General features: G+C 68.2%; 188 protein-coding genes, 1 pseudogene and 2 riboswitches (2 of these 191 running past the window's edge). Of the genes and pseudogenes, 102 read left to right on the top strand and 87 right to left on the bottom strand.

What is annotated here, in order from left to right:
- The 3 genes in view from AC3A6Y_RS10755 to AC3A6Y_RS10765 are tightly spaced (at most 42 nt apart) and all read right to left on the bottom strand, a layout consistent with a single transcriptional unit that may run on beyond the window.
- Window positions 1-134 carry the start of a transglutaminase family protein gene (locus tag AC3A6Y_RS10755; protein WP_487868211.1) on the bottom strand. 859 nt of this gene lie to the left of the window's left edge, so 134 of the gene's 993 nt are visible here — the first part of the coding sequence; it begins with the start codon at window positions 132-134; its stop codon lies beyond the left edge, outside the window.
- A gap of 8 nt (window positions 135-142) precedes the next feature.
- The gene (locus AC3A6Y_RS10760) at window positions 143-2,836 is read right to left on the bottom strand and encodes a circularly permuted type 2 ATP-grasp protein (protein ID WP_487868212.1); all 2,694 of its coding nucleotides are present in this window, start codon (window positions 2,834-2,836) and stop codon (window positions 143-145) included.
- 42 nt (window positions 2,837-2,878) lie between these two features.
- A complete protein-coding gene (locus AC3A6Y_RS10765; RefSeq protein WP_487868213.1) occupies window positions 2,879-6,373 on the bottom strand; it encodes a transglutaminase family protein in 3,495 nt (1,164 codons plus the stop codon).
- A 168-nt stretch (window positions 6,374-6,541) separates the two neighbouring features.
- On the opposite strand from AC3A6Y_RS10765, the gene AC3A6Y_RS10770 reads away from it, so the two are divergent.
- From AC3A6Y_RS10770 to AC3A6Y_RS10795, 6 genes are all read left to right on the top strand, one after another.
- Window positions 6,542-8,929, top strand: coding sequence for a DNA internalization-related competence protein ComEC/Rec2 (locus AC3A6Y_RS10770; protein WP_487869043.1), 2,388 nt, complete (start codon window positions 6,542-6,544; stop codon window positions 8,927-8,929).
- Between the two features lie 78 nt (window positions 8,930-9,007).
- Entirely contained in the window at window positions 9,008-10,522 is a 1,515-nt protein-coding gene (locus tag AC3A6Y_RS10775) for a circularly permuted type 2 ATP-grasp protein (protein WP_487868214.1), read from the top strand.
- 17 nt (window positions 10,523-10,539) lie between these two features.
- On the top strand, window positions 10,540-11,496 hold the full coding sequence (locus AC3A6Y_RS10780; RefSeq protein WP_487868215.1) for an alpha-E domain-containing protein: 957 nt from the start codon (window positions 10,540-10,542) through the stop codon (window positions 11,494-11,496).
- Between the two features lie 407 nt (window positions 11,497-11,903).
- Entirely contained in the window at window positions 11,904-13,406 is a 1,503-nt protein-coding gene (locus AC3A6Y_RS10785; RefSeq protein ID WP_487868216.1) for a hypothetical protein, read from the top strand.
- Entirely contained in the window at window positions 13,403-14,392 is a 990-nt protein-coding gene (locus AC3A6Y_RS10790; RefSeq protein ID WP_487868217.1) for a hypothetical protein, read from the top strand. The genes AC3A6Y_RS10785 and AC3A6Y_RS10790 overlap by 4 nt, the downstream gene beginning before the upstream one ends.
- 15 nt (window positions 14,393-14,407) lie before the next feature.
- Window positions 14,408-15,448, top strand: coding sequence for a calcium-binding protein (locus AC3A6Y_RS10795; RefSeq protein WP_487868218.1), 1,041 nt, complete (start codon window positions 14,408-14,410; stop codon window positions 15,446-15,448).
- A gap of 39 nt (window positions 15,449-15,487) precedes the next feature.
- On the opposite strand, the gene glpK is transcribed toward AC3A6Y_RS10795, so the two are convergent.
- Both glpK and AC3A6Y_RS10805 read right to left on the bottom strand, forming a co-directional pair.
- Window positions 15,488-16,984: a glycerol kinase GlpK gene (gene glpK / locus AC3A6Y_RS10800; protein ID WP_487868219.1), complete on the bottom strand. Its 1,497-nt coding sequence runs from the start codon at window positions 16,982-16,984 to the stop codon at window positions 15,488-15,490.
- A gap of 16 nt (window positions 16,985-17,000) precedes the next feature.
- Window positions 17,001-17,771: a DeoR/GlpR family DNA-binding transcription regulator gene (locus AC3A6Y_RS10805; protein WP_487868220.1), complete on the bottom strand. Its 771-nt coding sequence runs from the start codon at window positions 17,769-17,771 to the stop codon at window positions 17,001-17,003.
- Window positions 17,772-17,944: 173 nt separating this feature from the next.
- Between AC3A6Y_RS10805 and glpD the strand changes: the two genes are divergently transcribed.
- The 8 genes from glpD (at window position 17,945) to AC3A6Y_RS10845 (ending at window position 26,286) form a co-directional block, all read left to right on the top strand.
- A complete protein-coding gene (gene glpD / locus AC3A6Y_RS10810; protein ID WP_487868221.1) occupies window positions 17,945-19,543 on the top strand; it encodes a glycerol-3-phosphate dehydrogenase in 1,599 nt (532 codons plus the stop codon).
- A complete protein-coding gene (locus tag AC3A6Y_RS10815; RefSeq protein ID WP_487868222.1) occupies window positions 19,534-20,610 on the top strand; it encodes an ABC transporter ATP-binding protein in 1,077 nt (358 codons plus the stop codon). Before glpD ends, AC3A6Y_RS10815 begins: the two co-directional genes overlap by 10 nt.
- Window position 20,611: 1 nt before the next feature.
- Window positions 20,612-21,682 (top strand): ABC transporter ATP-binding protein, encoded by a 1,071-nt coding sequence (locus AC3A6Y_RS10820; RefSeq protein WP_487868223.1) that lies wholly within the window; start codon window positions 20,612-20,614, stop codon window positions 21,680-21,682.
- A gap of 82 nt (window positions 21,683-21,764) precedes the next feature.
- Window positions 21,765-22,655, top strand: coding sequence for a carbohydrate ABC transporter permease (locus AC3A6Y_RS10825; protein WP_487868224.1), 891 nt, complete (start codon window positions 21,765-21,767; stop codon window positions 22,653-22,655).
- Entirely contained in the window at window positions 22,652-23,464 is an 813-nt protein-coding gene (locus tag AC3A6Y_RS10830; RefSeq protein WP_487868225.1) for a carbohydrate ABC transporter permease, read from the top strand. The genes AC3A6Y_RS10825 and AC3A6Y_RS10830 overlap by 4 nt, the downstream gene beginning before the upstream one ends.
- 56 nt (window positions 23,465-23,520) lie before the next feature.
- Window positions 23,521-23,829 carry a DUF2160 domain-containing protein gene (locus AC3A6Y_RS10835; RefSeq protein WP_487843260.1) on the top strand — a complete coding sequence of 103 codons (309 nt, stop codon included), beginning with the start codon at window positions 23,521-23,523 and terminating at the stop codon, window positions 23,827-23,829.
- Between the two features lie 81 nt (window positions 23,830-23,910).
- On the top strand, window positions 23,911-25,641 hold the full coding sequence (locus tag AC3A6Y_RS10840) for an ABC transporter substrate-binding protein (protein ID WP_487868226.1): 1,731 nt from the start codon (window positions 23,911-23,913) through the stop codon (window positions 25,639-25,641).
- Between the two features lie 87 nt (window positions 25,642-25,728).
- Window positions 25,729-26,286: a histidine phosphatase family protein gene (locus AC3A6Y_RS10845; RefSeq protein ID WP_487868227.1), complete on the top strand. Its 558-nt coding sequence runs from the start codon at window positions 25,729-25,731 to the stop codon at window positions 26,284-26,286.
- Here the strand turns inward: AC3A6Y_RS10845 and AC3A6Y_RS10850 are convergent, their stop codons facing one another.
- From AC3A6Y_RS10850 to AC3A6Y_RS10870, 5 genes are read right to left on the bottom strand one after another with little or no spacing between them, the layout of a single operon-like run.
- The gene (locus AC3A6Y_RS10850; protein ID WP_487868228.1) at window positions 26,287-26,916 is read right to left on the bottom strand and encodes an HD domain-containing protein; all 630 of its coding nucleotides are present in this window, start codon (window positions 26,914-26,916) and stop codon (window positions 26,287-26,289) included.
- Window positions 26,916-27,965 (bottom strand): lytic murein transglycosylase B, encoded by a 1,050-nt coding sequence (mltB, locus tag AC3A6Y_RS10855; protein ID WP_487868229.1) that lies wholly within the window; start codon window positions 27,963-27,965, stop codon window positions 26,916-26,918. Before mltB ends, AC3A6Y_RS10850 begins: the two co-directional genes overlap by 1 nt.
- 54 nt (window positions 27,966-28,019) lie before the next feature.
- Window positions 28,020-30,017, bottom strand: coding sequence for a transglutaminase TgpA family protein (locus tag AC3A6Y_RS10860; protein ID WP_487868230.1), 1,998 nt, complete (start codon window positions 30,015-30,017; stop codon window positions 28,020-28,022).
- Window positions 30,011-30,979 carry a DUF58 domain-containing protein gene (locus AC3A6Y_RS10865; RefSeq protein WP_487868231.1) on the bottom strand — a complete coding sequence of 323 codons (969 nt, stop codon included), beginning with the start codon at window positions 30,977-30,979 and terminating at the stop codon, window positions 30,011-30,013. Before AC3A6Y_RS10865 ends, AC3A6Y_RS10860 begins: the two co-directional genes overlap by 7 nt.
- Window positions 30,980-30,982: 3 nt before the next feature.
- The gene (locus AC3A6Y_RS10870) at window positions 30,983-31,903 is read right to left on the bottom strand and encodes an AAA family ATPase (RefSeq protein ID WP_309964537.1); all 921 of its coding nucleotides are present in this window, start codon (window positions 31,901-31,903) and stop codon (window positions 30,983-30,985) included.
- Window positions 31,904-31,977: 74 nt separating this feature from the next.
- Here AC3A6Y_RS10870 and AC3A6Y_RS10875 point away from each other — a divergent pair, with 74 nt between their 5' ends.
- The 7 genes from AC3A6Y_RS10875 to AC3A6Y_RS10905 all read left to right on the top strand — a co-directional run bounded on the left by AC3A6Y_RS10875 (window position 31,978) and on the right by AC3A6Y_RS10905 (window position 40,086).
- Entirely contained in the window at window positions 31,978-32,931 is a 954-nt protein-coding gene (locus AC3A6Y_RS10875; protein ID WP_487868232.1) for a histone deacetylase family protein, read from the top strand.
- Between the two features lie 4 nt (window positions 32,932-32,935).
- On the top strand, window positions 32,936-34,216 hold the full coding sequence (locus tag AC3A6Y_RS10880; RefSeq protein ID WP_487868233.1) for a mechanosensitive ion channel family protein: 1,281 nt from the start codon (window positions 32,936-32,938) through the stop codon (window positions 34,214-34,216).
- Between the two features lie 136 nt (window positions 34,217-34,352).
- Window positions 34,353-35,102, top strand: coding sequence for an electron transfer flavoprotein subunit beta/FixA family protein (locus AC3A6Y_RS10885; RefSeq protein WP_487868234.1), 750 nt, complete (start codon window positions 34,353-34,355; stop codon window positions 35,100-35,102).
- A gap of 11 nt (window positions 35,103-35,113) precedes the next feature.
- Complete coding sequence (locus AC3A6Y_RS10890; protein ID WP_487868235.1) at window positions 35,114-36,049, top strand: electron transfer flavoprotein subunit alpha/FixB family protein; 936 nt, start codon at window positions 35,114-35,116, stop codon at window positions 36,047-36,049.
- Window positions 36,050-36,143: 94 nt separating this feature from the next.
- Window positions 36,144-37,934 carry an acyl-CoA dehydrogenase gene (locus tag AC3A6Y_RS10895; RefSeq protein WP_487868236.1) on the top strand — a complete coding sequence of 597 codons (1,791 nt, stop codon included), beginning with the start codon at window positions 36,144-36,146 and terminating at the stop codon, window positions 37,932-37,934.
- A gap of 42 nt (window positions 37,935-37,976) precedes the next feature.
- On the top strand, window positions 37,977-38,939 hold the full coding sequence (locus AC3A6Y_RS10900) for an NAD(P)H-dependent flavin oxidoreductase (RefSeq protein ID WP_487868237.1): 963 nt from the start codon (window positions 37,977-37,979) through the stop codon (window positions 38,937-38,939).
- 58 nt (window positions 38,940-38,997) lie between these two features.
- Window positions 38,998-40,086: an acyltransferase family protein gene (locus tag AC3A6Y_RS10905; RefSeq protein ID WP_487869044.1), complete on the top strand. Its 1,089-nt coding sequence runs from the start codon at window positions 38,998-39,000 to the stop codon at window positions 40,084-40,086.
- A gap of 6 nt (window positions 40,087-40,092) precedes the next feature.
- Here the strand turns inward: AC3A6Y_RS10905 and AC3A6Y_RS10910 are convergent, their stop codons facing one another.
- Window positions 40,093-41,199 (bottom strand): glycosyltransferase family 4 protein, encoded by a 1,107-nt coding sequence (locus AC3A6Y_RS10910; RefSeq protein ID WP_487868238.1) that lies wholly within the window; start codon window positions 41,197-41,199, stop codon window positions 40,093-40,095.
- Window positions 41,200-41,371: 172 nt separating this feature from the next.
- Here AC3A6Y_RS10910 and cydD point away from each other — a divergent pair, with 172 nt between their 5' ends.
- Genes cydD through cydX form a run of 5 tightly spaced genes read left to right on the top strand, consistent with a single transcriptional unit; the run spans window position 41,372 to window position 47,731 of the window.
- On the top strand, window positions 41,372-43,057 hold the full coding sequence (gene cydD, locus AC3A6Y_RS10915) for a thiol reductant ABC exporter subunit CydD (RefSeq protein WP_487868239.1): 1,686 nt from the start codon (window positions 41,372-41,374) through the stop codon (window positions 43,055-43,057).
- Window positions 43,054-44,748, top strand: a complete 1,695-nt coding sequence (locus tag AC3A6Y_RS10920; protein WP_487868240.1) for an amino acid ABC transporter ATP-binding/permease protein — start codon at window positions 43,054-43,056, stop codon at window positions 44,746-44,748. Before cydD ends, AC3A6Y_RS10920 begins: the two co-directional genes overlap by 4 nt.
- A 45-nt stretch (window positions 44,749-44,793) precedes the next feature.
- On the top strand, window positions 44,794-46,407 hold the full coding sequence (locus AC3A6Y_RS10925; protein ID WP_487868241.1) for a cytochrome ubiquinol oxidase subunit I: 1,614 nt from the start codon (window positions 44,794-44,796) through the stop codon (window positions 46,405-46,407).
- A gap of 13 nt (window positions 46,408-46,420) precedes the next feature.
- The gene (gene cydB, locus AC3A6Y_RS10930; protein ID WP_487868242.1) at window positions 46,421-47,575 is read left to right on the top strand and encodes a cytochrome d ubiquinol oxidase subunit II; all 1,155 of its coding nucleotides are present in this window, start codon (window positions 46,421-46,423) and stop codon (window positions 47,573-47,575) included.
- Between the two features lie 30 nt (window positions 47,576-47,605).
- A complete protein-coding gene (cydX, locus tag AC3A6Y_RS10935; protein ID WP_487868243.1) occupies window positions 47,606-47,731 on the top strand; it encodes a cytochrome bd-I oxidase subunit CydX in 126 nt (41 codons plus the stop codon).
- Here cydX and AC3A6Y_RS10940 read toward each other — a convergent pair.
- Window positions 47,728-48,297: a GbsR/MarR family transcriptional regulator gene (locus tag AC3A6Y_RS10940; RefSeq protein ID WP_487868244.1), complete on the bottom strand. Its 570-nt coding sequence runs from the start codon at window positions 48,295-48,297 to the stop codon at window positions 47,728-47,730. The genes cydX and AC3A6Y_RS10940 overlap by 4 nt on opposite strands.
- Before the next feature lie 211 nt (window positions 48,298-48,508).
- Here AC3A6Y_RS10940 and AC3A6Y_RS10945 point away from each other — a divergent pair, with 211 nt between their 5' ends.
- From AC3A6Y_RS10945 to AC3A6Y_RS10980, 8 genes are all read left to right on the top strand, one after another.
- Window positions 48,509-49,810 carry an RNA polymerase sigma factor gene (locus AC3A6Y_RS10945; protein ID WP_487868245.1) on the top strand — a complete coding sequence of 434 codons (1,302 nt, stop codon included), beginning with the start codon at window positions 48,509-48,511 and terminating at the stop codon, window positions 49,808-49,810.
- Between the two features lie 96 nt (window positions 49,811-49,906).
- On the top strand, window positions 49,907-50,269 hold the full coding sequence (locus AC3A6Y_RS10950) for a YciI family protein (RefSeq protein WP_487868246.1): 363 nt from the start codon (window positions 49,907-49,909) through the stop codon (window positions 50,267-50,269).
- The gene (locus AC3A6Y_RS10955; RefSeq protein WP_487868247.1) at window positions 50,266-50,640 is read left to right on the top strand and encodes a YciI family protein; all 375 of its coding nucleotides are present in this window, start codon (window positions 50,266-50,268) and stop codon (window positions 50,638-50,640) included. Before AC3A6Y_RS10950 ends, AC3A6Y_RS10955 begins: the two co-directional genes overlap by 4 nt.
- Window positions 50,637-52,202: an MFS transporter gene (locus tag AC3A6Y_RS10960; protein ID WP_487868248.1), complete on the top strand. Its 1,566-nt coding sequence runs from the start codon at window positions 50,637-50,639 to the stop codon at window positions 52,200-52,202. The genes AC3A6Y_RS10955 and AC3A6Y_RS10960 overlap by 4 nt, the downstream gene beginning before the upstream one ends.
- 25 nt (window positions 52,203-52,227) lie before the next feature.
- Window positions 52,228-53,352 (top strand): chorismate synthase, encoded by a 1,125-nt coding sequence (gene aroC, locus AC3A6Y_RS10965; RefSeq protein ID WP_487868249.1) that lies wholly within the window; start codon window positions 52,228-52,230, stop codon window positions 53,350-53,352.
- Entirely contained in the window at window positions 53,352-54,512 is a 1,161-nt protein-coding gene (locus AC3A6Y_RS10970; protein ID WP_487868250.1) for an MFS transporter, read from the top strand. Before aroC ends, AC3A6Y_RS10970 begins: the two co-directional genes overlap by 1 nt.
- 53 nt (window positions 54,513-54,565) lie before the next feature.
- A complete protein-coding gene (locus tag AC3A6Y_RS10975; protein WP_487868251.1) occupies window positions 54,566-54,874 on the top strand; it encodes an AbrB/MazE/SpoVT family DNA-binding domain-containing protein in 309 nt (102 codons plus the stop codon).
- Window positions 54,875-54,878: 4 nt separating this feature from the next.
- Window positions 54,879-55,301 (top strand): putative toxin-antitoxin system toxin component, PIN family, encoded by a 423-nt coding sequence (locus AC3A6Y_RS10980; RefSeq protein ID WP_487868252.1) that lies wholly within the window; start codon window positions 54,879-54,881, stop codon window positions 55,299-55,301.
- On the opposite strand, the gene AC3A6Y_RS10985 is transcribed toward AC3A6Y_RS10980, so the two are convergent.
- On the bottom strand, window positions 55,276-56,709 hold the full coding sequence (locus AC3A6Y_RS10985) for a sigma-54-dependent transcriptional regulator (RefSeq protein ID WP_487868253.1): 1,434 nt from the start codon (window positions 56,707-56,709) through the stop codon (window positions 55,276-55,278). The genes AC3A6Y_RS10980 and AC3A6Y_RS10985 overlap by 26 nt on opposite strands.
- Complete coding sequence (locus AC3A6Y_RS10990; RefSeq protein ID WP_487868254.1) at window positions 56,706-58,505, bottom strand: sensor histidine kinase; 1,800 nt, start codon at window positions 58,503-58,505, stop codon at window positions 56,706-56,708. Before AC3A6Y_RS10990 ends, AC3A6Y_RS10985 begins: the two co-directional genes overlap by 4 nt.
- A gap of 129 nt (window positions 58,506-58,634) precedes the next feature.
- Between AC3A6Y_RS10990 and AC3A6Y_RS10995 the strand changes: the two genes are divergently transcribed.
- Window positions 58,635-59,279 carry a DUF4166 domain-containing protein gene (locus tag AC3A6Y_RS10995; protein ID WP_487868255.1) on the top strand — a complete coding sequence of 215 codons (645 nt, stop codon included), beginning with the start codon at window positions 58,635-58,637 and terminating at the stop codon, window positions 59,277-59,279.
- Window positions 59,276-60,790 (top strand): TIGR01777 family oxidoreductase, encoded by a 1,515-nt coding sequence (locus AC3A6Y_RS11000; RefSeq protein WP_487868256.1) that lies wholly within the window; start codon window positions 59,276-59,278, stop codon window positions 60,788-60,790. Before AC3A6Y_RS10995 ends, AC3A6Y_RS11000 begins: the two co-directional genes overlap by 4 nt.
- Here AC3A6Y_RS11000 and AC3A6Y_RS11005 read toward each other — a convergent pair.
- The 5 genes from AC3A6Y_RS11005 to AC3A6Y_RS11025 form a co-directional block, all read right to left on the bottom strand.
- Window positions 60,738-61,664, bottom strand: a complete 927-nt coding sequence (locus AC3A6Y_RS11005; RefSeq protein WP_487868257.1) for a carbohydrate kinase family protein — start codon at window positions 61,662-61,664, stop codon at window positions 60,738-60,740. The genes AC3A6Y_RS11000 and AC3A6Y_RS11005 overlap by 53 nt on opposite strands.
- 37 nt (window positions 61,665-61,701) lie before the next feature.
- Window positions 61,702-62,640 carry an ABC transporter substrate-binding protein gene (locus AC3A6Y_RS11010; protein ID WP_487868258.1) on the bottom strand — a complete coding sequence of 313 codons (939 nt, stop codon included), beginning with the start codon at window positions 62,638-62,640 and terminating at the stop codon, window positions 61,702-61,704.
- Between the two features lie 65 nt (window positions 62,641-62,705).
- Complete coding sequence (locus AC3A6Y_RS11015) at window positions 62,706-63,716, bottom strand: ABC transporter permease subunit (protein WP_487868259.1); 1,011 nt, start codon at window positions 63,714-63,716, stop codon at window positions 62,706-62,708.
- Window positions 63,717-63,744: 28 nt separating this feature from the next.
- The gene (locus AC3A6Y_RS11020; protein WP_487868260.1) at window positions 63,745-65,292 is read right to left on the bottom strand and encodes a sugar ABC transporter ATP-binding protein; all 1,548 of its coding nucleotides are present in this window, start codon (window positions 65,290-65,292) and stop codon (window positions 63,745-63,747) included.
- Entirely contained in the window at window positions 65,285-66,529 is a 1,245-nt protein-coding gene (locus AC3A6Y_RS11025; RefSeq protein WP_487868261.1) for an ROK family protein, read from the bottom strand. Before AC3A6Y_RS11025 ends, AC3A6Y_RS11020 begins: the two co-directional genes overlap by 8 nt.
- Before the next feature lie 330 nt (window positions 66,530-66,859).
- On the opposite strand from AC3A6Y_RS11025, the gene AC3A6Y_RS11030 reads away from it, so the two are divergent.
- Window positions 66,860-68,269 (top strand): MFS transporter, encoded by a 1,410-nt coding sequence (locus AC3A6Y_RS11030; protein WP_487868262.1) that lies wholly within the window; start codon window positions 66,860-66,862, stop codon window positions 68,267-68,269.
- Window positions 68,270-68,499: 230 nt separating this feature from the next.
- Entirely contained in the window at window positions 68,500-68,892 is a 393-nt protein-coding gene (locus tag AC3A6Y_RS11035; protein ID WP_487868263.1) for a hypothetical protein, read from the top strand.
- On the opposite strand, the gene AC3A6Y_RS11040 is transcribed toward AC3A6Y_RS11035, so the two are convergent.
- The 7 genes from AC3A6Y_RS11040 to AC3A6Y_RS11070 form a co-directional block, all read right to left on the bottom strand.
- Complete coding sequence (locus tag AC3A6Y_RS11040; RefSeq protein ID WP_487868264.1) at window positions 68,889-69,083, bottom strand: hypothetical protein; 195 nt, start codon at window positions 69,081-69,083, stop codon at window positions 68,889-68,891. The genes AC3A6Y_RS11035 and AC3A6Y_RS11040 overlap by 4 nt on opposite strands.
- Before the next feature lie 216 nt (window positions 69,084-69,299).
- Complete coding sequence (locus AC3A6Y_RS11045) at window positions 69,300-69,665, bottom strand: hypothetical protein (protein ID WP_487868265.1); 366 nt, start codon at window positions 69,663-69,665, stop codon at window positions 69,300-69,302.
- Window positions 69,666-69,998: 333 nt separating this feature from the next.
- Window positions 69,999-70,187 carry a hypothetical protein gene (locus AC3A6Y_RS11050; protein ID WP_487868266.1) on the bottom strand — a complete coding sequence of 63 codons (189 nt, stop codon included), beginning with the start codon at window positions 70,185-70,187 and terminating at the stop codon, window positions 69,999-70,001.
- Window positions 70,188-70,437: 250 nt separating this feature from the next.
- The gene (locus tag AC3A6Y_RS11055; protein ID WP_487868267.1) at window positions 70,438-70,881 is read right to left on the bottom strand and encodes a hypothetical protein; all 444 of its coding nucleotides are present in this window, start codon (window positions 70,879-70,881) and stop codon (window positions 70,438-70,440) included.
- 7 nt (window positions 70,882-70,888) lie between these two features.
- Entirely contained in the window at window positions 70,889-73,621 is a 2,733-nt protein-coding gene (locus tag AC3A6Y_RS11060; RefSeq protein ID WP_487869045.1) for a filamentous hemagglutinin N-terminal domain-containing protein, read from the bottom strand.
- 324 nt (window positions 73,622-73,945) lie between these two features.
- Window positions 73,946-74,194, bottom strand: a complete 249-nt coding sequence (locus tag AC3A6Y_RS11065) for a hypothetical protein (protein WP_487868268.1) — start codon at window positions 74,192-74,194, stop codon at window positions 73,946-73,948.
- A 206-nt stretch (window positions 74,195-74,400) separates the two neighbouring features.
- Window positions 74,401-75,186, bottom strand: coding sequence for an IclR family transcriptional regulator domain-containing protein (locus AC3A6Y_RS11070; RefSeq protein WP_487868269.1), 786 nt, complete (start codon window positions 75,184-75,186; stop codon window positions 74,401-74,403).
- Window positions 75,187-75,347: 161 nt separating this feature from the next.
- On the opposite strand from AC3A6Y_RS11070, the gene AC3A6Y_RS11075 reads away from it, so the two are divergent.
- The 16 genes from AC3A6Y_RS11075 to AC3A6Y_RS11150 all read left to right on the top strand — a co-directional run bounded on the left by AC3A6Y_RS11075 (window position 75,348) and on the right by AC3A6Y_RS11150 (window position 91,213).
- A complete protein-coding gene (locus tag AC3A6Y_RS11075) occupies window positions 75,348-76,271 on the top strand; it encodes a shikimate dehydrogenase family protein (RefSeq protein ID WP_487868270.1) in 924 nt (307 codons plus the stop codon).
- A gap of 22 nt (window positions 76,272-76,293) precedes the next feature.
- Window positions 76,294-77,148, top strand: coding sequence for a sugar phosphate isomerase/epimerase family protein (locus AC3A6Y_RS11080; RefSeq protein WP_487868271.1), 855 nt, complete (start codon window positions 76,294-76,296; stop codon window positions 77,146-77,148).
- A gap of 28 nt (window positions 77,149-77,176) precedes the next feature.
- Complete coding sequence (locus tag AC3A6Y_RS11085; RefSeq protein WP_487868272.1) at window positions 77,177-77,776, top strand: TRAP transporter small permease; 600 nt, start codon at window positions 77,177-77,179, stop codon at window positions 77,774-77,776.
- A gap of 1 nt (window position 77,777) precedes the next feature.
- Entirely contained in the window at window positions 77,778-79,058 is a 1,281-nt protein-coding gene (locus AC3A6Y_RS11090; RefSeq protein WP_487868273.1) for a TRAP transporter large permease subunit, read from the top strand.
- A gap of 41 nt (window positions 79,059-79,099) precedes the next feature.
- A complete protein-coding gene (locus AC3A6Y_RS11095; protein ID WP_487868274.1) occupies window positions 79,100-80,104 on the top strand; it encodes a TRAP transporter substrate-binding protein in 1,005 nt (334 codons plus the stop codon).
- A gap of 30 nt (window positions 80,105-80,134) precedes the next feature.
- Window positions 80,135-81,175 carry a Gfo/Idh/MocA family protein gene (locus AC3A6Y_RS11100; RefSeq protein ID WP_487868275.1) on the top strand — a complete coding sequence of 347 codons (1,041 nt, stop codon included), beginning with the start codon at window positions 80,135-80,137 and terminating at the stop codon, window positions 81,173-81,175.
- Window positions 81,172-82,011, top strand: a complete 840-nt coding sequence (locus tag AC3A6Y_RS11105) for a shikimate dehydrogenase family protein (RefSeq protein WP_487868276.1) — start codon at window positions 81,172-81,174, stop codon at window positions 82,009-82,011. Before AC3A6Y_RS11100 ends, AC3A6Y_RS11105 begins: the two co-directional genes overlap by 4 nt.
- Before the next feature lie 8 nt (window positions 82,012-82,019).
- Window positions 82,020-83,231 (top strand): 3-carboxy-cis,cis-muconate cycloisomerase, encoded by a 1,212-nt coding sequence (pcaB, locus tag AC3A6Y_RS11110; RefSeq protein ID WP_487868277.1) that lies wholly within the window; start codon window positions 82,020-82,022, stop codon window positions 83,229-83,231.
- The gene (locus AC3A6Y_RS11115) at window positions 83,228-83,665 is read left to right on the top strand and encodes a carboxymuconolactone decarboxylase family protein (protein WP_487868278.1); all 438 of its coding nucleotides are present in this window, start codon (window positions 83,228-83,230) and stop codon (window positions 83,663-83,665) included. Before pcaB ends, AC3A6Y_RS11115 begins: the two co-directional genes overlap by 4 nt.
- Entirely contained in the window at window positions 83,662-84,426 is a 765-nt protein-coding gene (locus AC3A6Y_RS11120; RefSeq protein WP_487868279.1) for an alpha/beta fold hydrolase, read from the top strand. Before AC3A6Y_RS11115 ends, AC3A6Y_RS11120 begins: the two co-directional genes overlap by 4 nt.
- 101 nt (window positions 84,427-84,527) lie before the next feature.
- On the top strand, window positions 84,528-85,004 hold the full coding sequence (locus tag AC3A6Y_RS11125) for a type III secretion system chaperone (RefSeq protein WP_487868280.1): 477 nt from the start codon (window positions 84,528-84,530) through the stop codon (window positions 85,002-85,004).
- Between the two features lie 11 nt (window positions 85,005-85,015).
- Entirely contained in the window at window positions 85,016-88,732 is a 3,717-nt protein-coding gene (locus AC3A6Y_RS11130) for a hypothetical protein (RefSeq protein ID WP_487868281.1), read from the top strand.
- A gap of 113 nt (window positions 88,733-88,845) precedes the next feature.
- Complete coding sequence (locus AC3A6Y_RS11135) at window positions 88,846-89,520, top strand: DsbA family oxidoreductase (protein ID WP_487868282.1); 675 nt, start codon at window positions 88,846-88,848, stop codon at window positions 89,518-89,520.
- Window positions 89,521-89,587: 67 nt separating this feature from the next.
- Window positions 89,588-90,370, top strand: a complete 783-nt coding sequence (locus tag AC3A6Y_RS11140) for a class II aldolase/adducin family protein (RefSeq protein ID WP_487868283.1) — start codon at window positions 89,588-89,590, stop codon at window positions 90,368-90,370.
- Complete coding sequence (locus tag AC3A6Y_RS11145) at window positions 90,288-90,620, top strand: 4-oxalocrotonate tautomerase (protein WP_487868284.1); 333 nt, start codon at window positions 90,288-90,290, stop codon at window positions 90,618-90,620. The genes AC3A6Y_RS11140 and AC3A6Y_RS11145 overlap by 83 nt, the downstream gene beginning before the upstream one ends.
- Before the next feature lie 44 nt (window positions 90,621-90,664).
- Window positions 90,665-91,213, top strand: coding sequence for a DUF4124 domain-containing protein (locus tag AC3A6Y_RS11150; RefSeq protein ID WP_487868285.1), 549 nt, complete (start codon window positions 90,665-90,667; stop codon window positions 91,211-91,213).
- Window positions 91,214-91,226: 13 nt separating this feature from the next.
- On the opposite strand, the gene AC3A6Y_RS11155 is transcribed toward AC3A6Y_RS11150, so the two are convergent.
- On the bottom strand, window positions 91,227-92,090 hold the full coding sequence (locus tag AC3A6Y_RS11155; protein ID WP_487868286.1) for a LysR family transcriptional regulator: 864 nt from the start codon (window positions 92,088-92,090) through the stop codon (window positions 91,227-91,229).
- 75 nt (window positions 92,091-92,165) lie between these two features.
- Between AC3A6Y_RS11155 and AC3A6Y_RS11160 the strand changes: the two genes are divergently transcribed.
- The 9 genes from AC3A6Y_RS11160 to AC3A6Y_RS11200 all read left to right on the top strand — a co-directional run bounded on the left by AC3A6Y_RS11160 (window position 92,166) and on the right by AC3A6Y_RS11200 (window position 100,514).
- Window positions 92,166-93,347 carry a YbfB/YjiJ family MFS transporter gene (locus AC3A6Y_RS11160; RefSeq protein ID WP_487868287.1) on the top strand — a complete coding sequence of 394 codons (1,182 nt, stop codon included), beginning with the start codon at window positions 92,166-92,168 and terminating at the stop codon, window positions 93,345-93,347.
- A 36-nt stretch (window positions 93,348-93,383) separates the two neighbouring features.
- On the top strand, window positions 93,384-93,977 hold the full coding sequence (locus tag AC3A6Y_RS11165; RefSeq protein ID WP_487868288.1) for a carboxymuconolactone decarboxylase family protein: 594 nt from the start codon (window positions 93,384-93,386) through the stop codon (window positions 93,975-93,977).
- Window positions 93,978-94,096: 119 nt separating this feature from the next.
- Window positions 94,097-95,824: an ABC transporter permease gene (locus AC3A6Y_RS11170; RefSeq protein ID WP_487868289.1), complete on the top strand. Its 1,728-nt coding sequence runs from the start codon at window positions 94,097-94,099 to the stop codon at window positions 95,822-95,824.
- Between the two features lie 21 nt (window positions 95,825-95,845).
- The gene (locus tag AC3A6Y_RS11175) at window positions 95,846-97,156 is read left to right on the top strand and encodes an ABC transporter ATP-binding protein (RefSeq protein ID WP_487868290.1); all 1,311 of its coding nucleotides are present in this window, start codon (window positions 95,846-95,848) and stop codon (window positions 97,154-97,156) included.
- A gap of 148 nt (window positions 97,157-97,304) precedes the next feature.
- Window positions 97,305-98,183, top strand: a complete 879-nt coding sequence (locus AC3A6Y_RS11180; protein ID WP_487868291.1) for a DUF3014 domain-containing protein — start codon at window positions 97,305-97,307, stop codon at window positions 98,181-98,183.
- Window positions 98,184-98,587: 404 nt separating this feature from the next.
- Window positions 98,588-98,719: an RHS repeat domain-containing protein gene (locus tag AC3A6Y_RS11185; protein ID WP_487868292.1), complete on the top strand. Its 132-nt coding sequence runs from the start codon at window positions 98,588-98,590 to the stop codon at window positions 98,717-98,719.
- A gap of 81 nt (window positions 98,720-98,800) precedes the next feature.
- A complete protein-coding gene (locus AC3A6Y_RS11190; protein WP_487868293.1) occupies window positions 98,801-99,472 on the top strand; it encodes a hypothetical protein in 672 nt (223 codons plus the stop codon).
- Complete coding sequence (locus AC3A6Y_RS11195) at window positions 99,441-99,878, top strand: hypothetical protein (protein ID WP_487868294.1); 438 nt, start codon at window positions 99,441-99,443, stop codon at window positions 99,876-99,878. The genes AC3A6Y_RS11190 and AC3A6Y_RS11195 overlap by 32 nt, the downstream gene beginning before the upstream one ends.
- 225 nt (window positions 99,879-100,103) lie before the next feature.
- Window positions 100,104-100,514, top strand: a complete 411-nt coding sequence (locus AC3A6Y_RS11200; protein WP_487868295.1) for a hypothetical protein — start codon at window positions 100,104-100,106, stop codon at window positions 100,512-100,514.
- 171 nt (window positions 100,515-100,685) lie between these two features.
- Here the strand turns inward: AC3A6Y_RS11200 and AC3A6Y_RS11205 are convergent, their stop codons facing one another.
- From AC3A6Y_RS11205 to denD, 15 genes are all read right to left on the bottom strand, one after another.
- Window positions 100,686-101,975 (bottom strand): RNA polymerase sigma factor, encoded by a 1,290-nt coding sequence (locus AC3A6Y_RS11205; RefSeq protein WP_487868296.1) that lies wholly within the window; start codon window positions 101,973-101,975, stop codon window positions 100,686-100,688.
- On the bottom strand, window positions 101,976-102,653 hold the full coding sequence (locus AC3A6Y_RS11210) for a YciI family protein (RefSeq protein WP_487868297.1): 678 nt from the start codon (window positions 102,651-102,653) through the stop codon (window positions 101,976-101,978).
- Between the two features lie 51 nt (window positions 102,654-102,704).
- Window positions 102,705-103,124 carry a DoxX family protein gene (locus tag AC3A6Y_RS11215; protein ID WP_487868298.1) on the bottom strand — a complete coding sequence of 140 codons (420 nt, stop codon included), beginning with the start codon at window positions 103,122-103,124 and terminating at the stop codon, window positions 102,705-102,707.
- A gap of 7 nt (window positions 103,125-103,131) precedes the next feature.
- The gene (locus tag AC3A6Y_RS11220; protein ID WP_487868299.1) at window positions 103,132-103,572 is read right to left on the bottom strand and encodes a YciI family protein; all 441 of its coding nucleotides are present in this window, start codon (window positions 103,570-103,572) and stop codon (window positions 103,132-103,134) included.
- A gap of 32 nt (window positions 103,573-103,604) precedes the next feature.
- A complete protein-coding gene (locus AC3A6Y_RS11225; protein ID WP_487868300.1) occupies window positions 103,605-104,033 on the bottom strand; it encodes a YciI family protein in 429 nt (142 codons plus the stop codon).
- A gap of 117 nt (window positions 104,034-104,150) precedes the next feature.
- Window positions 104,151-105,029: an NAD(P)H-hydrate dehydratase gene (locus tag AC3A6Y_RS11230; RefSeq protein WP_487868301.1), complete on the bottom strand. Its 879-nt coding sequence runs from the start codon at window positions 105,027-105,029 to the stop codon at window positions 104,151-104,153.
- A 16-nt stretch (window positions 105,030-105,045) separates the two neighbouring features.
- A complete protein-coding gene (locus AC3A6Y_RS11235; RefSeq protein WP_487868302.1) occupies window positions 105,046-105,813 on the bottom strand; it encodes a histidine phosphatase family protein in 768 nt (255 codons plus the stop codon).
- Window positions 105,814-105,892: 79 nt separating this feature from the next.
- The gene (gene gcvP / locus AC3A6Y_RS11240) at window positions 105,893-108,796 is read right to left on the bottom strand and encodes an aminomethyl-transferring glycine dehydrogenase (RefSeq protein ID WP_487868303.1); all 2,904 of its coding nucleotides are present in this window, start codon (window positions 108,794-108,796) and stop codon (window positions 105,893-105,895) included.
- A 46-nt stretch (window positions 108,797-108,842) separates the two neighbouring features.
- Window positions 108,843-109,214 (bottom strand): glycine cleavage system protein GcvH, encoded by a 372-nt coding sequence (gene gcvH, locus AC3A6Y_RS11245; RefSeq protein WP_487868304.1) that lies wholly within the window; start codon window positions 109,212-109,214, stop codon window positions 108,843-108,845.
- 46 nt (window positions 109,215-109,260) lie between these two features.
- A complete protein-coding gene (gene gcvT, locus AC3A6Y_RS11250) occupies window positions 109,261-110,433 on the bottom strand; it encodes a glycine cleavage system aminomethyltransferase GcvT (RefSeq protein ID WP_487868305.1) in 1,173 nt (390 codons plus the stop codon).
- A gap of 36 nt (window positions 110,434-110,469) precedes the next feature.
- A riboswitch (glycine riboswitch) is annotated at window positions 110,470-110,582 on the bottom strand.
- Window positions 110,583-110,597: 15 nt separating this feature from the next.
- A riboswitch (glycine riboswitch) is annotated at window positions 110,598-110,696 on the bottom strand.
- An 18-nt stretch (window positions 110,697-110,714) separates the two neighbouring features.
- Complete coding sequence (locus AC3A6Y_RS11255) at window positions 110,715-111,626, bottom strand: hypothetical protein (RefSeq protein WP_487868306.1); 912 nt, start codon at window positions 111,624-111,626, stop codon at window positions 110,715-110,717.
- Window positions 111,627-111,871: 245 nt separating this feature from the next.
- Window positions 111,872-113,149, bottom strand: coding sequence for a TRAP transporter large permease (locus AC3A6Y_RS11260; protein WP_487868307.1), 1,278 nt, complete (start codon window positions 113,147-113,149; stop codon window positions 111,872-111,874).
- Complete coding sequence (locus AC3A6Y_RS11265) at window positions 113,146-113,640, bottom strand: TRAP transporter small permease (protein ID WP_487868308.1); 495 nt, start codon at window positions 113,638-113,640, stop codon at window positions 113,146-113,148. The genes AC3A6Y_RS11260 and AC3A6Y_RS11265 overlap by 4 nt, the downstream gene beginning before the upstream one ends.
- A gap of 84 nt (window positions 113,641-113,724) precedes the next feature.
- Window positions 113,725-114,696: a TRAP transporter substrate-binding protein gene (locus AC3A6Y_RS11270; RefSeq protein WP_487868309.1), complete on the bottom strand. Its 972-nt coding sequence runs from the start codon at window positions 114,694-114,696 to the stop codon at window positions 113,725-113,727.
- Window positions 114,697-114,736: 40 nt separating this feature from the next.
- Window positions 114,737-115,753, bottom strand: coding sequence for a D-erythronate dehydrogenase (gene denD, locus AC3A6Y_RS11275; protein ID WP_487868310.1), 1,017 nt, complete (start codon window positions 115,751-115,753; stop codon window positions 114,737-114,739).
- Window positions 115,754-115,864: 111 nt separating this feature from the next.
- Here denD and AC3A6Y_RS11280 point away from each other — a divergent pair, with 111 nt between their 5' ends.
- The 5 genes from AC3A6Y_RS11280 to AC3A6Y_RS11300 all read left to right on the top strand — a co-directional run bounded on the left by AC3A6Y_RS11280 (window position 115,865) and on the right by AC3A6Y_RS11300 (window position 123,356).
- Window positions 115,865-116,770 carry a LysR family transcriptional regulator gene (locus tag AC3A6Y_RS11280; protein WP_487868311.1) on the top strand — a complete coding sequence of 302 codons (906 nt, stop codon included), beginning with the start codon at window positions 115,865-115,867 and terminating at the stop codon, window positions 116,768-116,770.
- 72 nt (window positions 116,771-116,842) lie between these two features.
- Window positions 116,843-117,646: a putative hydro-lyase gene (locus AC3A6Y_RS11285; protein ID WP_487868312.1), complete on the top strand. Its 804-nt coding sequence runs from the start codon at window positions 116,843-116,845 to the stop codon at window positions 117,644-117,646.
- Between the two features lie 37 nt (window positions 117,647-117,683).
- Entirely contained in the window at window positions 117,684-118,973 is a 1,290-nt protein-coding gene (locus AC3A6Y_RS11290; protein WP_487868313.1) for an MFS transporter, read from the top strand.
- Window positions 118,974-119,029: 56 nt separating this feature from the next.
- Window positions 119,030-122,710: a hydantoinase B/oxoprolinase family protein gene (locus AC3A6Y_RS11295; protein WP_487868314.1), complete on the top strand. Its 3,681-nt coding sequence runs from the start codon at window positions 119,030-119,032 to the stop codon at window positions 122,708-122,710.
- 85 nt (window positions 122,711-122,795) lie between these two features.
- Window positions 122,796-123,356 carry a DUF3455 domain-containing protein gene (locus AC3A6Y_RS11300; RefSeq protein ID WP_487868315.1) on the top strand — a complete coding sequence of 187 codons (561 nt, stop codon included), beginning with the start codon at window positions 122,796-122,798 and terminating at the stop codon, window positions 123,354-123,356.
- Window positions 123,357-123,378: 22 nt separating this feature from the next.
- On the opposite strand, the gene AC3A6Y_RS11305 is transcribed toward AC3A6Y_RS11300, so the two are convergent.
- The gene (locus AC3A6Y_RS11305) at window positions 123,379-125,073 is read right to left on the bottom strand and encodes an electron transfer flavoprotein-ubiquinone oxidoreductase (RefSeq protein ID WP_487868316.1); all 1,695 of its coding nucleotides are present in this window, start codon (window positions 125,071-125,073) and stop codon (window positions 123,379-123,381) included.
- Between the two features lie 121 nt (window positions 125,074-125,194).
- Here AC3A6Y_RS11305 and AC3A6Y_RS11310 point away from each other — a divergent pair, with 121 nt between their 5' ends.
- Window positions 125,195-125,977 carry an SDR family oxidoreductase gene (locus AC3A6Y_RS11310; RefSeq protein WP_487868317.1) on the top strand — a complete coding sequence of 261 codons (783 nt, stop codon included), beginning with the start codon at window positions 125,195-125,197 and terminating at the stop codon, window positions 125,975-125,977.
- A gap of 77 nt (window positions 125,978-126,054) precedes the next feature.
- Complete coding sequence (locus AC3A6Y_RS11315) at window positions 126,055-126,885, top strand: DMT family transporter (RefSeq protein WP_487868318.1); 831 nt, start codon at window positions 126,055-126,057, stop codon at window positions 126,883-126,885.
- 102 nt (window positions 126,886-126,987) lie between these two features.
- On the opposite strand, the gene AC3A6Y_RS11320 is transcribed toward AC3A6Y_RS11315, so the two are convergent.
- Entirely contained in the window at window positions 126,988-130,602 is a 3,615-nt protein-coding gene (locus AC3A6Y_RS11320) for a hypothetical protein (protein ID WP_487868319.1), read from the bottom strand.
- A 168-nt stretch (window positions 130,603-130,770) separates the two neighbouring features.
- Between AC3A6Y_RS11320 and AC3A6Y_RS11325 the strand changes: the two genes are divergently transcribed.
- Window positions 130,771-131,190, top strand: a complete 420-nt coding sequence (locus tag AC3A6Y_RS11325; RefSeq protein ID WP_487868320.1) for an acyl-CoA thioesterase — start codon at window positions 130,771-130,773, stop codon at window positions 131,188-131,190.
- A gap of 5 nt (window positions 131,191-131,195) precedes the next feature.
- On the opposite strand, the gene AC3A6Y_RS11330 is transcribed toward AC3A6Y_RS11325, so the two are convergent.
- The 4 genes from AC3A6Y_RS11330 to AC3A6Y_RS11345 form a co-directional block, all read right to left on the bottom strand.
- A complete protein-coding gene (locus AC3A6Y_RS11330) occupies window positions 131,196-133,166 on the bottom strand; it encodes a hypothetical protein (protein WP_487868321.1) in 1,971 nt (656 codons plus the stop codon).
- Between the two features lie 92 nt (window positions 133,167-133,258).
- Complete coding sequence (locus AC3A6Y_RS11335; protein WP_487868322.1) at window positions 133,259-135,757, bottom strand: DUF4132 domain-containing protein; 2,499 nt, start codon at window positions 135,755-135,757, stop codon at window positions 133,259-133,261.
- A gap of 426 nt (window positions 135,758-136,183) precedes the next feature.
- Complete coding sequence (locus AC3A6Y_RS11340; protein WP_487868323.1) at window positions 136,184-137,551, bottom strand: sensor histidine kinase; 1,368 nt, start codon at window positions 137,549-137,551, stop codon at window positions 136,184-136,186.
- Complete coding sequence (locus AC3A6Y_RS11345) at window positions 137,548-138,225, bottom strand: response regulator (protein ID WP_487869046.1); 678 nt, start codon at window positions 138,223-138,225, stop codon at window positions 137,548-137,550. Before AC3A6Y_RS11345 ends, AC3A6Y_RS11340 begins: the two co-directional genes overlap by 4 nt.
- A gap of 82 nt (window positions 138,226-138,307) precedes the next feature.
- Between AC3A6Y_RS11345 and AC3A6Y_RS11350 the strand changes: the two genes are divergently transcribed.
- Together AC3A6Y_RS11350 and AC3A6Y_RS11355 are read left to right on the top strand one after the other, a co-directional pair.
- Window positions 138,308-139,018 (top strand): phosphatase PAP2 family protein, encoded by a 711-nt coding sequence (locus tag AC3A6Y_RS11350; RefSeq protein ID WP_487868324.1) that lies wholly within the window; start codon window positions 138,308-138,310, stop codon window positions 139,016-139,018.
- Between the two features lie 46 nt (window positions 139,019-139,064).
- The gene (locus AC3A6Y_RS11355; RefSeq protein ID WP_487868325.1) at window positions 139,065-140,882 is read left to right on the top strand and encodes a phosphoethanolamine transferase; all 1,818 of its coding nucleotides are present in this window, start codon (window positions 139,065-139,067) and stop codon (window positions 140,880-140,882) included.
- Between the two features lie 66 nt (window positions 140,883-140,948).
- Here the strand turns inward: AC3A6Y_RS11355 and AC3A6Y_RS11360 are convergent, their stop codons facing one another.
- From AC3A6Y_RS11360 to eat, 4 genes are all read right to left on the bottom strand, one after another.
- Window positions 140,949-141,530: a peroxidase-related enzyme gene (locus AC3A6Y_RS11360; RefSeq protein ID WP_487868326.1), complete on the bottom strand. Its 582-nt coding sequence runs from the start codon at window positions 141,528-141,530 to the stop codon at window positions 140,949-140,951.
- 116 nt (window positions 141,531-141,646) lie between these two features.
- Window positions 141,647-142,438: an ethanolamine ammonia-lyase subunit EutC gene (gene eutC / locus AC3A6Y_RS11365; RefSeq protein ID WP_487869047.1), complete on the bottom strand. Its 792-nt coding sequence runs from the start codon at window positions 142,436-142,438 to the stop codon at window positions 141,647-141,649.
- A gap of 56 nt (window positions 142,439-142,494) precedes the next feature.
- On the bottom strand, window positions 142,495-143,886 hold the full coding sequence (locus tag AC3A6Y_RS11370; RefSeq protein WP_487868327.1) for an ethanolamine ammonia-lyase subunit EutB: 1,392 nt from the start codon (window positions 143,884-143,886) through the stop codon (window positions 142,495-142,497).
- Between the two features lie 17 nt (window positions 143,887-143,903).
- On the bottom strand, window positions 143,904-145,274 hold the full coding sequence (eat, locus tag AC3A6Y_RS11375) for an ethanolamine permease (RefSeq protein WP_487868328.1): 1,371 nt from the start codon (window positions 145,272-145,274) through the stop codon (window positions 143,904-143,906).
- A 108-nt stretch (window positions 145,275-145,382) separates the two neighbouring features.
- On the opposite strand from eat, the gene AC3A6Y_RS11380 reads away from it, so the two are divergent.
- Window positions 145,383-145,802: an FKBP-type peptidyl-prolyl cis-trans isomerase gene (locus tag AC3A6Y_RS11380; protein WP_487868329.1), complete on the top strand. Its 420-nt coding sequence runs from the start codon at window positions 145,383-145,385 to the stop codon at window positions 145,800-145,802.
- Window positions 145,803-145,890: 88 nt separating this feature from the next.
- On the opposite strand, the pseudogene AC3A6Y_RS11385 reads toward AC3A6Y_RS11380, so the two are convergent.
- A pseudogene (locus AC3A6Y_RS11385) lies at window positions 145,891-146,064 on the bottom strand (esterase-like activity of phytase family protein); the annotation flags it as partial.
- Window positions 146,065-146,613: 549 nt separating this feature from the next.
- Between AC3A6Y_RS11385 and AC3A6Y_RS11390 the strand changes: the two are divergent.
- Window positions 146,614-148,149 (top strand): MATE family efflux transporter, encoded by a 1,536-nt coding sequence (locus tag AC3A6Y_RS11390; RefSeq protein WP_487868330.1) that lies wholly within the window; start codon window positions 146,614-146,616, stop codon window positions 148,147-148,149.
- Window positions 148,150-148,382: 233 nt separating this feature from the next.
- Here AC3A6Y_RS11390 and AC3A6Y_RS11395 read toward each other — a convergent pair whose 3' ends face one another.
- Complete coding sequence (locus AC3A6Y_RS11395) at window positions 148,383-149,981, bottom strand: OpgD/OpgG family glucan biosynthesis protein (RefSeq protein WP_487868331.1); 1,599 nt, start codon at window positions 149,979-149,981, stop codon at window positions 148,383-148,385.
- Window positions 149,982-150,176: 195 nt separating this feature from the next.
- Between AC3A6Y_RS11395 and ada the strand changes: the two genes are divergently transcribed.
- The 4 genes from ada (at window position 150,177) to AC3A6Y_RS11415 (ending at window position 154,066) form a co-directional block, all read left to right on the top strand.
- Entirely contained in the window at window positions 150,177-151,256 is a 1,080-nt protein-coding gene (ada, locus tag AC3A6Y_RS11400) for a bifunctional DNA-binding transcriptional regulator/O6-methylguanine-DNA methyltransferase Ada (RefSeq protein ID WP_487869048.1), read from the top strand.
- The gene (locus AC3A6Y_RS11405; protein ID WP_487868332.1) at window positions 151,253-151,936 is read left to right on the top strand and encodes a 2OG-Fe(II) oxygenase; all 684 of its coding nucleotides are present in this window, start codon (window positions 151,253-151,255) and stop codon (window positions 151,934-151,936) included. Before ada ends, AC3A6Y_RS11405 begins: the two co-directional genes overlap by 4 nt.
- Window positions 151,937-151,940: 4 nt before the next feature.
- A complete protein-coding gene (gene alkB, locus AC3A6Y_RS11410; protein ID WP_487868333.1) occupies window positions 151,941-152,597 on the top strand; it encodes a DNA oxidative demethylase AlkB in 657 nt (218 codons plus the stop codon).
- Window positions 152,598-152,782: 185 nt separating this feature from the next.
- A complete protein-coding gene (locus AC3A6Y_RS11415; protein ID WP_487868334.1) occupies window positions 152,783-154,066 on the top strand; it encodes a hypothetical protein in 1,284 nt (427 codons plus the stop codon).
- Here the strand turns inward: AC3A6Y_RS11415 and AC3A6Y_RS11420 are convergent.
- On the bottom strand, window positions 154,063-154,593 hold the full coding sequence (locus AC3A6Y_RS11420; protein ID WP_487868335.1) for a 4-hydroxylaminobenzoate lyase: 531 nt from the start codon (window positions 154,591-154,593) through the stop codon (window positions 154,063-154,065). The genes AC3A6Y_RS11415 and AC3A6Y_RS11420 overlap by 4 nt on opposite strands.
- Before the next feature lie 19 nt (window positions 154,594-154,612).
- Window positions 154,613-155,608: a tripartite tricarboxylate transporter substrate-binding protein gene (locus AC3A6Y_RS11425; protein WP_487868336.1), complete on the bottom strand. Its 996-nt coding sequence runs from the start codon at window positions 155,606-155,608 to the stop codon at window positions 154,613-154,615.
- 100 nt (window positions 155,609-155,708) lie between these two features.
- Here AC3A6Y_RS11425 and AC3A6Y_RS11430 point away from each other — a divergent pair, with 100 nt between their 5' ends.
- From AC3A6Y_RS11430 to AC3A6Y_RS11440, 3 genes are read left to right on the top strand one after another with little or no spacing between them, the layout of a single operon-like run.
- Entirely contained in the window at window positions 155,709-156,704 is a 996-nt protein-coding gene (locus tag AC3A6Y_RS11430; RefSeq protein WP_487868337.1) for a LysR family transcriptional regulator, read from the top strand.
- Entirely contained in the window at window positions 156,697-156,822 is a 126-nt protein-coding gene (locus tag AC3A6Y_RS11435; RefSeq protein ID WP_487868338.1) for a hypothetical protein, read from the top strand. The genes AC3A6Y_RS11430 and AC3A6Y_RS11435 overlap by 8 nt, the downstream gene beginning before the upstream one ends.
- Window positions 156,819-157,463, top strand: a complete 645-nt coding sequence (locus tag AC3A6Y_RS11440) for a nitroreductase (protein ID WP_487868339.1) — start codon at window positions 156,819-156,821, stop codon at window positions 157,461-157,463. The genes AC3A6Y_RS11435 and AC3A6Y_RS11440 overlap by 4 nt, the downstream gene beginning before the upstream one ends.
- A 148-nt stretch (window positions 157,464-157,611) precedes the next feature.
- Here the strand turns inward: AC3A6Y_RS11440 and AC3A6Y_RS11445 are convergent, their stop codons facing one another.
- The 3 genes from AC3A6Y_RS11445 to AC3A6Y_RS11455 form a co-directional block, all read right to left on the bottom strand.
- Window positions 157,612-158,760 carry a hypothetical protein gene (locus AC3A6Y_RS11445; RefSeq protein WP_487868340.1) on the bottom strand — a complete coding sequence of 383 codons (1,149 nt, stop codon included), beginning with the start codon at window positions 158,758-158,760 and terminating at the stop codon, window positions 157,612-157,614.
- 74 nt (window positions 158,761-158,834) lie between these two features.
- Window positions 158,835-160,478: an alpha/beta fold hydrolase gene (locus AC3A6Y_RS11450; protein ID WP_487868341.1), complete on the bottom strand. Its 1,644-nt coding sequence runs from the start codon at window positions 160,476-160,478 to the stop codon at window positions 158,835-158,837.
- A 231-nt stretch (window positions 160,479-160,709) separates the two neighbouring features.
- Complete coding sequence (locus tag AC3A6Y_RS11455) at window positions 160,710-161,297, bottom strand: LuxR C-terminal-related transcriptional regulator (RefSeq protein WP_487868342.1); 588 nt, start codon at window positions 161,295-161,297, stop codon at window positions 160,710-160,712.
- 74 nt (window positions 161,298-161,371) lie between these two features.
- Here AC3A6Y_RS11455 and AC3A6Y_RS11460 point away from each other — a divergent pair, with 74 nt between their 5' ends.
- From AC3A6Y_RS11460 to AC3A6Y_RS11470, 3 genes are all read left to right on the top strand, one after another.
- Entirely contained in the window at window positions 161,372-162,175 is an 804-nt protein-coding gene (locus tag AC3A6Y_RS11460) for a CoA transferase subunit A (protein ID WP_487868343.1), read from the top strand.
- A 1-nt stretch (window position 162,176) separates the two neighbouring features.
- Window positions 162,177-162,815, top strand: a complete 639-nt coding sequence (locus AC3A6Y_RS11465; protein ID WP_106560682.1) for a 3-oxoacid CoA-transferase subunit B — start codon at window positions 162,177-162,179, stop codon at window positions 162,813-162,815.
- A 104-nt stretch (window positions 162,816-162,919) separates the two neighbouring features.
- A complete protein-coding gene (locus AC3A6Y_RS11470) occupies window positions 162,920-164,299 on the top strand; it encodes a CoA transferase (RefSeq protein WP_487868344.1) in 1,380 nt (459 codons plus the stop codon).
- A gap of 3 nt (window positions 164,300-164,302) precedes the next feature.
- Here AC3A6Y_RS11470 and AC3A6Y_RS11475 read toward each other — a convergent pair whose 3' ends face one another.
- Complete coding sequence (locus AC3A6Y_RS11475; RefSeq protein WP_487868345.1) at window positions 164,303-164,545, bottom strand: hypothetical protein; 243 nt, start codon at window positions 164,543-164,545, stop codon at window positions 164,303-164,305.
- A 154-nt stretch (window positions 164,546-164,699) separates the two neighbouring features.
- Window positions 164,700-165,044, bottom strand: a complete 345-nt coding sequence (locus AC3A6Y_RS11480) for a hypothetical protein (protein ID WP_487868346.1) — start codon at window positions 165,042-165,044, stop codon at window positions 164,700-164,702.
- 293 nt (window positions 165,045-165,337) lie between these two features.
- Between AC3A6Y_RS11480 and AC3A6Y_RS11485 the strand changes: the two genes are divergently transcribed.
- A complete protein-coding gene (locus AC3A6Y_RS11485; RefSeq protein WP_487868347.1) occupies window positions 165,338-168,001 on the top strand; it encodes a winged helix-turn-helix domain-containing protein in 2,664 nt (887 codons plus the stop codon).
- A 43-nt stretch (window positions 168,002-168,044) separates the two neighbouring features.
- Here the strand turns inward: AC3A6Y_RS11485 and AC3A6Y_RS11490 are convergent, their stop codons facing one another.
- On the bottom strand, window positions 168,045-168,938 hold the full coding sequence (locus AC3A6Y_RS11490; protein ID WP_487868348.1) for a LysR family transcriptional regulator: 894 nt from the start codon (window positions 168,936-168,938) through the stop codon (window positions 168,045-168,047).
- A gap of 101 nt (window positions 168,939-169,039) precedes the next feature.
- Here AC3A6Y_RS11490 and AC3A6Y_RS11495 point away from each other — a divergent pair, with 101 nt between their 5' ends.
- The 5 genes from AC3A6Y_RS11495 (at window position 169,040) to AC3A6Y_RS11515 (ending at window position 175,784) form a co-directional block, all read left to right on the top strand.
- Window positions 169,040-170,560, top strand: coding sequence for a CoA-acylating methylmalonate-semialdehyde dehydrogenase (locus AC3A6Y_RS11495; RefSeq protein WP_487868349.1), 1,521 nt, complete (start codon window positions 169,040-169,042; stop codon window positions 170,558-170,560).
- Window positions 170,561-170,570: 10 nt separating this feature from the next.
- Window positions 170,571-171,725, top strand: coding sequence for an acyl-CoA dehydrogenase family protein (locus AC3A6Y_RS11500; RefSeq protein WP_487868350.1), 1,155 nt, complete (start codon window positions 170,571-170,573; stop codon window positions 171,723-171,725).
- A 25-nt stretch (window positions 171,726-171,750) separates the two neighbouring features.
- Entirely contained in the window at window positions 171,751-172,866 is a 1,116-nt protein-coding gene (locus tag AC3A6Y_RS11505; RefSeq protein ID WP_487868351.1) for an enoyl-CoA hydratase/isomerase family protein, read from the top strand.
- Window positions 172,867-172,909: 43 nt separating this feature from the next.
- Window positions 172,910-173,806 carry a 3-hydroxyisobutyrate dehydrogenase gene (gene mmsB, locus AC3A6Y_RS11510; protein WP_487868352.1) on the top strand — a complete coding sequence of 299 codons (897 nt, stop codon included), beginning with the start codon at window positions 172,910-172,912 and terminating at the stop codon, window positions 173,804-173,806.
- 112 nt (window positions 173,807-173,918) lie between these two features.
- Window positions 173,919-175,784: an ATP-dependent metallopeptidase FtsH/Yme1/Tma family protein gene (locus AC3A6Y_RS11515; RefSeq protein WP_487868353.1), complete on the top strand. Its 1,866-nt coding sequence runs from the start codon at window positions 173,919-173,921 to the stop codon at window positions 175,782-175,784.
- A gap of 6 nt (window positions 175,785-175,790) precedes the next feature.
- On the opposite strand, the gene AC3A6Y_RS11520 is transcribed toward AC3A6Y_RS11515, so the two are convergent.
- Window positions 175,791-176,717 carry a LysR family transcriptional regulator gene (locus tag AC3A6Y_RS11520; protein ID WP_487868354.1) on the bottom strand — a complete coding sequence of 309 codons (927 nt, stop codon included), beginning with the start codon at window positions 176,715-176,717 and terminating at the stop codon, window positions 175,791-175,793.
- A gap of 70 nt (window positions 176,718-176,787) precedes the next feature.
- On the opposite strand from AC3A6Y_RS11520, the gene metE reads away from it, so the two are divergent.
- On the top strand, window positions 176,788-179,109 hold the full coding sequence (metE, locus tag AC3A6Y_RS11525; protein WP_487868355.1) for a 5-methyltetrahydropteroyltriglutamate--homocysteine S-methyltransferase: 2,322 nt from the start codon (window positions 176,788-176,790) through the stop codon (window positions 179,107-179,109).
- A 23-nt stretch (window positions 179,110-179,132) separates the two neighbouring features.
- Here the strand turns inward: metE and AC3A6Y_RS11530 are convergent, their stop codons facing one another.
- Complete coding sequence (locus AC3A6Y_RS11530; protein WP_487868356.1) at window positions 179,133-179,315, bottom strand: hypothetical protein; 183 nt, start codon at window positions 179,313-179,315, stop codon at window positions 179,133-179,135.
- A gap of 90 nt (window positions 179,316-179,405) precedes the next feature.
- On the opposite strand from AC3A6Y_RS11530, the gene AC3A6Y_RS11535 reads away from it, so the two are divergent.
- Window positions 179,406-180,053: a TetR/AcrR family transcriptional regulator gene (locus tag AC3A6Y_RS11535; protein ID WP_487868357.1), complete on the top strand. Its 648-nt coding sequence runs from the start codon at window positions 179,406-179,408 to the stop codon at window positions 180,051-180,053.
- Window positions 180,054-180,109: 56 nt separating this feature from the next.
- Here AC3A6Y_RS11535 and AC3A6Y_RS11540 read toward each other — a convergent pair whose 3' ends face one another.
- From AC3A6Y_RS11540 to AC3A6Y_RS11600, 13 genes are all read right to left on the bottom strand, one after another.
- The gene (locus tag AC3A6Y_RS11540) at window positions 180,110-180,844 is read right to left on the bottom strand and encodes a hypothetical protein (RefSeq protein ID WP_487868358.1); all 735 of its coding nucleotides are present in this window, start codon (window positions 180,842-180,844) and stop codon (window positions 180,110-180,112) included.
- 1 nt (window position 180,845) lies between these two features.
- Window positions 180,846-181,169, bottom strand: a complete 324-nt coding sequence (locus AC3A6Y_RS11545) for a chaperone modulator CbpM (RefSeq protein ID WP_487868359.1) — start codon at window positions 181,167-181,169, stop codon at window positions 180,846-180,848.
- A gap of 4 nt (window positions 181,170-181,173) precedes the next feature.
- On the bottom strand, window positions 181,174-182,145 hold the full coding sequence (locus AC3A6Y_RS11550) for a DnaJ C-terminal domain-containing protein (protein ID WP_487868360.1): 972 nt from the start codon (window positions 182,143-182,145) through the stop codon (window positions 181,174-181,176).
- A 42-nt stretch (window positions 182,146-182,187) separates the two neighbouring features.
- The gene (locus tag AC3A6Y_RS11555; RefSeq protein ID WP_487868361.1) at window positions 182,188-182,802 is read right to left on the bottom strand and encodes a histidine phosphatase family protein; all 615 of its coding nucleotides are present in this window, start codon (window positions 182,800-182,802) and stop codon (window positions 182,188-182,190) included.
- A gap of 8 nt (window positions 182,803-182,810) precedes the next feature.
- On the bottom strand, window positions 182,811-185,192 hold the full coding sequence (locus tag AC3A6Y_RS11560) for a penicillin acylase family protein (protein ID WP_487868362.1): 2,382 nt from the start codon (window positions 185,190-185,192) through the stop codon (window positions 182,811-182,813).
- A 128-nt stretch (window positions 185,193-185,320) separates the two neighbouring features.
- Window positions 185,321-187,972: a winged helix-turn-helix domain-containing protein gene (locus tag AC3A6Y_RS11565; protein WP_487868363.1), complete on the bottom strand. Its 2,652-nt coding sequence runs from the start codon at window positions 187,970-187,972 to the stop codon at window positions 185,321-185,323.
- A 160-nt stretch (window positions 187,973-188,132) separates the two neighbouring features.
- Entirely contained in the window at window positions 188,133-189,107 is a 975-nt protein-coding gene (locus AC3A6Y_RS11570) for a Bug family tripartite tricarboxylate transporter substrate binding protein (RefSeq protein WP_487868364.1), read from the bottom strand.
- 12 nt (window positions 189,108-189,119) lie between these two features.
- A complete protein-coding gene (locus tag AC3A6Y_RS11575; protein WP_487868365.1) occupies window positions 189,120-191,294 on the bottom strand; it encodes a helix-turn-helix transcriptional regulator in 2,175 nt (724 codons plus the stop codon).
- 11 nt (window positions 191,295-191,305) lie between these two features.
- Entirely contained in the window at window positions 191,306-191,797 is a 492-nt protein-coding gene (locus AC3A6Y_RS11580) for an AAA family ATPase (protein WP_487868366.1), read from the bottom strand.
- A 71-nt stretch (window positions 191,798-191,868) separates the two neighbouring features.
- Window positions 191,869-194,517 carry a winged helix-turn-helix domain-containing protein gene (locus AC3A6Y_RS11585; protein WP_487868367.1) on the bottom strand — a complete coding sequence of 883 codons (2,649 nt, stop codon included), beginning with the start codon at window positions 194,515-194,517 and terminating at the stop codon, window positions 191,869-191,871.
- Window positions 194,518-194,588: 71 nt separating this feature from the next.
- Window positions 194,589-197,234, bottom strand: coding sequence for a helix-turn-helix transcriptional regulator (locus AC3A6Y_RS11590; RefSeq protein WP_487868368.1), 2,646 nt, complete (start codon window positions 197,232-197,234; stop codon window positions 194,589-194,591).
- Between the two features lie 134 nt (window positions 197,235-197,368).
- The gene (locus tag AC3A6Y_RS11595) at window positions 197,369-200,008 is read right to left on the bottom strand and encodes a helix-turn-helix transcriptional regulator (RefSeq protein ID WP_487868369.1); all 2,640 of its coding nucleotides are present in this window, start codon (window positions 200,006-200,008) and stop codon (window positions 197,369-197,371) included.
- Between the two features lie 73 nt (window positions 200,009-200,081).
- Window positions 200,082-202,730 carry a helix-turn-helix transcriptional regulator gene (locus AC3A6Y_RS11600; protein ID WP_487868370.1) on the bottom strand — a complete coding sequence of 883 codons (2,649 nt, stop codon included), beginning with the start codon at window positions 202,728-202,730 and terminating at the stop codon, window positions 200,082-200,084.
- 182 nt (window positions 202,731-202,912) lie between these two features.
- Here AC3A6Y_RS11600 and AC3A6Y_RS11605 point away from each other — a divergent pair, with 182 nt between their 5' ends.
- Window positions 202,913-203,929, top strand: coding sequence for a Bug family tripartite tricarboxylate transporter substrate binding protein (locus AC3A6Y_RS11605; protein ID WP_487868371.1), 1,017 nt, complete (start codon window positions 202,913-202,915; stop codon window positions 203,927-203,929).
- A 17-nt stretch (window positions 203,930-203,946) separates the two neighbouring features.
- Here the strand turns inward: AC3A6Y_RS11605 and AC3A6Y_RS11610 are convergent, their stop codons facing one another.
- The 7 genes from AC3A6Y_RS11610 to AC3A6Y_RS11640 form a co-directional block, all read right to left on the bottom strand.
- The gene (locus tag AC3A6Y_RS11610) at window positions 203,947-205,500 is read right to left on the bottom strand and encodes a phospholipase D family protein (protein ID WP_487868372.1); all 1,554 of its coding nucleotides are present in this window, start codon (window positions 205,498-205,500) and stop codon (window positions 203,947-203,949) included.
- Window positions 205,501-205,538: 38 nt separating this feature from the next.
- Entirely contained in the window at window positions 205,539-206,183 is a 645-nt protein-coding gene (locus AC3A6Y_RS11615; protein WP_487868373.1) for a CDP-alcohol phosphatidyltransferase family protein, read from the bottom strand.
- Window positions 206,184-206,272: 89 nt separating this feature from the next.
- Window positions 206,273-207,025, bottom strand: coding sequence for a glutamine amidotransferase (locus tag AC3A6Y_RS11620; RefSeq protein ID WP_487868374.1), 753 nt, complete (start codon window positions 207,023-207,025; stop codon window positions 206,273-206,275).
- An 8-nt stretch (window positions 207,026-207,033) separates the two neighbouring features.
- Window positions 207,034-208,473 (bottom strand): GTPase/DUF3482 domain-containing protein, encoded by a 1,440-nt coding sequence (locus tag AC3A6Y_RS11625; RefSeq protein ID WP_487868375.1) that lies wholly within the window; start codon window positions 208,471-208,473, stop codon window positions 207,034-207,036.
- Window positions 208,470-209,852, bottom strand: a complete 1,383-nt coding sequence (locus AC3A6Y_RS11630; RefSeq protein WP_487868376.1) for a DUF2868 domain-containing protein — start codon at window positions 209,850-209,852, stop codon at window positions 208,470-208,472. The genes AC3A6Y_RS11625 and AC3A6Y_RS11630 overlap by 4 nt, the downstream gene beginning before the upstream one ends.
- A gap of 197 nt (window positions 209,853-210,049) precedes the next feature.
- On the bottom strand, window positions 210,050-212,023 hold the full coding sequence (locus AC3A6Y_RS11635) for an ABC transporter ATP-binding protein (protein ID WP_487868377.1): 1,974 nt from the start codon (window positions 212,021-212,023) through the stop codon (window positions 210,050-210,052).
- A 69-nt stretch (window positions 212,024-212,092) separates the two neighbouring features.
- Entirely contained in the window at window positions 212,093-212,980 is an 888-nt protein-coding gene (locus tag AC3A6Y_RS11640) for a LysR family transcriptional regulator (protein ID WP_487868378.1), read from the bottom strand.
- Between the two features lie 91 nt (window positions 212,981-213,071).
- Between AC3A6Y_RS11640 and AC3A6Y_RS11645 the strand changes: the two genes are divergently transcribed.
- Together AC3A6Y_RS11645 and AC3A6Y_RS11650 are read left to right on the top strand one after the other, a co-directional pair.
- Window positions 213,072-213,902, top strand: coding sequence for a DODA-type extradiol aromatic ring-opening family dioxygenase (locus tag AC3A6Y_RS11645; protein ID WP_487868379.1), 831 nt, complete (start codon window positions 213,072-213,074; stop codon window positions 213,900-213,902).
- A 45-nt stretch (window positions 213,903-213,947) separates the two neighbouring features.
- Complete coding sequence (locus AC3A6Y_RS11650) at window positions 213,948-214,835, top strand: alpha/beta fold hydrolase (RefSeq protein WP_487868380.1); 888 nt, start codon at window positions 213,948-213,950, stop codon at window positions 214,833-214,835.
- 7 nt (window positions 214,836-214,842) lie between these two features.
- On the opposite strand, the gene AC3A6Y_RS11655 is transcribed toward AC3A6Y_RS11650, so the two are convergent.
- Window positions 214,843-215,673 (bottom strand): aldo/keto reductase, encoded by an 831-nt coding sequence (locus tag AC3A6Y_RS11655; RefSeq protein WP_487868381.1) that lies wholly within the window; start codon window positions 215,671-215,673, stop codon window positions 214,843-214,845.
- An 87-nt stretch (window positions 215,674-215,760) separates the two neighbouring features.
- Here AC3A6Y_RS11655 and imuA point away from each other — a divergent pair, with 87 nt between their 5' ends.
- From imuA to AC3A6Y_RS11685, 6 genes are all read left to right on the top strand, one after another.
- On the top strand, window positions 215,761-216,606 hold the full coding sequence (imuA, locus tag AC3A6Y_RS11660; protein ID WP_487868382.1) for a translesion DNA synthesis-associated protein ImuA: 846 nt from the start codon (window positions 215,761-215,763) through the stop codon (window positions 216,604-216,606).
- Window positions 216,575-217,978 (top strand): DNA polymerase Y subunit UmuC family protein, encoded by a 1,404-nt coding sequence (locus AC3A6Y_RS11665; RefSeq protein WP_487868383.1) that lies wholly within the window; start codon window positions 216,575-216,577, stop codon window positions 217,976-217,978. Before imuA ends, AC3A6Y_RS11665 begins: the two co-directional genes overlap by 32 nt.
- A 12-nt stretch (window positions 217,979-217,990) precedes the next feature.
- Entirely contained in the window at window positions 217,991-221,425 is a 3,435-nt protein-coding gene (locus tag AC3A6Y_RS11670; RefSeq protein ID WP_487868384.1) for an error-prone DNA polymerase, read from the top strand.
- Window positions 221,426-221,627: 202 nt separating this feature from the next.
- A complete protein-coding gene (locus AC3A6Y_RS11675; RefSeq protein WP_487868385.1) occupies window positions 221,628-222,647 on the top strand; it encodes an aromatic ring-hydroxylating dioxygenase subunit alpha in 1,020 nt (339 codons plus the stop codon).
- A 49-nt stretch (window positions 222,648-222,696) separates the two neighbouring features.
- Window positions 222,697-223,905 (top strand): ABC transporter substrate-binding protein, encoded by a 1,209-nt coding sequence (locus tag AC3A6Y_RS11680; protein WP_487868386.1) that lies wholly within the window; start codon window positions 222,697-222,699, stop codon window positions 223,903-223,905.
- A gap of 7 nt (window positions 223,906-223,912) precedes the next feature.
- Window positions 223,913-224,965 carry a xylose isomerase gene (locus AC3A6Y_RS11685; RefSeq protein WP_487868387.1) on the top strand — a complete coding sequence of 351 codons (1,053 nt, stop codon included), beginning with the start codon at window positions 223,913-223,915 and terminating at the stop codon, window positions 224,963-224,965.
- On the opposite strand, the gene AC3A6Y_RS11690 is transcribed toward AC3A6Y_RS11685, so the two are convergent.
- Window positions 224,966-225,694, bottom strand: a complete 729-nt coding sequence (locus AC3A6Y_RS11690) for a TetR/AcrR family transcriptional regulator (protein ID WP_487868388.1) — start codon at window positions 225,692-225,694, stop codon at window positions 224,966-224,968.
- A gap of 282 nt (window positions 225,695-225,976) precedes the next feature.
- Window positions 225,977-226,572 carry the end of a caspase family protein gene (locus tag AC3A6Y_RS11695; RefSeq protein ID WP_487868389.1) on the bottom strand. The gene runs 910 nt beyond the window's last position, so 596 of the gene's 1,506 nt are visible here — the last part of the coding sequence; the start codon falls outside the window, past its right edge; the stop codon is at window positions 225,977-225,979.

Genomic DNA, 226,572 nt, shown 5'->3' on the forward strand with positions numbered 1-226,572 from the left:
GGACTGACCGTGAGCGCGTGGCTCACCAGCCGCTGCGACGGCGTGGCCCGCGGCTTGAGGTGCGCCAGATGCTGGGCGGTTTCGACGGCGGGCGAGTACGCGTAGCGCGTTTCGTGGGTCACGTGCAGGAGCATGGTCGGCCCTATGCCCCGACGGAGTGGAGCGATTCCAATGTCAGGGTGAAGTAGCGGATGCCGATCGCATCCGACACATGGTAGGCCGCGGTCTCGCAGGTCTCTAGCAGCTGCGCCAGCGCGAGGTAGTCCGCGCGTGGGCCGGCCTCGCACAGGTGCTCGAGGGTCCAGGTGCCCGGGTCGGGCAGCTCGTGCGACAGCGCCGTGAGCTTGCCCGGCGCGCTGCCCGCGAGCCGCGCGATGCGCCCGCGCAGCGTCTGCGTGACCCAGGCCAGCGAGCGCGGGTTGTCGCCGTCCAGCACCAGCAAGTCGACCAGGGTGGCGACGTCGCGGCGCTGCTGGTAGCGCGCGTGGAAGGTGATGGTGCTGTCGAACAGCGCGACCATGGCCTCGAAGCCGTTCATGTCGTGTACCGAGCCGAGCTCGAAACCGGCGGCCAGCGAGCTGGAGAGGAAGGCCAGGCGTTCGATGTGACGGCCGATGGAGAGCAGGCGCCAGGCATCGTCGCGCGTCATGCGGTCGGTCTGGGCGCCGGTCATGGCGGACAGGGCGGTGCTGGCGGACTCGAGCATGCGCAGCGCGGCGGCGCTGGCGTAGCCGCCTTCGCCGCGCTCGCCGGCCTGCTCGGCGCTGCGGCGCAAGAACTCGGCCTCGGCGCGCACGATCTGGTTCCAGTGGTCCGGCGACAGGCGCTCGCGCACCGCGGCCGCGGCCTGGCGCACGCAGCGCAGGCTGTAGCCGACGCTGCCGCCCTCGTCGATGTCGCCCAGCTCGGCGATCAGCGCGCGCTCGAAGACGCGCCGCGAGCGCGGCAGGCTGGGCACGTCGCGCGGCACCAGCGCGTTGCGCCGCGCCATGTCGTGCAGCCAGGTCAGCAGGCTGGGCGACGAAGGGTCCTCGCCGCCGAGCAGATCCAGCGTGAGCCGCGCCAGGCGCACGGCGTTCTCGGCGCGCTCGGTGTAGCGGCCCAGCCAGAACATGTTCTCGGCCGCGCGGCTGGTGACCGGCGCGCGGTGGCGTGCCAGGGAGGCCGGCGTGCTGTGGGCCTGCAGCAGGGTGGTGCGGTCGACTTCGCCGTGGGTCTGCACCCACACGTCGGCACTGCTGCCGCCGCGCTGCATCGAGGCGATCTGCGCGTCGGCCGCCGCCAGCCGTGCCAGCCCGCCGGGCAGCACGCGCCAGGACTGCGGGCCGACGCAGACGGCGAAGACGCGCAGCAGCACCGCGCGCGGCGCGATGTGGCCCGCGCCGAGGTCCTGGCTCCAGGTCGGCATCTGCGCGATCGGCAGGTAGTTCTGCACCGTGTATTCCTCGCCCTCGCGCACGATGCGGCCGGCCCATTCGTCGAGCTCGCGGCGGCTCAGGCGGCTGCCGAGCTGGGTCTCGAAGCCGGCATGCCCGTCCTCGCCGGCATAGGTGGGCTTGATGGTGCAGCCGGCCAGTTGCGGCAGCACGGCCTCCATGGCGGCCCGCTCGCCGCACCACCAGGTGGGCAAGGCCGGCAGCAGCAGCTTTTCGTTCAACAGGCGGCGCGCCAGTGCGGGCAAAAAGCCGAGCAGCGCAGGCGATTCGAGGAAGGCCGAGCCGGGCGTGTTGGCCACCAGCACGTTGCCGGCGCGCACCGCCTGCAGCAGGCCGGGCACGCCCAGGGTGGAATCGGCGCGCAGCTCCAGCGGGTCGAGGAACTGGTCGTCCAGGCGCTTGATCAGCCCGTGGACCGGCCGCAGGCCCTGCAAGGTCTTGAGGTAGAGCCGCTGGTCGCGCACCGTGAGGTCGTTGCCCTCGACCAGCGTGATGCCCAGGTAGCGCGCGATGTAGGCGTGCTCGAAGTAGGTCTCGTTGTAGGGTCCGGGCGTCAGCAGCACGATGTGCGGCGGCTGGCCGGCGGGGCACATGTGCTGCAGGCCCTCCATCATCGCGTTGTAGGTGGCGGCCAGGCGCTGCACGTGCAGCGCCTCGAAGGCTTGCGGGAACTGCCGCGCGATGGCCAGGCGGTTCTCCAGCAGATAGCCCAGCCCCGAGGGCGCCTGGGTGCGCTGCGACACCACCCACCAGTTGCCGTCGGGGCCGCGCGCGAGGTCCAGGGCCGCGATGCGCAGCCAGGTGTCGCCCGGCGGCCGCACGCCGTGCATGGCGCGCAGGTAGCCCGGGTTGCCATGCACCAGGGCGGGCGGCAGCAGGCCTTCGGCCAGCAGATTTTGTGGGCCGTAGACGTCGGCCAGGACGCGATCGAGCAGGCGCACGCGCTGCAGCGTGCCGGCCTCGATCGCGGCCCAGCTCTCGGGCGGAACGATCAGCGGGAAGAGATCGAGCGACCAGGGCCGCTGCGGGCTGTCGGTGTCGGCATACACGTTGTAGGTGACGCCGTTGTCGCGGATCTGGCGCTCCAGGCTGATGGCGCGGCGCGGCAGGTCGCTGAAACCGTCGGTGCCGAGTTGCTCGAAGAAGCCGGCCCAGTGCGGCGCCAGCGGAGCGCGTTCATCGGCCGGGGCTTCGGCCGGGCTGGCCGGGGGCGGGGATGATGCGTCGTGCAGCGGCGCCGGCTGCGAGGGCACGCCGAGCCGCGGCACGCTGGCCGGCGTGGCGAGGCCGCGCAGCTCGTCGAAGTGCCCGGGCGCGGCCGGCGGCGCGAGCGACGAGGCCAGGGCGGCCGGCGATTCGAGGGCCTGGGCGTCGAAGAGGGATTCGTTCAATGGGTCCAAGGTGCGTCGATTGTCACACCGTGGTCATGCCTGCGCGCTCGTTCAGCGTCGCAGGTCCAGCGTGAACGGGAATTCCCGGCTGCCCGCGATCTCGATGCTCGCCGGCGGCGTGCGAAGCAGTCCCGGCGAATGGCCCATGCGCGAGAAGCGCGACAGGCGCCGGCTCTCGGCCTCGTAGGCATTGACCGGGAAGGTGTCGTAGCTGCGCCCGCCCGGATGCGAGACGAAGTACTGGCAGCCGCCCAGCGAACGCTTCATCCAGGTGTCGACGATGTCGAAGGTCAGCGGCGCATGCACGCCGATGCTGGGGTGCAGCGCCGAAGGCGGATTCCAGGCCTTGTAGCGCACGCCGGCCACGAACTCGCCGGCCGTGCCGGTGGGCTGCAGCGGCAGCACCTGGCCGTTGACGGTGATGACGTAGCGGCTCTCGTTGAGGCCGGTCACGCGCACCTCGACGCGCTCCAGCGACGAGTCGACATAGCGCACGGTGCCCCCGGCCGAGCCTTCCTCGCCCATCACGTGCCAGGGCTCGAGCGCGTTGCGCAGCGAGAGCTCGACGCCCATGGCCTGCACCTGGCCCACCAGCGGGAAGCGGAACTCGAAATGCGGCGCGAACCAGACCGGGTCGAAGGCGAAGCCGGCCTGGCGCATCTCGCTGATCACGTCCTCGAAGTCCATCTTGACGAAGGTGGACAGCAGGAAGCGGTCGTGCAGCTCGGTGCCCCAGCGCGTGACGGGGGCGCGATAGGGCGCGTCCCAGAAGCGCGCCACCATGGCGCGCAGCAGCAGCTGCTGCGCGATGCTCATGCGCGCATGCGGCGGCATCTCGAAGGCGCGCAGCTCCAGCAGGCCGAGGCGGCCGGTGGTGGCGTCGGGCGAATAGAGCTTGTCGATGCAGAACTCGCTACGGTGCGTGTTGCCGGTGACGTCGACCAGGATGTTGCGCAGCGTGCGGTCGACCAGCCAGGGCGGCATGTCCTCGCCGTGGACCTCGCGGCTGCGCGCGATCTGGGCCAGCGCGATCTCGAGCTCGTAGACCTGGTCGTTGCGCGCCTCGTCCACGCGCGGCGCCTGGCTGGTCGGGCCGATGAAGAGGCCCGAGAACAGGTAGCTGAGCGAGGGGTGGTTGTGCCAGTAGAGCAGAAGGCTGGCGAGCAACTCGGGCCGGCGCAGGAAAGGGCTGTCGCCGGGCGTGGCACCGCCCAGCACGAAGTGGTTGCCGCCGCCGGTGCCGGTGTGGCGGCCGTCGGTCATGAACTTCTCGGCCGACAGCCGGGTCTGGAATGCCGCGCCGTAGAGGAACTCGGTGTGCTCCACCAGCTCGCGCCAGTTGTGGGCCGGATGGATGTTGACCTCGATCACGCCCGGATCGGGCGTGACCTGCAGCAGCTTGAGGCGCGGATCGCGCGGCGGCGGATAGCCTTCGATCACCACCCGCAGGTCGAGCTCCCCGGCGGTGGCCTCGACCGCGGCGAGCAGGTCGAGGTAGTCCTCCAGCCGCGCCAGCGGCGGCATGAAGATGTAGAGCACGCCCGAGGCATTGCCGAGCTTCTCGGCCGCCGGCCCGTTGGCGCGGCGCGGGTCGCGCACTTCCACGCACAGGGCGGAGCGCGTGATCCAGTGGGCCGACTCGCCGCGCTGCGGATGGCGCAGCGTGCCCGGCTCCCCCGCGGCCTGGGCGCGCGCCGCGGCGGCATTGCCGTGCGCGGCCTGGAAGCGCACGGCGCTCGGCGACTGTTGCGGCGTGCCGAAGTCGTAGGGCACTTCGACGAGGTCGGGCGCGCCGCCCGGCATGCCCTCGTAACGCGACCGGAACAGGGCCGAGGCGGGCAGGGGCGCGCGCGGCGCGGTGGGGTCGCGCTCGATCAGGTAGGGGTAGTCGCCCTTGCTGGCCCAGGGCTGCGAATCCAGCGGCAGGCGATAGCCCATCGGCGAATCGCCGGGGATCAGGTAGAGGCGGTCGTCGCGCAGGAACCAGGGCCCGGTCTTCCAGCCCGGCCCGGCGAGCGCGGGCGCATCGGTGTCGGCGTTGGCGGCTTCGATGGGCAGCACATAGCCGATGACGGCATCGAGCTTCTGGGTGAAGACGCGGCGCAGGCGCACGCGCTCCATCTCGTCGTCGAGCTTGGAGTCGAAGGGATCGACGTTCACCGGCAGCCGGCGCTCGCGCCAGAGGTAGTAATAGACGTCCTCGTAGCCGGGCTGCACGAAGCGGTCGGTCAGGCCCAGCCGGTGCGCCAGTGCGCGGGTGAAGCGCTGCGCGTCCTCGCTGGTGTAGTGGGTGGGATGGCGCTCGTCGGCGAAGAGCTCGGGGCGCTGCCACACGGGCTGGCCGTCGGCGCGCCAGAAGATCGACAACGCCCAGCGCGGCAGCTGCTCGCCCGGGTACCACTTGCCCTGCCCGAAATGCAGGAAGCCGCCCTGGCCGTACTCGTCGCGCAGCCGGTGCACCAGCTCCGTCGCGTAGCCGCGCTTGGTGGGGCCCAGCGCATCGGTGTTCCACTCGGCGGCATCGCGGTCGGTGGTGGCCACGAAGGTGGGCTCGCCGCCCATGGTGAGGCGCACGTCGCCGGCCGCGAGGCGCGCATCGACGGCATCGCCCAGGGCCAGCACCTCGGCCCACTGGTCATCGGTGTAGGGCTTGGTCACGCGCGGCGACTCGTGGATGCGCGTGACCTTCATCTCGTGGCCGAAGTCCACCTCGGCCTCGTCGACCGCGCCTTCGATCGGCGCCGCGCTGGAGGGCGTGGGCGTGCAGGCCAGCGGGATATGGCCCTCGCCGGCCATCAGGCCCGAGGTGGCGTCGAGGCCGACCCAGCCGGCGCCCGGCAGGTAGACCTCGCACCAGGCGTGCAGGTCGGTGAAGTCGACGCTGGTGCCGCTGGGGCCGTCGAGCGCCTTCACGTCGGGCGTGAGCTGGATCAGGTAGCCCGAGACGAAGCGCGCCGCCAGTCCCATGTTTCGCAGCAACTGCACCAGCAGCCAGCCCGAGTCGCGGCAGGAGCCCGAGGCATTGGCGAGTGTCTGCTCCGGCGTCTGCACGCCGGGCTCCATGCGGATCAGGTAGTTGACGTCCTGCTGCACCTGCTGGTTGAGGCCGACCAGGAAGTCGATGGTGCGCTGCGTCTTGCGGCTGATCTTCTCGAGGTAGGCGGCCACCAGCGGCGTGGCGGGGTCGGCCACCAGGTAGGGCGCGAGTTCCTGCGCCTGCGATTCGGTGTACTTGAAGGGAAAGTTCTCGGCCTGCGGCTCGAGGAAGAAGTCGAAGGGGTTGTACACCGCCATCTCGACCACCAGGTCGACCGTGACCTTGAACTCGCGCGACTTCTCGGGGAACACCAGCCGCGCGAGATAGTTCGCGAAGGGGTCCTGCTGCCAGTTGACGAAGTGCTGCTCGGGCTCGACCCGCAGCGAATAAGAGATCACCTTGCTGCGGCAATGCGGCGCAGGACGCAGGCGAACCACCTGAGGCCCCAATTGCACCGGACGGTCGTATTTGTAGTGGGTGACGTGGTGGAGTGCGGCGTGGATGGACATTTTTTTCTAAAGCGTCGAGGGGGCCTCTGAACGAGGACGCATACTAGCCCACAGGCATAGCAAGTAGCGCGCCACAGAGTGCAGCAGAGGGAGTGATTGCAGCATGGCATTGGTGAGTGTTTCGTGACGGCCGGCGAGCAGGGCCGGGGCTTGGGCTTCTTTGCCTTCATGGCGGGCTCGGTGCTGGGTGCGGCCCTGCAGCTGCAGCAGGCCGCGTTGTGGGGCACCGCCGTCTACGGCGGCATGCTGGCGGTCGCGGCGGCATGTCTGCCCTTGCTGCGCGGATGGCGGCCATCCTCGCGCGTCCTGCTGCCCGCCCTGCTGATCGTGGGGGTGCTGGCCGGTGCCGGCCTGACGGGCTGGCGCGCCTGCGCCTATGCGGGCGAAGCCCTGGACCCATCGCTGGAAGGCCGCGACCTGCAGGTGGAGGGCGTGGTCTCGCAGATGCCGCAGCACGGCGATGGGGCCGTGCGCTTTCTCTTCGATGTCGAGCACGCCCACTGGGCCGGTGATGCCGATAGCCGCCTGCCGCGCACACCCTCGCGCATCGCGCTGGGCTGGTACGCGGACAACACCGGCCTCTGGGGGCGCGCGCCCGAGCAGGCCTCGCGCACCGAGCCCGCTGCCGCGCAGGGCGCTGTGCACGCGGGCGAGCGCTGGCGCATGACGGTGCGCCTGAAGGCGCCGCACGGCAATCTCAACCCGCACGGCTTCGACCACGAGCTGCGCTTGTGGGAGCAGGGCGTGCAAGCCAGCGGCTACGTGCGCACGGGCACGCGCGACGCGCCGCCGCAGCGGCAGGCGCAGACCTGGCGCCACCCGGTCGAGCGGGCGCGCGAAGCGGTGCGCGACGCCGTCTTCGAGCGCGTGCCCGAGCGCCGGCCGGCCGGCGTGATAGCCGCCCTGGTCACCGGCGACCAGAACGCGATCGAGCGTGCCGACTGGGATGTGTTCCGCGCCACCGGCGTGGCGCACCTGATGTCGATCTCGGGCCTGCACGTCACGATGTTCGCCTGGCTGGCCGCTTGGGGGGTGGGCGCGGCCTGGCGGCGCAGCCGCCGCCTCATGCTGTGGCTGCCCGCGCCGCATGCGGCCCTGGCGGGCGGCGTGCTGCTGGCGGCGCTGTATGCGCTCTTCAGCGGTTGGGGATTGCCCTCGCAGCGCACGATATGGATGCTGACCACGGTCGCCCTGCTGCGCCTGGCGGGGCGGCAGTGGCCCTGGCCGTTCGTGTGGCTGTGCGCCTGCGCGGTGGTCGTGGCCCTCGATCCGTGGGCGTTGATGCAGGCGGGCTTCTGGCTCAGCTTCGTTGCCGTCGGCGTGCTGTTCGCCAGCGGGTCGGCGGAAGCGGGCGGCACAGGCGCTGCCGCGCGCCTGGCGCGCATGGCCCGCGAGCAATGGGCGGTGACGCTGGCGCTGACGCCGCTGAGCCTGCTGCTCTTCCAGCAGGTCTCCAGCGTCGGGCTGCTGGCCAATGCCATTGCCATCCCGTGGGTCACGCTGGTCCTGACGCCGCTCGCCATGCTCGGCGTGCTGCTGCCGCCGCTGTGGGACCTGGCCGCCCGGGCGGTGCAACTGCTGGCCCTGGTGCTGCAGTGGCTGGCCGGGCTGCCGCTGGCCACGCTCTCTGCGCCGGCGCCCGCGCTCTGGGCGAGCGTGGCCGGCGTGGCCGGTGGGGTGCTGCTGGCGATGCGCCTGCCCTGGGCGCTGCGCATGCAGGGGCTGCCGCTGCTGCTGCCGGCCCTGCTCTGGCAGGCGCCGCGCCCGCCCGTGGGCGAGTTCGAGCTGCTGGCGGCCGACATCGGCCAGGGCAATGCGGTGCTGGTGCGCACCGCGACCCACAGCCTGCTGTACGACGCCGGGCCGCGCTACAGCCTGGAAAGCGACGCCGGCCACCGGGTGCTGGTGCCGCTGCTGCGGGCGCTGGGCGAGCGGCTGGACACCGTCGTCCTGAGTCACCGCGACAGCGACCACACCGGTGGCGCGCCCGCGGTGCTGGCGATGCATGCCGAGGCCGAGCTGCGCAGCTCGGTCGAGGCCGGGCACCCGCTGCAGCAGCTGCGGCCGGTCCAGCGCTGCCTGGCCGGCCAGCAATGGACCTGGGACGGCGTGCGCTTCGAGGTCCTCCATCCCCAGGAGGCCGACTATGCCGGCTTCACCAAGCCGAACGCGGTCTCCTGCGTGCTGCGTGTCGGCAACGGGCGTGCCACCGTCCTGCTCGCCGGCGACATCGAGCGGATGCAGGAAGCCGCGCTGGCAGCGCGCACGCCGGCGCTGCAGGCCGACCTGCTGCTGGTGCCGCACCATGGCAGCAAGACCTCCTCGACCCCCGCGCTGCTCGACGCCGTGCAGCCGCGCATCGCGATGGTCCAGGCCGGCTACCGCAACCGCTTCGGCCACCCGGCCGGGGAAGTGGTGGCGCGCTATGCGGAGCGCGGCATCGCCTTGGTCGATTCGGCGCATTGCGGTGCCGCCGCCTGGTCCAGCGCCCATCCCGCAGCCGTGCGTTGCCAGCGGCAGGAAGGCCGGCGCTACTGGCATCACCAGCCGCCCTGAATCCCGTGTTGGGGTTAGCGTGAGCAGGGCGTCTGGCCTTGAACTTGCTAAGCTACGGTCAAGGAGATTGGTCGTTCCATGCACAAATTCGACGAGATGTACGAGCAGCTGCCCTACCAGGGCGCGGCGATCCGGAATCACTACAAGCGCTACGACCAGTGGCTCGCGAAGCAACCGCCCGAGGTGATGCGTTCGCGGCGGGAGGAGGCGGAGATGATCTTTCGCCGGGTCGGCATCACCTTCGCCGTGTATGGCGCGAAGGACGAGGACGGTTCCGGCACCGAGCGCCTGATCCCCTTCGACCTGCTGCCGCGCATCATCCCCGCCCATGAATGGGAGAGCATGGAGAAGGGCCTGGTGCAGCGCGTGACGGCGCTCAACCGCTTCATCCACGATGTCTACCACGGGCAGGAGATCGTCAAGGCCGGCGTGGTGCCTTCGGAGCAGATCTTCAACAACGCCCAGTACCGGCCCGAGATGGTGGGCGTGAAGGTGCCCAACGACGTCTATTCGCACATCGCCGGCATCGACATCGTGCGTGCCCCCGACGCCAGCGGCAACGGCGAGTACTACGTGCTCGAAGACAACCTGCGCGTGCCCAGCGGCGTGAGCTACATGCTGGAAAACCGCAAGATGATGATGCGGCTCTTTCCCGAGCTCTTCAGCCAGAACCGCGTCGCTCCGGTGGCGCACTATCCCGACCTGCTGCTCGAGACCCTGCGCGCATCGGCCCCGCCGGCCACTGCCGAGCCCACGGTGGTGGTGCTCACGCCCGGCATGTACAACAGCGCCTACTTCGAGCACGCCTTCCTCGCCCAGCAGATGGGCATCGAGCTGGTCGAGGGGCAGGACCTCTTCGTCAAGGACGACTTCGTCTACATGCGCACCACCCGCGGACCGCGGCGCGTCGACGTCATCTACCGCCGCGTGGACGACGACTTCCTCGACCCCGAGGTGTTCCGCCCGACATCGACGCTGGGCTGCGCCGGCCTGATGCGCGCCTACCGCGAGGGCAACGTCGTGATCTGCAATGCCGTGGGCACCGGCGTGGCCGACGACAAGTCGATCTACCCCTACGTGCCGAAGATGATCGAGTTCTACCTGGGCGAGCAGCCGATCCTCAAGAACGTGCCGACCTGGATGTGCCGCAACAAGGAAGACCTCGACTACACCCTGGCCCACATGAAGGACCTGGTGGTCAAGGAGGTGCACGGCGCCGGCGGCTACGGCATGCTGATCGGCCCGGCCGCCACCCAGGCCGAGATCGAGGACTTCAAGAAGGCCGTCATGGCCAAGCCCGACGGCTACATCGCGCAGCCGACGCTGAGCCTGTCGACCTCGCCCACTTTCGTCGAGTCGGGCATTGCGCCGCGCCACATCGACCTGCGGCCCTTCGTCCTCTCGGGCAAGGAAGTGCAGATGGTGCCGGGCGGTCTCACGCGTGTCGCGCTCAAGGAGGGCTCGCTGGTGGTCAACTCCTCGCAGGGCGGGGGCACCAAGGACACCTGGATCCTCGAGGGCGACCGGCGGACCAAGCCGCGCAACGGCGCGCCGGAACAGACGCAGAGCCAGACCCAGACGCAGTCGAGCTGATCGAGGAGAAGAACACCATGCTTTCGCGCACCGCCGATCACCTCTACTGGATGTCGCGCTACACCGAACGGGCGGAGAACACCGCCCGCATGCTCGACGTCAACTACCAGACCTCGCTCTTGCCGCAGTCGGCCGAGGTCGCCAAGTACGGCTGGCAGGGCCTGCTGTCGATCAGCGAGCTGCTGCCGGCCTTCAACGAGAAGTACGACCAGATCACGCCGGACCGGGTGATGGAGTTCATGGTCAAGGACGAGTCCAATCCTTCGTCCATCGTGTCCTGCCTGCGTGCCGCGCGCGAGAACGCGCGGGCCGTGCGGGGCGCGCTCACCACCGAATCGTGGGAGACGCAGAACACCACCTGGCTCGAGGTCAACCGCATGCTGCGCGCCGGCGATTTCGAGCGCGATCCGGGGCAGTTCTTCGAGTGGGTCAAGTTCCGCTCGCACCTGTCGCGCGGCGTGACCGTCGGGACCATGCTGCAGGACGAGGCCTTCCACTTCTCGCGCCTGGGCACCTTCATCGAGCGCGCCGACAACACGGCCCGCCTGGTCGACGTGAAGTTCCACGCGCTCAACAGCGAGTTCTTCGGCACCGCCACCGAGGAGGACCAGGAGTACGACTTCTATCACTGGAGTGCCATCTTGCGCAGCGTCTCGGCCTTCGAGGTCTACCGCAAGGTGTACCGCGACGTGATCAAGCCCGAGCGCGTGGCCGAACTTCTCATCCTGCGCGCGGACATGCCGCGCTCGCTGCACGCCAGCCTGGTCGAGGTGGTGAACGACCTCGAGAAGGTGCAGAACGACCAGAGCGCCGAGACCCAGCGGCGCGCCGGCAAGCTGCTGGCGGACCTGCAATACGCGCGCGTCGACGAGATCCTCGCGACCGGGCTGCACGCGTACCTCACGCAGTTTCTCGACCGGGTGAACGACCTGGGATGGCGGATCAGTCAGGACTTCCTGGTCCCGGGACACTGAAGGGATTAATCCCAAGTCCGCGGAAGGTCCGCGTTCGGTAAGACGCAAGTCTTATCGATTTCAAGTATCGACTTCTGGAGGGGTTCGGCCCCTCCGTTCTTCACGCTCGCCCACCCACTCGGCGGCAACCCCCTTCCTGTTCACGCGCACGGCACGGTGGGCGGCGCTGCCGTGCGCACCGTCCCGGCCGATGCGGTGAACGACAAAAGCGCGGGGCGGTCTTTCCGGTGAAGCTGGTGCTGGAGCGTCGAGGGCGGAAGTCGCAAAGAGATATTCACGGGAATCAAATCTGACCAATTCTCGCTTGGTGAATATTCACATTGAGTTCGAAGTCGCGGGTCGTTAATGTGCCGGGCTCGATCTCGCTGTCGCATAAGTCACCAACCAATTAACCAGGGAAGAAAGACATGGCAATTGCGCCACTGCCGTTGGCCGCCTGCCTCAAGTACGCCGAGCTACAAACGGCCGCAGAGGCATTCTTAGTCGATGAGAGGAACGGAAAGATCAGAGAAGGTCCAAGGCAAGCGCTCATCGACGGGAATCGTCGAGGCACTCGCTTCACGCGCCTACGGGCCGCCGAGTTTGCCGAACACTGGATCGCCTTGGACCAGACGGCGGCCCCTGCGACAGATTTTGGTGGCACGTTGTTCAAGTGCATCCGGGACGATCCGGCGACCGGCGCCGTGGCGGGCGAACTCGTCATGTCCTTCCGCGGCACCGAATTCATCGGCAATGCCGCGCACGGCGACGACGCGACCAGCGCTTCGCAACTCAACACCATCGGCTCTGCATGGGATCGCGTATGCGACATGGAAGCGTGGTACCAAAGTCTGAGGAATCGCCGCCTGCTGCAGCCTGGCCAAGACTTCGCCGTCACCGGCTACGGGCTGGGCGGGCACCTGGCCACCATTCTCAGTTTGCTGCATGGTCCGACGGCACCCGCGGCCGATCGCGCGGCGATCCGTCTGGTCGTCACCTTCAGCGGTGCGGGGGCAAGCGGCTTCGATGACGGCACTGGGCCGGACAACCAATTCGAAGCGGCCAGTCGAACTCGCTTGGTGCAACCTTTGATCGTGGGCCATGCAATAGAGGGCTTCGGCGACATGCACAGCCTCGTGTCGATCGTGGATTCGCTCAATGTCCAGAACGCCTTGCTGCAGATGCTGCCCGTGGGCCAGCGCAGCAGCGACGAGGCTGTCGAGACGCTCAACGGCATCCTGCGCAATGCGTCCCATCTGAAGAGGGTGAATGCTGATGCGCCCCGTGGCGAGAGCCCGGGCAAGGCTGAGCGCGATGCGCTGGAAACTGTGCTCAACGCACTGGCCGGGTTGGTCTTTGGTCCGCTTGGCCAGCCGAGGTTGACGGGATCGTCAAGCGGCAACGACTGGCATCGGGGAAGCAAGGATGGCGATGCCAGACGCGACACGTTCTACAGCGTGCTGCGGCAGATTCAAGAAAGCGATCTCTACAAGAAAGCCGTTGCAGGGGAAGTGTCGCTGACCTTGACTGCGAGCAGTGGCGACTTGGCGATGAACGCGCGCACTCACTTCGGCGCGTTTGCCGCCTTGTACAGCCTCAGCCCGTTCGTGTTGTCGTCTTCAACGGCCGGTTCGTTAGAGGCAGCGGCTGGCGGTCACTGGGGTGTGATCTACGACGATTGGCTGGCGGACAAGGTGGCGCTGGAAACGGGCGCCACCACGGATGAACTGCGCATCACCGATCGATGGCTGAATGATCGTGCGGGACTCTTGGAATGCAGGAGTCATCATGACGATGACAACGACAGTTCGCGTGCAGGCGAGCACGACCGTTCAAGGACCCGGCAGAGTGAGGTTGCCCAGGTTGGGGATTTGGCACAAGCGGTTCACAAGAACATTGCGAGCGGCTTTGAGGGAGGGAAATTGGGATGACCGGGACGCCGTTGGATCTAACCCTGTTTGGCCCCTTGCCGGGTGCGATCGGACTGTTGTACTGGCTGCTCGCAACTGCTGTGCTTGCCTTTGCGCTTTGGTATCCGGCGCGATGGCTGCTCAAGCCGCCCTTGGCTGCGCTCGCGCTCTCGCGCCGCTGGTTGCCTGCAGTCTTGTTGGGCCTGAGCCTGCTTGTCAGCGCCTGCGGCAACGGCCCTGGCACGTCTCGTTTAAGCGAGCGCCAGATCAAGGCCCAGGCCATGTTCGCCGAGCGGTGCAAGACAGCGGGCGAGAGGATTCACAAGACCGTGGAGAACGTGGAGGGGGTGTATCTGCTCAAGATCCGTTCCACCACCAACCATGGTGACCAATTCAAACTAGATGACCCCTACGGCCACGATTCCACTGGTGACATGTACATCCTGAATTTCCTTCGAGGCTTCTATCACCAACGTGCGACTGCGCCTGTTGCTGGGGAGCCTCCGCAGTTGGGCTACAGCTACGTCGAAGCACTAGACCCCCAGGATGGGCAGCGATACAGATACACAGGTGCAAAGAAGGCCGTCCGCACGAAGAATGTGGATGCCCCTGGAGTGCAGTTCGAACTCGAACGCAACCCGCACTATGACTTAAAAATTTATCAGTTTGCGCTCAACAAGAGTCGTGTTACTGGTCCCGCGCCACGCTACGGTGTGACTTACGACGACATCTCCACGCGCGAGGAACGAGAGTACTGGATTGCTGGAAGCTCGCTGAAGGTCGTCGATCTACAGACTAACGAAGTCATTGCAGAACGGGTGGGCTACATGATGGATTGGGCGCAGGGGAGCCGAGCCGGGGGGCGATTGCCGTGGTTGTTTGCGGCGGACACCGCTTGCCCAGGGTTTCAACGAAACCCCATTCGACCAATTACGCGGGGCGGCTCCGCTCAACCTGGGCAGACACTATTCTTTGTAGAAAAAGTTCTCAAACCATCAATCAAGTAAGCAGGGAAGACAGACATGACAACCGCGAAACTATCCATCGTTGACTACCTCAAGTCTGCTGACTTGCAGATGGCCTCGGAAGCATTCTTAGTCAATGAGAGTAACGGGCAGATCAAGGAGGATCTAACGCAAGCCCTTATTGACGGGAACTTTCACGCCAGCCGCTTTACCAAGGTGCAAGCCCTCGAATTCGAGAAGCACTGGGAAGTTGTAGACCAGCAAGCAAACACATCTACGGGCTTCAGCGGTACGCTGTTTCGCAACAAGGACACCAACGAACTCGTCATGTCCTTCCGCAGCACCGAGTTCATCGACGACGCCGCGCGCGACAACCAGGCCACCAACGCCCTGGAGATCGCAGCCACCGGCAACGACCTCGCGAACGTGCTGACCGCCAATGCCGGCGACAACCTCCTCGACGGTGCGAGCGGCATCGACACCGCCTCCTACCACCACAGCGCCGCGGCCGTGACCGTCAGCCTGGCGGCCACGGGCGCACAGGACACGGTGGGCTCCGGCTTCGACACGCTGGTGGACATCGAGCGCCTGCTCGGCAGCAGCCACGACGACACCCTGACGGGCAACGCCGGCAGCAACATGCTCACCGGCGGCGCGGGCAACGACACGCTCGATGGCGGCGCCGGCAACGACACCCTGATCGGCGGCGCCGGCAACGACACCTACCGCATGGCGCGCGGCCAGGGCAGCGACACGATCATCGAAGCCGACGCCACCGCAGGCAACAAGGACACGGTGGAGTTCGCCAGCGGAATCACGGCAGACCAGCTGTGGTTCAGGCAAGTGGGCAACAACCTCGAAGTGAGCATCATCGGCACCGAGGACAAGCTCACCCTCAACAGCTGGTACGCGGGCAGCGGCTACCAAGTCGAGGAGTTCAGGACCAGCGAAGGCCATGTGCTGATCGACACCCAGGTGCAGAACCTGGTGCAGGCGATGGCGAGCTTTGCGCCGCCGGCTCCGGGCTCGGTGACCGCGACGCCGTTGGACGATCGGGCCTGGCTGGTGCCGACGCTTGCTGCTTCGCTCTGGGGCTAAAGAAGCGGGTGCAGGCGCGGCTCGTGCCGGCAAGGTCGTTCAAGTCAGCGTCGCCCTCCGCACCGCCAGCTCCCACAGCGCCATCTTCTCCTGCGCCTTCTCCCGGCTCAGCGTGGGCAGGAAGCGCCGCTCCACCCGCCACTGCTTCGACAGTTCCCCCGTGTCGCGGTACACGCCGCTCGACAGGCCGGCAAGGTAGGCCGCGCCGAGCGCCGTGGTCTCGATGACCTCCGGCCGTACCACCGGAATCCCCAGCAGATCCGCCTGGAACTGCATCAGCAGGTCGTTGACGGCCGCACCGCCGTCCACGCGCAGCTCCGCCACCGGCGTGCCGCCTGCGGCCACCGCGTCGCGGCTCATGGCCTGCAGCAGCGCAGCGCTCTGGTAGGCGATGCTCTCCAGCGCCGCGCGCGCGATGTGGGCCACGGTGGTCCCGCGCGTCAGCCCCGTGATTGTGCCGCGCGCATCGGCATTCCAGTAGGGCGCGCCCAACCCGGTGAAGGCCGGCACCATCATCACCCCGCCTGCATCGGGCACGCTCTCGGCCAGGGCCTGCACCTGCGCGCTGCCTTGAATGGCCTTCAGTCCATCGCGCAGCCACTGCACCACCGCGCCGCCGACGAACACGCTGCCCTCCATCGCGTACTGCGGCGGCATGCCGGGCGCCTGCGCGGCGCTGGTCACGAGCAGGCCGTTGTGCGAAGGCTGGAAGTCGCCGCCCGTGTGCATCAGCAGGAAGCAGCCGGTGCCATAGGTGTTCTTGGCCATGCCGGCCTCGAAGCAGGCCTGGCCGAAGAGGGCGCTCTGCTGGTCGCCGGCCACGCCGCCGATGGGCAGCGGCCGGTCGAACAGGCCGGCGTCGGTGTCGGCGAAATGCGCGCTCGAAGGCTTGACCTGCGGCATCAGCGAGGCGGGGATGTCCAGCGCCTCGAGCAGGTCGGCATCCCACTGATGCGTGTGCACGTTGAAGAGCATGGTGCGCGAGGCGTTGCTCACGTCGCTCACATGCTGCTTGCCGCCGGTCAGTTGCCAGATGAGCCAGCTGTCCACCGTGCCGAAGGCCAGCTCGCCGCGCTCGGCCGCGGCGCGCGCGCCGGGCACGTTGTCGAGCAGCCAGCGCAGCTTGGTGCCGGAGAAGTAAGCGTCGATGACGAGGCCGGTTTTCTCCTGGATGGTGCCGGTCATGCCGTCCTCGCGCAGCTTCGCGCACAGCGGCTCGGCGCGGCGGTCCTGCCAGACGATGGCGTGATGCACCGGCTGGCCCGTCTTGCGGTTCCACAGCACGGTGGTCTCGCGCTGGTTGGTGATGCCTATCGCATGGATGTCGCTCGCGTTCAGCTGGGCCTTGGCCAGCACCTCGTGCGCGGTGGCGAGCTGGCTGCTCCAGATTTCCATCGGGTCGTGCTCGACCCAGCCGGGCTGCGGATAGATCTGCGTGAGCTCCCGCTGTGCGATGGCGACGATGCGGCCCTCGCGGTCGAAGACGATGCTGCGGGAACTGGAGGTGCCCTGGTCGAGGGCGAGCAGGTAGGTCATGAGGAATCGTCCTTGATCAATGTTCGCGCGCGATCTCGCAACGGACCTGCGCCTGCGCCAGCAGCTCGGGGAAGGGCGGCGGCGGCTCCGCGTCGGTGAACAGGCAGTCGATCTGCGACAGCTTGGCCAGCTCGATCATCGCCGGGCGGTTGAACTTGCTCGCGTCGGCCGCCAGCCAGACCTCGCGCGCCTGGGCGATGATGGTCTGCGCCACCTTCACCTCGCGCAGGTCGAAGTCGCGCAGCGTGCCGTCGGACTCAATGCTGGAGACGCCGATCAGCGCGATGTCGACCTTGAACTGCCGGATGAAATCGACCGTGGCCTCGCCGACGATCGCACGGTCGCGCAGCCGCACCGAGCCGCCCGCCACGATCACCTCGCAGTTCGGGTTGTCGCTCAGGATGGTCGCCACGTTGAGGTTGTTGGTGATCACGCGCAGCCCGCTGTGCTGCAGCAGCGCCTTGGCGATGGCCTCGGTGGTGGTGCCGATGTTCAGGATCAGCGAGCAGTCGTTCGGCACGCGCGCGGCGACGGCGCGCGCGATGCGCGCCTTGCCCTCGGCATGCAGGGTCCCGCGCTGCTGGTAGCCGATGTTCTCGGTGGTCGAGCTCGGCACCCGCACGCCGCCGTGAAAGCGCATCAGCAAGCCTTCGTCGGCCAGGCGCTGCACGTCGCGGCGCACCGTTTGCAAGGTGACGTCGAGCATGTCGGCCAGCTGTTCGACCGTGACCGAGCCGCGCGCGCGCACGGTGTTGAGGAGCTTGAGCTGGCGGGGATTCGAATTCACGCGAATGAAAGAGAGCGCAGGGCAGGCTACTTTAGAACGAAAGAAAACGAAGACTCTTAAGGGTTAACGACTAGGAAAATCGCGCCTTAAGGAACCAAAATGAAAAAAAGCGAAAATGCTTCGAGCAGAGTTCGAGACTCCCCGAGAGACCTACAGAGACCCGATCCAAGAACGTGAGCGCATCCCCTCCATCCTCCTCGGCCAACGCCCAGGCCGCGTGCGACGTGCTGATCGTCGGCGGCGGCATCAACGGCTGCGGCATCGCGCGCGATCTGGCGGGCCGCGGCTGGCGCGTGCTGCTGTGCGAAAAGGACGACCTCGCGGCGCACACCTCTTCTTCTTCCACCAAGCTGATCCACGGCGGGCTGCGCTACCTGGAGTACTACGAGTTCGCGCTGGTGCGCAAGGCGCTGCAGGAGCGCGAGGTGCTGCTGCGCAGTGCGCCGCACATCATGTGGCCGCTGCGCTTCGTGATGCCGCACGACCCGTCGATGCGGCCCGCGTGGATGGTGCGCATGGGCCTCTTCCTCTACGACCATCTGGCCCGCCGCGAGGTGCTGCCGGGTTCGCGCTCGGTGGACCTGCGCGCGCATGCGGCCGGTGCGCCGCTCAAGCCGCAGTTCAAGCGCGGCTTCGTGTATTCGGACGGCTGGGTCGACGATGCGCGGCTGGTGGTGCTCAATGCGCTGGATGCGCGCGCCAAGGGCGCCGAGGTGCTGACGCGCACGCGTTGCGTCAGCGCGCAGCGCGATGCGGACGGCTGGACCGCCGTGCTCGAAGGCCCGGCCGGCCTGCGCACGGTGCGCGCTCGCGCGGTGGTGAACGCCGCGGGCCCCTGGGCCGAGTCCTTCCTGCGCGGCGTGGCGCAGTCTGCCAGGGGCGAGGCGCTGGCGACCCGGCACCTGCGCCTGGTCAAGGGCAGCCACATCGTGGTGCCGCGCCTCTTCGCGCACGACCATGCCTACATCTTCCAGAACCCCGACAAGCGGATCATCTTCGCGATCCCCTACCAGGACGCCTTCACGCTGATCGGCACCACCGACATCGAGCTGAGCGGCGACGACCCCGGCGCGGCGCGCATCGGCGCGGACGAGATCGACTACCTCTGCACGCAGGCCAGCCGCTATTTCGAAAAGCCGATCGTGCCGGCCGACGTGGTGTGGACCTACTCGGGCGTGCGCCCGCTGCTCGACGATGCCTCGGGCGATCCCTCGGCGGTGACGCGCGACTACATGCTCGAATCGAACACCGCCGCGGCGCCGCTGCTGTCGGTGTGGGGCGGCAAGATCACCACCTTCCGCAAGCTCTCGGAGGACGCGGCCGACGAGGTCGGCCGGATGCTCGGCGAAGCGCGCCCGGCCTGGACCGAGGGCGCCTTCCTGGCAGGCGGCGACCTCTCGGGCTGGATCGGCGCCGCCGCGCGCCCGGACGAAGACTTCGACCGCTTCGTCGCCGCCGTCCGTTCGAAGCATCCGTGGCTCGATGCCGCGCTGGCGCGCCGCCTGGCGCGCGCCTATGGCGCCCGCGTCTCGGCCGTGATCGGCGGGGCGCAATCGATGAACGACATGGGCCGTGCCGTGGCCCCCGGCCTGCACGAGCGCGAGCTGCGCTACCTGCGGGAGGAGGAGTGGGCCTGCAGCGGCGAGGACGTGCTGTGGCGCAGGTCCAAGCTGGGCCTGCATTTCACGGCGGACGAACGCGAACGGGTCGGTGCCTGGATGCAGCAGCAGGCCCGCGCTCAAGAACAGCAAGAAGGAGTTGCATGCAGCTGACACTCGAGCGCATCACCAAGAAGGTGGGCGCGCAAACCTGGCTCTACGAGCAGAGCATCGCGCCGAGGCACGGCGCGGTGACGGTGCTGCTCGGCGCCACGCAAGCCGGCAAGACCAGCCTGATGCGGCTGATGGCCGGGCTGGACACGCCCACCTCGGGGCTGGTCCTGGTCGACGGCAAGAACGTGACCGGCGTGCCGGTGCGCGAGCGCAACGTGGCGATGGTCTACCAGCAGTTCATCAACTACCCCTCGCTGAAGGTGGCCGACAACATCGGCTCGCCGCTCAAGCTGCGCGGCGAGAAGAACGTCGAGGCGCGCGTGCGCGAGCTGGCCGAGAAGCTGAGCATCGGCATGTTCCTCGACCGCTACCCGGCCGAGCTCTCCGGCGGCCAGCAGCAGCGCGTGGCGCTGGCGCGCGCGCTGGCCAAGAATGCGCCGCTGGTGCTGCTCGACGAGCCGCTGGTCAACCTCGACTACAAGCTGCGCGAAGGCCTGCGCGAGGAACTCACGCAGCTCTTCGCCACCGGCGACTCGACCGTGATCTACGCCACCACCGAGCCCGGCGAGGCCCTGCTGCTGGGCGGCTACACGGCGGTGATGGATGCCGGCGAGATGCTGCAGTACGGCCCGACCGCCGAGGTCTTCCACGCGCCGCAGTCGCTGCGCGTGGCACGCGCCTTCAGCGATCCGCCGATGAACCTGCTGGCCGGGCGCGTGGCCGCCGGTGGCGTGCAACTGGCCGGCGGCCCGCTGGTGCCGCTCACGCTTTCGCCGGGCGTCGAGGGCGCCGTCACGATCGGCCTGCGCTCCAGCGCCTTGGACGTGCGGCAGGGCGAGGGCGACATCGCGATTCCGGGCAAGGTCGAGCTGGCCGAGATCTCGGGCTCCGACACCTTCGTGCACGTCGAGACCTTGGTGGGCGAACTCGTGGCCCAGCTGACCGGCGTGCACCGCTTCGAGCTCGGGGCCGCCATCACGCTGTATTTCCCGGCCGCGCAGGCCTATGTGTTCGACACTGCCGAACGGCTGGCCGTAGCGCCCGCCTGGCGCAAGCAAGGAGGCTGAGGTGGCACGCATCGACCTCGACCTGGCGCATGCCTATCGCCCCAACCCCACGCAGGACAGCGACTATGCGCTGCTGCCGCTCCAGATGAGCTTCCGCGACGGCGGCGCGTACGCCTTGCTCGGCCCCTCGGGCTGCGGCAAGACGACCATGCTCAACGTCATCTCGGGCCTCCTGGTGCCCTCGCGCGGCACCGTGAGCTTCGATGGGCGCGATGTCACGCACGCGTCGCCGCAGGAGCGCAACATCGCCCAGGTGTTCCAGTTCCCCGTGATCTACGACACCATGACCGTGGCCGAAAACCTGGCTTTCCCGCTGCGCAACCGCAAGCTGCCCCCCGAGCAGATCAGGAAGCGCGTGGGCGAAATCGCCGAGATGCTCGACATGAGCGGCCAGCTGAACCAGCGTGCCGCCGGCCTGGCGGCCGATGCCAAGCAGAAGATTTCGCTCGGCCGCGGGCTGGTGCGCAGCGACGTATCGGCCGTGCTCTTCGACGAGCCGCTGACGGTGATCGACCCCAACCTCAAGTGGCAGCTGCGGCGCAAGCTCAAGCAGATCCACCGCGAGCTCAAGCTCACGCTGATCTACGTCACGCACGACCAGGTCGAGGCGCTGACCTTCGCCGAGGAGGTGGTGGTGATGACCCGCGGCAAGGCGGTGCAGGTGGGCAGCGCCGACGCGCTGTTCGAGCGGCCGGCCCATACCTTCGTCGGGCATTTCATCGGCTCGCCGGGCATGAACTTCCTGCCGGTGCTGAGCAGCGGCTGGTCGCTCGAAGTCGCGGGCATGCGGCTCACGACGCAGCGCACGCTGCCCGAGGGCGCGCTCAAGCTGGGCATTCGTCCCGAGTACGTCACGCTGGCCGAGCCCGGCGCGGCCGGTGCGGTGGCCGCGACCGTCGTGCAGGTGCAGGACGTGGGCACGCACCAGATGCTGACGGCGCGTGCGGGAGAAAGCGTGATCAAGGCGCGGCTGCCTTCCGACGTGCAGGTGCCGGCGGCGGGTTCGCCGGTCTGGCTGAAGGTGGTGGATGCGCATACGTGCTTCTACCGCGACGAGGAGTTGGTGGCATGAGCGCAGCGCAGAACCGCTTCAAGCAAGCTCGCGCCCCCTTGGGGGGCAGCGAGGACACGAAGTGCCGAGCGTGGGGGCAGACATGAACGGAACAACCAAGCCCATCAACCAGAAGGCCTGGTGGCTGGTGCTGCCGGTGCTGCTGTGCGTGGCCTTCTCGGCCATCGTGCCGCTGATGACGGTGGTCAACTACTCGGTGCAGGACATCATCTCGCCGGAGCGCCGCGTCTTCGTCGGCACCGAGTGGTTCGCCGCGGTGATGCGCGACGACGAACTGCACGGAGCGCTGTGGCGTCAGCTCGGCTTCTCGCTGGCGGTGCTGCTGGTCGAGATCCCGCTGGGCATCTGCCTGGCCCTGTCGATGCCATCGACCGGCTGGCGCTCTTCCGCCGTGCTGGTGATCATTGCGCTGTCGCTGCTGATCCCCTGGAACGTGGTGGGCACCATCTGGCAGATCTACGGCCGCGCCGACATCGGCCTGCTCGGCTGGGCCCTGCAGAAGCTGGGCGTCGACTACAACTACACGGGCAGCGCGACCGATGCCTGGCTCACGGTGCTGGTGATGGACGTCTGGCACTGGACGCCGCTGGTGGCGCTGCTGTGCTATGCCGGCCTGCGCTCCATCCCCGACGCCTACTACCAGGCCGCGCGCATCGACGGTGCCAGCCGCTTCGCCGTGTTCCGCTACATCCAGCTGCCCAAGATGCGCGGCGTGCTGATGATCGCGGTGCTGCTGCGCTTCATGGACAGCTTCATGATCTACACCGAGCCCTTCGTGCTCACGGGCGGCGGGCCGGGCAACGCCACCACCTTCCTGAGCCAGTACCTCACGCAGAAGGCCGTGGGCCAGTTCGACCTGGGCCCGGCGGCGGCCTTCTCGCTGATCTACTTCCTGATCATCCTGCTGTTCTGCTTCGTTCTCTACAACTGGATGCAGCGCGTCGGCACGCAGGCGGTGGAGGAACCCCAATGAATGAACAACGCTTCCGCAAGCGCAGCATTTTCCTGCTGCTCTACATCCTGTTCGCCCTGTTGCCCATCTACTGGATGGTCAACATGAGCTTCAAGACGAACGAGGAGATTCTTTCGAGCTTCTCCTTCTTCCCGCAGAACTTCACCTGGGCCAACTACGCGCGCATCTTCACGGACGAGTCCTGGTATTCGGGCTACATCAACAGCCTCATCTACGTGGGCATCAACACCGTGGTCTCGCTCACGGTGGCGCTGCCGGCAGCGTATGCCTTCTCGCGCTACTCCTTCCTCGGCGACAAGCATGTCTTCTTCTGGCTGCTGACCAACCGCATGACGCCGCCGGCGGTGTTCCTGCTGCCTTTCTTCCAGCTCTACACGACGGTGGGGCTGATGGACACGCACTTGGGCGTGGCGCTGGCGCACCTGCTCTTCAACGTGCCGCTGGCGGTGTGGATCCTGGAAGGCTTCATGAGCGGCATCCCCCGAGAGATCGACGAGACGGCCTACATCGACGGCTATTCCTTCCCGCGCTTCTTCCTCACGATCTTCCTGCCGCTGATCAAGGCGGGCGTCGGCGTCGCGGCCTTCTTCTGCTTCATGTTCAGCTGGGTCGAGCTGCTGCTGGCGCGCACGCTGACCAGCGTGAATGCGAAGCCCATCGTGGCGACCATGACGCGCACCGTGAGCGCCTCGGGCATGGACTGGGCGACGCTGGCGGCGGCGGGCGTGCTGACGATCGTGCCGGGCGCGATCGTGATCTGGTTCGTGCGGCACTACATCGCGAAGGGCTTCGCGATGGGGCGGGTCTGATCGACTCACTCCCTCTCCCGCGAGCGGGAGTGGGGACAAGAAGAAAGGAGTTTGGAATGTTCGAATGGATGGTCTGGACCACCCCGGTGGCGGTCTTCTTCAGCTGCATCGCGCTGATGCTCGTCGGCATGACCGTATGGGAATTCAAGTCGCCGACGACTCTTCGCCGCGGCTGGCTGCCCATGGAGACGACGCGCGGCGACCGCCTCTTCATCGGCCTGCTGATCGCGGCCTACATCAACCTGATCTTCATCGGGCTGGCCGGCAAGTTCCAGGAATGGCTGGCGCTGGAGGCCGAGCCCTCGATCTGGATCAGCTTCGTGCTGTCGATGCTCGTGCTCGCCCTGGTGATGCGCAAGGGCTGAATTCTTTTCACGCTGTCCGGCTCTTCGCTTTCCCGGGGCCGGGATCTGCACAACACCGGGAAGCACCTAGAGGAGACATCCATGAAGATTCGCTATACAGCGCTGGCACTGGCAGCGGCGGCGCTCGCCATGCAGAGCGCCTCGGCGGGTGAAGCCGAGGCCAAGAAATGGATCGACAGCGAATTCCAGCCGTCGACCCTGAGCAAGGACCAGCAGACCGCGGAGATGAAATGGTTCATCGACGCCGCCAAGAAACTGCAGGCCAAGGGCGTGCGCGAGATCTCGGTGGTGTCGGAAACGATCACCACGCACGAGTACGAGTCGAAGACATTGGCTCGCGCCTTCGAGGAGATCACCGGCATCAAGGTCAAGCACGACCTGATCCAGGAAGGCGACGTGGTCGAGAAGCTGCAGACCTCCATGCAGTCGGGCAAGTCGATCTACGACGGCTGGATCTCCGACTCCGACCTGATCGGCACGCACTACCGCTACGGCAAGGTCATGAACCTGACCGACTACATGGCCGGCAAGGGCAAGGAGTACACCAATCCCGGGCTGGACCTGAAGGACTTCATCGGCACCAAGTTCACGACCGCACCCGACGGCAAGCTCTACCAGCTGCCCGACCAGCAGTTCGCCAATCTCTACTGGTTCCGCGCCGACCTGTTCGCGCGCCCGGACCTGAAGGAGAAATTCAAGGCCAAGTACGGCTACGACCTGGGCGTGCCGCTCAACTGGAGCGCCTACGAGGACATCGCCGAGTTCTTCAGCGTGGACGTGAAGACGATCGATGGCAAGCCGATCTACGGCCACATGGACTACGGCAAGAAGGACCCGTCGCTGGGCTGGCGCTTCACCGATGCGTGGCTCTCGATGGCCGGCACCGCCGACATCGGCACGCCCAACGGGCTGCCGATCGACGAGTGGGGCATCCGCGTGGGCGACGACAAGTGCACGCCGGTGGGCGCCAGCGTGTCGCGCGGCGGCGCCACCAACTCGCCGGCGGCGGTCTACGCGCTCACAAAGTACGTCGACTGGATGAAGAAGTACGCGCCGCGCGAAGCCACTGGCATGACCTTCGGCGAAGCCGGCCCGGTGCCCGCGCAGGGGCAGATCGCGCAGCAGATCTTCTGGTACACGGCCTTCACTGCCGACATGACCAAGCCGGGCCTGCCGGTGGTCAATGCCGACGGCACGCCCAAGTGGCGCATGGCGCCCGGCCCGAACGGCCCGTACTGGAAGCAGGGCATGCAGAACGGCTACCAGGACGTCGGCTCGTGGACCTTCTTCGCCGCCCACGACGAGAACCGCACCGCGGCCGCCTGGCTCTATGCGCAGTTCATCACTGCCAAGACCACGTCGCTGAAGAAGACCATCGTCGGCCTGACGCCCATCCGCGAGTCCGACATCCAGTCGAAGGCGATGACGGACATGGCGCCCAAGCTGGGCGGCCTGGTCGAGTTCTACCGCAGCCCGGCGCGCGTCGCCTGGTCGCCCACCGGCACCAACGTGCCTGACTACCCCAAGCTCGCGCAGCTCTGGTGGAAGAACGTGGCCGAGGCGGTGACGGGCGAGAAGACCCCGCAGAAGGCGATGGACAACCTGGCCGACGAAATGGACAACGTCATGAGCCGCCTGCAACGCGCCGGCATGGCCAAGTGCGCGCCCAAGCTCAACGCCAAGGGTGATTCCGGCAAGTGGCTGAGCGACCAGCACGCGCCGTGGAAGAAGCTGGCCAACGAGAAGCCGAAGGGCGAGACCATCGACTACGACAAGCTGCTGACGGCCTGGAAGGAAGGCAAGGCGCGCTGATCAACTGCGCGTCTCTGCCGGGGGCTGCTGTGCATGGGCACAGCAGCCCTTTTTGCTTTGGGGTCGCGGCTTTGCTAGCCTCGCGCGATGCTCGGGCGACGCCAATTCATCCTTCTGGCCGCGGCGCTGGCCGGCCGGGCCCATGCGCAGCAGGCCGAGGACGCCGTGGCCGAGCGCTTGCGCGCCGGCCGCTGCGCGGTGTTGTGGCGCCATGCGCAGACCACTTCCGGCGTGGGCGATCCGCCCGGCTTCAGGCTGGACCGGTGCGACACCCAGCGCAACTTGAGCGATGCGGGCCGGGCCCAGGCCCGCGCGGCCGGCGAATGGTTTCGCAGCCGGGGCCTGCGGCCGCGCACCGTGCGCTCCAGTGCGTGGTGCCGCTGCAGGGACACGGCGCAGTTGGCTTTCGGCGGGCATGAACTGTGGACGCCGCTCAACTCCAGTTTCGGCAATGCGCAAGTCGCGCCCGAGAACCGGAAGCTTCTGTTGGAAGGCCTGGCACGCATTCCGGCCGGCGCCTTCGAAGTCTGGGTCACGCACCAGGTCAACATCACGGCATTCACCGGCGAGTCCGTGGCGATGGGAGCGGCCGTGGTGGTGGACCGCGCCGGCCAGGTCATGGCGCGCGGGCAGTTCGGCGCCTGATCAGGCGATCGCGCGCTGCAGGTTGAGGCGGGCCTGCGACTCGAGGCGCGCGCGAACCGACGGCGTGAGGTAGAGCGGATCGCGCGCCAGGAAGCCGCCGAGGATGCGGCGCCGCCGCGGCTCGAAGACTTCGGGCGGCACATGCGCGTACTCGATGCGGATCTGTCGTTCGTACTCGGCGAAGCGCGGCGCCGGCGCGCCGAGGATGGAGAGGTCGATGTCGACCAGCAGTTGCGCATCCGCCTCCTCGGGCTGCGCCTGGTGACGCGTGGCCATGACCAGGGCATGCACGCGCTGCGCAGCCTCGGCGTCGACGCCGGCATCGCGCAGAGCCTGCCGCGCCCAGTCGGCGCTGCGTGCCTCGTTGTCGTGGCGGTGCACGTCGTAGATGGCGTCATGGAACCAGAGCGCCAGCGCGATCTCGGCGGGGCGCCTGGCATGGCTGCGCTCGAGCGCCAGGCCTTCGAGGCATTCGTCCAGATGCTGCAGGGTGTGATAGGCACGATGCGCCTCGCCGTAACGCGCGAGCAGCGCGTCGAAGAGGGCGTCATGGGGGGCGCTGTCCGGCACCTGCACGCCCAGCGCACGCCAGGCCTCGGCCCAGGCGGCATGGCGCGCATCGGCCTGCATCAGTTCTCCATCGCGGCGCGCACCTCGCGCCCCAGCTCGATCACCGACATCGCGTAGTAGCTGCTCCAGTTGTAGCGCGTGATGACGTAGAAGTTCTGCGTGCCCGCCACGTAGCTGGGCGCGTCGGCGCCGTTCTGCAGCTCGATCAGCGCCAGCAGTCCCTGGTGCCGCAGCGCCTCGCCCTCGAGCACCGCGCCGCCGGCCACGAAGCTGTCGGCGCTGAAGCTGGGCAGGATGTCGGGCGCCAGCAGCACCTCCTTCTTGAGCCGCGCCTCGTCGAAGCCCACCGGGTAGATGGGCTGCATGCCCGGCTGCCACCCGAAGGCCTTGAAGTAGCTGGCCACCGAGCCGATCACGTCGGTCGGGTTGTCGACCAGGTCGATGCGGCCGTCGCCGTCGTAGTCGATCGCGTACTTGGCGATGCTGCTGGGCATGAACTGCGGCATGCCCATCGCGCCGGCATAGCTGCCGACCGGCACCATCGGGTTCTCGGCGGTGCGGCTCTCGGTGCTGAGGAAGCTTTCGAGCTCGCCGCGAAAGAAGGCCTGGCGCTCGGCCGCGCGCGGATGGCCCTGCGGAAAGTCGAAGGACAGGGTGGCGAGCGCGTCGATCACGCGAAAGTTGCCCATGGTGCGGCCGTAGATGGTCTCGACCCCGACGATGCCGACGATGATCTCCGCCGGCACGCCGTACTCGGCCTCGGCGCGCGTCAAGGTTGCGGCGTTGGCGCGCCAGAAGCGCACGCCGGCGCCGATGCGCACCGGGTCGATGAAGCGGCTGCGGTAGACGCGCCAGTTCTTCGCCGTGCCGCGGGGCGCCGGCAGCATCAGCCGCGGCACGTTGGGCAGCAGGCGCGCATTGCCGATGGTGGCGCGCACCCAGGCGCGGTCGAGGTTGCGCCGGGCGGCCACGTCGTCGGCGAACTGCATCGCGTCGTCGCGCGTGGCGTAGGGCGTTTCGCCGCGCACCACTTTCTGGGCCGAGGCGGGGAGGGCGGCGCCCAGCAGGACGAGGGCCAGGGAGAAGGCGGTCGGGAGGAGGCGTCGCATGGGTGCCGATTGTGCCGTCCGACCGCGAGCGCCCGGCGCGCGACACAAGTGGTTTCAGCGCGGCCAGGGCAGGTGACGGAACTCGGCGCGCAGGGCCGCCAGCGTGGGGCCGGGCGTGGCGGCATAGCGCTGCGCCTCGAGGCGCAGCAGCCACTCCTGCGCGGCCTGCGCGCCGTTGCCGAATCGTTCGGCAAGGCGCTGGGCCATCTGGCGCGGCGGCGTGCCCTCGGGCAGCTCGATGCCGGCCTGCCCGAGCCGCGTGCGCGCCTGGCCCAGCAGCCGGAGCCAGGGGTCGTGCCGGCTGCGCTCCCACAGCGTCCAGCCGGCACCCGCCAGGCTGGCCAGCACCACCAGGGCCAGCAGAACGATCGCCAGGTCCTGCAGGCTGGGTGCCTCGAAGCCCAGGTTCTTCAGCAGGTCGAGCTGGCGGCTCTGGGTGTAGCTGAGCACCCACTGGTTCCAGCCGTTGTTCACCGCCTCCCAGGCGGCGCGCAGGTTCTGCGCCAGTGTGGGACTCATGGCGACCATCGCGCCGGCGAACAGGCCCGGCTGCGGCACCAGGCGCTGGAACTGGCCGACCCGGTCGGGCGAGACGGCGCCGGTCGGATCGACGCGCATCCAGCCCACGCCCTCCTGCCATACCTCGGCCCAGGCATGGGCGTCGCTGTGCCGCAGCGTCCAGTAGTTGTCGACGCTGTTGAGCTCGCCGCCCTGGTAGCCGGTCACGATGCGTGCCGGGACGTCGAGCGCGCGCATCAGCACCACGAAGGCCGAGGCGATGTGCTCGCAGAAGCCGGCCTTCCTGTCGAACCAGAACTCGTCGGCCGTCTCCTGCCCGTAGAGGCCGGGCTCCAGCGTGTAGCTGTAGCCGCCGGTGCGCAGGCGCTGCAACGCAGCCTCGACGAAGGCGCGTGTGTCTGCGCCGGCGAGGGCGGGGTCGCGCTTCATCTGGGCGGCCAGTGCCGCGGTGCGCGGGTTCGAGCCCGGGGGCAGCGCCACATAGGGCCGCAGCCCGGCGCCGCGCCGCTGCGGCCCGCTGTCGAACTGCGTGTAGCTCTCGGCGCGGTAGCGCACCAGGTCGTTGATCGGCCGGTTCGCGAGCCATTGCAGGTCGGCCGTGCCGAAGAGCTCGAAGCCCGCCAGCTCCGGCTTCTGCGGCGTGGCGTCGAGCGTCAGCAGCCAGGGGCGGTTGCTGGGCTCCAGCGTGACCTGGTAGCCGATGGGCTGGCCCTGCACGCGCAGGTTCTGCGCGGTGCCGCGCGACAGGAGCGGCGAGGCAGTCCATTCGCGGCCGTCGAATTGCGACAGCACCGGGCCGCGGAAATACAGGTTGCGCTGCGCCGGCACGCGGTCGCCGTCGAATTTGATGCGCGCGGCGATGCCGTCGTCGAGCGCCAGCTGCGCGATGCTGCCCACGCGCATCGTGTTCGACAGGCCGCTGCGCCCGGCCATGGCATCGCCGGGCGTGCCCCACAGCGGCGCCATGCGCGGGAAGAGCAGGAACAGCACCAGCATGATCGGCGCGCCGAGCAGCGCCATCCAGCCGGCGGTGCGCGCCGCAAGCATCAGGGGCGGCCGGCCGACCGGCATGTGCGCATTGACGAGCGCCGTCAGCAGCCCCAGCAGCGCCAGCAGCATGGCGAAAGCCGTCAGGAGCGACTGCGAGTAGAAGAAGTTCGTGAGCATCGTGAAGAAGCCCAGGAAGAAGACCACGAAGGCATCGCGGCGCGCGCGCAGCTCCAGCGTCTTGAGGGCCAGCAGGATCACGATCAGCGTCACGCCGGCATCGCGGCCCAGCAGCGTGCGGTGGGTGGCGTAGGTCACGAGCAGCGTGACCGCGAGCAGGCCGAGTCGCCACCACTTGCTGGGCAGCGGCCGGGCCTGCACCGCGAGGCTGCCCCGCCAGAGCAGGACCACGGCCGCGAGGGTGCTGCACCACCAGGGGATGTTGGAAAGCTGGGGCAGCAGGATGAGGGCGATCACGCACAGCAGGAAGAGCGTGTCGCGGGCTTCGCGGGGGAGGGCCTGGAGCTTGAATGCGGAGCTCAACATAGCGCCAGCACCTCCAGGCAACGCCGCCTGTGCGCCTCCCCTTGCGCAGGCGCTACCGTCCGCCCGGCAACGCGCAAGCCGTAGTCCACGCCCAGCCGATCCGCCATCAGCACCCACGCGCAAAGCCGCGACAGGCGCCCCTCCGGATCGGCCAGCCCCGTCGCCTGCGCATCCAGCCACAGCTCCTGCCGCTGCGCCTGCTGGGTATCGCGGCTCACGAGGTCTTCGGAGCCCACGGCTTGCGCTTGCGCCGCGCGCTTCCAGACCACCAGCTTCAGTGGATCGCCGCGCCGGTAGGCACGCACCCCGTCGTACTCGCCGGCCACGCTGGCGCGCAGTGCCGAGGAGGCGGCCTGGCCCGCCAGCGGCTCGCCCGCCGGCAGCGGCGGCGGGTGCGACTCGGGCGCGGGATAGACCAGCACCTGCGAGGCCGGCCGCCACACGGTCCAGACGCGGAAGGTGCCGAGCGGGAAGCGGGTCTCGGCCGTCAGCGTGGGCGCCGGATGCAGCCCCCGGCGATCCGGCTTGAAAGCGACCTCGACCGTCGCGCTGCCCTGCGCCGGCACGTCGCTCCACGACCATTGCCCGCTGTGGCGCACCGCCAGCCCGATGCCGTAGCGCGTGCTGCGCCGCGCGTTGTTCAACACCACGCGCAGCACCGCCGCCGCCCCCGCGTACTGCGGATCGGGCGCCATCAGCCGCAGGCCCAGGCCGCGCAGCGTGCCGTGGCCCACGTGCATCCCGACGGCCACGCTGCCCGCCAGCAGGAAGGTCAGCAGGTAGCCCAGGTTGAGCTGGTAGTTGATGGACCCGATCAGCAGCAACAGCAGCGTGGCGCCGAGCATCCAGCCCGCCGTCGAGGGCACGATGTAGACGTTGCGCTGGGTGAGCTCCAGCGTGTCGGAGGGCGGCCGGCGCGACAGGAACCAGCCGTCGATGCGCGAGCGCAGTGCCGCCGTCATGCGTCAAGGGAGCGGGACGGCGGCGACCATGGCACGCACCTGCTCGACCGCGCCGCGCCCGGCATCGCCGACCGGCGTGAGCCGGTGCGCGATGGTCTGCGGCAGCACCGCCTGCACGTCGTCGGGCGCCACGTAGTCGCGGTTGGCCAGGAGCGCCTGCGCCTTGGCGGCGCGCAGCACCGCGATGCCCGCGCGCGGCGACAGTCCCTGCAAGAACCAGCGGCCCGAACGCGTCGCGGCGATCAGGTCCTGCACGTAGTTGAGCAGCGGCTCGGCCGCATGCACCTGCAGGACGCGCTGCTGCAGCGCCGTGAGCTCGCCGGCGGTCAGCAGGGCCGGCAGGCGGGCCAGCATCTCGCGGCGATCGGCGCCGGCGAGCAGCTCGCGCTCGGCCGCGCGGTCGGGGTAGCCCAGCGAGATGCGCATCAGGAAGCGGTCCAGCTGCGATTCGGGCAGCGCGAAGGTGCCGAGCTGGTCGTGCGGGTTCTGCGTCGCGATCACGAAGAAAGGCGAGGGCAGCGGGCGGGTCTCGCCCTCGACCGTGACCTGCTTCTCCTCCATCGCCTCGAGCAGTGCGCTCTGGGTCTTGGGACTCGCGCGGTTGATCTCGTCGGCCAGCAGCACTTGCGCGAAGATCGGCCCGGGGTGGAAGACGAAGGCCTGCTCGACGCGGTCGTAGATGGCCACCCCCGACAGGTCGCCCGGCATCAGGTCCGCCGTGAACTGCACGCGCGAGAACTGAAGCCCGAAGGTGTGCGACAGGGCATGCGCCAGGGTGGTCTTGCCGACCCCCGGCACATCCTCGATCAGCAGGTGGCCGCCGGCCAGCAGGCAGGCCACGCAATCGCGCACCTGCGCCTCTTTGCCGACGATCACCGTGTTAAGCTGGCCGAGCAAACTGGCGAGCTTCGCGGCGACGTCCATTTTTGTATCCATATGCAAACAATACCGTAACCCTCGCGGCCCCATTGCGCGTGAGGCCACGACGCGATTCGATCATGGGCAAAACCGGCTATTTCACACACCGCGACTGCTGGAAGCACGAGATGGGCCCCGGCCATCCCGAATGCCCCCAGCGGCTCGATGCCATCGAAGACAGGCTGCTGCTGACCGGAGTGACCGATGCGCTCGAACGCGGCGAGGTGCCGCTGGCCACGCTGGCCCAGATCACGCGGGCGCACAGCGTCGCACATCTGGAGCACCTGGAAGCCCTGAACGATCGGCTGGTCGCCGACGAGCCTGCCGGCGGGCCGTGCTATGCGGCCATCGATCCCGACACGACCCTCTGCCGTTCCACCGTTCTCGCGGCCCGCCGCGCCGCCGGCGCAGCCGTCGCCGCGACCGATGCGGTGATCGCGGGCGAGTTCGAAAACGCCTTCTGCGCCGTGCGCCCGCCCGGCCACCATGCCTGCCACGACCGGGCCATGGGCTTTTGCTTCATCAACAACGTCGCCGTGGGCGTGCGACATGCGATCGAGGTGCATGGGCTGGAGCGCGTGGCGATCGTCGACTTCGACGTGCACCACGGCAACGGCACCGAGGACATCTTCAGCAACGACCCGCGCGTGCTGATGGTGAGCTTCTTCCAACACCCTTTCTATCCGTACAGCGGCACGGATCATCCGGCGTCCAACATGCTCAACCTCCCCGTGCCGGCCTACACCAAGGGCATGGACGTGCGCGAGCTGATCGAGGCCTGCTGGATTCCGCGTCTCGACGAATTCCGGCCGCAGATGATCTTCGTGAGCGCCGGTTTCGACGCGCACCGCGACGACGAGCTGGGCCAGATGCGGCTCAACGAGGGCGACTTCGCCTGGATCACCGAGCGCATCCGCGACGTTGCGCGGCGCCACGCCAAGGGACGCATCGTCTCGATGCTGGAGGGCGGCTACAACCTCGATGCGCTGGCCACCAGCGTCGAGGCGCACGTGCGGGTGCTGGCGGATCTGTAGGCCGATGAACCTGGAAGACTTCCGCCAGCGGCTCAGCCAGATCCACGCCGAAACCCTCTGGGTCGAGATCGCCGCGCTGGTCGCTTGCGTGGCCCTGGCCTGGGGCCTGTGCCGCTGGTTCGGCCGCGACCAGCCCAAGGATTCGATCTGGTTCGGCGAGCGCACCTTCGACGGCCTGCTGTTCCCGGTGCTGGCGCTGCTGCTGACCGACCTGGCGCGCCGCTTCGTGCTGGATTTTCAACCGGTGCTGGTGCTGCGCATCGCGGTGTCGGTGTTCCTTTCGCTTGCGGCTATCCGCTTTTTCGCGCGCGTGCTGCGCGCCGTGTTTCCGGCCTCCGCGCTGGCGCGGCTGGTGGAGCGCACCATCTCGTGGGTCGCCTGGGTCGCGGCCGTGCTGTGGATCGTCGGACTGCTGCCGGCGGTGCTGGCCGAGCTCGACAACATCAAGCTCGCTTTCGGCAAGAACCAGGTCAGCCTGCGCACCATGCTGGAGGGCACGCTGTCGGCCGCGCTGGTGCTGATGGTCGCCTTGTGGGTCGCGTCGACGGTGGAGAAGCGCATCCTGCGCACCGCGGTGACCGACCTGTCGATGCGCAAGGTGGCCTCCAACGCGGTGCGCGCCGTCCTGCTGCTGATCGGCCTGCTGTTCGCGCTCTCGGCCGTGGGCGTGGACCTGACCGCGCTCTCGGTGCTGGGCGGCGCCCTCGGCGTCGGCCTGGGTTTCGGCCTGCAGAAGCTCGCGGCCAACTACGTGAGCGGCTTCGTGATCCTGCTGGAGCGCTCGATCCGCATCGGCGACAACGTCAAGGTCGACGGCTTCGAGGGCCGCATCACCGACATCAAGACCCGCTACACGCTGGTGCGGCAGGGCAACGGGCGCGAGTCGATCGTGCCCAACGAGTCGCTGATCACGAGCCGGGTGGAAAACCTCTCGGTGTCCGACCTCAAGTTCAACCTCACGACCAGCATCGTCGTCGGGTACGACAGCGACGTGGCCCAGGTGCAGGCCGTCCTGTGCGAGGCCGCCGCCGCGCAGCCACGCGTGCTCGACGACCCGGCGCCCGTCGCCTTCCTGACGAACTTCGCGCCCGACGGGCTGGAGTTCACGCTCAATTTCTGGATCGCCGATCCGGACAAAGGCAAGGACAACGTGCGCTCGCCCATCAACGTCGCCATCCTCGAAGGGCTGCGCAGGGCGAAGATCGACATTCCCTATCCGCAGCGCGTGCTTCGCGTCGAATCGTTACCAACTGGCGTGCCTTCCGTCGACCAAGCTCGCCTATAATCGCAAAAAAGCACGACCGTTCTTTTCTTGCGCCGCGGCGCCCCATGATTGAAATGAACAGCTCGCGCGGAGGCCGGCGCCTAAAATCTTCGGTTCCTCTGCACCCCCGGTTTCGCAATTCAATGGAGTCAAGCCAATGAAGGTCCTGGTCCCCGTCAAGCGGGTCGTCGATTACAACGTCAAGGTGCGCGTCAAGTCCGACGGCACCGGTGTCGACATCGCCAACGTCAAGATGAGCATGAACCCCTTCGACGAGATCGCCGTCGAAGAAGCGGTGAGGCTCAAGGAGAAGGGCGTTGCCACCGAGATCATCGCCGTGTCCTGCGGCGATGCGAAGTGCCAGGAGACCCTGCGCACCGCCATGGCCATCGGTGCCGACCGCGGCATCCTGGTGGAGACCACCGAAGAGCTGCAGCCGCTGGCCGTGGCCAAGCTGCTCAAGGCGCTGGTCGACAAGGAAGCGCCCCAGCTCGTCATCCTCGGCAAGCAGGCCATCGACGACGACGCCAACCAGACCGGCCAGATGCTCGCCGCCCTGGCCGACTTGCCCCAGGCCACCTTCGCCTCCAAGGTCGAAGTCGCTGGCGACAAGGTCAACGTGACCCGCGAGGTTGACGGCGGCCTGGAAACCATCGCGCTCTCGCTGCCCGCGGTCATCACCACCGACTTGCGCCTGAACGAGCCGCGCTACGTCACCTTGCCCAACATCATGAAGGCCAAGAAGAAGCAGCTCGACACCCTCAAGCCCGAGGACCTGGGCGTGGACGTCAAGCCGCGCCTGAAGACCCTCAAGGTCAGCGAGCCGCCCAAGCGCGGCGCCGGCATCAAGGTGCCCGATGTCGCCACGCTGGTGGACAAGCTCAAGAACGAAGCCAAGGTGATCTGAGGAAGACCGACATGACCGTACTCGTTATCGCAGAACACGACCACGCCACCGTCAAGCCGGCGACCCTCAACACCGTGACCGCGGCCATCGCCTGCCAGAGCGGCGATGTGCATGTGCTGGTGGCCGGTGCCAATGCCGCCGAAGCCGCCGCTGCCGCGGCCAAGATCGCGGGCGTCGCCAAGGTCATCGCCGCCGACAGCCCGAGCCTGGCCGAGAACCTGGCCGAGAACGTCGCGGCGCAAGTGCTGGCCATCGCCAAGAACTACAGCCACATCCTGTTCCCGGCGACTGCCAACGGCAAGAACGTCGCGCCTCGCGTGGCCGCCAAGCTCGACGTCGCCCAGATCAGCGACATCACCAAGGTCGACAGCCCCGACACCTTCGAGCGCCCGATCTACGCCGGCAATGCCATCGCCATCGTGCAGAGCAGCGATGCGATCAAGGTCGTCACCGTGCGCACCACGGGCTTCGATGCGGCGGCGGCCACCGGCGGCAGCGCCACGGTGGAGAACGCCGAAGGCGTGGCCGACAGCGGCAAATCGAGCTTTGTCGGCCGTGAAGTCACCAAGAGCGAACGCCCCGAGCTCACCGCCGCCAAGATCATCGTCTCCGGCGGCCGCGCCCTGGGCAGCGCCGAGAAATTCACCGAAGTGATGGCGCCGCTGGCCGACAAGCTCAACGCGGGCCTGGGTGCCAGCCGCGCCGCAGTGGATGCCGGGTACGCCCCCAACGACTGGCAGGTCGGCCAGACCGGCAAGATCGTCGCGCCCCAGCTGTACATCGCCTGCGGCATCTCCGGCGCGATCCAGCACCTGGCGGGCATGAAGGACTCGAAGGTGATCGTGGCGATCAACAAGGACCCGGAGGCGCCGATCTTCTCGGTGGCCGACTACGGCCTCGAAGCCGATCTGTTCACGGCGGTGCCGGAACTCGTCAAGGCGCTCTGACCGCCTGCCTCGACACCATCCATCGAAGAAACCAGGGCATCGTTCGCGATGCCCTTTTCGTATCCGCCTCGCCAACGTCGCATTGGAGACAGCCATGAGCTACATCGCCCCCGTCAAGGACATGCTCTTCGACATCGAGCATCTCGCCGACATCGCGCAGATCGCGCGCATGCCCGGCCTGGAGGACGCCGGCCTCGAGACCGCGCAGGCCGTGCTCGAGGAATGCGCGCGCTTCAACCAGGACGTGGTGGCGCCGCTGAACGAGGCGGGTGACCGGCATCCCTCGACGTTCAAGGACGGCAAGGTCGCGACCACGCCCGGCTTCAAGGAAGCCTTCGCGCAGTACGTGGCGGGCGGCTGGCAAGGTTTGCAGCATCCGGCCGAGTTCGGCGGCCAGGGCCTGCCCAAGACCATCGGCGCGGCCTGCGGCGAGATGCTCAACTCGGCCAACATGAGCTTCGCCCTGTGTCCGCTCCTGACCGACGGCGCGACCGAAGCCTTGCTCACGGCCGGCTCCGACGACCTCAAGGCGATCTACCTCGAGAAACTCGTGAGCGGACAGTGGACCGGCACCATGAACCTGACCGAGCCGCAAGCCGGCAGCGATCTCGCGATGGTGCGCAGCCGCGCCGAGCCGCAAGGAGACGGCAGCTACAAGGTCTTCGGCACCAAGATCTTCATCACCTACGGCGAGCACGACCTGGCGGAGAACATCGTGCACCTGGTGCTCGCGCGCGTGACCGGCGCGCCCGAGGGCGTGAAGGGCATCAGCCTGTTCGTGGTGCCGAAGTTCCTCGTCGACAAGGATGGCTCCCTGGGTGCGCGCAACGACGTGCATTGCGTGAGCATCGAGCACAAGCTGGGCATCAAGGCCAGCCCCACGGCCGTGCTGCAGTACGGCGACCACGGCGGCGCCGTCGGGTATCTGGTGGGCCAGGAAAACCGCGGCCTCGAGTACATGTTCATCATGATGAACTCGGCGCGCTATGCAGTCGGCATGCAAGGCATCGCGATCGCCGAGCGCGCCTACCAGCACGCAGTGGCCTATGCCAAGGAGCGGGTGCAGAGCCGCCCGGTGGACGGTTCGATCAACGCCAGCGCGCCCATCATTCATCACCCCGACGTCAAGCGCATGCTGATGACCATGCGCGCCTACACCGAGGGATGCCGCGCCATGGCGACGGTGGCAGCGGCCGCCTACGATGCAGCCCATCACCATCCCGAGGCCGAGACGCGCAAGCAGAACCAGGCCTTCTACGAATACATGGTGCCGCTGGTCAAGGGCTACAGCACCGAGATGAGCCTGGAGGTCGCATCGCTGGGCGTGCAGGTGCATGGCGGCATGGGCTTCATCGAGGAAACGGGCGCTGCGCAGTACCTGCGCGATGCCAAGATCCTCACCATTTACGAAGGCACGACCGCGATCCAGGCCAACGACCTGGTAGGCCGCAAGACGGCCCGCGATGGCGGCCAGGTCGCCAAGGCGATCGCGGCACAGATCGAGAAGACCGAAGCCGACCTGATGAAGCGCGACAGCGCCGACGCTCGCGCGGTGCACAAGCGGCTGAAAGCCGCGCGCGAGGCCTTCCTCGACGTGGTCGGCTTCGTCGCAGGCCAGACCAAGGCGGCGCCCAATGCGGTGTTCGCGGGCAGCGTGCCCTACCTGATGCTCGCCGGCAACCTGGTCGCCGGCTGGCAGCTCGCGCGCTCGCTGCTGGTGGCCGAGGAGCAGGTCAAGGCCGGCAACGATACCGCCTTCATGCAAGCCAAGATCGCCACCGCGCGCTTCTATGCCGAGCACATCCTCAACAAGGCGCCGGGGCTGCGCGACAGCATCGTCGACGGGGCCGAGAGCGTGACTGCGCTGGCGATCGAGGCCTTCTGACATCCGCTCCCGTTTTCCGAAACCTTCCAGAGACCACCCGACATGTCCAAGCTCCCTCCCGTCCTCGCCAAGCTCCCGCTGCCCATCATCGGCTCGCCGCTGTTCATCATCAGCAACCCCAAGCTCGTGATCGAGCAATGCAAGGCCGGCGTGGTGGGGGCGATGCCTGCGCTCAATGCGCGCCCGGCCGCGCAGCTGGAGGACTGGCTGGCGGAGATCACCGAGGCGCTCGCGGCCCATGACAAGGCCAATCCGGACCGGCCGGCCGCGCCCTTCGCGATCAACCAGATCGTGCACAAGAGCAACGACCGGCTCGAGCACGACATGGAGATGGTCGTGAAGTACAAGGTGCCGATCGTCATCACCTCGCTGGGCGCGCGCACCGACGTCAACGATGCGGTCCACAGCTACGGCGGCGTGACGCTGCACGATGTCATCAACAACGCCTTCGCGCGCAAGGCGATCGAGAAGGGCGCGGACGGCATCATCGCGGTGGCGGCCGGGGCCGGCGGGCATGCGGGCATCAAGAGCCCCTTTGCGCTGGTGCAGGAAATTCGCCAGTGGTTCGACGGCCCGATCGCGCTGTCGGGCTCGATCGCCACCGGCGGGGCGGTGCTGGCGGCCCAGGCCATGGGCGCCGACTTCGCCTACATCGGCACCGCCTTCATCGCCACCCGCGAGGCGCGTGCGAGCGACGACTACAAGCAGGCCATCGTCGCCGGCAGCTCCGACGACATCGTCTATTCGAACCTCTTCACCGGCGTGCACGGCAACTACCTCGCGCCCAGCATCGTGGCCGCAGGCATGGACCCGGCCAACCTGCCGCAGGGCGACCTCAAGACCATGAACTTCAGCGGCGGCGAAGGCAGCAAGACCAAGGCCTGGAAGGACATCTGGGGCTCGGGGCAGGGCATCGGGGCCGTGACCGAGATCGGGTCCGCTGCCGCCTTCATCGAGAAGCTCAAGCGCGAGTACCAGGAAGCGCGCCAGCGCCTTGCCCTTTGAAGCCGGCGTGAGCCAATCCGCAGTGCGCACGACCGCAGTGCCCGCGGCCGCGGCGCGCATGCCGCTGCTCGATGCGGTCAAAGGCCTCGCCTGCGCGTTGATCGTCGGGCATCACCTCGCGCGCTACGGCCCTCTGCCTGCCGGCGCCTCGACGTTGGCGCCGGGGCTCTTTGAATGGCTGGCCGAGGACGGCCGGCTCGCCGTGCAGGTGTTCCTGGTGCTCGCCGGCTTCCTGGCCGCGGGCAGCCTCGCGCCCGATGGGGTGCTGCGCATCGAGCGCCCGATGCTGCGCGTGTTCCAGCGCTACGGCCGGCTTGTCATGCCGTACCTGGCGGCGCTTTGCGTCAGCGTGCTGGCCGCCGCGCTCGTGCGGCCCTGGCTCATGGACGAGGCGGTGCCACCGCCGCCCGGCATGGCGCAGCTGCTGGCGCACGGGCTGCTGCTGCAGGACCTGCTCGGCTACGAAGCGCTGTCCACCGGTGTGTGGTACGTGGCGATCGACTTCCAGCTCTTCGTGCTGGCGCTGCTGGCGATCGGCCTCTCGGAGGCGCTGCAGCGCCGCTGGGTCCTGGGGCCGGAGCGTGCGCGCTGGCTGGCGGTGGCCCTGGTGCTGGCGCTGGCCGTTGCCTCGCTCGCGGTGTTCAACCGCCATTCGGCGCTGGACGACACGGCGCTCTACTTCTTCGGCGCTTACGGCCTGGGCATGCTGGTGTTCTGGATCGGCCGCGCCACGCGGCGCAGCACCTGGCGGTTCGCGGTGGCGTTGCTGATGCTGATCGGCGCCGCGGCCCTGGCGCTCGACTGGCGCAGCCGCATCGCGACCGCATTGGTCACGGCGCTGCTGCTGGCCGTTGCGCAGCGGCGCGGCGGTTTGGCATTCGCGGCCTGGCCGCCGCTGGTGCGGCTGGGGCGCATCTCATACTCGCTGTTCCTGATCCATTTCCCGGTGCTGCTGCTGGTGAGCGCAGCGGTGGCGCGGCTGATGCCCGCCGGGCCTTGGGTCGATCTCTTCGGGCTGTTGGCCACCTTCGCGTTGTCGGTTGCCGCGGCGGTGCTGCTGTACCGCTGGGTCGAATCGCGGCCCGCGACCTGGCGCGGGGTGCTGGTCCTGTTCGCGGGGCTGCTGGCCTGCGGGGCGTTGACCTGAGGCCGCTCAGCCGCGGGCGCCGAGCGCCTGCGCGTAATGCGCCGAGAACTTCCGCGCCACCGAATCCCAGTCGTAGCCCTTGGCCTTGCGCTGCGCAGCCTCCGACATTGCGGCGCAGCGCGCGGCGTCGAGGCCGGTGAGCTCGCGGATCGTGGCCAGGTCTGCGGCGCCTTGGTCAAAGTCGAGGAAGAAGCCGTTGCTGCCCCGCTCGACAAACCCATTGATCGGCGCGATGTCGCGGCACAGCACGATCTTGCCGGCCGCCATGGCCTCCAGGATGCCGACCCCGAAGCCCTCGTACTCGCTGCCGGTGACGAACACCGTGCGTTGCTGCAGCTCGTGCATCAGGGCGGCGTCCTCGATGTAGGGGTGCAGCCGGACCGAAGCGTCGAGCTTCAGCGCACTGATCTGGTTCTGCAGCGACTCGCGCAACTGGTCGAAGTCCGGCCCGGCGATCAGCAGGTCGATCGCAATGCCCTGGTCGCGTGCCATCGCCACCGTGTCGATCACTGCGTCGATGCGCTTGTTGCGCGACCAGCGGCCCCAGTAGATCCATTTCGCCGGATCGGGCGTGCCGGTCAGCCGGCCCTGCTGGAACTTGGCGTAGGCGATGCCGTTCTCGCACTTCTCGACGCGGTCCGAGAACTGGCTGAAATACGCGGTGTCCGATTCGCTGGTCGCGAGGATCTTGCGGTAGTGCCGCAGCAAGGTCCGCATCAGCAGCCGCTCGTGCAGCCACTTGATCGACTGGTGCCGCGTGGTGTGGCGAAAGCCCCCGTGCGTGCTGAGCACGGCGGGAATGTGCCGGCACTGCAGCAGCACGTTGCCGGTCAGCATCATCAGCTGGGGGTCGTGGACATGCAGCAGGTCATAGCCGGCGGCGAGGCGGCCGAAATCGCGCGCATAACCGGCGAGCCGGTTGCCGACCACGGGGACGCGGTAGACCTTCAGCCCGTCCACCTCGCTGACGGCGGCTTCCGGAAGCTTGGCCGACACATGGGCCACGTCCACCTGCACGCCATGGCCGGACGTGCACCTGGCCAGCTCGCGGACGACGGACTCGATGCCGCCCACTTCGGGAAAGTAGGTCGGCGTGATGGAAAGAACTTTCAATTTGGCAGGCTCCGGCAGGGCGGTCACATTGGCGCTGTAGCTTAGCGGGTGCCGGGGGCGGGGCGGCCGAGCGTCGTGGCGGGTCTTTGGCCCGAAGATAGCGAATGGCGGCATGACATCTTTTATGATTCACGGAGTTTCAGGAAATTCTGAAATTACACGAAATCCAAGCATGACCTCTCCCGCATCGACCGCAAGCCTCGAGCGCCTGGCCTCGCCCCCGCGCGTGGCCAGCCTGGTCCAGGGCGCCGCTGCCTTGCTGTGGTTGCCGCAGGCCGCCTTGCTGGCCTGGGCGGTCGATGGCCTGGCGAGGGGCGAGGGCCTGCGGGCGGTGGTGTGGCCTGCGCTCGGCATCGTGTTGCTGGGCCTGTTGCGTGCGACCTGCGAAGCCTGGGGCATGCGCCGCGTGTTCGCCGCCGCACGCTCGGCGCTGTCGGGGATGCGGGCGCAGGCCGCCGCGGTGCTGGCCGCGCATTCGCCGCTGGACAGCGCCCGTCCGGCCTCCGGCCTGGCGGCCAGCACCATCGCGGAGCAGGCTGAAGCGGTCGTGCCCTATCTGGTGCGCTATGCCCCGGCGCGCTGGCGCGCGATGGTCGTCCCGCTCTTGATCCTGCCGCTGGTCGCCGCCTATTCGTGGGTCGCGGCGGCGATCCTGCTCGTGGCTGCACCGCTGATCCCGCTCTTCATGGCCATCGTCGGCTGGCGCGCCCGGGCCGCGAGCGAGGCGCACATGGTCGAGGCCGGGGGCATGCACGCCTTCCTGCTCGACCGCCTGCGCGGCCTGGCCAGCCTGCGCGCCCTCGGCGCGGTCGAGGCCACAGCGCTGCGGCTGGGCGAGGCGGCGCAAGGGCTGCGCCGGCGCACGATGGCGGTACTGCGCATTGCCTTCCTGTCCTCGGCCGTGCTGGAGCTGTTCTCGGCGCTGGGCGTCGCGATGGTCGCGGCCTATGTGGGCTTCCATCTGCTCGGCACCTTCGAGTTCGGCACCTGGGGCCGGCGCCTGAGCCTGGGCGAGGGCCTGTTCGTGCTGCTGCTGGCGCCGGCCTTCTTCGAACCTCTGCGCGAGCTGTCGGCGGTCTGGCACGACCGCGCCGCCGGCGAAGCGGCCCTGGCGGCGCTGGATCGGCTCGGGCAGGGCGGGACGCCGCTGCCCGGCGCGAATGCCGGGTTCCCGCCCGAAGAGCGCCCCACGCCCGGTGGCCCGCCGTCCGTGCGTCTGCGCGGTGTGCACCTCGTGCATGCCGGCGGCGGCACGGTCTTCGAGGGCCGCGACCTGCGCATCGCCGCCGGCGAGCATGTGGCGCTGATGGGTGCCAGCGGCTCGGGCAAGACGGCCTTGCTGAGCCTGATCGCGGGCCTGAGGTCGGCGCAGCAAGGACAGGTCGTGGTGGGCGGCGTGCCGCTCTCCGACCGGACGGCGGCCGCACTGCGCCGACGCATGGCCTGGATGGGGCAGAAGCCCCATGTGTTCGCCGGCTCGGTCGAGGCCAACGTCGCGCTGGGCCGTGCCGGCGTGCAGGCGAGGCAGGTCGAGGCCGCGATGCGCTTCGCCGCCCTCGACGCGGTGGCGCAGGCCCATCCGCGCGCCAGCCTGGGGGAGGGCGGCCGCGGCCTCTCGGGCGGCGAGGCGGCCCGGCTCGCGCTGGCCCGGCTTGCGGTGCATCCGGGGGCCGACCTGCTGCTGGTGGACGAGCCCACGGCCCATCTCGACACCGCGACCGCGGCGCACGTGGCCGAGTCGCTGGTCGCGCTGGCCCAGGGCAAGACCTTGATCGTCGCCACCCACGACCCCGTGCTGGCCGCGCGCATGGACCGCGTGATCAGCCTCGATGCCATGCCCGTGCAGGAGGCCGCATGACGAAGGGCTGGCGCGACCTGCGCACGGTGTGGGGGCAGTTGCTGGCCGCCGAGCCGCGCCGTCTGGCGCTGGGCGCGGGGCTGGCGGCGCTCACCGTTCTGATGGGCATGGGCCTGCTGGGCCTTTCGGGCTGGTTCATCACCGCGACCGCGCTGGCCGGCCTGCATGCGGCCACCGCCATCGTCTTCGACGTGTTCATGCCCTCGGCCGGCATCCGCCTGCTGGCGCTGGGGCGCACCGGCGCGCGCTACGGCGAGCGCCTGCTGACGCACGACGCCACCTTCGCCGCGCTCGCCACCCTGCGCGTGCGCCTGTTTCGCGGCTGGGCCCGGCCCGATGCCGCGCGCCAGCTGCTCGCAAGGCCGGCGCGGCTGCTGTTCCGGCTGAGCGCCGACATCGATGCGCTGGAATCTTTCTACCTGCGCCTGCTGGTGCCTGCCGCTGCGGCGCTCGGGGCCGCGCTGCTGGCCGGGCTGGTGCTGGGCGTCATGAAGCTGTGGATGGGCCTGCTGCTGGCGCTGTGGCTGGTCGGCGCGGGATGGGGCATCGCGCTCGTGCTCGCGCGGTGCGCCCGGCCTGCCGCCGTGCGCCGGGCCCAGGCGATGGAAAGCCTGCGCGCCCGCACGGCGGACCTGGTTGCCGGCCAGACCGAGCTGGTCATGGCGGGCCGCATCGAGGCCCAGTGCGAAGCGCTGGCCGCGGCCGACCGCCACCTGGCCGCGGCCGATCTCGTGCTCAACCGCGTCGAGGCCGGGGCCGGCCTGGCCCATGGCCTGGCCGGTTCGCTCACCCTGGCAGCCGTGCTGCTCGCGGTGGGCCTGCTGACAGGGGAGGGCGCCATCGGCGCGCCCGCCGCCGCGCTGGCGCTGCTCGTGGCGCTGGGCGCCATCGAGCCCTTCGCCGCCCTGCGCCGCGGTGCCCTCGAGGCCGGCCGCAGCTGGCTGGCGGCACGGCGCCTGGCGCCGCACATGGCGGCCACGCCCGAGCCGGTGCCCGTTCCGCCCGCGCCCGACGACGGCCTGGCGTTGCAGGCGCACGCGCTGACGTTGGTCCATTCCGGCAGCAACCGGCCTGCGCTGCAGCGCAGTGCCTTCACCGTGGCTGCCGGCGAGCGCGTGGCCGTGATCGGCCCCAGCGGCGCGGGCAAGTCGACCTTGCTTGCCGCGGCAGCAGGCGAGCTGGCCCCCGCGGACGGCGAATTGCGGGCCCTCCCGTCCTGCCTGCTGACGCAGCGCACCGACCTGTTCCAGGACACCCTGCGCGACAACCTGCGCCTGGCCGACCCTTCGGCCGACGACGCCCGGCTGTGGTCCGTGCTGCACGCAGCAGGCCTCGCCGACGAAGTGCGCGCCATGCCCTCGGCGCTCGACAGCCGCCTCGGCGAAGGCGGCCTGGGCCTCTCGGGCGGCCAGTCGCGCCGCCTCGCGCTCGCCCGCCTGCTGCTGCGCAACGCGCCCTTTTGGCTGATCGACGAACCCACCGAAGCGCTGGACACTGCCACCGCACGCGACGTGCTGCTGCGGCTGCGGGCCCACGCCGAGGGCCGGACGCTGTTGATCGCCACCCATCTGCGGCGCGAGGCCGCGCTGGCGGACCGGCTGCTCGTCCTGCGGTCCGGCCGCATCGTCGCCGACCTGCGGCGCGGCTCCGCCCCCTTCGAAGCAGCCCTGAGCGGCCTGCGTCCCGACTAACCCGACACCCGCCGCGAAGCACAAGAACCCGGAAGGAAAGCCCCCATGGACCTCGACATCGTTGCACTCTCCCGCCTGCAGTTCGCGCTGACGGCGCTCTATCACTTCCTCTTCGTGCCGCTGACCATCGGCCTGGCGGTGCTCGTCGCCATCATGGAAACGGTCTACGTCATGACCGGCCGCACCATCTGGCGCGACATGACGAAGTTCTGGGGCCTGCTCTTCGGCATCAACTTCGCGATGGGCGTGGCCACCGGCGTGGTCATGGAGTTCCAGTTCGGCATGAACTGGAGCTACTACAGCCACTACGTCGGCGACGTGTTCGGCGCGCCGCTGGCCATCGAGGGGCTGATGGCCTTCTTCCTCGAGGCCACCTTCGTCGGCCTGTTCTTCTTCGGCTGGGACAAGCTCTCCAAGGTGGGCCACCTGATGGCCACCTGGGCGGTGGCGATCGGCTCCAATTTCTCCGCGCTGTGGATCCTGATCGCCAACGGCTGGATGCAGAACCCCGTGGGCGCCGCCTTCAACCCGCAGACCATGCGCATGGAAGTGACCGACTTCTACGCCGTCCTGACCAACCCGGTGGCGCAGGCCAAGTTCGTGCACACGGTGTCGGCCGGCTACACGGTGGCGTCCATCTTCGTGCTCGGCGTGTCGGCCTGGTATGTGCTGCGCGGCCGGCACCTGCAGCTGGCCAAGCGCTCGATGACGGTGGCGGCCTCCTTCGGCCTGGCGGCATCGCTCTCGGTCGTGGTGCTGGGGGACGAGAGCGGCTACCTCTCGACCGAGCACCAGAAGATGAAGCTGGCCGCCGTCGAGGCGATGTGGAAGACCGAGCCCGCGCCGGCCGCCTTCACCGCCTTCGGCTTCCCCGACGAGGCGAGCCGCGAGACCCACTACGCCATCCACATTCCGGCCGTGATGGGGTTGATCGGCACCCGCTCGCTCACCACCGAGATCCCCGGCATCGACGATCTGGTGCACCGCGCCGAGCTCAACATCCGCGTCGGCATCTCGGCCTACGACGCGCTGCAGAAGATCCGCGAAGCCGGCAGCGATGCGGCCGTGCCCGAATCGTCACGCAAGATCTTCGAGGACAACGGCCATGCACTGGGCTATGCGCTCTTGCTCAAGCGCTACGTCGACGACCCGCGCACGGCCACGCCCGAGCAGGTCGCCCAGGCCGCGCGCGACACCGTCCCGCCGGTGGCACCGCTGTACTGGACCTTCCGCACCATGGTCGGGCTGGGCATGTTCTTCATCCTGCTGACGGGCACTTTCTTCGTGCTCTCGGCGCGGCGCAGGCTGGATGCGCATCCCTGGCTGCTCAAGGTGGCGGTGTTCGCGATCCCGCTGCCCTGGCTCGCGGCCGAGTGCGGCTGGATCGTGGCCGAGCTGGGCCGCCAGCCCTGGGTGATCGAGGGCGTGCTGCCCACGGCAGTGGCGGTGTCGAACCTGGGCGCCGGCACGGTGCTGCTCACCATCGCCGGCTTCACGCTGCTCTACACCGTGCTCTTCGTGATCGAGATGAAGCTGATGCTGAAGGCGATCCGCAAAGGCCCCGAGGAACAGCCGGCGCCGCAGCCGGCCGCCTACCGCGCCGAGACTGATCCGGAACGGGCCGCGTTGACGCGCTCGCCGCTCGCCGCCGCCGACTGAAAGGAGAAGCACCATGATCCTGCACGAACTCATCACCTACGAAACCCTGCGCCTCGTCTGGTGGCTGCTGATCGGCGTGCTGCTGGTCGGCTTCGCCGTGACCGACGGCTTCGACCTGGGCGCCAACATGCTGCTGCCCTTCGCCGGCCGCACCGACCTCGAGCGCCGCGTGATCATCAACAGCGTCGGCCCGGTGTGGGAGGGCAACCAGGTCTGGCTGATCGTCGGCGGCGCCGCGCTCTTCGCGGCCTGGCCGCAGCTCTACGCCGTGTCCTTCTCGGGCTTTTACCTCGCGATGTTCGCGGTGCTGGTGCCGCTCATCCTGCGGCCGGTGGCCATCAAGTTCCGCAGCAAGCACGAGGATGCGGCGTGGCGCACGCGCTGGGACTGGACGCTCTTCGTCACCGGCCTGGTGCCCGCGCTGATCTTCGGCGTGGCCGTGGGCAACGTGCTGCAGGGCGTGCCCTTTCGACTGGCGCCCGACATGCGGATCTTCTACGAGGGCTCCTTCTTCGGGCTGCTCAATCCTTTTGCGCTGCTGTGCGGGTTGGTCTCGCTCGTGATGCTGGCGATGCACGGCAGCGCCTGGCTGCAGCTGAAGGCGGCCGGGCCGGTGGCGGAGCGCGCGCGCACCTACGGCAGCGTGGCCGCGTTGCTCACGCTGGCGTTCTACGCGCTGGCGGGCCTGCTGCTCTGGTCCTGGATCGACGGATACCGCGTGACCAGCGCGCTGCCCACGGGCGGCCCGTCGAATCCGCTGCTGAAGACCGTGGCCCATCAACCGGGCGCCTGGTTCGCCAACTATGCGGCCCACCCGTGGCTGTGGAGCGCGCCGGGCTTCGGCCTCGCGGGTGCGTTGCTGGCTTTCGTGGGGATGCGCATGCGGCGCGAAGGGATGGCGCTGCTGGCCAGCGCGCTGGCCATCGGCGGCATCATCCTGAGCGTCGGCGCCTCGATGTTCCCCTTCATCCTGCCCTCGTCGCTGGACCCGCGCGCCAGCCTCACGGTGTGGGACTCCTCCTCGAGCCACCTGACGCTGTTCATCATGCTGGTGGTCAGCGCCATCTTCCTCCCCATCATCGTGGCCTACACCGGCTGGGTCTACAAGGTGCTGTGGGGCAAGGTCGACGCCGATGCCATCCGCGACGAGCGCGGGCACGCGTACTGATCCGTCACCCGATCAAGAAAGGAACCGACCATGTGGTACTTCGCCTGGCTGCTGGGACTTCCCCTGGCAGCGACCTTCGCGGTGCTCAATGCGATGTGGTACGAGCTGATGGAAGATGAGGCGATCCGGCGGGACAAGCTGGGGAAGCCGCGTTAGACGGCCTTCTTGCCCTTGGCCCCGGTGATGCGGTCCTTGAGCCCCAGCACCTTGGTCACCGTCGCCCCCATCCCCATCAACTGCATCGCGGTTTCAGGCGCGAGCCGCTGCACGTCGTCGAACCACTTCATCAGCCGGTCGATCAGGTCGTGCATCTCGCGCATGCGCTGCTGGGCGTGGCGCTCCTCGTCGGTCGTGGGCTTCTCCAGCAGCGCCATGCGCAGCATCGACAGCGTGGGCTCGATCTCGCGGCGCCGGCGTTCCTCGGCCAGCACGCGGAAGATCTCCCACACATCGGATGGCGCCTCGAAGTACTCGCGCCGGTCGCCGGGCTGGTGGCGCAGCCGCACCAGTCGCCAGGACTGCAGTTCCTTGAGCCCCATGCTCACGTTCGAGCGCGAAAAGGCCAGCGCCTCCGCGATCTCGTCCGCGTTGAGCGCGCGCTCGGAAATGAAGATCAATGCATAGATCTGTCCGACGGTGCGATTGATGCCCCACTTGCTGCCCATCTCCCCGAAGTGGGCGATGAACTGGCGGCTGAGCGGGGGCAGGGTGTCGGTGGGCATCGGCCGATTCTCGTGCCGAATTGCTGTAGCTTCAAGAAAGACTGAAAACTCCGCGGCCGACGCCGATTCGTGCCGTTGCGGTCCGGTCGGTGCGATTCGGTCGGTGCGATCGGGCATGAAAGCTCCTTGCAGGGTGGGGATGCCGTGACCCGATCACAAGACGTTCCCCCGCCGCTTGACAAGCCGCCGCCGCGCTTCGAAATTCAGCGGCATGGTTCGCTTCGACGCCGGCACCCTCGATGCCGCCAATCTCGCGGCGCGCGAGGCGGCGCAGGCGCTCTACCGCAGCGAATCGCGCCGCATCTTCGCGACCCTGGTGCGGCTCCTGGGCGACTTCGACCTGGCCGAGGAGGCGCTGCATGACGGCTTTCACGCCGCGCTGGAGCAATGGCCGGTGCAGGGCGTGCCGGCCAACCCGCGCGCCTGGCTGGTCTCGGCCGGTCGCTTCAAGGCCATCGACGGCATCCGCCGCCGCGCGCGCTTCGAGCCCTGGGACGATGCCGCCGACGCGGCCGAGGCCAGGGCCGACCCCGCCCCGGCCTGGGACGAGCGCGACCCCGATGCCGAGGCGCTGGAGGACGACCGCTTGCGCCTCGTCTTCACCTGCTGCCATCCGGCACTGCCTCCCGATGCGCAGGTGGCGCTGACGCTGCGCGAGGTCTGCGGCCTGGCCACCGAGCAGATCGCCGCCGCCTTCCTGGTGCCGGCGCCCACCATCGCGCAGCGCATCGTGCGGGCCAAGAACAAGATCCGCGACGCGCGCATCCCCTACCAGGTGCCGCCCGTGAGCGAGTTGCCCGAGCGGCTCGATGCCGTGCTGCGCGTGGTCTACCTGGTGTTCAACGAGGGCTATGCCGCTTCGTCCGGCGAGGCGCTCACCCGGCCGGACCTGTCGGCCGAGGCGATCCGCCTGGGCCGGCTCCTGGGCGAGCTGCTGCCCGAGCCCGAGGCCATCGGCTTGCTGGCGCTGATGCTGCTGCACGAGTCGCGCCGCGCGGCGCGCAGCTCGGAGGGGGGCGAGATGGTGCTGCTGGAATCGCAGGACCGCACCCGATGGAACCCCGCGATCATCGCCGAGGGCAGCGCACTCGTGACGCGGGCCCTGTCCTCGCGCCGCTTCGGCCCCTACACCCTGCAGGCCGCGATCGCCGCAGTGCATGCGGAGGCGGCCGATGCCGCCGCCACCGACTGGGCGCAGATCGCCGGGCTCTACGACGTGCTGCTGCGTGCCGAGCCCTCGCCGGTGGTGGCGCTCAACCGGGCCGTCGCCATCGCGATGCGCGACGGGCCGGCCGCCGGCCTGGCGCTCATCGATGCGCTGCTCGCGCGCGGCGAGCTTGCGCACTACCACCTGGCCCATGCCGCGCGGGCCGACCTGTGCCGGCGTCTCGGCCGCGTTGCCGAGGCTCGCGCATCCTACGAGCGTGCGCTGGCGCTCGCGCGGCAGACGCCCGAGCGGCAGTTCCTCGAACGGCGGCTGGCGGCGCTGCCCGCGACGAGCGATGCATCCTGAAACAACTGCGCTGGCGCAAAAGCGCCCGGCATGTCGAAATCCGGCCCGGCCATTCGACCAGAGGCATCCCCTCAACCCTTCTTCCAGGAGATGCCGATGAAATACCTTTGCCTGGTCTACTTCGATCCCGCGCTGCTGACCACGATGTCCGCCGCCGAACGGGCGAAGCTGGACAACGACTCGATGGACTACGACGAGGCGCTCGCGGCGCGCGGCCAGTTGATCGTCGCCGAGGCCCTGCAGCCCCCGGCGTCCGCCAGGGTGGTGCAGACGCGCGGCGGCAAGCTCTCGCAGACCGACGGTCCTTTCGTCGAGACCAAGGAGCAGCTCGGCGGCTTCATCCTGGTCGACGTGCCCGACCTCAACGCCGCGATCCAGGTGGCAGCCCGCATTCCGCTGGCGAAGTACGGCGCCATCGAAGTGCGGCCCATCGCCAAGGTCGAGAGGATCGCGTCATGAGGTACCTCTGCATGATCTTCGCCACCGAAGCGCAGATGGGCGCGATCCCGCCCGCGGAGATGGCGGCCTTCGTCAACGCGCACCTCGATTACGACGACCGCCTGCGCGCCAGCGGCCATCTCGTCGAGTCCGAGGGCCTGCAGGCTGCGAGCACCGCCGCCGTGGTGCGCGTGCGCGACGGGCGGCTGTCGGTCACCGACGGTCCCTTCATCGAGACCAACGAGCACCTCGGCGGCTTCTACCTGGTCGAGGCCGCGAGCGGCGAGGAGGCGGTGCGCCTGGCCGCCGGCATTCCGTCCTCGCGCATCGGCAGCATCGAGCTCCGGCCGGTCTTCGAGCTCGCGCGCCCGACGGAAGGAGCGCAACCATGACCGCCACCCCGCACCAGGCCGGCCCGCGCGAATGGATCGGCCTGGCCGTGATCGCGCTGCCCTGCATGCTCTACGCGATGGACCTCACGGTGCTCAACCTCGCGGTGCCGCACCTCAGCGCCGCACTGCGCCCGAGCAGCGCGCAAATGCTGTGGATCGTCGACATCTACGGCTTCATGCTGGCCGGCTCGCTCATCACCATGGGCACGCTGGGCGACCGCATCGGGCGGCGCCGCCTGCTGCTGATCGGCGCCGCCTTCTTCGGGCTGGCCTCGGTGCTGGCCGCGTTCTCGACCACGGCCCCCATGCTGATCGCGACCCGCGCACTGCTCGGCGTCGCCGGTGCCACGCTGGCCCCGTCGACGCTCTCGCTGATCCGCAACATGTTCCTCGACGCGCAGGAGCGCACCGTGGCCATCGGCGTCTGGATCGCGAGCTTCTCGATCGGCGGCACCATCGGGCCCCTGATCGGCGGCGCGCTGCTCGAGCACTTCTGGTGGGGCTCGGTGTTCCTGGTCAGCGTGCCGGTGATGGTGCTGCTGCTGTTGATCGGCCCCCGGCTGCTGCCCGAGTACCGCGACCCCGGGGCAGGGCGGCTCGACCTGCTCAGCGCGGCGCAGTCGTTGCTGGCGGTGCTGGCCGTGATCTACGGGCTCAAGCGCTTTGCCGAGCACGGCGCCGGCTGGCTGCCGCTGGCGGCGGTCGTGCTGGGCGTGGCGATCGGCTGCGCCTTCTTTCGCCGCCAGGGGCGGCTCGCCGATCCGCTGATCGACCTGGCGCTGTTCCGCGCGCCCGCCTTCAGCGCCGCGCTCACCATCAACACGCTGGCCTTCTTCATCGCCTTCGGCAGCTTTCTTTTCGTCGTGCAGTACATGCAGCTGGTGCTGGGCCTGTCGCCGCTGCAGGCCGGGCTGTGGAGCGTGCCGTCGGGGGCGGCCTTCGCCGTGGGCTCGACGGTGGTGCCGCGGATCGTGCGCCGGGTGCGGCCGGGCTTCGTGATGACCGGCGGGCTGCTCATCGCCGCGGTGGGCTTCGCGCTGCTGGCACAGGTCGACCGCACGGATGGGCTGGCGCTGCTGGTGGCCGCCTACGCGATTCTCTCGCTGGGCCTGTCCTTCGCCTTCACGCTGGCGGTCGACATGATGGTGGGCACGGCCCCGCCCGAGCGGGCCGGCGCGGCCTCGGCGATCCAGGAGACCAGCTCGGAGTTCGGCGGTGCCCTGGGCATCGCGATGCTGGGCAGCCTGATCGTTGCCGTGTACCGGAACGCGATGGCAGGCAACGCGCTGGAGGGCGTGCCGCCCGCGGTGGCCGAAGCCGCCCGCAGCGGGCTGGGCGTCGCGGCGGATGCCGCAGCCGCGCTGCCCGGGCCGGCCGGCGCGGCCCTGCTCGACGCCTCGCGCGAAGCCTTTGCGCAGGCCTTCGGGCTCACGGCCTCGATCAGCGCGGCGGTGGCGCTGGCGGCCGCGCTGCTGGCGGCGATCATGCTGCGCGGCGTGGGCCGGCCGCCGGGCGCGGCCCCCGCAGCGCCTGCGTCGTGTCCCTCGGCCAGCAAAGCCTGAAGCCTTGCGGGGATAATCCCCGCCCATGAGCGGCAACACCTTCGGCACCCTTTTCGCGGTCACCAACTTCGGCGAATCCCACGGCCCCGCGATCGGATGCGTCATCGACGGCTGCCCGCCGGGCCTGGCGCTTTGCGAGGCCGACATCCAGGTCGACCTCGACCGCCGCCGCCCTGGCACCAGCCGCCACGTGACCCAGCGCAACGAGCCCGACGCCGTGCAGATCCTCTCCGGCGTGTACGAGGGCAAGACCACCGGCACGCCGATCGCGCTCCTGATCCAGAACACCGACCAGCGCAGCAAGGACTATGGCCAGATCGCGCAGCAGTTCCGCCCCGGCCACGCCGACTTCACCTACTGGAAGAAGTACGGCATTCGCGATCCCCGCGGCGGCGGCCGTTCCTCGGCGCGGCTGACGGCGCCGATGGTGGCCGCCGGTGCCGTGGCCAAGAAGTGGCTGTTCGAGAAGTACGGCACCGTGTTCCGCGGCTGCATGGCCCAGATCGGCGAGATCGAGATCCCCTTCGAGGGCTGGGAACACGTCCCCGGCAACCCCTTCTTCGCCCCCGTGGCCGACGTGTCGAAACTCGAGGCCTACATGGATGCCCTGCGCAAGGCCGGCGATTCCTGCGGCGCGCGCATCCGCGTGACGGCATCGAAGGTGCCCGTGGGCCTGGGCGAGCCGCTCTTCGACAAGATGGATGCCGACATCGCCTGGGCCATGATGGGCATCAATGCCGTCAAGGGCGTGGAGATCGGCGCCGGCTTCGGCAGCGTCACGCAGCGCGGCACCACGCACGGCGACTCGATCCGGCCCGATGGCTTCGACAGCAACAACGCCGGCGGCACGCTGGGCGGCATCACCACCGGCCAGGACCTGGAGGTGAGCATCGCGATCAAGCCCACCAGCTCGATCATCAGCCCGCGCCGGTCGGTGGACATCCACAACCAGCCGGTCGAGGTGGTCACCAAGGGCCGCCACGATCCCTGCGTCGGCATCCGCGCCACGCCCATCGCCGAAGCCATGCTGGCGCTGGTCGTGATGGAGCATGCGCTGCGCAACCGGGCCCAGTGCGGCGACGTGATCGGGGCGCCCGATCCGGGGCAGTCCAACGCTGAAGGCACGTCGCCGCAGGCGTCCTTCCTCTAGTGGCCGCGGGCCGGGGCCACCTGCTCGCCTTCGCCGGACTGTCGGCGAGCTACTTCGCCCACATCGGCTTCTTCAACCCCTACCTGCCGCTCTGGCTCCAGAGCCTGGGGCTGCCGATCTTCACCATCAGCCTGCTGACCTCGGTGCAGTCGATCACGCGCGTCTTCGCGCCCTATGCCTGGGGCGCGCTGAGCGACCACACGGGCCAGCGCGTGCTGCTGCTGCGCATCAGTGCGGCCGTCGCGCTCTTCGCCTCGATGGGCCTGTGGTGGAACGGCGGCGCCTGGTGGCTGGGGCTGGTGCTGCTGGTGATGTTCACCCACACCAGCTCGATGATGTCGCTCACCGAGGCGGCCATGGCCCACCTGGTGGCGGGCGACTGGGGGCGCTACGGGCGCATCCGGCTGTGGGGTTCGGCCGGCTTCCTGCTCACGGTGTTCGTCGCGGGCGAGTGGTTCGAGCGCTTCGGCATGGGCCATTTCCCGGCCTGGGCGGGCGGCACGCTGGCCATCGTGCTGATCGCGACCCTGCGCCTGCCCGACACGCGCGACGCGCCGCTGGCCCACGCGGCGCAGAAGGAGCCGGTCGGGCCGGTGCTGCGCATCCCGGCGGTGCGCTGGTTCTTCGCCTCGCTGTTCTTCCACGTCATGGCGCATTTCGCGGTCTACGGCTTCCTCTCGCTGTACCTGGACTCGCTGGGCTACGGCAAGGGCGTGATCGGCCTCTTGTGGGCGCTGTCGGTGGGCGCCGAGGTCGCCTGGTTCTTCCTGCAGGGCCGGCTGATCGAACTCTTCGCCATGCCGCGCTGGCTGCTGATCTGCGGCGTGGCCGCCGTGCTTCGCATGGGGTTCACCGCCGGCGGGGCGCAGTGGCTCTGGGCGGTGGTGGCGGCGCAGCTGCTGCATGCGCTGTCCTTCGCGGCGCACCACACGACCTGCGTTGCCCTGGTTTCGCGCCATTTCCCGGGCCGGCTGCGCGGGCGCGGGCAAGCGCTCTTCACCGTCATCGGCTATGGCTTCGGCGGCGTGCTGGGCGTGCTGGCGGGCGGCGCCATCGCCCAGCATTTCGGCTATGTGGCGATGTTCGGCGTGGCGACCCTGCTGGCGATCGTGGGCAGCGTGTGCGCGTGGCGGACGCAGAGGCTGGAAGCGGGGCGTTGACCTGTGGGCCGCCGTCGCCTAAAGTAAGGATTCCTTACTTCAGGAATTCCACCATGCTCGCCAAGATGACCTCCAAGAACCAGCTCACGCTACCGCGCAGCGTGACCGAGCAGGTGGGTGCTGCGGAGTACTTCGATGTTCAAGTTCGCGAAGGCCAGATCGTGCTGACGCCTGTCCGCATCCAGCGCGGAGACGCGGTGCGCGCCAAGCTGGCGGCGCTGGGCCTTGGCGACGCGGATATCCGAGACGCCATCGACTGGGCACGCCAGACCACCGAACCCGAGCCACTGATCGCCGCCGAGCCGCGGCCTGTTTATCGCGCCAAGCGAACGGCGTCGACCAAGACAAAGCGCAAGGCCTGACCGCGTGGCCGCCCCGCGCGTAGTCTTCGACACCAATGTGGTGCTCTCGGCGCTGGTGTTCGGCGGACCGGCCACGCGCCGGCTGCGCGCGCTGTGGCAGCAGGGCGCGTGTACGCCGCTGGTCAGCACGGCCACGGCGAGTGAATTGGTGCGGGTGCTGGCCTATCCGAAATTCCGGCTTTCGCCCGCGGAACGCGAGGACTTGCTCGCGGACTATCTGCCCTACGCGAAGGTCGTGACGCTGCCGAACCCGCCGCCCATCGTGCCGGATTGCCGCGATCGCTTCGACCTGCCTTTTCTACAGCTCTCCGTGGCTGGCAAGGCGATGCTGGTAACCGGCGACCGCGATCTGCTGGTGCTCGCAGGCAAGACCGCGTTCCCCATCCTCCAGATCGAGGCCTTCATCGGGGGCTTCGAGGATCGGTGAAGACCTGCGCTGAGGATGGGTGACCATGGCCCTTCAGCCCAAGCCGCCCCAGCTTCTTGATCAGGCCCACGCGCGAGATCCCGAGTAGTCGAGCGGCTTCGGACTGGTTGCCGCCGCTCGCGGCCAGGGCTTCCGAGATCAGGCGGGTTTCGAGTTCGGCGATCGCTGCATCGAGGAAGCCCAGCCCTTCGATGCCGGCCGCCGGCTGCTTGGCGTCGAGCTCCCCGACGCCTTGCATATCGCCGCTCGCAAGGCGCAGAAGCTCCGCGCCCACCTGTGTATGGCCCGGCAGAATCAGTGCGCCGGCGGCCTCCACCACTGCGCGCAACTGCCGAACGTTGCCGGGCCATGCCTGAGTGCGCAGCCAGGCGAGCGCGTCGGGGCCGAGCGCAGCCTGGGGCGCCACGCGCTGCAGGAAGCGGGTGGCGAGCAGCGGTATGTCGGCTGCTCGCTCGGCGAGCGCGGGCGTGCGCAGTACCACGCCCTTGAGGCGGTAGTACAGGTCTTCGCGGAAACTGCCCTCGCGCACCATCTGCTCGAGGTCGCGATGCGTGGCCGCGACCACGCGCACGTCGGCGTGCTTCGGCACGCGACCGCCCACCGGGACGAAGCTGCCCTCTTGCAGAAAGCGCAGCAGCTTCACTTGCATGGGGGCCGGCATCTCGCCCACTTCGTCGAGGAAAAGCGTGCCGCCGTGCGCGGTCTCGACCAAGCCAGGCTGGTCGCGGTAGGCGCCCGTGAAGCTGCCCTTGAGGTGGCCGAAGAGCTCGCTCTCGAGCAACTCGGTGGAGAGCGCGCCGCAATTGATCGCCGCGAAGGGGCCGTCGCCGCGCGCGCTGCACTGGTGGATCGCGCGTGCCGCGAGCTCCTTGCCGGTGCCGGTCGGCCCCAGCACGATCACGCTGACGTGCGTGGGCGCCACGCGGCGGATCATGGCGCGCAGGTTCTGCATCACCGGCGCCTGCCCGGCCAGGCCCAGGTCCTGGTCGGCATCGCGTGCGCGCAGGGTCTTGAGCTCGGCATCGAGTCGTGCCTTGTGCAGCGCACGCGCCACCACGAAGCCCAGCATGTCGGGGTCGATGGGCTTGGTCAGGAAGTCCCAGGCGCCGAGCTCCACCGCTTTCAGATTCAGCTCGCGGTCGCCATGGCCCGAGAGCACGACCACGACTGCCGGCGCAAAGCGAGGGATCAGCGCCAGCCCCGCCTGCGGGTCCATGCTGGGCGGCATCGCGAGGTCGAGCAGCACGACGTGCGGGCGGTCGGACTCGAAGGCGGTGAGCGCCTCGTCCGCATCGCCGGCCACGCTGACGCGATGGCCGAGGTTCGCAAGGAAAGAGCTGCCCAGCCGCTGGTAGGCCGATTCGTCGTCCACCAGGAGCACGTGGCCGCGGGTCGATGGGCGGGTCATGGCGCCGCCGGAAATGTGAGGGTGAAGCATGTGTTCCATGGCGGTCGGTCGTCGAGCCGCACCGAACCGCCGTGCGCGGCCATGATGCGGGCCACGATGGCCAGGCCCAGGCCGGTGCCGGCGGGACTGCGCGAGGCGAAGGGCTCGAACAGGCGTTCGCGCAGGTCTGCAGGTACGCCGGCACCGTCGTCGCAGACGTGCAGGTGGACCTGCGTGCCCGTGCGCTCGGCATCCACGAGCACGCGGCGTACGCCGGGCGCGGCACGCGCATTCGAGAGCAGGTTGCCGATGGCCTGCGCGAAGCGCATCGGATCGGCCAGCAAGGGCATGGCGTTCTCGAGGCCGTGGCCGATCTCGACTTCGGGAACATGGCGGGCCGCCTCGCGAACCTGCAGGGCCGCGTCCACCGGTACGGGTCGCACCTGCCAGGGCTTGGCGTAGTCCAGCAGATCCTCGGCCAGGTGCGAGATCCGGCCGACTTGGTCGGCGACCTCGCGCCGCACATCGGACGGCGTGGCGGCCACGGCCATCGCGATGATGTTGAGCGGATTGCGCAGGTCATGCGCCACGCTGGCTGCCAGCGCACCCAGTTCGGCCAGCCGGGCCTGCAACTGCCGCTCGCGCTCGCGCTGCTCGGCCAGCGCCGCATGCTGCAGGCGGCCGGCGGCCTCGGTCAGTACCTCGGCGAAGAGCTCGGCGAGGCGGCGTGAGCCGGGCGGTGCCGAATCCCAGCCCTGAAGCTCGGTCGTCCAGCCCGATGGCGATTCCCGGCAGGCCAGCAGCGGGGCGGCGGAGGCAGCATCGCCGGCCGTGCCTACCCGCACTTCGACGCGCAGACCCACGCGCCTCGAGATCAACTCGGCGGCCGAAGATGCCAGCGCGTCCCATGTTGCGCAGGGGGCCAGCGCATCCCTCCAGGCCTGAAGGTCCGCGACGCTCGCGGTGCCACCCGGATAGACGATGCGTTCCGCGAAACGCCGCACCGGCCCGTTGAGCGCCAGGCACACGACGGCCACGGCGGCACCGCTGAGCCAGCGCGAATCGAGCGGCAGCAGCAAGGTCAGCGGCACGGCCAAGAGGCCCAGCCCCACCAGCAGCGTCCAGGCCAGCGCGCGCCGGGCCCATGCATTGGCGACGAAGACCTGGTAGCGCAGGATGCCGTAGACCAGGATGACCGGATAGGCCGGCATCGCGAGCACTTGCCACGGGTACTGCGCGATGCCCAGCGCGGCGAAGCCGTAGCCCGAGGCGCAGACCAGGCCCCATCCGCAGGACATCGCCACCGCGGCGAGCTGCCGGCGCTCGCGCAGATCGTCGGTGCGCCAGAGCCGGTGAAGAAGAATCGCCACGCCGGCTGCGGCCAGCAGCGCCCAGACCATCGAGGCCGTCCAGCCGGCCCAGTTCGGCACCACGACCCATTCCACGCCCGTGAAGGCCGGGAAGTGGATGAATTCGCCCGGCAGGATGATCCAGGTCAACAGCATCACGGCAACAGCGATGCCATAGGCCAGCTGCACCCCGCGCACGAAGCGCTTCTCCAGCCCGCAGAAGCGCACGCAGAAATGCAGGAAAGCGGCCGAGGTCAGCGGAATGGTGGCGCCCAGGCGCAGGGCCCAGGGAATGGCGGCGGGTCCGATCCAGTTCGGCAGCTCGTTGCTGACGATCCACGTGGCCACGCCCAGCAGGAAGACCGTGAGCAGCCGCGCGCCCGGCACGGCCTTGGCCCAATGCAACAGCACGCCGGCCAGAACCAGTGTTTCGACGAGCGACAGGGCCAGGACGATGTGCAGTGTCATTTGCTGGCGGACTGTAAACGACGTTGACACCCAGCCTGCGCGAGCTGTCAACCACGGCAACAGTTCCGTGAAAAAGTCCTTTGCTATCAAGCACTTGGCGGGTGGCACGGCAGCTGCGACAGGGAAGGCATGAAGCTCCATTCCCTTCCCTGGATCGCCGGCGCCGCAAACGGGGGGCAGCCCGCCCTGGACTTGCAGTCGATGCTCGGCGAAGAAAGCTGGCAACGCCTGCCGGCCGCCGTGCAGCGCCGCTTCGCACGGGCGCATCGCGAGGTCGTCTACGCCGGCGAGCTCGCGATGCATTGCTCGCCGACCGGCCGGCTTTTCGCGTGGGCCAGTGCCTTGCTCGGCGGCCCGTTGAGCGCCGTGCGCGGCGATGCGTCCGCGCGCGTGCGGGTCTACGGCGACGGCCGCGGCGGCGTGGTCTGGGAGCGCCATCTTGCGCTTGCCGGTCATGAGAAGGTCGTGCGCTCGACCAAGTTGGCCGATGCGCGCGGGCAGCTGGTCGAGCGCACCGACGGCGGCCTGTCGATGGCGCTCGAGGTCTTCGAGGAAGGGGGTGCGCTGGTCTTCCAGAGCCGCCGTTACTTCTTCGCGCTGGCAGGCCGGCGGCTCTCCATTCCGCATGTGCTGACGCCGGGTACCTGCCGCGTCGAGCACCACGACCTGGGGGCGGGTCGTTTTCGCTTCGTCCTCTCCATGGTCCATCCGTGGTGGGGCATCACTTTTCGCCAATCCGGCGTGTTCCACGACCCCGAGGAGATCCGCGCATGAACGCCTTCTATTCCCTTCTGCTTGCGCAGGCGCTGCTGGGCGCCTTCGACAACCTCTGGCACCACGAGCTCGGCGCGCGACTGCCGCAGCGGGCCGCCGCGCGGCTCGAGCTCGCGCTGCACGCGGCGCGGGAGGCGATCTACGGCCTGCTCTTCATTGGGCTCGCCTGGCTCGAGTGGCGAGGCTTGTGGGCGCTGCTGCCCGCCGGTCTGCTGATGGCCGAGCTGTTCATCACCTGCGCCGACTTCCTCGAGGAGGACCGCACGCGCACGCTGCCTCCGCTGGAGCGTGTGCTCCACACGGTGCTCGCGGTGAACTTCGGTGTCTTGCTGGGGCTGCTGGCGCCGGAGTTCCTGCATGGGTTGCGCAGCCCGGCGGCGCTGGTGCCCGTGAATCACGGCTTGTGGAGCTGGTTCTTCACGCTCGCCGGAATCGCAGTGATGCTCTGGAGCGCGCGCAACGCGCGGGCCGCGATGCACTGGTATGCATCGAGGGCGCACGCGGGCACGGCCCTGCCGCCGGCCGATCGACCGGCCTCCGGCGCGACCACCGTGCTCGTCACCGGCGGCACCGGCTTCGTGGGCAGTGCGCTCGTGCGCCGGCTGCTCGAAGAGGGCCACCGCGTCATCGTTCTGACGCGCGACTTGCGTCAGGCGCGTCGTCTGTTCGAGCACCGCGTGTGGGTGGTCGACCAGCTCGACGATATCCCGTGCGAGACGCGCATCCAGTCCATCGTTCATCTCGCAGGCGCGCCGGTGCTGGGCTTTCCATGGACCGCCGGACGCCGCCGGCTGCTCGTCGAGAGCCGCACGCAAACCATGGAGCGCCTGCTTCGGCTCATGCGCCGGCTCGACGAAGCGCCGCGCGTGCTGGTCAGCGCATCGGCCGTGGGCTACTACGGACTGCCCGGCGCACAGTGCCAGCTCAACGAGGCGGCACCGCCGCAGCCGGACCGTTTCCAGTCGGTGCTGTGCGTGGCCGCCGAGCACGAGGCCCGGCGCGCCGAAGCCCTGGGTGTGCGCGTGGTCCGCGTCCGCCTGGGCATCGTGCTGGGTCATGGCGGCGGCGCCTTCCCCGGGCTGGACTTCGCGGCGCGACTCGGTCTCGGCGCACGAATCGGCAACGGCCGTCAGCCGGTGCCCTGGGTGCATCTGGACGATGCGATCGCGCTGATGCGCTTCGCGCTGGCGCACGAGGGCCTGCATGGGCCGGTAAACGGCGTTGCGCCCGAGGTGGTCACGCAGGCGAAGTTCGCGCGGGAAATGGCCACGGCCCACGGGCGCAGGTCCCGACTGCGCGTGCCGGCCTGGCTCCTCGAGCGCACGCTCGGCGAGATGTCGGAGCTGCTCACGCAAGGGCAGCATGCGGCGCCCATCGTGGCACTGCGGACCGGCTTCCGATTCACCTATCCCTCGTTGTCGGCGGCGTTGCGCCAACTCGCGGGCGCAGCGAGCCCCCTCATCGCAACTCCGAGCGCCTCGGCAGGTCCGCGCCGCGGCGCGAGCAGGTGAGGGCGGCGGCGCGGGCCGCGAAGGCGAGCGCGTTCTGCAGTGCCGCGGCGTCGAGCCCCGCCAGCGCCTGCGGCGTCAAGGCATCCTGCTCGTCGAGCCAGGCCAGCAGCGCGGCCTGGAAGGTGTCGCCGGCGCCCACCGTGTCGACCACCGTGATGGGCGGCGAGGGCGCATCGGCGCGTGCCTCGCGGGTCCAGGCGCTGGCGCCGTCGCGGCCACGCGTCACCACCACCAGGGATGCACCCAGGCCCAGCCAGCGCGCGGCGACCTGCTCGGGACTTTCTTCCGGATAGAGCAGTGCCAGGTCCTCGTCGCTGGTCTTCATCAGATGCGCCAGCGGAGCCATGAAGCCCACCACATCGCGCCAGTGCGCGAGGTCGGGTTCGACATTCAGCCGCACGTTCAGGTCATAGGCGATCAGCCGCCGCGCGCGCTCGCGCGCCGCCAGCGCACGCAGGGCGCTGCCGACCGGCTCCACCGCGAGCGCGTAGGAGCCGAACTGCAGCACGCGCGTGGCGTCCGGCAGGGCCGGCATGGTCTCGTGCGTGATCTGCCGGTCGGCCGCGTCCTTGCCGTGGAAGGCATAGCGCGGCACGCCGGCCGCGTCCACGCTCACCACGCTGAGCGTGCTGGGCGCATCGCCGCGCAGCACCAGCGAGGTGTCGACGCCCTCGGCGCGCAAGGACGCCAGCAGGCGCTCGCCCGAGGCGTCGGTGGACAGGCCCGTCAGGAAGGCCACCGGCCGCTCCAGCCGGGCCAGCCCCTGCGCCACGTTGAAAGGCGAGCCGCCGACGCGCGCATCGAGCGTCAATCCGGTGGAGGTCCACTCGCCCATGTAGACATCCATCAGCGCTTCGCCGCAGACCACGAACATCGCCATCTCCCTGTCTCTGCCTGTGAATCGAATGCGATCAGCGCGGCGACTGCCAGCCCTTGTAGTCCTTGACGTTGGCGCGCGTGATCAGCGTCGAGGGCAGCAGCGTCATCGGCTCGGCCGGCTTCTTGCCGTTCATGATGTCGTGGCCGATCTCCACCGCCTTCTGCGCGATCATGTACGGGTCCTGGCTGGCGGAGGCCTGCACCTGGGTGTCGCTCTTCAGCGCGGTCTCGATGTCGGGCGCCCCGTCGACCGAGGTGATGACGATGTTCTTGCGGTTGAGCTGCTTGGCCGCCAGATCGGCACCGATGGCCTGCGGGTCGTTGATGGCGAACACCGCGTCGACCTTCGGGAAGCGCGTCAGGTGGTTCTGCATCACGTTGAGGCCGCCCTCGCGCGAGCCCTTGGCGTCCTGGTCGTCCGACAGCACCTTGATGTCCGGGCTCTTCTTCAGCACCGTCTTGCAGCCGTTGACGCGGTCGATCACCGCCGACACCTGCGGCCCGTTCTGGATGATCACGTTGCCCTTGCCGCCGAGCTTCTCGACGATGAACTGGCAGGCGATCTCGCCGGCCTGCACGTTGTTGGTCTGTACCGTCGCATCGGCGCCGTTGGCCGCCACGTCCACGCCCACGACCACGATGCCGGCCTTCTTGGCCTTCTGCAGCGCGGGCTCGATCGCCTTGGCGTCGACGGCGTTGACCAGGATCATGTCGGCACCCGAGGCGATGAAGCCGTCGATCTGCGAGAACTGCTTGTTGAGGTCGTAGTCGGCCGACAGCGCGTTGACCTTGGCGCCCGGGCTGTACTGCTTGACCTTGGCCTCGGCGCCCTTGGCGAGCGCGACGAAGAAGGGATTGCCCATCGAGCCGAGCGTGATGCCGACGCTCTTGATCTGCTTTTGCTGCGCCTGCGCGGCAGGGGCGGCGAGGGCCGCGGCGATCACGGCGAGGGCGAACAGGGGTTTGCGCATGGGAACGGTCTCCGTTGGTGGTTGAGTGAGGGAAGCGAAAGAAAAGAAGGAAGACAAGAGCGGGCTCAGGTCCGGGCCGAGTCCTTGCGGCGATAGCGGTCCAGCGCGACCGCGCCGATGATCACCAGGCCCTTGACGATGTACTGCCAGATGTCCGAGACGCCCATCAGGATCAGTCCGTTGGTCAGCACCGCGATGATCAGCGCGCCGATCAGCGTGCCGAGGATGGAGCCGGTGCCGCCCACGAAGCTGGTGCCGCCGAGGATCACCGCGGCGATCGCGTCCAGCTCGTAGGAGGCGCCCAGCTGCAGCCCGTTGGCCGCGTAGAGCCGGGCCGAGGCCATCACCCCGCCCAGCCCCGAGAGCAGCCCCGAGGTGCAGTACACGAAGAGCAGCACCGCCCAGACCTTGATGCCCGCCAGGCGCGCCGCCTCGGGGTTGCCGCCGACCGAGTAGATGTTCAGCCCCAGCACCGTGCGGCGCAGGATGAACCACGACAGCGCCACCACCGCGAAGGCGATGATCACCAGCCACGGAATGCCCAGCACCTCGCCGTTGCCGATGAAGGCGAAGGGCAGCTGCGGGTTGAACACCGTGGTGTCGTTGCCCAGGAGGCGCGCGATGCCGCGCACGGCGGTCAGCGAGCCCAGCGTCACGATGAAGGGCGGCAGCTTGAGGAAGGCGATCAGCACGCCGTTGATCAGCCCGAACACCAACCCGCAGCCCAGGCCCGCCGCGATGCCCAGCATGCCCAGGCCCGGGATGTTGGACACCAGCATCGCCGCCACGGCCGAGACGGCGAGGATCGAGCCCACCGACAGGTCGATGCCGGCGGTGAGGATCACGAAGGTCATGCCCGCGGCCAGCACGATGTTGATCGACGCCTGCTGCGTCATGATCGACAGGTTCTGCAGGCTGAAGAAGTTCTCGCTCGCCAGGCTGAAGCCGATGCACAGCAGCACCAGCACCGGCAGCATGCCGAGGGCGCGCATGATCTCCTTGCCGCTGGCACCGCGCAGGGCGCCGGGCAGGGCGGGGTTGTGGGGCGTCGCGAGGGCGGCGGTTTGCTTGGTCATGTCGATGTCTCCTGGATGCGCCGCGGGCTCAATGCAGCACGGGCGAATGGGTGGCGGCCGCGCCGGTGGCGAGCGCGACGATGTTTTCCTGCGTGATGGCCAGCGCGCTCGCGCCGCCGACCTCGCCGACCAGGTGGCCTTCGCGCATCACGATCACGCGGTCGCAGATGCCCACCACCTCGGCCAGCTCGCTCGAGATCACCAGCACGGCGACGCCGCGCCGTGCGAGCTCGTCGATCAAGCGATAGATCTCGCTCTTGGCGCCGATGTCGACGCCGCGCGTGGGCTCGTCGAGGATCAGCACCTTGGGCGCCAGCTCCAGCAGGCGCGCCAGCAGCACCTTCTGCTGGTTGCCGCCCGAGAGCGAGCCGACGTTGACGCGCGCCGAGGGCACGCGGATGGAGAGCTGCGAGATCGCATCGCGCGCACGCTGCGCGGCGCGCTTGCCGTCCATCACGCCGCCCGCCTTGGCGTCGCGCGGGCTCACCATCACGTTGATGTTGTCGCGCACCGAGAGGTCGAGGAACAGCCCCTGGCCCTTGCGGTCTTCGGTGAGGTAGAGGATGCCCGAGCGGATCGCGTCGATCGGCCGCGCAATGTCGAGCACCGCGCCGCTGCCGTTCAGCGACACCTCGCCGCCGGTACGCGGATCGGCCCCGAAGATCAGCCGCGCCAGCTCGGTGCGGCCGGCGCCGACCAGGCCCGCCAGGCCCAGCACCTCGCCCGCATGCATCTCGAAGCTGCAGCCATGCACGCGCCGGCCATCGCGCAGCTCGCGCACCGTCAACGCCTTCTCGCCCGTGTGCTGGCCGTGATGTTCCTTGCGGTAGAAGCCCGAGAGGTCGCGGCCCACCATCATCTTCACCAGCCGGTCGCGCGAGAGCTCGGCGCGGCTGAGCGTGCCCACGTAGCTGCCGTCGCGCAGCACCGTGACCTCGTCGGCCAGCTCGTCGATCTCGTCCATGCGGTGGCTGATGTACAGGATGGCCAGGCCCTCGTCGCGCAGGCGCCGGATCAGCGCGAAGAGCCGGTCGGTCTCGTGCGTGGACAGCGGCGTGGTCGGCTCGTCCATCACCAGGATGCGGCAATCGAAATGCACCGCACGCGCAATCTCCACCAGCTGGCGCTGCGCGATCGACAGCTCGGCCACGCGCACGGCCGGCCCGAAGTCGGCGCCCAGGCGCTGCAGCGTCGCCTCGCAGGCGGCGTGCATGCCGGCGCGGTCGACCAGGCCGGCGCGGCGCAGCGCCCGGCCCATGTAGATGTTCTCGGCCGCCGTGAGGTTGGGCGCGAGGCTCAGCTCCTGGTAGATCACCGACACGCCCAGGTGCTTGGCCGCCAGCGGCCCGTCGATGTGGACCGGCTTGCCGTCGATGAGGATCTCGGCGCCGGGGTCGGGCATGTAGGCGCCGGAGAGCACCTTCATCAGCGTCGACTTGCCGGCGCCGTTCTCGCCCATCAGCGCGTGGACGCGGCCGGCGCTGGCGCGCAGCTGCACGTCCTGCAGCGCCTTGACGCCGGGGAAGGTCTTGGAGATCTTGCGCAGTTCGAGCAGCGCAGGCGGGGAGTCATGCATTCGCAGTCTCCTGGTGGCGGGGGTGGGGATGGCCGCGCAGCACGTCCGCGCGCGGCGAGAAATTGAAGAACATCGGCAGGCTGGCCGCGCCGATGGCACCGGCGTCGGCGCGGAAGCTGCCGCGCAGGATGCGCGGGGTCTGGCGCGCCTCGGGGGCGATGGCGCGCAGGCCCCGGTCGAGGCCCTGCATCAGCTGGTCGATCAGGCCGCTGTCGATGTCGCAGTCGATCACCACCACCGGCAGGTCCAGCACCGCCAGCGAGGCGCGGGTGGAGGGCACCAGCGCATCGATGCAGTCTTCCAGCCATTCGGCCACCTCGGGCCGGCCGGCCTGGACGCAGGCCTCGAGTCCGGCGTGGTCGTGTACGGCGATGCCCTGGTGGCGCAGGTGGCGCGTGAGCGCGTTGAGCGAGGCGCGCGACAGCAGGATGTCCCAGCGGCGCGCCGGCACCGGCGCCGAGGCCAGGCGGCTGGGCGGCACCGGCATCAGGCCCAGGTCGGCCGCGTTGCCGCTGGCGCCGCGCAGGCTTTCGCCGCCGATCACCGCGCCTGCCCCGAGTGCCGCGCCGATGAAGATGTAGAGGAAGTCGTTCTCCTCGCGTCCGACCCCGAAGAACAGCTCGGCGATGGCGGCCGCGTTGCCGTCGTTTTCCTTGAAGACCGGCTGGTCCACCGATTGCGCGAGCATCTCGCCGAAATCCACCTCGTCCCAGATGCGGAAGTCGGCTTCGAGGTCGAGCTCGCGCAGCCAGGCACCCAGGTTGTAGGGCTGGGCCAGGCCGATGCCCATGAGCCGGCTGCGCTGGGCGCGGTCGAGCGTGTCGATCATGCGCAGCACGTCTTCGCGCACCAGCGCGAGCGCCTTGTCGGGGTGGGGCAGCAGCAGGTCGTGCGCGGCGCGCGCCAGGATGCGGCCGCCCAGGTCGATCAGCACCGTCTCGATGCTGGTGCGGTCCAGCCGCACGCCGATGCCGTAGGCGCCCTCGGGATTCACGCGGTACAGCCCGGCCGGCTGGCCGCGCTGGCCTTCCTGGCGGCGGCCGGCGGGTTCGATCAGCCGCGACTCTTCCAGCGACTGGACGATGCTGCCCACCGCCGTGTTGGTGAGCTGGGCCCAGCGCGCGAGGTCCGCCTTCGAAGCCTCGCCGGCGCGGCGCAGGCGCTGCAGCAGGCTGCGCTCGTTGTAGAGGCGCAGGTTGACCGAGTTCGTGCCCCGACCGGGACCGGCTGTCGTCACTGGCTTGTCTCCTTGATCCGTGGAAGCGCTGATTAATTAATTCAAGTTGAATAAATAGTAGAAGCGGGGTGCGGCAAGGGCATCCCGGGTTAACCCGGAAAAGTGCAAAAAAGTATGTGTTGAGGTGCGTGGCGCCTCGTTTGGGAGGGGTGGGGCGGCAACACCGTATCGATCCGGGCGCTGCAGCTTGCCGACCCGGAGAAACCCCTATTCCGCGCGAACGTCGCACAGCTGCGATCGATGATCGATCACGAGCCCGGAGCCTTGCGTTGCCGGCAATCCTGCTGCAGCCCTACAGTCGCCTCGCCCTCAATCCAACGGAGACATTCCATGAGCAATCCCCAGGAGCACGAGCCCAGCGGCCGGCACCAATCGAAAAAGGCTGCCGCCAGCGGCTGGATCGGCTCGGCGCTCGAGTACTACGACTTCTTCATCTATGCCACCGCGGCCTCGCTGATCTTTCCGCAGATCTTCTTTCCCAAGGGCGATCCGAAGATCGCCATCGTCGCCTCGCTGGCGACCTACGGCGTCGGCTACGTGGCGCGGCCCATCGGCGCCTTCTTTCTCGGGCACTGGGGCGACACCCATGGCCGCAAGCAGGTGCTGATCCTGTGCATGTTCCTGATGGGCTTCTCGACCATCGCGGTCGGCCTGCTGCCTACCTACGATCAGGTCGGCCTGCTGGCGCCGGTGCTGCTGGTGATCTGCCGCCTGGTGCAGGGCTTCGCGGTGGCCGGCGAGATCTCGGGCGCCAGTTCGATGATCCTGGAGCACGCGCCTTTCGGCAGGCGCGGCTTCTTCGCGAGCTTCACGCTGCAAGGCGTGCAGGCGGGCCAGATCCTGGCCGCGGCGGTGTTCCTGCCGCTCGCGCATTACATGCCGACCGAGCAGTTCAACAGCTGGGGCTGGCGCATTCCGTTCCTGTTGAGCTTCATCGTGATCGTCGCGGGCTACATCATCCGCCGCGAGGTCGACGAGACGCCCGCCTTCGCGGAGGAGGGCCAGCAACAGCAGCGCCCGCGCTCGCCCATCGTCGAAGCATTCAAGTACAGCTGGAAGGACATGCTGCGCGTGGTGTGCATGGCGCTGATGAACGTGATCCCGGTGGTCGCCACCATCTTCGGCGCCGCGTACGCGGTGCAGGCCGCTTACGGCATCGGCTTCGCGAAGGACATCTACCTGTGGATTCCCGTGCTGGGCAACATCCTGGCGGTGCTGGTCATTCCCTACGTGGGCAACCTGTCCGACAAGATCGGCCGCAGGCCGCCCATCATCGTCGGCTCACTGCTCGCCGGCCTGCTGGCCTTCGGTTATCTCTACGCGATCAGCATCAAGAACGTGCCGCTGGCGATCTGCATGTCGCTGCTGATGTGGGGCGTGGTCTACCAAGGCTACAACGCCGTGTTCCCGAGCTTCTACCCCGAGTTGTTCCCGACCCGCACCCGCGTCTCGGCGATGGCGATCTCGCAGAACATCGGTACCGCCATCACGGCGATGCTGCCGGCGCTGTTCGCCACCGTGGCGCCTCCCGGCGCGCCCAACATCCCGCTGATCGTCGGCTCGCTGGCCTTCGGCATCACCGTCATCGCGGCGATTGCTGCGCTGAGCGCGCGGGAGACGTATCGCATTCACATGAACGATCTGGGCAATCCGGATGCAGTGCCGGTGCCCAAGCCGGACTATGAGCGGATGCGGGAGCGGACGATTGCGGATGGGAGATTGGCGAAGGCGGCAGGCTAAATACTCGCGCAATCAGGAAAGGCTCGTGTAATCTCCTGCACGGGCTTTTTTCTTTTTCAGCGGATTCAGATTGAAGACAAAGGATTAATCCTTGGTGTTTCTACGCTGTTCCTGAGAGGTGCGAAGCTTGGGCAAAACACCTGATGGACGGAGGAACGATCGGGGGTTGGAACTACTACACCGAGTTTCCTCCGGCGCTTAACTCCAGAAATGAATGGCCAGGGGCCTCCATGCACCAGACGCTTTTCGTACGAGTCCTCGCAGGACTCGAACCGAGAGCGCAGATCGAAATCGGATTTATTGCTGCCCGGCTTGCCCTCGCGTTCTGGAAGCGTGCCTTTCCCGAGAAGCAGTATCAGGCGCCATTGATAAACGCGCTCAAGATGGTGGAAACATTCAGCGCCATTGGCCAACTGGCGCCAAGCGCAAAGGAAACTGCAGAGCACATCGCAATGGCGCCGTGGCTCATTTCGGCCGGTCGCGCAGAACAGGCGAGCCACAATGCAATGGTCGCCATTCGCTACAGTGAGTCCATCCATGATTGGGCCGGGCGACTTTCGGAACTTGAAGCGGCACTCATCTCTCGGGCGCGGGAGCTTCGAGGCGACCGCGTCAATTTCTAGTCCTCCTCTCCACGCAGGATAAAGATCCTGGCTTTCTCGGCAGGCGAAAAGTCATTGAGAATATTGTCCGTCAGGAGTTTTTGATTCTCTGCTGAGAGGTTTCTGAAATCGAGCACAAGCCCATCGACCTCGGGTTTGAGGCGAGTCTGGATGTCGTTGCTCGCTGCCGGTGTTTTTTTGGGAGTCTTCATAAAGTTGTTGTCCGTGTTTCGTCGCCGCGTGCCCGATGTCCACTTTGAACATCGCGTCAAACGTCTTGAGCATCAAGTCAATCGGCACTCTACTCCTGGCAATGCTTGTCCAAGGCCAACAAGCAGCGGCGGGCTCAGGCTTTCTCCCCTTGCCTGAAATGCGTGCGCGCACCCCCGCAATGACATCGAATCCATTAGTAGGCGCCTGGGCAGTCGTCAGACCCCACGCAGCTGCGCAAGGTCTTTGAGTTCCATTGAGCTTTCGAAGTCCCATTCTGTGATCAGTTCCAGATGGCCTTTCCAAACGCGGGACAACCATTCTTCTTTCGGACGCCAAGTGAAGGTATGGTGACCCAAATAGGCGGCCTCGAAATGAAGGACAACTCGTTCCCAATAGAGGCATCGCAAAAGCACTTCGAACTTGTCGAGCCATGTCCGCAGATCCCAATCGACCTCTTTAAGTGAAGCTGCGAAGTGAATATTCAAGCCGTAGTGATTGGACACCTCAGCATCGGCTGGGACCCAGCCAAACATGTGTCTATCGAGTGGCGGCCAAGTATCGGCTGGCGGCAAGGTGCTCATGATCATTCTGTTGTGCCGGTGAATGTGCCAACTACTGCTTTTGCGTCGCTCCATTTGCACCGGGTCGTTTCCTGAGGCCCACCCGGGTGATGCCTCATCTATATAGCCATAAAGCCTGCTGGGCATTCCCATATTTTTTTGCAAACGCCAACGAGAATTGGCGAGAATAATTTTTCTCAAAAAGCCATATGGCGCGTAGAAGCGTGAAGCTTCTTAGTCATCTTAATTCTTCGTTTTCGAATAAAATCAGAACATCATCAGCACTTAAGGCTTCTTTGATCAACTTCACAACAAGCGGCGAAAGGCCTGTTGCTGATTTGTCATTGTAGCTGATCAAAAAAATGAACTTGCATCAAAACCATAGTCAAGCGCTGTTTTCCGCTGTGTGGGGCCCGTGTCTCGAACCTTCGAAATAAGGTATTTTCTACTGAATATTTCTTGATGTTGATTTGCGGTGAGATCAATAATTTTCTGCAGTTCGGAAGGTGATTTTGAGGAGTAGCAAAACAGATCCATTGCCATGTTATTTTTTCCGTCATTTAAATAGCAGTACGTTCAACTAATCCCTTGGCGAAAATTTACGAGGTCGGATCCCTCAGTGAGTTTCGCACGCTCGCACAAAAGCGCTGATACAGACAGCCTATGACCGTGCGACAACGATTTTGTGCTCTATTGGCAAATTTGAGAAAGTGGCACCTGCTCCTTTGTGTTCCTTGGAGTGAGTAAAATTCGGCGCCACTTAGGTCGTATGTAGTCCGCACTTGCCCTCAACTTAAAAGCGCCGCTCGCCTTGCAGGCCTTCTTTGAGTATTCGGCCCAGGATTTGCACACGGTATCGATCAGTACCATGCAACATGAGTGAATCGTCATACACGACGCGTCCGCCGAAGTTCATGGCAAGCCCAAAGGCAACTGCGCCCGCAAACCATGAATTTCTTCGCGTCAGCACGGATGCAACAAATGCAAGATCGCTCTCATCTGGCTCCCGGGCAGAAAACTCGAGTCCATAAAATGAGACCCGGCAAGCATCGTAAGGACTACGTCCGTAAACTTCCATCTGGCCCCGTTCCAGATCATGGGTACCTGATTGCGCCGTCCGATACCGGATCTCAGGTGCTGGCTCTGCAAGTTCTGCAAGACCTTGAATGATTGCGGTCTTCGCTTCCTCAAGATCCGAGGGGATTCGCGCTATGGGGATAAAAAGACTGTCGGACATGATTGACTTAATGTTTACGGATGGATATTGCACCTGATGTCACTGTCAGCCAGCCTTCGGCTGTTTTGATGTAGACGTGTTGCACGGTTCCTTCAGCTGTTAAGTCGCTTATTGGCGAACCGGGTTTTATGAATTCGATAAGTTTGGTCATCGAAATTCCCGACGATGACGCATCAATGTAGATATCGCCACGATAACCCTCCGCTGCCATATCTTTCGCGCCGTGTATTACGTTTCTGAGCACGCCGTAGATGGATCGACCCTCCAGTGACTTGAGTTGGACTGGAACACCGTCTAGCCAACCGTCGATACCTGGAAAATTTGAAGTCCGTGGCCCTACGAAGGTTCCTCCTCTAAATTGGACAATATCGGAAGCCTGCCTGAACTCCTTAGGTGACAGGGGGTTTCTTATTACGCTTGGCGCCGATGAAGGTAACCCCAAGACCGGCTCGTACATACCGGTCAGCGGATTTTGCCGCCCGATGAGATTGCCATTGCTGTCCAGCAGCTCCCCATTTCGAATGAGTGTCGGGGGCCGCTTGTCCATCAGCGGCTCCGGACGCGCCATGCTCCTGGCCTGCGCCATCAGATTGGCCGCGACGTTCGCGCCGAAGTACTGGGCCCACTCCGCGTTCTGGTAGGTCGCCAGCCCCATCGCGATCCTGCTCAGGGGCGGCTCCTTGACGATCTCGCTGCGGACCCAATCGGCGGCGGCGTTCAGGTCGCCGGTGGTCAAGGTCGGCGGGACACCGAAGACATTGGCGCTGTAGGCCTCGTAGATTTCGGCAACGCTGAACCTGCCGCCGGAGTCATCCGCCTTGTTCGCCGACCACACCAGGACTTCGCCCCGCGTAGGCAAGTACGAATGCGACGCGGCCTGAAAGTCTGCCCGGATTGCAATGCAGCGTTCGCTGAAGTCCCCCGCGCAAGCATTGAAGGCCGCTGTCGTTTTCAGGTCCTTGGCCTTCAGCAACTGCCATTCATCGACTTCCGCCTCCGAGCACATGCTGGCTTTGCAGAACTGGTGGAGGTACATGAGGCGGGACGCGTCGGCATGATTCAGGTAGTTGTTCGCCGCCGCATTTCCCCCCGCCTGGCTGCCGATGTTGATCTGGCTCGCATCCCCGCCCGTGACCGCCACCGCCAGCCCGCTCACGAGGGCGGCGAACTGCACCGTGTCGTCTCGTCTTCCGTAGGCCTCGGCCGCGAGTTCGCCGATGGCGGCGCCCAGCACCCCCGCGCCGCAGCCGCTCGCGCTGTCCGCTCTCGCCGCGCCCACCATGCACCCCGCGATCGCGTGGGCCACCGTGTTGGCGAAGCCGTCCAGCGCGCCGTCGGCCGTGAGATCGCCGATCGCATTCGCCCCTTGCGCCGCCACCGTGTCCAGCAGCGCCCCCTTGATCCCCTCACCGCCCTGGCCGGCGGGTCCGGTGGCGGTGATGCTGACGTTGGCGCCGCCGAGGGTGGTGCGCGCAAGGCTGGTGGTCTCGGCATTGAGCATGTCGGCGCTCTTGGCGCCCAGCCCGTGCCCCAGGTCGTGCAGGCCCAGGGCACCGAAGTCGCCACCGCGCTGGCGCTGCTCGCCGCCGACCCGGCTGCGGTCGGTGGCCGCGGCGATGTTCACGCTGCCGCCTTCGATGGCGAGGTCCTGGGCGGCCGAGACCTGCACGCCCTGCAGGTTCACCGCGCCGCCGCCGCGCAGCACGACGCCGCCCTGGCTGCTGGTGTCGACGGTCCCTGCGCTCGCCAGCTGCAGGCTCTGCGCTTCGAGGGTGCCGCCCGCATTGCCCAGCGTGCCCGGTGTGGCGATCTTCAGGTCCCCGCCGCTGGCGATGCGGCCGCTGTTGGCCAGGCTCTGGGCCGCGAGCTCGGCCCGCCGCGCGGCCTGCATCGTCCCGATGTTCTCCAGCCGCCCGGCCGCGGTCACGACCAGTTCGCCGACCCCGCCCAGCGGCCCCGAGCCATCCGCGGCCATGATCGTGCCGGCATTGCGCGCACCGACGCCGTGCTCCGTGCCGATGAGCGTGATCTTGCCGGCGTACATGCCCCCGAGCAGCGAGGAATCCAGTGCGAAGACGGGCGCGCTGCCGCTGCCGGTGGCCGGGCTGATCTGCCCTTGATCGGCCGAGACCTGGTTGGCCCCGGTCACCACCTTGAGCTCGCTGGCCCAAAGGCCCGCGTTGACCTTGATGGCGCGCGCCAGGATGGCCGCGTAGTCGGTGCTCCTGGCATCGAGGCCGGCGCCCTCGATGCTGACGGTGCCGCCGCGCACCACGTAGCCGTCCAGCCCGCCGGCGGCATCGAGCTGCGGGGTGCCGGTGGTGAGCGTGGCCCGGCTGGCGTTGACGAAGGTTCCGCCATCGACGGCGATGCCCGCCGGGTTGGCCACGATGACCTCGGCGCGCTGCCCGCCCACCTCGATGGCCCCGCGCAGCTGCGTGGGGTTGCCGCTCACGATCTCGTTGAGGATGATCCGCGCCGGCCCGGTCGCCAGATAAGGATTGGCCTGCACCCAGCCGCCCAATTGCGTCTGCACATTGCTGCGGCTGTTGTTGAGGATGACGCCGCGGGATTGGACGTCGAACTGCTGGTAGAGGTTGCGCGAGACGCCTGCGGCCGAGGGGGTCTGGATGTTGACCAGCGGCACGCCGTTGGGCGCGACCAGCACGGTGGGCCGCAGGCCCGGCGCCACGCCCGGCGCGCCCACGATCTGCGCTTGGCCGGGCAGCGCCACCAGCACGCCGAAAAGAGCGCCCGCCGCGATCGCGGGCGTTGTGCCGGTGGCTTGCCTGCGCTCCTGGCGGTTTCCTGCACCACCACGCGCAGACCGCGCGCAGCATTGAAGACGACCCTGTGAAGATGCTTGTTCAACTCTTTTGCCTCCCAACAATCCGGGGAGGCCAACCCAACGCTTCAGCGCTGCGGCCCACTCCCGTCGAGGGGCCGGATTCTGGGGCCGATCAGCCCAGATCAAATCTCGTCTTTTGTCGCTGAAATGTTTCCGGACTCACCGTTTCCGGCGCAGCGCGGTGCAGGCTGCGAGCGCTCTCAGAGCTACAAGACCTCAGACTCGCGCTTTTTCGCAGAGAACAAATGTTTCCCCGGTCAGCAGCGAATGAGCTGTCCCAGCTTCGGCCGCGAGCTCCTGCGCCGACGCGACCTCGACCGGCGCGAGCTCGAAGCGCTGCAGGAAGCCTTCGAGGCCCTGCACTTCGATGGACCAGGCGAAGGGTTCGCGGCGCCGCGCCAGCCACCATTCGACCCAGCGGCTGCGCGGGCGAAAGCCGGTGCTGCCGTCGGGCCACTTCGACATGAAGCTGAACACCATCCGGGTCGACGGCGCACGCAGCGCCGCGAGTGCCTGAAACAGCCGGTCGATTCGAGTCCCGCCGTGTCATGCGGCTCCACCGGCCTGCGTGCCGGCGAGAAAATCGGCGTAGCTCGGGTGTAGTTGCTGAGCTGCAGGGTGTCCGACCCGTAGAGCTGGCCGATACCGACAGCGATGCCGGCCCCGCTTTTTCAGATCAGATTGCGCATCGCCTGCGCCGTCTCGCGCAGCAGGGGCAGTACGCGGGCGACCGCATCGTCGCTGCTTTCGTGGCCCATCGGCATGGTGATGTTGAGCGCGCCCACCAGCTCGCCGTGCCGGTCGCGCAGCGGCACCGCGATGCCGCGCGAGTTGAGGTCCAGCTGTTGCTCCGACAGCGCCCAGCCCTGCGCGCGGATGCGCGCCAGTTCCAGCTTCATGCGCTCCTTGCTCGCGATGGTGTGCGAGGTGAAGACGGTGAGCTCGTGCGTGGCCAGCCAGTGGCTGCGCTCCTCGTCGCTGCGCATCGCCAGCATCAGCATGCCCGAGGCCGTGACCTGCGCCGGCACGCGTGCGCCCAGCACATAGCCCGTGCTCATGCTGCGGTTGGGGCCGTTGCGCGCGATGTAGACCACCTCGTCGCCATCCATCACGCTGAGGTAGGCGATCTCGTGCGTGCCGGCAGCCACGCGCTGCAGAAAGGGCTGCACGATGCGCGGCAGCCGCGCCGACTCCAGGTACGACTGACCCAGGCGCAGCACCCGCGGCGTCAGCCAGAAGAGCTTGCCGTCGCCCGCCACGTAGCCCATGTGCTGCAGCGTCAGCAGGTAGCGCCGGGCCGCGGTGCGGGTCATGCCGGTGCGCTGGCCGGCCTCGCTGGCGGTCATGCGCGGGTGGGCATCGTCGAAGGCCTCGATGACCGACACGCCGCGCTCCAGGCCGGCGATCCAGTCGCGCTTGTCGAGTCCGGGCGGGGCAGGGGAGGCGTCGATGGTCATTGGGGATAAACCCTGGGTTCGTTCGATTATCGATCGCGTTCGAGCGATGAGCGCGCTATTCTGCGGCTTTCCTCTTGGGTCGCGCAAGCCGGCGTCCTACATTAGCGGCGCTCCCCGGCAATCTGCGCGATAGCCGAACAATACCGAGCGAGACAACCACCATGTTTCCCTTCATCGCAGGCAGCACCGACCTCTACCTGATCCCGGGCGATCCGGTGACCAACGTCCGCCTGCCGCGCATGTTCAACGCCGTCTTCGAGCGCTTCGGCATCGACGCGGTGATGGCGCCGGCACACGTGGCGACGCGCGACTTCGCGGTCTTCGTCAAGGCAGCCTTCCTGGCGAAGAATGTGCGCGGCATGGTGATCGCGCCGCCGCACAAGCCGCTGGCGGTGGACCTGCTCGACGGCGCCGGTCTGTTCGGCCGGGTGGCCGGTTCGGTCAACGTGGTCAAGCGCATCGCCAACGGCGAGCTCGAAGGCGACCTGTTCGACGGCGAAGGCCTGCTGGGTGCGCTGGACCACTACAACATCCCCTTCCGCGGCAAGCGCGTGCTGATCCTGGGCGCCGGCGTCAGCGCGGCAGCGGCCGGCGTGGCGCTGGCCGAGGGCGGCACGGTCAATGGTGCGGAGCACATCGCGTTTCATGACATCTCGGCCGGCAAGGCGGCCGGCGTCGCGGCCAAGCTCGATGCCTTCTTCGACGCCACCACCGTGGCGGTCGACAGCAGCGACCCGGCCGGCTATGACCTGGTCGTCAACGCCACGCCGCTCGGCCTGAAGGAGGGCGATGCCCTGCCGGTCGACGTGGCGCGCATGGAGCCGCACGCGGCGCTGTTCGACATCCTGCTGCGCAACCAGCCCACGCCGCTGGTGCAGGCGGCCCGCGCGCGCGGGCTCAATGCCCAGGCCGGGTTCGAGATGCTGATCCAGCAGATGCCGTACTACCTCGACTTCTTCGGCCACACGGCCGCGGCGCATGGCGTGCGCGAGGACGCGCGCTTCTTGCGCGAGCTGATCTATCCCCAGGCGATGGCGGCGGAGATCGACGCGCCGCTGCGCTACCACTCCGACAGCGTCGCTTGACCCGGCACGCATCGCACGCACCATGGCCATCTCGCTCGACCGCTTCGGCTTCAACACCGTCACCATGGGGGGCGATCTCGGCCACAAGCTCGAATGCATGAAGGCGGCGGGCTTCGCGGGCGTCGAGCTGTGGGCGCGCGACCTGATCGCCCATCCGGCCGGCGTCGAGAAGGCGGCCGAGCTCGTGAAGTCCAGCGGCCTGAAGGTGACCGACTTCCAGCCGCTGCGCGACTTCGAATGCGCGCCCGACGCCATGCGTCCGCACCGGCTCGAGATGGCGCGCGAGCAGCTGCGCCAGATGGCGCTGGTCGGCACCGACCTGCTGCTGGTGTGCTCCACCACCTCGCCGCTGGCCATCGACGACCCCGAGCGCGCGGCAGAAGACCTGCGCACCCTGGCCACGCTGGCCACGCCGCTGGGCATTCGCATCTGCTACGAGGCGCTGTCCTGGGGCCGGCACGTGAACCGCTGGCACCAGGCCTGGGACATCGTGCGCCGCTGCAACCGGCAGAACGTCGGCCTCAACCTCGACAGCTTCCACATGTCGGTGCATGGCGACGACACGCCCGAGACGCTGGCGCAGCTGGCCGAGGTGCCGGTGGAGAAGATCTTCCTGGTGCAACTGGCCGACTACTTCTTCGAGTACAGCGACCGGCAGGCCGACATGATCGAACTCGCGCGCCACCAGCGCCTGTTCCCCGGCGAAGGGCTGCACGATGTGCGCGACCTGGTGCAGCTGCTGGAGCAGAAGGGCTACCGCGGCCACTACACCTTCGAGGTGTTCAACGACGACTACGTGAACTCCGACCCGATGGTGATCGGCCAGCGTGGCATGAAGAGCGCGCGCTGGATCAGCGAATCGGTCATCGGCGCATAGAAGACAAGACGGCAACAGGAGACAAGCAATGACAAGAATCTTCTCGTGGTACTGCCGCGGGCTCGAGGGCCTGATGGCGCTGATGCTCGCCATCATGGTCGTGATGGTGTTCGGCAACGTGGTGCTGCGCTATGGCTTCAACTCGGGCATCACGGTGTCGGAGGAAGTGTCGCGCTGGCTCTTCGTCTGGATGACCTTCCTGGGTGCCATCGTCGCGGTGCGCGAGCATGGCCACCTGGGCACCGACATGCTGATCGCCAAGCTGCCGACCTGGGGCAAGAAGCTGTGCCTGGTGGTGGCGCATGTGCTGATGCTCTTTGCCTCTTACCTGCTGCTCACCGGCAGCTGGCAGCAGACGCTGATCAACTGGGACGTGAGCGCGCCCACCACGGGTGCCTCGGTCGCCATCTTCTACGTCGTCGGCGTGGTGTTCGGCGTCTCGGCCATCGTGTTCCTGCTGTACGACCTGTGGCGTGCGCTGAGCGGCCAGCTGAGCGACGCCGAACTCGTGATGGTCCACGAGTCGGAAGAGCAGGGCGACATCGACAGGATCAACGCCGAGCTGGCCCGCCGCGATGCCGAAGAAGCAGCCCAGCGCCGCACCGACAAGCCCACGAACGGACGCTGACATGACGATCGCCATCTTCCTCGGTGCCCTGCTGGGCGCCATGGCCATCGGCGTGCCGATCGCCTACTCGCTGCTCTTGTGCGGCGTCGCGCTGATGTGGCACCTGGACCTGTTCGACGCGCAGATCCTGGCGCAGAACGTGATCAACGGTGCCGACAGCTTCCCGCTGCTGGCCGTGCCTTTCTTCATGCTGGCCGGCGAGGCCATGAACCAGGGCGGGCTGTCGCGGCGCATCGTGAACCTCGCGCTGGCGGTGGTGGGGCATGTGCGCGGCGGTCTCGGCTACGTCGCGATCGTGGCGGCCTGCATCCTGTCGGCGCTGTCGGGCTCCGCGGTGGCCGATGCGGCCGCGCTGTCGGCGCTGCTGATTCCGATGATGGTCTCGGCCGGCCACGACAAGGCGCGATCCGGCGGCCTGATCGCGGCTTCCGGCGTGATCGGCCCGATCATTCCGCCCTCGATCGGCTTCGTGATCTTCGGCGTGGCGGCCAACGTGTCGATCTCCAAGCTGTTCCTGGCGGGCATCTTTCCCGGCATCCTGATCGGCGCCTCGCTCTGGTTCACCTGGTGGTGGCTGGTGCGCAGGGAAACGATCCAGCCTCCGCCGCGCAAGTCCAAGGGCGAGGTGCTCAAGGCGCTACGCGACTCCTTCTGGGCGCTGCTGCTGCCCTTCATCATCCTGGTTGGGCTGCGCTTCGGCATCTTCACGCCAACCGAGGCGGCCGTGGTCGCGGCGGTGTATGCGATCTTCGTCGCCACCGTGGTCTATCGCGAGCTCAAGCCCTCGCAGTTCTACGGCATGTTCGTCTCCGCCGCCAAGACCAGCGCGATCGTGATGTTCCTGGTGGCGGCCGCCATGGTGTCCGCTTGGCTCATCACCGTGGCCGACCTGCCGAGCAAGCTGGTGGCGCTGCTGCAGCCGCTGATCGCCAGCCCGATGCTGCTGATGTTCGTCATCATGCTGCTGGTGATCGCGGTGGGGACGGCCATGGACATGACGCCCACCATCCTGATCCTCACGCCGGTGCTGATGCCGGTGATCAAGGCCGCCGGCATCGACCCGATCTACTTCGGCGTGCTGTTCATCATCAACAACTCGATCGGCCTCATCACGCCGCCGGTGGGCACGGTGCTCAACGTGGTGGCCGGGGTGGGGCGCATGAAGATGGACGAAGTCACTCGCGGCGTGCTGCCCTTCGCCATTGCCGAGTTCGCCATGATGTTCCTCATGGTGCTGTTCCCCCAGCTCGTCATCTGGCCGGCGCGCCTGCTCAGCGGCTGAAGAATTCTTTGCTTCCCGATTAACCCAAGGAGACTCACGTCATGAAAAACATCTTTCACAACACCTTGATCGCCGTGGCCGCCGCGGTCGCCATGGGCGGTGCCGCCGCCCAGGTGAAGGAGCGCACGCTCAAGTTCGCCTTCCAGAACCAGACCGGCCACCCCCAGGCGCAGGGTGCGCAGAAGTTCGCCGACCTGGTGGCGGAGAAGTCGGGCAAGAAGATCACGGTCAAGCTGTTCCCCGGCGGCACGCTGGGCGGCGACCTGCAGACCGTGTCTGCGCTGCAGGGCGGCACCATCGAGATCACGGTGCTCAACGCCGGCATCCTCACGGCGCAGGTGAAGGAGTTCGCGGCCTATGACTTCCCCTTCCTCTTCAACAGCGCGCAGGAGGCCGATGCCGTGACCGACGGCGCCTTCGGCAAGAAGCTGCTCGCCAAGCTCGACGAGAAAAACCTGCACGGCCTGGGCTACTGGGACCTGGGCTTCCGCAACCTGACCAACAGCAAGCGCCCGATCGCCAAGGCGGAGGACATCGCCGGCCTCAAGATCCGCGTGATCCAGTCGCCGATCTACATCGACCTCTTCAACACGCTGGGCGCCAACGCCACGCCGATGCCCTTCCCGGAGCTGTACTCGGCACTGGACCAGAAGGCGGTCGACGGCCAGGAGAACCCCAACACCGTGATCGCGTCCTCGAAGTTCGCCGAGGTGCAAAAGCACATCACGCAGACCCGCCACATCTACAACCCGCAGGCGCTGATCATCAGCAAGAAGGCCTGGGACGGCATGAGCGCCGAAGAAAAGAAGATCATCGAGGACTCGGCGGCCGAAGCCACGAAGTTCCAGCGCGAGGCCTCGCGCGCGGCGGCCGACACGGCGCTCGAATCGCTCAAGAAGGCGGGCATGACCGTCACCGAGCTGCCGCCGGCCGAAATGGCCAAGCTGCGCGACAAGGTCAAGCCCGTGATCGACAAGTACACCGCCTCGGTCGGCGAGGCGACGGTGAAGGAATTGATGGCCGAAGTGGCTAAAGTGCGCAAGTAGGCCCGGGCGTCGGGCCTGAAGGAGAGCGCCATGGGGAAGCTGCGTCTCGCGATCGCCGGCGCCGGCCTGATCGGCCGGGCTCACTGGAAGCGCATGCTGGCGAGCAGCGCCTGCGAGCTGGCGGCCTTCGCCGATCCTTTCCCCAGCACGGCCGCGCTGGCTGCCGAAGCCGGCGTGCCCCTGTACCCGACGCTCGAGGCGATGCTGGCCGACGAACGGCCCGACGGCGTGATCCTGGCCACGCCCAACGCGCTGCACGTGTCGGGCGCGCGCGCCTGCATCGAGGCCGGCGTGCCGGCGCTGGTCGAGAAGCCGGTGGGCGGCACGCTGGACGAGTCCAGGCAGCTGGCCGAGGCGGCCGAAGCAGCCGGCGTGCCGATCCTGGTCGGCCACCACCGGCGCCACAGCGGCATCCTGGAAGCCGCCTGCGACACCATCGCCAGCGGCCGCCTGGGCCGGCTGGTGGCGGTGACCGCCAGCGCGACCTTCCACAAGCCCGACGACTACTTCGACGCCGACTGGCGCCGGCGCCAGGGCGGCGGCCCGATCCTGATCAACCTGGTCCACGAGATCGACAACCTGCGCGCGCTGGTGGGCGAGATCGTCGAGGTGCAGGCCTTCGGCTCGCACGCCGTGCGCGGCTTCGAGGTCGAGGACACGGTCGCCGTCAACCTGCGCTTCGCCAACGGCGCGCTCGGCACCTTCATGCTGTCGGACGCGGCGGCGAGCCCCCGCAGCTGGGAGCAGAACTCGGGCGAGAACGCCGCCTTCGAGCAGCACCCCGACCAGGACTGTTACGTGATCGCCGGCACGCGCGGCTCGCTGCAGGTGCCCACGATGCAGCTGTACGAGTACCTGGGCCCGGCCTCGTGGCAAAACCCGCTGGTGAAGAGCCGGATCGAGATCCGCGAGACCGATCCGTTGACGCACCAGCTCGAACATTTCTGCGCCGTCGTGCGGCGCGAGGTGCCGCCGCGCGTCACGGTGCGCGACGCCATTCGCACGCTCGCCGTCACGCTGGCCGTCGAAGAAGCGGCACGAACAGGCCTTCGGGTCCCCATCCCATCATGACCACCATTTCAGGCAAGACCACCCTCATCGCGCACATCGGCTATCCGACCGAGAGCTTCAAGGCGCCCATGATCTACAACCCCTGGTTCGAAGCGCACGGCATCGATGCGCTCGTCGTGCCGATGGGCGTCAAGCCCGAAGATTTCGAGGCCTTCTTTCCCCTGGTGTTCCGCATGAGCAACATCCGCGGCGCGCTGGTGACCATGCCCCACAAGGTCACCACGATGGCGCTGGTCGACGAGCTCACGCCCGCTGCAAGGATCGCCGGCGCCTGCAACGCGGTGCGCAAGGAGGCCGACGGCCGGCTGATCGGCGACCAGTTCGACGGCGCCGGCTTCGTGCGCGGCGTGCAGCGCAAGGGCTGCAAGCTGGAAGGCGCGCGCGTGCTGGTCTCGGGCAGCGGCGGCGTGGGCTCGGCCATCGCCGCCTCGCTGGCCGCGGCCGGCGTGGCCGAGCTCTCGCTCTTCGACACGCGGGCCGAATCGGCCGAGGCGCTGGGCGAGCGGTTGAAGGCGCATTACCCCGCACTGCGCGTGACCAGCGGCTCCAAGGACCCGGCCGGCCATGACCTGGTGGTCAACGCCACGCCGCTGGGCATGAAGGCGGACGATCCGCTACCCTTCGACATCGACCGCATCGCGCCCTCGACCTTCGTCGGCGAGGTCGTGATGAAATCCGAATACACGCCGCTGCTGCGTGCCGCCAAGAACAAGGGCTGCGCAGTGCAGGTCGGCACCGACATGCTGTTCGAAATGATCCCCGCCTACCTCGAATTCTTCGGCTACGGCACCGCCACGCCGGACGAGCTGCGAGCGACGGCGCGGGTCGCTTACTGAAGCTTCCCATGAGCATCTTCGAGGGCTTCCTCTCCACTTCCGAAACCCTGGCCGCCTTCAGCGACCACGCCTTCGTGGCCGCCATGCTGCGCTTCGAGTCCGCGCTGGCGAATGCGCAGGCGGCCGAGGGCCTGATTCCCGAATCGGCCGCGCGCTCGATCGTCGGCAGCTGCAAGGTCGAGCTCTTCGACGTCGCCAAGATCGTGCGCGACAGCGGGCGCGCCGGCAGCGTCGCGATCCCGCTGGTCAAGAGCCTCAAGGAGTCGGTCGGCCTCTTCAACGCGGAGGCGGTGCCCTTCGTGCATTTCGGCAGCACCAGCCAGGACGTGATCGACAGTGCAATGGCCCTGGTCACGCGGGAAGCCGTGGCACTGGTCGAGGCCGACCTGCGCAAGGCCGCGCAGGCGCTGCTGGCGCATGCGAAGCAGCACGCCGCCACGCCGATCCTCGCGCGCACGCTGATGCAGCCGGCCTCGGTGACCAGCTTCGGCCTCAAGTGCGCCGGCTGGGCCGCGCCGCTGGTGCGCAGCCGCGCACGGCTGGCCGAGGCGGCGCGCCGCGCGCTGCAGGTGCAGCTCGGCGGCGCCGTCGGCACGCTGGCGCAGATGAAAGGGCAGGGGCCCGCCGTGCGCCGCCGCATGGCACAGGAGCTGGTCCTGGGCGACCCCGGCCAGACCTGGCACACGCAGCGCGACGAATGGGTGGCGCTCGGCTGCGAGCTGGGCCTGATGGTCGGCAGCCTCGGCAAGATCGCCAGGGACATCGCCCTCATGGGCCAGTACGAAGTCGGCGAGGTGGCCGAGCCCAGCGAGCCCGGCCGCGGCGGTTCGTCCGCCATGCCGCACAAGCGCAATCCCGTGGCCTCGATGGTGGCGCTGGCCGCCGCGCAGCGTGCGCCGCAGCGCGTGGCCGCGCTGCTGGCCGCCATGCCGCAGGAGCACGAGCGCGCCCTCGGCGCCTGGCAGGCCGAGCTGGCCGAATGGCCCCAACTGCTGATGAGCGCGCACGGGAGCGTGCGCGCCCTGGCCGCGGCCTTGCCCGGCCTGCAGATCGACGCCGCGCGCATGCGCGGCAACATCGAGCGCCTGCGCGCCGAGCTGCCGGCCGAAGCCGCCGAGGAGTGGTTCGACCCCGCCATGGCCGAGGCCGCTTCCACCATCGCGCTGGCGCAGGTCGATGCCTTGCAGGACCAGCTGAACCAAGGGAACAACGCACGATGACTGCATCCTCCTCCCAACCCGCCGGCGATTACGAGGCCGGCCTTCTCAACCGGCGCCGCATCCTCGGCGATGCCTGGGTCGACAAGTCCCTGGCCAACCGCAACGCCTTCAACAGCGAGTTCCAGGAGCTGATCACGCGTCATGCGTGGAACGACATCTGGGGCCGCCCGGCCTTGGGCGACAAGACGCGCCGCTTCATGGTGCTGTCGATGATGCTGGGCATCCATGCCTACGAGGAATTCGCGATGCACGTGCGCGCCGCGCTCGACGGCCCGCCCGAGTCGCGCCTGTCGCCCGAGGAGATCAAGGAAGTGATCATGATGGCCGCCATCTACTGCGGCGTGCCGGTGGCCAACCATGCCTTCGGCATCGCCACCGCGATCCTTCGCGAGAAGGGCCTGCTCGAGGAACGCAGCAAGGAGGACAAGGCATGACTCGTCTCAACGTGCTGCGCGAGGGCGAGGGCCCGATCGTCGTGCTGAGCCATGCACTGGGCTGCGACCTGCACATGTGGGACGGCGTGGCCGAGGTGCTGGCGCGCGCACATACGGTGCTGCGCTACGACCACCGCAACCACGGCGCGTCGGAGGTGGTGCCCGGGCCGCTGAGCCTGCAGGCGCTGGCCGACGATGCCGCCGCGCTGATCGCGCGCGAGACCGACGGCGAGCCGGTGCATTTCGTCGGGCTCTCGATGGGCGGCATGACGGCGCAGGCACTGGCGCCGAAGCATCCCGAGCTGCTGCGCAGCGTGGTGATCGCGAACTCTTCCGCCTGGTATGCCGATCGCGCGCCCTGGCGCACACGCGTCGAGACGGTGCAGGCGCAGGGCGTGGCGGCCATCGCGCCCGGCGCCGTCGCGCGCTGGCTCACCCCCGCCTACGTGAGCACGCCCGAGGGCGCCGAGACGGCGCGCCGCCTGCACGACACCCTGGTCGGCACCGACGCGGCCGGCTATATCGCCAGCTGCGAGGCCGTGGCTGCCATCGACTTCCGCGAGAGCAATCGCGCCATCCGCACGCCCACGCTGGTGATTGCCGGCAACCAGGACGAGGCCACCCCGCCCGCCATGTCCGAGGCCATGGCGCAGGCCATTCCCGGTGCGAAGCTGGCCCGCATCGATGCCGCGCACCTCAGCGCGGTCGAGCGGCCGGTGGAGTTTGCGCAGTTGCTGATCGACTTCTGGCGCGGGCTCTGAAGCGCTGAGGGGCCATGGAACCCTAGCGCGTTGCGCGTTACTCAGGCAGGAGTACCTCCTTGGCAGGGGGTGCGAACCGTTTCACTGCCGGAGTCACGCTTGTGAGCTTTCATTTCGATCCCCAGTACGTCAGCCAGCGCCTCGGCGAGGTCGGGCCCGATGCCGAGAACCTTTCGGTCATCGTCCAGGACGACGACTCCACCTGGACACTCGCCTTCGAGAGCGACGTCACCGTTCTCATCCTCGCCGAATGGGCCGAGGAGCCTGCCCGCCTGGTCCTGAGTGCCGACATCGGCACGCCGCCGCAAGGCCGCGCCGCCCAGGTTCACAAGACCGCGCTTTCCTACAACACGCTGTGGCGCGACACCGGCGGCGCCCGCATCGGCATGGGCGGCGAGGAGGGGGATCTGCTCCTTGTGCGCGAGCTGGACCCGGAGAGCGTGCAGGGCGGCGAGTTCGCGCGAGTTCTCGAACAATTTGCCGCGGTTGCGCAGTGGTGGGAAGGCTATGTAACCAGCGAAGAAATCGCCATTCCTGCATCGGCGCCGGCCATGGCGCAAATGGCGGCTCGGATTTAAGGAGAAGAACGGTGGGTGAGAAAGTAGGCAACAGCTATTCTCGGCAAAGCTTCGAGAGCTTGGCAGACACTTTCCAGAGTGTTCTGGAATCCGGAGATCGAGATAAGAAGACATATCTCGTTGGAAAAAAAACCAAAGACAAATGCGAAATCGACGGGGTTTTGCGGGACGATATCACGTATCTGTCTCAAAAAAATAAAAAGCACGGCGCGGCGGCTGCAGTGTACCGGCTCAGCGGACGCAGAAAGGCCGATTACGCGGGGGCTCGTCAATTCCTGGGGGAGCTTGTTTCATATGCCCTGGACGAACGAAGCGGCCTGAACAGCGACCAAGAATCGGCGGCAAAGAATATTCAGGACATGCTGTCGAAAAGCAGATCAAAAAGCCGCATCGTGCTGACTGGGACTGACAAGGAGAATATTCAAAAGATTCTCGATGGCGTCAAGATGCGGACCGAACACTCCGCTGTGGCGGTTCAGGAGGATCTTCGTGGCGTCGATCATAAATTGCTGCATTTTCTGGATGATGTTCAAGAAATGCAGCGCGGCCAAAAAGTGGCACCGGCACACGTCCGCAAGCCAGAAAACAAAGAACTGCTGAAGGAAATTGGTCGCGTCAACCATCTGGCAAAGAGTCTCAACGAAAAATTGCCGAGTGCTGGTGACAAGCTGAAGTTCAAGCGCCGGTCTTTCACTGCGATTGCAGGCGCAGGGGGCTCCAAAGCAGAAGAACAGGCGGTTGAGAATCTCCTGGACAAGATTGCCGGCTGGCCTGGGTCCGTTCTGCAGGGGCAGTTGAATCACTTGTTTGAGGGTGCCAAGTCGAACGGCGATGAAAGCTTCAGGCAAGCAAGCAAGAGCATTCTATTGGCTCTGGCCGAACAGCAATCGACGTTGAAGCTGGCACATGATGTGCTGACCAGCGATGAATTTCTAAAGACGGTTGAAGCTGAAGACGATCGAAAAAAGTTGCGAGAACTGGGGCAATCGGCCCAAGCGCTTGTCTCAAAATTCAATGATCACTCCTCGCCTTTCGCGAGGCTGAAAAACCTGGCCTTGGCGGGATATCACTGGCCGGGGGACACCGCCAAGCAGGTTGTTGAAAAGAGGGATGAATTTTTCAAGTCCTTGATTCCGACGGTACCAACTGATATTGCTCCAGGTCCGCTGTCGCCTCCTCCCGACTATCCGGCGCCACCGCTCCCTGGCCAGCCGAACCCTGCCGCTAGCGCGTCAGGCCCACCTGACTATCCGCCGCCGCAGCCTCCTGTCCAGCTGCCGTTGAACAGTGGCTCTTCCACCCTTGGCCAACTGCCTCCCGCCGGGTCGACTTCTGCTCCTGTGAAGAAGAGCATCGTGTCGCTTGCCACCGCCGCGTCATCTACCAACTTGCAATCTCCCGCAAGTTCGGGGAACGGTCCCAATGTGCAGCCGGCTCAGCCGCTTGCGGGCGTACCGCCTGCCATTCACGCGGCAGCGCCGTTCAATGGCCTGCCGCCGGATGATCCGAGTTTGCCAATCGCCGGCACGGCCGGCGTCCAGTCCATTGGGAATGCCTTAGCCGCCGTAGGTGGGGGGGTGAGCCCCAAGTTGCAGCCGGCTCAGCTGTCTACCAGCAACGCCACGCCGCCCAGCGGCCTGGCGCCGGATGGGCCGAGCTTGCCGCTTCCGAAGCCCGCTCCCGGCAAGGTTCTCGTGGCGAAGCGTGTGGCGCAATTCTCAGCACCGACAAACCCAGCGCCGCCGCTGTCACCCGTTGTCAAAGCGTCGACGGATCACGCAGTGCCGTCGGCGAACGTTGCCACTGGAGATGAGAACGCCGAGTTGCTCACTGCTGTGGTCGCGTTTGGCGCTGACAAGGGGGCGAGCCCCAACGTGCAGCCGGTTTTGTCCAATCAGCCGGAGGTTTCCAACCTGCAGTCACCTCCCGAGAACCCGGTTGCCACCATCGTCGCGTCGGGCGACAGCCTGACGCCGTCCAATGGCGTGCCGCCGGCTGATCAGACCTTGTCGCAACCCATCGCTGGCGTGGTGCCGCCGCCTCTTGACTTGCCGCCTGTCGCCGTATGGCCGTCCGGCATGGGGCCACCTGTTGACCTGCCGCCGCCACCCGACCTTCAGCCATCCGTTGCTGTGGCCCTGCCTTCCAATGGCCCGCTGCCACCGCCTCTTGACTTGCCGCCTGTCGCCGTATGGCCGTCTGGCATGGGGCCACCTGTTGACCTGCCGCCGCCACCCGACCTTCAGCCATCCGTTGCTGTGACCCTGCCTTCCAATGGCCCGCTGCCGCCGCCTCTTGACTTGCCGCCTGTCGCCGTATGGTCGTCTGGCATGGGGCCACCTGTTGACCTGCCGCCGCCACCCCAACTTCAGCCTTTCGTCGCTGTGGACGTGCCTTTCACGGGCTCCCTGCCGCTTGCCGATGGATCCGTGATTCCTGGCAACCACCAACCTCCCGCCCCCCCACCACCGCTAATTCCGGGCAATTTGTTGCAGGCTCACAAAGAGCAACTTGACAAAATCTCCGATCGTGAGATCGCGGATGCCGTTGCTGAGATGAACGGCAAGCCACGCGTTCTCTACACCCACCAAAGATCATCTCACCCGGGCTTGGATGCCACTGATAAAAAGGATCTTGGTGGGCAAATTGGCGCTTTCGGAGCAAAGGTGGCTGCAAAAGTTTCAGCTGCTGCGAAAATAATTGAAAAGCGATTAAAGGATTTTGGAGACGGGGGGCGTGCGTCGAATGAAGTCTACATAAAAGAATTTGAGCAACGTCTGATCGACAACGCCACAAGGAACGCTCGGATAACTTTGGCGTTGTCGGATGTTGCGGCAAGCAGCAGTGAGAATAGACTGCTTGCCGCCGAGCAGCAGAAAAAAATAACTCTACTCTATGAGCAAATGCTGGAAGGCGCCACACTCGATCCGAAGAGGGCCGTTGATAAATTTGTTATCGCTGATGGAGGAGGGGCGTTGAAGAATTCTGGGGACCCGTATTTCAGGAGGTTGTCGAATCAATTCAATTTCAACTTGAGAGCTTTTTCGCCAGAGTTGCCCGAGATTGGTGAAAATTTGTCCGCTGAGGATTTGCGCAATAATAAATTGACAAATAGATTCATCGCCACAGGAAAATTGGCGGAGGTTGTCGAAAGTGCGATCCCGAATGTCTTCCGTGAATTTGGTGCTGAAACTCAAAAATTCATTGTCGCCCGTCCTGAATTGGAGTTCTGGATGGTGAAAGGATTCCAGGCCCAAGACATCTTTGCTTTCATGGCGGGAACGGCTGTAAAAAATTCCATGGCCGTGGAAAATCTCTTTCAACGGATGGGGAAGGAGGGGAATTTTCAAAAAGCGGCTGGGGAACTGGTGAAAACCATAAAACGCCAGTTTGATATGCTCATGTTCCTGACGCAATTGCTTACTGACGAAGAATATGTTAAGGTATTTCCAGATGAAATTCGTGCCGCGGTTCGGGAATACGGTAGGTCAATGCAGCAATTGGCTATAGAGATGCTGAATCCTGATGCGCCATTTCTCGCCGTATACCGTTTGACGGAGGCTGCGTTCATTGCTCCAAGTGAGGTCATGCTGAAATTGAATGAGGCCACGGCTCCGTTACCTCCGACTGACTTGCCGGAGCCACTAAACGAAAGTGGAATAGGCGGTTCTGCCCCTCCAAACAAGCCGCAGCCTGCGCTGCCAACCCTTGCAAGTACGGTCAACTAGCATCCAAGTGGCCCGCAGCCGCACGGTTCATGCGCTCCATGCCCGACCGCGTCCTTTCCAGGGCCGCGGCTGCGGTTGCATGATGGAGGCTTCTTGATGCCTCCATCACCCTCATGCCCTCCCACCTCCGCATCGACTTCGTCTCCGACATCTCCTGCCCCTGGTGTGCCGTCGGCCTCGGCGCCCTCGAAGCCGCGCTGAAGCGCGTGGCCCCAGAGATCACCGCCGACCTCCACTTCCAGCCCTTCGAACTCAACCCCCACATGCCGCCCGAAGGCCAGGACGCCTACGAGCACCTGCACGAAAAATACGGCAGCACGCGCGAGCAACAGGCCCAGAACCGCGAGGCGATCCGCGCCCGTGGCGCCGCGGTGGGTTTCGAGTTCCGCAGGGAAGGGCGCTCGCGCATCTACAACACCTTCGACGCGCATCGCCTGCTGCATTGGGCCGCGCTCGAAGACCCGGCCAGGCAGGTCGCGCTCAAGAAGGCGCTGCTCAAGGCCTGCCACACCGATGGCGAGAACCCCTCCGATCCTGAAGTGCTGGTGCGCCTGGCCGGCGAAGCGGGGCTCGATCCGCAGCGCGCACGCGCCATCCTCGACAGCGACGAGTACACCGCCGAAACCCGCGAGCGCGAACGCCTCTACACCGATGCCGGCATCCACTCGGTGCCGGCGATCATCATCGACAACCAGCACCTGATCTCGGGCGGCCAGCCGGTCGAAGTGTTCGAGCGCGCCCTGCGCCAGATCGCAGGCGCCGCGCCGGCGACCACGGCCTTGGCCTGACAGGCTGAGCGAAGGGCTCGCGTCGCTGCAGGAGAATGCCGCACTCCCAAGAACGGCGCCATCGCGCATGCGCCGCAGCCATCGCATGAACCAGCACATCCAGACCCACCAACGTCCGGCACGCACCGAGCGCGAGGTCCGCATCGACCTCGCCGCCGCCTACCGCATGGCCGCGCAGAACGGATGGGACGACACCATCTACACCCACCTGTCGGCCAGCGTGCCCGGCGAGCCGGGCCATTACCTGCTCAACCCCTTTGGCGCGACCTTCGACGAGATCACGGCATCGAGCCTGGTCAAGGTGAATGTGCGCGGGGAAGTGGTCGACGGCTCGGGCGCACCCGTCAATCCCAGCGGCTTCGCGATCCACGGCGCGGTGCATGCGGCGCGGCCGGATGTCGAATGCGTGATCCACCTGCACACGCCCTGGGGCGTGGCCTTGTCGATGCTGCCGGAAGGCCTGCAGCCGACCTCGCAGTACGCCATGCGGCTGCACCGCCGGCTGGGCCGTCATGCCTACGAAGGGCTGGCACTGGGCGCCGACGAGCAGCAGCGGCTGGTGGCGGACCTCGGTGCGCTCGACGGCCTGATCCTCGACAACCACGGCCCCCTGGTCGTCGGCCGCACCGTGGCCGAGGCGTGGATGCTGATGCACCTGCTCGAACGCGCGGCGCAGGCCCAATTGCGCGCCATGGCCGCCACCGGCGGCGCGGTGCGCGTGGTGAGCGAGACGCTCGCCGCGCGCACCTACGGCGAGTGGGTGGGCGATGGCAGCGCGTGGGACGGCGACCTGGAATGGCCGGCTCTCTTGCGGCGGCTGGACCGCAGCGCGCCCGGCTATCGCGATTGACCGATCCGACGATTCAACCTTTCAACAACCACACCGGAGAGACCCCATGCCCACCATTCGCGTCGAGATGTTCGAAGGCCGCACCCTCGAACAGAAGCGCGCGCTCGCGCAGGCACTGACCGACGCCACCGTGCGCACGCTCGGTGGCTCGCCCGAGGCCGTCGACATCCTGTTCTACGACATCGCGAGGCAGGACTGGGCCACCGGCGGCAAGCTCTGGAGCGATCCGGCGCCGCCGCCGGCCGGCTGACGGCGCGGGCCCGCGCGCCGGCGCCGGGGGCACAATGGCTGCCGATGCGCCGCCTTATCGTCCTCTCGATCCTGAGCACCCTCGGCGCCTTGTCCGGCGCGGAGGTGATCCGTTGTGCCGACGCTGCCGGCAACGTGAGCTACACCGACAGCGCCTGCCCGGCGGGCGCCAGTCCGGTGGGGCGCGTCTCGACCCCGCCCCCGGCGCCACCGGGCGAACGAAACGCCGATGCCGGCCGTCCGAGCCTGCCGCCACGCCCGGCAATGGAAGCCGCCGCGCCCGCACCGCAACCGCAGGCGCCTTCCGGCCCGGTCATCATCGACCCCCGCGCCGGTGCCGACCGGCCCACCGATTCACGCCGCAGCGATCGCGGCGACGACTACTCGGTAATCGAAGACGGCTACGGCTACCCCGGCGCCTATCGCCCGCCCCGGCCGCCGCGCGACATGCGCCCGCGCATCCGCAACTGCGACGCCACCGGTTGCAACGACACCCAAGGCAACCACTACGACCGCTCCGGCCAGCTGGACCGCTACCAGAGCCTCGACGGCAAGACCTGCCGGCCGGTGGGCACCACGACGGTCTGCCGCTGAGCGCCTCGGCGCGTCAGCGCTTGTCGAGCATCTCGATCAGCCGCGCCAGCGCCACCGAGGGCGTGCCGCGCCATACCAGGTGCGTGCGGTTCGCGCGCACGCGCTCGGGCAGCACATGCTGGCGCACGTCGGCCGTGGCGCGCAGCGCCTTCAGCACCGACAGCGGCACGATCGCGAAGCCCGTGCCCGCCGCGACGCAGGCGATCATGGCCTGGTAGGAAGAGAACTCCAGCGAGCGCGAGGGCAGCACGCCGCCCTTGCCCAGCCATTGCTCCAGCAGCCTGCGGTAGGAGCAGCCCTGCGCGAAGGCGATGAGCGTGGCGCCGGCCAGGTCGGCCGGGCGCGTGACCGAAGCCACGCTGCGCGCGGTGATCAGCACCAGCTCTTCCTCGAACACCGCCAGCGACTCGAAGCCGGCCGCCGAGAAGGGCTGCGAGACGAAGGCGGCCTCCACCTCGAAGGCCTCCAGCCGCTTGAGCAGCGCACCGGTGGTGCCGCTGACCAGCTCGACCACCACGCCCGGGTAGAGCTTGTGATAGCGCGAGAGCACGGGCGGCAGCCGGCTGCCGGCGGTGCTCTCCAGCGAGCCCAGCCTGAAGGTGCCGGCCGGCACCTCGCTGCGCAGCTCGCTTTCGGCTTCCTCGGCCAGGCGCAGCAGCCGGTCGGCATAGGGCAGCAGCTTGCGCCCCGCCGGCGCCAGCGCCAGCGAGCGGCCCTGGCGCAGGAAGAGCCTGTGGCCCAGCCGCTCCTCCAGCTGCCGGATGCGGGTGGTGACGTTCGATTGCACGCGGTTGAGCTTGCCCGCCGCGCGGATTACGCCGCCTTCGCTTACCACGGTGCGGAAGATCTCCAGGGAGTCGAGGTCGATCGTTCTCATGGTTCTCGAATCGAGAATGGTCGTTCTCGATAATTCATTTGTGGAACTTTCGGATTCTGCGTCCAATGGGCTTCCATGTCGAACCCTTCACTGAGCCTGCCCCGGCCTTCTTACGCGGCGATCTGCCTGGCAGGCCTGATCGCATTGGCCATCGCGATGGGCATCGGCCGCTTCGCCTTCACGCCCATGCTGCCGCTCATGATCCGGGCCGGCAGCGCCGACGTGGCGGCCGGCGGCTGGCTGGCCGCCGCCAACTACGCGGGGTACCTGCTGGGCGCGCTCACCACGGCGCGCCTTCCGCTCGCGCCGCAGCGCGTGGGTTTGCTGGCGCTGGCGCTGATCGTGGCCTCGACCGCCGCCATGGGCTGGACCGCCTCGCTGCCGGCCTGGCTGGTGCTGCGCTTCGTGGCCGGCGTGGCCAGCGCCTGGGCCCTGGTGAGCACGAGTGTCTGGTGCCTGGCCTGGCTCTCGCGCTTCGAGCGGCCCGCCGGGCCGGGCCTGCTGTATGCGGGCGTGGGCACGGGCATTGCGCTGGCGGGTCTTTACTGCTGGCGCGCGGGTGCGGCGGACGTGGCGCCCGATGCGCTGTGGCTGCAGCTCGGCGCCCTGGCGCTCGCGGGCCTGGTGGCGGTGGCGCTGCTGATGCCGCGCCTGACGCCCGGCACGCACAACGCCGCGCCGCCGGCGCTCGCCGCGACCGGGCCGGCGGCGGCAGGCGGCGTGCCCTGGGGCCTGGTGATCTGCTATGGGATGCTCGGCTTCGGCTACATCCTGCCCGCCACCTTCCTGCCGGTGCTGGCGCGCGCGGTGGTCGACGATCCGGCCGTTTTCGGCGCCGCCTGGCCGGTGTTCGGCGCGGCGGCCGCTGCCTCCACGCTCTTCGCGAGCCTCGCGCTGTCGAAGATGGCGCGCCGCCATGTGCTGGCCGGCAGCCATGCCCTGATGGCGCTGGGCTGCCTGCTGCCGGTGCTGCACCTGTCGGCACTCACCGTGCTGCTGGCCGCACTGCTGGTGGGCGGCACCTTCATGGTCGCGACCATGGCCGGCATGCAGGAGGCGAGGGCGCGCAGCCTGGGCGACCCCACCCGCGCGCTGGGCCGCATGACCGCCGCCTTCGCCATCGGCCAGATGGCGGGGCCCATGCTGTCGTCCCTGCTCAGCGGCGGCACGCAGGGCTTCGCCGGCCTCTTCGTCGCGCTGGCGATCGGCGCGCTGGCGCTGGCGGGCAGCGCCTGGTGGCTGGCGCGTGCCGCATGATCCGCACCTCATCTCTTCGCTGAAAGGAAAGCATCCATGTACGAACAAGGCCACACCCGACCCTGGGCCGAGCGCCTGCCGATGCCGGCGGCCGATACCATGTCCGAGGCGCAGCGCAAGGCGGCGCAGACGCTGATCGACGGGCCGCGCAAGGGCGTCTTCGGCCCCTTCATCTCGCTGCTGCAAAGCCCCGTGCTGATGGAACGCATCGGCAGCCTGGGCGAGTACCTGCGTTTCGACAGCGGCCTCGACGCGCGCGTGCGCGAGCTGGTGACCAGCGCGGTCGCGCGCGAGGTCGGCAACCAGTTCGAGTGGCTGCTGCACTCGCAGGCGGCAGTCAAGGCCGGCGTGAGCGCCGAGGCCATCGAGGCACTGCGCCTGGGCCGCCGCGCCGCGCCCCTGGCCGACGATGAGCAGCTCGCTCTGGACTTCGCCCTCGAGCTGCTGCGCCACCATGGCGTGAGCGAGCCGACCTATGCCGCGGCCGAAGCGCGCTTCGGCAAGCAGATCGTGGTGGAGCTCAGCACGCTGGTGGGCTACTTCGTCATGGTGTGCTGGGTGATGAATGTGGCGCACACGCCTGGGAAGGGTGGGGAAGGGCAGGCGGGGCTGGAAGCCTTCCCGCTGTAGTCGGACGGCCCGGCCGGGCCGCGATCGGGGTTTGGTCAGGTTCGCCAAAGGCAGCACGGGCAGGATGGCGCCGCGCCGCGGACAGGGTCTGCGAATCCGACCCTGCCTCTCCGCTGCCCATGCTCGACAAACGCTTCTTCCCCCGCCAGGCCGTCGCCGCCGGCGGCAATCGCTGGGACTGGGCCCTGCTGCCTCTGGTGCTGGCCCTGCTGTTCGCGCTGGCCTGGGGCGGCTCGCAGATGGTCCGCCCCTACGAAATGGGCGATGCGATGCCGATCAGCCTCGCTCCGGGGATGCTGCCGTACTACCTGCTGCGCACCACGCTGCGCATGTTTCTCGCGCTGGCGGCCTCGCTGGTCTTCAGCTGCATCTTCGCCACGCTGGCCGCCAAGTACCGCGCGGCGGAGCGGGTGCTGGTGCCGGTGCTCGACATCCTGCAGTCCATTCCCATCCTCGGCTTCCTGTCGATCACCGTCACCGGCTTCATCGCGCTGTTCCCGGGCAGCCTGCTGGGGGTGGAGTGCGCGGCGATTTTCGCGATCTTCACCTCGCAGGCCTGGAACATGGCCTTCAGCCTGTACCAGTCGCTGCGCACCGTGCCGGCCGAGCTGCGCGAGGCGGCGGCCGTGTTCCAGCTCTCGGGCTGGCAGCGCTTCTGGCGGCTGGAGCTGCCCTTCGCGATGCCGGGCCTGCTGTGGAACATGATGATGTCGATGTCCGGCGGCTGGTTCTTCGTGGTGGCCTCGGAGGCCATCTCGGTGTCCAACCAGAGCATCAAGCTGCCGGGTGTCGGCTCCTACATCGCAATGGCGATCGAGGCGCGTGACCTGGGCGCCATCGGCTGGGCCATCGGCGGCATGCTGGTGGGCATCGTGCTCTACGACCAGCTGTTCTTCCGGCCGCTGATCGCCTGGGCCGACAAGTTCCGCTTCGAAGAGAGCGGCGGCGAGGACGCGCCGCGCTCCTGGCTCCTGACCTGGCTGCGCCGCACCGACCGGCTGCAGCGCATCGGCCTCGGCAGCGCCCGCCTGCTCGAGCGTTCGCTGCTGCTGTTGCGGCTCGACCATGACGGCACCTCGATCAAGGCCCGTCCGCGGCCGCCGCACCGCGCGGCGGAGCGCGTGTGGGACGCCACGCTCGCGGCCGCCGTGCTGCTGGCGGTGGTCTGGCTGGTGCGCTTCATCCACACCGAGGTCGGCTGGGCCGAAGTCGGGCACGTGTTCGTGCTCGGGCTCTACACGCTGGCGCGGGTGCTGGTGCTGATCGCACTGGCGGCGCTGGTGTGGGTGCCCTTCGGCATCCGGGTCGGCATGAATCCGCGCTGGGCCGGGCGGCTGCAGGGCGTGGCGCAGTTCCTGGCCGCCTTCCCGGCCAACCTGATGTTCCCGGTGGCGGTGCTCTTCATCGCGCGCTGGCACCTCGATCCGAACATCTGGCTGGCTCCGCTGATGGTGCTCGGCACGCAGTGGTACCTGCTCTTCAACGTGATCGCCGGCGCTTCGGGCGTGCCGACCGAGCTGCGCCATGCGGCGCGCAACCTCGGGCTCTCGGGCTGGCTGCGCTGGCGGCGCTACCTGCTGCCGGCCGTGTTCCCGAGCTTCGTCACCGGTGCCATCACGGCCAGCGGCGGCTCGTGGAACGCGAGCATCGTGGCCGAGTACGTGAGCTGGGGCGACACCACGCTGCAGGCCGACGGACTGGGCAGCTACATCGCACACATGACGGCCATCGGCGACTTCCCGCGCATCGCGCTGGGCATCGGCGTGATGTGCGTGTTCGTCATGGCCCTGAATCATTTCGTCTGGCGGCGGATCTACGAGCTGGCCGAGAACCGGATGCATTTCTGAACCGAAGCGAAGGAGAAAGCCATGGCCGAAGCCATCGTCGAACTGCAGGGCGTGGGCAAGTCCTTCCGCTCTTCCGAGGGCGCGGCCCGCTCGGTGCTGGAGGGCGTGGACTTCCGCCTGGCCGAGGGCGAGATCGTCGCGCTGCTGGGCCAGTCGGGCTCGGGCAAGTCGACGCTGCTGCGCATCCTTGCCGGCCTGATCGGCGCCGACGCCGGCGCGGTGCGCTACCGCGGCCAGCCGCTGTATGCGCCGGCGCGCGGCGTCGCGATGGTGTTCCAGTCCTTCGCGCTCTTCCCCTGGCTCACGGTGCAGCAGAACGTGGAGCTGGGCCTGGAGGCGCGCGGCATCGGGCCGGCCGAGCGGGCACGCCGCGCCGCGGCCGCGATCGATCTCATCGGGCTTGCCGGCTTCGAGGGCGCGCTCCCGCGCGAGCTCTCCGGCGGCATGCGGCAGCGGGTGGGCATCGCGCGCGCGCTCGTGGTCGAGCCCGAGGTGCTGCTGATGGACGAGGCCTTCTCCGCGCTGGACGTGCTCACCGGCGAGCGCCTGCGCGACGACATCCTGCGCCTGTGGGACGGCGGCGCCATGCCGACCAAGGCCATGCTCGTGGTCTCCCACAACATCGACGAGGCGGTGCTGATGGCCGACCGCGTGCTGATCTTCGCGAGCGACCCGGGCCGCGTGCGGGCCGAGCTGCCGATCTCGCTGCCGCGTCCGCGCGACGGCGACAGCCTGGAAGTGCGCGCGCTGATCGACGAGGTCTACGCGCTCATGACGGGTGGGTCCGGCCCCGCGCGCGTCGAGCCGCCCCACCTGCACCTGAGCCATCGCCTGCCCGAAGCCGACATCGGCCGCATGGAGGCGCTGCTCGAGATGCTGGTGGACGGCGATCGCCAGGGCCGGGCCGACCTGCCGAAATTGGCGGAGGAGGCCGAGCTCGCCGACGACGCGCTGCTGCCGCTCGCCCAGGCGCTGGCGCTGCTCGGCTTCGCGCAGCTGGCCGACGCCGACCTGCACCTCACGCCGCTGGGCCGTCGCTACGTGGAGGGCGCGCACACCCTGCGCCAGGAGCTCTTCGGCCAGCAGCTGCTCGCCCATGTGCCGCTGGCCGCGCACATCCGCCACAGCCTGGAGCAGGCGCCATCCGGCGAGCTGCCGGAGGAGCCCTTCCTGCAGCTGCTGAGCGGGAGCCTGGACGGGGCGGTCGCCGAGCGCGTGCTGCGCACGGCAATCGAATGGGGCCGCTACGGCGAGGTGTACGAGTACGACTTCCACACCGGCCGCATCCACTTGCCGGCCGGCGAGGACGAGGGAGACGGCCGGCCTGCTTGAGCAGCCGGCCGGGTCGCGCGGAACCCCTGCGGGCGCACCTGATCCGAATGGGCTGGGCGCCCGCCGTCACAGGCCGTTACCACCGCCGCGGCTGCCGCCGCGCCGGATGGCGTCCAATGGTGGGGCTCATGAAAAGGAGAGATGCCCCATGCCCGAACGTGAGTTCGACGATCTGAGACCGGCGCGCGAATCCTCGTTGTGGATCATCGTGGTGCTGGTGGTACTGGCGCTGGCCGCTGGTGCCGTCTGGTGGCGCTGGACGCACCAGCAGGCCGCACCTGTCGAAGCGACTCCGGCGGCCACCGCGCCGCAGCCTGATGCACCCGTTCCCCCACCTGCCGCAGTGGCACCGGCGGAGCCGCAGAACCCCGTCGACACCACGGCAGACGCCACCCTGCCCAAGCTCCAGGACGCGGACGCCCACGTGCGCTCCGCACTGGCCGAACTGCTCGGCGCCAAGGCGGTGGGCAACTTCCTGCAGACCGATGGCTTCATGCATCGCTTCGTCGCCACCGTCGACAACCTGCCGCGCGACCAGGCGGCGGCGCGCATGTGGCCGGTGCAGCGCACGCCCCAGCGCTTCATGGCCGGCGGCGGCAAGCAGGCGCAGACCATCAGCCTCGACAACTCGGCGCGCTACACGCCCTTCGTGCTGTTCGCCGAGTCCGTGAATCCGCAGCGCGCGGCGGCGCTCTACCAGAAGCTCTATCCGCTGTTCCAGCAGGCCTACGAGGAGCTCGGCTATCCCAATCGCCATTTCAACGACCGCCTGGTCGCGGTGATCGACCACCTGCTGCAGGCGCCCGAGCCGACGGGGCCGCTGCAGGTGAAGCTGGTGGAGATCAAGGGCGACGTTCCCTCCGAGCGGCCCTGGGTGCATTACGAGTTCGTCGACCCGGCGCTCGAGTCGCTGTCGGCCGGGCAGAAGATGATGATCCGCACCGGCCTGGTCAACGAGCGGCGGCTCAAGGCCCGGCTGCGGGAATTCCGCGGGCAGATCGCGGGCGGCGCGCTTGCCAAGAAGTAGCGGGTTGTCAGGGCTGCGCACGCGAACATGCCGGGCGCGCTCATCGACTCTGGCCGCCAGGTTGCCCAAACGGCTTCATCATCAGTTTTATTCATGTTGAAGGCAGGTCACATTTGACGAGCCCCTTGTGAGTCTTGCATCGCGCACGCTTGAGGCGAGCGGGTAACCTTTGCGCGACAAAAAGCGAGTTTTTGATAGCCCCTGGCTCGGCTACAGTCCGCGGCACCAAAAACAGGGGCCCCATGAAAAAGAAGAATTTCGCTGCATCGTCAGCGCACGCATCGAGATCGCGCACGTCGATGCCATCCGATCGCCGTGTGTCGATCCGGATTCCGTTGCGCACACTTCTCGCCGCTGGCCTGTGCGCCGCCACGCTCGCAGGCCTTCCCGCTTATGCCGGCTCCGTGAGCTTCACGTATGACGCGCTGGGCCGCCTGGCCAGCACGGTCTACAGCAACGGCAGCTCCACCACCACGATCACCTACAGCTTCGACGCCGCAGGCAATCGCACCTCGGTGGTGACCACCTCGCCGTAGCGTCGGCGCGCTGTCGCAGTCCGGGCCCGGGAGGGCAGGGCTGCTCCTTTCCTTTTCAACAAAAATCCTCGGGGAGTTCCCATGTCCAAGCTCGCGCACGCCTGCGCCGTTGTCGTGGCTGTTGCCACATCGCTTGCGGGCGGCATCGCTGCCGCGCAGATCCAAAGCGGCGTGGCTCGCAAGGCGGCACCGCCTTCCGTTGGCCTCGGCGTTCCGGCTGCCAATGCAAAAGCCAATGTCAGCCAGCGTTCGTCTTCTCTCGCCACGGCGGGCTCGGGCAGTTCCCTGAGCTTCACCAGCGGCCAGCCCGCCCTGCGCTATCTGCCGGACGACCTGCCCACGGCCAAGGACCCGGTGCGGCGCGAAGCCGTCAAGGACGGCGCGAAGGATGCCGGTGCTGCCGCCCGCGGTGCCGCCCCAGCCGGCACCAGCGAGTTCGCCCCCGCCCCCGGCGTGCTGCGCGCCAACATGCCCCCGGTCACCTTCGCCGACGCCGAACGCATCCTCAAGGCCAGAGTGCTTCCGGCCAACCTCAATCAAGGCGTCACTGCGGCTCCCAAGACCAGCAAGACCTCGGCCTCGACCTCGACCTCAATGGTCATGAAGATCTCCGGCGACGCCAACGCCCTGGGCCCGGCCTCCATCGCCGAGCTCGCCCGGTCGCCGGCGGAAGAAGAGGTAGAGGTGGACGAAGCGGCGCCATTCCCATCGGAGATTAACCATGGATCAAATAAAAATAGACAACTTTTCTAGTCAACATCCTGGATGCAGCTTTCCTGAGTGGGATTCGCTGAGCAAAGACGCTTGTCTCGGAATTTCTCGATCGATTCAAGAAAAATTTGCCCTAGAAAATATCCCTGATGGACTCGCGTTGGTGAGAGCCATTGATGCCATGGCGCAACCTTGTAAATTCACTTCGCACGTTAGTGAAGATTTTGACTTAGATGCGCTACTCGATGCTTGCGGAGTGGATGCGGCGGAGGTCGTCTATATAAACTGGTATCGCTACGACGAAATCGACAGATTAAAGCGCAAGGACCTATCAGACAATTTCGACGAAATATGGTATCCCGGCGTAGATGCCATAGATATCTTTGATGATTCCCCCAGCTGGATACTGTCGATACCCCATAACGGATATATCAAAATACTGCGTTGAATTAAATTAATGCTTGCTTGCAAGCGCCTCGCAATGACGAAGTAGCGATCTAGACAAGATCAAAGGCAACAGAGCTGCAGACGCGGCCTCTCAAGAGGCTGGATATGACGATGCGCACGACGCGAAGAAGGGCCGGGGCGATAGTCGAGTGAATATTTATAACGACAAAACCACGGGGCAAAAATGGATCTGGGACGGTAAGAAAGGCTCGGGAAAGGAACAGTTATGAGTTTATCGATCAAAAGAAGAAAGTCTGTCTCATTGACATTCAGAGGTTTTGATATCACTGCTGAGGAAGTCGCCGACCTTTTAGGTGTGGCAGCATCAAGACTTGGAAATAGAGGCGAACCAGTGAAGTTGGGCGTCATGACCCGGTTGACTCGGTCTTACACCATTTTTTCAATGGACTTCGTGAGCGACTGCGAGTTGAACGACATGTTGCCGGCATTGCTGGCGCGGCTGGGGGGGCTAAGTCACCTTCTTCAGGTACGAAATGTAGTGCAGCCAGAATTTTTAGAGATCCATTTTGAATTGCCAGTTCGAGAGTCCGATGAGGTGCAAGATGGATACTTGTCGGAAGCGGTTGTTGCGGACGTATTTCAACTAAAGGCAAGTCTCTCATTTGGATTTTTCTAGAGCAGCCTTTGCTGCAAAGGATACTGCTGCAAGGCGCGCTCCTCCAACGTACCCGGGGGAATTTCGTCAACAGATGGTCAAAGTGGCGCAAGCCGGCAGGATGCCCGCGGAGCTTCGCCGTGAGTTCGGGACTGCGAGCGGCGCCCGATCTGGTGAACCGTCCTTCTTTCCTCAAGGCGGCAACGGACTCCCCGAGCACGCCAGCGCCCGCATCAGCAGCAGCTTCCGCTCGCGCGCATTGCGCGTGAGCGAAGCCGCGTGCTGGAACTCCGCGCAGGCCTCGGCCTTGCGGCCCAGCTTGGCCAGCAGGTCGCCGCGCACGCTGGGCAGCAGGTGGTAGCCCTGGAGCAGCGGCTCGTCGCGCAGCGCATCCACCAGCTCCAGGCCGGCAGCCGGCCCGAAGGCCATCGACAGCGCCACGGCGCGGTTGAGCTCGACGATGGGAGAGGGCGCAAGCTGCGCCAGGGCCTCATAGAGCGCGGCGATGCGCGTCCAGTCGGTCTGCTCCGGCGTGCGAGCGCGCGCATGGCAGGCGGCAATGGCGGCCTGCAGCGCATAGGGGCCGAGCGCGCCGCCCAAGGCCTCGGCACGCGCGAGCGCAGCGAAGCCGCGGCGGATCAGCATCTGGTCCCAGCGTGCGCGGTTCTGGTCCAGCAGCAGCACGGGCTCGCCCTGCGCATCGACGCGCGCGGCCGAGCGCGAGGCCTGGATCTCCATCAGCGCGACCAGGCCATGCACTTCCGGCTCGTCGGGCACCAGGCCGGCCAGGATGCGGCCCAGGCGCAGGGCTTCCTCGCACAGGGCGGGGCGCATCCACTCGTCGCCGGCGGTGGCGGAGTAGCCCTCGTTGAAGACCAGATAGATCACCTCCAGCACCGAAGCCAGGCGCGCGCCGAGCTCGTGCGCGCGCGGCACCTCGAAGGGCACGCGCGCCGCCGCCAGCGTGCGCTTGGCGCGCACGATGCGCTGCGCGATGGTGGGCTCCGGCACCAGGAAGGAGCGCGCGATCTCGTCGGTGGTGAGGCCGCCCAGGAGGCGCAGCGTGAGCGCCACGCGCGCCTCGGGCGACAGCACCGGATGGCAGGCGGTGAAGACCAGGCGCAGCAGGTCGTCGCCCACGTCGTCGTCGAGCGCGGCGTCGACCGCTTCCGCGAGATCGGCGGCCGCCATCTGGTGCTGCGCGTCGATCTCGCGGCCGATCTCGTCCTCCTTGCTCGCATGCAGCTTGCGCCGGCGCAGCAGGTCGAGCGCGCGGTGCTTGGAGGCTTGCATCAGCCAGGCGGCGGGGTTGTCGGGCACGCCCTCGCGCGGCCATTGCTCGAGCGCGGCGACCAGCGCGTCCTGCGCCAGCTCCTCGGCCACGCCCACATCGCGCACCATGCGCGCGAGCGCGCCGATGATCTTTGCCGACTCGATGCGCCAGACGGCGTTGATGGTGCGGTGGATGTCGGGCGCGGCCATTCAGCCGCCCACGGGATGGATCTCGACCTCGGGCCGCGCCTGCGCGAAGGGATAGCGCCGGACCCAGGCGATGGCGTCGTCCATGGAATCAGCCTGGATCAGCCAGAAGCCGGCGACCAGTTCCTTGGCTTCGGCGAAAGGGCCATCCATCACGGTGGATTTGCCGCCGCCCACACGCACTCGCGTGCCGCGCGCGGTGGAGCGCAGGCCGTCGGCTGCCAGCAGCAGGCCGTCGCGCACGCCTTCGTCGTTGCGGCGGGCCATGGCCGCGAGCTTGGCGGGATCGCTGGGTGCCTCGGCCTCGGTGTCGGCATCGGCCTTGACCAGGATCAGGAAGCGAGCTTTGGTGGCGGAGGCGGAGGGATCGACACCGGCCAGTCCGCCGGCGCAGCCGGTCTCGCGGATCTCGAACCCGGCCTGCGCATCGCCGGCCGCCGCCTCGCGCAGCCAGTCGGCCGCGGCCTGCCGGGACTCGGCCTCGACGATGCTGAGGCCGGCGATCCGCTGCGCGCCGGTGCAGGGTCGAGCCTCAGGTCCTGCGTCCGTGAAGCGGATGCGCACGCCTGCCGGGTCGGACGCCACCGGCGCGTGTTCGTGCAGCGTCACGCCGCGGGAAAGGGGGGGAACCAGGCCGAGCTCGTTCGAGGGGGCGGCCTGGTGCAGGATCACGAATCTCATCCGATGCAGTCCTCGGCTGGCTGAAGGGACTGAAAGGATATAGCGTCGGGATCAGCGCCGAAGCGGCAGCAGCTCGCGCAGCTTCTCGTCACGCAGGAAGAGGCCGCCCCAAGCCACCAGCCCCAGGTAGACGCCGAAGAGCAAGTGGCTGAACAGCGGGCTGCCGACCCGCAGATGGGTCGCGATCGCGCCGCCCAGCAGGCCGGTCAGCAGGATCGCGCCGAGCAGCGCGGTGCGCGGCCATGCGTAGAGCAGTGCGATGGCGAGCGTCATCACGCCCAGGCCGAAGCCGAGGTGCGGCGGATAGCCCAGCTGCGTCAGGGTCTCCTCGACGACATCGAGCTCGACCACCTTGATGAGGCCGTCGAACAGCAGGAACAACACGACCAGCGCGCTGAGCACGCGGCCGGTCCAGCGGGCCGCGCCGCTGGCCGGAGCGGAAGCGGGGTACATGGCGGTGGCTTGCATCATGTACGCCTCAGCGCGGGGTCGCGGAACGCTTCTCGGCCGCATCGCGCAGCCACGCTTCATGCTTGCGCATCTCGGGCGTGAATTCGGCGCCGAAGTCCTCGGCCTCGTAGACCTGCCGGATCTCGATCTCGACGTTGCCGCCACCATCGATCTTGGGCCAGCGCTTGACCCACTCGATGGCCTCCTCGCGGGACTTCACCTGGATCAGGCTGAAGCCGGCGACCAGCTCCTTGGTCTCCGCGAACGGACCGTCGATCACCGTGGGCTTGCCGTTGTCGAACCTGACGCGCGCCCCCTTGATGCTGGGCTGCAGGCCCATGCCGTCGAGCATCACGCCCGCCTTGATCATCTCCTCGTTGTACTTGAGCATGTCCGTGACCAGCTGCTCGGTGGGCATCACGCCGGCTTCGGTGTCCTTGTCGGCTTTTCGAATGACCATGAATTTCATTGTCGAATCTCCGTCAGATGGTGGCCGGGCGTTCAGGACTTGCTGCGGTTTTTTTCCGCTTCGGCCATCACGCGCTTCTCCTGCTCGCGCAATTCGGGCGTGAACTCGGCGCCGAAGTCCTCCATCTCGAAGACCTGCCGCAGCTCGAGCTCCTCGCCATCGGTGAAGGGCGCGCGCTTGAGCCATTCGAGGGCCTCGTCCCGGGAGCGCACCTGCCACAGCCAAAAGCCGGCGATCAGTTCCTTGGTCTCGCTGAAGGGGCCGTCGGTCACGGTGCGGGTCTTGCCATCGAAGCGCACGCGCGCGCCCTTGGAAGAGGGCTGCAGGCCTTCGCCCGCCAGCATGACGCCGGCCTTGACGAGCTCCTCGTTGTACTTGCCCATCTCGGTGAGCATCTTTTCGGTCGGCATGACGCCGGCTTCCGAGTCCTTGTTGGCTTTCACAATCACCATGAATCGCATGTCGTACTCCTGAAGGGTGGGTTGGCGAGCCTGCGGAACGAGGCTCTACAACGACGTCGAAGCAGGGCGCACCCGATCGACATCAGGAGTTGTAAATTTTTGCAACGGTGGCGCGACTCAGCGGGCGATCTGCCGGATCACCTCCGGCACTTCCCCCGCCAGCTCGCGCGCCAGGTAGCCCAGCGGTCCGACGCGCCGGCCCAGTTTCCTGCCCGCCATGGCATGAACCACCACGGCCCATCCCGCCGCCTGCTCGGGCGGCAGGCCGCGCGCCGCGAAGCCGCCCATCAGCCCGGCCAGCACGTCGCCCGAGCCCGAGGTCGCGAGCCCGGTCGACCCGCCGTCGAAGCGCCAGGCGCGGCCCTGCGGCGTCGCGATCACCGTGCTCGCGCCCTTGAGCACCACGCAGGCCTTCCAGCGCATGGCGGCTTCGCACGCGACCTGCAATGCTTCCTGCGCGACCGCTTCCTTTTGCAGGCCGCTCAGGTGTGCCATTTCGCCGGCATGCGGCGTCAGCAGCACCGGCTGGTCGAAGGCTTCCCGGGCCGCGACCGACATCGCGATCGAATCCAGCACCACCGTGCAGGCCCGGAAGAGCGGCAGCAGCCGGCGCACGAAGCCGATGCTGCCGCGCTCGTCGCAAAGGCCGGGACCGACTACCACGGCCGCCACCCGCGTGGCCAGCGGGGCGAGCGATTCGCAGCCGCGTGCGGCCAGTCCGCCGCCGCGCGTCTCGGGCAGGGCGATCACGCGCGACTCCGGCAACGCGAGCGCCAGGCCTTGCGCAACGCAGGCGGGTGCGGCGAGGGTGAGCTTGCCCGCGCCCGTGCGCAGCGCCGCGGTCCCGGCGAGCAGCGCGGCGCCGGGCATCTCGGCACTGCCCGCGATCACCAGCACGCGGCCGCGCGCCTCCTTGTCGGCATCGTCGCCCGGGTCGGGCAGCGGCCAGCGCGCCAGCGATGCTTCGGTCAGGGCTGCGGCGCGCGGCGTGGCCATGGCACCGGGAGGAGCCTCAGGGCTTGGGGGCGGCCGGCTGGTCGGGCGCGCGGGTCACCGGCGTGGCGGCTTCGCGCAGCGGCGCGAGGAAGTTCACCAGGTGGAGCTGGAGCACCTCGTCTTCTTCCTGGCGGCGCTCGGCACGGTAGGAGGTGACGGCGCAGTTGGGCACATCGCCCTGGCGGTCGATGTCGAGGATCTGCTGCTCGTCCATGTGCTCGAGCAGGTAGCGCAGGCAATTGACGATCACCTGGTGCCCCACCACCAGCACGCGCCGCCCCGCGTACTCGCGCGTCACCATCTCGACGACGCTGCGCAGGCGCAGGATCACGTCGCACCAGCTCTCGCCGCCGGGCGGGCGGAAGTAGAACTTGCCCACGTGCAGGCGCTGCTCGTTCAGATCGGGATGTTTCTGGCGGATGCCCAGCTTGGTCAGCCGGTCGAGGATGCCGAACTCCTTCTCCCGCAGGCGTTCGTCCACGCGCAGCCTGATGCTGTCGCCGGACAGGCCTCCATGTTCGGCCACCAGCTCCGCGGTAGCGCGGGCGCGCACATAGGGAGAGCAGAGGATCACCTCCGGCTTCTCATGCGCCGGCAGGCGGGCGAACCACTCGCCGAGCGCGATCGACTGCTCGATGCCGAGTTCGGACAGCGGCACGTCGATGTCGCGCCAGGCCAGCTCGATCAGCGCAAGCCCGCCGGATTCGGCCGCATCGCGCGCGACGTTGCCGGCGCTTTGGCCGTGGCGAACGATCCAGAGGGTTTGGGGCCAGTTGCTTTGCATGGGCGAGGGGATGCTAGGACGCCCTCGCCGCGCGCTCCGTAGGCAAAGGCCTATTTCAGCCGAAGCGAACCGGGCGCCTTCACGCGTAGTCGGCCACCGGCACGCAGCTGCAGAACAGGTTGCGGTCGCCGTAGACGTTGTCGATCCGGCCCACCGGCGGCCAGTACTTGGCGTCCTTGACCGAGGCGATGGGAAAGGCGCCGAGCTCGCGCGAGTAGGGCCGGGTCCATTCGCTGGCCAGCAGGCTGTCGGCGGTGTGCGGCGCGTTCTTCAGCGGGTTGTCCTCGCGCGGCCAGATGCCTTCCTCGATGCGGCGGATCTCGCCGCGGATCACGATCATCGCGTCGACGAAGCGGTCCAGCTCGGCCAAGGGCTCGCTCTCGGTCGGCTCGACCATGAGCGTGCCGGGCACCGGGAAGCTCAGCGTGGGCGCGTGGAAGCCGTAGTCGATCAAGCGCTTGGCCACGTCCTCGGCCGTCACGCCGCTGCTGTCCTTGAGCGGGCGCAGGTCCAGGATGCACTCGTGCGCCACGTGGCCGTTCGGGCTGGCGTAGAGCGTGGGGTAATGGTCCTTGAGCCGCGCGCTGATGTAGTTGGCGCTCAGGATCGCGACCTCGGTCGCGGCCTGCAGGCCGGGCGCGCCCATCATGCGGCAGTACATCCAGCTGATCGGCAGCACCGCCGCATTGCCCAGCGGGGCGGCCGACACCGCGCCCACGCCGTTCGAGGGGAGGCCGCCGCTCACGTGGCCGGGCAGGTAGGGCACCAGGTCCTCGACCACGCACACCGGCCCCACGCCGGGCCCGCCGCCGCCGTGCGGGATGCAGAAGGTCTTGTGCAGATTGAGGTGGCTCACGTCGCCGCCGAACTCGCCGGGCGCGGCCACGCCGACCAGCGCGTTCATGTTGGCGCCGTCCACATACACGCGGCCGCCGTGCGCATGCACGATCTCGCACAGCTCCTTGACGCGGGTCTCGAACACGCCGTGGGTGCTGGGGTAGGTGATCATCACCGCGGCCAGGTCGTCGCGGTGCTGCTCGCAGGCGCGCGCGAGGTCGTCCATGTCGATGTTGCCCTGCGCGTCGCAGGCGGTCACCACCACCTTCATGCCCACCATCTGGGCGCTTGCCGGGTTGGTGCCGTGGGCGGAGGAGGGGATCAGGCAGACGTTGCGGTGGCCGTGGCCCTGGGCTTCGTGGTAGGCCTTGATGGCCAGCAGGCCGGCGTACTCGCCTTGCGAGCCGGCATTGGGCTGCAGGCTGATGCCGGCGTAGCCGGTGGCCTCGCACAGCCAGGCGCGCAGCTGCGCGTCGAGCTCGGCATAGCCCTGCAGCTGCTCGGCGGGCGCGAAGGGATGGATGTCCGCGAACTCGGGCCAGGTGATGGGGATCATCTCGCTGGTCGCGTTGAGCTTCATGGTGCAGCTGCCGAGCGGGATCATGCTGCGGTCGAGCGCGAGGTCCTTGTCGGAGAGGCTGCGGATGTAGCGCAGCATCGCGGTCTCGCTCTTGTGGGTGTTGAACACCGGGTGCGCGAGGAAGTCGCTGCTGCGGCGCAGGTCCAGCGGGATGCGCGAGCCGACCGTGGCCGAGAGCTCCTCGAAGCGCGGCATCGGCGTGCCGGCGGGCACGAACAGGGCCCACAGGGTCTCGATGTCGGTGCGGGTGCTGGTCTCGTCCAGCGAGATGCCCAGGTGCTGCTGCAGGCCCTGGCGCAGGTTGATCGATGCGGCTTGGGCGCGCTCCAGGATCTTCGGCGTGTCCTCGCCGGTCAACACGGTGAGCGTGTCGAAGGCGGTGGCGTTGGCCAGCTCGCGGCCCATCTGCTCCAGGCCCTGCGCCAGGATGGCGGTGAGAGCCGCCACGCGCTGCGCGATGCGCGTGAGGCCTTCGGGCCCGTGGTAGACCGCATACATGCTCGCCACCACCGCCGGCAGCACCTGCGCCGTGCAGATGTTGGAGGTGGCCTTCTCGCGGCGGATGTGCTGCTCGCGCGTCTGCAGCGCCAGGCGGTAGGCCGGGCGGCCCTGCGTGTCGACGCTGACGCCCACCAGCCGGCCCGGCAGCGAGCGCTTGAACTCGTCGCGGCAGGCCAGGTACGCCGCATGCGGGCCGCCGTTGCACAGGGGCATGCCGAAGCGCTGCGTGGTGCCGCAGACGATGTCGGCGTCCCATTCGCCGGGCGGGGCCAGCAGGGTGAGCGCCAGCAGGTCGGCCGCCACGCAGAAGGCGGCGTCGCAGGCGTGGGCATGGCCGGCCAGGGGGCGCAGGTCGTGCACGTGGCCGGTGGTGGCCGGGTACTGCGCCAGCGCGCCGAAGAAATCGCCGCCGGCCATCAGGTGCGGCAGCGTCTCGGAGACGGTGCTGACCTTGACCTCGATGCCCAGGGGCGCGGCGCGCGTCTTGATGACCTCGATGGTCTGCGGATGGCAGTCGCCCGAGACCAGAAACACCTTGCTCTTGCTCTTCACGCTGCGGCGTGCGAGCGTCATCGCCTCGGCGGCGGCGGTGGCCTCGTCGAGCATCGAGGCGTTGGCGATCGCCATGCCGGTCAGGTCGCACACCATGGTCTGGAAGTTGAGCAGCGCCTCCATGCGGCCTTGCGAGATCTCGGCCTGGTAGGGCGTGTAGGCCGTGTACCAGGCCGGGTTCTCCAGCAGGTTGCGCAGGATCACGCCGGGCGTGTGGGTGCCGTAGTAGCCCTGGCCGATGAAGTTGCGCGCCACCTTGTTCTTCGCCGCGATGGCGCGCAGCTCGGCCAGCGCGCCGGCCTCGGTCACGGGCGCGGGAAGCTGCATCGGATGGCTGCGGCGGATGGCCGGCGGCACGATGCCGTCGATCAGCTCGGCGCGCGTCTTCGAGCCGACGGCAGCGAGCATGCGCGCTTCGTCCTCGGCCTCGATGCCGATGTGGCGGGCGATGAATTCGCCGGCATTCTCGAGATCGGCGAGGGTGGGCAAGGAGGGCAGGGAGGACTTCGGCATGGAGAGGCTCAGGGGAGGGGGAACAAACGCGGCGGCTGTCGGCTTTTCAGTTTTCGTCGGCGAACTTGTCGTAGGCGGTCTTGTCGAGCAGGGCATCGAGCTGGGCGGGGTCGGTGATCTTCATCTTGAAGAACCAGCCTTCGCCTTCGGGCGCGCTGTTGGCCAGCGAGGGGTCGGCGCGCAGCGCCTCGTTGACCTCGGTGATCTCGCCCGCGACCGGCATGAAGACGTCGGCCGCGGCCTTGACCGACTCCACCACGCCGGCGACTTCGCCCTGGGCATAGCCCTGGCCAACCTCCGGCAGGTCGACGAAGACCACGTCGCCCAGCGCATCCTGCGCATGCAGCGTGATGCCGACGGTGGCGTTTTCGCCTTCGGCGTTGACCCACTCGTGGTCCTTGGTGTATTTGATGGTCATTGGCATGGCTCCTGGGGAAGGGGAAAGAACGAAGAACAAATAGAAACTAGCCGCGCCAGTAGCGTGCCGGCACGAAAGGCAGGGTGCTGACTTCCATCGGCACCGGCTTGCCGCGCACGATGGCTTGCAGGCGGGTGCCGGGCTCGGCGTAGGCGAGGGCGACATAGCCCATGGCGATCGGCCGGTCGACCGTGGGGCCCAGCAGGCCGCTGGTCACCTGGCCGATGGGCAGGCCTTCGAAGGACTCGAGCAGCGTGCCGTCGCGCACCGGCACGCGCTCCAGCGCCACCAGGCCGACGCGCTTGCGCTTGAGCGTCTCGTGGTCGAGGCGGCCGGCCGTGCCGCTGTCGGCCGTGAGCTGCGCCAGCACCCGCGCCGCGCCGGGAAAGCCGCCCTCGCGCGCACCGCCGCTGCGGCGCACCTTTTGCATGGCCCAGTTGAGCGAGGCCTCGACCGGGGTGGTCGTGGTGTCGATGTCATTGCCGTAGAGGCACAGGCCGGCTTCGAGGCGCAGCGAATTGCGCGCACCCAGGCCGACGGGCTGCACCTCCGGCTGCGCGAGCAGCAGGCGGGCCAGCGCCTCGGCATCAGGGGCGGCGACCGAGATCTCGAAGCCGTCCTCGCCGGTGTAGCCGCTGCGCGTGGCGAAGGCCGCGATGCCGCCGATCTGCACCTTGCCGCCGGTCATGAAGACGAAGCGCTCGATGCCGGGCGACAGGCGCGCCAGCACGGCCGCGGCCTGCGGGCCCTGCAGGGCGAGCAGGGCGTTGTCGGGCAGGGGCAGCACCTTGCAGCGCTGGCCGATCCTGGCCTGGATGTGGGCGATGTCGGCGGCCTTGCAGGCGCCGTTGACGATGACGAAGATGGAATCGCCGCCCTCGTTGAAGAACATCAGGTCGTCGAGGATGCCGCCTTCGTCGTTCAGCAGCAGGCCATAGCGCTGCTTGCCGGGCGCCAGGCCGATCACGTCGACCGGCATCAAGGTCTCGAAGGCGGCAGCGGCATCGGGCCCGACCAGGCGCAGCTGGCCCATGTGCGAGATGTCGAAGAGGCCAGCGGCCGTTCGCGTGTGCCTGTGCTCGGCCATCAGGCCGGCGGGATATTGCACCGGCATCGAATAGCCCGCGAAGGGCACCATGCGGGCGCCGAGCTCCACGTGGAGGTTGTACAGCGGGGTCTTTTGCAGATCGTCGGGAGCAGAGGCCAAGGCACTCTCCATCAGGGGCAGTCCAGATCCATGGCGGCAAAGCCATGGGCCACCCCTGCTGTCCGCTTTACCTGAGAGATTCGCCCCACGATCGGGGTTTGCTCCTTCGGTGGGCAGGCGCCATCAAAAGCGAAGCGCCGCCTCTCTCCAGCAAGGAAACGCCCGAAAAACGGGCGCCTCGTCAGTCCTTTTGCCTGAGCGTTCGGGCCCGTTCTTCGAGGGGCCCTGCGCCTTCGGCGGCCCCGCGCTGCGGGGCTCTCTCCTGACCGGGTCGAGTGTAAGGGAAACCGCGCCTACGACCGCTCCAGCCGCAGCCGGCGCAGCAGGAATTTCTCCCACAGCTTGTCCGAGAGGAACTGCAGGGAGCGCCGCACGTGCTCGCGCAGGTTGCGGGCATCGTAGGGCGAGCGGATGTCGGCGCCTGCCTGGCGCGCGCGCAGGCTCAGCATGTGTTCCGAGAGGCAGCAGCGCGCCTTCATGCGCAGGTCCTCGAAGTTCTCGGCGCCGAGCGGGCTGGCCTTGTGCCATTCGTGATCCCATTTGAAGCGGCGCCGCTTCTGCTCGCCCTCGCCGTCGTCGCTGATCAGCCAGGCGGAGACGAAATCGACATACGCCTCGCCCACATGGTCGCGGAACACGCCGCGGCCGGGCTCGAACTGCTCGTTCACCAGCGAATCCAGCAGCGCGTTGCCGGGCGAAAGCGTGCCCAGCCGGTGGCGCAGGGTGTTGTTCATCGCGAAGCAGTAGGTCGAGACCCATTCGAGCAGCGGCCCCATGGGGGTCATCGTCGAGCGCGGGAAGTCGTTGATCTCGCCGAAGAGCCAGGGGCCCGGATGCAGGGCGAGCTTGCGGATCTCGCCGCCGAAGCGCTCGAGCCGCCGTTCGCTCCAGGCGTGGTTGAGGGCCACCGTGTCGTTCGAGAAGATCCACACGTCGGGCTGCTCGCCGCGCGCGAGGAGGGTCTCGACGCCGGTGTCCCAGCCGGAGAACTCGCGGTTGCTGTTGTCGCCGGTGACCACCAGGCCTTGCGCGGAGTTCGTGCCGGTCGCGCTTTCGGCAGGCGTGGCGCTGGCGTTGTCGACGATCACGCTGGAGAAGCGGTCGCCATCCTGGGCCAGGCGGATTCGCAGCTTGTCCAGCACCTGGAGCGAACGCTCGCGGTGCTGGTCGCCGAATTCCAAGTGAACGAAACCGTAGCTTGTCATTTGCCTTCAGTGGAGAGAAGAAAAGAGAAGCGGCGGGTTGTCGCCCCATGCGTCCCCGCCGGTTGCGGCCGCATGAAGATGTTACCGCCTGAACGCGGAAACGGCGACACAGACTGCGCGAGGCAGCCGCAACTCTCCAAGCCTATTCAAGAACGAGGCGTGCTGCGTGTCAGCCAAGGCGCCGTGGCGGGGTCCATGCTGTAACCCTTGTTTTCAGCGCACGGCTGCGGCCCCCCACGCGGGGGCTACTTCGCGTAGACCAGGTCGCGCAGCCCCAGCGAGATGCCCGGCACGTAAGTGATGACCATCAGGCAGGCCAGGATCACCAGCACGAAGGGCACCAGGTGCGTGACGATGCGGTCCAGCGAGATGCGCGCCACGGTGCAGGCGGCGAACAGGTTGACGCCGAAGGGCGGCGTGATCATGCCGAGCGCCAGGTTGACGACCATCACCAGCCCGAAGTGCACCGGGTCGATCCCGAAGTGCATCGCCACCGGCGCCAGGATGGGCGCCAGCACGATGATGGCCGCGCTGGTCTCGATGAACATGCCGATGACGAACAGCGCCGCATTCACGCCCAGCAGAAACAGGGCCGGCGACTGCAGCACGGCCTGCAGCCAGTGGCCGATGGCCTCGGGCACGCCGGCGCGCGTGATCAGGAAAGCGAAGAGGCCCGCGTTGGCGATGATGAACATGATCACCGACGACGAAATCACCGACTTGCGCAGCACCGCGTAGAGCTGCGGCAGCTTGATCTCGCGGTAGATCAGCATGCCGACGACGAGCGCATAAAGCACCGCCACCGCCGAGGCCTCGGTCGGCGTGAAGATGCCGCCGTAGATGCCGCCGAGGATGATCACCGGCATCAGCAATGCCCAGCCGGCGCGCCAGGTGGCGACGCCGACGCCCAGCCGGCCGTCGCCGTCGTTCTTGCCCAGGCCCTTGATCTTGCAATAGACGTAGACGAAGGCCATCAGCGCCAGGCTGATCAGGATGCCCGGGCCGAAGCCGGCGATGAAGAGCTCGCCGATCGACACCTCGGCGCTCACGCCGTAGAGGATCATCGGGATCGAGGGCGGGATGATCACGCCCAGCTCGGCGCTCGTGGCCTGCAGCGCTGCCGCGTAGCTGGTGGGATAGCCGTGCTTGATCAACGCCGGAATCAGGATGGCGCCGATGGCGAAGGTGGTGGCCACCGACGAGCCCGACACCGCGGCGAAGATCATGCAGGTCAGCACGCAGGTCATCGGCAGGCCGCCTTGCACGCCGCCCACCAGGCTCTTGGCGAAATCCACCAGCCGGCGCGAGATGCCGCCGGTCTCCATGAGGTTGCCGGCCAGGATGAAGAAGGGAATGGCCGCGAGCGGAAACTTGTTGATCGCGTTGAACATCTCCTTGACGGAGATCAGCATGTTGGCATTCGAGGCCTGGATGCCGACCACCGAGGCGAGGCCGATCGAGACCGCGACGGAGATGGTGAGTGCGAAGCACACCACCATCGTCGTAACCATGACGGGCGTCATTGCGCGGTCTCCAGTTCCTGCCGCTGGGGATCGAGCAGGTTGCCGACGATGCCGATGATGCTGAACAGCCCGCCCACCGGCATCGCCACGTAAGCCCAGAACATCGACACCGATTCGAGTCCCGCCATCGACTGCACGCCGCCGCGCTTCGCGTAGTCCCAGCCCCACCAGACGATGACGGCGATCAGCGTCAGCGCGGCCAGGCACACCAGCCAGTCGAGCACGCGCCGCATCCTCGGCGGGCTCCAGCGGTACAGCACGTCGACGCTCACCATCGCGCCCTGGCGAAAGGCGGTGGGGATGCCCATGAAGACCATCCAGATCAGGCTCACGCGGATCAGGATCTCCGACCATTCGGCCGGCTGCTCGAGCACGAAGCGGGTGACGATCTGGAACACGCCGAGCGCCGAGGCGACCACGAGCATGAGGCAGGCGACGGCCATGGACAGCGAGCTGGTCCAGTGGTCGAGGCGTAGGAAGGCGGATTTCATGGGCAAGGCACGCAAGAGTCGATAAAAAACGCCCGCCAGCCGGTGCTGCGCGGGCGTGCGCCGCGGGTCATCGCGGCAACAGGATCACTGGAAGTTGCGGATCTTGTCGATGTTGGCCTTGCCGAACTGCTTCTCGAACTCGGCGTTGACGGGGGCGAGGGTGGTGACGAACTTGGCCTTGTCCACGTTCTCGATCACGGTCATGCCCTGGGCGCGCAGCTCCTTCACGCCGTTGGCGTCGTCCTGGTCGACGCGGTCGCGATTCGCCTTCGCGGCCACCTTGGCGGCCTCGAGGAAGGCGGTCTTGTCGGCGGCGCTGAGCTTGTCGAAGGCGGCCTTGTTCATCAGGAAGATGCAGGGCGAGTAGACATGGCCGGTCAGCGACAGGTGCTTCTGCACCTGCGAGAACTTGGCCGCCATGATCACCGACAGCGGGTTCTCCTGGCCGTCGACCGTGCCCTGCTGCAGCGCCGTGAACACCTCCGGGAAGGCCATCGGCGTGGTGATGATGCCCAGGCCCTTGTAGGCCGCGATGTGCACCGGGTTCTCCATAGTGCGCATCTTCAGCCCCTTGAGGTCTTCCGGCCCCTTGACGTCGCGCTTGCTGTTGGTCATGTGGCGGAAGCCGTTCTCGGCCCAGGCCAGGGCCTTGAAGCCCTTGGCGTCGAACTTGGTCAGCAGCTCCTGGCCGATCGGCCCGTCGAGCACCGCGCGCGCATGGGCCTTGTCGCGGAACAGGAAAGGCACGTCGAGGATCTTGGCCTCGGGCACGAAATTGGGCACCGGCCCGGTGGAGGAGAAGGCGAGTTCCTGGGTGCCGAGCTGCACCGCCTCGATCGACTCCCGCTCGCCGCCGAGCGAGCCGTTGTAGAAGGTCTCGATCTTGTAGCGGCCGTTGGTGCGGGCCGCCACTTCCTTGGCGAAGGCGTCGATCGCAACGCCCTGGTGGGAGTTCTGCGCGGTCGAGATGCTGATCTTCATGGCCGTCTGCGCGAATGCCGCGCAGGCCATGCCGAGGCCGAGGACGAGGCCGGCGGCCAGTCGGTTCAACTTCATGGGGAGTCTCCTGTCGATGTGACGTTTTGCAAACGTATGACTATGCATTGGTAGGCAGCTTCACGGCGTCGGGATTTTCACGGACGTAATCGCGAATCACGTCCTCGAAGCTGGCATCGGGCAGGAGGCCCAGGCCGCGCGCGCGGCGTGCCTCGATGCGGCCCGGCCAGCTCTTCACGATGCGCTGGACGGCCGGATCGGGCGTGCGGTCGAGCAGGGCGGTGGCGGCCTTGCCGGCCACGCGTTCGAGCGCCGTGGCCATCTCGCCGACCGTGAGGCTGAGCGAGGGCAGGTTGAGCGCGGTGCGCGGGCCCCATTGCGCATCGCTGGCCTCGGCGGCGCGAATGATGCCTTCGACGGTGCGCGCCGGGGAGGCCAGCGCCACCAGGGTGTCGTCGGGCACCGGGACGGCTGCGCGGAGGCCGGCGAGCGGCTCGCGGATCATGCCGCTGAAGAAGCCCGAAGCCGCGCCGTTGGGCAGTCCCGGGCGCACGCTCACCGTCATCAGCCGAACGCTGCGGCCGCGGACGAAGCCCTTGCGGGTGTAGTCGGCCACCAGCTGCTCGCCGATGAACTTCTGGATGCCGTAGCTGGTCTGCGGCGTGGGCAGCGTGTTGTCGTCGATGACCTCGGGCAGCGGTTGCTCGGGCGAGTTGCCGAAGACCGCGAGCGAGCTGGAGAACACCAGCACCGGGGCGGTGCCGGCGCTGCGCAGGCGTTCGAGCAGGGCATTGGTGGCGCCGAAGTTGCTGCGCATGCCGAGGTCGAAGTCGGCTTCGCATTCGCCGCTGACGGCGGCGGCGAGGTGGAAGACGGCGTCGGCATCGGCCCAGTAGCCGGCGTCGGCGTCGGCCAGCTGGGCGTTGAGGTCGCCTGCGACGGCCGCGATGCGGGTGTCGGCTGCGAGATCGGCCTGGGGCGGGGTGCGGTCGACCAGCGTGATGCGCTCGATGGTCCGTGGCGTGGCGCCGGCCAGTGCGAGCGTGCCTTGGGCCAGCAGCGTGCGCGCCAGGCGCGTGCCCAGAAAACCGGCGCCGCCGGTGATGACGATGTGCATGGTGTCTCCTTGGGGGCGCCCAGTCTATCGCCTGTATCGACTTCTGCTCCGCAAGCGGGAAGAGGGAGCAAGACATGGTGCAATGCTTTCCGAATCCACCACCCATCCCTCATGAACCTGCGATTCGTCGAAGCCTTCCACTGGGCCGTCGCCCTCAAGAGCGTCACGCGGGCCGCCGAGAAGCTGCATCTCACGCAGTCGGCCCTCTCCAGCCGCATCGCAGCCCTCGAGCGCGAACTGGGCGTGCTGCTGCTGGACCGCCGCGACAAGCAGTTCCGCCTGACGGTGGCCGGCCAGCGCTTCCATGCCTTCGCCCAGCGCCTGCTCGAAATGCAGATGCACATCAAGGCCGAGATGGGCTCCGGCGCGGTGCGCGCGACCGTGCTGCGCGTGGGCGCCATTGAATCGGTGATCCACAGCTGGCTCACCGGCTGGCTCAAGCACATGCAGGCGACCTATCCCGATTTCGAGCTGGAGCTCACGGTCGAAACCACGCCGGTGCTGGTCGACCAGTTGCAGCGCGGCAAGCAGGACCTGATCTTCGCCGCGCTGCCCGCCGCAGGCGACGGCGTGCGCACGCGTGCGGTGCCGCCGATGCCGATGTGCTTCGTCGGTCACCGCGAGCTGCACCTGCGGCGGCGCTACAAGCTCCACGACCTGCTCGCGCTGGACCTGCTCACCTTCCAGCGCGGCTCGCAGCCGCACGTGGCGCTGCTGGAGCTGTTCCGCGATGCGGGCAGTCCCGCGCCGCGCGTGCATGCCATCTCGTCGATCTCGGCGATGGCCCAGCTGGTGGAGGCCGGCTTCGGCGTCGCCACCCTGCCGCGGGCCGTGGTCGAGCCGCTGGCGCGGCGCCTGCCGCTGCGGGTGCTGCCCTGCGAGGACACGCTGGAGCCGCTGCCCATCTACGCGAGCTACCGGGACGATCCCTCCTCGCCGCTGCTCGAGGCTGCGCTCGGCTCCGCCGTGGTGCATGCCTCGCACGGTTCCAGGTCATCGAAAAAATCGATGGGCTGAGCAAGAAACTTTGCGTTGGCGTTCGGGAGTGCGGATTCCCACAATCCGCTCCATCACCTCACGGACGCCTCCATGTCGACGCTTCAAGTTCCCGACGCCGCGAGCAGCGCGCGCGACGTGCGCCTCGCAGCCCGCAGCGGCGCGCTGCAATCGCACACCAGCGGCCTGGCGAGCGCGCACGTCCAGGGCAACCTGGTCATCCTGCCGAAATCGCATGCCGCGGACTTCCTGCGCTACTGCCAGGCCAATCCCAAGCCCTGTCCGCTCTTGGGCGTGTCGGAGCCGGGCGATCCTGCCTTGCCGATGCTGGGCGAAGACATCGACATCCGCAGCGACCTGCCGCGCTACCGCGTGTGGCAGGGCGGCGAGCTGATCGACGAGCCCGGCGACGTGCGTGCGCTGTGGCGCGAAGACCTGGTGAGCTTCGTCATCGGCTGCTCCTTCACCTTCGAGCATGCGCTGATGGCCGAAGGCATCGCACTGCGGCACGTCGTGCAGCAACGCAACGTCGCGATGTACCGCACGAACATCGCCACCGTGCCGGCCGGCGTCTTTCGCGGCCCGATGGTTTGCTCCATGCGCCCGCTGCGGGCGGCGGATGCGATTCGCGCGGTGCAGGTCACCGCGCGCTTTCCGGCCGTGCACGGCGCGCCGGTGCATCTGGGCGCCCCGGCGCTGATCGGCATCCGTTCCCTCGCCCATCCCGACTACGGAGACCCGGTCGAAGTCATGCCCGACGAGCTGCCGGTGTTCTGGGCCTGCGGCGTCACGCCCCAGGCCGCGCTGGCCGAAGCGCGGCTGCCCTTCGCCATCACCCACGCGCCGGGCGCGATGCTGGTCACCGACCTGCCGCATCACCGCCTGGCGAGCTTCTAGCCAAGACCCCGATTCAAGAAACCAAGGAGACAAACGCATGAACACCGCGGAACCCGTTCACCCCGCCGCCGATGCGCCGACCGGCGGCAGCTGGCTGACGACGCTCGACCGCAACGAGAAGCGCACGCTGGCCGCATCCTTCAGCGGCTACGCCGTCGATGCCTTCGACTACTACACGCTGCCGCTGGTCACGCCCATCCTGCTCACGATGTGGGGCATGAGCAAGACCGAGGTCGGCTTCATCGGCACCGCCACGCTGGTCGCCTCGGCACTGGGCGGCTGGCTGGCCGGCATCCTGGCCGATCGCTACGGGCGCGTGCGCATCCTGCAGCTCACCATCCTGGTGTTCGCGATCTTCACCTTCGCCTGCGGGCTGGCGCAGACCCCCGAGCAGCTGCTGATCGCGCGTACGCTGCAGGGCCTGGGCTTCGGCGGCGAATGGGCGGTGGGCTCGGTGCTGATCGCCGAGATGATCCGGCCGGCCTACCGCGGCAAGGCGGTGGGCCTGGTGCAGAGCAGCTGGGCCGTGGGCTGGGGGGCGGCGGTGCTGGTGTCGATGGCGCTGTTCTCCTTCCTGCCGCCGGAGATCTCGTGGCGCGTGATGTTCCTGCTGGGGCTGCTGCCGGCGGTGCTGATCGTCTTCATCCGCCGCTCGATCCGCGACCCCGAAATCTATGTGCAGACGCGCGCCGCCATCGCCCGCGGCGAGCGCAGCGGCAACTTCCTCGCGATCTTCAAGCCGGGCATCCTGGGCACCACGGTGCTCGCGAGCCTGCTGTTCACCGGCATGCAGGGCGGCTACTACGCCATCGGCGTTTGGCTGCCGACCTTCCTGAAGAACGAGCGCCACCTCACGGTGCTCGGCTCCGGCGGCTACCAGTTCATGTTCATCGCCGGAGCCTTTCTCGGCTATCTGTGCGGCGCCTACCTGTCAGACCGCCTGGGGCGCCGGCTGGCCTTCATCCTGTTCGCGATCGGCGCCGGCACGCTTGTGTACGCCTACACGCTGCTGCCGATCACCGACGGCCTGATGCTGGTGCTGGGCTTCCCGCTGGGCTTCTTCATGTCGGGCATCTTCAGCGGCGCAGGCGCCTTCCTCGCCGAGCTGTTCCCCAACGAGCTGCGCGGCTCGGGGCAGGGCTTTTGCTACAACTTCGGGCGCGGCATCGGCGCCACCTTCCCGGCCCTCGTGGGTGTGCTGAGCGACCGCATGCACATGTCGCTGGGCACGTCGATCGGCGTGTGCGCGGCAGTGGCCTACGCGATGGTCGTCGTGGTCGCGCTGTGCCTGCCCGAGACGCGCGGCCGCGACCTGCACCAGAACTGAAAACCAGGCTCACCCCCAGGCGCCTCCACGCCCGGAAACCCCTCATCTCCTTTCCCATGAATCCGCATACCTCTTCGACCCCTTCGCGCTGGCAGTTCTGGATCGACCGCGGCGGCACGTTCACCGACCTGGTCGGGCGCGACCCCGAAGGCCGCCTGCACACCCTCAAGCTCTTGTCGGAGAACCCCGAGCAGTACCGCGACGCGGCGGTGGAGGGCATCCGCCGGCTGCTGGGCCTGAGCGCCGGGGAGCTGGTCACGCCCGAGCGCGTCGAGTGCGTGAAGATGGGCACCACCGTGGCCACCAACGCGCTGCTGGAGCGCAAGGGCGAGCGCACCGTGCTCGTCGCCACCGGCGGCTTTCGCGACGCACTGCGCATTGCCACCCAGGCCCGGCCGCGCCTCTTCGAGCGCCGCATCGTGCTGCCCGAGCTGCTCTACGAGCGCGTGATCGAGGCCGACGAACGGGTGGCCGCAGACGGCGAGGTGATACGCGCGCTGGACGAGCCCGCCCTGCGCGCCGCGCTGAGAGAGGCCTTCGACGCTGGCCTGCGGGCCTGCGCCGTCGTCTTCATGCACGGCTGGCAGCACCGGGCGCACGAGCTGGCGGCCGAGCGCATCGCCCGCGAGGCGGGCTTCACGCAGGTGTCGGTCTCGCACAAGACCAGCCCGCTGATGAAGCTGGTGCCGCGCGGCGACACCACCGTGGTCGACGCCTACCTGAGCCCGATCCTGCGGCGCTACGTGGACCAGGTGGCGCAGCAGATGCCGGGCGTGCCGCTGTTCTTCATGCAGAGCTCGGGCGGGCTGACGCAGGCGCAGCGCTTCCAGGGCAAGGACGCGATCCTGTCCGGGCCGGCGGGCGGCATCGTGGGCATGGTGCGCACCGCGCTGGACGCGGGCCATCCGCGCGTGATCGGCTTCGACATGGGCGGGACCTCGACCGATGTGTCGCACTACGCCGGCGAGTTCGAGCGTTCCTTCGAGACCCACGTGGCCGGCGTGCGCATGCGCGCGCCGATGATGAGCATCCACACGGTGGCCGCGGGCGGCGGCTCGGTGATCGCCTTCGACGGCGCGCGCCTGCGCGTCGGGCCCGAATCGGCAGGCGCCAACCCGGGCCCGGCCAGCTACCGGCGCGGCGGGCCCCTGACCACCACCGATGCCAACGTGCTGCTCGGCAAGATCCAGCCGGCGCATTTCCCGAAGGTCTTCGGGCCGGGTGCCGACGAGGCGCTGGACCTCGAAGCGGCTCGCAGCGGCTTCGGCGCCATGGCGCAACGGATGAGCGAAGCCACGGGCCGGGACGTGAGCGCGGAGGAGGTCGCCAGCGGCGCGCTGCGCATCGCGGTGGCCAGCATGGCCAACGCGGTCAAGCGCATCTCGGTGGCGCGCGGCTACGACGTCACGCAGTACACCCTGCAATGCTTCGGCGGCGCGGGCGGCCAGCACGCCTGCCTGGTGGCCGATGCGCTGGGCATGCAGCGGGTCTACCTGCATCCCTTTGCCGGCGTGCTGTCGGCCTTCGGCATGGGGCTGGCAGACCAGCTGGCGATGCGCGAGCGCGCGCTGGAGCGCCGGCTCGATGCCGACGGGCTCGCGGCGGCGCGCAGCACGGCGCTCGCGCTGGCCGACGAAGCCATCACCGAGCTGCACGCCCAGGGGGCGAACGGCGCCGGCATCGGGACCGTCCATCGGGTGCAGCTGCGTTACGAGGGCACCGACACCGCGCTCGCCTGCACGCTGCCCGTGGAGACGCCCCAGGGCGAGGCGCTGGACGCGCTACGCGCCGAATTCGAGGCCGCCTACCGCCGCCGCTTCGCCTTCCTGATGCCGGAGCGCGCGCTGGTGATCGAGGCGGTGACGGTCGAGGCCTCGGCCGCCGGCGAGCGCGCCGCTGCCTCGCCATCGGGCGCCGGCGAAGCCGTCCGGCACGTGCCGCGGCCGCATGCCGCGGTCCGCGTCTTCTGCGATGCCGACGAAGCGCCGGCCGGCTGGCGCGATGCAGCGCTGCACCTCGAGAGCGAACTGCGCCCCGGCGCTGCCATCGACGGCCCGGCCATCCTCGCGGGCCGCAACGCGACCACGGTGGTGGAGCCGGGCTGGCAGGCGCGCGCGACCACGGCCGGCGTGGAGCTGCACCGCGTGCGTCCGCGCGTGGCGGCGCAGGCCGTGGGCACGCAGGCCGACCCGGTGATGCTCGAGGTGTTCAACAACCTCTTCATGAACATCGCCGAGCAGATGGGCCTGCGGCTGCAGAACACGGCCTACTCGGTGAACATCAAGGAACGGCTGGACTTCTCCTGCGCGCTGTTCGACGTGGAGGGCCATCTGATCGCCAATGCGCCGCACATGCCGGTGCACCTCGGGTCGATGAGCGAGTCGATCCGCACTGTGATCGACGGCAACCCCGGCATGAAGCCGGGCGACGTCTACATGCTCAACGACCCTTACAACGGCGGCACGCACCTGCCGGACATCACGGTCGTGACGCCGGTGTACCTGGCGGCGGGGGACGCGAAGCCCTCGTTCTACGTGGCCTCGCGCGGGCACCACGCGGACGTGGGCGGCATCACGCCGGGCTCGATGCCGCCCTTCTCGAAGACCATCGACGAAGAGGGCGTGCTGATCGATAACTTCAAGCTGGTCGAAGAGGGCCGTCTGCGCGAGGCCGCGCTGCGCGCGCTGCTCGGCAGCGGGCCGCACCCCTCGCGCAACGTCGAGCAGAACCTCGCGGACCTGCGCGCGCAGATCGCCGCCAACGAGAAGGGCGTGCAGGAGCTGCAGGCGATGGTGGCGCAGTTCGGGCGCGGCACCGTGGCTGCCTACATGGGCCACGTGCAGGACAACGCCGAGGAGTCGGTGCGGCGTGCCATCACCGCGCTGAAGGATGGCGAGTACACCTTGCCGCTGGACAACGGTGCGCAGATCCGCGTGCGGGTGCAAGTCGATGCCGCTGCGCGTGCCGCCACCGTGGACTTCACGGGCACCAGCGCGCAGCTGCCCAACAACTTCAACGCGCCCAGGGCCATCACCATGGCAGCCGTGCTCTACGTCTTCCGCACGCTGGTGGACGACGACATTCCGCTCAATGCCGGCTGCCTGAAGCCGATCCGCGTGGTCGTGCCGCAGGGCTGCATGCTCAACCCGGTGGCGCCGGCGGCGGTGGTGGCGGGCAACGTCGAGACTTCCAGCTGCGTGACCAACGCGCTCTACGGCGCGCTGGGCGTGCTGGCAGCCAGCCAGTGCACGATGAACAACTTCACCTTCGGCGACGGCGAGCACCAGTATTACGAGACCATCTCCGGCGGCTCGGGCGCGGGGCCGGGCTTCGACGGCACGAGCGTGGTGCAGACGCACATGACCAACTCGCGCCTGACCGATCCGGAGGTGCTGGAGTTGCGCTACCCGGTGCGCCTGGAGAGCTATGCCATCCGCGCCGGCTCGGGCGGGGCAGGGCGCTGGCGCGGTGGCGACGGCGGGGTGCGGCGCATCCGGTTCCTGGCGCCGATGACGGCTTCGATCCTGAGCAACGGCCGCATGCACGGGGCCTTCGGCGGCGCGGGCGGCGAGGCCGGCGCGGTGGGGATCAACCGGGTGGAGCGGGCTGGAGGCGGGGTCGAGGCGCTGGGCCACATCGGGCAGGTGCAGATGCAGCGCGACGACGTGTTCGTGATCGAGACGCCGGGTGGCGGGGGATGGGGCTTGGCTCGAGGTTCGGGGATGCTGCAGGGGTGATCGAGCCGGAGACCGACACCTTGCTGGTCTCCGGCCTGACACCGGGTCAGAATGCTGTCGGTTTGCACTCGGTCGTGGAGGTGCCATGAGACCCGACTCCCACATGCCTCGTCTTGCCGCAGCCTTGCTGGGCGCGGTCGCGCTGGCCGGCTGTGCTTCGATGTCGGAGCCGGGCATTCCCAGTGCGTCCATGGCGCCCTTGCCGAGTGCCATTCGCGCGCCCGCGGGCGAGCGCGCGGCCTTCACCTGGCAGGCCACCGGATCGCAGATCTACGAATGCCGTCCCGCCGAAAAAGGCGGCTGGGCCTGGCAGTTCGTGGCGCCCGAGGCCGACCTCTTCGGCGCCGGCGGGCAGAAGGTGGGCACGCATGGTGCCGGTCCGCACTGGACCGCGCTCGACGGCAGCCGGATCGTCGGCACGGTGAAGGCGCGCGCCGATGCGCCGCGGGCGAGCGACATCCCATGGCTCCTTCTGTCCGTGAAGTCGGCCGGCACTGCCGGCCGGATGGACGGCGTCACGAGCGTGCAGCGCATCAACACCGTCGGCGGCGTTGCGCCGGCCAAGGGTTGCGAGACCCAGGCCGACCAGGGCAAGCGCGCGAAGGAGCGCTACAGCGCCGACTACGTGTTCCTCGTGGCGCGCTAAGGCCTTCGGCAAGAAGCTGCGCCTACATCCCCACGTAGTTCGGCCCGCCGCCCCCTTCGGGCGTGACCCACACGATGTTCTGCGTCGGGTCCTTGATGTCGCAGGTCTTGCAATGCACGCAGTTCTGCGCGTTGATCTGCAGCCGCTGCTTGCCGTTGTCGCCGGCCACGAACTCGTACACGCCGGCCGGGCAGTAGCGGGCCTCGGGACCGTCGTACTCGGGCAGGTTGATCTCGGTGGGCACCGCGGCGTTCTTCAGCGTCAGGTGCGGGGGCTGGTTCTCCTCGTGGTTGGTGTTGCTGATGAACACCGAGGAGAGCCGGTCGAAGGTGAGCTTGCCGTCCGGCTTGGGGTAGACGATCTTCCTGGCATGCGCGGCCTTCTTCAGGCGCTCGTGGTCGGCCTGGTGGCGGTGCACCGTCCAGGGGATGTGGCCGCGCAGCACGTACTGCTCGATGCCGGTCATCAGCGTGCCCACCGTCAGGCCCTTCTTGAACCACTGCTTGAAGTTGCGCGCCTTGTTCAGCTCGCGGTAGAGCCAGCTCTTCTGGAACGACGCCGGGTAGGCGCTGAGCTCGTCGTGCTGGCGCCCGGCCATCACCGCGTCGTAGGCGGCCTCGGCGGCGAGCATGCCGGTCTTGATGGCGGCGTGGCTGCCCTTGATGCGGCTGGCGTTCAGGTAGCCGGCGTCGTCGCCCACGAGCGCCCCGCCCGGGAACACCGTCTTGGGCAGCGAGAGCAGGCCGCCGGCGGTGATGGCGCGCGCGCCGTAGCTCAGCCGCTTGGCCGGCTTCAGGCCCTGGTCCTGGCCCTCGAAGTACCAGCGGATGTTCGGGTGGGTCTTGAAGCGCTGGAACTCCTCGAAGGGGCTCAGGTGCGGGTTCTGGTAGTCGAGGCCGACCACGAAGCCGACGATCACCTGGTTGTTCTCTGCGTGGTAGAGGAAGGAGCCGCCGTAGGTGTCGGGGGGCAGCGGCCAGCCCGCGGTGTGCACCGCCAGGCCGGGCTCGTGGCGGGCCGGGTCGATTTCCCACAGCTCCTTGATGCCGATGCCGTAGCTCTGCGGGTCCTTGCCGGCGTCGAGCTTGTACCTGGCGATCAGCTGGCGCCCGAGGTGGCCGCGCGCGCCCTCGGCGAAGATGGTGTACTTGGCATGCAGCTCCATGCCGAGCTGGAAGTTCTCGGTCGGCTCGCCGTCCTTCCCGATGCCCATGTTGCCGGTGGCCACGCCGCGCACCTTGCCGTCTTCGGTGTAGAGCACCTCGGCCGCGGGGAAGCCCGCGAAGATCTCCACGCCCAGGGCCTCGGCCTGCTGTGCCAGCCAGCGCACCACGTTGCCCAGGCTGACGATGTAGTTGCCCTCGTTGTGAAAGTTCTTGGGCAACAGGAAGTTGGGCGTGCGATAGGCGCCGGTCTCGCTGAGCATCAGGAAGGTGTCCTGCGTCACCGGCTGGTTGAGCGGGGCGCCTTGCTCTTCCCAGTCGGGCAAGAGCTCGTAGAGCGCGCGCGGGTCCATGATCGCGCCCGACAGGATGTGGGCGCCGGGCTCGGACCCCTTTTCGAGCACCACCACCGAGATGTCCTTGCCGTGCGAGGCCGCCAGCTGCTTGAGGTGAATGGCGGTGGCCAGCCCGCCGGGACCGGCACCGACCACCACCACGTCGTATTCCATGGCTTCGCGGGGGCCGTACTGGGCGAGGATTTCGTCGTGGGTCATGTGGGGGTCTCGTCGATAATGGTTTGAGGGGGCGAGGCGCCGCGAAGGGCCGGGCCATTTTATGCGGCGCCCACCGTGCCTCCGGCACGTCGCCCCGGCGACTCCAACAGGACCTTTCCTCATGGCTTACAGCATCGATCTTTCGGGCCGCGTGGCCTTCGTCACCGGCGCATCGAGCGGTCTCGGCGCGCAATTCGCCAAGACCCTGGCCCGTGCCGGCGCCGCGGTGGTGCTGGCCAGCCGCCATACCGATCGCCTCAAGGAGCTGCGCGCGCGCATCGAGGGCGAGGGCGGCGATGCCCACGTGGTGGAGCTCGACGCGACCGACGTGAACAGCATCAAGGCCGCCGTGGCGCGCGCCGAGACCGAGGTCGGCCCCATCGACATCCTGGTCAACAACTCGGGCGTGAGCACCACCCAGCGGCTGGAGGACGTGAAGCCGCAGGACTACGACTTCATCTTCGACGCCAACGTGAAGGGCGCCTTCTTCATCGCCCAGGAGGTGGGCAAGCGCATGCTGGCGCGCGCCCGCGGCGCGGCGCCCGGCACCTATATCGGCGGGCGCATCGTCAACATCGCCTCGGTGGGCGCGCTGAAGGTGATCCCCAAGATCGGCGTCTACTGCATGAGCAAGGCGGCCGTGGTGCAGATGACCAAGGCGATGGCGCTCGAATGGGGGCGCTTCGGCATCAACGTCAACGCGCTGTGTCCCGGCTTCATCACGACCGACAACAACGAGGACCACTGGGCCTCCGACGACGGCCAGAAGCTGGTCGGCGGCCTGCCGCGCAAGCGCCTGGGCAAGCCGGAAGACCTGGACGGCCTGATCGTGCTGCTGGCCAGCGGCCAGGGGCATTTCGTCAACGGCGCGGTGATCGCGGCCGACGACGGATACGCGCTCTGAGCCCGGGCGCGGTCATCGGGATCGCGGCCGGCCTGGCCGCGGGAGCGCTCTGGGGCCTGGTGTTCGTGGCGCCGCGGATGGTGGGCCATTTCGGCATGGTGGACATCACGGCGGCGCGCTTCCTCGTCTTCGGCGCGGTGGCAGGGCTGGCGGTCTGGTGGCGGCCGCCCGGGCACCGATGGCCCGATGCGCGACAGGCCCTGGTCGTGCTGGCCTTGAGCGGGCTGGGCTTCACCGGCTACTACCTGCTCCTGGCCTTTTCGATCGTGGATGCCGGCACCGAGGTGCCCAGCCTGGTCATCGGCACCATTCCGGTCTGGATGATGCTGCTGGGCCGGCCGGCAGGGTTGCGCATGGCGGCCTTGCTGCCGGGCCTGGCATTGACTGCGGCCGGGATCGCGCTGATGGTCTGGTCGGCCTGGCCCCAGGATGGCATCGCCGGCGCCGCGCGGGCGCACTTCGGGCGGGGGCTGCTGCTCGCCACGCTCGCGATGGCCAGCTGGACGGCCTTCGGCCTGCTCAACGCCGCCTGGCTGAAGCGCCATCCCGAGGTGCATGCGGCCGACTGGGCCAATTGGCTGGGCATCGCCACCGGCCTGGGCGCCTTCGTGCTGTGGCTGGCCGCGGGGTCTGACGTGGCGAGGCTGCGCGCGCAGCCCGACGGCGCCTTGTTCGTGCTGCTGGCGCTGGCCGGCGGGCTGGGCTCTTCGTGGCTGGCGACCGTGCTGTGGAACATCGCCAGCCAGCGGCTGTCGGCGAGCTTGTGCGGACAGCTGATCGTGAGCGAGACGCTGTTTGCCTTGCTCTATTCCTTTTTGTGGGATGGGCGCTGGCCGCATGCGAGCGAGCTTGCGGCGGCGCTGTTGTTTGTGATGGGCATCCTTGCGTCCATCAAGGCGCATCGGTGAGAGCCGGGGCCTCGGCCGAAAAGGCGGGTCTGAGCCCGAGTTCCGGGGCCAGGGCGCGAGGGGCGCCCATGCTTCGTGGGCAGGGTGCCCCCCAATGCGCGATCAGGTGGCGGTCGCGATGTCAAGCTCGGGCAACTTGCCTTCTTGCCACAGGTCCAGGTAGCGCTCGATCCTGTCCACCACGGCCAGCCGGAGCCGCGCGTATTGGGCTGCGGTGAGCGAGGCGTAGCCGCGGCTCTTCAAGTGGTTGACGATCCGGTCCACGCCGAGGAGTCCATTGCCCGGCAAACCAGCTCTGTTCATCACCAGTGCGAGGCGTTCGGCATCGTGGACGACCTTGGGAGATTCGGTGGCCTCGCGCGCCGCGTTCGCTGTCGCGCGATTGACACGGCGGAGAGCAGCGAAGCTGCCTGGCTCGGCGACGTAGGCCGACAACTGGTTCACCCAGGTCGCTTGAAAAGAGCCGGCAAGTTTGGACTCCCTCATGAATGTCTCAACGGCCAGGCGATGCGCTTGCGTCTGGATTGCCCTGTTGCGCATCACCATCTGTGCCGCCTTGCTGGACAGAACGCTGCGCCTGGGGTCCGCAGTCACGGCCCGCAACTCCCGCAGACGGTGGTTGGTCTTGACCACCTCATCCCACTGCCAGGGAGTCAGGCTCGCGAGCTGGTTTTCATCCAGGACCAGGCTTGCGATCCCCAGCCTCGGATGAAAGAGGTGACGTGTCCAGGAGAAGATTTTCTCGTCGTGCCGGGTATTCAGCAGTTCCAGATCCAGGATCTTGCCGTCGGCCGCGACCACGGCTTGGCCGAACAGATCGACCAGGGACGCGCTCGAACGCACGTGCAGGCTTCTCACCTTGGACTGCTCGATCCACCGGCGTGCTTCGTGAACCGCGATCTCCGGGGTGACGAATTCACCCTCCAGCGTGAACTGCTCGATCGACTCGCTGCGCAGAAGCTCGGGCAGGAAATCCGGCGCCAGCGCCACGGGTTTGCCATCGCCCAATAGGCACAACCCGCGCAACTTTGTCTTCGCCAGCTCTTGCGCCAGCGATCCAGGCACCATTTCCTCCAGGCTGAGGACGATGCTCAGCGTGCGGTTCGCCTCGTTGGCCTTGAGAGCGCTTACCAGATGGTCGAGGTCATCGCGGCTGCAGATCGTTACCGTGACGTCGCACGCGATGCCATGCGACAGGATGCCTCCAAGCATCCACACCTGTTTCTTGTGGCCATCGAGGCGCACGAGATCCGAGAATGCCGGCCAGCGTCGCTGGATCGCCGCGACGATCTTCATGCATCGCATCTCGCCGCACCAGACCACACACGCCTCGAATTCGTCCCGCCGCGGCTGTCTTCCTTCCATGGCCATTCGCACTGCCGCGCAAGGCTCCATATCGGTATTCACCATGGACTGCACTTGTTGTCCCAGGTCCGGGTCCTGGGCACCCTCCGGCTGGTGAACTGGCGGCGAGACGTGGATCTCTTCCGACAGGATGGAGGTGGCAATACCTGTCAAGCCCTGCCGAAGCTGCCCAACCAGCCAAAGCCGTAGATCGGTGCGCAACGGCAGCTCGAACTGACGGGTGATCCAGCGCAAGTCTTCTTCGACGAAGGACTTCGCGGAAGCGATCAGTTCATCGATCGTCTTCTCGGCGGCAGGTGTGGTGCGGAACGCCGACCACATCGATCGCGATGTGGCGGCCAAACTGCGGATGTCTCGCTCTTCAAGGGAGCGCAACATGCCTTGCAATGCGTCGGCAACTGCCGCAGACATGTGCCACTCTCCACTCCACAGGTGAACGAGCGACTTCAACATCGCCGGCACCGCTTCGCTGTAGCGCTCGTGGTTGATCTTGAGGTGAGGACCGACAGCGGCTGAAAGCGCTTGAGTCATCTGTTCGCGGGCATCGGAGAAGAATCGAAGTGTGGCGATGGATGGACTGCCATGAACGGCATCCACGAAATCTGGTCTGCCATAGGCACGCACGATGGACGCATCAAGGCCGAGTGTTGATATGCTCTGCTGGCCTCGGAGAAGCAGGCCGAGATCGATATCGCAAGCATCCGCCGCTGGGAGCCGTCGCAACTTGAGCTTCGCGAGGCGACACTGCGGTCCAGCGGCGGCGATGGCTTCCACACAGGTTTGGAGGACATCGTCGTTCGCCCTGATGGACAATTTTTGCAACCGGCCGCACACGCCCTGCTTGATGACAGCCATCAGCTCGGCACGGTCGATCTGAGTGCTGGTGCTTTCAAATTTGACGGCCTCTATCGACTTGAGGGACAAGGCCGACGACAACAGCGATAACTGATCCTCCGGGTCATTGCCGCCCAAGTGCAGCTTGACCGTGACCACCGAAGGTGTCGTGGCGACCGCCTGAAGCATCATCTTCAGGTTCTTGAAAGACGCGTCGTCTTCATCAGCCCAGTCGAAAGCAACGGTGCGTATCTTCACACGCTGCAGATTGAGCGTTTTGATGGCGATCTCGACGCAACGCTCACTTTCGTTCTCATCCCCATAGACATAAAAATCGAAGGCAATGCCGAGATCGTGCACCGCTTCCAACATCTCCCAGTCGCTTTCGTAGGCGAAGATCGGCCCGGTGAAGTACGGATACCGGATCTGGATTGCATAAACTACATTCGCGCAGTCGTGGTCCACGCAACATCTCAGGACGCTGCTGAAATCGTCGTAATGCTTGCATACCGGGCCGATACCGGCGAGAAAGTCAAGAAGGCCTGGCTCTTCCTCCAACGGCAAATTCGGCAAGCGCAGCATCAAATAGCGCTCACCTCCGGGCGCGTTCGGTGCAGCAGGATTTTCCGCATCCGCGGCGTCCGTGGACTCTTGCCCCAGCCATAGGTATTGCGCTTCTGACGGGCGATGAGCCACGTACTTCAGGTTCGTGAGTTCAGTGCGGAGCGAGCCACGTTTCGCGCCTTGCGCCAGCACCAGGTCCTTGGCAGATGAGGATCGCCAGACGGTAGAAAGGCCCAGCTCCGCCTTGTTCCCCGACCTCGCGCCGTTCAGTGCGATCGCATTGGCATAGGCGTCCGCCAATTGGATACTCATCGAGCCACGATCGTCGCGCGCCAGCATCCGGTCGAGAATCCTCTGTCCCAGCACCGGCCAGGCGTCGTCGTGCCATGCGAGACCGGTGTCGAGGCTGACACTCCAGAGATTTGCATTGGCCATCGCATCCGTGATGAATCCCGTCTCCAGTTCGCACTTGCCTTGCTCCGGGCCGCGGAGGGTCAGGTGTCGAATAGAAGAGCACGCGGCGACAGCATGCCCAAGACCGGCCACCAGACTGCCGTCGCTCGGCCGGTGCCATGCTGGGAACTCAAGAATGAGTTCAAAAATCGCGCACTGGGGGCTGGCGAGACACGTCGCGAGGTGCAGCGACATTGCAGGATCGCTCACCGCGAGTCTCAAGGTGCAAGCAATGCGGTGCGATGTGATCTCTGTAATGGCGGCGGCCGCATCGCTGTCCGGCAAAGACATCAGATCGATGCAGCCGCTGAACGCTTGCCACTTGGACTGCATGAAGGTCACGATGTCCGGGCGCCCGTGCTGCACGCACCACAGGAAGCATGAGTGGAAGTCCGAGGGAGAGGGCGCCTTGCGACCAAGGAATGCATCCAACGCTTTACAGGCCCCCTTGTTTGGCACATTGCCATAGGGAAACAGCCGCTTTACCAGCGACTGATCCACGTCAGGATCATGCGCCTGCCCGTTCCGAGCGGAATCTGTGAGTGAAAGGTCGTCACGGAGGGCCGCTGAACTTCGCTTCATGGTGTATGGTCTCTGATTGATAGTGGGGTGAGCCTGTCTGTAACCGGTCCACCGACTTGGTTCCGGCGCTCCCATCAACGCACACCGATGAAAATCGAAATCCCCGAAGTCAAGAAGCTGGTCTGCGAAATGACGATCCCCATCCGCTGGGGCGACATGGACGCGATGGGCCATGTCAATAACGCGAGCTACTTCCGCTTCCTCGAGACGGCGCGAATCGACTGGTTCCATTCGCTCGGTACCGTGCCGAGGCCCGAGGGGCAGGGCATGGTGATCGTGAATGCCTTCTGCAATTTCTACAGGCAGCTCGAGTACCCGGGCGACGTGCTGCTCAAGATGTACGTGAGCGACCCCGGCCGCACCACCTTCGAGAGCTGGGCCACCATGGCCCGCACCGATGCGCCGGATGTCATCTGCGCGGCAGGCGGGGCGACGACGATCTGGGTGGACGTCGCGAAGCAGAAGGCACTGCCGCTGCCGGACTGGCTGCGGGCGATCGTGAGCTGAAAGGTTCAGTACACGTAGACCGCGCCTGCGGCCAGCGCGCTGTTGTCCTGCTGGTTGCCCCCGAGGCCGGTCGCGGCACTGCCTTCCGAGATGGCGCCCACGGCCAGGGTGCGTGCATGGGCGTCGAGGGAAACGGCATAGCCGAAGGCGTCCATGGCGTCCGGATTGGATGCCTTGACAAAGGCCGTGCGGCTCCAGATGTTGGGAGACTTTTCTCCATAAAGGTGGACAGCCCCCGTCCTGAAGCTTGCGGCTGAAGTGCTTTCGGTGCCGTTGACGCCCGCCGACGTGGCTGCGTCGCCGGGAGCGCCGACTGCCAGGATCGCGCCGTCACCCGACAGAGCCACGGCCTGGCCGAAGCCGTTCTCGAAGCCTAGAGAGGGTGCCTTGATATAAGCCCCGCGATTCCAGGTGTTGGCCAACTGCCAGTACACGAATGCGGCGCCGCTCGTCACTGTCAATTGCGTCGTGTCGGGATTGATGCCGGTGCCCATGGAGTTTTCTGTCGGCGCACCGACAGCCAGCACGTTCCCTGCGTGCGACAGCGCGACCGAGGAGCCGAAGTTCGAATAGGCACGCTGGTTCGTCACGCGCCCATGCAGCGACCATGCACCGCCCGTGCGCCGAAAGACATGAACCGCGCCTGCCGCCTGCAAGGACGTGTCGGGCGGCCAGGGCAGGGTGACAGTTTCGTTTCGCGCGCCCACCGCCACCGTGCTCCCGTCGGCGGACATCGCAATGGCGATGCCGAACATGGAGGTCGATTGGGGCGAGGCCGCGAGCAACTGGGCCTGAGGGCTCCAGCTCGTGCCGGTCCGGCTGAAGACATAGGCGGCGCCCGCACGGTCCGCTCCGCTCGAATCCGAGATCGCGCCGGCAGCCAGCAGGTTGCCATCGGAGGACAGCGACACCGAGTGGCCGAAGACGCCGGTGGTGCTGGAGCCGAAGGGCTTGAGGTAGGCCTGTTGTGTCCAGCCGAGCGCGCTGTTCGCGAAGACATACACGGCGCCCGTGGAGGGCGCTCCATCGTCGTTGCTGGCGCCGATGGCCAGCGTTTGCCCGCTGCTGGAGAAGGCGATCGCGGTACCGAAGCCGTCGCCCGGCTTGGGATTGGGCGCGCCGAGCGTGGTCCGCAAGCTCCAGCCCGTGCCGATCCGTGCATAGACATGAACCGCACCCGGGGCAGGCGTGGGCGAGCCATAGAGGATGCCGGGCGCTCCGACGGCCATCCATTTGCCGTCGAAGGAGAGGGCGACGGCGTAGCCGAAGAAGCGCTGCGTGGCCGTATCGCCGGCCTTGAAGTAGCCGATGGCCTGCTTCATGTCCGGAACGATGGGCTGCGAGGACGAGCACCCGCCCGCATTGCACGCGCTGATGACGAACTTGAGATTGGCGAACTGCGGCAGGAACAGATCGGACAGCTGGTAGCTCGTGGCCGTGATGTTGTTGACGCGCGTGACGAAGAAATCCGGCATCGTCCACATCAGGGTGTTGTCCAGCAGCTGGTAGTAGGTGGCACCGGGACTCGGGGTCCAGGAGAAGCGCAGGGCCTTCAGGTCGTAGCCGACGCTCACGTTCGCCGGCGGCGGTGGAGCTGCCACCCGAGGGGCGCACACGGCCTGGACGCTGTCGGCCGGCGAGCTGGCCACGCCGGCCACTGCGGCGACGGCACAGGGCTGCCCCGCCGCCTGGGTGGGTACCATCGCCGTGCGCAGGCGGTACGGCGGACCGCCGGGATGCGAAGATCCGGACGCGCGGTCGGCGGCCATCATCGGCCCCTCGCCGCTGTCGCTGCGCAGCACCGCGGCGCCCTTGGGTCCCTCGTCGGCGCCGCCGATGACGGCCGGTTCGGATCGGGTGGACGAGGGCGAAGCGCCCAGCAGCGGCGCTGAATCGCCGCCGCCTCCACCGCAACCCGCGAGCAGCAATGCCGCGAGACCCGTTGCCAAAGCCATCCCCTGGATGGCACGGGACATGCCATCCCGCCGCACGCGAACTTCTTCCACCATGCCCTCATCCGTTGTTTACTTTTTTTAACGAGGAATGGTAACAGCGGACCCTCAAGCGCTCATGCCGCCTCCAGCACGCCTGCAAGCAGCGCCACATCGCGAAGCACTTCGCTGACGGTGATGCGATCGAGGTCCCCGAACTTCACCCGACCGTGGAATCCGGAAGTACCGGCCCGGCGCAGCACGATGCTCGGAAGGCACTGCCGGGGCTCGAAGTCCGGCTCGCCGACGACCATGCCGGGCGTCAGTTCCAACTGAACTTCCAGCCCTTCGCCGGCCTGCTTGCTGTACCAGCCGACGTATCCGCCATCCTCGACCAAGCCGCGGCGCCAGCCGCGATCGACGAGCCCCATCACGCTCGCGGTGGCCACCGTCTTTCCGGCGAATCGCCGGATCTCGCTGTCCGCGTTTTCGGCATCCGTCAGGATGAAGGTCTCGCGCCCGAGCTGCTTGAACGGCTGCACGATCCCGTGATCGCCCATGCGCTGCCCGAACTCAGCCTGCATCGGCTGCGGCATCTCGAGCACATGGGCGATGCCGACGCTTGCATCGCCCGGAAGGTCGGTGTGCGCATTCTGTGCGTCTACCAAGACCGCGTCTTCCTCGATCCGGAAATACCGCGCCGGTGTACCCGCCCCTTTGTACACGCCCCACACCAGCCGTGTGCATAGCTGCCGCATCATGGGGTGATCGAGGATGAAGAGACGGAAGTCCCCCGCCGACCAGCGTCGGCGACGGACCATGGCCAATTCCATCCGCGGGATCTGCACGGCTGCGATGGCCCTGGCGTCCTTCTTCAATTGCTTGAAGCGCTCGACGGCTGCATGCGCCAGCGCTGCATCGTCCTGCGGGCCGGGCCTGGGCAGGTCCTTCAGGCGTATGCCTTGTGCATCCTGCACACAAGGCTTGAGCGTGCCGTCGAAGCGCACACGGAACTGCCGCGGTCCGAAGTCCAGTTGCACTGTGCCTCGGGGGTCGAGCTCCAGATCGGGCACCAGGCGATCGGCCAACTCGTCGGCGGTGAGTGCGCGCGCTTCGGCCATCGCGTCGATGTTGTCGCGGGCCCGGTCTTGCAGCCCCTTGAACGTCAGCTTGCAGGCAATCCCGTTCAAATGCATCAGCGCCATATCGCTGCCGATCGCTGCCAGCAGATTCAGGCCCGCTACGGCACGCTGATGCGCCGATTCGCCGGGCCATTCCCGGATGAAGGGCGTCAGCCGGTGAGCGGTCTCGTCGTTGCCGAAATGGCCCAGCGCCTCGAAGGCCCAGGCTTCCTGGACCGGCGCGCCCGCGGACATCCACGCTTCGAACAGGTCCCAGGCGAATTCGGCCAGCGAAGTCGGCGTGCAAGCATCCTTGACGATGGCCAGCCCGGGATAGGGCGAGTCCAGCGGGCTGATGGCCAGCATCGTGCCGATGTGTTCCATCGCGCTGTCGGGCAGACCTGCGCCACCGCGCCGCAGCACAGGCCGGCTCAACGACGGCGCGACGAAAAACCCGGCCAGCCTGGGCATGCGCGACGGCAGGACCTGCAGCGGATCTGTTTGCTGCAGCGCTTGCAGGGCCCGTACCATCTCCGAGCCGTGGCGCGCTGCCGCCTCGTGCGCTTCGGCCCCGAAGCCTTGGGACAGCAGCCAGCGCACACCGTGTTGCGCCTGGTTGCGCTGCGTCCCGTCCCGGCCGAAGGCCAGTGGCAGCGCCGTCGTCAGCGTGGTGAAGGGGTGGGCCGTCATCCATGCGATGGCGGCCGTTCGGGCCTTCCTGAGGTGGCGCAGGGCATGCAGTGACGTGGGCACAAATCGGGCGCTGTCCACGTCCATCGCCAGGGCCAGTCCCTCTGCGGCGTGGCGTTGCGCGTAGGCCGCGAGTCCCGGCAGCGCGGCTTCGCCATGCTTTGCGAGGATGGCCCGGATGGCATCGCCGCGGCCGGTACACCACAGTCTCGAGGGATAGCTGTTCCATACCGCCAATGCAGCCGGATCGGGCAGCAGCAGCACGAGGTCCGGCACCTCTGCGTCGATTGCGTGCTGCGGGAGTTCGACGTCGCCCTCCCGCAACGCTTGGCCGCCCATGACGCTGGCCTGGCCGGCCGGGGTGATGCGCAGGGCTGCGAGCCAGTGCGCGGCGGAGCGGTCCAGGCGTTGCAAGCGCCACGCGCTGGTGAGCGGACCGGTTGCCGCGCTCGCCTTGTCGGCCAGGTTCCATCGGATGGTTTCGGGCAGCACGAGCGCGGGAAGGTCCAGCGTCGGCAGTTCGATTGACGCACGGCCGTTCGCCCATGGCGGTTGGCGAAGCAGCGGCGGCAATTGCTCCGGCGCGGCCTCTTCGATCTTCATCGTGGACAGCAGTGCCTCGAAGCGCTCCTGCTCGGCGCTCGTCAACGCCTTCAATGCCGCCGGTTCGCCCAGGGCCAGGCGGACCGCCCAGCTCCGGGCCAGGTGCGAACGGGAGGCCAGCGCGTGCTCGGTCATGTACTTGAGCGTCGCGGCCGGATGGTGCCGGGCCAGCTTCTCGAGTGCGGCACGCGCTTCCTTGTGTGTCATCCATTCGACCAGCAAGGGCAGGACTTGCGATGCCGGCATGCGCTTGATCAGTGCGTTGAACTTCAGGCGGTTGTCGCGGCTCGGCGCGCTGCGCAGCACCTCCAGCAGCAGCCTGGACGCGCCGTCGTGGGCCGCCGTGTGCGGGGCGCTTTCGTCCTCGGCTTTGCCGGCGCATGGGGATTGCTCGAATCGTTGCATGGCCTTCCTGTTCCGTCCTGGCTATGTCGAGCCATCCATGAGGAGACGCTCGCCGCTCGGCCCGATGTCGCCGCAGCCCGGTCGTCAGTGCGCCGTCGACGAGGTCGACGACGCTCGACTCCTATGTAACTCGGCCTCGCTCTTGGTTCCGCTCAGACGAATGCCCTGGAACCGACACCATCGCGAGGTGCCAGGATGCCTCGGAGGAATCGCCGAGGCCGACGGCCTGCTCGCGCTCGCCGCTCAGGATGGGTCCAGCACGATCCGCGCCTCGAACCCGGTCGCCGCCCCCGGCGGCGGCGATGTCAGCTCCAGCCGCGCCCCGTGCTTCTCGACGATGGTGTTGACGATCGAGAGCCCGAGCCCGTAGCCCGCGCTGTCGGAGCTGTGGCGCACGTGCCGTTGCTGCAGCGTGCGCAACTGCGCGCTGCCCACGCCCGGGCCAAAGTCGCGCACGGCCAGGGTGGCGGGCGCCATCACCTCGACCACGACGCGGCCGCGGCCGTAGCGCAGGGCGTTCTCCACCAGGTTGCGCAGCGCGATCGCCAGCGCATCCACATCGCCGAGCGCCACGGGCGCCTCAGCGTCGGGCACCTTCAGCGACAGGCGCTCGTTGACGCGCGGGTCCTTCCAGAACTCCTGCGCGACGGTGCCGGCGAGTTGGACCAGGTTGACTTTGGCGCGCGCGAGCGAAGCGCCCGATTCGGCCCGCGAGAGCTGCAGCAGCTTCTCGGCGCGGTGGCCCAGCACATGCAAGGCGTCGAGCGCGGCCTCCACGTCGTGGCGACGCAGGTCGTGCTCCAGCGCGGTCTGCAGCCGCAGCCGGGCGGCCGCAAGCGGCGAGCGCAGCTCGTGCGCCGCGTTCGCCGCGAGCGCACGCTCGACGTCGAGCGCCTGCGACAGCCGCTGCATCAGCCGGTTGACGTCGTCGCCCACCGAGCGCAGCTCGCGCGGCAATCCGGCGAGGGGGATCGCCCGCAGGTCCGAGCCGTTGCGCAGCGCGATCTCGCCGGCCAGCACTTGCAGCGCGCGCAGCTCGCTGCGCGCCACGTTGCGCAGCACCAGCGCCAGCAGGGGAAGCATCGCCACCAGCGGAATGATCAGGCCGAGCAAGGTGCGGTTGAGCGCGGTGCGGCGCTCGTCCAGCGGATCGGCCACCTGAAGGTAGAGGCCGAGCGTCGGATGGCGCGCGGTGTAGATCCGCCAGGCCTCGCTGTCTGCGAAGCCCTGGGCCAGCGGCACGTCGAAGGCATTGGCCGGCGCTTCGGCGGAGCGCAGCAACACGCGCTCGTGAACGTCGACCATCTGGTAGAGCACCGCGTCGGTGGGGTAGAGCTGCGGCGGCGGGATCAGCGGCAGGGCGGCCCCTGGGCGCCCTGCGCGCAGCTTGTCGAATTCCTGCACCGCGGTGTCGAAGGTGCGGTGCGCGACCTCGGCCAGCTCGTTGTCGAAGTTGTGGTTGATCTCGCGGTCCACGTACCAGACCACGCCCAGCACGCACAGCAGCCAGACGCCGCCGACCCAGATGATGAGCGTGCGCGTCAGCCGCCCGGCGAGCGAATCGCGGGACCCGAGCTCGGCCTTTGCCTGCTGCAGGAAGCCGAGTTTCATTCGTCCTCGTCTTCGGGCGAGTACGACAGCCGGTAGCCCAGGCCGCGCAGCGTCTGGATGTGGTGGCGGCCCAGCTTGCGCCTCAGGCGGCTGATGAAGACCTCCAGCGTGTTGCTGTCGGCCTCGTCGCCGAAGCCGTAGAGCGCATCGGCCAGGTTGTCGCGCGTGTGGATGCGTTCGGGCCGCGTCGCCATCACGCGCAGCAGCGCCCACTCCTTCTGCGTGAGCGTGACGGGCATGCCGTCGTTGCGCACCAGGTCGCGCGCCAGGTCGATCTCGAGCTTGCCGAAGCGCAGCACCGGCGTGCTGGCGTTGCTGCGGCGGCGCTCGACGGCGCGCAGCCGCGCCAGCAGCTCGGCCGGGTCGTAGGGCTTGATGAGGTAGTCGTCGGCGCCGGCGTCCAGGCCGCGGATCCGGTCCGTGACCTGGTCGCGCGCGGTGAGCACGATCACGATCGGACGGTCGCGCAGGGCGCGCACGTCCGGCAGCAGCGACAGGCCTTCGCCGTCGGGGAGATGCAGGTCGAGCAGCACGGCGGCGTACTGCACCGCCGCCAGCGCGGCGCGCGCCTGCGCCAGGCCGGGCGACACGTCGACCACGAAGGCCTTGGCCTCGAGATAGCTGCAGACCGCGCTGGCCAGCGCGGCATCGTCCTCGACCAGCAAGATGCGCACGTCCACTTCCCTCCTTCAAAGAAGCCGAGTCTAGGCGACGCTTCAGCCAACGTTCAGCAGGCGGACGTAGGCTTGCGCGTTCATGCCCCGTTCCATCTTCGCCCGGCCTCTTGCCTGGACACTCCTGGCCCTGCTCCTGCTCCTGCTCTGGGACGCCACCGGTCTCGACCTCGCGCTCGCGCAGCTCGCGGGCACGCCGACGGGCTTTCCGTGGCGCGGCAACGGGTTCCTCGTGCATGTCATGCACGAAGGCGCGAGGGCGCTGAGCTGGCTGTTGCTGATCGCGCTCGTCGCTGCCATTCGCTGGCCCGTGGGCGTGCTGCGCCGGCTGCGCACGCGCGAGAGGGCCCAGCTCGCCCTGACCGTGCTGGCCGGCGTGCTGGTGGTGTCGCTGGTCAAGCAGGCGAGCGCGACCAGCTGTCCCTGGGACCTGAAGGCCTTCGGCGGCGCGGCCGTCCATGTGTCGCACTGGGCCTGGGGCCTGCGCGATGGCGGGCCGGGCGGCTGCTTTCCGGCGGGCCACGCCTCCGCCGGCTTCGCCTACGTGGGTGGCTGGTTCGTGCTGCGGCGCGCCTCACCGCCGGCGGCGCGCGCATGGCTGGCCTGCGCGCTGGCGGGCGGGCTGCTGCTGGGCCTGGCGCAGCAACTGCGCGGGGCCCATTACATGAGTCACACGCTGTGGACGGGCTGGCTCTGCTGGACCACGGGCTTGGCCATCGACGCGCTGCTGCGGCTGCTGCGGGATGGCAGAGGTGCGGAGGCGGGCGCCGCGCCCAAGCTGAACGAAACCTGAGCCGGGCATTCAGTGAGTTTTCAGTCCGGCTTTTCAGACTCGCCGGATGCCTTTCTCGACAGTCCGTAACTCCGTCCTTTCCCCCGATCGCACCCTTGCCGCGCCCCTGGCGCAATCCTCGACCGAGGAGGCCATTGCATCCTCCCCATGGCGGCGTATCGACGCCCGGCTGGCGCAGCCGCGATCGGCACGCAGCGTGGTCCTGTGGCTGAGCCTCTATCTCGCCTTGGCCGCCAACTGGCCCCTGTGGGCGGAGCTGGCCCGCATCGGCGGGGCGCCCAGCATCTACCTGCCCCAGGTCGCGCTGATGGCGCTGCTCACCGTCTGCGGCACCGTCGCCCTGCTGGCGCTCGTTGCCTGGTCGCGCTGGATGAAGCCGCTGTGGTTCGGCGTCGTGATCGTCGCTGCGGTGGCGCAGCACTTCATGCTGAGCTACCACGCCGTGATGGACCCGAGCATGCTGGCCAATGCGATGCAGACCGACGTCCACGAAGCACGCGACCTGATGGGCTGGCGCCTGCTGATGCACGTGCTGTTGGTCGCGGTCTTGCCGGCCTGGGCGTTGTGGCGCGTGCGCGTGGCCCCCATGGGCCTGCTGTCGCAGGCATGGCGCAACGCGCTGCTGCTCGTCGCAGCCGTGGCGCTGGCGGCCGGGGGCGCGCTGGCGATGAACCGGCAGCTCGCGCCGCTGATGCGCAACAACGTCCACCTGCGCTACATGATGAATCCGCCGGCCAGCCTCTATTCGGCGGGCGCGGTGGCGCTCAAGCCGCTGTTGCGACACAGCAGGAAGCTGATCCCGGTCTCGGGCGGCACGACACTGGGTGCGAGCTACGCGGCGCAGGCCCGGCCGCCGCTCTTCGTGCTGGTGGTCGGCGAGACGGCGCGGGCCGATCATTTCGGGCTGAACGGCTATGCGCGCAACACCACGCCGGAGCTGGCCGCGCGCAAGGTGCTGTCATGGCGCGACGTCCATTCCTGCGGCACCAACACGCTGGCCTCGGTGCCCTGCATGTTCTCGCCGCTGGGGAAGGCCGCCTTCGAGGCGCGCAAGGACGACTACGAGAACCTGATGGACGTCCTGCAGGCCGCAGGCCTCGCGGTGTTCTGGCTCGACAACCAGCCCGGCGGCTGCAAGGGCGTGTGCGACCGCATCCCGCATGCCTTCGCCTTCGACCAGCTCGCGCCGGAGGTGAAGAGCGCGCTGTGCGATGGCGACGAGTGCCTGGACGACGCCATGCTCCGGGGGCTGGACGAGCGCCTGGCTGCGTTGCCGGCAGAGCGCCGCGCCAAGGGCGTGGTGCTGGTGATGCACCAGATGGGCAGCCATGGGCCGGCCTACTACAAGCGCTCCTCGCCGGACGCCAAGCGCTTCGTGCCCGAATGCAAGACCAATGCGCTGGCGGAGTGCAGCCACGCGGAGTTGGTGAACGGCTTCGACAACTCGATCGCCTACACCGACCGCTTTCTCGGGAAGACCATCGATTGGCTGCAGGCGCAGTCCGGGCGCTACGACCCGGCCTTGCTCTACCTGAGCGATCACGGCGAGTCGCTGGGCGAGTACGGGCTGTTCCTGCACGGCGTGCCCTACAGCTTCGCGCCGGAGGTGCAGAAGCACATCCCCATGGTGATGTGGTTCGGGCCGCGCATGCGCGAGCGCGCGGGGCTGTCGCCGGCCTGCATGGAGGCCGGGCTGGATGCGCCGCTCACGCATGACAACCTCTATCACACGGTGCTGGGTGTGATGGATGTGCGCACGCCGAGCTACAAGGCCGGATTGGACGCGCTGGCGTCATGCCGCGGCATGGGCCCCTCTCCGGCTCTTGCTCCCTCTCCCACGCCCTCCGGGAGAGGGCTGGGGTGAGGGCACCGGAGGCTTGCTTTGGCGTTGCTCCAGCCTTGGAGTCAGCGCAACGCAAGTGGCAAAAAGCTACTTCTTGGCCTTGGGCACCCGACCCAGCAGATAGAACTCCGCATTCGGCTGCATCCCGCCGAAGCTCGCCATCCGGTTGGACAACCCGAAGAAGGCCGTGATGGCCGCAATGTCCCAGATGTCCTCGTCGCTGAAGCCGTGCGCATGCAGCGGCGGAAAGTCGCTGTCGTCGATCTCGTGCGAACGCTCGCAGACCTTCATAGCGAACTCGAGCATCGCGTACTGGCGCGGCGTGATGTCGGCCTTGCGCCAGTTGACCGCGACCTGATCGGCGACCAGCGGCTTCTTCTCGTAGATGCGCAGCAGCGCGCCGTGCGCCACCACGCAATAGAGGCAGCGGTTGGCCGCACTGGTGGCGGTCACGATCATCTCGCGCTCGCCCTGCGTGAGCGAGCCTTCCTCCTTCAGCATGAGCGCGTCGTGGTAAGCGAAGAAGGCGCGCCACTCGGCCGGCCGGCGCGCGAGGGCGAGGAACACGTTGGGAACGAAGCCGGCCTTTTCCTGCACCTCGAGCACCTTGGCGCGGATGTCTTCGGGCAGGTCCTTCAACTCGGCGAGGGGATAGCGCGATGCGGTCATGGTGCCTCCGTGTGTTGCAGCCGCCATCATAGGAGCGAGGATCTTCGGCACGCTGCGCGCAAACGCGTGCGGTTCGAGGCCTTGCCACGGCTCGCAGTCGGAGGGCGGCAGAGGGTCTAGGCGCCCGGCCTGTCCATTGCCGGAGTCGAATCCTCGGACGCGAGAACGGCCGATGCGCTTTCGTCCTTGAGCGCCACCCCCGTCAGGCTGCGGCGTAGCGCCTCGCGGACGAACCAGGCGAGCTTGAACGCGGCAGCCTCGTAGGACAGCCCCTCCGGCCGCACGTTCGAGATGCAATTGCGCTCGGCGTCATGCCGGCCGCGGCGCGGCGCGTGTGTGATGTAGAGGCCGAGGCTGTCGGGCGAACTGAGGCCGGGCCGCTCGCCGATCAGCATCACGGCCATGCGGGCGCCGAGGGCCTCGCCCACCTCGTCGGCGAGCGCGACCCGTGCCTGCGTGGCGATCACGATCGGCGCGAGCCGCAGCGCGGCCGGCAGCTGCGGGCGCAAGGCGGACAGCAGCGGCAGCGCATGGCGGGTCGCGGCCAGCGAGGAAAGTCCGTCGCCGATCACGAGGCTGAGATCGACCGGTGGGCCTGCCAGGGCGCGCAGGGCCTGCGCAGCGTCGTCGTCGAGCTGCCGGCCCAGGTCGGGGCGGCGAAGGTAGGTGGTACGGTCCGGCGCGCGGCTGCGCGCACGCAGCACCTCCCAGCCGTCGCCACGCAGCGCGGCCTCGAGGGCATCCACATCCAGGGCCGCATGGATCGCGTCGCGCGCCATTGCATGCGCCCAGCCGAAGCGCAGGATCTCGTCGGTCGGCATCCCGGCACCTGCACGGCCGAGCGCGAGGCGTGCCGGCGTCGCGTTGCGCCAATCGGCCCAGGGGCTGTGCGTGACCGGGTCGGCCATTGGCATGCCTGCGCCTTCGGCTGCGGTGCGAGCGTCTTCGGGCGGCCGGGCGGCGCTCATGTCAGCGCCTTCAGCGAACGCATGTCCGCCAGGAGCGGGCTGGAAGAGGGCGCCAGCAGCCGGCCCGTGCCGTCGGTGATCTGCATGCGCTGCAGCCAGGCCTCGAACTCTGGTGCGCGCTTCAGTCCCATCGTCTCGCGCAGGAACAGCGCGTCGTGGAAGGAGGTGCTCTGGTAGTTGAGCATCACGTCGTCCGCGCCGGGCACGCCCATGATGAAGTTGATGCCGGCCGTGCCGAGCAGCACCAGCAGCGTGTCCATGTCGTCCTGATCGGCCTCGGCATGGTTGGTGTAGCAGACGTCGCAGCCCAGCGGAAGGCCCAGGAGCTTGCCGCAGAAATGGTCCTCCAGCCCGGCGCGGATGATCTGCTTGCCGTCGTAGAGGTACTCCGGCCCGATGAACCCGACCACGGTGTTGATCAGGAGCGGCTCGTAGCACCGTGCCAACGCATAGGCGCGCGCCTCGCAGGTCTGCTGGTCGACGCCGAAGTTGGCATCCGCCGAGAGCGCGGAGCCCTGGCCGGTCTCGAAGTACATGAGGTTGCTGCCCACCGTGCCGCGCGCGAGCGACTGCGCGGCGGCGTGCGCTTCATGGAGCAGCTCGGGCGTGACGCCGAAGGAGCGGTTGGTCTTCTCGGTGCCGCCGATGGACTGGAACACCAGGTCCACCGGCGCGCCGGACTCGATCAGCTTCAGCGCGTGGGTCACGTGCGTCAGCACGCAGCTCTGCGTCGGCACCTCGAAGCGCTGGATCAGCTCGTCGAGCATGCGCAGCAGATCGCCCAGGTGCTGCACGCTGTCCGTCACGGGGTTGATGCCGATCACCGCATCGCCGGCGCCCATCAGCAGGCCGTCGAGCATGGAGGCGGCGATGCCGCGCAGGTCGTCGGTGGGATGGTTGGGCTGCAGCCGCACCGCGAGGTGGCCGGGCAGGCCGATGGTGTCGCGAAAGCGCGTGACCACGCGGCACTTGCGCGCCACCGCGATCAGGTCCTGGTTGCGCATCAGCTTGGAGACCGCGGCCGCCATCTCGGGCGTGAGGCCGGGCGCGAGCGCCGCCAGGACTTCGGTGCCCGCTCGCTCCGATAGAAGCCAGTTGCGGAAGTCGCCGACCGTCAGGTGGGCCACCGGCGCGAAGGCCGCCGCATCGTGGCCGTCGATGATCAGGCGGGTGATGTTGTCCTCTTCGTAGGGGATCAGCGCCTCGCTCAGGAACTGCTTGAGCGGCGTCTCCGCCAGCACGTGGCGCGCTGCCATCCGCTGCTGCACGGTGGCCGCGCCGATGCCCGCCAGGTAGTCGCCCGAACGCGCCGGGCTGGCGAAGGCCATGACCTGCCGAAGGTCGTCGAAGGCGAAGACCTGCGAATCGAGCGTGGTCCGGTAGCGCATGGCGGCAAGGAAGAAGTTCAGCCGATCGTGGAGAGCAGTTTGTCGGGTGCAGCGGCCTCGCGCTGTGCGGCCGTGAGGCGGAAATAGCCGTAGGCCAATGCCATCAGCACCAGGAACAGCAGCGCCAGCTTGCCGTTGAACCAGATCATCGCGGCGAGGCATACCAGGCCCAGCAGCAGGGCGATGGCGGGGAAGACGGGGTAGAAGGGCGCGCGGTAGGTGCGCTCCAGCTGCGGCTCGCTGCGCCGCAGCTTGAACAGCGCGGCCATCGAGATCAGGTACATCACGATCGCGCCGAGCACCGACATGGTGACGATGTTGGCCGTGAGCGTCTGGCCGCCGAACTGCACCCATTCGTCGCTGAAGATGGCGGCGATGCCGATCACGCCGCCGGCCACCAGTGCGCGGTGCGGCGTGTTGAAACGCGGGCTCAGCGCGGCGAAGGTGGCGGGCAGGTAGCCGGCACGCGCCAGTGCGAAGATCTGGCGCGAGTAGCCCATGATGATCCCGTGGAAAGAGGCGACCAGCCCGAACAGGCCGATCCACACCAGCATGTGCAGCCAGCCGCTCTGCTCGCCGACCACGGCCTTCATCGCCTGCGGCAGCGGATCGTTGATGTTGGCGAGCTGGCGCCAGTCGCCGACGCCGCCGGCGAAGACCATCACGCCGAAGGCCAGCACCACCAGCGTGAGGATGCCGGTGGTGTAGGCCAGCGGGATGGTGCGGTGCGGATCGCGCGCCTCCTCGGCCGCCATCGCCGCGCCCTCGATCGCCAGGAAGAACCAGATCGCGAAGGGGATGGAGGCGAAGATGCCCGGGATCGCCGCGCTGCCGAAGTCCGAGCTGCCCGACCAGCCGTGGGCCACGAAGTTGGCGAGCGACCAGCCCGGTGCGACCACGCCCATGAAGACCAGCAGTTCGAGAATGGCCAGCACGGTCACGAAAAGCTCGAAGGCTGCCGCGATGCCGATACCGACCCAGTTGAGGGCGATGAAGATCACATAGGCGCCGAGCGCGAACCACTTTGGGTTGATGCCGGGGAATTGCACGTTGAGGTAGGCCCCGATCGCCAGCGCGATGGCCGGCGGCGCGAAGACGAACTCCACCAGCGTCGCGAAGCCCGCGACGAAGCCGCCGTTGGGCCCGAAGGCGCGCCGCGCATAGGCGAAGGGCCCGCCCGCGTGCGGGATGGCGGTGGAGAGCTCGGTGAAGCTGAAGATGAAGGTGGTGTACATGGTCGCGACCAGCACGGTGGCGACCAGGAAGCCGAGGGTGCCGGCGGTGTTCCAGCCGTAGCTCCAGCCGAAGTACTCGCCCGAGATCACGAGACCGACGGCGATGCCCCAGAGCTGGATGGGGCCGAGCACTTTTTTCAAGCCTGTGGACATGCACACTCCTTGTTGTCGATGGGGACCGGAGCCTCACAGCAAGAGCGATGCCATGGCGGCATGCGCCGCAATAATGGACCGTTTTCAACCAACCCGGGAGACCGTCTCGTGCATTCCTTCTTTCGTCTTACCGCCGCAGCCCTCGTGTCCTTGTGCGCACTGCCGGCCGCGCTGGCGCAGAGCGCCCCCGTCACCACGCCGAGCGGGCTGATCTACCAGTCGCTGAAAGAGGGCAACGGCGCATCGCCCTCGGCCACCGATGTGGTCAAGGTGCACTACCGTGGCACCTTTCCGGACAGCGGCAAGGAATTCGACAGCTCCTACAAGCGCAATGCGCCGACCGAGTTTCCGTTGAACGGCGTGATCCCGTGCTGGACCGAAGGCGTGCAGAAGATGAAGCCGGGCGGAAAGGCCAAGCTGACCTGCCCGCCCGCCATTGCCTACGGCACGCGCGGGGCGGGCGGGGTGATTCCGCCGAATGCGACGCTGGACTTCGAGATCGAGTTGATCTCTGTGGCCAAGCGCTGAGTCGGGCCGTAGCGAGGCTGGGGTGAATGGCGTCAAGGACAGGGGCGGGCAGGCGTGCGGCATGGGACTCGGCCTTCTCCAGTGGAACCTATTTCGACCTCAGGAACTCGCCCACTTCCAGCAACACCAGCTTGTTGTCATCCGCCTTGTTCGGCTCCCGGCTGCTCGAGAAGGGCAGGTTGTTGTCGTTCCCCACCACGATGTGCGGCGCATCCAACACGTCCCCGTTCTCGACCGTGAGGAAGGGGAAGCTCATCACGCCCCTCCACCGTGCTGGCCACGCTGAGTTCCTGGACCAGTTTGCTGCGATGGCGGTCGGCGGGCTTGAGTGCGTGGGCCGTGCTCCATCACTTCCTAAAACGGGGCCATGGTCTCGCCCACGCCCTGGGCGATGGTCCGCAGCAGCAGGAGCTTGTTCGGCTTTTTCTTTCGGCCGAATGCATCCAAAGCTGGATGAAATTTCCGAGGGCGACAAAGCTGAGGTGCAATGGGAGACGAAAGACTTAATTGGGATTCAATTTCGTGGACCTAGCTTAACTTTTGCCTGCTATGGCAATGCGTTAGTCGTGGCTTATGATCGACCAATGGCGAGTTTTACGGCTACGAAACTATTCGTAGAGGCGTTTGGCCACCAATTCAAAACCCGATCCGATAGCGAAATCTTTATTGCAATTTATGGCCTTCGTCCAGAATAACTCGTTCGGGTTCGGTGGAAACAACGCCATCACATTGTTCAACGCAGTGTGCGGGGATGGGGTCCGGCAGCAACAGCCGTTCGTACAGCGGTCGACAGGTCCGCAATGGAGAGTCTATGACGCAATCGACTAATCTCGTCGGTGCGCCGCCGCAGGAACCTGGGACCGATCTGGACACTGCCTTTCACGACGCCGGCATTAACTTCGACCGGAGCTCGGGCGATGCTCTTAGCGCTGGCCCAGAAATTGGCAATACTGTGATGGGTCGCGCTCGTTCGGAGTGGCTGGGACTCGCGCGCGATGTCGTGGCTCTGTCGCTGCCGTTGATGGGCACCATGGCCGGCAATCTGCTGATGATGATGGTGGACCGGATTTGCCTGGCGCGGTACTCCAGTGCTACGTTGGCAGCATCCGGTCCGGCAGTGTTTACGGCCATGACCGTAATTACCTTTTTCACCGCTACGGCCAATCTTTCGCGATCTTGCGTTGCGCAGGCCCATGGCCGCGCGGACGGTTTGGGCGCGAAGCGGGAAGCGGCCCTCGGCGTTATCGTTGCGCTTGGTCTCTCGGTGGTTTTGTTGGCGACCACACCGTTGCTTCGGATGGTGCCCCACCTGAGCGGCCGGCCCATCGAGATCCGCGAACTCGAATCAAGCTTCCTGGAGCTGTCGACACTGTTCGGCGCCGTCATGGTGATCAACGTGTCGTTGTCGTCTTACTTCAACGGCATTGGCCGCGCGAAGGTCACGTTGTACGTCAGTCTGGCGGGCCAGCTGATCGCCGCGTTCTTCATTTACGGACTGATCTTCGGTCGGTTCGGGCTGCCAGAACTCGGCATGCAAGGCTCCGCCCTCGGGACACTCGTCGGCACTTCGGCGATGCTCGCTTTATATACATGTCTGCTGCCGACCAGACTCCTTTCAGGCGGGCTTAGCCACTGGGTCGGTGAAGGGTGGCGGCGTCTGCGCGGACAGGTGATGTTCCGGCTGCGCAGGGGGTTGGCATCAGGCCTGGCCGCAGGGCTCGACGTTCTGGGGAACACGGCGTTCGTCTGGCTTGCCGCGGTCTTAGGGCCAATTGCGCTGGCCGCAAACAATGTCAACCTGACACTCAACTATCTGGCGATCATTCCGATCATTGGCATGGGAATCGGATGCAGCGTGCTGTGCGGTAATGCGATCGGCAAGGATGAGTTCGACCGGGTCCTGCCTATCTTGCGCACCACGGTACTGGTCGAGGGTGTCTATGTCCTCCTCGTGAGCATGGTGCAGGTATTCGCACCGGTTTGGTTGCTGAAGCCTTTCGGCCTCGAGACGAACGATCCAATCACCATGAGTACCGCGATCGACACGGCGCGCGTGCTGTGGACGTACTCGGCATCGTTTGTTTTCTCGATGACTGGGGCCGCGGTACTGGAGAGCTTCGGCATGACGCGATTCATCCTCGCCACGCGCATCCTCCTGATGTGGGGGATGAGCATTCCATTGATTTACGTCGTGACCCACTACGGTGCCGGCGATTCGACTTGGTTGCCGAGGATCTGGATTATCGGCTCTGTCTTTGAGTGTGCAATTGGTACTCTCTACTTCTGGCGCATCCGGCAGGCAACCGAGCAGCGCCTCAATTTTTTGAAACCCAGCACTGCCACTTGAAGGATGACGATGTCCCTTCTCGATCAGTGGCCAGTGATTCGTTATCGGCCCAGTCCATTGCAGGCGCGTCGCGTTTGTACCGTGCTGCCAGAGCGGACTTCGCCGCCCGGGCTGATCGTGGAGCAGTAGTTGTTGATGAGCCTGTCCACAACCAGGTACCTCCAACGTCTCGGATGTCCGGACAGCATCCGTAGAGCGCGACCCGAGCCGTAGAACCGGCTCGCTGAGAGTTCTCACCCCGGCTGGTACTGGTACAGCCAGGTCTCCGTCAGCGTCTGGTCCCCGGTTTTCATGAACAGTCGCATGTCCACCGGCTCCGTGCCCTCGGTCGTGAAGTCGAACTGCGCGCGCCAGTGGCCCGCCACGCCGTTGGGCACCGCTTCGGCAAAGATGTACGAGAACTTCCCGCGCGAGGCCGTGAGCACCAGTTCGGGCTTGACGCCGAAGGGGATCGCTTCGAGCGGCTTGCCGATGAACTCGACCATGAACTTGCGCACGCCTGCGGGGCGCTGCGTGCCCGGCTCGCCGCCGCGGCCCATGCGGGTGGCAACGCAGCGCGCCAGCGGCGAGGGGAAGGGCTCCTGGTCGGTCCAGTGCAGCCGGTACTTGAGCGCAAAGCTCGCCCCGGCCTTGGCAGGCGCCTTGGGCACCCAGCAGGCCAGGATGTTGTCGTGGATCTCGTCGTCGGTGGGGATCTCGATCAGCTGCACCGAGCCCTCGCCCCAGTCGCCCTGCGGCTCGACCCAGAGGCTGGGCCGCTTCTCGTAGAGCACGCCGTCCTGGTAGTGGTCGAAGTTGCGGTCGCGCTGCAGCAGGCCGAAGCCGCGCGGGCGCGTGTCGCTGAAGGCCGAGGCGCGGGTCTGGGCCGGGTTGTTGAGGGGGCGCCAGATGCGCTCGCCCGCGCCGTTCCAGATCGCCAGGCCGTCGGAATCGTGCACCTCGGGCCGCCAGTCGATGGCCGTGGGCTTGACGGTTTCGCCATACCAGAACATCGAGGTCAGCGGCACCAGGCCGAGGCGGCCGACGTCGCGGCGCAGGAACAGGCGCGCCTCGATGTCCATCAGCACCGCCTTGGTCCGCTGCATCACGAACTTGTAGGCGCCGGTAATGCTGGGGCCTTCGAGCAGGGCGTACACCGTCATGGCGTTGGCATCGGGCGTGGCGGGCGGCTCGAAGTAGAAGCGGGTGAAGTTGGGGAACTCCTCGGGCCGGTCGGGCATGGCCGCGTCGAGCGCGATGCCGCGTGCCGACAACCCGTACTGGTAGAGCTCGCCGATGGCGCGGAAATAGGAGGCGCCGAGGAAGGCGACCCAGTCGTTGGTCTGCCAGGGCAGCTTCTTCTGGTCGCCCAGGCGGCTCTCCTGCAGCCGGAAGCCGGCGAAGCCGGCGCCTTCGCGCAACTGGCGCGCGGGGCTGTCCGCGGGCATCGTGAAATAGTCGCTGTCGTAGAGGATCTCGCGCGCGAAGCCGTCGCCGCTGGCGGCCTCCGTCACGTACATGTGGACCGGCAACTGGAAGTAGCGACCCAGGTGGAAGAAGGTGACGGGGAAGGGGCCGGGTCCGTCGCGGAACACGGCGAGCTCGGGGTTGTACTTGATCTTGCCGTGCGCGTCGTAATCGATGCGCTGCAGCACGTCCGCGGGCAGCGAGGTGTCGGCCACGAAAGGCCTGCCCGCGAGCGCCTTGGCTTCGGTAACAAGACGTTCGAAAGAGAAAGGACGGGGTTGGCTGAGCTTGATTCCCCCGGCCGCGAGGGCATCTGCAGGGAATCCGAGGGCGGCCAGCGCCATGGAGGCGCCGCCGGCGGTGAGGAGTGAACGGCGATCGATCATCGGCCAAGATGGTAACGAGGCTCGGCGCAGGGGCCCGTAGGCCGAGGGCGCGAGCAAGAAAGCCCCCTTTGGCGGCCTTGTCCTACGATCTCCTGCGAATCGAATTCGAAAGCAAGACCCGGAGTGCGCATGCGAGGCCCGATCTCCAGAATCGGTGCATCGATCCATGAAAAGCCGAAAGGACTTGCAATGAACATGATGAGCAATCCCAAGGAAATCCACGCCCTTCGAACCGCGAGCGATCCGCGCTGGGCGGCCGTCGTGGCACACGACGCCACGGCCGACGGGCAGTTCTTCTACTCGGTGAAGAGCACCGGCGTGTATTGCCGGCCGTCCTGCGGGGCGCGCCGGCCGCGGCCCGAGAACGTGGCCTTTCACGCGACGGCCGCCGATGCGGAGCGCGCGGGCTTTCGGCCGTGCAAGCGCTGCAGGCCGGACCAGCCGGCACGCAACGAGCAGCAGGCCGCCAAGGTGGCCGAGGTGTGCCGCTTCATCCAGAACGCCGACGAGACCCCGACGCTGAATGCGCTGGCCGAGCGCGCCGGCCTCAGCAGCTTTCACCTGCATCGCCTGTTCAAGGAGGTCACGGGGCTCACGCCCAAGGCTTATGCCGCGGCACACCGCGACCGGCGCGTGCGAGACGCGCTGGCGCGCAGCGAAACGGTGACGGATGCGATCTACGACGCCGGCTACAACTCCAACGGCCGCTTCTACGAGCGCTCGAACGAGGTGCTGGGCATGACGCCGACGCGCTTTCGCGCGGGCGGCGCCGACACCGACATCCGCTTCGCCATCGGCCAGTGCGCGCTCGGCGCGATCCTGGTGGCGCAGAGCGCGCTCGGCGTCTGCGCCATCGCGCTGGGCGACGATCCCGATGCACTGGCGCGCGAGCTGCAGGATCGCTTTCCGCAGGCGCGGCTGATCGGCGGGGACCCGGCCTTCGAGCAGATGGTGGCGCGCGTGGTGGGCTTCGTCGAGGCACCCGGCGTGGGCCTGGACCTGCCGCTGGACGTGCGCGGCACCGCCTTCCAGCAGCGCGTGTGGCAGGCGCTGCGCGACATCCCGCCGGGCAGCACCGCGAGCTACGCCGAGATTGCCGAGCGCATCGGCAGCCCGAAATCGGTGCGCGCGGTGGCGCAGGCCTGCGGCGCCAATGCACTGGCGGTGGCGATTCCTTGCCATCGGGTGGTGCGCAGCGACGGCGGGCTCTCCGGCTATCGCTGGGGCGTGGAGCGCAAGAGCGCGCTGCTGAAGCGGGAGGCGAGCGCTGCATGATCGATTGGCAACAGGTGGCGCTGGACCTGGACGGCGAGGGCAGCGCGCTGATCCCCGGCCTGCTCGCGCGCGAGGCGTGCGAGTCGCTGGCCGCGCTCTATCCGCTGGACCCCTTGTTCCGCAGCCGCGTGCTGATGGAGCGCCATGGCTTCGGCCGCGGCGAGTACAAGTACTTCGACTATCCGCTGCCCGACATGCTGGCCGGGCTGCGCGAAGCGATCTACCCGGAGCTCGCGCCCATCGCCAACCGCTGGAACCAGCTCATGGGCATCGACGTGCGCTATCCGCCGCGGCACGCGGACTTCATCGCGCGCTGCCATGCGGCGGGGCAGACGCGGCCCACGCCGCTGCTGCTGCAATACGGCGAGGGCGACTACAACTGCCTGCACCAGGATTTGTACGGCGAGCATGTGTTCCCGCTGCAGCTGGTGATCCTGCTGTCCGAGCCGGGCCGCGATTTCACTGGGGGCGAGTTCGTCATGACCGAGCAGCGCCCGCGCATGCAGTCGCGGCCCATCGTGCTGCCGCTGCGGCAGGGCGATGCGGCGGTGATCGCGGTGCACCACCGCCCGGTGCAGGGCACGCGCGGCGTTTATCGCGTGAACCTGCGCCACGGCGTGAGCCGGGTGCGCTCGGGGCATCGGCATACTGCCGGCATCATCTTTCACGACGCGGCCTGAGGCCATGACGCTCGATCTCTTCGAAGGGCTTGAAGAATCCGGGCTGCCGGCGACTCAGCCTCTCGCGCCGGGCGCGGTGCTGCTGCGCGGCTTTGCGCGTGCGCAAGAGGTGCAGCTGCTCGCCGGTGTGGAGGCGGTGCTGGTGCAGGCGCCGCTTCGGCACCTGATCACGCCGGGCGGTTTCCGGATGTCGGTTGCGATGAGCAACTGCGGTGCGCTGGGCTGGGTCTCCGACCTCAGCGGCTACCGCTACGACGCGAACGATCCCGACAGCGGCCGGCCCTGGCCGGCGATGCCCGTCGCCTTTCGCGAGCTGGCCGCAGCCGCCGCACGCGCGGGCGGCTTCGAGGGCTTCGCACCGGACGCCTGCCTGATCAACCGCTACGAAGCCGGCACCCGGCTCTCCCTGCACCAGGACCGCGACGAGGGCAACTACGACTGGCCCATCGTCTCCGTTTCGCTGGGCCTGCCGGCCGTGTTCCTCTTCGGCGGGCCGAAGCGCTCGGACAAGGCGCAGCGCGTGCCGCTCGTGCATGGGGACGTGGTGGTGTGGGGCGGGGCGTCGCGGCTGCACTACCACGGGGTGCTGCCGGTGAAGGAGGGCGAGCATTCTCTGACGGGAGCTTGCCGCATCAACCTGACCTTTCGCAAGGCGGGCTGAGCGTTTCCGGCATCTCGCCGGTTTTGGCGTCCGGCCAGGAAGTGTGGCCAGCGAAGCCGCTGCTCGTGCGTTGCCGGTGTTCGGAACCTTAACAAGTCCGCTGTTACTCATGGGCGGGACTCAACTCCCTGATGCACCCGCCGATCGGGGCGCATTCATGTCGGAGGCAGGGTCAGAGACGCACCATGAAATTCAATTCGACGGGCCATCGCACTCACATTTCCCTTTCGCCGTCCACGAGCGTTCCTGCCGTGCGACCACGGGCCGAGGCATCCGCGGCGGATGAAGGCCTCCAAGGGCTTTACCAGCCCGCCATCGTCCCTCTCGATTCTGCCGATGCCAAGCGTCGCGAGAAAGTGATGCGCTCGCTCGGCGAGTGGGCTGGGGTGCAACCGAAGAAAACGGGGGTTTATTCGGTCGGCGACATCGAGCTGTCGATCCACCACGAGCGGCAGCACGAGTTCGAATGTGCCTACGTGCCGCCCCCGGACGGTCCAGAAGCTTGTGACCTCGAACAGGCCGGGTTAGAACCATCCACCGTCGTGGATTTCGCGCTGAACGTCCTGGAACGATCGGGCCAACTCGCCTACCTGCTCCGGTATCGCGATCACTTGATGGACGATCATTACGGCGTGCACGTCAAAGTGGCTTTCCAGGATGCATTGAATGTCAAGGAAGCCAGGTTTCACATGGATGGGAACGAGGACGGGACCGTGCTCTTCACGAACCTCATCCATGACATCGCAGCGCCCATCGATGGCGCGGAGTTCATCGTGAATCCGCCGACGTTGCGGGGACGCATCGAGGCGCTGAACGGCAGGATTCCGGACGTCGTGCTGGGGCACTTGCTGGATGTGCACCGGTCGATGCCTCATGAGGAAGTGATCCGGAAAACGCAACTGGATGCCGGCGACATGTGCAGCTTCACGAATCTGACCGTGTACCACAGCACGCCGGACCCGAAGAGCCGTGGCGTGGACGTCGACACCTTGGGCACGGGCCTGCCCGAGTACTTCGAGCGCATTGGCCGTCGGAACTGGAGCAGCGACTATCTGCGCTACGCCGCGCTCCTCGTGTGCGAGGGAATTGAAACGCCAAGTGAAGATGACGCTGAATTCATGAAAATGACGGAGCACACGGCGGTGGGCCTGCTGGCACGCCTCATCCACACCTTCAAAGGCGCAGGGAAGGGCACGGTCTACACGGCAGATCTGGTGCAGACGGGCTTTACGCCCGACGACGCCCGCGGACTGCTGGAACACTTTGGCGCAAGGCCGAAGGATGTGGTCAACGTCCTCGAGAACGGAAGAGTCGTCAGGCATTCCTTGACCGACCCCCTTCGCACGCTTCCGCGCCAACTGAGCGACACGATCCGCGACAGAGCCAGAAAAGGATCGCGGGCCCAGCCGGAGACTCGCCGGTTCTTGGCTGTTCTGGTGATATTGACCCCCGGGGAGGCGCCTGGCTAAACGGGCGGCGCGACGTCATACGAAATCCGCCCCGCCGGCAGATAGAACAACGCGATCACCGCGCCCCCCTTCGCTTCGGGATAGTGATGGCTCCCCGGGGCCGGCGCCGTCCACCCGCCATGGCACCAGCCGTTGGGCCCGGCAAGCGCCGCGCCCTCGTCCAGCGGCACCACCATGTTGAACTCGCCGTAGGGATGCGCGTGGTAGTCGCCGCGGAAGCTGCCGCCGTCGTTGCCCTGGTCGTTGCCGGTGCTGTCCATGTAGACGGTGGTGATGCTGAATCCCAGCGTCTGCGGCGTGGCCTCGCTGATGCGGCTGCGGCGGTAGCGCTGGCCGCGAATCTCGACGTTGGCGGCCCAGCCGTCGCGCACGCCGGCCTTCACCAGCCCGGCAAGCCGTTCGTAGAGCGGGCTGCCGGGGCCGTGATTCGCGTTCAGCCACTTCTCTACGTCGGTGCCTGCGGTCATGTTCTTGATCTGCTCGAGAAGAGGCAGGCTCGCGGCGATGAGTTCTTCCTGGTCGGTCATGGGTGCTCTCCTTGCGTTGTCACTCGTCGGCCTTGAAGCCGGATGCCGCCACGATCGGCTTCCACCGCTCGCGCTCGGCAGCGATGGTCTGCACATACTCGGCCGGGCCGACGTAGGCGGCCTCCAGTCCGATCTGTTCCAGGCCACCGGCCAGCGCCTTGTCGGCGGCGGCAGTCCGCGTGGCGGCCGCGAGCGCGGACACCACCGCGTCCGGCGTCCCGGCCGGCGCGAACAGGCCATAGCTTTCCACGCCCACCACGGAGCCGAAGCCCTGCTCGGCGAAGGTGGGAACGTCCTTGAGGAAACGGGAGCGCCGTTCGCTGGTCACGGCCAGCAGCCGCAGCTTGCCGCTGCCCAGGTACTGCAGAAAGTCGCCGACGAAGCCGAGGTAGGCAGGGACCTGTCCGCCCAGCAGGTCCTGCAGGGCCGGCGCGGAGCCGCGGTAGGGCACGTGGGCCAGCGGGACTCCCGCAGCCTGGGAGAAGCGGAAGCCGAGGAACTGGGCCAGCGAGCCGGCGGCGGGCGAGGCATAGCTGCGGCCGGCCTCGTTGGCCTTCAGCCAGCCGACATAGTCGGCCAGCGTGCGCACCTCGGTGGGCACCGCAGCGCTGACCGCCAGCACGCAGGTGGACGATGCCAGCGCCGCAACCGGGCGCAGGTCGCGGACCGGGTCGTAGGACAGCCGCGTGTAGACATGCGGGTAGATCGTCATCGCCGAGGTCTGGGTGCACAGCACGACGCTGCCATCGGCGCGTTCGCGCTTCATCTGGGCGGTGGCGATGCGGCCTGCGGCGCCGGGGCGGTTGTCCACGAGGTAGGCGCGGTTCTGCGCGCGCCAGGACTCGGCGAGGCGCCGCGCGGTCTGGTCCATCGTCCCGCCGGCCGGATAGCCGACCACGATGCGGCCCGGCGCGCCGTCCGGCTGCGCTCGCGCCGGGGTGGCGGCGAGCATGGCGGGGACCGGCACGAGGCTGGCTACATACTTGGCGAATCGTCGCCGGGAGATTTCGGTCATCGCGGGGCTCCATCGGGTTCGGTGAAGGCCTGGACATTGCCAGCGCTGCGCCGCCGCCGGAAGCGATGAATCTGCAACCGCCACATGCACGAGGTGCAACATGACCACCAGAGCGCAGGCCGCGCTGAACGCGAAGCGCATCGACCTGAACCTGCTGCGCGTCTTCGACGCCGTGTTCGAAGACCGCAATCTGCTGCGCGCGGGCAAGCGGCTGCACCTGAGCCAGTCCGCCATCAGCCATGCGCTGGGGCGGCTGCGCGAGGCGCTGCAGGACGAGCTCTTCGTGCGGACCCCCAAGGGCATGGAGCCGACTGCCCGCGCACTGGCCATGGCGCCAGCCCTGCGCGAGGCCTTGCGCAGCATTCACGACACGCTCGGCGTGCGGCCGTTCGACCCCGCGAGCACGGCGCGCAGCTTCGTGGTCGCGGCCAACGATTACGTCAGCTCGGTGCTGCTGACGCGGCTGGCCGCCTGCATGGCCGAGGTGGCGCCGGCGATCGATCTGGTGGTGCGCCCTTCGACGCGGCTGGACCTGGCGGAGCAGATCGACGTCGGCCGCATCGACATCGCGCTGGGCATCTTCGCCGAGGTCCCGGCCCGCTTCCAGGGCGCGCGCCTGTGGCTGCAGGAGGACGTGCTGGTCTTCCGTCGCGGGCATGCGCTCGCGCGCCGCAAGCCGCGCATCGCCGATCTGGCCGACTTTCCGCTGCTGACGGTGTCGCTGGGCGGTCAGGAGGAGGGCGCGGTCAGCGGCTTCATCGCGGAGCGCGGGCTGGCGCGCCAGTCGGAGATGTTCGACCGTGCGGCGCTGGAGGACGCACTGGCCTCGGCCGGCCTGCGCCCGCGCTACCGGATCACCGTGCCGCATTCGCTCGCCGTGCCCGATCTGCTGGCCGGCAGCGACATGCTGTCGATCGTTCCGGCGCCGCTGGCGCAGGCCTTCGTCGCCCGGCGCGAGCTGCTGGCGAAGGCGCTGCCGTATGCGACCCAGCAGGCGACGATGCGCGCCGTCTGGCATCGGCGGCACGAGCACGATCCGGCGCATGTCTGGCTGCGGGAGCAGCTCGCCCGGCTCGCCCTGTCGTTTCGTGCATGAGCATCTTGCGCAATGTTCAGTGGATGCCGGCGCGGCGCTCGTGCACCATGGCGGCATGGCGAAATCAGAACCGCTGGTGGCCGAGGGCGACGTCGTTGCCGGCATCGTGGTGCCGTGATCCGCTCGCGAAGAGCCGTGCGCGCCTTCAGGCCGACCCCGGTCCCGCGCGCGGTGGTGGCGGACATCCTCGGCGTGGCGCGCTGCGCGCCGAGCAACTCCAACTCCCAGCCCTGGAGGGTGCACGTGCTGGAGGGCGAGCCCAAGCGGCGCCTGAGCGAAGCGCTGATGCAGGCGCACGAGCGCAACGAGCTGCCGCCTTCGACGCATTTTCCGGCCGACCTGCCGGCGGAGTGCGCGTTGCGGCAGGCCGACTTCGGCGCCCGCTACTACGCCGCGCTGGGCATCGACCGCAAGGACACGTCGGCGCGCTACCGGCAGTCGGGGCGCAACCTCTGCTTCTTCGATGCGCCGGTGGGGCTGCTCTTCACCATCGACCGCCGGCTCACCCGGCACAGCTGGGCCGACTACGGGATGTTCCTGCAGACGATCATGATTGCCGCAAGGGCCCGGGGGCTCGACACCTGCCCGCAGGTCTCGTTCGTGCGCTACGAGCCGGTCGTCTCGGAGTTCCTCGGCCTGCCGGCGACGCAGGCGCTGGTCTGCGGCATGTCCCTGGGGTATGCGGACATCAAGGCTGAGGTGAACGATCTCGGGATGCCGAGGGAAGCGGTCGAGGATTTCGCGGTGTTCTGGGGCTAACGCCAACGGGCCACTAGCCGGGGCGCGAGAACGCCCCGCGATCCAGCGTGGTCGCGACCACGCTCTTGAGATCCGTCCGTGGCGGCGACGCGCGGGTGGGTACCGGCAACGCCTGACCCATCCGACCTGTATTGGGCAAACGCCCCTGCTACATCTTCGTCGCCAGGAGTGCCAGTTGCTTGTTGCGTTGGAGGATCGATACGAGGCGGTCGGGGAGTCCTTCGGTCTCCAGGCCGTCAGGCATATCGAAAGTCACCGATTGCAACGATTCCAGGCAATCCCCACTCTCGTACATTTTGAGCATCTCATTCGAATCGGGCATCCAGCTTGGATCGGGCAGTGCGATGTCCGTCACGTGCTTTGCTGAGAGCAGCGTGGCCACTACTTCTTTGCAGTTTTCGACTGTGTCGCCAGTGAGGAGTTCGACCTTGTGGACGCTACTCCGCGGCGAGAGCGTCGCGTTGGCCTCGGCAACCGCGTCGACAAAGCATTGGAGCAAACTTTCTGTTTCACTCTCGAACGAGACCTTCTCGACGCCGCCCAGCCTCAGAACTCGAAGGAGGTCGTCTTGAAATTGCTTGTGGTCTTTGAAGTTCCCTGTCAACGAGATTTCGGGGATGCTGCGCTCAAGCAATGACAGCAGATGGTTGGATCCGCTCACGGCTGTGAGGTTCCCTGTCAACGAGATTTCGGGGATGCTGCGCTCAAGCAATGACAGCACATGCTTGGATCCGCTCACGTATTGCAGCTTGGTGCAGTTATTGATGCATTTGCGCAGGAGCTCGCTGTTGTCTGGGCTAGGGTCCCATATGATCGCTTCGTCGAAGCTCGTGACGGGAGATTCCGGGTTCGCCATCACGTCGAGTAGCATCTCCGCAATGCGTTCTGAAACCTGGGGCGTCACGCTGACGCCGTACGTCATGCCCTTGGTGGCGGCTTGCTCGAACAGGGAAGCGGCTTCCTCGGGGCTCTGAACACTCATCAAGTTCAGCGTGGGCACGAAAGAGGGTGCTTTCTTCTGCATGGCAGCGAGCAGATCGACGTTCTGCCCGACTTCGAGTTCCAGCCATTCCGATAGCTCAAGGCTGTCCTTTCGTGAGAGTGTCTTGCAGTCGATGAACTTGTAGAGGACGGCTGCTCCCTCCCTGTTTCTTTCCGGTATGTCCAGGGTGGGGCACATCTTTTCGAGCAGTTGGCGCAGTTCGGTTGTTTTCGGGTCCTTGCCGGATTTGATTTCGACTTTATTGGCCTTGGACTGGTGAAGGTTCTGGGAGCTCGTTCGGAGGTTGACGTTCATGGTCGTAAAAATAGTTGAAGGCCGCACTGAGTAACCCGTGTCCGCACCGAGTTCCTCGGCTTCTGTTCCTCCGCTTAGCGGCCGGAAGGGCGCGAGGAGGGCTCCCAGCGATCCGGCGTGGTCGCGACCAGGCTCTTGAGGTCTGTCCACGGCCTGCCGCCCGGCACGTTGGAGGCGCCCGTCACGGCCGCCTTCGCGAAAGCGACCATGCGTTCCTGCAGGTAGCGCAGGTCGTCCGGGTCCCAGGTCTCCATCGAATGCGGGCCGCGCGCCACCACGATCTCCTTCAGGCCGCGGATGCGGTCGTAGGCGGCGATGGTGCCCTCCAGGCTCTCGGCGCGGTCCCACAAGCCCTTGCCGAAAAAGGCGGCCGGCCATCGCGCCATGCCCGCGAGCGTGGCCGAGTTGGGATAGAAGACGATGTGGTGGTCGGCCGCCATGCCGCCGAGGAACAGGTTGCGGTCTGCCAGGTCCGGCGCTGCCGGCACGTAGCCGGCACCGCTCGCGAAGGAGGCGAGCAGGATCGCACCCTTGATGTTCTTGTAGCCCTTGGGCGGCGAGCAGGCGGTGACCGGCAGGTCGTAGCTGCAGGACTCGACAAAGTTCTTTGTCATGGCCCAGGCGGTGGACATGGAGCCGCGCGAGTAGCCGCCGAGCAGGATCGGCATCTGCCTGGCTTTCATGCCGGCCAGCAGCCGGCCGCCCGCCGCACTGCCTTCGATCAACTCGCCCGAGGGCGTGAGCAGGCGCATGCCGACACCTTTCTCCAACTGATCGAGCACGCGGAACACGTCTTCGCCCTGCTCGAGCGTGTGGGTGTCGCTGAGGCCGCCGGAGATGCCCTCGCCGCGGCGGTCGTAGGCCAGCACGTCGAAGCCGGCGGCATTCAGTGCCTGCAGGTTCTCGCGCCACCAGCGCTGGCCCATGGTCTCGGTGCTTGCGTTGGGGAAGGCAATGGCGATGGCCCGGCCGGTGGCGGCATCGATGCGGTAGGGCTTCTCGTCGGGGTGTTGGATCGCCGTCATCTGCCCGCCGCCGCCCGTGGCGATGATCACCAGCGCGCGCAGGCGGCCACCCTTTCCGTCGTCCACGCCCGCGCCTTCGATGTACCAGCCGCGCAGCTTGATGGTGTCGGTCATGTGCAGTCTGAGGCGCTCGAAGCTGTCGCGCGGTGCGCTGAACTCGACGGTGTAGGTGCGCGACTCTGCCTGCGCGATGGCCTCGCGGTAGGGCGGCTTCGCAAAGAAGGCCGGACGCCGGATCTGGCGCAGGTCGACCTGGCCGTGCGGGTCGATCGCACCGGAGGGATCGACCACGCCGGTGGAGCGCCGCACGCGTTCCTGGTTGGGCGGCAGCCAGCGCTGGATTTGGGCATCGATGCGCCGGAAGCAGGCGGCGTCGTCCTTGCAGGTGCGCCAGCGTGCCTTGAGCCTGGCGTCGGTGAACTCGTCGACGTAGAAGTCGCGGCCGGCGTAGTGCCGCGGCGGGCGGTGCGCGCTCAGCAGCAGGGGCACGCAGACGGTATTGCCATGGGCCGCGGGCAGCAGGTAGCCGGGCAGCAGCGTGTTGCGGTCGGCGCCCACATGTGCGTGGCAGTCGGTGGGTGGCGGCTCGGCGTGGGACGACGTGTCGTCGCTGCCGGGCAGGGCGCAGCCGGCAACGACGAGCAGCGCCAGCGCCGCGCTTCTTCGAAGCCGCTCAGCCGAAGCGCAGCGCATGGATCGGCGGCGGGGATGCGAGGTGGGGCACGGCGGCATGATGCGCCGCTGCGCGCGAGGCTTCAAGAGCTGCGCGAGGCGGCGCGCTCACGAGGTCCGGCCTTTTTTCTGTTGCCGAGCCTGCGGAACTGCAGGGGCCGCGAACGCAGATCCGCACGATCATTCTTCACTGCAGGCGACGAACATGCCTCGTGGACCCAAGAGTGGCACGAGCCCAGGAATGGTTCCAAGCTAAGCCGCGATGAGCTTCTGCACCAGTTCCGCCGTCGTCGCCGCGACATATTTGCGCATCAGCCGCGCGCGATGGATCTCGACCGTGCGGTGGCTGATGCCCAGCGCCCGCCCGATTTCCTTGGAGGTCAGGCCCTTCATCAGCTGCGCCGCCACCTCGCGCTCGCGCGGCGTGAGCTCGGCCTTGGCCGCGCGGCGCGAGCCCAGGTCCTCGAAGGTCCAGATGCCGGCCTCGTGCGGTGCCGCGCGGTTGAGCGCCTGGCCGCTCACGTGGCACCAGAAGGTCTCGCCCGCAAAGGCGCCGTGCAGGCCGCCGACGCGCCGCATCATGCGGTTGTCGGCATAACGGCCGCTGGCGTTGAGGATCGGCTCCATGCGCTTGCCGATGCGCTCGAATTCGACGACGCTCGGGTAGAGCACGCGGAAGGACTGGCCGACCAGCATCTCGCGCGTGGCACCGAACATTTCGCACAGGCGCGCGTTGCAATCGACGATGATCCGATGGCGCGACAGCACCATGCCCACCGGCGCCTCCTCGAAGGCGAGCCGGTAGTCGATGGGGGCGAGGGCAGTGTCGGGTGTCTCCATTACGAAATACTACGTATGCGCATACGTAGTATCGTGCGGGTTATCCATCAACCACCATTTCCGAGCGAGGAATCATGGCGAACAAGATCTACCCCTCCGCCGATGCGGCGCTCAAGGGCGTCGTGGCCGACGGCCAGACGCTCGCGGTCGGCGGCTTCGGTCTCTGCGGCATTCCCGAAGCGCTGATCGATGCACTGCACGATTCGGGCGTCAAGAACCTGACCTGCATCTCCAACAACGCCGGCGTCGACGGCTTCGGCCTGGGCAAGCTGCTGGAGACCCGCCAGATCAAGAAAATGATCGCGAGCTACGTGGGCGAGAACAAGGAGTTCGAGCGCCAGTACCTGGCCAAGGAACTGGAGCTCGAATTCACCCCGCAGGGCACGCTGGCCGAGAAGCTGCGCGCCGGCGGCGCCGGCATCCCGGCCTTCTTCACCAAGACCGGCGTGGGCACGCTGGTGGCGGAGGGGAAGGAGCTGCGCGAGTTCGATGGCGAGACCTACGTGATGGAACGCTCGCTGGTGCCCGACGTGGCGCTGGTCAAGGCCCATGTGGCCGACAAGTCCGGCAACCTGCGCTTCCGCCTGACGGCGCGCAACTTCAACCCGGCCGCGGCGATGGCCGGCAAGATCTGCATCGTCGAGGTCGAGAAGATCGTCGAGATCGGCGAACTGGCGCCGGACGACATCCACCTGCCCGGCATCTACGTGCATCGCATCGTGCTCAACGCCCACCCCGAGAAGCGCATCGAGAAGCGCACCGTGAGCGCGGCGGTCGACGTGGCCGCCGCCAAGGTCGAGGCCCAGGCCGCCATTGCCCAGGCCGCCGCCGGCAGCGAAGTGCCGGCCCCCGTCAAGAACAGCAACAAAGGAGCCTGACATGCCCTGGACCCAAGACCAGATGGCGGCGCGCGCCGCCCAGGAGCTGGAAGACGGCTTCTACGTGAACCTGGGCATCGGCATCCCCACGCTGGTGGCCAACTTCGTCGGCGACAAGGAAGTCTGGCTGCAGAGCGAGAACGGGATGCTCGGCATCGGTCCCTTTCCGACCGAGGATCAGGTCGACGCCGACCTGATCAACGCCGGCAAGCAGACGGTGACCACGCTGCCCGGCTCGGCCATCTTCGGCAGCCACGACAGCTTCGCGATGATCCGCGGCGGCAAGATCAACCTGTCGATCCTCGGCGCCATGCAGGTGAGCGCCAAGGGTGACCTCGCCAACTGGATGATCCCGGGCAAGATGGTCAAGGGCATGGGCGGCGCGATGGACCTGGTGGCGGGCGTGAAGCGCGTGATCGTCCTGATGGAGCATGTGGCCCGCAAGAAGGACGGCACCGAGGATCTCAAGATCCTCGAGGAATGCACGCTGCCACTGACCGGTGTGGGCGTGGTGGACCGCATCATCACCGACCTGGCGGTGATGGACGTCACGCCCGAGGGCCTGAAGGTGGTCGAGCTGGCCGAGGGCGTCACCTTCGAGGCGCTGCAGGCCAAGACCGGCGTCAAGCTCCTGCACTAGGGTCTTGCTCTCTCTCCCTCCGGGAGAGGGCAGGGGTGAGGGCAGCAGCCTTCTGCCTCGCGCGGCGGTACTGATCCCCGTATGGAGATGCCTCGAGGAGACCCATGCGCCCCGAAGAAGCCCTCCGGTCCCTCTGGACCCTTGCCGCGCTCCCCGAGGAGGCCCTGGCCTTCGCCCGCCTGACCGGCGCCGACCCGGTGCTGCCTTCCTCCTTCGCCGTGGGCACGGCCGCGCAGGCCAGCATCGCCGCCGCCGCGCTCGCGGCCTGCGAGCTCGGCCATCTGCGTGGCACGCCGCGCCAGCAGGTCACGGTCGACATGTTGCATGCGGCGATGGAATGCACCGCCTGGTTCAGCCTGAACGGGCGGGTGCCGCCGCAGTGGGATCCCGTCTCGGGCCTCTACCGCTGCGCCGACGGCTGGGTGCGCGTGCATGCGAACTTCGCCCACCATCGCGAGGGGGCGCTGCGCCTGATGGGGCTGGACCCCTCGACGGCGCAGCGGGCCGACGCGGAGGCAGCCATGCGGGGCATGAAAGCGATCGATTTCGAGACCGCCGCGGCCGAGGCCGGGCTGGTCGCGACCGCGCTGCGCCGCTTCGACGAATGGGATGCGACGCCGCAGGGTCGGGCCATCGCGGCCCAGCCGCTGTTCGCCATCGAGCGCATCGGCGAAGCGCCGCCCCGGACGCTGGCGCCGCTGGCCGAATCGCAGCCGCCGCTCGCGGGCCTGCGCGTGCTGGATCTCACGCGCGTGCTGGCTGGCCCGGTCGGCTGCCGCGCGCTGGCGGCCTTCGGGGCGGATGTCATGATGGTCAACGCACCGCATCTGCCGAACATCGAGGCCATTGCGGACACCAGCCGAGGCAAGCTCTCGACGCATCTGGACTTGCGCCGCCAGGCCGGGCGGAGCTCGCTCGAGGAGCTGCTGGCCGAGGCGCACGTGTTCGTGCAGGGCTATCGGCCCGGCGGCCTGGCCGAATTGGGCTTCGGGCCCGAGCAGACGGCGCGGCGGCGCCCCGGCATCGTTCACGTCTCGCTCTCGGCCTACGGCTCGCACGGCCCCTGGGCACCGCGCCGCGGCTTCGATTCGCTGGTGCAGACGGCCATGGGCTTCAACCACGCCGAGGGCGAGGCGGCCGGGGCAGGCAAGCCGCGGCCCTTGCCGATGCAGATCCTCGACGAGGCGACCGGCTACCTGATCGCGATGGGCGCGGCGGCGGCGCTGTGGCGCCAGCAGCGCGAAGGCGGCAGCTGGCACGTCCGGGTCTCGCTGGCGCAGACCGGGCATTGGCTGCGCGGCCTGGGACGGATTCCGAGTGGATTCGAGGTGTCCAGTCCGAAGATCGAGCCTTGGCTGGAGAGTGCCGCTTCCGGCTTCGGCGAGCTGCGGAGCATGCGGCTCAGTGCACGGCTGGGCCGAACGCCGGTCGCGTGGCGGCGGCCTTCGATGCCGCCGGGCAGTCACCCGGCTCGCTGGCCTTGAGCATCAACGCGAGAGGGTCGCCACGATCATCGACAGACCGAAGCTGGAGAAGGTCATTGACAGGGCGACAAGCAGGATCTGGGTCTTGCGCGAGAGCTTGTGCCAGATCTCGACAGACCGCGCGGCGGTTTGGCGTAACACGGATTGAAGGGAGGCAGAGATGCGGGCCCTCTCGGGCGTCCGGTGATGCAGGGGCTGAAGGCCGGAATGCAGGTTGTCCAGCGAAGTGGCGGCGGCTGAGCTCATGACAATCTCCGATCAGTGGGGCGCGGAGAGCGATTCATCTCTTCCTGCGCATGATCGAAGTATTTGGTTTTCAGGATTTCGGCACATCGACCAGAGGAGCCAGTTCGGCCTAGGCAGAGGGCCAAGGCCGAAGGGCCATGGTCGGGGCCTAGGCTCAAGCCGGTGGCGTTGCCGCAGCGGCCGGCGTGAAGCCCGTCACGAGCTGCATGAGCTCGGCCCCGATGTTGACCACCTGGCTGTCGATCCCGGCGGGCAGGACCAGGCTGCAGGGGGCGTGGAAGCGTTGGGCCGCACCGTCGACCACGAGCTTGCCGTGGCCGGTGAGCACCAGGACGATCCGGGCACATTCGATCGGCTGAAGATCGACGCGCGCATCGATCTCGAGGACCTCCATCCAGAGCTCGAAAGGCGCAAAGCCCAGGCCCCGGTGGGCCGCGGCAAAGCGCTGCCGCCCTTCGGCGTGGAGGCGAGGCAGGGTGGAATGGTCGATGACATGCATGATTTGGGAACTTGTGACTGGCGCGTGCCCCGTCATCGCGAGGCGCGTCCGGATACTCTTGTCGGTCCGGTGCCAGTGTTCCCCGTCCAAGGCCGGGTGCATAGGCCAATCGAGAGCCAACGGCGAGCCAATGGGTTGGTTCCGCGGGGGTGTCCTTGGCCCTATAGTCCGGTCTCGGGCCGGAGGAACGATGCAGCGTGCGACTTTTGCTCAAACCAAGATCCAGCCGCCGCGATTTCGCGCCGGATTGATCGAGCGGGGCGGAGCTGGAACGCGGTACCAGGAGCAAAGGCGTGCTTGACGAGCCCACTGCGATCCACGCCCACACGCTCGCGCCAGCAAAGATCCGGCTTCCCCGCCCTCGCGCCCGACTGATCGAGCGCACTGACCTGGATCGCCGGCTTGGCGAGGCGCTGATCCGTCAGAGCCTGGTGCTTCTCGTCGCGCCGGCCGGGTTCGGCAAGACGGTGGCCTTGTCGCGCCAGCTGCAGCGGCTGCCGCCGGACCACGCCGTCGCCTGGGTGACGGCCGACGCCGACGACGACCTGCCGCGCCTGCTGTTGTGCCTGATCGAGGCGCTCGAGCCCTACGACCCGCCCTGGCGCATTGCGCCGGAGGCGCTGGCAGCGCTGGCCGCGAAGGACGACGGCCCGCGCAGCGTGGCCAAAATGATGCTGGACACGCTGGCAGCGACGGACGTCCAGCGCGGCCTGATCGCACTGGACGACCTGCATGCGGTGTCGGACGCACGCGTGTTCGCATTCCTCGACAGCCTGCTCGAAAGCCTTCCCATCAACTGGACCCTGGTGATCGCCACGCGCACGGAACCGCCGCTGGCTCTGGCGCGACTGCGCGTTCGCCGTGAGTTGGCCGAGTTCCGCCAGGATGTGCTGAGCTTTTCAATGGAGGAAGTTCGCAGCCTTCGCCAATCCATCACAGGGACCGACGACCCACAGGTGGCCCGAGGACTCTACGAGCGTACCGAGGGATGGCCGGCCGGCGTATGGCTGAGCGTGGACGCGACCGCCGGCCCCGGCGGGGTCGACCGGATCGGCAGCAGGCAGAGCAGGCGGCACCTTTTCGACTATCTGGCCAGCGAGGTGCTGGAGCAGATGCCGCAGGAGCTGCGCACCTTCCTGCTGCGCTGCTCGGTGCTGCCGGAGCTGACCGCCGGCCGCTGCGCCATGGTGAGCGGCAGCCCCCGGGCGGCCGAGTTGTTGGAGGACGTCGAGCGAGGAGGGCTGTTTGTCTCGGTGCTCCAGGGCGGGGAGCCCATCCTGCGGCTGCATGATCTGTTCCGCGACTTCCTGGATGAGAAGCTCGGGCAGCAACTGCCCCAGGAGGTGCCGCAGCTGTTGAGGCGTGCGGCGGAGTCCGAGCGAGATCCCGTTCGCCGGGTGAAGCTCTGGATGCGCGCCGGAGATTGGCCGCAGGCCGAGCAGGTCCTGGCGGATCTTGCGCCTGCACTTCTGACCGCAGGCGACAGCGCCCAGGTGGTGCGGCTCATCGAGCAGTTCCCGCAGCACAGGCGGGACGCATCGCCGGAACTGGCCTATGCCAGAGGCTTGTGTGCCTGGCAGGAATTCGAAGATCCTTCCGTCGTGAAGTGGATGGGCCGGGCGGCGCCGGGTCTGGAAAGGCTCGGCCGCCCCGGCGATGCGCAGGAGGCACGCCTCCTGGGGGCGATCTCGCTGCTTTTCATGGGGAGGCTCGAGGAAGCGAAGGCCCAGGCGCGGGCGGTCCCGGCCGAGCCCGCCAGGCGCGAAACGGCCGTGCTGATCGAGCTCTTCGAGCATTGGTGCAGCGCGATCTACGGTCCGTCGGCCGGGCCGGCCGGCCATCTGGCCAAGATGGCGGATCTGTTGGCGCACGATGCGCCTGCGCATCTCTGGCACCGTTGCATGCCTCGGATGTACATGATGATCGGTCGGGCCGGCGTGGCAGGCCCGATGCGGCGCTTCGTGGAAGGAGCGCACGCAGCCGCGCGCGATGGCAGCGAGCCTCTGCAGGCGGCGGCCACCGTGCTCGACACCTGGCTCGCCATGTGGCGGGGCGATCGCGAGGCCGCCCGCACGGCCATCGAGCGATTGCAGGAGCAGAGCCGATGGCTCGGCCAGCCGCGCAGCCTGTCCGTCCCTTTGCTGGCCGCGTTGGTGGTGTTTCACGCCATGAGCGGAGACAAGGAAGGCGTGCGCGCCGGGTGCGAGGCCCTTTTGTCCAACGCGGCCGCACCGACGCTCCACGCGGATTGGAAAACGAACGTCATCGCGTGGTCGGGACGCCAGTCGGCCGCTGCGGACGACTGGCCGCGCGTGCGCCAGGCGCTGCACGATCTGGGTGGGCTCGGCGGCACGACTGCGTTCCCGAAACTCAGCATGCAGGCGCTGGAGGCCCGGTACGCGCTGCACGAGGGACGCAACGAGGATGCGCTGCGAGCCCTGCGCCTTGTGGTCGAGGGCTCGGCCGACGTGGATCGTGTCGGCTTCGATGCGTTCGTGCGTGGGTGCCTGGCGGTGGCCGAACTGCGAGCCGGCTCACCGCCGGCAGCGCGGAGCGTGCTGGCCCCGTGGGGCGATGGCGTGGGTGCGGTGAGCGACGCCGGCGGCGCGCTGCTCTGCGGGCCTGCAGTGCTGGAGGAGTTGGCGCGTGCGCGCAGGGACTGCGAAGCACTGCAGGATCTGGCGGTTCTCGACGCCTGGTCGGAACTGGCAAGGCAATGGCGCGCCGGTCCATCGGAAGACCGCGTCACCGCGGGCGGCGCCAAAGGCCCCCTCAGCGCGCGAGAAACCGAAGTCCTGCAGTGCCTGGCCGCAGGGCAAAGCAACAAGCTGATTGCCCGGGCGCTGGATCTGAGCCCACACACCGTCAAGCGCCACATAGCGCGAATTCTGGACCGGCTCGATCTCTCATCGCGAGGGGAGGCTGCGGCCTGGTACCAGAGGAATTCGCGTCGCTGAGCGCGCCTTGCTGGCTGTCGGTGGGCAGCCAAACCGTGAAGCTTCACTCGGGCGGCAGCAGCACTGACCGCTGGGCTTCAACCGTCTCCCGCAGGAACTGCCACACCGCCTGCATCCGCGCCAGGTGCTTGTTCTCCGCGGGCATCGACATCCAGAAGGTGCGCGTGAAGTTCGCCTCGCCGGGCAGCACGGTGCGCAGCTGCGGATCGCGCTCGGCCAGGAAGGCGGGCAGCACCGCGATGCCGGCGCCGGCCGCCGTCGCCTGGTGCTGCGCCAGGATGCTGGTGCTGCGCAGCGCGAAGGCATCGGGGCGGTACAGCTCGTCCAGGTACTGCAGTTCCTTGCTGAAGAGCAAATCGTCCACGTAGCTGATGAAGGTGTGGCCGCGCAGGTCCTCGCGCGATGCGATGGGCGGATGTGATCCGAGGTAGTCGGCCGAGGCATAGAGGCGCAGCACGTAGTCCGTCAGCTTGCTCACCATGACGGGGCCGCGCGCCGGCCGCTCCAGCGAAATCACGATGTCGGCCTCGCGGCGCGACAGGTGGACCAGCCGCGGCATCGCCAGCAGGTCGATCAACAGCTTGGGATGCTGCTGCGCGAAGCGCGCCAGCCGGGGCGCCAGCACCATGGTGCCGAAGCCCTCGGTGGCGCCGATGCGCACCAGGCCCGAGAGGCCCGCCTGCGCAGCCGGCGCCGCGCTTTCCACCGCGAGGAAAGCCCCCTCCATCGCCTCCACCTGCGGCTGCAGCCGCCGGCCGGCCTCGGTGAGCCGATGGCCGCCGGCCTCGCGTGCGAAGAGGGCGCTGCCGATCTCCTTTTCCAGCGCCTGGATGCGCCGCGCCACCGTCGTGTGATCGACCGCCAGCCGGCGCGCCGCGCTCACCAGCGTGCCGGAGCGCGCCAGCTCCAGGAAAAAGCGCAGGTTGTCCCAGTCCATGCTTTGCAATTATGCAGATCCCGAGTGCGTATTTGTCTATTGCCATGGCAAAAGTGCAAAGCTAGCATCGGTCGCTGAGCCTTTACTCAGGAGACAAATCCATGGATGCCACCACCACGCCCGCGACCCAGGTCGCCACCGTCAAGCTCTTGATCGGCGGCAAGTTCGTCGAGTCGAAGACCAGCGAATGGCGCGATATCGTCAACCCCGCCACGCAAGAGGTCCTGGCGCGCGTGCCCTTCGCGACGCAGGCCGAGGTCGATGCCGCCGTGGCCTCGGCCCAGGACGCCTTCAAGACCTGGCGCAAGACCGCCATCGGCGCCCGTGCGCGCATCTTCCTCAAGTACCAGCAGCTGATCCGCGAGCACATGGGCGAGCTGGCCGCCATCCTCACCGCCGAGCAGGGCAAGACCCTGCCCGACGCCGAGGGCGACGTGTTCCGTGGCCTCGAAGTGGTCGAGCATGCGTCGAACATCGGCAACCTGCAGCTGGGCGAGCTGGCCAACAATGTGGCCGGGGGCGTCGACACCTACACGCTGCTGCAGCCCCTTGGCGTGTGCGCGGGCATCACGCCCTTCAACTTCCCGGCCATGATCCCGCTTTGGATGTTTCCGATGGCCATCGTCACCGGCAACACCTTCGTGCTGAAGCCTTCCGAGCAGGACCCGATGGTGACCATGCGCCTGTGCGAGCTGGCGCTCGAAGCGGGCATCCCGCCGGGCGTGCTCAACGTCGTGCATGGCGGCGAGGCGGTGGTCAACGCGATCTGCGACCACAAGGACATCAAGGCGATCTCCTTCGTCGGCTCGACCAAGGTCGGCACCCATGTCTACAACCGCGCCACGCTGGCCGGCAAGCGCGTGCAATGCATGATGGGCGCGAAGAACCACGCGATCGTCATGCCCGATGCGCACAAGGACCAGTCGCTCAACGCGCTGGTCGGCGCGAGCTTCGGCGCGGCGGGACAGCGCTGCATGGCGGTGTCGGTCGCGGTGCTGGTGGGCGAGGCGCGCAAGTGGATTCCGGACCTGGTCGAGAAGGCCAAGACGCTCAAGATCGGCGCCGGCACGGAGAAGGGCGTGGACGTCGGCCCGCTGGTGTCGTGTGCGGCCTATGAGCGCGTCACCGGCCTCATCGAGCGCGGCGTGGCCGACGGCGCCACGCTGGAGCTGGATGGCCGCAAGCCCGCAGTGCCGGGGTACGAGAAAGGCAACTTCGTCGGCCCCACCATTTTTTCCGGCGTGAAGCCCGGCATGACCATCTACGACCAGGAGATCTTCGGCCCGGTGCTGTGCGTGGCGGGCGCCGAGAGCATCGACGAGGCGATCGAGATGATCAACGCCAATCCGAACGGCAACGGCACCGCGATCTTCACGCAGTCGGGTGCGGCGGCGCGTCGCTTCCAGGAAGACATCGACGTCGGCCAGGTGGGCATCAACGTGCCGATCCCGGTGCCGGTGCCGATGTTCTCCTTCACCGGCTCGCGCGGCTCCAAGCTGGGCGACCTCGGCCCCTATGGCAAGCAGGTCATCATGTTCTACACGCAGACCAAGACCGTGACGGCGCGCTGGTTCGACGATGCCACCGCCCATGGCCTGAACACCACCATCAGCCTCAAGTAACCTCGGCTGCATGGACTTCGAACTTTCCGAGGAGCAGCGCGCCTTTGCGCAGACCGCGCGCGAGTTCGCGGTCGCGGAATTCGCTCCGCATGCCGCGCAGTGGGATGCGGAAGGCACCTTCCCGAAAGAAGCCATCGCGAAGGCCGGCGAGCTGGGCTTCTGCGGCCTTTATGCGCCCGAGAGCATCGAGGGCCTGGCACTGCCACGGCTCGACGCCACGCTGGTGTTCGAGGAGATGGCCGCGGTCGATCCGTCGACCACCGCCTTCATCACCATCCACAACATGGCGACCTGGATGCTCGGCACCTGGGGCGGGCCGGCGGTGCGCGAGCGCTGGGGAGCGGATCTGACGAGCGGGCGCAAGCTGGCGTCGTATTGCCTGACCGAGCCGGGCGCCGGCTCGGATGCCGGCTCGCTCAAGACGCGGGCCGAGCTGAAGGGCGGCGAGTACCTCATCAACGGCGGCAAGGCCTTCATCTCCGGCGCCGGCTCGACCGACGTGCTGGTGCTGATGGCTCGCACCGGCGGCGGCGGCGCCGGCGGGATCTCGGCCTTCGCGCTGCCCGCCGACGCGCCCGGCATCAGCTACGGCAAGAAGGAGCACAAGATGGGCTGGAACAGCCAGCCCACGCGCACCATCAATTTCGACAACGTGCGCATCCCGGCCGAGAACCTGCTGGGCAGCGAGGGCGAGGGCTTCCGAATCGCGATGAAGGGGCTGGACGGCGGCCGCATCAACATCGCGACCTGCTCGGTGGGCGCGGCGCAAGGCGCGCTCGATGCCGCGCGGCGCTACCTGCACGAGCGCCAGCAGTTCGGCAAGCCGCTCGCGAGCTTCCAGGCCCTGCAGTTCAAGCTGGCCGACATGGCGACCGAGCTGGTGGCCGCACGCCAGATGGTGCGGCTGGCGGCCAGCAAGCTCGATGCGGGCCATGCCGATGCGAGCACCTATTGCGCGATGGCCAAGCGCTTCGCGACCGATGCCGGCTTCGATGTCTGCAACGAGGCGCTGCAGCTGCACGGCGGCTACGGCTACCTGAGCGAATTCCCGCTGGAGCGGCTGGTGCGCGATGCGCGCGTGCACCAGATCCTCGAAGGCACCAACGAAATCATGCGCGTGATCGTCTCGCGCAAGCTGCTGGAGGGCGACAGCGACATCCGCTGAGCCCGCTTTCCCGATTCGACAACCCATGACCGACCCCGTAGTTCTCTTCGACGAAATCGACACCGCCGGCGGCAAGCGCTTCGGCATTGCCACTCTCAACGCGCCAGCCTCGCTCAACGCGCTGTCGGTGGCGATGGTGCGCCTGCTCACGCCGAAGCTGCGCGAATGGGCAGAACACCCCTCCGTGGCCGGCGTGCTGCTCCAGGCTGCGGGCGAGAAAGCCTTCTGCGCCGGCGGCGACCTGCGGCAGCTCTACCAGACGCTGCTGCAATGCGGCCCGGCGCGCAACACCTATGCGGAAGACTTCTTCCGGGAGGAATACGAGCTCGACTACCTGATCCACACCTTTCCCAAGCCCCTGTTGTGCTGGGGGCACGGCATCGTGATGGGCGGCGGCGTCGGCTTGATGGCGGGCGCCTCGCACCGGGTCGTGACGCTGCAGAGCCGCGTGGCAATGCCGGAAATCAACATCGGCCTTTACCCCGACGTCGGCGGCAGCTGGTTCCTGCGGCGCATGCCGGGACGTGTGGGCGTGTTCCTGGCACTGACCGCGGCGCCGCTCAACGCGGCCGATGCGATCTTCTGCGGCCTGGCCGACCTGGTGGTGCCGCAGGAGCGCAAGCCGCAGGTGCTGGAGGGCATCGCGGCCGCAGCCTGGAGCGGCGAGCTCGCGGCCGACCGTGCCACGCTGTCGCGCCTGCTGGCCGAGGCGGGCCGGGGCGCCGAGCGGCAGCCGTCGAAGGTGCGCGAGCATTTCGACGCCATCAACGACCTGATGGCCGGCGACGATCTGCTGGACATCGCGAAGCGCCTGCGCGCGCTGAAGTCGGAAGACCCCTGGCTGCAGACGGCCGCCCAGACCTTCGCCAAGGGCGCGCCGAGCACCGCCGCCGTCTCCTTCGCGCTGTGGCACCGCGTCAAGCACATGTCGCTGGCGGAGGTGTTCCGCCTCGAGTACTGGACTTCGCTGGGCTTCTGCGCGCACAAGGACTTCGCCGAGGGCATCCGCGCGCTGCTGATCGAGAAGGACCGCAATCCGAAATGGAACCCGGCCACGCTCGAGGAGATCACGCCGGAGTTCGTCGAGGACCACCTGCGCCCGCGCGGCGAGATGCCGCAAGAGCTGGCCCGGCTGGCCTGACTCCGCCCTGCACGCGCATTCACCAGAAAGAACGGAGACCCGCATGAAGATCGCATTTATCGGCGTGGGCCACATGGGCGGCCCCATGGCCCTCAACCTGCACAAGGCCGGCCACGTGCTCAGCGCCTTCGACCTCTCGGCCGAGGCTTGCAAGAAGCTCGCCGACGAAGGCGTGCCCATCGCCGCGTCCGCGGCCGATACGCTGGCCGGCGCCGAGGTGGTGATCAGCATGCTGCCTGCGAGCCAGCATGTGGACTCGCTCTACTTCGGCAGCGAGGGCCAGCCCGGGCTGCTGGAGCGCATTGCGCCCGGCACGCTCGTGATCGACAGCAGCACCATCGCCGCGGCGACCTCGCGCAAGCTGGCCCAGGCCGGCGCCAAGCGGGGCGTGGCGGTGATCGATGCGCCCGTCTCCGGCGGCACCGGCGGCGCGATCGCGGGCACGCTGACCTTCATGGTCGGGGGCGCCGCGGCCGACCTCGAGCGTGCGCGCCCGGTGCTGGAGAAGATGGGCGCCAACATCTTCCACGCCGGCGAGGCCGGCGCGGGCCAGACCGCCAAGATCTGCAACAACATGCTGCTCGGCATCCTGATGATCGGCACCTCGGAAGCCATCGCCCTGGGCGTGGCCAACGGGCTCGACCCCAAGGTGCTGTCGGAGATCATGCGCCGCAGCTCGGGCGGCAACTGGGCGCTCGAAAAGTACAACCCGCTGCCGGGCGTGATGGAGAACGCGCCGGCTTCCAAGGGCTATGCCGGTGGCTTCGGCACGGACCTCATGCTCAAGGACCTGGGCCTGGCGCAGGAGAACGCCGCCGCGGTGCGCGCTTCGACGCCGCTGGGCGGGTTGGCGCGCAACCTGTATGCGGCGCACAGCCTGGCGGGGCATGGGTTGCTGGATTTTTCGAGCGTGATCAAGCTGGTGCAGAAGGCCGGCTGAGCGCCAACAATTGCACGCACTCTGACTGTTACCTGGGCGACGCAGCGCCCAGGCGGCTTTGCGCGCGGTGGATTGCCTACGATCCGGCATCCCCGATCCGCGCACTCGCCGCATGAAGCATTTCCATCGACTCCTTCGCTCGAAGGCCCGCCTGACCCTCGCACTCGTCATCGCCCTGGCTGCACTCGCCGCCGCAGCCGTGTTTTTCCACCTGAACGACAGCGCGCCCGCTCGCCGGCTCGGCGGGCCGGCGCATGAGATGCGCCATGCGCCGGAAGGCTGGACCGCCGTCGAGAAGGACGGTTCCGACCTGCTGCGCGACCTGCGCACCGGCCAGGTCGGCGCCGTGGGTCTCGCGCCCAACGCGCTGCTCGTCTCCACCACCGCGGGCGAGCGCTACTTCGTGGTCGACGGGCGCGGCTCCTTTGCCGCCGTGGCCGTGGCCCAGGCCAAGGAAGGCGGCGCGCACCCGTTCCAGCTCGTCGTGCTGCCGGACAGCACCGTGGGCGCGCCTGCCGCGGACGACCGGACGCTCACGACCGCGCGCGACCTGGCCGGCATCTTCCTGCCTCTTTTGCTGATCGCCTTCGTGGTCTACACGATGCGCGATTCGATCGGCGGCAGCGCGAAGCTGGTCGAGGCGCCGGCCGGCATCGGCTTCGACCAGGTCATCGGCGCAGGCGAGGCCAAGCACGCGCTGCAGGACATCGTCGACTACCTGAAGGACCCCGGCCGCTATCGCGCGATCGGGGCGCGCGCTCCGTGCGGCGTGCTCATGCTCGGAGGCCCCGGGGTGGGCAAGACCTTGCTGGCGAAAGCGCTGGCCGGCGAATGCGGCGCGCGCTTCATCGCCACCAACGGCAGCGAATTCACCTCCAAGTTCTACGGCGTCGGCGTCCAGAAGGTCAAGAAGCTCTTCGAGACTGCCCGCAAGAATGCGCCCTGCATCCTGTTCATCGACGAGCTGGACGGCATTTCCAAGCGCACCTCGGCGGGCGCCGGGCCGGCCGAGTCGGAAAGCAACCGCATCATCAACCAGCTGCTGGTCGAGATGGATGGCTTCGCGGCCAACGAAGGCGTGATCGTGGTCGGCGCGACCAATCTGGAGGAACACATCGACGAAGCCCTGCTGCGCGAAGGCCGCTTCGACCGCCGCGTCCACGTCAAGCTGCCGGACGTGCGCGACCGCTCTGCGATCTTCAGGCTCTACGCCGGCAAGCTGCGCACCGAAGGCGCGATCGACCACGAGCAGCTCGCGCGGCTGACCACCGGGCTGTCGCCGGCCACCATCGCCCACATCGTCAACCATGCGGCCCTCGTGGCCGCGCGCGCGGACAGCCGGGCCGTCACGATGGGCCATCTGATGGAAGCCATCGAGACCACGCGCATCGGCGAGCTCAATGGCGCGCAGCGCGCGCTCGGCGAGCGCGAGCGCCGCTACATCGCGGTGCACGAAGCCGGCCATGCGCTGGTCTCGGCGGTGCTGGGCTACGGCAAGGTGGAGAAGGTCACCATCCTGCCGCGCGGCGGCGCGCTGGGCGTCACGCTCGTCACGCAGGAGGAAGACCAGACGCTGGTGCTCAAGAGCGACATGGAGAAACACATCCAGATGCTGCTGGGCGGGCGCAACGCCGAGCTGGCCGTCTTCGACGAGGCGTCGAGCGGGGCCAGCCAGGACCTGCAGCAGGCCTCCAAGCTGGCGCTCGACATGGTGGGGCGCTACGGCTTCGGGCAGGACGGCACGCTCTTCAGCATCGGCGCACTCCCGGCGCAGCATGCGTCCCGGCAGATCGCGGCCGCGGTGCGCCAGGCCAATCAGCTGCTCGAGGGGTTGAATCTCCAGTGCCAGCAGCTCATGCGCGCGCATCGCCGCGCGCTGGACGCGCTGACCGAAGAGCTGCTGGTCCACGAGACGGTGTCCGGCGAGCGGGTGCTGGAGCTGGTCGGCCAGCGCGCGGCCGTGGCGCTCGTCGCCTGAGGGCGTTCACAGCAGCGCGATCCCCGGCAGGCTCTTGAAGCAGGTCTCCCGCGTGATCCGCACGAAGTCCTCCAGCCAGGGCCTGGTCGAGGTCGATGCGGTGCAGGCCATGTGCAGCTCCCCCGTGAGCCCTTTCCTGCCCACCGGCCGGGCCGTGACGTAGCCCCGGTCCAGGTAGTTCTGCACCGCCCACAGCGGCAGCGCCGCGATGCCGCGGCCGCTGGCCACCAGCTGCAGCATCGCGACCGTGAGCTCGGTCGTGCGGCGCTGCGCGGGCTCGACGCCGGCCGGTGCCAGCACCTGGCGCACGATGTCGAGCATCTCGTCGGGCACGGGGTAGGTGATCAGCGTCTGGTCCGCGAAATGGCGCGCCGTGAGGTAGGGCTTGGCCGCCAGCGGATGCTCGTTGGCCACCAGCGCCATGATCTCGAAGCGGAAGAGGGGGTGGTAGTCCACCGTCTCCGCGGCATCCTGCTCGGAGACGATGGCCACTTCGGCGCGCTTCTGCAGCACCAGCGCGATCGGGTCCGGGTGGAAGCCGGAAACGATGTCCAGCTCGATCTCGGGCCAGCGCGTGCGGAACGCGTCCATGGCCGGCATCAGCCAGTCGAAGCAGGTGTGGCACTCCACCACGATGCGCAGCTGGCCGGCGCCGCCTTGCGCCAGCCGCGAGACGTCGCGCTCCGCTTCCTCGACCAGCGGCAGCGCGGCGTCGGCCAGCTGCAGCAGGCGCAGGCCGGCGCCGCTGAACTGGGGCGGCACGGACTTGCGCTCGAACAATGCCGCCTCGTAGCGCTCCTCGAGCAGCTTGATCTGGTGCGACAGCGCCGACTGCGTGAGGTTGAGCAACTGGGCCGCGCGCACCAGGCTGCCGGTGTCGCGCAGCGCGACGAGGGTGCGCAGGTGGCGGATCTCGAGAACGGATTGGGCCATGAACAAAATTCAAGTTGAACGGCAAAAGCTTTCGTTTGAATCATAGGCCAGGAAGGCCGACCATCGGGGGATGACACGCATCCACACCCTCGGCTTCCCGCGCATGGGCGCGCAGCGCGAACTCAAGTTCGCCCTCGAACAACACTGGCGCGGCGAGATCGACCGCGAGGCCCTCGAAGCGGCCGGCCGCGAGCTGCGCCGGCGCCACTGGCAGGCCCAGCGCGACGCCGGCCTGGAGTTCGTGACCGTGGGCGACTTCGCCTTCTACGACCATGTGGCCAACCACATCCAGCTCTTGGGCTGCGAGCCGGCGCGCTTCGACTTCAAGGGCGACGAGCCCGAGCTCTCTCGCTACTTCACGATGGCGCGCGGCGTTGCGGCCGAGGTGCACGACCACCCCGGCTGCGCCCATGGCGAGCACGGCCGCTTCGCCCTGGAGATGACCAAGTGGTTCGACACCAACTACCACTACCTGGTGCCGGAGTTCTCGCCGCATACGCGCTTCGGCCTGGCGTCGGTCCGGCTCTTCGACGAGGTCGCCGAGGCACAGAAGGCCGGCCACGCCGTCAAGGCCGTGCTGCTCGGGCCGTTGAGCTTTCTGTGGCTGGGCAAGGAGAAGCAGGCCGGCTTCGACCGCTTCAGCCTGCTCGAATCACTGCTGCCGGTCTACGGGCAGGTGCTGGCGCGCCTGAAGGCGCAGGGCGTGGAATGGGTGCAGATCGACGAGCCCATCCTGGGCCTGGACCTGCCCGAAGCCTGGCGCCAGGCCTTCGAGCGCGTCTACTGGCAGCTCGCGCGCAATGCGCCGAAGCTGCTGCTGGCCACGTATTTCTCGCCGCTCGCGGACAACCTGCGCCTGGCCTGCCAGCTGCCCGTGGCCGGCCTGCACGTCGATGCGGTGCGCGCGCCCGACGAGCTCACCGGCGTGGCCGACTGGCTGCCGGCGCACAAGGTGCTGTCGGTCGGCATCGTCGACGGCCGCAACATCTGGCGCGCCGACCCCGATGCCGCGCTCGCTCGCCTGCGGCCGGTCGCCGCCAAGCACCGGGGCGAGCTGTGGATCGCGCCTTCGTGCTCGCTGCTGCACGTGCCTTTCAGTCTGGCCGCGGAAGACCGGCTCGACCCCGAGTTGAAGTCCTGGCTGGCTTTCGCGGTCGAGAAGCTGGGCGAGCTGCGCGTGCTGCGCGCCGTGCTCGATGGCGAGGAGGAGGGCGTCGCAGCCGCGCTCGCATCCGCCCGCGCCGCGGTCGCAGCGCGCCGCGCCAGCCCGCGCGTGCATCGGGCGGACGTGGCCTTGCGCCTCGCGCGCCGCGTGGCCGGCGACGATCGCCGCGCTTCACCCTTCGCCGAACGCCAGGCCGTGCAGCGGATTCGCTTCGCGCTGCCGCCGCTGCCCACCACCACCATCGGCTCCTTTCCACAGACGGCGCAGATCCGCGCCGCGCGCGCCGCCTTCAAGCGCGGCGAGCTCGATGGCGCCGGCTACCGCGAGAAGATGCGCTCCGAGATCGCGCTCGCCGTGCGCAAGCAGGAAGCGCTCGACATCGATGTGCTGGTGCACGGCGAGGCCGAGCGCAACGACATGGTCGAGTACTTCGGCGAGCAGCTGGACGGCTTCGCCTTCACCGCCAATGGCTGGGTGCAGTCCTACGGCTCGCGCTGCGTCAAGCCGCCCATCGTCTTCGGCGACGTCGCGCGCCCGGCGCCGATGACGGTCGAGTGGACCGCCTATGCGCAAAGCCTCACGCCGCGGCCGATGAAGGGCATGCTGACCGGCCCCGTCACCATCCTGCAGTGGTCCTTCGTGCGCGACGACCAGCCGTGCAGCGTCACCACCGAGCAGATCGCGTGGGCGATTCGCGACGAGGTGGTCGACCTGGAGCGCGCCGGCATCGGCATCATCCAGATCGACGAGCCGGCCATCCGCGAGGGCCTGCCGCTGCGCCGGGCCGGCTGGAAGGCCTACCTGGAGGGTGCCACGCGCGCCTTCCGCATCAGCGCCTCGGGCGTGGGCGACCGCACGCAGATCCACACCCACATGTGCTATTCGGAGTTCAACGACATCCTGCCGGAAATCGCGGCCATGGATGCCGACGTGATCACCATCGAGACCAGCCGTTCCGACATGGAGTTGCTGCGCGGCTTCGGCGACTTCGAGTACCCCAACGAGATCGGCCCCGGCGTCTACGACATCCACTCGCCGCGCGTGCCGGCGGTCGAGGAGATGGTGCGCCTCATGCGCAAGGCCGCGGCGGTGGTGCCGCCGTCGAAGCTGTGGGTCAACCCGGACTGCGGGCTGAAGACGCGCGGATGGGCCGAGACCGAGGCGGCGCTGGTGAACATGGTGGCGGCGGCGAAGCTGTTGCGGCGGGAGCTTGCGCAGCCGGCCTGAGAAAGTGAGTCATTCGAGCAGCGTCATGATCTACGCTGCCGCGCTGCTGCCGCATCGCCAATCGCCTCGTTCATGGCCTTGATGCCGACAGGCTTGGCAACGCGCCCGGCAAAGCGTCCCTTGAGTGTCTTGACGTCGGTCTTGAGTGGAACCAGCTTGAATCCGTCGCCTTCAGGAACGAAGTCGACCTTGGGGGACAGCGGCATCCCGGGCAGTCTGTCGAAAGGGGGGCGCGTGCTATCCTTTTTCGAATCTGGACGACTGTCCCAGACTGTCCCAAACCCCCCTCTTCAGTCATGGCTTCACAACGGGAAAAGCAGGCCGATCGCGTTCCGCGCACACGCGTCGACAAGTTCGCCGAGCGGCGCGCCGAGCTCGGCGAGGCCGCGTTGCAGACCCTGGCGGCGCTGGGCTACGCGCGCACCAGCCTGCGCGAGATCGCGCAGAACTCGGTGTTCTCGCATGGCGTGCTGCACTACTACTTCAGCGACAAGGTCGACCTGATCGTGTGCAGCGTGCGCCAGTACAAGGCGCGCTGCGTCACGCGTTACGACCGCGTCACGGCCGATGCATCGAGCTACGACGAGATGATGGAAGGCTTCGTGCGCGCACTGGGCGACACCCTGCGCGACGAGGCCCACATGCACCGGCTGTGGTACGACCTGCGCGCGCAGGCGCTGTTCGAGGAGGCCTTCCGCGCCGATGTCGCGGCCATCGACAAGAGCCTCGAGAACTTGGTCCTGCGGATCATGAACCGCTTCTCGGAACTGGCCGATGCGCCGCTGGCGCTGGCGCCCTCGGTGCTCTATGCCTTGTTCGACGGGCTGTTCCAGCAATACCTGCTGCGACACCTGTCGGGTGACGAAGATGCCGTGGAGGCGCTGCGCGAAGACGCGCGCACGGCGATCGACACGCTGTTCGGCGTGGCCGTGCACGCCGGGTAGCGATTCGCAACGATCGGAAACAAGCCGCGCATCGCCCTCGAGCACGCGGGCGGCAACTAATAGCCCAGCTGCAGCGGATTGCGCCTGGCCACGTCACGCCGCGTCTGCTCGCGCACCGCGTTGCAGTGCGGGTGACGGGCGTACTGCGCCTTGGCGCACTGCGCCGCCTCGCAACGCGCTGCCGCGATGAAGTTGAGGTGCGCGCAAGCGGGACGCGGGTCGCTCGCGCTGGGGCGCGAAACGATCTTGCGCGACTCTTCCGTCCGCACGGTCTGCGCGTCGTTGGCGCGGCGCGGCGGCGGCGTCACCTGCACCCATTCGCGCTGCCGCGCGGGGCCGGGGGTGACGAAGCTCTCGGTCGGGTCCAGTGCCTCCGCGGGGCGCACGGGCTCGGCAGGCGGGAGCTTCTCGTGGTCCAGGGGCGCCATGGGCGGTGTCGCTGCACGCACTTGTGCTGCCGGCGGCGATGCGGCGGCAACGACGGCGGGCGGGCCGGGTGCGGGATTCGCCGGCACCTTGCGCGTCACATAGGCATACCAGCTGACGAAGGCGGTGGTGATCAGCACCGACAGCACGGCGAAGCGGACCCAGAAGGCGCGCGTCTCGATCGGCAGCATGCCGGGTACCGGCGCATCGGGCGGCGGCGCATGCGGCGGTGTCTTCAGCGCCTTCATGCTCTGGAGCGCCGACGGGCCGGTGGCCGTGAACGCGGGCAGCTTGGCCGCGCAGCCCTTGCAGAATTTCGCGCTCTCGCGGTTCTCCGTGCCGCACTGGTCGCAGACCACATGCATTTCAGATCTCCCGCGCCAGCCCCCGTGCAGTCAGCAGGGCCTTGAGCCGCCGCACTTCGTGCTGCAGGTCGAGGATCAACGCCGCCGCGTCGAGCCCGACGCCGAAGTCGCGTTCGAGCCGGCGCGCATCGAGCGCGCATTGCAGGTCGGCGCTGTGGAAACACCAGTCGTCCGGCCGCTCGGCCGGGCTGCGCACCTCGACGATGCCGACCTCGACCAGCTGCACGACCCAGTCGATCTCGGCGCCGCATGCGTGCGCGAGCTCCCCGGCGCGCAGCGGATGGGCGGCGCCCAGCGTGATGGTGTCGGAGGAGGGATTGGCCATGTCGTCACACTCCCAGATGGTGGCGCGGATCGTAAGGGGCGGCCTGCGCCAGCTGCTCGTAGGCCGTGCGCGCGGCTGCGGTATCGGCCGGCGGCAGCGCGATGTCCAGCAGCAGGTAGAGGTGGCCCGGCGGCTGGCCCGGCAGGCCGCGCTCCTTGAGCCGCAGCTTGAGACCGCTGCGGGCGCTGCGCGGCACCGTGACCTCGACCACGCCGCCGCCGGGCGTGGGCACCTTCACCTGCGCGCCCAGCGCGGCTTCGGTCGGCGTGACCGGCAGCGTCATGTACAGGTCGCGGCCTTCGATGCGGTAGAGCTTGTGCGGCGCGATGCGCACCTCGAGGTACAGGTCGCCCGCCGGTTCGCCGCCATGGCCCGGCATGCCCTGGCCCGCGAGGCGGATGTACTGGCCCGGATGCACGCCCGGCGGGATCTTCACGCTGAGCGTGCGGGTCTTCCACTGGGGCCGGCCCTGCATGTCGAGCTCCTGCGAGCGCAGGGTGATCTCGCGCTCGGCACCCTTCAGGGCGTCTTCCAGCGCGATCTCGATGGCGGCATGGTGGTCCTCGCCGCGTGCGCGGTACTGGCGGCGCTCGGCGCTGCGCCGCTCGGCGGCGCCGAAGAGCGAGGAGAAGAACTCGCTGAACTCGGCATGGTCCGCCGGCCCCTGGCCGGGCCGGCGGTGGAACTCGAAGCCCTCGTCCCAGCCCGGCGGCGGCTGGAAGCCCTCGCCGGGACCGGCGCCCGCGTAACGGCCCTGCGCGACCTGGTCGGCCAGCGCGTCGTAGGCGGCGCGCTTTTCCTTGTCGCGCAGCACGTCGTTGGCCTCGTTGATCTCGCGCATGCGCCGGTCGGCGTCAGGCTCCTTGCTGACGTCCGGGTGGTACTTGCGCGCCAGCTTGCGGTAGGCCTTGCGGATGTCCTCGTCCGACGCGTTGCGCTCGACGCCGAGCGCCTGGTAGTAGTCTTTGAAATCCATATTCGGTGAGGGGTGGCTTCGTGGAACCGCCCAGGGAAGGCCTCAGGCGACGGCCGCTCCACCCCCCGCATGGTGCAGGAGCGGCTTCACCGCCCATGTAGGACCGCTTCGCTCGAAACGCAAGGGCTGGGCGTTGCCGAGCACGCCGAGGTCCAGCGGCACGCCCAGCGCCGCCGCCAGCACGAAAAGCGAGCCTCCATGCGCCACGATCAGCACCGGCGCCGGGTGGGCCAGCGCCGCCTCCAGCGCGGCGCGCTTGCGCGCGACGAACTGGGGCAGGGTTTCGCCGCCTTCGGGTTCGCAGGCCCAGTCCAGCTCGGCGGAAGAGCTGCCGATCAGCGCGCCGAAGTTGCGCTCGCGCAGGCCCTCGAAGCGCAGCGGCGCCATGCCCAGGCCGGTCGCGACCGCGTGCGCCGTGTCGAAGGCGCGCCGGGCGTCGCTGCAGACCACGCTGCGGATCGGCTCGCCCGCCAGCCGCTCGGCCGCCCGCGCCGCCTGCGCCAGGCCGAGCTCGCTCAGCGGCGCATCGACCGCCTGGAAGATGCGCTGCGCGTTGCCCGCGGTCTGGCCGTGGCGCAGGAAGTAGAAGTGGTCGCAGGCCGGCGCCAGCGGCGGGGCCGCGGCCAGGTCGATCAGTCGGGCAAGGCCGTCTTGCATGCGTGTCCTCAGTAGGCGAGTCGAAGTGGAGCGCCGACCCGCTGGGCCTCGATGTCGGCACGGTGGAAGGGCAGGGGATGCCACTGCTTTGCCGCGAACAGCGGCAGCTGGTCGTAGGCGTAGGCCGAGGCCGGATCGCTGCTCTGGCCGTAGGTCAGGATGGCTTGCGCGACCGGCCCGCGCTCGTCGAAGCCCACCACCTGCAGGTAGCTGCTGCCGAAGTTGATGTCGTAGCCCTTCGGATCGATCAGCGACTGGCCCTGGCTCTCCACCTTGTTGAGCACGCCCTCGAACTCGTCGCCGCCATGGATCGCGATCTTCCGCCCCCGCACGATGCGGGCCTGGACCTCGCCGAGCGGCACGTCGGCCGCGAAGCCGGCGGTGCGCACGATGCCGACCGCCTCGCCCAGCGCCTTGAAGACGGCGTCGCGCGTCGCCGGCGTGGCCATGTCCAGGCCGGCCGGCGTGACCACCGGCCGGGCCGGGTCGAAGGGCACGCGCCAGACCTTGGGCACGTTCCTGGCCTTGCGCCAGAACTCGCGGAACAGCGGCGCGCCCTTCGAGGTGCTGTTGCTGGTGCGGTCCCAGGCGGCGAGCACGCGGCAGCCCAGCGCCTGGTCGGACGTGAGTGCGGTGGCATTGGCGCTGCAGGCGGCCGCCAGGTCGTCCATCACCAGCATGCCGGCCAGGTTGCGGTCGCGGAAGATCACGCTGCGAAGCTCGGCCGCGCCCATCCGGTTGCCCGGCAGGCCATCGGTGCCGGCCAGCCGCGCCTCGATCTCCTGGATGCCGCTGCGCGTGCGCAGCCGCTGCGGCGTGCCGACGAAGCCGACCAGCGGCGAGATGCCGGCGGGCGGCGCGATGCGCGGGTTGGCAAGCCAGAAGCTGTCGTTGCTGTTCTGCACCCAGTCCTGCGTGACGATCACGGGCATGCGCTGCGGCGGCGTCACGCCGGGCATGGCAGCGGCTGCGTCCCGGGTCCAGGCGCAGGCCGAGCGTGAGCCATCGAGCACCGCCAGTCCTGCGGCGTTGAGCAGCGCGGCAGCGCGGGGCGAGGGCGCACAGGACTTCAGCATCTCGGCCGAGACATCGGGCACCACCGAAAGATCGGCATACAGGGCGTTGCCTTCGCGGTCCGCTGCGATGGTGTTGACCCATGGCATGCCCTGGTTGCCCATCGCGGCGCGCAGCTCGCCGACGTTGCGCGCCACGGCCATGTTCATCCAGCTCTGGGCCGAGCGCGCGTTCTGCGTGTTGGCATCGCGGACGGCATAGGCAGTGCCGGTGGTCCAACCCAGCCCGGCGCGCGGCAGCCCGACGACCGGCCCCCACTCGGTGCCGTAGAAGGTCTTCTGCACCGGCGCGGTGCCGTCCGTCGCGGGCAGCACCACCGTCTTCGCCGTCATCTTGCGGCGCTGGCCGTCGACGAGGTAGACCGTCGGATCGTCCGGGTCGAGCTTGAGCTCGTACAGCGTGAAGCGCTTGCCGGTCGAGACCGTATGCGTCCAGGCCACGTCCTTGTTGAAGCCGATCACGACGAAGGCGTTCGGGCCGATGGTGACGCCCATCACGTCGAGCTTGCCGGGGATGGTGAGGTGCATCTCCCAGAAGCGGTTGACGCCGGTCCACGGGAAATGGGGATTGCCCAGCACCAGGCCGCGGCCGTCGGGCGTGGCGTTGCGGCCGAAGGCCCAGCCGTTGGAGCCGAGCTCGCCGCCTTCAGGGTCGGCGGTGGCACCGTGGCGCGCGATTTCGGCGACGGCCTGTTCCAGCGGCACGGGCGCCTCGCCGGTTCGCGTGCCGGGAGCAGGGGGCGCGGTCGCGAGCACCGCCCCGGCCAGCGCGCCGAAGCCGACCTGGATCATCGCCAGCTCGGTGCCGCGGGCGACATCGGACGGCGTCATCGGCCGCACCCAGGGCTTGTTGCGGCAAGCCTCGGGCAGGCCGGCCGGCCCGGTGTCCTGCAGGTAGCGGTTGTAGCCGGCGACGTAGCCGCGCAGCGAGGCCTTGGCCTCCTCGCTGGTCGCCGCGGCTGCACGCGCCAGCGCGGCATCGTCCATGTGGAAGCGCACGAAGAGGTCGATCTGCGCGTTCGGCAGCCGTCCCAGGCCCAGATCGCCCATGGCCTGCGGGCCGAGGAACATCGAGCGCTCGCCGCGCACGGTCAGCAGGTGCTCGGCGCTCTGGCAGATGTTGTCCTGCGCGTAGGCGTAGGCGACGCCGTAGGCGATGCCTTCGTAGTCCGGCGCGGAGATGTGGGCGATGCCGTGGGTGGTGCGTTCGATGGTGACGCTGCGTGCGCCAGGTGCGGGCGTCGTCGCGCAGGCACTGAGCAGGGCCGCGAGAGCGACGGCGATGGCCTGAGGTGCGCAGCGGAAGGCGGATGTCATGTTCAACGGTTCGTTGGCGGAACGTGCTGCAGATTAGAGGTCGCCCCTCGCAGCCCGCCATTTGGCGATAACCCGACCAGGTGTCGCGGGTTTGTCAGCTCCTGGGTGCCGTACTCCATGGCGGCGCCTCAGCGAACGACGTGCGCGCGGTACCAATTGGCGGCCTGCATGCGCGAGGCCAGGTCGAGCCGGTCGAGGATGCGCGCCACATGCCGCTTGACGGTGTGCGGGCTCAGGTCCAGTGCCCTGGCGATCAACTTGTTGCTCTGGCCTTCGGCCAGCAATGCGAGGACTTCGAGTTCCCGGGCGCTGAGGTCTGCACCCTGTTGGGTTGCCACGGTACGCGTGCCCTCTTTTGAGCGGATCTTGAACCGCTGCGCGGTCTCAACCCAGCCGCGCAAGGTCGCCAATGCTTCGCTGGATCGAACACTACCCCATGAGGCCCGGGACAGGTCTGTCAGGCTCTGCAAGCCCGTGGTCAGGATCTCGCCCGGATTGCCGCTGGCCGCGATGCGCGCGATCAAGGGCTGCAGCGCGTGCCAGGCAGCAGCCGGCGAACCATCGGCGAGCTCAGCGAGCGCAAGCTGGGTCCGCACCGTCGCGTCGAGGCTGGTCGTGTTGAGCGTCGTCGATCTTGTCGACAGCTCGCGAAGCATCGTCAGCGCCTCGCCGACCCGTCCTTCCTGCAATGCCAACTGCGCCTTGAGGGTTTGCACGAACATCTGCATGGTGGGACTCTCATGGTCAACGTCGACCTGGAACGCAGGCAGGTGCATGCGCACGGCTTGCCAGTCTCCGATTGCGGCAGAAATTCTCACGATGACGGTCCGGAAGACCAGAGGCAAATCGCTGGAGCCGTCCAGCAAGGAAGCCTCTGCGACTATTGCGTCGCGGGTCGCGCGCACGGCCTGCTCGTCGTCGCAGATCACCTGGTAATAGGCCTTCAGTGCAAGCAGTCGAGTGCGCAAGCCCCCAGGTTGCCCTAACCACTTGGCGTCGTCTTCGATCCCCTGGAACGTGCCCTGCAGTTCGGCGAACTTGCCCTGCCAGAGAAGTACCCACCCCTCCATGAGGTTTGCGTTGGCTTGCAGTGACCAGTCCTTGTCGTCCGCAGCAGCCCTGGCGCTCTCGATCAAGCGTTGAATCTGTGCGCTCACGCCAGGCCGGCTGATGAGCGCATTGACGCGGGTCATGCAGATAAACCACAGATCGGCGCTACCGCCTTGCCGCAGCAGGTCGACCACTCTGGCAAGGCGTTGGCTGGGTCCGTCGATCGGGCCATGGTGGCCCTCGTACCAGAAGTCGAACAGTTCGGTGAGCGTCTCTGTTTCGAGATCCATCGGGCCAGAGCGGACCTCCTTGCTCAGGCGCAGGGCATCCTCCATGGAGCCGCAGAAGAAGATAGCGATCGCGTGCAGCGCCCGAGCGCGCTGCGCTTCTTCATGCCGTCCCAATGCGTCGAACCCGGCAGCAGCATGCTCCATGGCCGAGCGCACTGCACTGTATCGGTATTGCAGCCAGGCGCAACGCCCACGTGCATAGGACAGAAATGGGGAGCGTCCGGAGATATCGGCTGGAAACTGCTCGATGATGCGCATCACCTGGACGCTGTTGTCGCACGCCAGCATGTCTGCCGCCACGTTGGCCAGACCCTGCTGCGCCTCGTCCCAGGCGCCTGCGCGCAAGAACATGAGCGTGCGGCGCACGGGGTCCGCTTCGCCCTGGGCTGCGCGGCGCAGCAGCGCCGGCACCTCTTCGGGATAGAGCCGGCGCAGTTGCTCCTCGAGGAAGTCGCGGAAGAGGTCGTGCAGGCGCAGTGTCAGTTCCTCACTGTCTAGCATCGAGCTGAACAGCCGGCGGCGCCCGAGTTCGTCCAGCAATTCGGCCGCGCGCGGGTTGCCGCTGATCTGCTCGCACCGCGCCACCGTGAGTTCGGACAGCAGCGAACAGCGCAGTAGGAACGCCTGCAGTTCGCCCGGCAGGTCCTCGAAGACTTCGGTGGCCAGGTAGTCGAACAGGTGGCGGCGGCTGTACCGCGCTTCCACCGGCGCCGTGGCGGCTGACCTTTGCGTGGCTTCGAGGCTCAGGCTCAGCCCGGCGGCCCAGCCCAGGGTCCGCTCGAGCAGGCGATCTGCCTGCTCGGGGTCGTCCTCGCCCGTGGCATGGCGCCAAAGATCCTGTACTTCCTTCTTCGAGAAGCTCAGCGCGGTCTCGTCGAACTCGGCCACTTCCCGCCGCGCCCGCCAGCGCGCGAGCGCCAGCGGCGGCTCCACACGCGAGGCCATCACCAGCGTCCAGTTCGGCGGCAAGCCTTCGAGCAACTGATTCAGGAACTCGAAGACGCGCGCGTCCGCCACGGCGTGCAGGTCATCCAGCACGAGCACGCCGCCGGCTGGCGTGTCGGTGGCTTCGAGTGTGTTGAGCAAGGCCGACGCTGCCTCGCGCAGGCGGCCCTGATTCACCCGCTCGAGCAAGGCCTCTGGCGCCAGGCGCCATGGTGGATCCAGCGGCTCCAGCGCTTCGATCAGGTAGGCCAGCAGCCGCTGGAGGTCGTCGTCTTCGTCGGCGGTGAGCCAGGCCACCGCACAGCCCGCGGGAAGCCGTTGCAACTGTCGCGACAGAGCAGCCGTCTTGCCATAGCCCGCCGGCGCCACCAGAAGCACCAGCCGTCGTCTCGCCAGCGCGTCGCCGAGCTGCTGCTCGAGCTCGCTGCGCTCGATCAGGCCGCTGCGGAAACGGGGCGTCTGTATCTTGGCTCTGGCCAGGCTGGCGGACTGCATGAGCGAAATTACTATAGCGGTGCAAACAATCGTTCGTATCGCAACGGCTCCGTACCGCAGCAATCCTCCGTCAGAAGAAGACGGAAGTTCACATAAAAAGCTGCTTCAGTCTGCACCAGCGCCTTGATGCAGCCTAACGGCCAATGGCGGCCTGCACAAATCAGGGCGTCAAGCGGATGTTCGCATCCTTGATGATCCGCGCGTAGATGGCGGCGTCCGTGCGCACGACATTCTGGAACTCTTCCGGCTTGCCGCCTACCACTTGCAGCCCCAGCGCCTCGATCTTCGCCGTGACCTCAGGCAGGCGCAAGATGCGGTCGATCTCGTCCGACAGCTTCCGCACCACCGGCGCCGGCGTGCCAGCTGGCAGGAACACGCCAAACCAGCCGTACCGATCGAAGGAGTGGTAGCCGAGCTCGGCGAAGGTGGGCACGTCCGGCAAGGCGAGCATGCGCTGCGTGCCGGTCACGGCCAATGGCCGCATGGCGTTGAGATGGGTCAGGGCGTTCCCACTGTCGATGAAGGCCGAAGCGAGCTGACCGCCGATCAGATGGGTGACCAGCGGTGCGCCGCCCTGGAAGGGCACGTGCGACAGGTCGATGCCGGCCTGCATGTTCAAGAGCGCACCTTGGACATGCGAGTAGGTGCCCACGCCATAGCTGCCGAAGTTGTACTTGCCGGGATGGCGCTTCACCATCGCGACGAAGCTCTGCAGGTTGCTGGCGGGTGAGTCCAGCGGCACCGCCAGAATGTTCGGGCTGTGCGCGATCATGGTGACGGGCGCCAGGTCCTTCAACGGATCGTAGGGAAGCTTTTCCATGAGCCACGGCTGCTGGATCATCGACGAGATGGCGATAAGCACGGTATGGCCATCGGGCGGAGCTTTGGCGACCATGTTGTTGCCGAGGGTGCCGCCCGCGCCAGGGCGGTTCTCCACGATCGTGGTCTGACTCCAGGATTCCTGCAGCTTCTGCCCGATGGTGCGCGCCAGCAAGTCGGTGCTGCCGCCCGCGGTGAAGGGCACGATCAGCTTCAGCGGCCGACTTGGGTAGGGGTCTTGCGCGACGGCCTGTGCGATCAGCAGCGCCGCCAGGCCGGCTGCCACGCAGAGCCTGCGCATCATGGATGTCTTCATGGCGTGTCTCCTTCAAAGGGGCTCGCGAACTGAATGCATTGCTTCGGGTCCCGCGAAGCGAGTGCGGTACCAGGCGCCAGCCTCCATGCGCGAGGCCAGGTCGAGCCGGTCGAGGATGCGCGCCACATGGCGCTTGACGGTGTGCGGGCTCAGGTCCAGGGCACGCGCGATGAGCTTGTTGCTCTGGCTGTCGGCGAGCAACGCGAGGACCTCGAGTTCACGGGCACTGAGGCCTGCATCGTTGGCTGCCAAGGCAAGCGGGCGCTCCTGCGAGTCGGCCTTGAACTCCCGCGCGGTCTCGACCCATCGACGCAAGACCGCCAAGCCTTCCCTGGATGCCGCTGCGCCCCATGAGGCGAGCGACAGCTCACGCAGGACATGCACGCCCGTGCCCAGCACCTGGCCAACGTTGCCGCTGGTCGTCACCCGCTCTATCAAGGGGTCCAGCGCTTGCCAGGCTGCCTTCGGCGAACCAGTGGCGAGCTCGGCGAGCGCAAGCCGTGTCCGGATCATGGCATCGAGGTAGGTGGTGTCGAGCAAGGTCGACGTTTCGGACAGTTCGCGAAGGGCCGTCAAGGCCTCGCCGGTGCAGCCTTCCTCCAAGGCAAGCTGCGCATCGAAGCTGCGTACGAGAATCTGCATGCAAGGATTCTCGCGGCCGGTATCGACGTGGAGCGAGGGTAGATGCATGCGCACGGCCGGCCAGTCCTCGACGGCCGCAGAAGCCCTCACGACGATGGCGAGGAATGTCAGCGGCAGATCCCCGGAGCGCTCCATCGAGGAAGCATGCGCGGCGATGGCGTCGCACGTCGCATGCACCGCGTCCTTGTCGTCGCAGATCACCTGGTACATGACTTTCAGCGTCAGCAGCCGAATGCGCAAACTTTCCGGCTGGCCCAGCCAACGGGAGTCCTCCTCGATTCTCTGGAGCGCGGCCTTCAGCTGAGCGATCCTGCCTTGCCAGAGAAGCAGCCAGGCTTCGGTCAAATTCGCGCTGACCTGCAGGGACCAATATTTTTCGCCTGCGACCGCCCTTGCGCCGTCGGCCATGCGCTGCATCTGCGCTGTCATCCCAGGACGGCTGATGAACATGTTGACGCGGGCCATGCAGCGAACCCACAGTTCGGCGCTGCCCCCTTGCGCCAGCAGATCGATCATCGTGGCAAGCCGGTCGCTGGGGCCGTCGATCGGGCCGTGGTGGCCCTCATACCAGAAGTCGAGCAGCTCGCTGACGGTCTCCGTTTCGAGGTCCATGTGGCGGGAGCGAACAGCGTGGCCGAGGCGCCGGGCGTCCTCCATCTGGCCGCAGAAGAACATGGCCAGCGCCTGCATCGCACGCGCGCGCTGCGCGTCGTCGTGACGTCCCAGAGCGTCGAAACCCGTCGCCGCATGCTCCATCAGCGACCGTACCGTGCCGTACTGGTAATGCGGCCAGGCGCACAGGCCCCGGACATAGGCCAGCAGGGGCGATTGCGCCCGGATGTCGGCAGGAAACTGTTCGATGAGCCGCACCAACTGGGTATCTTCGTCGCAGGCCAGCATGTCTGCCGTCGCGTCGGCAAGGCTGCGCTCAGCGTGGTCCCAGGCACCTGCGCGCAAGTACAGGAGCATGCGGCGGACAGGGGCGCCCTCGCTCTGGGCAGCGAGTCTGAGCAGTTCCGGCACTTCCTCGGGACGGGTCCTGCGCAGGCGCTCCTCCAGGAAGTCGCGAAAGAGATCGTGCAGCCGCAGGGTCAGCTCCTCGCCGTCGAGCACGGAGGCGAACAGCCGGCGGCGCTCGATGTCGTCCAGCAGCACGGCCGCGCGCGGATTGCCGCTGACCTGCTTGCAGCGCGCCACGGTGAGTTCGGGAAGCACCGAGCAGCGCAGAAGAAATGTCTGCAGTTCGGCGGGCAGCTGTTCGAGGACCTCGGTGGCCAGGTAGTCGAACAGGTGGCGGCGGTTGTGCCACACGTTCTTGGGCGCCGTCGCGGCCGAACGTTCCGATGCGCCCAGGCTCAGGCAGAGCCCGGCCGCCCAGCCCTGAGTCCGGTCCAACAGCAGCCCGGCTTGCTCGGGGTCGTCCCGGCCCGTGGCGTGCAGCCACAAGGCTTGCACGTCTTTCCTGGAGAAGCCCAGGGTGGTTTCGTCGAACTCGGCCACTTCTCGCCGTGCACGCCAGCGCGGCAGCGGCAGGGAAGGCTCCACGCGCGACGCGATCACCAACGTCCAGTTCTGTGGCAGGCCGTCGAGCAGATGGCCCAGGAACTGAAGGCGCGAGCGTCCGCGACGGTGTGCAGGTCGTCCAGCACGATCAGGCCACGGGCGACATCGGTGGCTTCGAGCGCGCCGAGCAAGGCGGACGCGGTCTCGCGCAGCCGGCCTTGCGCCACCAGATCGAGCAAGGCCTCGGGGGCCAGGCGCCAAGGTGGGTCCAGGGGCTCCAGGGCTTCGATCAGGTGCGCGAGAAGCCGTTGGAGATCGTCTTCCTCGTCGGTGGTCAGCCAGGCAACGGCGCAGTCTGAAGGGAGCCGCTGCAGCTGACGCGACAGCGCAGCCGTCTTGCCGTAGCCTGCGGGCGCGATCAGAAGCACCAGGCGCCGGCTCGCCAGTGCCTCGCCGAGTTGCTGTTCGAGTTCGCTGCGCTCGATCAGGCCGCCGCGAAAGCGCGGCGCCTGGATCTTCGGTCTGGCAACGCTGACGGACTGCATGGGTCAGCCGGACTATAGCCCTGCAAACCATCGATTGCGACAACGGGCACAGCCCCTGCGACGAAGAAGCATCAGCCACCAAAACGAGCGCGGTACCAACCGGCCGCCTGCATGCGCGAGGCCAGGTCGAGCCGGTCGAGAATGCGCGCCACATGCCGCTTGACCGTGTGCGGGCTCAGGTCCAGGGCCCGCGCGATCAGCTTGTTGCTCTGGCCGTCGGCCAGCAGCGCGAGAACCTCCAGTTCCCGGGCGCTCAGGCCGGCATCGAGGGCTGCCGAGGCAAGCGGCTTCTCGCGCAAGCCAGCCTTGAATAGTCGCGCGGTCTCGATCCACTGGCGCAAGGCCGCCAGCTTTTCCCTGGATGCGGCGCTGCCCCATGAGGCGTGCGACAGCTCTGTCAGACCCTGCATGCCGGTGACCAGGACCTGGCCGACATTGCCGCTGGCCGCGACCCGCTCGATCAACGGCTCCAGCGCTCGCCAGGCTGCAGTCGGCGAACCAGCGGCGAGTTCGGCGCGTGCCAGCCATGTCCTGACGACAGCATCGAGGAACATCGTGTCGAACTCTGCGGACTTTGTTGCCAGTTCGCGAAGCGCAGCCCGGGCATCTTCGACGCACCGCCCTTCCTCCAACGCCAGCTGCGCCTCGACGCTGCGCATGAACATCCGCATGCAGGGGCTCTCATGGCCGGTCTGGAGCTTGAGTACAGGCAAGTGCGTGCGCACGGCCGCCCAGTCGCCGACTGCGGCAGAGGCCCTCACGACGATGGAAAGGTACTGCAGGGGCAGGTCGCTGCTCTGGTCCAGGAAGGAAGCATGCGCGGCCATGGTGTCGCGGGTCTCGCGCACGGCATCCCTGTCGTCGCAGATCAATTGGTGGTTGACCTTCAGAGTCAGCAGCCGAAGGCGCAGACCCGCGGGCTGGCCCAGCCAGCGGGAGTCTTCCTCGATCCCTTGGAGCGCAGTCTCCAGCTCGGCGATCCTTCCTTGCCAGAGATGCAGCCAGGCTTCCATCAGGTTCGCATTGGATTGCAGGGACCAGTGTCCGTCGCCCGTGGCTTCCTTGGCCCCTTGGACCATGCGCTGAATCTGTGCGCTCACGCCGGGGCGGCTGCTGAACATGTTGACCCGGGGCATGCAGCGAAACCAGAGTTCTGCGCTGCCTCCCCGCGCAAGCAGGTCGACCACCTTGGCAAGGTGCTTGCCAGGTCCGTCGATGGGGCCGTGGTGGCCCTCGTACCAGAAGTCGAGCAACTCGCTGAGCGTCTCTGTTTCGAGGTCCATGGGCCGGGCGCGCACAGCATCGCTCAGGCACCGGGCATCCTCCAGTCGGCCGCAGAAGAGCAGGGCGAGCGCCTGCATCGCCCGCGCACGCTGGGCGTCGTCGTGCCTCCCCTGTGCGTCGAAGATGGCCGCGGCATGGCTCATGAGCGGCCGTACCGTGCCGTACTGGTAGCGCGGCCACGCGCACAGGCCGCGGACATAGGCCAGCAAGGGCGAGCATTCCTGGATGTCGGCCGGGAACTGCTCGATGATGCGAAGCACCTGGGCGCCGTTGTCGCCGGCCAGCATGACTGGCGTCGCGTCGGCGAGGCTCTGCTGCGCATCGTCCCAGGCGCCCGCGCGCAGAAACATGAGCGTGCGGCGCACAGGGTCTGTTTCGCCTTGGGCGGTAAGGCGCAGCAGCGCGGGCATTTGATCAGGATGGGTCCTGCGCAGGCGCTCCTCCAGGAAGTCGCGAAAGAGATCGTGCAGCCGCAGGGTCAGCTCCTCGCCGTCGAGCACGGAGGCGAACAGCCGGCGGCGCTCGATGTCGTCCAGCAGCACGGCCGCGCGCGGATTGCCGCTGACCTGCTTGCAGCGCGCCACGGTGAGTTCGGGAAGCACCGAGCAGCGCAGAAGAAATGTCTGCAGTTCGGCGGGCAGCTGTTCGAGGACCTCGCTGGCCAGGTAGTCGAACAGGTGGCGGCGGTTGTGCCACACGTTCTTGGGCGCCGTTGCGGCCGAACGTTGCGATGCACCCAGGCTCAGGCAGAGCCCGGCCGCCCAGCCCTGAGTCCGGTCCAACAGCAGCCCGGCTTGCTCGGGGTCGTCCCGCCCCGTGGCGTGCAGCCACAAGGCTTGCACGTCTTTCCTGGAGAAGCCCAGGGTGGTTTCGTCGAACTCGGCCACTTCTCGCCGTGCACGCCAGCGCGGCAGCGGCAGGGAAGGCTCCACGCGCGACGCGATCACCAACGTCCAGTTCTGCGGCAGGCCGTCGAGCAGATGGCCCAGGAACTCGAAGGCGCGAGCGTCCGCGACGGTGTGCAGGTCGTCCAGCACGATCAGGCCACGGGCGACATCGGTGGCTTCGAGCGCGCCGAGCAAGGCGGATGCGGTCTCGCGCAGCCGGCCTTGCGCCACCAGATCGAGCAGGGCCTCGGGGGCCAGGCGCCAAGGTGGGTCCAGGGGCTCCAGGGCTTCGATCAGGTGCGCGAGAAGCCGTTGGAGATCGTCTTCCTCGTCGGTGGTCAGCCAGGCAACGGCGCAGTCTGAAGGGAGCCGCTGCAGCTGACGCGACAGCGCAGCCGTCTTGCCGTAGCCTGCGGGCGCGATCAGAAGCACCAGGCGCCGGCTCGCCAATGCCTCGCCGAGTTGCTGTTCGAGTTCGCTGCGCTCGATCAGGCCGCCGCGAAAGCGCGGCGCCTGGATCTTCGGTCTGGCAACGCTGACGGACTGCATGGGTCAGCCGGACTATAGCCCTGCAAACCATCGATTGCGACAACGGGCACAGCCCCTGCGACGAAGAAGCATCAGCCACCAAAACGAGCGCGGTACCAACCGGCCGCCTGCATGCGCGAGGCCAGGTCGAGCCGGTCGAGGATGCGCGCCACATGGCGCTTGACCGTGTGCGGGCTCAGGTCCAGGGCCCGCGCGATCAGCTTGTTGCTCTGGCCGTCGGCCAGCAGCGCGAGAACCTCCAGTTCCCGGGCGCTCAGGCCTGCGTCGCTCGCCGCCGCGGCATGCGGCCGTTCACGGGCGCCGGCCTTGAATCGCCGAGCGATCTCGACACACTGGCGCAAGGCGGCCAGCCCTTCATGTGAGGCAGCTCCATTCCAAGGGGCGAGCGAAAGTTCGGTCAGGCTCTGCACACCCGTGGCGAGGAGCTGGCCGATACTGCCGCTCGCCACCGACTGTTCGATCAAGGGCTCCAGCGCTCGCCATGCCGCCGTCGGCGAACCACAGGCGAGCTCTGTGAGCGCAAGTCGTGTACGGATCATGGCTTCGAGGAACATCGTGTCGACCGCAGCCGATGGCGCGGCCAGCTCGCGAAGAGTCGCCAGCGCCTCGCTCGGGCGTCCCTCGTGCAATGCCAGTTGCGCCTTGAAGCTGCGTATGAACATCTGCAAGTTGGGGTTGTCAAGGCCGATCTCGACCTCCAGCGCCGGCAGGAGCTTGCGCACGGACGGCCAATCCCCGATCGCGGCAGAAACCCTGACCGCAATGGCCAACGATGCCAGAGGCAGATCGCTGGCCGGGTCCAGCAAGGAGGCATGTGCGGCAATGGCGTCGCGCGTCTCCTGCACGGCGGCCTTGTCATCGCAGATGATCTGGTAGTTGACCTTCAGCGTCAGCAGTCGAATGCGTGAACCCATGGGCTGACCCAGCCACTTGGAATCTTCCTCCAGCATTTGGAACGCGCGCTCGAGCTCGGCAATCCTGCCTTGCCAGAAAAGCAGCCAGCCCTCCATCAGGTTCGCGCTGGCCTGCAGGGACCAGTGCCCGTCGCCGCCCATGGACCTGGCGCCGTGGATCATTCGCTGCATTTGCGCTGTCACCCCGGGCCGGCTGATGAACACGTTGATGCGGGGCATGCAGCGAATCCACAATTCGGCGCTGCCCCTGCGCTCCAACAAGTCGACCAACTTGGCCAGGTGATTGCCCGGTCCGTCGCGCGGGCCGTGGCGGCCCTCGTACCAGAAATCGAGCAATTCGCAGAGCGCCTCGGTTTCGACGTCCATGGGCCGCGAGCGAACCGTCTGGATCAGGTGCCGGGCCTCGTTCATCTGGCCGCAGAAGAACATGGCCAGTGCCCGCATCGCCTTCGCCCGCTGCGCGTCGTCATGCCGGCCCATCGCGTCGAAGCCGGCCGCGGCATGTGACATGGCCGACCTGACGGCGCCGTACTGGTAGTGCGGCCAGGCGCACAGGCCCCGGACATAGGCCAACAGAGGCGAGTCGGCCTGGATCTGGGCAGGAAACTGACCCACCATGCGAATCACCTGGGTGCCCTCGTCGCGGGCCAGCATCTCGGGTGTGGCGTCGGCGAGATGCTGCTGCGCTTCGTCCCAGGCGCCTGCACGCAAATACATGAGGGTGCGGCGAACGGGGTCGGTCTCGCCCGCGGCCGAGCGGCCCAGCAGCGTGGGGACCTCTTTGGGGTGGACCCTGCGGAGTCGCTCCTCCAGAAAGTCGCGAAAGAGGTTGTGCAGGCGCAGGGTCAGTTCCTCGCCGTCGAGTATCGACGTGAACAGCCGGCGGCGCGCGAGGTCCTCGAGCAATCGGGCCGTGCGAGGATCGCCCGTGACCTGCTCGCAGCGTCGCACCGTGAGTTCGGGAAGCAGCGAGCAGCGCAGAAGAAATTCCTGCAGTTCGCCCGGCAAATCTTCGAAGACTTCGCTGGCGAGGTATTCGAACAGGCGGCGGCGGTTTTGCCAGACATTTTTGGGCGCCGCGGCGGCCGATCGTTCCGGGGCCTCGAGGCTCAGGCAAAGCCCGGCGGCCCAGCCCTGGGTGCGGTCGAACAGGCGCTCTGCCTGCTCGGGCTCGTCTCGTCCCGTGGCATGGCGCCACAGCTTTTGCACTTCCTTCCTCGAGAAGCCGAGGGTCGTCTCGTCAAACTCGGCCACCTCACGCTGCGCGCGCCAGCGCCCCAGTGCCAGTGGTGGCTCCACGCGGGACGCAATGACGAGCGTCCAGCTCTGTGGCAGCCCTTCGATCAGGTGGCCCAGGAACTCGAACACGCGGGCGTCGGCCGCTGCATGCAGGTCGTCCAGCACGATCACGCCATGCGCCGTGTCCGTGGCTTCGATCGCGTCCAGCAAGGCGGATGCCGCCTCGCGCAGCTTGCCTTGGGCCACCAGCTCGAGCAAGGCCTCGGGAGCATGGCGCCATGGAGGATCCAGGGGTTCCAGCGCTTCGATCAGGTGAGAGAGCAAGCGCTGGAGATCGTCTTCGTCATCCGCCGTGAACCAGGCGACCGCGCAACCTTGAGGAAGCTGAGGTAGCTGGCGCGACAGCGCGGCCGTCTTGCCGTAGCCCGCCGGGGCTACGAGAAGCACCAGGCGGCAATTGATGAGTGCATCGCCCAGTTGATGTTCGAGCTCGCTGCGCTCGATCAGGCCGCCTCGGAAGCGCGGCGTCTGGATCTTCGCTCTGGCAAGACTGGCGGACTGCATCAGAATGCCGGACTATAGCCCTGCAAACAATTGCTTGCGATAACGTTTACAGCGGCTGCGGCAGGGGTCCTGGCGACGAAAGGTGCGCGGTACCCGCCTGCATCCCATCATTTGCGACAACGGGCACAGCCCCTTTAGCCACGCGAGCGGTACCAATCGGCGGCCTGCATCCGCGAAGCCAGGTCGAGCCGGTCGAGAATGCGCGCCACATGCCGCTTGACCGTGTGCGGGCTCAGGTCCAGGGCCCGCGCGATCAGCTTGTTGCTCTGGCCGTCGGCGAGCAGCGCAAGAACCTCCAGTTCCCGGGCGCTGAGGCCTGCGTCGTTGCCTGCCGAGGCACGCGGCTTCTCATGCGAGGCGGCCTTGATCCGCCGTGCAATTTCGGTCCATCGGCGCAACGCGGCCAAGCCTTCCTTGGGGGCCGCACTTCCCCACGAGGCAAGCGACAGCTCGGTCAGGCTCTGCACGCCGGTGACCAGGGCCTGGCCCACGTTGCCGCTGGCTTCGATGCGCGCGACCAACGGCTCCAGCGCCCGCCACGCAGCTGCCGGCAAGCCGTCGGCGAGTTCGGCGAGCGCAAGCCGTGTCCGGACCGTCGCATCGAGGCTGTTCGTGTCGAACAAGGTCGATCGGGCAACCAGGTCGCGAAGGCTGGTGAGCGCTTCGCCGATGCGTCCATCCTGGAGCGCCAGCTGCGCCTGGAGGGTTCGCAGGAACATCTGCATGCTGGGGTTTTCCTGGCCGGCCTGGAGCTGGAGCGCGGGCAAGTGCATGCGCACGGCCGGCCAGTCGCCGATGGCCGCGGAAGCCCTCACGGCGACGGCAAGGTATTGCAGCGGCAGTTCGCCGAGGCGCTCCAGCAAGGAGGCATGCGCGACGATGTCGTCGCGGGTCGCACGCACGGCGTCCCTGTCATCGCAGGCGAGCTGATACATCACCTTCAGCGTGAGCAGTCGGATTCGCAGCCCCGCGGGTTGGCCCAGCCACTGCGAATCGTCCTCGATGCGCTGCAGCGCGGCCTCCAGCTCGGCGAACCTGGCTTGCCAGAGCAGCAGCCAGGCTTCGGTCAGGTTGGCGCTGGCCTGCAAGGACCAGTGGCCGTCGCCCGTGGCGGCCCTGGCGCCGTCGACCATGCGCCTGATCTGCACGCTGACGCCCGGGCGGCTGATGAGCATGTTGACGCGGGTGATGCAGCGAAACCACAAGTCGGCGCTGCCTCCTTGCACCAGCAGATCGACGACCCTGGCCAGGCGGCGCCCGGGCCCCTCGACCGGGCCGTGGTAGGCCTCGTACCAGAAGTCGAGCAGCTCGCTGAGCGTCTCGGTTTCGAGGTTCATGGGCTGGGAGCGGACCCGCTGACTCAAGCGCCGTGCATCCGCCATGCGGCCGCAGAAAATCATGGCCAGCGCCTGCACGGCCCGCGCGCGCTGCGCGTCGTCGTGCTGCCCCAGCGCGTCGAAGCCGGCGGCGGCATGCTCCATCGCCGTGCGGACCGCGCCGTACTGGTAATGCGGCCAGGCGCACAGTCCACGGACATAGGCCAGCAGGGGCGACCGGGCCTGGAGCTCGGCGGGGAACTGCTCGACGATGCGAATCACCTGCGCGTCCTTGTCGCCGGCCAGCATGTCCGGCGTCGCGTCGGCCAGGTCCTGCTGCGCCTCTTCCCACGCGCCCGCGCGCAGGTACATGAGCGTGCGGCGCAGGGGGTCTGTCTCGCCCTGGGCGGCCAGGCGCAGCAATCCCGGCATGTCCTCGGGATGGAGCCGGCGCAGGCGCTCCTCCAGAAAGTCGCGGAAGAGGTCGTGCAGGCGCAGGGTCAGCTCCTCGCTGTCGAGCACCGACGTGAACAACCGGCGGCGCTCCAGATCCTCCAGCAGTGCGGCCGCATTCGGATTGCCGCTGAGCTGCTCGCAGCGCGGCACGGTGAGTTCGGACAGCAGCGAGCAGCGCAGCAGGAACTCCTGCAGTTCGCCCGGCAGGTCTTCGAAGACTTCGCTGGCCAGGTATTCGAAGAGATGGCGGCGGTTGTGCCAGACGCCTCTTGGTGCCGTGGCGTTGGACCGTTCCGAGACTTCGAGGCTCAGGCAGAGCCCGGCGGCCCAGCCCTGGGTGCGGTCGAGCAGGCGCTCGGCCTGCTCCGGATCGTCGTACCCGGTGGCGTGGCGCCACAGGGCCTGCACTTCCTTCCTGGAGAAGCCCAGGGTGGTCTCGTCGAACTCGGCCACCTCGCGCCGCGCGCGCCAACGCCCCAGCGCCAAGGGGGGCTCCACGCGCGACGCGATGACGAGTGTCCAGTTCTGCGGCAAGCCGTCGAGCAGATGGCCCAGGAACTCGAAGACGCGCGCATCGGCAACCGCATGCAGGTCGTCCAGCACGATCACGCCGTTGGTGACGTCGGTGGCTTCGAGCGCGCCGAGCAGGGCGGACACGGTCTCGCGCAGCCGGCCCTGGGCCACCAGCTCGGTCAAGGCCTCGGGAGCCAGGCGCCACGGCGGGTCGAGCGGTTCCAGCGCCTCGATCAGGTGAGAGAGCAGCCGCTGCAGATCGTCTTCTTCGTCTGTCGTGAGCCAGGCGACCGCGCAGCCTGGAGGAAGCTGCTGCAACTGCCGTGACAGCGCGGCCGTCTTGCCGTAGCCCGCGGGCGCCACGAGAAGAACCAGGCGGCGGTTGATGAGTGCGTCGCCCAGTTGATGTTCGAGCTCGCTGCGCTCGATCAGGCCGCTGCGGAAGCGGGGCGTCTGGATCTTGGCTCGGGCCAGGCTGGCGGATTGCATGGAAGGCCGGACTATAGCTCTGCAAACGATTGTTTGCGATAACGATCACAGCCCCTGCCATAGGGGGCATGTTTCAGGTGCCCAAACGTGTGCGGTACCACTGGGCGGCCTGCATGCGCGAGGCCAGATCGAGCCGGTCGAGGATGCGCGCGACGTGGCGCTTGACGGTGTGCGGGCTGAGGTCCAGGGCGCGGGCGATCAGCTTGTTGCTTTGGCCGTCGGCGAGCAGTCCGAGGACTTCGAGTTCCCGGGCACTGAGGCCGGCGTCGTTGGCTGTCGAAGCACGTGGCTTCTCGTGTGAGCCGGCCTGGAAACGCCTTGCAGTTTCCACCCAATGGCGCAGGGTTGCCACCCCTTCGCGGGGGGCGGCATCTCCCCATGAGGCGAGCGACAGGTCGGTCAGAACCTGGGTACCCATCACCAGGGCCTGGCCGACGTTGCCGCTTGCCTGCACCCGATCGATCAAGGGCTGCAGTGCTCGCCAGGCTGCCGTCGGTGACCCATCGGCGAGTTCGGCCAGCGCAAGCTGTGTCCGGACCGTGGCATCGACGCTGTTGGTGTCGAGCAGGGCCGATTTCTTCGCCAGTTCGCGAAGCGTCGTCAGGGCCTCGCCGATGTGCCCCTCGTGCAATGCCAGCTGCGCCTTGAAGCAGCGCAGGGCCATCTGCATGCCGGGGTTCTCATGACCGACCTCGAGGTCGAGCGTTGGCACGTGCATGCGCACGGTCGGCCAGTCTCCGATTGCGGCCGAGGCCTTCACGACGGTGCCACGAAATATCAGCGCCAGATCGCTGGCGCGGTCGACCATGGAAGCATATGCGGCGATGGCGTCGCACGTTGCGCGCACGGCATCCTTGTCGTCGCAGATCACCTGGTAGTAGACCTTCAGCGTCAGCATGCGGATGAGCAAACCCGCGGGCTGGCCCAGCCACTGCGAATCTTCTTCGATCCTTTGAAAAGCGCCCTCGAGTTCGGCAATCCTGCCTTGCCAGAGATACAGCCAGCCCTCCAGCATGTTCACGCTGGCTTGCAGGGACCAGTGCCCTTCGCCGGTGGCCGCCCTGGCGCCGTGAACCATGCGTTGAATCTGGGCGCTCACGCCGGGGCGGCTGATGATCATGTTGACGCGGGGCGTGCAGCGAAACCACAGTTCCGCGCTGCCGATCTGCATGAGCAGATCGACCATCCTGGCAAGGCGATTGCCGGGCCCTTCGAGCGGACCGTGCCGGGTCTCGTACCAGAAGTCGAGCAGTTCGCTGAGGGTCTCGGTTTCGAGATCCATGGATCGGGAACGAACCACCTGGCTCAGGCGCCGCGCAGCTTCCAGGTCGCCGCAGAACAGCGTGGCCAAGGCCTGCATCGCTCTCGCGCGCTGGGCGTCGTGGTGCCTCCCCAGCGCATCGAAACCGGCCGCGGCATGCTCCATCGTCGACCGCACAGAACCGTACTGATAGTGCGGCCAGGCACACCAGCCCCGGACATAGGCCAACACGGGCGATTGGGCCTGGACGTCGGCGGGAAACTGCTCGACGAGGCGAATCACCTGGACGCCTTTGTCGCGGGCCAGCATGTCCGCTGTTGCCTCGATCAGACCCTGCTGCGCGTCGTCCCAGGCACCGGCGCGCAGGAACAGGGTTGTGCGGCGGACAGGGTCCTCCTCGACCTGGGCAGCGCGGCGCAGCAGTGCCGGCACCTCATCGGGGTGGAGCCGGCGCAGATGCTCCTCGAGAAAGTCGCGAAAAAGATCGTGCAGGCGCAGCGTCAAGGCCTCGCTGTCGAGCACGGAGATGAACAGGCGGCGGCGTTCGATGTCCTCCAGCAGTTCAGCCGCGCGCGGGTTGCCGCTCACGTGCCTGCAGCCCGGCACCGTGAGTTCCGGGAGGACCGAGCAGCGCAGGAGAAACGCCTGCAAGTCGGCCGGGAGATCTTCGAGAACTTCGTTGGCCAGATACTCGAACAGGTGGCGGCGGTTATGCCAGACGCCCTTGGGCATCGTCGCGGCCGTCCGTTGCGATGTCTCGAGGCTCAGGCAAAGCCCGGCGGCCCAGCCCTGGGTCCGGTCGAGCAGGCGCGCAGCCTGTTCGGGATCATCCCGCCCGGTGGCATGGCGCCACAGATCCTCGACCTCCTTTCCGGAAAAGCCCAAGGTCGTTTCGTCGAACTCGGCCACTTCGCGCCGCGCGCGCCAGCGCCCCAGCGCCAGCGGCGGCTCCAGGCGCGTCGCGATCACGAGCGTCCAGTTGTGCGGCAGGCCGTCCAGCAAATGGCTCAGGAACTCGAACACCCGTGCATCCGCGACGGTGTGCAGGTCGTCCAGCACGATCACGGCACCAGCCGGTGTGTCGGTGGCTTCGAGCGTGCCGGCCAATGCGGACGCCGCCTCGCGCAGCCTCCCGTGTGCCACCAGCTCTGAAAGGGCCTCGGCTGCCAGCCGCCATGGCGGATCCAAAGGTTCCAGCGCCTCGATCAAATGGGAGAGAAATCTTTCCAGGTCGTCCTCTTCGTCCGCGGTGAGCCAGGCGACGGCACGGGCTGGAGGAAGGCGCTGCAGCTGGCGCGACAGGGCGGCCGTCTTGCCATAGCCTGCGGGCGCCACGAGCAGGACCACGCGCCGGCTCGCCAGCGCATTGCCGAGTTGCTCCTCGAGCTCGCTGCGCTCGATCAGCCCCCTGCGGAAGCGGGGCGCCTGGATCTTGGCTCTGGCAAGACTGACGGACTGCATGGGTGAAGCTCACTATAGCGCTGCGAGCCATGGCGCGGCCGTGTCCGCGCTGCAACAGTTGACCGGCACCACCGGCTGGGAGTGAAACTGCTGGGCGCCTGGATGAACGCGGGTTATTCCCTGCGGCCCAAGCGACGCGCGATCTGTAAAACTCGGCGCCCATGCCTCAAGAGGAATCCAGCATGCGATTTCCTTCCTTTGCCTCCGTCCGCACTGCCTTTGTCATCGCCGCTGTCGGGGCGCTGCTGCTCGCCGCAAGGCCCGCAATCTCGCAGGGCAGCTGGCCGGACAAGCCTGTGCGCCTTGTCGTTCCCTTCCCGCCCGGCGGTACCACCGACATTCTCGCGCGCGTGATGGCGCCGGAATTGTCCAAGGCCTTCGGCCAGCAGTTCATCGTCGAGCACCACGCAGGCGCCGGTGGCAACGTGGGAACGGAGATTGTCGCCAAGTCGCCCAACGACGGCTACACGCTGGTGATGGGCACCGTGGGCACGCATGGGATCAACCGCGCGCTCTACCGCAAGCTTTCCTACGACCCGATCAAGGACTTCTCGCCGATCACGCTCGTGGCGGCAGTGCCGAACGTGATGGAAATGAATGCCGAGAAGGCGAAGGCGCTCAGCATCGACAGCGTGGCGGACTTCATCGAGTACGCCAAGGCCAACCCGGGCAAGCTCAACATGGCCTCGGGCGGCAATGGGACCTCGATCCACCTGGCCGGCGAGCTTTTCAAGACCATGACCGGCACCTTCATGATCCACATCCCCTACCGGGGCTCGGGCCCGGCGCTGCTGGACCTGGTGAGCGGCAATGCCGACGTGATGTTCGATAACCTGCCCGCTTCGATACAGCAAATCAGGGCCGGCAAGCTCAAGGCGCTGGCCGTCACCAGCGCGCAGCGATCCCCGGCCTTGCCCGACGTGCCCACGGTGGAGGAGGTCGGAGGCCCCGCGCTCAAGGGCTACGAGGCGAGTTCGTGGTTCGGCCTGCTCGCGCCCGCCGGCACGCCGAAGGAGATCGTGACCCGCATCCAGCAGGAGGTCGCCAAGGCACTGGGCACCCCGGCCATCAAGGAGAGATTGCTGGCCCAAGGCGCGATCCCGAGCGGGAACACGCCGGCCGAGTTCGCCAAGCTGATCGACAGCGAACACATCAAGTGGGCGAAGGTGGTGAAGGCTTCGGGCGCGAACGTGGATTGAGGCGCTGGCCGTCCGCGCTACAGCAGCCACTCGATCGGCAGCAGCGACAGGAACTCGACCCACAGCCGCCGCAGCCCGCTGGTGTCGGGCTCGCTGCGGTAGCGCGTCTCGCCCTCGGGGCCGCGCTCGATCCACTCCATGCCGCCGCCTCGGGGCAGGCGCACCTCGTAGGCCAGCGTCGGCACCACCTGGTCGATCTGCACCCCCAGGCGCCGCGCAAGGATGGGGCTGTCGATCACCACGCCCATCTCGGTGTTGAGGTGCACCGAGCGCGGATCGAGGTTGAGCGAGCCGACGAAGACTCGGCTGCGGTCCACCGCGAAGGTCTTGGCATGCAGGCTTGCGGCCGAACTGCCGCTGGGGTTGAGACGCCTTTCCTCCTCCGGTCGCGGCGGCGGCGCGGCGCCGGGCTTGAGCTCGTAGAGGACGACCCCGCCGGCCAGCAGCTCCCTGCGGTAGCGGGCATAGCCGGCATGCACCGCGGCGACGTCGGTCGCGGCCAGCGAATTGGTCAGCACGCGCACCACCACGCCGCGCCGGGCCAGCGCGGCGAGTTCCTGCGCACCCTCCGCGCCGGGCACGAAGTAGGGCGACACCAGGTCGAGCTCGCGCCGGGGTTCGCCCATCGCTTCCCTGAGCAGGGGGAACATGAGCAGATGCTGCTCGCGCCCGCCGGGCGCCCGCACCTTCGACGGCAGGTCGCTCACCACGTGCGCATTCGCCCACTCGAAGGGCAGGCGGCGTGCCGCCACCTCGCGCATCAGGGGCGTCTGGCGCACGGCCTCCAGGTACTGCTGCGTCTGCGGCTGCTGGCGCAGGTTGGCCCACTGCGCGAGCAGCCGCGCGGCCGCGTCGGCCGGCGGCGGGCCGAGCAGGGCGGCGGCGGGATAGGCGGCCTCGCTGTTCCAGTACAGGTCGAACTGGCGCGAGACCTCGCGCACCACCGGCCCGACCGTGACGACGTCGAGGTCCTGAAAACCGAACTGCTGGTCGGCCCCGTAGTATTCGTCGCCCACATTGCGGCCCCCGACGATCGCGGCCTGGTTGTCCGCCGTGAAGGACTTGTTGTGCATGCGCCGGTTGACGCGCGAGAAGTCGAGTGCGAAATCGCCGGCCCGCAGGCCGCGGTTGGCGAAGGGATTGAAGAGCCGGACCTCCAGTTTGGGATGCGCATCGAGCACGGCCAGGGTGCCGTCCAGTCCGCTGGTGTTGTTGTCGTCGATCAGCAGGCGCACGCGCACGCCGCGCTCGGCCGCCGCCCAGGCGGCCTCGAACAGGAGCTGCCCCGTGGTGTCGCCCCGCCAGATGTAGTACTGCATGTCCAGGCTGCGCTCGGCCGCCTGGGCCAGCGTCATCCGCGCGGCGAAGGCCTCGCGCGGGTCGATCAGCGGCAGGATGCCCGTGAGCCCCGGATGCGCGGCCAGCTCGGGCGCCAAGGCCTGGCCCAGGAGGGTGTCGTCGGTGCTGGTGAAGGCGGACGAGGGTGGGCGCTGGACCGTCGCCGGCAGCGTCGCACAGGCCGCGAGGAAAAAGGCCAGCGAAAGTGCAAGGAAGGCGCGCAGGGATCGCATTGCCGGGAGGGTAACCGGCATGCGGGGCGCAAGGACGCCTACAGCTTCGGAATGCGCAGCGTCTTGCTGATCATCAACGTACCCGACAGCGCGAACAGCAGCGTCAGCGGATGTAGCACCCAGGGCCCGAGCATCCAGGCGCCGCCCCAGGCCGCATCGCCGATACGGCCTTGCCATGCCGCCCAGGCCAGCACGCCGACCAGCACCACGCTGGTCGGGATCGGCGTGCCCTCGAAGTACTTGACCTTGGCGCCGCCTTCCGAGAGCGCCTCGGCCGTGACGTTGTAGCGCGCCAGCCGGCTCACGCCGCAGCAGACGAAGTAGGTGAGGATCAGGCAGTCCCAGCCGCCGTCCAGCCCGGCCGCGAAGCCGAGGGCGGCGGGCGCGACGCCGAAGGAGATCACGTCGGCCAGCGAGTCGAGCTCGCGGCCGAGCGCCGATTGCGTCTGCCGCCAGCGCGCGATGCGGCCATCGAAGACGTCGAAGACGAAGGCGGCCGGCGCCAGCGCCGCCGCCCACATGAAATGCGCGAGCTGCTGGGTCGCGATGTAGGCCATCGCGAGGAAGACGACGCCGACGCCGCAGGCCGCATTGCCGAGCGTGAAGAAGTCGGCGAGGTGAAAGCCGCGGATCATCGAGAAGTGCTTGCGGGGCCGCGCCGCGACCGGGGTAGGGGTGGACATGGCTGTTCTTCAGTGGGACGGAATGCGATGCACCTTAGCGCAACTGCCGCCGGCCGCGTGTAGTCGCCGGTCGATGCCGGCGTGGGGGTTCAGGCCGGCGTCGCTGCGGTTTCGTGCGCCTCGGCGATGCCGGCGAAGCGCCGCAGCAGGCCGGTCGCGGCCTCGCTGCCGGCCACGCGACTGCGCAGTACGTCCGGCTCGGTGCCGAGCGCACGCAGTTCCCCGGCCAGATGGTCGACATAGCCGCGCATCACCTCGGCATCGAATTCGGGATGGAACTGCAGGCCCCAGGCGCGCGGCCCCACGCGAAAGGCCTGGTGGGGCTCGAAGGCATTGCCCGCCAGGCGCACGGCGCCCGGAGGCAGACGCAGGGCGCTCTGCCAATGCACCACCTGGGCGTCGAACTGCGCGGGCATTTCACGCAGCAGGGCGTCGTCGGCGGCCTCGGGCGTCAGCTCGATCGGCACGGTGCCGATCTCGGGGCCGCCGGGATGGTTGCCGGCCTCGCCGCCCAGGGCATGCGCGAGCAGCTGGTGGCCGAAGCAGATGCCCAGGAACGGCGTGCCGTGCGCGACCAGTTGCGCCAGCCAGGCACCCGTGGCCTCGCTCCAGGGCTCGCGATGCGAAACCATCTCGTGCGAGCCGGTCACGATGGCGCCCGAGATCTGCGCCGGCGCGGGCAGGGTGTCGCCGCGGCGCGGATCGAGCACGACGACGGGCAGCGCGATGGGGCCCAGGCCGGCCAGCACCCAGTGTTCGAAGTCTCCGCGCTGCTCGCGCAACGGGCCGAAGGTATCGCCGGCCTTGATGATGGCCAGCGGCCGGGGAGAGAGGTCTTCCATGCGCCCGATCATGCCGCACGCTCGAAGGCCTGAATGGCGGCCGGGACCTGCTGCGCCACCCGCAGCACCACGTCGCGCCGCTGCGGCGCCTCGCGCCAGCGCAGGCGCGCCTCGCTGTCCCAGTCCGGATGGCTGCGCGCGGGCTGGGCGGCGCGCACCAGCTCGGCGAGCGGACGGCGGGCGGCTTCCAGGGCGTCCGTCGGCCCGTCCGTCGGCGTCCGGGCGGCAATTCGATCGACGGCTGCATGGCCGCGCCGTTCGAGCGCGCGCAGCAGCTTCAGCTGCCAGGCGGCCAGCACGACCAGTACGCGGTCTTCGACCGTGAGCTCGTGCACGTCGCGCAGCTTGTTGGCGAGCTTGCGGCCCAGCGGGCCGAAGCCCTGCGAGAGCGCGCCGCCGATGGCGCCACCCAGCGCCGCGCCGGCGCCCAGCGACAGGCCGGCAAGCGCCAGGTCGGCCACCACGCCGACGGCGGCGCCCACCGCCACGCCCTTGCCGAGCAGGATGCCGGCGTCCTTCAACGCCTCGGGGTGGAAGAAGTCCATGGTCCAGCGGCCTTCGATCAGCGGCAGCGGGGCCTCGTCGGCATCGTTCTCCCGAAAGCCGTAGAGGGCCAGCAGGTCGGAGGCGCAGCGCTGCGCCTTGTCGAACACGGCCTTCTGCAGGGCGGCGACCAGGCGCTCGCGGCTGGTTTCGATCTCGAACTCGACGGCCGAGGCCGTGCGCCGCATGGCCGCCGCATCGACCAGCAGCTCGGCGATGCGCTCGCCGGCGGCCTGGCGGCGGCGGGCGAATTCCTCGTCGAGAAAGGCGGCGATGCGGTCGAGCTGCGCGCGCCGCTCGCGCAGCAGGGTGGCGAGGTCGCGGTAGAGCTCGCGCTCGGCGCCGACGAAGGGGGCGGCGGCGTCGAAGCGCACCACCACGTGCAGCCCGTAGGCGGAGAGCAGCTCCTTCCACGCGCCTTCGCGAGTGCCGGCCTCGCGCAGGAAGTTCAGCACCGGCAGCAGCGGCCGGGCGCAAGCGCCGAGCAGCTCGATCTCGGCGCGAAACTTGGGCAGCACCGGTTCGCGCGCATCGATCACCAGGAAGGCCGCATCGACCTCCAGCAAGGCACGCAGCACCTTGGCCTCCTGCTCGAACACGCCGTGCGCCTCGGGCCCGGCAAGGAAGCGGCGGATGCGCTCCGGCGGGGTGAGATCGCCGCGGTCGTCCAGAGCGTCGACGTGCTCGCGCAGCGCGACCGCGTCTTCCAGGCCCGGCGTGTCGAGAAAGCGCACGGCGGCGCGGCCGTCCACCTGCAGCTCGATGGCCTCGACGTGGCGCGTGGTGCCGGGCTGGCGTGACACCTCGCCGAAGTCGACGCGCCGCGTCAGCGTGCGCAGCAGCGAGGTCTTGCCGGCATTGGTGTGGCCGACGACGGCGATGCGGATGGGTTCCGTAAAGCTCATGCCCATCCGCGCAGCGCGCCCCGGGGTTCGTCGCTGGCCTCGATGCGCTCGAGGCCGGCATCGGCCAGCCACGCATGCCATCGGTTGCGCGCCTCCGGGGTGGCGCCGCTGCCCTGCAGCAACAGCCGGCATTCGCTGCTGAAGGCGGCCACTTCGCGCAGGAAGCGCTCGGTGCCCCGGTCGGGGGTGGCGGCAGCGTTGCAGCCGACCAGCACGCGCCGCGGCCGCAGCCGCGCCAACAGGTCCAGCGCCTCGCGCCGGGCGCCGGCGCTGCCGTCGATGCGCAGCGCCTGCGCGCCCGCGGCATCGAGCGCGGCCGGTGGCCAGGGCAGTTCCTCGGGCAGCTCGAAGCCGATCGCCATCAGCGTGTCGCGGGTCTGGTCCGCGGCCAGGCCGGCCAGCGCGCCATGCCGTGCATTGCCTGGGTCGGCATCGACGATCTGCCGCGGCGCCAGCGCCTCGAAGCGCGCCAGCAGCCGGCGGTGGTAGGGCAGCGACAGGTCGGGCTGCAAAGCCCGGCGGCGCGCGCGCCAGACGCCCGCGCACAGCAGCGCGAGAGCGAGGCGCGGGAGCAGCCCGTAGACCAGGATGCAGCCCGTGAGCCACAGCGCCCAGTCGCGCTGGCCGGGCGCCGCCGCCCGGGGCGACAGCACCGTTTGCGCGTCCGGCACGGGGAAGCCCAACCACGCCGGTGCACGCCCCAGCCACTGGACGGCCTGCACGAAGAAGTCCGGGTCGAGGATGGTCGTTTCCCAGCTCAACGTGTAGTTGCGAAAGGCCAGCGAGAAGAGCAGCACCGCCAGCACGACCAGGAAGGACAGCGACCAGATCGCATGGCTCACGAAGCCCAGCGCCCAGGGCGCGAGCCGCGCCCGGACCAGCAGCCGGGTGGCCGCGCGCAGCAACAGCGGCGCCTGGCCCCGGCGACCGCCGGCGGCCCGTGCCGTGAGCGCCAGCCAGAGCCAGCCGAGGGACAGATGGAGGGAGCCCGGCGGCAGCAGCAGGCCGAGCAGCCACAGCAGCAGGGTCAGCAGATGCAGGCCCAGCAGGCTGGCGAGCGCCACCACCACGTTGATGCTGCGTTCGCTGCCGCCGACCACGCTGCCGGCGAGCGTGAGGCCGCCGAGCACGATCAGGGCGACCAGGCCCAGCAGGACCCACGGGGCCCAGGTTCGGGCGCGTGCCAGCTCGTCCTGCAACCCGATGCGGTGCCCGAGCAGTCGGGCGCGTTCGACGATCCGTCCGCCGCCGTCGGTGTGGAGCGCCATCGCCTCGCGCATCGCCTGGGCATCGTCCAGCGGGCCGGCCTCTTCGACCTGTTGCACGGCCTCGGCGATCGCCGCATCCTGAAAAGAAAAGGGGAGCGCTCCGGGATTCAACGGCTTCCTTCGAGAAGAGCGCGGAATTATGCCCGGGGGGCGCTTCCTTTCGGCAATGAAAAACGGGGCCGCGACCGGCCCCGAGACGCCTGCCCGCGCGGGCAGGAACATGCCGCGCTGGTGGTGTCAGCGCAGCCCGAAGAAAGACAGGACGGCCACCACGACCACGACCAGACCGACGATGTAGATGATGGAATTCACGGCGCAGGCTCCTCTTGCGTTGAAGACCGCTCCAGAGTGCCAGCAACGGGCTGGCGGGCTGTAGTCGCCCGACTTCGCGCACTGTAGGACTCGCCAGGGACTGCGGGTCGCTCGTCGTCGCCATCCCCGTCGTCCTCGCCCAGGAACCCGCCGCTCTGGTGCGCCCACAGCCGCGCGTAGAGCCCGCCGCGGGCCAGCAGCGTCTGGTGGTCGCCTTGCTCGACCACGCGGCCCTGGTCGAGCACGATCAGCCGGTCCATGGCGGCGATGGTGGAGAGCCGGTGCGCGATCGCGATCACGGTCTTGCCTTCCATCAGCCGGTACAGGCTGGCCTGGATGGCGGCTTCGACCTCGGAATCGAGGGCGCTGGTGGCCTCGTCGAGCAGCAGGATCGGCGCGTCCTTCAGCATCACGCGCGCGATGGCAATGCGCTGGCGCTGGCCGCCCGACAGCTTGACGCCGCGTTCGCCCACATGCGCCTCATAGCCGCGGCGGCCGTTCGGATCGCCGAGCGATTCGATGAAGTCGTGCGCCTCGGCGCGCTCGGCCGCCGCGCGGATCGCCGCCGCGCTCGCGTCGGGCCGGCCGTAGGCGATGTTGTCGGCCACCGAGCGGTGCAGCAGCGAGGTGTCCTGCGTCACCATGCCGATGTGCGCGCGCAGCGAGTCCTGCGTGACATGCGCGATGTCCTGGCCGTCGATCAGGATGCGGCCGCTTTCCAGATCGTGGAAGCGCAGCAGCAGGTTCACCAGCGTGGACTTGCCCGCGCCCGAACGGCCGACCAGGCCGATCTTCTCGCCGGGCGCGACGGTCAAGGTGAGGTCGTCGATCACGCGGCGGCCGCCTTCGGCCGGGTCCAGGCCGTAGCGGAAGCTGGCATGCTCGAAGCGCACCTCGCCGCGCGGCACGGTGAGCGTGGCGGCATCGGGCGCGTCGAGCACGGTGCGCTGGCGCGACAGCGTCTTCATGCCGTCCTGCACGGTGCCGATGTTCTCGAACAGGCTGGTCATCTCCCACATGATCCAGTGCGACATGCCCTGCAGCCGCAGCGCCATCGCGGTCGCCGCCGCCACTGCGCCGACGCCCACCGCGCCCTGCGACCACAGCCACAAGCCCATGCCCGCCATGCCGGCCGTGAGGCCCATGCTGAGCGCGTGGTTGGTGATCTCGAAGGCGCTCACCAGCCGCATCTGGCCGTAGCCGGTGAGCATGAAATCCTGCATCGCCGCGCGCGCGAAGCCGGCCTCGCGGTGCGCATGGGAGAACAGCTTGACGGTGGCGATGTTGGTGTAGGCGTCGGTGATGCGGCCGGTCATCAGGGCGCGTGCATCGGCCTGCGCCTTGCCGATCTTGCCCAGCCGCGGGACGAAGAAGCACAGCGCGGCGATGTAGAGCACGAGCCAGATCGCGAAGGGCAGCATCAGCTGGCGATCGAGCACGGCGGCGAGCACGATCATGGTGGCGACGTAGACCGTCATGGCCACCAGCACGTCGGCCAGCACGAAGAGGGTTTCGCGCACGGCCAGCGCGGTCTGCATGACCTTGGCGGTGATGCGGCCGGCGAACTCGTCCTGGTAGAAGGCCATGCTCTGGCCCAGCATCAGCCGATGGAAGTTCCAGCGCAGGCGCATGGGGAGGTTCACCGCCAGCGTCTGGTGCTTGACGATGGTCTGCAGCGCGACCACGGCGATGCTGGCGGCCAGCGCGATGCCCAGCCACGTCAGCGTGGTGCCGCGCTCTTCCCACAGCCGCGCCGGCACCTGGCCGCCGAGCCAGTCGACGATGCGCCCCAGCATCGCGAAGAGCAGCGCCTCGAAGGCCGACATGGCGGCCGTGAGCAGCGCCATCGCGAGGATCTTGCCGCGCAGGCCCTCGGTGCAGGCCCAGATGAACGCGAAGAAGCCGCGCGGGGGGAGGGCGGGCTCGGCGGAAGGATAGGGGTGGAGGAGTTTTTCGAAGTAGGTGAACAAGAAAGGGAATCTCCGGTGAGGCGTCACTGTAGCGGGGGGCATGGGCTTGTGCAGGGGAAGGGCTTGGGCTCAGGCCTGCACCAGGCGCTCCCCCAGGAAATCGATGAAGCTGCGCATCTTGGGCGCCATGTATTGCCGGCTCATATAAACCGCGTACAGCGTCATCGCCGGCGCCGCGAAATCCGGCACCAGCCGCACCAGATGGCCCCCGGCCAGGTCCTCGTCCACCAGCCAATCAGGCAGGAAGGCCATGCCCATGCCCGCCCGCACGGCATGCAGCGTGAGCGTGGTGTCGTCGGACTTCATCACCGGCTGCAGCCGCAGCGGCGTCTGCCGCCCGCCCGGGCCCTTGAGCGTCAGGCCCTCGATGTTCACGTAGCTGGGCACGATGGCGTGGAGCTTCGCCAGTTCGGCCGGCGTCGCGGGCCGGCCGGTGCGCGCAAGGTAGTCGGGCGAGGCCACCAGGTGGAATTGCAGACGGGTGAGCGGCCGCGCGATCAGGGCCGGCGAAGGCTCCTGCGTGGCGCGCAGTGCCAGGTCGTAGCCGTCGGCCGCCAGGTCCACCTTGCGGTTCTCCAGATGCATGTCGACCAGCACCTCCGGAAAGCGCTCGCGGTAGTCGGCCAGCACCCGCGCGATGCGCGGCGTGGCACACCACACGGGCGCGCTGACCTTGAGCTGGCCGCGCGGCGCCTCGTTGCGGCGGCTGATCGCGGACTCGGCGGCGTCGAGCAGGTCGAGCGCCCGCCCGCTCTGCTCGTACCAGGCGCGGCCGGCCTCGGTCAGGCTCAGGTGCCGGCTCGAGCGGTGCAGCAGCCGCGCGCCCAGCGATTGCTCGAGCTGCGCCACGTGCTTGCTCGCCATCGGCGCCGAGATCTCCAGGCGGGCGGCGGCGGCGGCGAAGCTGCCCGCATCCACGACTTCGCGGAAGACGCGCAGGCTGGTCAGTCGGTCCATGTTCGATTTCCTGGGAAGAAAGGAAACGATGCATCCTAGCTTGTCGATTTCTCAACGGGAAATCCCTAGACTGGCAGCCAAGGAGCATTCCATGAGCACGACCCGCGACACCCTTCCCACCTACTTCATCTCCCACGGCGGCGGCCCCTGGCCATGGATGAAGAAGGAGATGGGCGATGCCTACGCGCAGCTCGAGGCTGCGCTGGCCGACATGCCGCGCCAGATCGGCCGCACGCCCGACGCCATCCTGATGGTCTCGGCCCACTGGGAGGCCCCGGCCTTCACCGTGACGGGCAACCCGAAGCCGCCGATGATCTACGACTACGGCGGCTTCCCCGAGCACACCTACCACGTGCACTACGACGCCCCCGGCTCGCCCGCGCTGGCGCGCCGCGTGCAGGGCCTGGTCGAAGCGGCCGGCCTGCCCGCGGCCTTCGATGCCGAGCGCGGCTTCGACCACGGCATGTTCTCGCCGATGGCCGCGATGTACCCGAAGGCCGAGGTGCCGGTGGTGCAGCTGTCGCTGCGGCGCGGGCTCGACCCGGCCGAGCACGTGGCGCTGGGCCGCGCGCTGGCGCCGCTGCGGCAGGAGAACGTGCTGATCGTCGGCAGCGGCCTGAGCTACCACAACCTGCGCAATCTGGGCCCGCAGGCGCACGAGCCGTCGAAGGCCTTCGACGACTGGCTGGCGCAGACCGTGCATGCGACGCCCGCGCAGCGCATCGAGCGCCTGCTGGCCTGGTCGCAGGCGCCCTCGGCGCGCATCGCGCATCCGCGCGAGGAGCACCTGATCCCGTTGATGGTCGCCGCCGGTGCGGCCGGGGAGGATGCGGGCATTCGCATCTACCACGAGGAGGCCTTCATGGGGGGCGCGGTGGTGTCCAGCTACCGCTTCGGCGCCGCGGCGGGTGATTCGGCCTGAGCAGGCACCGCACGTCCACCGGGCGATGGACTGCAAAATGAGCCGGTGAGCGATCGACTTTCCCATCCCGACCCCGAGGCCGATGCCGCCGCGCATCGGCTGATCACGCGCATTGCCGCGCTCTCCACCTCCCACGATGTCCTGCACGCCGGCCGGCGCGTGCGCTGGCGCCGCTTCGGGGGCGACGACACGCAGCCGCCCCTGGTGCTGCTGCACGGCGGCCATGGCAGCTGGATGCACTGGCTGCGCAACATCGAGGCGCTCGCCACCGCGCGCACGCTCTGGGTGCCCGACCTGCCGGGCTTCAACGATTCCGACACGCCGCCTTCGCCCTCGGGTGGCCAGGCCGCGCTGGACCCGTCGCTCGACGCACTGGCCGCCACGCTCGACAGCCTGGTCGGCGCCGGCACCCCCATCGACCTGGGCGGCTTCTCCTTCGGCGGACTGGTGGCCGCGAAGTTCGCGCGGCGGCGCGGCGGCGTGCGCCGGCTGGCGCTGGTGGGCAGCGCGGGGCACGGCACCCAGCGCCGCATGGCGGCGGAGATGATCAACTGGCGCGCCGCGAAGGACCGCGAAGAGGAGCGTGCCGCGCTGCTGCACAACCTCGGCGCGCTCATGCTGCACGACCCGGCCGCGATCGACGCGCTGGCCTTCGCCATCCACGATGCCTCGTGCCACGGCACGCGCTTTCGCAGCAAGGACGTCTCGATGGCAGGCGGGCTGCAGCCGGCGCTCGACACCTTCGCAGGGCCGACCTTGCTGCTGTGGGGCGAGCACGACGTGACGGCCGACGCGCGTCCGCTGGTGGCCCAGCTGACGGCAGGCCATCCCCGGCGCGAGGGCGTCGTGATCGATGGCGCCGGCCATTGGGCGCAGTACGAGCGCGCGGACGAGGTGAACGCGCGGCTGGCGCGCTTCTTCGCGGCGTCCTGACGCAGTCCTAGAGCGGGATCGAGCCAGCGTGGCGCTGCCAGAAGGCAGCGTCGGGGAACGTGCCCGCAGCGGCCGCCGCGTTGTCCGCCATGTGCTCGGGCCAGGTGGTGCCGGGGATGGTGCAGGTCACGGCCGGATGGCTCAGCACGAACTTCAGCAGCAGCTGCGACCAGCTCCCGCAGCCGATCTCGCCGACCCATGCGGGCAGGGGCTGGGCGCGCAACCGGCGAAGCAGGCCGCCGCCGCCGAAAGGCATGTTGACGATCACCGCCATGCCGCGCTCGGCCGCCAGCGGCAGCAGGCGCTCTTCGGCCTGGCGCGCGTCGATCGAATAGTTGATCTGCAGGAAGTCGAGCGGCTCGGCGCGCAGCACCGCCTCGACCTCGGCATAGGCCGAGGCGGTGTAGTGCGTGATGCCGATGTAGCGCACTCGGCCCTGCGCCTTCCAGTCGCGCAGCGTCGCCAGGTGGGTGCGCCAGTCGACCAGGTTGTGCACCTGCAGCAGGTCGATGCGCGGCGTGCGCAGGCGCTGAAAGGATTGCTCCATCTGCGCGATGCCGGCCTCGCGGCCGGAGGTCCACACCTTGGTGGCGAGGAAGGCCTTCTCGCGCTGCCCGCTCGCGGCCAGCAGCGCGCCCACCACGGACTCGGCGCGGCCGTACATCGGCGAGCTGTCGATCAGCGAGCCGCCGGCGGCGAACAGCGCATCGAGCACGCCCGGCAAGCGCCGGTGCTCGGCGCTGCCGGGGCTGACGTCGAAGCCGAGCCAGGTGCCGCAGCCGATCACCGGCAAGGGTTCCCGGGTGGAGGGGATGGGGCGGGTGGTCATGGCGGACATGGGCTTTTCCACATGATCGTCCTGGACTCGAAAAAAGAAAACCGGCCACCCGAGAATACTGTATAAAAATACAGTTATCCGATCATCATGGGCCTGCCTTCCTTCGACTCCTTTTCCACCGCCGCGCGCCACAAGGTCTGGCGCGGGGACACGCTGGGCCTGGCCGATGGGCAGGTCATCGGCACGGGGCATGCGGCGCTCGATGCGCAGCTGCCCGGCGGCGGCTGGCCGGTGGGCGCGATGACGGAGCTGCTGCTGGCCGCGCCCGAGGCCCATGCCTGGCAACTGCTGCTGCCGGCGCTGGCGCAGGCGGTGCAGGGCGGTGCGGGGCCCGTCGCGCTGATCGGCGCGCCGCAAGAACCCTTCGGCCCCGCACTGGCGGCCCAGGGCCTGCCGGTCGAGGCGCTGCTGTGGGTGCGCAGCGAGCGCGACCCCCTCGGGGGGCAGCGAGGACACGTGCCGAGCGCGGGGGCACATGTGGCGAGATTGTGGGCCTGCGAACAGGCGCTGCGCTGCGCCGAGGTGGCCGCCGTGCTGGCCTGGCTGCCGCAGGCGCGGGTGGGCGAGCTGCGGCGGCTGCAGCTCGCGGCGGCGCAGCACGAACGCCTGTTGTTCGTGTTCCGACCCGACACGGCCGCCCATTCGGCCTCGCCCGCCCGGCTGCGCCTGCGACTCGCCGCCTGCCCCGCAGACGCCGCGCAGATCGACGTCCACATCCTCAAGCGCCGCGGCCCGCCGCTGGCGGCGCCCCTGCAACTGCCGGCGCGCAGCGAGCGCATGACGGCCCTGCTCGCGGCCAGCCAGCTCCGGCGCAAGCTGCGCCAGCAGCAAGAGGGCGGGCTGCCACTCAAGACCGAAGGCGCGACCGTGCTCCGCCTCGCCCTCCACGCGGAAGAAGGCCATGCACTGGATCGCATTGCGCTGGCCGCCTGAGATCGCGGCCGCCCAGGAGGCGCCGCTGCCGTCCCCCGAGGCGCTCGGCTGGTGGGCCCTGCAGTTCACGCCGCGCGTCGCCTGGGTCGACGGCGAAGCCCTGCTGCTCGAAGTCTCGGCCTGCGAACGGCTGTGGGGCGGACGCCTGGCCCTGATGCGCGAGATCGCGCGGCTCAACCCGGTGCCGGAAGTCCCCGTGCAGCGCGCGCAGGGCGCGACCAGCCTGGTTGCGCTGGCGCGGCTGCGCATGTTCGCGCGCGGCGAGCAGCCGCCGTACGAGCTGCCCTCCGGCCTGCCGCTCGACACCTTGAGCGCAGCGCGCGATCACCTCGAGGTTTTGGCGCATCTGGGCTGCCGCAACTGGGGCGATGTCGAGAAGCTGCCACGCGGCGGCCTCACTCGGCGCTTCGGCAAGGCGCTGCGCGCCGCCCTCGACGTGGCCTACGGCCTGGCGCCCGACGGGCACGAGTGGCTGCAACTGCCCGACGTGTTCGAGCAGAAGCTGGAGCTGCCCGCGCTGGCCGAGGGTGCGCCCGAGCTCATGTGGTCGGCCAACCGCCTGCTGGCGGCGCTGCAGATCTGGCTGCGGGCGCGCCAGCGCGGCGCGGTGGCGATCGAGCTGCAATGGACGCTGGACCTGAAGCGGCTCAATGGCGTCACGCTGCCGTCGCACCAGCAGCTCACGGTGCGCACGGCCGAGCCCACGCAGGACATGGCGCACCTGCGGCGACTCCTGTCCGAGCGGCTCGCGCTCACGACGCTGGCCGCGCCGGCGAGCTGGCTGCGCCTGCGCTCGGTCGAGACCGCGCCCTGGGCCGGCGCCAGCACCAGCTTCCTGCCCGAGGACAACCGCAAGGGCGACAAGCTGCACGAGCTGATCGAGCGGCTCAGCGCGCGGCTGGGGCCGCAGCAGGTGCTGCGCGCGGTCGCCCAGGCCGACCATCGGCCCGAGTGCAAGCAGGCGTGGCGGCCTGCATTGCACAAGCCGCAGGCTGCTGCCTCGCCGCCGCCGCCTTCGCGGTCGGCGGCTCGGCCGACGCCGGAGCGCCCCAAGGCGGCCGATGGCCCCGTCGGGGAGCAGGGGACCCTCTACCCGTCCTGGCTGCTGCGCGAGCCCTTGCGGCTGGAGGTGCGCGACGGCCATCCCTGCTTCCGCGGCGTGCTGCGCAAGCGGGTCGGGCCGCAGCGGCTGGAGGCCGGCTGGTGGGGCGGCCCGGGGCAGGGCGCGGAGGAGGGCGGCCACCCGGCCGTGCGCGACTACTACATCGCCGAGAGCCCGGAGGCGGGCCTGGTCTGGATCTTTCGCGAGCGGCCCTCGGCCTTCCTGTCCGACGAGGCGCCGCGCTGGTTCCTGCAGGGGCTCTACGCCTGAGAGGACGAGGCCATGCCCGAACTCAGCGACAAGCAGATCCTGAAGCGCAAGCGTGCCTCGGCCACGGTGCATGCCTTGCCGCCGCGGCCGCCGCAGCCGGAAGGGGGGCCGCCTGTGCCGCCGGGGCTGCCGGTACTGCCGGCCTATGCCGAGCTGCACTGCCTCACGAACTTCAGCTTCCAGCGCGGGGCCTCGCATCCCGAAGAGCTCGTGCAGCGCGCCTACGCGCTCGGCTACGAGGCGCTCGCCATCACCGACGAATGCTCGGTGGCCGGCGTGGTGCGCGCGCACGAAGCGCTGCGGGAGCTTCTCGAGACGCTCGATCCTTCGCAGCAGCATCCCTTCCGGCTGCTGTTCGGCAGCGAGTTCCGCTTCGAGCGCTTCAAGCTGGTGGCGATCGCGCACGATCTCGAAGGCTGGGGCAACCTCTGCGAGTTCATCACCGCCGCGCGCACCACGGCCGCCAAGGGCAGCTACCACGTGAGCTGGGACGACAGCGACCTCGCCTCGCTGCGCCATTGCGAAATCCTCTTCGTGCCCCTGCGCACGCCCGGCGCCATGCCCGACGCCGAAGCGCTCTGCGCCGACGTGGCCCAGGTCGCGCGCCTCTTCGCGGTTCCTTCGCCAGGCTCAGGACAGGTTCCTTCGCCAGGCTCAGGACAGGTTCCTTCGCTAGGCTCAGGTCTCTGGATCGCGGCCGAGCTGCCCAACGAACTCGACGACGACCTCTGGCTCGTCACGCTGCTGCAGGCAGGCGCGAAGACCGGCGTGCCGCTGGTGGCGACCGGCGACGTGCACATGCACGTGCGCTCGCGCAAGCCGCTGCAGGACGTGATCACGGCCGTGCGCGAGGGCAGGCCGGTCGCCGAATGCGGCTTCGCGCTGCAGCCCAATGCCGAGCGGCACCTGCGCTCGCGGCTGCGCCTGGCAAACCTCTATCCGGCCGAGCTGCTGGCCAACACGCTCGAAGTCGCGCGGCGCTGCAGCTTCGACCTGAACGTGATCCGCGAGCACTACAAGTACCCGCTCGAGAACGTGGCGAACGGCGAGACGCCCGCGCAGACGCTGGTGCGCAAGACCTGGGAAGGGGCGCGCGAGAAGTATCCGCAGGGCATTCCGGAGAAGGTGCGCGGGCAGATCCAGCACGAGCTCGACCTGGTCATCGAGATGCACTACGAGATGTTCTTCCTCACGGTGGAAGACATCGTTCGCTTCGCGCGCTCCCAGGGCATCCTGTGCCAGGGCCGCGGTTCCTCGGCCAATTCGGCGGTCTGCTACTGCCTGGGCATCACCGCCATCGACCCCGAGACCGGCCACCTGCTGTTCGAGCGCTTCCTGAGCCGCGAGCGCCGCGAGCCGCCCGACATCGATGTCGACTTCGAGCACCAGCGGCGCGAGGAGGTGATCCAGTACATCTACCGGAAATACGGCCGCGAGCGGGCCGCCATCGCCGCGGTCGTGATCTGCTACCGCTCGCGCAGCGCGCTGCGCGACGTGGGCAAGGCGCTGGGCATCGATGCGCGCCTGGTCGACGAGTTCGCCAAGGACCACTACTGGTTCGACGGCGTGGTGCTCGACCAGCGGCTGCAGGAGGCGATGCAGCGCACGGGCGTGCAGGAAGCCATGCCCCGGCTGCTGCAGTGGATCGAGCTCACGCAGCAGCTGCGCGGATTCCCGCGCCACCTGAGCCAGCATGTGGGCGGCTTCGTGCTCACGCAGAGCAAGCTCACGCGCCTGGTGCCGGTGGAGAACGCCTCGATGAAGGATCGCTCCGTCATCCAGTGGGAGAAGGACGACCTCGAGGCCATGGGCATGCTCAAGGTCGACGTGCTGGCCCTGGGCATGCTGAGCGCGATCCGGCGCACGCTGGCCCTGGTCAACGGCTGGCGCGGCACGGCGATCGAGATGCACCACATTCCGAACGACGACGAAGCCGTGTTCGACATGATCTGCGATGCCGACACCATCGGCGTGTTCCAGATCGAGAGCCGCGCGCAGATGTCGATGCTGCCGCGCCTGCGCCCGCGCAGCTACTACGACCTGGTGATCGAGGTCGCCATCGTGCGGCCCGGCCCGATCCAGGGCGGCATGGTGCATCCGTACCTCAAGAACCGCGAGAAGGTGCGCAAGGGCGGCGAGATCGACTACCGCTATCCCGACCTCATCCCGGCGCTGGGCCGCACCCTCGGCGTGCCGATCTTCCAGGAGCAGGTGATGCAGATCGCGATGATCGCGGCCCGGTTCACGCCCGACCAGGCGGACCGGCTGCGCCGCTCGATGGCGGCCTGGAAGCGCAAGGGCGGCGTCGAGAAGTTCCGCGAGCCCCTGGTCGAAGGCATGGTCGAGAACGGCTACGAGCGCGGCTTTTCCGAATCCATCTTCAAGCAGGTCCAGGGCTTCGGCGAATACGGCTTCCCCGAAAGCCATGCCGCCAGCTTCGCGCTGCTGGTGATCGTGAGCAGCTGGCTCAAGCTGCACGAGCCCGCCTGCTTCCTGGCCGCGATGCTCGATTCGCAGCCGATGGGCTTTTATTCGCCCTCGCAGTTGGTGCAGGATGCGCGCCGGCATGGCGTCGAGGTGCGTCCCGTGGATGTGACGATGAGCGATCTGGACTGCACCCTGGAAACCCCGGCTGTGGCTCCTGTCCCTTTCGGGGGATCGGGGCAGCAGCCTGCGCAATCCATCCCGCCCCGCTTCGACACCCGCCGAGGCAACCCCCACCCGCCCGCCATCCGCCTCGGCCTGCGCCGCATCGCCACCCTCAGCGAAGCCGGCGCCGCCCGCATCCTCGAAGCCCGCGCCCAATCCCCCTTCACCAGCACCGAAGACCTCGCCCTGCGCGCCGAGCTCGACGCCAAGGACATGGCCGCGCTCGCCGCGGCCGATGCGCTGCTGGCACTCTCCGGCCACCGGCGCCAGCAGGTCTGGGACGCCACCGCGCAACGGCGCGCGCCGGCGCTGCTCAAGGGCGTGCCCATCCTCGAGCGCGCGCTGCAGCTGCCCCTGGCGCCCGAGGGCGAGGAGATCGTCGGCGACTACGCCTCGCTGGGCTTCACGCTGCGCCGCCATCCGCTGGCGCTGCTGCGCCCGCGGCTCGCGCGCATGCAGCTCAGCAGCGCCGAGCAGCTGCGCGACCTGCCCAGCGGCCGGACCGTGCGCGCCTGCGGCATCGTCATGGGCCGCCAGCGTCCGCAGACCGCCAACGACACCATCTTCGTCACGCTCGAGGACGAGACCGGCAACGTCAACGTGATCGTCTGGAAGCACGTGGTCGAGGCCTGGCGCGAGCCGCTGCTGAAGTCGCACCTGCTCGCGGTGCAGGGCACCTGGCAGCGCGACGTGGACAGCGGCGGCGAGGTGCGGCACCTGGTGGCCACCGGCTTCAGGGACCTGACGCCGCTTTTGGGACGGATCGCCAAGAGCAGCAGGAGCCGGGACTTTCATTGAGACCGCGGCTGCCGCTCGGCGAAGCCCGCCATGCGCACGGCCGCACCGCCTTGGTGCCGCTTCCCGGTGCAAACCCGGGGGGGACAAAAGCGCCGAAATTAAGTATTCTCTACATTAATTTGTAGACGTCTCTTACTTAACCGCCCGCACGCTTTTCTGCAGCGTCGCATCTTGCAAGCCGCCGTCACCCACGAGGAAATCCATGACCGCCTACGCCTACAACGCCTGGTACCCGCTCGCCTGGTCTCGGGACATCGGACGCGAGATCGTCGCGCGCCGCGTGCTCGAGGAGGACCTCGCGGTCTACCGCACGGAGGAGGGCGCCGTCGCCGCGCTCGAGGACGCCTGCCCGCACCGGCTGGCGCCCTTGACCATCGGCCGGCTCCAGGGCGATGCCATCCAGTGCGGCTACCACGGCCTCACCTTCGACTGCAGCGGCCGCTGCGTGCACGCGCCGGGCATGCCGCGCGTGCCGGAGAGCTTTCGCGTGCGCAGCTATCCCACGGCCGAGAGCATGGGCATGGTCTGGGTGTGGATGGGCGACGCAGAGAAGGCCGACCGCAGCCAGGTGTTCCGCCTGCCGCAATACGACGACCCCGCCTACAGCGTGGTGCAGGGCGACGCGCTGCTCGTGCAGGCCAACTACCTGAGCCTGGCCGACAACCTCTGCGACCCGACCCACGTGGTCTACGTGCACCAGACCACCCTGGCCAGTGCCGGCCGCGAGGAGACGCGCGTGCAGCACGAGCGCCAGGGCAACAAGGTCGTGACCTGGCGCTGGGTGATCGACGGCCCGTTGATGCCGATCTTCGAAGGCCTCAAGGACTTCGGGGGCAACGTGGACCGTTGGCACTACTACCACTACCACGCGCCCAGCATCGCGGTGATCGACTTCGGCTCCGCACGCACCGGCACCGGCGCGCCCGAGGGCAACCGGGACGACTGCATCCAGATGTACGCCTGCCACTTCATCACGCCCGTCGACCAGCGCAGCTGCATCCAGCACTGGCTGTGCCTGAAGAACTCGCCGGCCGACCCGGTGATCGACGAGCGCCTGCGCAGCAACCTGCGCATGGCTTTCCAGGAGGACAAGCGCATGCTCGAGGCGATCCAGCGCAACGAGGACAAGCCGCGCCAGTGGCACCGCATCAATCTCGGCCTCGACGGCTCCTCCATCAAGATGCGACGCATCGTCGAGGAAATGGCCGCCGGCAACGGCTGAGCCTGCTTCCCTTCCGCTTCCAGCCCCATCCGCCAGAAAGGACTCCGCCATGACCCTCCTGCTTTCCGCGTCCGCCCGCCTGCTGGCGGCCAGCCTCTGCCTCGTGGGCGCGCACGCCGCCGCGCAGGGCACGATCAAGATCGGCGAGATCAACAGCTACAAGGCCCTGCCGCAGAACCTGGTGCCCTACAAGCAGGGCTGGCTGCTGGCGCAGGAAGAGATCAATGCCGCGGGCGGCGTGCTGGGCGGCCGCAAGCTGGAGACCGTGTTCCGCGACGACAACGGCAACCCCGGCGACGCGGTGCGCATGGCCGAGGAGCTGCTCGCGCGCGAGAAGGTCGACATCCTCTCGGGCGTGACGCTTTCGCACGTCGGGCTGGCGCTGACCGACTTCGCCAAGCAGAAGAAGACCTTCTTCCTCGCCTCGGGCCCCTTGAGCGACAAGGTCGTGTGGGACAACGGCAACCGCTACACCTACCGCCTGCGCTCCGGCACCTACGCACTCTCGGCGTCGGTGATCGGCGAGGCCGTCAAGCTGAAGAAGAAGCGCTGGGCGCTGGTCTACCCCAACTACGAATACGGCCAGGCGGCGGTGGCGGCCTTCAAGGAGAACATGAAGAAGGCCCAGCCCGACGTCGAGTTCGTGGCCGAGCAGTCGCCGCCGCTCGGCAAGATCGACGCCGGCGCGGTGGTGCAGGCGCTGGCCGACGCCAAGCCCGACGCCATCTTCAACGTGATGTTCGGCAGCGACCTGACCAAGCTCGCGCGCGAGGGCAAGACCCGCGGCCTGTTCGAGGGGCGCGAGGTGGTGAGCCTGCTGACCGGCGAGCCCGAGTACCTCGACCCGCTGAAGGACGACGCGCCCGCCAACTGGATCGTCACCGGCTACCCCTACGCCAACATCGACACGCCCGAGCACAAGGCCTTCCTCGCCGCCTACCAGAAAAAATACAACGACTACCCGCGCCTGAACTCGGTGGTGGGCTATGCCACGGTGAAGGCGATCGCCGCCGGCGTGCAGAAGGCCGGCTCGACCGATACCGAGAAGCTGATCGCCGCCTTCAAGGGCCTGCAGTTCGACTCGCCCTTCGGCCCGGTGGTGTTCCGGCCTCAGGACAACCAGTCGACGCTCGGCATCTTCGTCGGCCGCACCGCGGTGAAGGACGGCAAGGGCGTGATGCCCTCGGGCACCTACCTCGACGGCGCGAAGCTGCAGCCGGCCGAAGAGCAGATCCGCAAGCTGCGCAATCCCTCGTAGGCGCGGCATGAGCGCGACCCTCCCGCCGATCGGCTGCAACGGCCGCGGCGCGCAGGCCTCTTCGCCGGAGCGGCCGGTGTCGCTGACGGAGCCGCCCATCGAGGAGCAGTTCCGCCTGGTGCGCGAAAGCGGCGCCTTCGACTGCTTCGACCGCCTGCCGATGCCGGGCCAGGTCGATACCTACCTGCGCTGCATCGAGCGCTTCGGCCTGCCGGTGCACACCGCGAGCTGGTTCTATGCGCTCGGGCGCGACGAGCCGCTGCTCGCCGACAAGCTGCGCCTGGCCGCCGAGGTCGGCGCCCGCACCCACAACATCATGCTGCACTGGCACGATGCGACGGGCCGGCCCATCGGCAACGACGAGGTGGCGGACTTCTACCTGCGCGCCTACGACGAGGGCATGGCGCGCGGCGTGGAGCCGGCCTTCGAGCTGCACGTCAACATGTGGAGCGAGGACCCGCGGCGCGTCGCGCCGGTGGCCGAGGCGGTGCGCCGGCGCGGCATCCCCTTCCACTTCACGCTGGACTACAGCCATGGGATCTTCAAGATCGGCAATGCGCGGGAGCTGGCGATCTGCGGGCTGACCGAAGACGTCGCTGCCGGCCGCGCGGTGCTCGACCCTTTCCAGCCCGGCAACTTCGTCGACCAATGGCTCGAGATGGGCATCGTGCGCTGGCTGCAGGTGCGCAGCGTGGCGCCGAACGGCCCGCGCAACGTCTGGTCGCTGGGCGATTCGGGAGAGGCGGTCGCGGCCGTGCCCGAGCATTCGATCTTCCCGTACGCCAAGGGCGAGCCGGGCCGCGGCATCCTCTATCCGTTTACCGAGCCGGCGCCCGGCGAGTGGCATTCGCCCTGGGACGCGAATGCGCTCGCCTGCACGCGCGAGGTGGTGCGCAAGGTGCTGGCCTACCACCGCAGCCACGAAGACTCGCCGCTGCGCTGGATCACCACCGAGATGATCAACCTGCCCGACTACGCGCACAACGCGCGCTTCTCGTTGATCGGCCAGAACACGGCGATCGCGCGCTTCGTGCGCGAGCAGTGGGCCGCGCTGGGCTGACTATTTTTTCTTGGTGAGTGCCTTGCGACGCGGCTTGGTCGTGGCTTGCGGCTCGGCCGTCTCTGCCGCCTCGTCGCGCACTGCCAGCATGCCCAGCACCACATCGCAGATGTGCGCGCGCCAGGCCGCGCGCCGCCGCGGGCTCATCAAATCCGCGCCGATCCAGGTGGCGCAGGTGTACTGGTTCGAGAGGTAGAAGAAGCCGAGCGACATGATGGTCATGAGCACATGCTCGGACGACACGTCGCGGCGGAACACGCCCCGCGCCTGCCCGCTCTCCAGCAGGGTCGAGACCGTCTGCACCAGCGGCAGCGTGGTGCTCTCGACCACCTGCGGCGCCTGCCGGATGTGCTTGCCGCGCAGCAGGTTCTCGTTCATCAGCAGGCGCACCAGGTTCGGATGCGAGAGGTAGTGGTCCCACGAATGCAGCACCAGCTGGCGCATGCCTTCCACAGGATCTTCGGGCGTCACGAACTCGCGCTGCGCGCCGATCATGTCCTCGTAGATCTTTGCCAGCACCGCCTGGTAGAGCCGCTCCTTGTTGCCGTAGTAGTAGTACAGCATGCGGTCCACCGTGCCGGCCGCGGCGCTGACGCGCTCGATGCGCGCGCCGGCGAAGCCATGCTCGGCGAACTCCTCGACGGCCGCGTCGAGGATGCGCGTCTCCAGCAGGTCCGTGCGCTCGCGCCGCAGGCGCCGCCGCGTGGGGCCGCCTTCCGCGATCGGCACGGGCTCGTCCGTGCGTGAGGCGGGGCGGCCGGTGCGAGGGGCTGAAGGGGATCGTTCAGGCACGGCGGAGGCGCTCCTTGTCGTTCGGGTCCGGGCGGCAGATGGTGATGCATTCTCTCGCATGGCACGCGAGGCATGGACCGGTCGGACCCTTGGTGCATGAACGCGACACCGGCGGCGCGAACGCCGGCAGGCATGTGCCGAGTTTGCTGCTGAATGCCACCTGGGCGGAAACCAGCGAGCGCGCCTGACCGGCCCTGGGGTGGGTGCTGAGCGGCCCTGTCACTGGATCCGGACGACCTCGGCCTGGGGTCGCGCCTGCGGTTCCAGGCTGGAGCTGCGCATGAGCTTCTCGCCCTCGCGGTAGAAGTACCAGCAGCCGTCGTCGGGGTTGCGCGCCTCGGAGAGCCGGCTCGGCGGCGCCGGGTTGAACTTCGCGCACAGGGCGCCGTCGTCCTTGAGCTCCCAGCGGCCCGAACCGTTGACCGAAACGCTGGTGATGCTCTGGCTGTTGAAGAAGACCCGGCCACCGTCGCGCAGGTCGAAGCGGATCATGTTGCCGGCCGCGGTCTCCTTCAGGGTGTGGGTCTTGCCCACGAGGAGCTGCTGCAGCTCGTTGCGGTCGAGGAACTTGCGCGATGCGGAAGAGGGCTGGGCGGAGGAGGGCGCAGGCGGTGACGGCGTCAGGGCTGCCACGGGCGCCTGCGGCTGAGGCTGGATCGGGGTCTGCGGCGTGGTCTGCGCCGACGGCCGCGGCGCGGGCTGTACGGCCGCTGGCGGAGCTGATGGGGGCTGCTGCACCGCCGAGGGCGCCGCGGCGGCGACCTGGGTATCGCTCTCGCGCCGGGCTTGCGCAAGCAAGCTGTCGATGTCCTTCG

Source organism: Variovorax sp. Soil_C_17, assembly GCF_057657265.1.

What these genes read in the sequence shown, in the direction of transcription:
- AC3A6Y_RS11140 (WP_487868283.1), top strand. Translation starts at nt 89,588, where the DNA reads ATGCGCCGCAGCCATCGCATGAACCAGCACATCCAGACCCACCAACGT.
- AC3A6Y_RS11090 (WP_487868273.1), top strand. Translation starts at nt 77,778, where the DNA reads ATGACGATCGCCATCTTCCTCGGTGCCCTGCTGGGCGCCATGGCCATC.
- AC3A6Y_RS11260 (WP_487868307.1), bottom strand. Translation starts at nt 113,149, where the DNA reads ATGACGCCCGTCATGGTTACGACGATGGTGGTGTGCTTCGCACTCACC.
- AC3A6Y_RS11195 (WP_487868294.1), top strand. Translation starts at nt 99,441, where the DNA reads ATGGATCAAATAAAAATAGACAACTTTTCTAGTCAACATCCTGGATGC.
- AC3A6Y_RS11655 (WP_487868381.1), bottom strand. Translation starts at nt 215,673, where the DNA reads ATGTCCGCCATGACCACCCGCCCCATCCCCTCCACCCGGGAACCCTTG.
- AC3A6Y_RS11310 (WP_487868317.1), top strand. Translation starts at nt 125,195, where the DNA reads ATGGCTTACAGCATCGATCTTTCGGGCCGCGTGGCCTTCGTCACCGGC.
- AC3A6Y_RS11390 (WP_487868330.1), top strand. Translation starts at nt 146,614, where the DNA reads ATGACGCAATCGACTAATCTCGTCGGTGCGCCGCCGCAGGAACCTGGG.
- AC3A6Y_RS11255 (WP_487868306.1), bottom strand. Translation starts at nt 111,626, where the DNA reads ATGACAAGCTACGGTTTCGTTCACTTGGAATTCGGCGACCAGCACCGC.
- AC3A6Y_RS11470 (WP_487868344.1), top strand. Translation starts at nt 162,920, where the DNA reads ATGCGCCCCGAAGAAGCCCTCCGGTCCCTCTGGACCCTTGCCGCGCTC.
- AC3A6Y_RS11200 (WP_487868295.1), top strand. Translation starts at nt 100,104, where the DNA reads ATGAGTTTATCGATCAAAAGAAGAAAGTCTGTCTCATTGACATTCAGA.
- AC3A6Y_RS11115 (WP_487868278.1), top strand. Translation starts at nt 83,228, where the DNA reads ATGACTGCATCCTCCTCCCAACCCGCCGGCGATTACGAGGCCGGCCTT.
- AC3A6Y_RS10770 (WP_487869043.1), top strand. Translation starts at nt 6,542, where the DNA reads ATGGCGGGCTCGGTGCTGGGTGCGGCCCTGCAGCTGCAGCAGGCCGCG.
- AC3A6Y_RS11050 (WP_487868266.1), bottom strand. Translation starts at nt 70,187, where the DNA reads ATGGCAATGGATCTGTTTTGCTACTCCTCAAAATCACCTTCCGAACTG.
- AC3A6Y_RS11205 (WP_487868296.1), bottom strand. Translation starts at nt 101,975, where the DNA reads ATGGCCGCGCCCGACATCCACCGCACCATCAACGCCGTCTGGCGCATC.
- AC3A6Y_RS11415 (WP_487868334.1), top strand. Translation starts at nt 152,783, where the DNA reads ATGAAATTCAATTCGACGGGCCATCGCACTCACATTTCCCTTTCGCCG.
- AC3A6Y_RS11555 (WP_487868361.1), bottom strand. Translation starts at nt 182,802, where the DNA reads ATGCAAGACGGCCTTGCCCGACTGATCGACCTGGCCGCGGCCCCGCCG.
- AC3A6Y_RS10985 (WP_487868253.1), bottom strand. Translation starts at nt 56,709, where the DNA reads ATGACCCGCCCATCGACCCGCGGCCACGTGCTCCTGGTGGACGACGAA.
- AC3A6Y_RS11370 (WP_487868327.1), bottom strand. Translation starts at nt 143,886, where the DNA reads ATGCGCTACCGGACCACGCTCGATTCGCAGGTCTTCGCCTTCGACGAC.
- AC3A6Y_RS10795 (WP_487868218.1), top strand. Translation starts at nt 14,408, where the DNA reads ATGACAACCGCGAAACTATCCATCGTTGACTACCTCAAGTCTGCTGAC.
- AC3A6Y_RS11220 (WP_487868299.1), bottom strand. Translation starts at nt 103,572, where the DNA reads ATGAAATTCATGGTCATTCGAAAAGCCGACAAGGACACCGAAGCCGGC.
- AC3A6Y_RS11430 (WP_487868337.1), top strand. Translation starts at nt 155,709, where the DNA reads ATGACCACCAGAGCGCAGGCCGCGCTGAACGCGAAGCGCATCGACCTG.
- AC3A6Y_RS10955 (WP_487868247.1), top strand. Translation starts at nt 50,266, where the DNA reads ATGAGGTACCTCTGCATGATCTTCGCCACCGAAGCGCAGATGGGCGCG.
- AC3A6Y_RS11520 (WP_487868354.1), bottom strand. Translation starts at nt 176,717, where the DNA reads ATGGCCCAATCCGTTCTCGAGATCCGCCACCTGCGCACCCTCGTCGCG.
- AC3A6Y_RS11330 (WP_487868321.1), bottom strand. Translation starts at nt 133,166, where the DNA reads ATGTCCCGTGCCATCCAGGGGATGGCTTTGGCAACGGGTCTCGCGGCA.
- denD (WP_487868310.1), bottom strand. Translation starts at nt 115,753, where the DNA reads ATGCACATCGTCATCACCGGCGGCGCCGGTTTTCTGGGCACGCGCCTG.
- mmsB (WP_487868352.1), top strand. Translation starts at nt 172,910, where the DNA reads ATGAAGATCGCATTTATCGGCGTGGGCCACATGGGCGGCCCCATGGCC.
- AC3A6Y_RS11235 (WP_487868302.1), bottom strand. Translation starts at nt 105,813, where the DNA reads ATGCAAAGCAACTGGCCCCAAACCCTCTGGATCGTTCGCCACGGCCAA.
- AC3A6Y_RS10825 (WP_487868224.1), top strand. Translation starts at nt 21,765, where the DNA reads ATGAACGGAACAACCAAGCCCATCAACCAGAAGGCCTGGTGGCTGGTG.
- AC3A6Y_RS11145 (WP_487868284.1), top strand. Translation starts at nt 90,288, where the DNA reads ATGGCAGCGCGTGGGACGGCGACCTGGAATGGCCGGCTCTCTTGCGGC.
- mltB (WP_487868229.1), bottom strand. Translation starts at nt 27,965, where the DNA reads ATGCGACGCCTCCTCCCGACCGCCTTCTCCCTGGCCCTCGTCCTGCTG.
- gcvP (WP_487868303.1), bottom strand. Translation starts at nt 108,796, where the DNA reads ATGCCGAAGTCCTCCCTGCCCTCCTTGCCCACCCTCGCCGATCTCGAG.
- AC3A6Y_RS11190 (WP_487868293.1), top strand. Translation starts at nt 98,801, where the DNA reads ATGTCCAAGCTCGCGCACGCCTGCGCCGTTGTCGTGGCTGTTGCCACA.
- AC3A6Y_RS11460 (WP_487868343.1), top strand. Translation starts at nt 161,372, where the DNA reads ATGGCGAACAAGATCTACCCCTCCGCCGATGCGGCGCTCAAGGGCGTC.
- AC3A6Y_RS11280 (WP_487868311.1), top strand. Translation starts at nt 115,865, where the DNA reads ATGAACCTGCGATTCGTCGAAGCCTTCCACTGGGCCGTCGCCCTCAAG.
- AC3A6Y_RS10880 (WP_487868233.1), top strand. Translation starts at nt 32,936, where the DNA reads ATGAACCTGGAAGACTTCCGCCAGCGGCTCAGCCAGATCCACGCCGAA.
- ada (WP_487869048.1), top strand. Translation starts at nt 150,177, where the DNA reads ATGATGAGCAATCCCAAGGAAATCCACGCCCTTCGAACCGCGAGCGAT.
- AC3A6Y_RS10815 (WP_487868222.1), top strand. Translation starts at nt 19,534, where the DNA reads ATGCAGCTGACACTCGAGCGCATCACCAAGAAGGTGGGCGCGCAAACC.
- AC3A6Y_RS11305 (WP_487868316.1), bottom strand. Translation starts at nt 125,073, where the DNA reads ATGACCCACGACGAAATCCTCGCCCAGTACGGCCCCCGCGAAGCCATG.
- AC3A6Y_RS11155 (WP_487868286.1), bottom strand. Translation starts at nt 92,090, where the DNA reads ATGAGAACGATCGACCTCGACTCCCTGGAGATCTTCCGCACCGTGGTA.
- AC3A6Y_RS11210 (WP_487868297.1), bottom strand. Translation starts at nt 102,653, where the DNA reads ATGAGATTCGTGATCCTGCACCAGGCCGCCCCCTCGAACGAGCTCGGC.
- cydB (WP_487868242.1), top strand. Translation starts at nt 46,421, where the DNA reads ATGATCCTGCACGAACTCATCACCTACGAAACCCTGCGCCTCGTCTGG.
- AC3A6Y_RS11640 (WP_487868378.1), bottom strand. Translation starts at nt 212,980, where the DNA reads ATGGACCGACTGACCAGCCTGCGCGTCTTCCGCGAAGTCGTGGATGCG.
- AC3A6Y_RS11000 (WP_487868256.1), top strand. Translation starts at nt 59,276, where the DNA reads ATGAACGCCTTCTATTCCCTTCTGCTTGCGCAGGCGCTGCTGGGCGCC.
- AC3A6Y_RS11160 (WP_487868287.1), top strand. Translation starts at nt 92,166, where the DNA reads ATGTCGAACCCTTCACTGAGCCTGCCCCGGCCTTCTTACGCGGCGATC.
- AC3A6Y_RS10785 (WP_487868216.1), top strand. Translation starts at nt 11,904, where the DNA reads ATGGCAATTGCGCCACTGCCGTTGGCCGCCTGCCTCAAGTACGCCGAG.
- AC3A6Y_RS11540 (WP_487868358.1), bottom strand. Translation starts at nt 180,844, where the DNA reads ATGCATGTGGTCTGCGACCAGTGCGGCACGGAGAACCGCGAGAGCGCG.
- AC3A6Y_RS10925 (WP_487868241.1), top strand. Translation starts at nt 44,794, where the DNA reads ATGGACCTCGACATCGTTGCACTCTCCCGCCTGCAGTTCGCGCTGACG.
- AC3A6Y_RS11565 (WP_487868363.1), bottom strand. Translation starts at nt 187,972, where the DNA reads ATGCAGTCCGCCAGCCTGGCCAGAGCCAAGATACAGACGCCCCGTTTC.
- AC3A6Y_RS11620 (WP_487868374.1), bottom strand. Translation starts at nt 207,025, where the DNA reads ATGGAAGACCTCTCTCCCCGGCCGCTGGCCATCATCAAGGCCGGCGAT.
- AC3A6Y_RS11475 (WP_487868345.1), bottom strand. Translation starts at nt 164,545, where the DNA reads ATGAGCTCAGCCGCCGCCACTTCGCTGGACAACCTGCATTCCGGCCTT.
- AC3A6Y_RS11615 (WP_487868373.1), bottom strand. Translation starts at nt 206,183, where the DNA reads ATGTCCACCCCTACCCCGGTCGCGGCGCGGCCCCGCAAGCACTTCTCG.
- alkB (WP_487868333.1), top strand. Translation starts at nt 151,941, where the DNA reads ATGACGCTCGATCTCTTCGAAGGGCTTGAAGAATCCGGGCTGCCGGCG.
- AC3A6Y_RS11265 (WP_487868308.1), bottom strand. Translation starts at nt 113,640, where the DNA reads ATGAAATCCGCCTTCCTACGCCTCGACCACTGGACCAGCTCGCTGTCC.
- eutC (WP_487869047.1), bottom strand. Translation starts at nt 142,438, where the DNA reads ATGGCCGACCCGGTCACGCACAGCCCCTGGGCCGATTGGCGCAACGCG.
- AC3A6Y_RS11170 (WP_487868289.1), top strand. Translation starts at nt 94,097, where the DNA reads ATGCTCGACAAACGCTTCTTCCCCCGCCAGGCCGTCGCCGCCGGCGGC.
- AC3A6Y_RS10860 (WP_487868230.1), bottom strand. Translation starts at nt 30,017, where the DNA reads ATGTTGAGCTCCGCATTCAAGCTCCAGGCCCTCCCCCGCGAAGCCCGC.
- cydX (WP_487868243.1), top strand. Translation starts at nt 47,606, where the DNA reads ATGTGGTACTTCGCCTGGCTGCTGGGACTTCCCCTGGCAGCGACCTTC.
- AC3A6Y_RS11670 (WP_487868384.1), top strand. Translation starts at nt 217,991, where the DNA reads ATGCCCGAACTCAGCGACAAGCAGATCCTGAAGCGCAAGCGTGCCTCG.
- AC3A6Y_RS11055 (WP_487868267.1), bottom strand. Translation starts at nt 70,881, where the DNA reads ATGTCCGACAGTCTTTTTATCCCCATAGCGCGAATCCCCTCGGATCTT.
- AC3A6Y_RS10830 (WP_487868225.1), top strand. Translation starts at nt 22,652, where the DNA reads ATGAATGAACAACGCTTCCGCAAGCGCAGCATTTTCCTGCTGCTCTAC.
- eat (WP_487868328.1), bottom strand. Translation starts at nt 145,274, where the DNA reads ATGTCCACAGGCTTGAAAAAAGTGCTCGGCCCCATCCAGCTCTGGGGC.
- gcvH (WP_487868304.1), bottom strand. Translation starts at nt 109,214, where the DNA reads ATGACCATCAAATACACCAAGGACCACGAGTGGGTCAACGCCGAAGGC.
- AC3A6Y_RS11315 (WP_487868318.1), top strand. Translation starts at nt 126,055, where the DNA reads ATGGTGGGCCATTTCGGCATGGTGGACATCACGGCGGCGCGCTTCCTC.
- AC3A6Y_RS11100 (WP_487868275.1), top strand. Translation starts at nt 80,135, where the DNA reads ATGGGGAAGCTGCGTCTCGCGATCGCCGGCGCCGGCCTGATCGGCCGG.
- AC3A6Y_RS10790 (WP_487868217.1), top strand. Translation starts at nt 13,403, where the DNA reads ATGACCGGGACGCCGTTGGATCTAACCCTGTTTGGCCCCTTGCCGGGT.
- AC3A6Y_RS10885 (WP_487868234.1), top strand. Translation starts at nt 34,353, where the DNA reads ATGAAGGTCCTGGTCCCCGTCAAGCGGGTCGTCGATTACAACGTCAAG.
- AC3A6Y_RS10975 (WP_487868251.1), top strand. Translation starts at nt 54,566, where the DNA reads ATGCTCGCCAAGATGACCTCCAAGAACCAGCTCACGCTACCGCGCAGC.
- AC3A6Y_RS11340 (WP_487868323.1), bottom strand. Translation starts at nt 137,551, where the DNA reads ATGAAACTCGGCTTCCTGCAGCAGGCAAAGGCCGAGCTCGGGTCCCGC.
- AC3A6Y_RS11515 (WP_487868353.1), top strand. Translation starts at nt 173,919, where the DNA reads ATGAAGCATTTCCATCGACTCCTTCGCTCGAAGGCCCGCCTGACCCTC.
- AC3A6Y_RS11030 (WP_487868262.1), top strand. Translation starts at nt 66,860, where the DNA reads ATGAGCAATCCCCAGGAGCACGAGCCCAGCGGCCGGCACCAATCGAAA.
- AC3A6Y_RS11285 (WP_487868312.1), top strand. Translation starts at nt 116,843, where the DNA reads ATGTCGACGCTTCAAGTTCCCGACGCCGCGAGCAGCGCGCGCGACGTG.
- AC3A6Y_RS11495 (WP_487868349.1), top strand. Translation starts at nt 169,040, where the DNA reads ATGGATGCCACCACCACGCCCGCGACCCAGGTCGCCACCGTCAAGCTC.
- AC3A6Y_RS11500 (WP_487868350.1), top strand. Translation starts at nt 170,571, where the DNA reads ATGGACTTCGAACTTTCCGAGGAGCAGCGCGCCTTTGCGCAGACCGCG.
- AC3A6Y_RS10905 (WP_487869044.1), top strand. Translation starts at nt 38,998, where the DNA reads ATGCCGCTGCTCGATGCGGTCAAAGGCCTCGCCTGCGCGTTGATCGTC.
- AC3A6Y_RS10780 (WP_487868215.1), top strand. Translation starts at nt 10,540, where the DNA reads ATGCTTTCGCGCACCGCCGATCACCTCTACTGGATGTCGCGCTACACC.
- AC3A6Y_RS11270 (WP_487868309.1), bottom strand. Translation starts at nt 114,696, where the DNA reads ATGAAGTTGAACCGACTGGCCGCCGGCCTCGTCCTCGGCCTCGGCATG.
- AC3A6Y_RS11165 (WP_487868288.1), top strand. Translation starts at nt 93,384, where the DNA reads ATGTACGAACAAGGCCACACCCGACCCTGGGCCGAGCGCCTGCCGATG.
- AC3A6Y_RS11350 (WP_487868324.1), top strand. Translation starts at nt 138,308, where the DNA reads ATGCCCCGTTCCATCTTCGCCCGGCCTCTTGCCTGGACACTCCTGGCC.
- AC3A6Y_RS11505 (WP_487868351.1), top strand. Translation starts at nt 171,751, where the DNA reads ATGACCGACCCCGTAGTTCTCTTCGACGAAATCGACACCGCCGGCGGC.
- AC3A6Y_RS10990 (WP_487868254.1), bottom strand. Translation starts at nt 58,505, where the DNA reads ATGACACTGCACATCGTCCTGGCCCTGTCGCTCGTCGAAACACTGGTT.
- AC3A6Y_RS11070 (WP_487868269.1), bottom strand. Translation starts at nt 75,186, where the DNA reads ATGACCATCGACGCCTCCCCTGCCCCGCCCGGACTCGACAAGCGCGAC.
- AC3A6Y_RS11105 (WP_487868276.1), top strand. Translation starts at nt 81,172, where the DNA reads ATGACCACCATTTCAGGCAAGACCACCCTCATCGCGCACATCGGCTAT.
- AC3A6Y_RS10870 (WP_309964537.1), bottom strand. Translation starts at nt 31,903, where the DNA reads ATGGACGTCGCCGCGAAGCTCGCCAGTTTGCTCGGCCAGCTTAACACG.
- AC3A6Y_RS11585 (WP_487868367.1), bottom strand. Translation starts at nt 194,517, where the DNA reads ATGCAGTCCGTCAGCGTTGCCAGACCGAAGATCCAGGCGCCGCGCTTT.
- AC3A6Y_RS11465 (WP_106560682.1), top strand. Translation starts at nt 162,177, where the DNA reads ATGCCCTGGACCCAAGACCAGATGGCGGCGCGCGCCGCCCAGGAGCTG.
- AC3A6Y_RS11150 (WP_487868285.1), top strand. Translation starts at nt 90,665, where the DNA reads ATGCGCCGCCTTATCGTCCTCTCGATCCTGAGCACCCTCGGCGCCTTG.
- AC3A6Y_RS11530 (WP_487868356.1), bottom strand. Translation starts at nt 179,315, where the DNA reads ATGCCGCTGTCCCCCAAGGTCGACTTCGTTCCTGAAGGCGACGGATTC.
- metE (WP_487868355.1), top strand. Translation starts at nt 176,788, where the DNA reads ATGACACGCATCCACACCCTCGGCTTCCCGCGCATGGGCGCGCAGCGC.
- AC3A6Y_RS11355 (WP_487868325.1), top strand. Translation starts at nt 139,065, where the DNA reads ATGCCTTTCTCGACAGTCCGTAACTCCGTCCTTTCCCCCGATCGCACC.
- AC3A6Y_RS11560 (WP_487868362.1), bottom strand. Translation starts at nt 185,192, where the DNA reads ATGACATCCGCCTTCCGCTGCGCACCTCAGGCCATCGCCGTCGCTCTC.
- AC3A6Y_RS11080 (WP_487868271.1), top strand. Translation starts at nt 76,294, where the DNA reads ATGGCCATCTCGCTCGACCGCTTCGGCTTCAACACCGTCACCATGGGG.
- AC3A6Y_RS11225 (WP_487868300.1), bottom strand. Translation starts at nt 104,033, where the DNA reads ATGCGATTCATGGTGATTGTGAAAGCCAACAAGGACTCGGAAGCCGGC.
- AC3A6Y_RS11095 (WP_487868274.1), top strand. Translation starts at nt 79,100, where the DNA reads ATGAAAAACATCTTTCACAACACCTTGATCGCCGTGGCCGCCGCGGTC.
- AC3A6Y_RS11645 (WP_487868379.1), top strand. Translation starts at nt 213,072, where the DNA reads ATGAGCACGACCCGCGACACCCTTCCCACCTACTTCATCTCCCACGGC.
- AC3A6Y_RS11680 (WP_487868386.1), top strand. Translation starts at nt 222,697, where the DNA reads ATGACCCTCCTGCTTTCCGCGTCCGCCCGCCTGCTGGCGGCCAGCCTC.
- AC3A6Y_RS10920 (WP_487868240.1), top strand. Translation starts at nt 43,054, where the DNA reads ATGACGAAGGGCTGGCGCGACCTGCGCACGGTGTGGGGGCAGTTGCTG.
- AC3A6Y_RS11045 (WP_487868265.1), bottom strand. Translation starts at nt 69,665, where the DNA reads ATGAGCACCTTGCCGCCAGCCGATACTTGGCCGCCACTCGATAGACAC.
- AC3A6Y_RS11535 (WP_487868357.1), top strand. Translation starts at nt 179,406, where the DNA reads ATGGCTTCACAACGGGAAAAGCAGGCCGATCGCGTTCCGCGCACACGC.
- AC3A6Y_RS11295 (WP_487868314.1), top strand. Translation starts at nt 119,030, where the DNA reads ATGAATCCGCATACCTCTTCGACCCCTTCGCGCTGGCAGTTCTGGATC.
- AC3A6Y_RS11065 (WP_487868268.1), bottom strand. Translation starts at nt 74,194, where the DNA reads ATGTCGAAGTGGCCCGACGGCAGCACCGGCTTTCGCCCGCGCAGCCGC.
- AC3A6Y_RS11230 (WP_487868301.1), bottom strand. Translation starts at nt 105,029, where the DNA reads ATGGCCACGCCGCGCGCCGCAGCCCTGACCGAAGCATCGCTGGCGCGC.
- AC3A6Y_RS11290 (WP_487868313.1), top strand. Translation starts at nt 117,684, where the DNA reads ATGAACACCGCGGAACCCGTTCACCCCGCCGCCGATGCGCCGACCGGC.
- AC3A6Y_RS11005 (WP_487868257.1), bottom strand. Translation starts at nt 61,664, where the DNA reads ATGTTCGTGGTCTGCGGCGAAGCGCTGATGGATGTCTACATGGGCGAG.
- AC3A6Y_RS11675 (WP_487868385.1), top strand. Translation starts at nt 221,628, where the DNA reads ATGACCGCCTACGCCTACAACGCCTGGTACCCGCTCGCCTGGTCTCGG.
- glpK (WP_487868219.1), bottom strand. Translation starts at nt 16,984, where the DNA reads ATGACCTACCTGCTCGCCCTCGACCAGGGCACCTCCAGTTCCCGCAGC.
- AC3A6Y_RS11550 (WP_487868360.1), bottom strand. Translation starts at nt 182,145, where the DNA reads ATGGATTTCAAAGACTACTACCAGGCGCTCGGCGTCGAGCGCAACGCG.
- AC3A6Y_RS11600 (WP_487868370.1), bottom strand. Translation starts at nt 202,730, where the DNA reads ATGCAGTCCGTCAGTCTTGCCAGAGCCAAGATCCAGGCGCCCCGCTTC.
- gcvT (WP_487868305.1), bottom strand. Translation starts at nt 110,433, where the DNA reads ATGGAGAGTGCCTTGGCCTCTGCTCCCGACGATCTGCAAAAGACCCCG.
- AC3A6Y_RS11480 (WP_487868346.1), bottom strand. Translation starts at nt 165,044, where the DNA reads ATGCATGTCATCGACCATTCCACCCTGCCTCGCCTCCACGCCGAAGGG.
- AC3A6Y_RS10835 (WP_487843260.1), top strand. Translation starts at nt 23,521, where the DNA reads ATGTTCGAATGGATGGTCTGGACCACCCCGGTGGCGGTCTTCTTCAGC.
- AC3A6Y_RS11300 (WP_487868315.1), top strand. Translation starts at nt 122,796, where the DNA reads ATGAGACCCGACTCCCACATGCCTCGTCTTGCCGCAGCCTTGCTGGGC.
- AC3A6Y_RS10840 (WP_487868226.1), top strand. Translation starts at nt 23,911, where the DNA reads ATGAAGATTCGCTATACAGCGCTGGCACTGGCAGCGGCGGCGCTCGCC.
- AC3A6Y_RS10775 (WP_487868214.1), top strand. Translation starts at nt 9,008, where the DNA reads ATGCACAAATTCGACGAGATGTACGAGCAGCTGCCCTACCAGGGCGCG.
- cydD (WP_487868239.1), top strand. Translation starts at nt 41,372, where the DNA reads ATGACCTCTCCCGCATCGACCGCAAGCCTCGAGCGCCTGGCCTCGCCC.
- AC3A6Y_RS11325 (WP_487868320.1), top strand. Translation starts at nt 130,771, where the DNA reads ATGAAAATCGAAATCCCCGAAGTCAAGAAGCTGGTCTGCGAAATGACG.
- AC3A6Y_RS11625 (WP_487868375.1), bottom strand. Translation starts at nt 208,473, where the DNA reads ATGAGCTTTACGGAACCCATCCGCATCGCCGTCGTCGGCCACACCAAT.
- AC3A6Y_RS11360 (WP_487868326.1), bottom strand. Translation starts at nt 141,530, where the DNA reads ATGACCGCATCGCGCTATCCCCTCGCCGAGTTGAAGGACCTGCCCGAA.
- AC3A6Y_RS10865 (WP_487868231.1), bottom strand. Translation starts at nt 30,979, where the DNA reads ATGACGGCGGCACTGCGCTCGCGCATCGACGGCTGGTTCCTGTCGCGC.
- AC3A6Y_RS11580 (WP_487868366.1), bottom strand. Translation starts at nt 191,797, where the DNA reads ATGCAGTCCGTCAGCGTTGCCAGACCGAAGATCCAGGCGCCGCGCTTT.
- AC3A6Y_RS11610 (WP_487868372.1), bottom strand. Translation starts at nt 205,500, where the DNA reads ATGCGATCCCTGCGCGCCTTCCTTGCACTTTCGCTGGCCTTTTTCCTC.
- AC3A6Y_RS11085 (WP_487868272.1), top strand. Translation starts at nt 77,177, where the DNA reads ATGACAAGAATCTTCTCGTGGTACTGCCGCGGGCTCGAGGGCCTGATG.
- AC3A6Y_RS11020 (WP_487868260.1), bottom strand. Translation starts at nt 65,292, where the DNA reads ATGCATGACTCCCCGCCTGCGCTGCTCGAACTGCGCAAGATCTCCAAG.
- AC3A6Y_RS11545 (WP_487868359.1), bottom strand. Translation starts at nt 181,169, where the DNA reads ATGGCCAATCCCTCCTCCGACACCATCACGCTGGGCGCCGCCCATCCG.
- AC3A6Y_RS11490 (WP_487868348.1), bottom strand. Translation starts at nt 168,938, where the DNA reads ATGGACTGGGACAACCTGCGCTTTTTCCTGGAGCTGGCGCGCTCCGGC.
- AC3A6Y_RS11685 (WP_487868387.1), top strand. Translation starts at nt 223,913, where the DNA reads ATGAGCGCGACCCTCCCGCCGATCGGCTGCAACGGCCGCGGCGCGCAG.
- AC3A6Y_RS10895 (WP_487868236.1), top strand. Translation starts at nt 36,144, where the DNA reads ATGAGCTACATCGCCCCCGTCAAGGACATGCTCTTCGACATCGAGCAT.
- AC3A6Y_RS10875 (WP_487868232.1), top strand. Translation starts at nt 31,978, where the DNA reads ATGGGCAAAACCGGCTATTTCACACACCGCGACTGCTGGAAGCACGAG.
- AC3A6Y_RS11420 (WP_487868335.1), bottom strand. Translation starts at nt 154,593, where the DNA reads ATGACCGACCAGGAAGAACTCATCGCCGCGAGCCTGCCTCTTCTCGAG.
- AC3A6Y_RS11175 (WP_487868290.1), top strand. Translation starts at nt 95,846, where the DNA reads ATGGCCGAAGCCATCGTCGAACTGCAGGGCGTGGGCAAGTCCTTCCGC.
- AC3A6Y_RS10765 (WP_487868213.1), bottom strand. Translation starts at nt 6,373, where the DNA reads ATGTCCATCCACGCCGCACTCCACCACGTCACCCACTACAAATACGAC.
- AC3A6Y_RS11395 (WP_487868331.1), bottom strand. Translation starts at nt 149,981, where the DNA reads ATGATCGATCGCCGTTCACTCCTCACCGCCGGCGGCGCCTCCATGGCG.
- AC3A6Y_RS11455 (WP_487868342.1), bottom strand. Translation starts at nt 161,297, where the DNA reads ATGGAGACACCCGACACTGCCCTCGCCCCCATCGACTACCGGCTCGCC.
- AC3A6Y_RS10890 (WP_487868235.1), top strand. Translation starts at nt 35,114, where the DNA reads ATGACCGTACTCGTTATCGCAGAACACGACCACGCCACCGTCAAGCCG.
- AC3A6Y_RS11120 (WP_487868279.1), top strand. Translation starts at nt 83,662, where the DNA reads ATGACTCGTCTCAACGTGCTGCGCGAGGGCGAGGGCCCGATCGTCGTG.
- AC3A6Y_RS11605 (WP_487868371.1), top strand. Translation starts at nt 202,913, where the DNA reads ATGCGATTTCCTTCCTTTGCCTCCGTCCGCACTGCCTTTGTCATCGCC.
- AC3A6Y_RS11405 (WP_487868332.1), top strand. Translation starts at nt 151,253, where the DNA reads ATGATCGATTGGCAACAGGTGGCGCTGGACCTGGACGGCGAGGGCAGC.
- AC3A6Y_RS11215 (WP_487868298.1), bottom strand. Translation starts at nt 103,124, where the DNA reads ATGATGCAAGCCACCGCCATGTACCCCGCTTCCGCTCCGGCCAGCGGC.
- AC3A6Y_RS11015 (WP_487868259.1), bottom strand. Translation starts at nt 63,716, where the DNA reads ATGACCAAGCAAACCGCCGCCCTCGCGACGCCCCACAACCCCGCCCTG.
- AC3A6Y_RS11035 (WP_487868263.1), top strand. Translation starts at nt 68,500, where the DNA reads ATGCACCAGACGCTTTTCGTACGAGTCCTCGCAGGACTCGAACCGAGA.
- AC3A6Y_RS11665 (WP_487868383.1), top strand. Translation starts at nt 216,575, where the DNA reads ATGCACTGGATCGCATTGCGCTGGCCGCCTGAGATCGCGGCCGCCCAG.
- AC3A6Y_RS11040 (WP_487868264.1), bottom strand. Translation starts at nt 69,083, where the DNA reads ATGAAGACTCCCAAAAAAACACCGGCAGCGAGCAACGACATCCAGACT.
- AC3A6Y_RS11425 (WP_487868336.1), bottom strand. Translation starts at nt 155,608, where the DNA reads ATGACCGAAATCTCCCGGCGACGATTCGCCAAGTATGTAGCCAGCCTC.
- AC3A6Y_RS11180 (WP_487868291.1), top strand. Translation starts at nt 97,305, where the DNA reads ATGCCCGAACGTGAGTTCGACGATCTGAGACCGGCGCGCGAATCCTCG.
- AC3A6Y_RS10900 (WP_487868237.1), top strand. Translation starts at nt 37,977, where the DNA reads ATGTCCAAGCTCCCTCCCGTCCTCGCCAAGCTCCCGCTGCCCATCATC.
- aroC (WP_487868249.1), top strand. Translation starts at nt 52,228, where the DNA reads ATGAGCGGCAACACCTTCGGCACCCTTTTCGCGGTCACCAACTTCGGC.
- AC3A6Y_RS11075 (WP_487868270.1), top strand. Translation starts at nt 75,348, where the DNA reads ATGTTTCCCTTCATCGCAGGCAGCACCGACCTCTACCTGATCCCGGGC.
- pcaB (WP_487868277.1), top strand. Translation starts at nt 82,020, where the DNA reads ATGAGCATCTTCGAGGGCTTCCTCTCCACTTCCGAAACCCTGGCCGCC.
- AC3A6Y_RS10845 (WP_487868227.1), top strand. Translation starts at nt 25,729, where the DNA reads ATGCTCGGGCGACGCCAATTCATCCTTCTGGCCGCGGCGCTGGCCGGC.
- AC3A6Y_RS11570 (WP_487868364.1), bottom strand. Translation starts at nt 189,107, where the DNA reads ATGAAGACATCCATGATGCGCAGGCTCTGCGTGGCAGCCGGCCTGGCG.
- AC3A6Y_RS10950 (WP_487868246.1), top strand. Translation starts at nt 49,907, where the DNA reads ATGAAATACCTTTGCCTGGTCTACTTCGATCCCGCGCTGCTGACCACG.
- imuA (WP_487868382.1), top strand. Translation starts at nt 215,761, where the DNA reads ATGGGCCTGCCTTCCTTCGACTCCTTTTCCACCGCCGCGCGCCACAAG.
- AC3A6Y_RS11010 (WP_487868258.1), bottom strand. Translation starts at nt 62,640, where the DNA reads ATGCGCAAACCCCTGTTCGCCCTCGCCGTGATCGCCGCGGCCCTCGCC.
- AC3A6Y_RS10850 (WP_487868228.1), bottom strand. Translation starts at nt 26,916, where the DNA reads ATGCAGGCCGATGCGCGCCATGCCGCCTGGGCCGAGGCCTGGCGTGCG.
- AC3A6Y_RS11450 (WP_487868341.1), bottom strand. Translation starts at nt 160,478, where the DNA reads ATGCGCTGCGCTTCGGCTGAGCGGCTTCGAAGAAGCGCGGCGCTGGCG.
- AC3A6Y_RS11445 (WP_487868340.1), bottom strand. Translation starts at nt 158,760, where the DNA reads ATGAACGTCAACCTCCGAACGAGCTCCCAGAACCTTCACCAGTCCAAG.
- AC3A6Y_RS11590 (WP_487868368.1), bottom strand. Translation starts at nt 197,234, where the DNA reads ATGCAGTCCGCCAGTCTTGCCAGAGCGAAGATCCAGACGCCGCGCTTC.
- AC3A6Y_RS11595 (WP_487868369.1), bottom strand. Translation starts at nt 200,008, where the DNA reads ATGCAATCCGCCAGCCTGGCCCGAGCCAAGATCCAGACGCCCCGCTTC.
- AC3A6Y_RS10945 (WP_487868245.1), top strand. Translation starts at nt 48,509, where the DNA reads ATGGTTCGCTTCGACGCCGGCACCCTCGATGCCGCCAATCTCGCGGCG.
- AC3A6Y_RS10960 (WP_487868248.1), top strand. Translation starts at nt 50,637, where the DNA reads ATGACCGCCACCCCGCACCAGGCCGGCCCGCGCGAATGGATCGGCCTG.
- AC3A6Y_RS11135 (WP_487868282.1), top strand. Translation starts at nt 88,846, where the DNA reads ATGCCCTCCCACCTCCGCATCGACTTCGTCTCCGACATCTCCTGCCCC.
- AC3A6Y_RS10940 (WP_487868244.1), bottom strand. Translation starts at nt 48,297, where the DNA reads ATGCCCACCGACACCCTGCCCCCGCTCAGCCGCCAGTTCATCGCCCAC.
- AC3A6Y_RS10995 (WP_487868255.1), top strand. Translation starts at nt 58,635, where the DNA reads ATGAAGCTCCATTCCCTTCCCTGGATCGCCGGCGCCGCAAACGGGGGG.